Genomic DNA, 230,686 nt, shown 5'->3' with positions numbered 1-230,686 from the left:
CCGCCCAGAGCGGTGGCATACATCTGTGAGAGCGGAACGGCTCCGGCGCCGATTCCCCCACCCGTGACGGGCGCGGCGATGAAGAGCACCGCTTCTCGCACCCCGAATCCCAACAGCCCGCCGAGGAGGCTGACCAGGACGAATGACACGATGACCGCGCAGACGACGGGCACGGCGAATCTGAACCCGACCTTGAGTAGGAGCTGGCGAGGCATTGAGAGGATGCTTCCCGCAATCAGCGAGGCGATGAAGAAGTCAATGAACCCGTAACCCGAGGTCCAGTTCTCCATGACGTCGGCGACCCGCGTCGGCAGGATTCCAGCGAAGAGCAGGAAGGCAGGGAGCAGGGTGCAGGCGATTGCGGAGAGGCCGAAGTTCTTCAGATAAGGCGTGTGATTGCCCAGCCAGCTGAGGAATCCGCCGAATACCATGCACACGGTGAATCCGCCGACGAGGTTGTCGGGGACTTCACCGAGCACCCCGGCGGCCGCGACGAGCGCGGCGCAGATGAGAAAATAGGGCCAGGGTATCCCCGCAATCACTGCGCGTGAGACCGATCGGCTGCCGACCTCGGCGGTGTCTGTGTGTGGTGACCTGCTCATTGCAACTCCGTGTTCCATCGACATCATCGTCTCTGCCGCCGCGCCGCGTTCTGCGTCGCCGGTTGTTGTGTAGATTATCGATAATCGATTATCGATGTCAATCGTTCGGCGCTTGGTTAGACTGGGATAATGACTTCCGCAGACCACCCCAAGCCGCCCCAAGGCAAGACGCAGTACGTCTACGAGTGGCTGCGCGAGCGCATCATGTCCGGCGCGATGAGTCCAGGCGAGCCGATCCGACAGAACACCGTCGCCAAACAGCTCGGCGTCTCGGCCTCCCCCGTCCGAGAGGCGTTCCGCCGACTCGAAACCGTCGGACTGATCTCGCACACCGACAACCTCGGCGCCGCGGTCTCCGAACTCAATGAAGACGACCTCCAGGAGGTCTATCTCCTGCGTGGCGTCATGGAGGGCCTCGCCGCCAAGCTGGCCGCTGAGAAGCGCACGGACGACGACGTCACCCGCCTGCGCGAGATCCTCGCCCGGGCAGAGGCGAAGTTTCCCGGTGACGACGAGCCGGGCGAGCTCGCCAAACTGTCGCGCGAATTCCACGACGAGATCGCGCGCATCGGCAGCCCCGATGTCATCGCACCCCGAGTTCAGCAGCTGTGGTGGGCCTACCCGGTCCCTCAGTCGACCTCGCTGTGGGGCGATCGCGACTGGGCACGCGGCATCCTCACCGTCCACAAGGAGATGGTCGACGCCCTCGAGCGCGGTGACGGCGAGACCGCAGAGCGCCTCGGCCGCGACCACGTCCAGGCCTCCGGCAGGGACCGTCTGGACACCGCCGAACGTCAGCAGACATCCTGAGGCCTCGGCGTCCGTCTCGCGCATCGTCGTCGCTCAGAACGGCACCCTCGACGGCGGACCACTGCGTTCAGTACTGTGGTGACACCACGAATCTCGATGAGGAGACCGACCGTGCGCATCATCATCACTCAGAACATCACTCTCGACGGCCGTGTCGAGATGCTCGACGACTGGTTCGATCCGCAGGCCCAGGACGAAGAGCTCACAGCCGAGCTCATGCGGCAGTCCGCGAACGAGGACGTGCTGCTCCTCGGCCGGCAGACGTTCGAGGACTTCCGCAGCTATTGGCCTGCCCAGACCGATGACACCACCGGAGTCGCGGCACAGCTGGACCAGGTGGACAAACGCGTTGTGTCCTCGACCTTGAGAGAGCCGGGATGGCAGAACACACAGATCATCAGCTCCGATCCGATGCGGGCGGTTGCGGAAATGCGTGAGGAGACAGGGCGCGACGTCATCGTCACCGGCAGCATCACCCTGGCTCACGAACTCATCGCCGAGGGGTTGGTGGATGAGTATCGGATGTTCACCTACCCGGTGTGGCAGGGCCGCGGGCGCGGATACTTCCACGACGGAGCGCACTCGGCCAGGCCTCCTCGACTGCGGCTCATCGAGTCGAAGTCCTTCCCCAGCGGGATCGTGTATTCGGCCTACGAACCGGGTGCCTGAAAAGCGACGTTCTCGCCTCTGGCGAGCGCGAGAGTCCGACCGACGACATCGCCCGAACTACTCAGTCCGACCTGCAACACTGCCCGTCCTGCTCAGCTCAACCGGCAGTTGAGACATCAGCCAGTCCGGTTCGCCGCGAAGTCCTTGCCCCACACATTCATCGCCGTCACGATCGGTTCCAGGCTGCGCCCCAGATCGGTCAGTGAATATTCGACCCGCGGCGGTACCTCTGGGTACGCGACTCTCCGAACCAGGCCATCGTCCTCGAGTTCGCGCAGCTGCCGGGTGAGGGTCTTCGTGTTCGCCAAGGGCACCAACCGTCCGAGTTCGTTGAATCGACGCGTCCCGTCGAGGAGATGCTTGATCAGCGTGAGCTTCCACGTGCCGCCGACCGCTGAGACCGCGACCTCGACCGGGCAGACATCCATCGCACGACGCACGGGCAACCGCATACATACCTCCACAGGGACAGAAATGTCCGTACTAGACAGTCTTACGCTAGGCGGCAACGATGGAACCATGCAAGGAGACGACACACCTTCGACAATCCTCTGGCTCAGTGCGCATCCCGAACCGAGATCACTCAACGGAAACCTGCGCAGCGCGGGAATCGCCCACCTGCAAGATGTCGGGCACACCGTCCTGACATCCGATCTCTACGCCATGGGCTGGGATCCTGTCCTGCGTCGGCGCGACGGCGGTCATGCCGCCCGGACCGATGAGCCGAACACCGGTGAACCCAGCACCGAGGCGGCCGATCCCGAGTCCGTCCACTCCCCCAACCGCTTCCGCGTCAGCGCCGACACCCGCAGCGCGCACGTCGACGGCACCCAACCGCACGAGACCACCCGCGAACAGGAGAAGCTTCGGCGCGCCGACGCGGTTATCGTTCAGTTCCCCCTGTGGTGGTACGGAATGCCCGCGATCCTCAAAGGCTGGTTCGATCGCGTCTTCGTCAGCGGCTTCGCCTTCGGCACCGACCCGACCACGGGACGACGCCTCCGTTTCGAACAGGGACCGTTCGCAGGCAAGCAGGTTCTCGTCGTCACCACCCTCGGCGATCGTCCGATGGCCATCGGGCCGCGGGGCAAGTCCGGTGAGCTGCGAGAGCTCCTCTTCGGCCTTCTCCACGGCACCTTCGCCTACACAGGCATGAGCGTACTCGAGCCCTTCGCTGTCCCCTGCGCCGACCGGATCGACGACTTCGACGCAGCCCGCGACAGGCTGATCGAGCGCCTCGACGGCCTCTTCACCGAACCGGCCATCGCCTACCGGCCGCAATTCACCGGGGACTACTCGCCCGATTGGGAACTCGCGCCCACATCTGCCCCGGCGAACACGGAGTCCGCATCCACATCGCCAGTTGACCACGCACGTTCTCACTCTCCGCGAATGTCACCGACTCTCAGAGGAAAATCACGATGCACAAGTCCACCGACTCCCGTCCAGCCACCGACTCCCGCCCCGCAGACATTGCGCAAGTGGCCGATTCCGTCCAAGGATTCGCCTCACACATTCCCGAGACCGAACTCGACGATCTCCGTACCCGACTGCAATCGGCCCGCCTGCCCGAACCCGAGACAGTGGTCCGGCCGAAACCAGATCCGCGACGATGGGACCAAGGCGTACCGCTCGACGACCTCACGGAGCTTGTCGACTACTGGCGAACCGACTACTCGTGGCGGGACTTCGAAGACCGTCTGAATGGTGTCGGCCAGTTCCGCACCGACATCGACGGCCTGAGCATCCATTTCCTGCACCGTCGCTCCTCCCGAACGGATGCGACACCGCTGATCCTCACCCACGGATGGCCGGGCAGCATCGCCGAATACATCGACGTCATCGACGAACTTGCAGAACCGACAGATCCCACAGCACCGGCCTTCCACTGCGTCGTGCCGTCTCTGCCCGGTTTCGGCTTCAGTGACAGACCGAGCGTCACCGGTTGGTCTACGGACCGAATCGCCGAGGCATGGGTGACACTCATGGGCAGGCTCGGCTACGACCGGTTCGCGGCCTTCGGCGGCGACTGGGGCGGGGTGATCACCACGATCCTCGGTGGGCGCTTCCCCGATCACCTGATCGGCATCCACACCACCTATGCGCCCGGAGTCCCGGGAGGCTCACTGGAGGAACTGACGGAAGACGAGCGTGCCTGGGCCCTCGATGCCGAGGATTTCTGGACACATCGGGCCGCCTATGCGCACCAGCAGGCGACGCGACCGCAGACCATCGGCTACGCCCTCGTCGACTCGCCTGTCGGCCAACTCGCGTGGATCCTCGACAAGTTCGCCGAGTGGACGGACACTGAAGACTCCCCCTTCGAGACTATCTCCCGCGACCGCCTGCTCGACAATGTCTCCCTGTACTGGCTGATGCGCACAGGTGCCTCCTCGGCGCGGATCTACTTCGAAAGCCATGATTCCCTCGATCCAGATCTGCGCGTCGACGTCCCCACTGCGATCACGATGTACCCGCACGACATCGAAAAGTATCCCCGCGCCCTCTCAGAACATCACTACCGCAACATCGTGCGTTGGAGAGCCGCCGAACGCGGCGGACACTTCCCCTCGCTCGAAATGCCGGATGAGTTCGTCGACGACCTCAGAGCCGGACTCTCAGCAATCCTTGCCGGGAACCGCTGAAGCACCTGGAACAAGAATTTTTCGTCGAAACAACGCTGGAGCACCGAGACACCTGTGTGTGCGGTGTGCACAGGTGCCTCGACACGGAACCGGTGTCTCGAGACGATCTCTGCTTCACGCCGTGCCGAACATGACCTTTCGGCCGTCCGGATCCTCGACCGTGACGACGACGTCGTCGACGGCCACCAGCGGAGTTCCCGCGTTCTTGATCCGTTCGAGGAACTCATCCTGATCGGGGATCCGGAAGTACAGGTGGGTGAGATTGGATTCGGCCACGGGCGGGAACGCATAGTCGGCGAACGCCTCAGCCGAATGCAGGGCAACCTGCACCCCACCGGCCTCGACGACGAAATACGTGTATTCCTCGTCGCCCTCGGTCGTCAGCGGGAGGCCCGCGATCTCACGATAGAAGGCGGCGGTCGCCTCGGCGTCGGTGCAGGTGAGGAACACCCCGCGGAACGTCGATTCCATGGCCAACTCCCTTCGCGGCGGATCGCACGGACCGTGCTCCGTGCAATTCCGGTAGCCGCAGTGTACCCGCCGAGGCTGACGCGAGTCAGTGCCCGATCGACGAATCCGAGACGAACAGATGGCACATCTGAACCTCGCCGGGCCGGACTACCGCAATCACCCTTGCCACGGGCCGCACATACTCCACACATTCTTCGGTGAATCGGCTCTGTTAGCCTGACAGGCTGATCCCGAAATCAGGAGTGATTGTGCGAACCAACCGGTGGTTGCTGGGCCTGGCCATGTCCGTGTCCGTCGTGGCTCTGGCCGCGTGCGGAAGTCAGGGCGACGAAGCGAAGCCCCAGGAGTCCTCGGCTGCCGCCGAGCAGTCCCCCGGTGCCGATGCCTCCGGGCAGGACGCCTCCGGGCAGGGCAAACCGAGTACGAAGGACATCCCGAAGGTCGTCGCCGAGGTCAACGGCGAGAAGATCACGAAGGACGACTTCGTCCCCCTCTTCGAGACCCAGTACCAGCAGATGCAGATGCAGGCCCAGCAGTCGGGCCAGCCGGTCGATGAGAAGGATCTGAAGAAGCAGACGGCGGAGAACCTCGTGAGCACGAAAGTGCTCACGCAGGAAGCAGACAAGCGCGACATCTCGGTCTCCGACAAGGACATCGACAAGGCCCTCAAGGAATCCGCCAAGTCCGGGCAGATGAGCGAGAAGGACTTCCTCAAGTCCATGAAGGACCAGGGCATGGATGAGAAGAAGGTCCGCTCAGAGCTTAAGAACCAGCTGAAGATCGAAGGCCTCGTCGAAGACGAATACGGCGAGTTCAAGGTCAGCGGCGAAGAGATCGGGCAGGCCTACGAGCAGGCGAAGTCCCAGCAGGAGCAGATGGCTCAGCAGGGCGGGCAGCAGCAGGAGATGCCTTCGATCGACGAGATGCGCCCCCAGCTGAAGGAACAGGTCAAGAGCCAGAAGTCCAACGAGGCGACTCAGAAGTACGCGAAGAAGCTGCGTAAGAAGGCCGACGTCACGATCAACCTCTGAGCGGCTGATTCCGTCCCAGCAGGCGGGACCTTGCGCCCTTTCTGTACAAAACCCTGAGAATTCCTCGCATTTTCTGTGAGTGGCATCTACTCTTTAGTGGATATCGTTCGGATCGACACCGACCGCATCGTCCGTCCGAGCCCCGTTGTCGACGGTGGCCCGTTGCCGACAGTGACACGGTGCCGACGGTGACCCGAACTCGGCACCACACGAGCCCACCACAGAAAAGGACTTCCCGTGGCTTCCATTCTCACGCGTTCGGCGATCGTTGCGCCGAAGAACTTCAACCGGTGGCTGATCCCACCGGCCGCACTCGCCATCCACCTGTGCATCGGCCAGGTCTACGCCTTCAGCGTCTTCAAGATCCCGTTCATGGACCACTTCGACGCCGGTGAGGTCTCGATCGGCTGGATCTTCTCGATCGCGATCCTCATGCTCGGCATCTCTTCGGCGGTCTTCGGCCCCTGGGTGGAGAAGAACGGACCACGGGCCTCGATGGTCGCCGCCGGAACCTGCTGGGTCGTCGGCTTCTTCATCGCCTCGCTCGGCATCGTCACCGGTCAGCTGTGGCTGGTCTACCTCGGCTACGGCGTCATCGGCGGAATCGGCCTGGGCATCGGCTACATCTCACCCGTGTCGACGCTGATGAAGTGGTTCCCGGACCGTCCGGGCCTGGCCACCGGCCTGGCGATCATGGGCTTCGGCGGAGGCGCGCTCATCGCCAGCCCGATGTCGAACCAGCTCATGGCCCTCTACGGCGGAGGTCCCGAACCCGAGAACCTCGTCGCGGGTCTCACCCCGACCTTCGTCACCCTCGGCATCGTCTACGCCGTGGTCATCGCCGCCGGCGCCTTCGTCATCCGCGTCCCCCACCCCGAATGGGTCCCGAAGGGTTTCGACCCCTCGAAGGTCGCGGCCAAGCCGATGCAGACGAAGGGCAACGTCTCGGTCCGCAATGCCATCCGCACCCCGCAGTTCTGGCTGCTGTGGGTCGTCCTGTTCCTCAATGTCACTGCGGGAATCGGCATCCTCGAGAACGCCGCCCCGATGATCCAGGCCTACTTCGGCATCACCGCCGCAGCCGCCGCAGGCTTCGTCGGCCTGCTCTCGATCGGCAACATGGGCGGTCGCTTCATCTGGTCGACGACCTCGGACTACCTGGGGCGGAAGAACAACTACATGCTCTACCTCGGCGTCGGGGCGATCCTCTATCTCCTCGTCGCATTCTTCGGCGGCGGATCGATCATTCTCTTCATCCTCGCCACGCTCATCATCATCTCCTTCTACGGCGGCGGATTCGCCACCATCCCCGCGTACCTCAAGGACCTCTTCGGTGTGTACCAGGTCGGCGCTATCCACGGCGCGCTGCTCACGGCATGGTCGGCCGCCGGTGTGGCCGGTCCGCTCATCGTCAACTCCGTCGTCGAGGCCGGTGAGGCGGCCGGCAAGTCCGGACCGGAACTCTACACCCCCGGCATGTTCATCATGGTCGGCGCTCTGATCATCGGCTTCATCGCCAACGCACTGGTCCGCCCCGTGGCCGAGAAGCACTTCGAACGCGAAGAGGACGTCGCAGCCAAGCAGGCCGCCGCCCTCGAAGAAGACTGAAGGAAGGGTCTGAAAGAATGAATGACTCCACCCACATCGCCCACGTTCCCGACTCCGGTTCGCCGCAGTCCCCCGTCGGCGGCGCCTACCGGGCGGTCGGTTCGACGCTGACCGTCGTCGTGGTCGGCGGCCTCGCCTGGGGGTTGGTGCTGACCGTGGTCAAGGCCGTCGCGATCTTCACCGGCTGACCTTCGCCGCCGAATCCTCGCCGAGGCTGCCCTGCGCAGCCGTGCACGCGCCGCCTTCGTCGCGGGAGACTTCCGATCCCCGGCAGAACCGACATTGGTTCTGCCGGGGATCAGTTGCTTCCGGGTGCTGACCGGCCGCAGAAAATGGTCGAATGACCCTTGCCCTCGATTACCTTAAGTGCTTAACTTACTCTTATGGATCTCGCTCATGAACTTCACGACCTGGTCCGCACACTCGACCGGTGGGCGGAGCAGATGCTGCGTCCCGAGGGACTGACCTACAACCAATACGTCGCTCTCGTCATCCTCGGTCACCACCCCGGCATCACCGGACGCACGCTGTCGAAGTCGCTCGGCGTCACCGAGGCCGCCGGGTCCGGAATCGTCAAGGCGCTGCTGGCCGACGATCTCATCACCAACGCGGCGACACCGGGATCCGGCAATCGTCGGGAACTGCGCCTCACCTCGGCGGGGGAGGCCAAGAGCGCGCACTGCGCGCAACTGCTCGGACACTCCCTCGACGACAATGCCCGCGCGATCGGCATCGACCCGAACTCGCTCGCCGCCACGATCCGCGACCTCCACGACGAGGTCCGCACCATCCGCACTCCGGCTACCTCACAGCCCGCCGACGCACCTCAGTCTCAGGAGAACTCATGACCACCGTCCTCGCCATCACTGCTCTCGTCCTCGGCCTCGCCCGCCTCGGCGTGTTCATCGCCCTCCACCTCGTCCCCAGCGGTTACACGATCGTCGGCCATGCCGTCAGCGACTATGCGGTCGGGCCCACCCGCCGCCTGAGCAGCACGATGACGTGGCTGACCGCCGCGTTCTGGGCCGTCCTCGCCGTCGCCACAGCGCTCGGCCTCCCCGCTTGGCGTGACGTCACCGGAGTGACGATCGCCCTGGCCGCACTCGCACTCATCTTCATCGCCCTGCCGCTCGTTCCCACCGACATCGAAGGCGAGAAGCTCACGACGATCGGCCGCCTCCACTACCTCCTGGCCATCGCATGGTTCGCCATCAGCTATGCCTGCATGGGCAACTTCACCAGGCTCTTCACTCAGTCCGGCCCTGAGTGGCTGGCGAGCACGCTGAGCGTCATCGCCTGGATCGCTCTGGTCTCCTTGATCGTGAGCGTCATCGTCCTCATCATCAAGAAGCTGCGTCCGAAGGTCTTCGGCATCTCCGAACGCATCTTCATCCTCTCCGTCAACCTCTTCTACATCGGAGTGTCCATCGGCATCATCGTCAGCGCCGCCTGAGCTGCGCCATCCGCTGATTCACTTCGGGCCGAAAACCAGCCTGACCATGTACCCGACTCAGTGGTGCGGGTTGGAGTCCCCTGTGCGAATCACTGGGCCCGTGCACCAGCATCGAACTCGAGGAAGAGGTCCACAAACTCTTTCGGCTTCTCCTCGGCGATCCCCTCGCACATCGGCAGGTAGTTGACGGCAAGGGCCTGAGCCGCCCCGCCGCTGGAGAGAACCGGGATGGTGAGCCTGCCGTTCCGCTGCAGGTCCCTGCGGTGGATGTCAGCGTCGTGGTCGAGAGGTCCGGGAGACCATATGACTCCTTCTCCCTCCCAGCGCGGCTCGGCAGCTGGGAGAATCGAAGTCATGAGTAGGAAGAAACAGACTCTGAGTGAGTTCCTCACCGCCAGGCGCGCCGCCATACGGCCCGAGGATGCGGGGATCAACGACGCCGGGCCGCGTCACGTGCCGGGACTGCGCCGCGAGGAGGTTGCAGTGCTCTCCGGTGTGAGCGTCGACTGGTATGTGCGGCTCGAGCAGGGACGTCAGGTCACTCCGTCGGAGTCCGTACTCGCGGCCGTCGCTCGCACCCTGCGGCTCGATGCTGCTGAGCGGGAGTACCTGTTCAACCTCGCTCGACCAACTTCTGGCACCACGACTGCCGACGGGAACGCAGTCGTCCGCCCGGGCATCCGGAGAATGATCGACGGGTTGCAGAACCAACCGGCGTTCCTCCTCGGGCCCCGTATGGAAGTGTGCGCCGGCAACGAGCTCGCCTGGGCCCTGTTGGCCGACTTCCCTGCCCGCGAACCGGATGATCGGAACCTGCTCCGCTGGATCTTCACAGAGCCCGGGGTCCGCGACCTCTACCTCGACTGGGCGAACGTTGCCTCGGAACTCGTCGGAGTACTGCAGCTCGAGGCCAGCGCACGCCCCAGAGATCCCGCGATCGCCGCGCTCGTCGGGGAACTCGCCACCGCCAGCCCAGAGTTCGCGGCGTGGTGGGCGCGCCCCAATCCGCAGGGGCGCACCTCGGGGACCAAACGCTTCGCGCACCCCGTCGCCGGGCGTCTCACCATCGACTGGGAAGCGTTCACCGTCCCTGACGACTCGACTCAGACCCTGTTCGTCTACTCCGCTGCCGATGACTCATCGGCCGAGGCACTCCGGCTTTTGGCGACATGGCGCGCCACAGAACGCGCCGAGACCGCCGACTCAGCAGACATGACACATCAGCAACCAGCAGACAGGACCACACCGTGACCAGAACCGCACTCATCACCGGAGCCTCCTCAGGGATCGGCTTCCGCATCGCCCAGCAACTCGCCTCCCGTGGATATGACATCGTCGGCATCGGTGCGAGCAAGAAGATCCTCGCGCTGCCCGAGAAGCTGCCGCAGGTGACGGTGACGCCGGTTCGCGCCGACCTCACCGACCGTGGGCAGCTCGATGCCGCTTGGCGGTCCTTCGAGGAGCTCGGGGTGAGTCTCGACGTCGCGGTTCTCAACGCCGGCAAGAGCCTCGGCGGCGGCTTCCTCGACACTGACCTCGACGATGAGCTGCACATGCTCGATCTCAACGTGACCAGTCAGGTCATTCTCGCGAAGCGAGTTGTTCGTCGGATGGCCGAGCAGAAGCAGGGGCGAATCCTGATCACCACCTCGGTGTCGGCAACGACACCGACCCCGTACGAGTCGATATACGGACCGACCCGGGCATTCATGTACAGCTTTGCCCAGGGTCTGCGCGAAGAGATGCACGAGTACGGAGTGTCCGTCACTGCGCTGCTTCCAGGTGCTACCGCGACGGATTTCCATGACACCGCCGGTATGCAGGACACCAAGTTCGGCGACAACTCCTGGAAGAACGACCCCGAGCTCGTCGCTCGGCTCGGCGTCGACGCGCTGTTTGCTGGACGCGACCATGTCGTGGGCGGAGACCGCAGCACGCGCTGGTCGGCCTTGCGCAACAAGCTCACCCCAGAACGCGTCAAAGCCCGCAGATTTGCCAGCGATTCCAAACCTCATGCGTCGAAATGATGCTTAGCCGGTAAGGCACCAACGCGGGCCCTCCAATTCGACTACACGTCCCGACCATCGTCATCGCTACCTGATCCTCTCTCCCGGCCGTCGCCTCCAGAGCCAGCCCTGTCGGATCAACCATTCCGCCCCGGGCAGGTCTCACGTCTCTCGGCCTCGGCCTCTCAGCCTGCGACTGACAAAGTCGAAGCTTCGCTCCAGCTGCGCCACAGCTTGGCCACAGCGTGCGGGTACTCAATAGGAATCACAGAGCACTTCCGCAGAATGGAGAAAGGCACAGACCATGAACGAGTCGAAGCGCACGAGGTCAGCACACGAAGCGACCGGCGCTGGGGACAACGGTGAGAACGCATTCGGCACCGAGGCGACGGCAGCGGCCGTCACCCGGCCCCGCCCCCGCAGGCGTCGACTCGCCTTGGCAGTGACCGGAGCGGCAGCGGCACTGGCACTCGGCCTCGGAACGGCCGCCGGTCTGCCCGCCGCAGCCATGCACGCCCGCACGGTCGCGGCCGGCTCCGCCCAATCGGCCATCCCGTTCAGCGGTCAGCCCACCGACCCCAGCCAGGGCGGCGGCAGCCAGACCGGCAATGGTCAGGGAGGCACACAGTCGCCGAACCTCGGGCAGGGCAACGGCGAACAGGGAGGCGGCAGCCAGGGCGGATATTCCGGCGGCACCATCCCGGGCGGCGGCTCGCAGTCCCCCGACACCGGACAGGGCAGCGACGGTTCGACACAGCAGGACGCCACCCCGGCGAGTGAGAAGGAGTCCACCGGCGTCGTCCTCATCGACACCCAGCTCGGCTATGAGAACGCCGAGGCGGCCGGCACCGGCATGGTGCTGAGCAAGGACGGTCTGGTGCTGACGAACAACCACGTCATCGCCGATTCCACGAAGATCGCCGTCACCGTGGCCACGACCGGCAAGACCTACGAGGCCAGCGTCGTCGGTTCGGACTCGACGAAGGACGTGGCCGTGCTCAAGCTCAAGGATGCCTCGAACCTGCAGACGGCCACGATCGACGATGACGACGTGCAGGTCGGCGACGACATCACCGCCGTCGGCAATTCCGAGGGCGGCGGACAGCTGCAGGCCGCCGACGGATCGGTCACCGACCTCGGCGCTTCGGTCACCACCACCGCGCAGGGCACCGAGGATTCGGAGACGCTCAACGACATGATCCAGGTCCAGGCCGACATCGTCTCCGGCGATTCGGGTGGGGCACTGCTCGATGACGAGGGCGAGGTCGTCGGCATGAACACAGCGGCCTCGTCCGGAACCGCCCAGGTCACCGGCTACGCCATCCCGATCGAGACCGCGCTGTCCACGGCCGAATCGATCGTCGCCGGCGAGCAGACGAGCACGAACACGCTCGGCTATCCGGCCTTCCTCGGCATCGGCGTCGGCCAGTCCGACCAGCAGAGCCAGTCAGGGCAGTCCGGTCAGTCTTCGCAGGGCGGCCAATATGGCCAAGGAGGTCAGCAGGGTCAATACGGCCAGGGCAGTTCGAGCGGCCAGTCCGGTGCCTCCTCGCAGACCGAGGGCGCGGTCGTCGCCGGGGTCTATGAGGACACCCCCGCCGCCGAGGCTGGGCTGAGCGCCGGTGACACGATCACGAAGATCGGGTCGACGCAGATCACCGACGGCACTGCGCTCTCCGAGGCCATCGCCGAGCACAAACCCGGCGACAAGGTTTCCCTGACCTGGACGGACGCCGACGGTCAGTCCCACACCGCCGAGGTGACCCTGACCGAGGGCCCCGCCGCCTGAGTTCAGCCTCCCGCGGCCCCGGCGCCGGCCCCTACAGCACGTCATAGTCGGCCCCTCCCCCGCCTCCTAGTCGGCCCCTACCGTGCCTCGGCTCATGTCAGCACCGTCTCGCCCTCGCCCGCATTCACCGCAGGCGGGGGCGAGACGCGTTCCGCTGATTCCCGTCGCGCACCTGCCCGGACGTAGGATCGGTCCATGCCCGGACACGACGAACCCTCAGCACCGAAGCGGAGAGCACTCCCGGAGGATTCGCCCCACAGCATCCCGCATGGACGGAACTCCGAAGGCTCCGACGCGAAACGATCCCGCCTCGATTGGCCGACGATCCTGCGCAACATCGCCCTGGCGCTGGCGCTGCTGGCCGCAGTGTGGGCGGTCTTCAACGTGCGTCTGCCCTCGATCGATGTGCTTCAGGACGATATCGCGGCCGCCGGCTTCTGGGGCTTCGCCGTCTTCATCCTCATCTACGCCGTCGTCGCCGCCACCCCCATCCCGGTGACGATCATGGCCACCGCCGGCGGTCTCATCTACGGTCTGCCCTTCGGCACGCTGTGGTCGATGATCGGAGTCGTCCTCGGCTGCTGGGGCGGGTACTGGATCGCCCGAGCCCTCGGTCGGGACACGGTGATGAAGCTGCTCGGATCGCATGCCGAATCCGTCGAGTCCCGGCTCACCGGCGGTGGATTCTATGCGGTGTGCGCCCTGCGCCTCATGCCCGGATTCCCCTATTGGCCGGTGAATTACGGCAGTGGGGCGCTCGGCATCGACAACCGCACTTTCCTCACCGCCACCGTCATCTCATCCCTGCCGGGTCAGCTCTCACTCGTCGCTGTCGGTGCGTTCATCGGCGACCCGACGATCTTCCACGGCGTCGCCGTCGGAATCTCGTGGGCGCTGGTCATCACTCTGACGATCATCACCGTGCGCCGTTGGAAGCGCACTCGCGACGCGGAGGCAGGCGAGACGTCAGAGGCGGACTGAGCCTCACTCGAAGTTCGGTTTCCGCCGCTCCTGGAAAGCACGGAATCCTTCGGCGTAGTCAGGTGTCTGGCGGGCCGATTCCTGCAGCGCGGCCTCCTCGGCGAGCACCTCGGCGAGGCTCGGACGGTCGTCGGCGAGCTTCTGCACGAAGCCCTTCTCCATCGCGAAGGCCTCGGCGGGCCCCGACACGATCTTCGCAAGCTTCGCTTCGACGAATTCGGCCAGCTCCGCAGCTGGGATCGCGCGGGAGACGATCCCGGTGGCGGCCGCCTCGGCGCCGGTCATGAAATCGCCGGTGACGATGAGGTCCATCGTCCGGTGATAGCCCACCCGGTCGAGGAACACGTGGTGGGCGCCGGAGTCGAGCATTGCGCCGATCGCGGCGAACGGGGAGCCGAACTTGGCGTCATCGGCGGCGAAGATGATGTCGGCGGCCGCGGCGATGCCGAAGCCCAGCCCAAGAGCGGCCCCCTGGACCTGCGCGATGACGGGGATCGGCAGGGCCCGGATCGCCTGGAAGACGGGGGCGAAGGTCTCGGCGAGGAACGCGTGGGCGTCGTCGGTCTCGACGTCGACGTTTGAGATATCGCGGCCGGAGCTGAAGACTGTGCCCTCACCGCGGATGAGGAGCACGCGGACGTTCGGGATCGCCTCGGCGATCTTGGCCACAGCTGCGGCGATGTCGCGGAGGTTGTCCGCGTCGAGGGCGTTGCGGGACTCCGGGCCGTCGAGGATGATCTCGGCGATCTGGCCGCGGTTCTTCAGCTGGATGTCGGTCATGGGTGCTCCTTTGCGTGTCCTGTCAGGGGAGTGATGTCATGGGCGCCGAGGAGGTCTTCCGGCGGCCTTCACCGCTGGCGCGGGGTGTCACCAAGTGTAGAAGCCCTGCCCGGACTTCCGCCCGAGTTCCCCTGCGGCGACCTTGTCGCGCAGTATCTGCGGGGGTGCGAAACGGGGTCCGAGTTCTTCGGCCAGGTGCTCGGCGATGCCCAAACGCACATCGAGTCCGACGATGTCCGTGGTCGTCAGCGGCCCGGCCGGGTGCCGGTAGCCCAGGGTCATGGCACGGTCGATGTCCTCGGCGCTGGCGACGCCGTCCTCGACCATCCGCATGGCCTCGAGCGCCAGGGCCACGCCGAGGCGGGAGGACGCGAATCCGGGCGAGTCCTTGACCGTGATCGCCGTCTTCCCGAGTCCTGCCACCCATCCCCTGGCAACCTCGACGAGGCGGGTGTCGGTGTGGGTGCCGACGACGACCTCGACGAGTTCGGAGACGGGGACCGGGTTGAAGAAGTGGAGCCCGATGAGAGCCTGCGGCCTCGGCAGGGCGGCGGCGAGTTCGTCGATCGACAGCGCCGAGGTGTTCGTGGCGATGCTCGCTGCCGGTGCGTGCTTCGCGATAGCGGCGAGGACCTCCTGCTTGAGTTCGACGATCTCGGGCACGGCTTCGACGACGAGGAGGGCCTCATCGAGCAAGGTGGGGTCGCGATCGACGACGACGGTGCCGGGCACGTCGATGCCCTTCGACTGCGACTTACTCGTGGAGGCATCGATGCGTTGCCGGGCCGCGGCCACGGTGTCCTCGGTGCTCTCGATGACGATGACGCGCGCACCGGCAGTGGCGAAGGCGTGCGCGATGCCTGCACCCATCCGTCCGCCGCCGTAGACGCCGACGACGTCGGGGACGCGGGAGACCGCCTCGGCGGGTGTGGCTGGAGTGTCGGTCTCGCTCATTCGGTGCTGCCTCTCTCGTCGGTGCGGGGTTCGCGCTGCTGATCCATCGCTTCGGTGGCCACAGCCTCGGCCTTCGCACGTTTCTTCGCTTCCCTCTTCGCGAGGAAGGCATCCATGCGGGCGTACTTCTCTTGCGATTCGAAGAGCACGGCCTGCGCCACGTTGTCGATGAGCGGGTGGGCCTCGCGGGGTGCGTGGAACGCGGATTTGCTCAACCGCACCGCCAAGGGCGCGAAGCTCGCGATCCGATCGGCCAGTGCCTGCCCAGCCAGTTCGAGGTCTTCAGGGTCGACGACGTCGTTGAGCAGCCCGATGGCCTTGGCCTCTTCGGCCTGCAGCGTCCGACCTGCCAGGAGGATCTCCTTGGCGCGGGGTTCACCGACGAGTTCGCGCAACCGCCACGCAGCACCGGCCGCGGCGAGGATGCCGAGTCCGGTCTCCGGGTTGCCGATCTTCGTCGTCGGGGTGCCGATGCGGAAGTCCGCGGCGAAGGCGAGTTCGGCCCCGCCGCCCAGCGCATATCCCTCGACGAGGGCGATGACCGGCATCGGCAGCTCCTGGATGCGGGTGAAGATCTTCGAATTGATGCCGGCGAGCGCGTCATCGCGGCGACGATCGCGCAGCTGGGAGATGTCAGCACCAGCGGCGAAGACCCCCGAGGTGCCGGTGATGATCGCGACCTTCGGCTCGGATTCGAGTTCGGCGCACACCGCGTGCAGCGCCTCGACCATCGACTGGTCGATCGCGTTGCGCACTTCGGGCCGGTTGAGCCGGATGATCGTCCGGTCGGGCAGCCGTTCGATGAGCAGCATTGAGCTATCGCCCGCGCTCATGCGCGCTCCAACAGCAGCGCGGATCCCTGGCCGACGCCGACGCACATGGTCGCCAGTCCCTTCTTCTCGCCGGCCTGTTCGAGGCGGTTGAGCAGGGTGAGGGTGATGCGGGTGCCCGAGCAGCCGAGCGGATGCCCGAGCGCGATGGCCCCGCCGAAGCCGTTGACAGTCTCCAGGTCGAGACCGAGATCGCCGATGCAGGCCAGCGACTGGGAGGCGAAGGCCTCGTTGAGTTCGACGGCGTCGAGTTCCGCGACCGACCAGCCGGTGCGCTCGAGCACCTTGCGGGTGGCAGGCACGGGTCCGATGCCCATGATGTCCGGGGAGACCCCGGCGTTGGCGCCGGCGACGACGCGGGCGCGAGGGCTGAGCCCATGCCGGTTCGCGTAGTCCTCGGACACGAGGATCGTCACAGCCGCCCCGTCATTGAGGGAGGAGGAGTTGCCGGCGGTGATGAGGCCGCCGGGCCCGTGGATCGGGCGCAGCTTCGCGAGCTTCTCCAGGGTCGAATCGCGCGGTCCTTCATCGGCGGTCACCTCACCGATGGGGAGGATCTCCGGGTCGAAGCTTCCGGCAGCCTGGGCGGCCAGTGCCTTCTGGTGCGAGTTGAACGCGAACTCATCGAGGGCTTCGCGGGTGAGCTTCCACTTCTCGGCGACGCGTTCGGCTGTCTGCGGCATCGACAGGGTCGTGTCCTCGTCGAAGGCCGGGTTGGTGAACCGCCACCCGATCGAGGTGTCCCAGGTCCTGCCCGGCTTCGACCACGCGCGGGAGGGCTTCTCACTCACCCACGGCGCACGAGTCATCGATTCGACTCCCCCGGCCACGACCACCTCGGCGTCTCCGGCGGCGATCATCGCCCGCGCGGTCGTGATCGCGGTCATCCCGGAGGCACACAGGCGGTTGACGGTGAACCCGGGCACCGATTCGGGCAGCCCTGCCAGGAGCACGGCCATGCGGGCGATGTTGCGGTTGTCCTCACCGGCCTGGTTCGCCGAGCCGAGGATGACCTCGTCGATGTCGGACGGGTCGATCCCGGACCGGTCCACGACGGTCTTCAGGGTCTGAGCCACAAGGTCGTCGGGCCGCTGATCAGCGAGCACTCCCCCGTACCTGCCGATGGGCGTGCGCAGTCCTTCAAGAATGAATGCCTCGGGCATGGGTCTCCTCAGTGATGTTGTGCAGTTCGACCGGTGCGGTTCGACGTCGATGGTTCCCACCCTAGCGAGTACGACGGGTCGCGGCGCGGCGCGGGTGCCCCACCTCGGCGGGGTGTTTCACGAGTCGAAGTCGACCGTGACCTCGTCGCTGACGGGGAACGTCTGGCAGGTGAGGACGAAGTTCGCCTCCACCTCGGCGTCTTCGAGGGCGTAGTTGCGGACCATGTTGACCTCGCCGCCGCAGATCTTCGCGCGGCAGGTTCCGCACACGCCGCCCTTGCAGGCGAACGGCAGATCCGACCGGGATTCCTGGGCGGAATCGAGGATCGTCTTGCCCTGCGACATCGCCGAGGTGGTCCTGCGCCCGTCGAGCACGACCGTGACGTCGCTGGTGGCGCCCTCGACGACCTTGTCCGCGTGGACGACTTCCGGCGGCGGTTCGTCGACGTAGAAGAGTTCGAAGTGAATGCGCTCCTTGGGCACGCCGAATTCGGCGAGGACTGTCCGGGCATCACCCAGCATCCCGAAGGGTCCGCACAGCCACACGTGGTCCATGCTGCCGATCGGGACGATGGCGGTCAGCAGTTCGCGCAGCTTGTCCTCGTCGAGGCGGCCGGAGAAGAGTTCGACCTCGCGCGGTTCGCGGGAGAGCACGTGGACGAGGTCGAGCTGCTGGTTGCGGGCGTCCTTGAGGTCGGCGAGCTCCTCGGCGAACATCACGGTGTTCGTCTTCCGGTTGCCGTAGAGCAGGGTGACAGAGGCGTCCGGGTTGCTCAATACGGTCGACGCGATCGAGAGCATCGGGGTGATGCCCGAGCCCGCGGCGATGCACAGGTGGCGTCCGCCCTGGTCGGGGTCGGCGCGGAAGCTGCCCGAGGGCGGCTGCACCTCGATGACGTCACCGGGGCGGACCTCGTTGACCAGCCACAGGGAGAACAGGCCTTCGGGGACTTCGCGCACACCGATGCGCGGATCGGCTCCGGCCGGAGCGCAGATCGAGTAGGTGCGGCGGTGCTCGGCGCCGTCGATGACGCGACGCAGGGTCAGCGACTGTCCGGCGGCGAAGTCGAAGAGTTCGGCATACTCAGTCGGCACGTCGAACGTCACTGCCGCCGAATCCTCGGTGAGGTGGTCGACGGACTTCACGGTCAGCGGGTAGAAGCGCGATCGGGAGGACGACTCCGAATTCGAGGAGACGGGCTGGGAGGTGGCCGCCTCGGCGGTCTGGTCGATCGTCTGGGTCATCAGATCTCCTTCACGTGGTCGAAGGGTTCGAGGCAGTCGAGGCACTGGTACATCGCCTTGCAGGCGGTGGGTCCGAATTCGGAGGACAGGCGCACATCGTCCGAGCCGCAGAGCACGCAGGTCACGGCGCGGCGGGTGGGCATGAGGGTCAGTGCCACGGGGCCGTCGCGGCGGGGCGCGGTTCCGGGTGGGGAGATGCCGGCGTCCTTGAGCGCCTTCTTCCCGCGTTCGGTGATCCAGTCGCTCGTCCAGGCCGGGGTCAGGGACACGCGCACCTCGGCGTCGGGGAATCCTGCGTCCTGCAGTTCGCGCTGCAGGTCATCGCGCATCGTCGCCATCGCCGGGCACCCCGAATAGGTGGGGGTGATGGTGGTGACGACGTGACCGTCTTCGACCTGCACGTCGCGGAGCACGCCGAGGTCGAGCAGCGTGAGCATCGGCATCTCCGGGTCGGTGACGCGTTCGGCGGCAGCCCAGGCGCGGTCGATCGAGTCGGCGGCGGATCCGGTCGTCGCGGTACCGCCGGCGGTCGTCCGCTGAGCTTCGGTCGCCCCGGCGAGGTCCGCCTCGGTGAAGGTGTGGGTACTGAGCATCGCGGTCACCACTGTCCCTCCGGGTGTTCGCGGGCGACGACCTGCATCTCGGCGAGCATCTTCGACAGCGCCTCGGTGTGCATCCCGTCGCGGCCCTTCTGGCCGTGCACGCCGACCCCGGCGAGCGAGCCGGCCTCGGGGCGGTCGAGGCCGGCGGCGGCGAACACCTGGTCGAGGATGACCGAGGCCTCGTCGGCCACCTCGGCGGGGTCGATGCCGATTCCGGCTTCGGCCACGGCGGCTTCGACAGGGTGGGTGTCGAAGAGTTCGGTCCACAGCGGCCACAGGCCATCGAGAGCCGTGACCAGGCGGGACCTGGATTCCTCGGTGCCGAGGGCCAGCGTGACGACCCAGCGGCCGGCGAAGTCGCGGTGGTAGGACATCTCCTTGACGCCCTTCGCAGCGATTGCGGCGAGCACGGAGTCGCGGCTGGTCGTCAGGCGTTCGAAGATCGACAGGCGCCAGGTGGAGTAGATGAGGATCTTCGCGACCGCCTCGGCGAAGTCGCCGTTGGGGACCTCGGCCAGGCGGACGTTGCGGAACGCGAGGTCGTTGCGGAAGAACGCGAGCCGGTCCTCGTCCGGTACCGGTGAGCTCTCGGGCAGCTCGGGCACGAGGGCCGGATCGGCGGCTGCGGCGCGGGCGAGCAGGAGCCTCGACTGTCCGAGGAGGTCGAGGGCGATGTTCGCCAACGCGATGTCCTCTTCGAGGTCCGGTGCGTTCGAGCACCATTCGGAGATCCGCTGGCTGAACACGAGCGCGTCATCGCCGAGCATGAGGCAGTACGCGCCGAGGTCGCTCGCCTCGACCCCCTCGGGCACGGTCGTGTCGACACCGGCCAGCGGGTCTTCGAAGTCGGTGCCGAAGGCCCAGTGGGCGTCGTTGACGAGCAGACCCGAGTAGGCGTTGTCGTGCTCGTCGTGCTCGACGTTGGTGCCCGCCTCGTCGTGTTCGACGTTGACGGTGGGATCGTTCGCTGCAGTCATTTCTCGCCCCTCCTCACATGTGGGGGACATCGGCGGGGATGTCGTAGAAGGTCGGGTGGCGGTAGACCTTGTCGCCGCTGGGGGCGAACATCGGGTCCTTCTCGTCCGGGCTCGAGGCCGTGATGTCGGCGGCGCGGACGACCCAGATGCTCACGCCTTCGTTGCGTCGGGTGTAGACGTCGCGGGCATGATGAAGGGCCATCTGATCATCTGCGGCGTGCAGGGATCCGACGTGGACATGGTTGAGTCCGCGCTTGCCGCGCACGAAGACCTCGTACAGCGGCCATTCGCCGCGGGTCGCGTTCGCCGAGGCGGCACTCGCGTTCATCTCTGTTCCGTTCGCCGAGGTGGGGCCCGGGTTGCTCTCGGTCATTTCGCTGCCTCCTCGGCGGGGGTGGAATCGTTCGCGTTCGATGCGGTGGGGGCGGTGTCGTCGGTGGGGGCGGCCGCCTCGGCGGTCTGGTTCTCAGCGAAGGCGAGCGCGGCTTCGCGCACCCACGCGCCTTCGTCCCATGCGCGCTTGCGGTGGGCGACGCGCTGCTTGTTGCAGGGTCCGTTGCCCTTGACGACGTCCCAGAACTCGTCCCAGTTCGGAGTCGAGAAGTCGTAGTGGCCGCGTTCTTCGTTCCACTTGAGGTTCTCGTCGGGGAAGGTCACACCGAGCGCCTCGGCCTGCGGGACGGACATGTCGACGAACTTCTGGCGCAGCTCGTCATTCGTGTGGGTCTTGATGCCCCAGGCCATCGACTGCTCGGTGTTCGGGGAGTTGTCGTCGGGTGGTCCGAACATCATCAGCGACGGCCACCAGAAGCGGTTGACCGATTCCTGGACCATCTCGCGCTGAGCCTCGGTGCCGCGCATCATCGTCATGAGCAGTTCGTAGCCCTGCCGCTGGTGGAAGGACTCCTCCTTGCAGATGCGGATCATCGCGCGACCGTAGGGGCCGAACGAGGTCCGGCACAGCGGCACCTGGTTGCAGATCGCGGCACCGTCGACGAGCCAGCCGATCGTGCCCACATCCGTATAGGACAGGGTCGGGTAGTTGAAGATCGAGGAGTACTTCTGCTTGCCGGCGACGAGCTTCTCGGTGAGTTCATTGCGGGTGGCACCGAGCGTCTCGGTCGCAGAGTAGAGGTAGAGGCCGTGGCCGGCTTCGTCCTGGACCTTGGCCAGCAGGATCGCTTTGCGCCGCAGCGACGGAGCGCGGGAGATCCAGTTGCCTTCGGGCTGCATGCCGATGATCTCCGAGTGCGCGTGCTGCGCGACCTGCCTGATGAGAGTCTTGCGGTAGGCCTCGGGCATCCAGTCCCGGGGTTCGATTCGATCCTTCGCCTCGATCGTCGCGTCGAACTGCTCCTGCAGCTGCGCTTCGTCAAAGCGGCTGTCGTTCATCTGAGTTGTCATGACCACTCCACCCTTGGATGTGCCCTTGTCAGGACCTGGCACGGTCAGCGGCTGCCGACTCCGTGTGCGGGTCGAACCATCGTCGACGCTTCGTCCCGCGGCATCCATTTACTGACCATTTGTTCTGTATTGTTGCCACCAGTGTCGCACACCCCCGCCCCGGGTGCAATGCCGCGGCTGGAAAGCGACGTGTTTGGTCGATCCACCGCGGTCTGAGCGGTCCAGAACGCGGCGGATCGACCAAAGAATCGCGACTCGGCACACCCACCCCGAGACCCAATGCCGCGCGAACACCACACTCCCCCACCGCTTTCTCGCCGACACAACGGTGGAACACCGAGACCACTGTGCACGCCCGTGGTCTCGGCGCTGCACCGTGGTCTCGGCGCCCCGGACCACACCACCTCACTCCGACCCGACGATGCGTGCGCGCGATGATGCTCGCTTGACGATGCGTGCGGGATTGCCGGAGCCAGGCTCGCCGGAACTTGACAGAGACGTCGATCACAACGATATTTATTGACCAGATGGTCGTTTAATCAGGTGAACCGACGCTTTGCGGCGTCCATCACGCTCAGTGACTCGAGGAGGAGCCGCCCTATGGAACACACCGGCCAAGAGAATGCGACGCCTGCGGGCGAGGAGCCCACCGGCGCGGCCGCGATGTTCGCCAATGACCGCGCCTCCCAGCATCTGGGCATCACCGTCGATGACCACGGCCCTGGTTGGGCGCAGTGCTCGATGACCGTCACCGAGATCATGACCAACGGCCACGACATCACCCACGGCGGCTACATCTTCCTCTTCGCCGACACGACCTTCGCCATGGCCTGCAACTACCCGGGCTCGATCACAGTCGCCTCGGGCGGAGACATCGACTTCCTCAAGCCCACCCACCTCGGCGACGAACTCGTCGCCCGCGGGCACGAGGTCATCAGGCAGGGGCGCTCGGGCATCTACGACGTCACCGTCAACCGCGGCGATGAGATCATCGCGACCTACCGCGGCCGCTCCCGCACCCTGCCGGCCCCAAAGCCGGCCTCTAAGGCTCCAAAGTCGGCGTCGAAGGCGAAGCCGACACCATCCACCAACGCCGAGGTGCAGGCCGCCCCGGGCGTGCCCGATCCCACAACGCCGCCCACCCCCTGATTCCAACCGAGGGGGCACCGCACCCGGTGATCCCTCGGTTTCGACGCCCCACCTCGGCGCCCACAGTTTTGCACCACAACAGAATTGCGCAAGGAGACGACAATGACTGACACCGACCTCGATGCCGGCGAACGGATGAGCCTGGACGAGCTGCGCGCGGACCAGCTGAAGAACCTCAAGACCACGGTGACCTCCGTGTACGAGAAGGTGCCCTTCTATCGGAAGGCCTTCGACGAACTCGGCGTCACCCCGGCCGACATCACGAGTCTTGATGACATCGCGAAGCTGCCGTTCACGAACAAACAGGATCTGCGCGACAACTATCCATTCGGGCTCTTCGCGGTCCCGCAGGAACAGGTCGCGCGCATCCACGCCTCCTCCGGTACGACCGGTCTGCCGACCGTCGTCGGCTATACGACGGGGGACCTCGATCGGTGGGGCAGCCTCATCGCGCGGTCCATCCTCGGTGCCGGCGGCAAGCGCGGGCAGATGATGCACAACGCGTACGGGTACGGCCTGTTCACCGGCGGACTCGGCGTCCACGGCGCCGAACGTCACGGCTTCACCGTTGTACCGATCTCCGGCGGTCAGACCCCGCGCCAGGTGCAGCTGATCCAGGACTTCAAGCCCGATATCATCACGGCGACCCCGACGTACCTGCTCACGATCCTCGACGAGTTCCACAAGCAGGGCATCGACCCCACGACCACGAGCCTGAAAACCGCGATCTGCGGTGCCGAGCCGTGGACGGATGAGATGCGCAAGGAGATCGAGCAGTCCTTCAACATCAACGCCGTTGACATCTACGGCCTCTCCGAGGTCATGGGGCCCGGCGTGGCCTGCGAATCCGCGGTGACGAAGGACGGCCCGACGATCTGGGAGGACCACTTCTACCCCGAGATCGTCGACCCGTTCACCGGTGAGGTGCTGCCCGACGGCGAGGAGGGCGAACTCGTCTTCACCTCGCTGACCAAGGAAGCGCTGCCGATCATCCGCTACCGCACGCACGATCTGGCGACGCTGCTGCCGGGCACCGCACGCCCGAACTTCCGCCGCATCTCGCGCATCACCGGCCGCTCCGATGACCTCATGATCATCCGCGGTGTCAACGTCTACCCCGCGAACGTCGAGACCGTGCTCTTCGAGTTCGCACCCCTGAGCCCGCACTTCCAGCTCGTCCTCACCCGCCCGGGTCGGATGGATGAGATGACCGTCGAGGTCGAGGCCCGCGAAGGCGTCGGCGCCGTTGAGATCGAGGGCCTCGACAAGCTCGTGGCCGCCCGGATCAAGGAGCGCCTCGGCGTCTCCTGCACCATCGACATCAAGCTGCCCGGTGACCTGCCGCGCTCGGTCGGCAAGATGAAGCGCATCATCGACCGCCGCGAAGGCGTGCGCTGAGGTCGGTCGGAATGATCGCCGAGGTTGAGCGTCGGGACGCTGCCGTGACCCGCGTCACGGCGCTCGCCGAGGTGGCCGATTAGACTGATGCGCATGCCCGAATCGTCCACCCCCGAGCCGACCCCACCAGCATCGACTCCGCCGACAGCGGCGAATCCGTCGACGGTCGGTGGTGCATCGCCTGCGGCCGGTGCGTCGCCCTCCCCCGCCGAGGCGGCCGCCCCCAAGCGCTCCCGACGCGGGCGTCCCGGCTACGACCGGGAGACGCTCATCAACAAGGCGACCGAGGTGTTCGTCGCGCGCGGCTACGACGGCACCTCGATGGACACTGTCGCCCGCGAACTGGGCATCACGAAGTCCGCGATCTACCACCATGTGAAGTCGAAGGAGGAGCTGCTGCGGTTGGCGATCAACCGCGGCATCGACGCCCTCGACTCGGCGGTCGAGATCGAGAGTCAGCGTTCGGGGATGGGTGCGCTCGAGCGCCTGCGCCTGGCCGTGCACGCCAGCGTCGTCATCCTCATCGAGTACCACCATTCGGTGACCCTACTGCTGCGGGTGCGCGGGAACTCGGCCGTCGAGCGGGAGGCCATTGAGGCCCGGCGCCGCATCGACGCGAAGATCCGCGCCCTCGTCGAGGCGGCCATCGCCGAGGGCGGCCTGCGCGCGGACTTCACCCCGGGCCTGGTCACCCGCCTGCTCTTCGGCATGGTCAACTCGATCACCGAGTGGTACCGCCCGAGCTATCCCGTCGCCCCCGGCGTCATCGCCGAGGCGGTCACCACGATGGCCTTCCACGGGCTCGAGGCAGATGCCGGGGCATCACCGGCGCAGTGACCATCCCGAATCGCCCCACAGGCCGTAGTCTGTCAGGGTGAAATCGCGCATCCTGTGGATCGCCGTCCTCGCCTCGTTCGTGGCATTCCTCGACGGCACGATCGTCAACGTCGCCCTGCCCGCGATCGACCGCGAACTCGGCGGCGGTCTGCTCACCCAGCAGTGGGTGGTCGACGGCTACTTCATCACGCTCAGTGCCATCATGCTCGTCGCCGGTTCGATCAGCGACGCCTTTGGGCGCAGCCGGGTGATGACGATCGGACTCATCGGATTCGGCGTCGCCTCGGTGATCATCACCCTCACACCCGATCCGCTCATCCTCATCGTCGCCCGCATGCTGCAGGGAGCTGCCGGCGCCTTCCTCGTCCCCAGTTCGCTGGCGCTCATCAGTGCCCACTACTCCGGGGTCGCACGCACCAGGGCCATCGGCACCTGGACGGGCCTGACCACCGGGGCCATGGTCGTCGGTCCGCTCATCGGCGGCGTGCTCGTCGACTTCGCGAGCTGGCGTTTCGCCTTCCTCATCAACGTCATCCCGATCGCCCTGACGCTCATCCTGCTGCGTCGAGTGCCGGATCCGCCGCACAGTCCGGACGCCCGCATCGACGTCGCGGGAGCACTCCTGTCGATCCTCGGGCTCGGCGGACTGGTCTTCGCCCTCATCGAAGAACCTCGGCTGGGATGGGGCGACCCGATCATTCTCGTCACCCTCCTCGGCGGGGCCGTCCTCTTCCTCCTCTTCCTGCTGCGCCAGCGGAGAGTGAGCGATCCGATCCTCCCACTCGACCTGTTCCGGGAACGGAACTTCTGGGTCGGCAACATCACCACCACGCTCATGTACGGAGCCCTCTCACTCAACGGCTTCGTCGTCGCCATCTACCTGCAGCAGGAGGCGGGGCTCACGGCGACGGCCGCCGGACTGGCCAGCCTGCCGACGACGATCATGATGATCCTCTTCAGCACCGCCAGCGGACGACTGGCCGGGCGCAGGGGGCCGCGCGCGTTCATGGCCCTGGGCCCGATCCTCATGGGTCTCGGATCGCTCATGCTCCTGCTTGTCAGCGAGGACTTCGACTACTGGTGGCAGGTGCTGCCGGCGATGATCGTCTTCGGTCTCGGGCTGGCCGCAACCGTATCACCGCTGACGTCGACCGTCCTCGGCGCGGTCCCCGAAGAACGCAGCGGAATCGCCAGCGCCGTGAACAATGCGATCTCCCGCGTCGCCGGCCTCATCACCGTCGCCCTGGTCGGCCTCATCGTCGGCGGAACGATCGACCTCGACGGCTTCCACCGCGCAGCCGTCGTCGTCGCGATCTTCCTCATCGTCGGCGGGTTGGTCTCGCTGGCGGGCATCCGCAATCCTGTACTCAGCGCGGACGACGATCGACGAGGCTGACGCCGCACGGCTATCCTGCTGACCTCGCCGGTCACGGCAAAGATCCGGAACCGCATTCCCAACTGCAACCGAACTCACCCGAGGCCGAACCCGAGCGCCGACATCCCGGCGACCGCGATCCAGTTCAGCGTCTCGTCCATCTCGGTCAGAAACTCTTCGCGCGGGGGCTGATAACCGCTGATGACCCAGTCGACGACGAGCTGGAGCCCCGCACCGACGAGCACATCACCGAGGATGCGCACCCGTTCCCCGGTCAGCTCCGGGCCGGAGACCGACGCGGCCAGTCGGTCGACGAGCTCGTCACCGATCGAGCGCGCGTGCCGACGATAGAGCTCGTCGACACGTGGACTCACCCCGAGGACTTCGAAGAGGTGGACCTTCGCCTCGACCGGATGACTCTGCGCCCAGGCGAGGAAGGCCGAGATGAAGCCTCGCAGCACCTCGGGCGCGGTCTCGCCGTCGGCGGCGAGCACTGCGGCCCGAAGATCGGCGACCACGCGTTCGTAGACCGCGCAGAGCAGGTCCTCCAGCGTGCTGAATGATTCGTAGAAGTAGCGCTTGTTCAGTCCGGCCGCCTGGCAGATGCCTCCGACTGTGGCGGCCCGGTAGCCCTCCGTGCCGAACAGCGAGGTCCCGGCGGCGATGACCTGCTCACGGCGGGCTCTTTGGCGCTGTTCGCGACTGGCACCGGCATAGGGACGTCCGACTTCACTCACACTGTGATCTTGACAACATCCACACTCGATTGCAAACTGGCACGACCTAGTACCAGAAAGGTCGAGTATGACTTCTACTCCCGCAGGGGATGCCGCGCTCAATGCGGCACGGCGCACACAGGACCTCGCCGACGCAGCCACGGACGAGTCCGTCGACATCGCCGTCATCGGCGGCGGGTTCACCGGCGTCGGCGTGGCACTCGACGCGGCGAGCCGTGGGCTGAACACCGTGCTCATCGAACGCGATGACCTCGCCTCGGGCACGAGCAGCTGGAGTTCGAAGCTCGCCCATGGCGGGCTGCGCTACCTCGCGAAGCTCGACTTCCCCATCGCGTGGGGGTCCGCACTCGAACGCGGTCGGCTGATGACCCAGATCGCCCCGCATCTCATCCGCCCCGTCCAGATGCTCTTCCCCCTGCACGCCGGCCGCAGTCGCTGGGACGCCGTGACGACCGGGGTCGGCTTCGTCGCCGGTGATGTGCTGAGGATGCTGGCACGCACCCCGAAGTCGGTCCTCCCGCACCCCCGACGCATCTCCGCGAAGGCCGTCGCCCGCTTGGCTCCCGCCACCACTACGAACAAGCTGCGCGGCGGCCTGCTCAGTTGGGACGGGCAGCTCATCGACGATGCGCGGCTGGTGCTCACGATCGCTCGCACGGCGGCCGCCGCCGGTGCCCGCATCATCACCTACGCCACCGCCACCGAGGTCGAACCGGGCCGGGTCCACATCACCGACCGGCTCAGCGGTCAGAAGCACACGATCCGCGCGAAGCAGATCATCAACGCCGCCGGGGTATGGGCCGACGCCCTTTCCGACGACGTCGAACTCGCCCCGAGCAAGGGTTCCCATCTGCTCGTCCGCGCCGAGCGCCTCGGCAACCCGACGGCCGCCGTGACCGCACCGGTGCCCGGTCACTTCGGCCGCTTCGTCCTCGCTGTGCCCTGGCACGACGACCTCGTGATGATCGGACTCACCGACGATCCGCACTACGGACCCATCCCTGAGCGGGCCCGCCCCGACGACGATGAGACCACGTTCCTGCTCGACACCGTCAACGCAGTACTGGAGGACCCGCTGACCCCCGAGGATGTCGTCGGCAGCTACGCCGGCTTCCGGCCGCTGCTCAGAAGCAAGGGCGAGTCCAGTGCCGACCTCTCCCGCAAGCATGCGCTGCTCCGGGATCCTCGCACCGATGCCCTCACCATCGTCGGAGGCAAGCTCACCGGTTACCGGCGCATGGCCGAAGACGCGGTCGATGCCGCCGTCGAGGCGCGCGGGCTCACGGCCGGCCCGTGCCGCACCGCCTCCCTCGGCCTGACCGGCATCGGCACCCCGGCACCCGGCACTCCCGAGCGCCTCGTCGCCCGTTACGGGACCGACGCCGAGGTGGTCGCCGCCTATGCCGCCGACGATCCCGCACTCGGACGGCAGGCAGCGGAGGGGATCCCCTTCACCGGCGCCGAGGTGCGCTTCGCCGTGGAGCACGAACTCGCCGTCACCGTGGACGATGTCATCGACCGGCGGACCCGTTGGGGTCTCGTCGATGCCGACCGGGACGATTTCGCCGCGGCGGTGCGCGCTCTCGCGCCTGAACTCACCGACACTCTCAAGGAAGAAGGATGACCAGCATGGACACCACACAACCACGGATGCGCTGGTGGGGCTGGGGTGAGGACGGCCACGACGGCCCGGTCAAACCTGGCGCGAAGAAGATGCTCACGAAGGTGTGCGGCTGGCCGAAGGGCGTCCACCGCCCACCCGCCGACCTCGAGAACATCGACCTTCCGGAGTCCACCCTCCCGGCGGGCGCCCGGACCCGCTTCGAGGCCGTGCTGGGTGACGAGTACATCCGCGATGATCATGCCACTCGCGTCTCCCACGCGGCCGGGCGCAGTGTCCCCGACCTCATCCGCCTGCGCACCGGCAAGTTGCCGTTCGCGCCCGACGCGGTGCTCTACCCCGCTTCGGACACCGAGGTCGACGAGCTGCTGAGGATCTGCTCCGATGAGCGCATCGCCGTCGTCCCGTTCGGCGGTGGCACGAGCGTCGTCGGCGGCATCGAGGCCTTCCGGCCGGACTTCCACAGCTGCGTGTGCATCAGTCTCGCCCGCCTCGGCGAGGTCATCGACATCGACGAGGAGTCCCTGACTGCGACCGTCCAAGCCGGGGTCTTCGGCCCCGCGCTCGAGGAGAAGCTGCAGGCCGAAGGGTTCACCCTCGGCCACTTTCCTCAGTCCTTCGAATTCAGCACGGTCGGCGGTTGGGTCGCCACCCGCTCTGCCGGTCAGCAGTCCACCGGGTACGGCCGCATCGACGCGAACGTGCTCGGTCTGCGCGCCTCGACGCCGAGCGGACCGATCGAACTGCGCTCGACCCCGGCCTCGGCGGCCGGACCGAACCCGCGGCAGGTCCTCGTCGGCTCTGAGGGAACGCTGGGCATCATCACGCAGGCCACCCTGAGCATCACACGCCTCCCCGAGGCCACCCTGCCCGATGCCTGGTTCTTCCCGGATTTCCATTCGGGCGCGACCGCGCTGCGGGAGATGGAGCAGAACGGACTGCGCCCCGACATCGCACGGCTCTCCGACATCAACGAAACGGCGTTCGGTCTCGCACAGCTCGGCAGCGACCTCCAGCGCAAGGGGCTGCAGGCGTATCTCAAGGCGCGCGGCGTCACGACGCCGTGCCTGATGGTGCTCCGCTTCGACGGTCTCAAGGCCGAGGCACGATCACGCCGAGCCGAAGGACGCACGATCGCGAAGCGACACAAGGGCGTCACCATCGGTGGTGCGCCTGAGACTCAGTGGGAGAAGCACCGCTTCTCGACTCCCTATCTGCGCGATCAGCTGCTGACCGAGGGGGTCGTCGTCGACACGATGGAGACGGCCGCCCCGTGGAGCTCGATCGAGGACCTCCATGCAGAGATCGGATCGCGGATCGAGGCGACAATGGCCGCCCGCGGCACTCCGGCCTTCGTGCTCTGCCACGTCTCTCACCTCTACTCCTCGGGCTGCTCGCTCTACTACACGGTCTTCGCCCGGCAGGAGATCGGCACGGAGCTCGCGCAGTGGAAGGCGTTGAAGACGGCGGCGAGCGAGGCCATCGTCGCAGGTGGCGGGACGATCACCCACCATCACGGCACCGGTGCCGACCATGCCCCCTGGCTGCCCGAAGAGACCGGCGAGCTGTGGCTGAAGATGCTGCGCGCAGCCAAGGCCGAGGTGGACCCGGCAGGCGTCATGAATCCGGGCAAGCTCATGAACGGACCGAGGGCACTGTGAGTCCGGCGACCGAACGAGCGACCATCCCTGTCATCCTCAATCCGTCCGCCCGCAACGGCGCAGTCCGGAAGCGGATCGCCCCGCTGACGAGGGTGCTGGCCGCAGACGGCTTCACCGCCGAACTCGTCGAGAGCACGAGCGAGGAACACGCGACGCAGCTCGCCGCAGGATTCGCCGAGCAGGGGGCGCCGATCGTCCTCTCCCTCGGCGGGGACGGCATGGTCCGGTCCATCGCGGCCGGCCTCGTCGGCACGGACACGGCGCTGGGTATCGTCCCGGGCGGTCGCGGCAACGACTTCATCGGAAAGCTCGGCATCCCGAAGAATGTTTCGGCCGCCGCCGGTCTCATCGCCGGCGGACGCAATCGCACCATCGACGTCCTCGACCTCGACGGTCGGGTCTGCGTCGGCAACGTCAGTCTCGGCCTCGACTCACAGGTCCAGGTCTTCGCCGATTCGGTCAAGCGGATCCGCGGCCACTGGGTCTACCTGTACGGACTGGTCCGTGCGATCATCCGCGCCCGCCGCATCGAGTTGGCGCTCACCGTCGACGGCGAACGCATCGACTTCCGCGGGTTCTCCGCCGGATTCGCGAACTCCGGGCGGTACGGAGGCGGCCTGAAGCTGTCGCCTGCGGCCGAGATCGACGACGGCCTCATCGACGTGGTGCTCTTCACCGACGCCGCCATCCCACTCCTGGCCGTAGAACTCGTGGCCTACATGGTCGGAGCCGGACGTCGTCTCCACCCGCACATCCGCTTCACCCGGGCCCGCGAGATCCACATCGCCGCCGCGGAACCGATGGAGATCGTCGCCGACGGCGATGCGGTGGCACAGACACCGGCGACCGTGCGGATCCGCCCGGCAGCGCTCACCGTCCGCGTGCCTGACCAAGCAAAATAGTCGATTCAGTCGATGTACTTGAGACCTGCCTGCTCCAGGGCCGGTCGCATTCCGTAGAGATCCACACCTAGTACTCCAGCGGCAAACTGTTCGCGCTTGGCACTCTCGTTTTCTTCCCGTTTTCGCGCGGCCGCTAAGACGGATCGGAGCCTTGCTCGAGGTACAACGACGATCCCGTCATTGTCAGCCACGATCGCGTCTCCAGGGTGGACAAGCGCATTCGCACATACAATCGGCACATTGACTGAGCCCAGTGTGGCTTTCACCGTGCCCTTGGCACTGATGGCACGCGCGAACACCGGGAATTGCATCTTCTCGAGGTCATCAGTATCGCGGCACCCACCGTCGATGACCAGCCCAGTTGCCCCGCGTGACTTCATAGAAGTAGCGAGCAGATCCCCGAAGAAGCCGTCAGTTGATTCGGTGGTGCAACCCGCCACCACAACGTCGCCTTCATGAATCTGTTCGGCAGCAACGTGAAGCATCCAATTGTCGCCGGGCTGGAGCAGAACCGTCACGGCCGGGCCGCACAGAGCAGCACCGGAATAGATCGGCCGCAGATATGGACGCATCAGACCGACGCGGCCCATTGCCTCATGGATGGTGGCGACTCCGAACTGCCTGAGTTCGGCGATATCCTCTGCTGGAGGACGTTCTATCGACGTATGAACGATCCCTAGGTCATACATGGTTTTCATTCCTCTGCTCTTGTGCTTCGTGCGTTCGTTGCATGCGGCGGTGGGGCCTTGTGCAGAATCGCTGTCGCTTTTGCGTGGGCCGCCCGTGTCAGCAGCCTTGCGCCACAAGACGTCGGTCCAAACGGGGGTATACCCGTCTGGTGTTATCGCTGAAGATTGCTTTTCGCTGCTCGTCACTGATTTCAGCGGCCTCGATATACGCAATGGTGTCGTCGAAGTATCGGTCGGTATTCGGGTCGATTCCACGCACGGCGCCAATCATCTCCGACGCGAAAAGGACGTTCTTCGCAGGAATCACCGACAGCAATTCGTCGATTCCGGGCTGGTGATATACACAAGTGTCGAAAGAGACATTGCCAAGCAGATGTTCGTCCAACGTCGGTTTGCCCATAGCCTGGGCGAGACCGCGGAACCGCCCCCAATGGTAGGGCGCGGCCCCACCTCCATGTGGGATCACGAACTGCAGTTCGGGATATCGAGTGAACAAATCACCTTCGATCAGCTGCATGACTGCGGTCGTATCTGCATTGAGGTAGTGGGCACCCGTGGTGTGAAACGCCGGATTCGCCGAAGTAGAGACATGGATCATCGCAGGAAGGTCGTGTTCGATCATGGCCTCGTAGATCGGGAACCACCGCTCGTCAGTCAACGGCGGTGACGACCAATAGCCCCCGGAGGGGTCCGGGTTGAGATTGATCGCCACAATATCGTGTTCGGAGACTGTCCGGCGGATCTCATCGACGCAGGTCACCGGATCGACTCCGGGAGATTGCGGCAACATAGCTGCCGGAGCAAACCGCTCGGGATACAGCTCGGCGACCCTGGCACACAGGTCGTTGCAGATCCGGGCCCATGCCGATGAAACAGTGAAGTCACCAATATGGTGGGCCATGAAGGAAGCACGCGGAGAGAATACGGTGAGATCGATTCCTCGCTCGTCCATCAACCGCAGCTGGTTCGTCTCCAGTGATTCGCGGATCTCATCATCGCTGATCGTCGGCCCCTTGGCCGTCCAGGATGAGCCGCTCTCGAATGCGGCGATCTGTCCCTTTCGCCATTCGCCGAGCTGCCCGGGCGCAGTGGTGTAATGCCCGTGACAATCGATGATCATGGTTGTGCCTTTCTTTCCTCTTCAGTTCGGACATCTGCCAGGTTGCGAAGGTGGAATTCTCCGGACATCAGCAGTCGCGCCGTCCGTGTGATTCCCGCTGATGTCACCTCTCCATCAGGGTCGACTTCTAACGTGATGTCGATCCCGCCGCTTGGGTGCTCGATGGTTAGGGTGCGCAATCGTCCGCCCTCGGGTGTCGACTCTTCTGGAGCGGCAACGTCTGCGGCGATCGTCCCACTTAGCCGAACGGCGGTTGCTACGGTCAAAGCAGCGAGGACTCCGATGGACTCATGCACTCGGAGCGGAATGAAGCTGCGGGTGCTTATCGCCGCTTCGCCGGCTGGTGCCGCGACTAAGGTCATTTTGGGGTAGCTGTCTTCGGTAACGTCGCCGAGCCCCATAAGCTCTCCTGCCTTCAACCGGATTTCTTCTAGTACGGTTTTGAGTTCGTCATCCTGCTCCAGCTCGGCGACGGTCTCGTACCCCGTTCGTGCAAGATCCGATGCACGGAGCAGGACCAAAGGCTGTCCGTTGTCGATAAGCGTCGCCTCTACGGTCTGCCCGGACTCGAGAGCGATCTCGTCGATCATGCGTCCGGTCGGAATGAGGGTTGCCGCGACAGATCCCGCAGTGTCGACGAAGCGGATATCAATTCCAGATCCGGTCCCGGGGACTCCATCGATACCCACGTCGCCGTCATAGGCGACATAGCGCGCTCCGCCCAGTACAGATTCGGGTGTGTGAACCGTGATTCTGGAAAGCAACCCGGTATTCACCGACCTCACGACTGCGCTCGTCCAATCACTGTGGGCGGCGAGCATGCCCGTTTCGATGGCGAACGGCACAACCGCTGAGAGCATATTTCCGCAGTTCGCTGTGGTCCGCACCGACGCGGAATCAGGATGCAGCTGCGCGAAGGTGAAGTCCAAATCGATCCCTGTCTCCTCGGAAGCTGAGACGATACCGGCCTTGCTGGTCAACGGGTGTCCCCCACCCACACCGTCGACCTGAAGCGGATGCGGACTGCCCATAATGTCGGCCAGAACTCGGTCACGGTCAGAGCGATCGGTCGGAAGATCTTCGGCACGGAAGAACGGCCCGCGCGAGGACCCGCCACGCATGATCATCCCCGGAACACACGAGCGTTGGGATTCTCCGCTCATGCGGGAACCTCTGCATTATCCGTGTCGACGCCTGCCAGCCTCTGGCTCCGTGTTGAACGTCCCAATACAGCTAGGACCAGAGCTCCGAAGAACCATGTAGCGGCAATGAAAACGAAGACTGAGGAGTACCCATGCGAGGTATAGATCGCGGCAATGATCAGTGGTCCGGCTGCATTCGACAGTCGCCCGATACCGTATGTCAGACCAGTACCGAGGGATCGAGTTCGCGTATCGAAGAGTTCGGGAGAATAGGCGTAGGCCAAGCTGGTGTACGCTCGCTCGAACATGTTCACAAGGAATCCGAAGACGACGATGAAGACGGGGGAAAACGTCAAACCATAGAGCAGACCACAAGCGCCGATGACGCCTCCGGCGATGACAAGCAGCCAGCGACGTTCAAACCTGTCGGTGAGCAGAGCCGCCAGCAGCGACCCCAAGGGAGCTCCGACGGTAGTCAGAGCCACATAGAAGATCGACTTCTCGATGGCAAAGCCTTGGTCGGCCAAGAGAGTCGGTGCCCAGCTGGAGTAGCCGAAGAAGCCGACTGTCTGTGTGATCCACAGCAGACTGAGCACGATGAGGGGGATAGTGTATTTGCGCTGGAAGAGCGTTCGGAACGGAGTGTTGTGAGATTTTTTCAATTCGGCAACTACCGACGCGGCAGGAGGGATGACGGCCCCGGTAGCTTCGATCCGGTGTTCGAGCTCAGTGAGTACCGCTGCCGCTTGCGTGATCCTTCCCTTGCTCTCCAGCCAAGCCGGTGACTCTACGAGCGACCTGAACCCGATGAATACGATGCCGCCGAGTGCGCCCCACACATATACGAGCCTCCAACTGTCATCACTGAGGGGGACGATAAAGCTTGCAATGAAAGTTGTTACTGGCGTCCCGCAGATGCCGATCACCATCGCATATGCCAGATAACGACCGCGGACCTTGGCTGGGAAAAGCTCATTCACATAGATGACCGCGATGACGGTCATAGCCGACAGACCGGCTGATGTGAGGAAGCGGAGCACCCCCATAGACAGGCCATCCCAGGCGATGACGGTGAGCAGAGAGAAGAACGAGAACCATCCCGTCGTCAGCAGCAGCCCCGTCTTACGCCCCCATTTGTCACCGATCCAACCCCCGATCAGTGAGCCTATGAACATTCCTACGAACGAGATCGACGTTATGTAGGCGACGGAATTTACGCTCAGTCCCCAGACTCGCCGGATCTCAGGAGCGGTTGCCGCAAAAGTGTTGATGTCGGCGAATTCGAAGAAGTAGGCGACCGCGATGAGGACGATGATCCTGAAGTGGATCTTGGTCATTGGCAATCGGTTGATTCTATTCACCGGATTGCTTGTCGAAACGTGGGCGTTAGTCATTGGATCTCTCCGGTCCAGTAGAGAGCGTCGGGGTTATCTACTAACAGCTGTGTCAGGTCCCGATCAGACTCTGTGATCTGCGATAAGTAGTTGAGCATGACGGCATCGTCAGGCATATGTGATTTGAGGTTGGGATGGGGCCAGTCAGTTCCCCACAGCGCCCGGTTCCCGAACTCATCGAGGACACGGCGAGCGAAAGGCGCAACGTCTTCGTAGATCGCTTCAGCATCGTCGACCGCGAACGGACCGACCTTTGTCAGCCTCTCAGGGCAACTGATCTTGACCCACGCTTGCGTGCGTTCGATAAAACGGAGGAACTCCGCGAACTCCTGCGAATCTACGCCCTTGCCGACGTCGGGGCGCCCCATGTGGTCTATGACGAGTGGAACTCCGAGCACGGAGAAGGATGATTCGAGTTCGGGGAGATCTTGCGGCTCGAAGTAGAGAACGATGTGCCAGCCTAGGTCGCGGATCTTTTCAGCGACTTCTTGTAGCTCCCCGATCGGCTGGCTCTGCACCAACCGCTTGACGAAATTGAAACGGACTCCACGCACGCCACGCTCGTGCATCGCCATCAACTCTTCGTGACTCACGTCCGGTCCTAGGGCAACAACGCCTCGCGCCGAGTTTCCGAAGTGGTCGAGAGCGTCGAGCAATGCCGAATTGTCACGACCATGACAGCTGGCCTGCACAATGACCCGACGGTCAAAGCCCAGGTGCTGGTGTAATTTCTCGAGGTCGGCCTTGCTGGCGTCACCTGGCGTGTATTTTCGACTCGGGGCGAAAGGGAACTCGGCCCCGGGACCGAAGACGTGGCAATGCGCGTCCACCGATGACTCCGGCAGCATCACCTGCGGGTCGGCCAGGTCCCTCTTCCACTCCAGCCAGGAATCAGTGGTGACTTCTGTCAACGATGTACCTCCTTGTACCTGTTCATGTCGGAATCGCCGGGTTCCCACTCAGTTTGAAACCGACGTAGCCGATCGTCTCGGCGGTCGACCGAGAACGAGCCTACTCGTTAATCATATTGTTGACAATTTGGAAGACAATATTGTCGCACAGATCAGATATCCTGAGTGAGAGAATCGACCACCCGAGCCGAGACACCCGCCGCTCGAGGAGGAAGCCACGACGGACCGCGAAAGGACCCTCCCCTCTGTGACACCCTCAGCACAACGCGTCTCATCCCCGGAGAGAGCCAAGCCAATGAGCGCCGAGAAACTTGCTACTCAGCTCCGCGAAGCAATCGTAGAGGGCAGGCTCGTCCCCAACCAGCGCCTCGTGGAGACGGACATCGCAGAAGAGTACGGAGCCTCTCGAGGCAATGTGAGAATCGCTCTGTCCGAGCTGACCACCGAAGGGCTCATTGAGCGCATCCGTCACCGAGGCGCACGCGTGAGGGCCGTCTCCATCGAGGAGGCCGTAGAGATCATCGAGGTCAGATCCGCTGTTGAGAGCCTCTGCGCATCGAAGGCGGCTGCCAAGGCCAGCGATGCACAGATCGAACAGCTTCAAGCGATCGGGACCACCATGTCGGAGGCAGTTTCAACGGGCGCCTTGGATATCTATGCCGAACAGAACCGACGTCTCCATGCACTGATCATCGATATCAGCGGCCAGGCAACTGCCGCGGACACCATCCGCAGATTGCGCGGCCAAGCCGTCCGTCATCAGTTCCGTCTCTCTGCTCGAGAGGGTCGTCCTGCGGTGTCGCTTCCCCAGCACTTGAAAATCATCGACGCGATCACAGACCGTGATTCCCAAGCCGCTTCGGCAGCGATGCATGACCACCTCAGCAGCGTCGCCGAGGCGATCGCTGAATCAGAGTGAACGTTCCCGAACACGGTTCGGCACTCTTCGACAACCGAACTCATAAAAGAATCGTCCCGCTCCGAAGATCTGCGTCTTCGGGGCGGGACGACTCATATCTGCCGTTTCTGTCGACTGGGTTATTCTGACGGACAGCTGCCCCTCAGTACTCCTTGGCCACGAGGGTGAGCACCTCGTAGTTCGCGACGGGCTCCTCGTTCTGGTTGACGACCTGGGCGTCCCAGCGAACCTCGCCGTATTCGTCGGTCTCGCGCGGGGTGATGCGCTTGGCCGTCAGCGTCACCTTGAGCCGATCACCTGGGGAGACGGGTGTAATGAAGGTCAGCCCCTCGAGCCCGTAGTTCGCGAGCACGGGGCCCGGATCCGGCTGGACGAAGAGTCCGGCGGCGAAGGACACGATGAGGTAGCCGTGCGCCACGCGTCCCGGGAAGAAGGGGTTCGCCGCGGCCGCCTCCTCGTTCATGTGCGCGTAGAAGGTGTCGCCGGTGAAGTTCGCGAAGTGCTCGATGTCATCGAGCGTGACCTCACGCCATTCGGACTCGAGCGCATCCCCGATGCGCAGATCCGCAAGCGACTTCGTGAACGGATGATCGCCGAGGCGGCGCTCCGAACCGTTCACCCATTCCCCGCCGATCGCGGTGAGCATGTCCGGGGAGGCCTGGATCGCGGTGCGCTGCATGAAGTGCTCGACACCGCGCAGTCCACCCATCTCCTCGCCGCCGCCGGCCCGACCCGGACCGCCGTGGATGAGGTTCGGCAGGGGCGAACCGTGACCGGTCGACTCCTCGGCGTCATCGCGGTCGAGGACGAGAATGCGGCCGTGCCAGGGGGCGACCTGACGGACGAATTCCGTGGCGAACTCGGAGTCGTGGGTGACGACCGACCCGACCAGGGAGCCCCGGCCACGGGCAGCCAGACGGACGGCCTCCTCGGTGTCGGTATAGGTGATGATCGAGGTCACGGGCCCGAAGGCCTCGATGTCGTGGACGGCATCGACCCAGGCGTCATCGGCCTGGAGCACGGTCGCCGCGACATACGCGCCGCCGTGCTCGGCGGCCAGGCGGTCGGACTCCTCGCGACCACCGGCGAGCAGATGAGCTCCCCCGGCGAGGATCTCATCGATCGCATCGAGGACGTCGCTGCGCTGCTTGGTCGACACGACGGGGCCCAGGCGAGTGGACTTCTCGCGCGGGTCGCCCACACCCTGGGCGGACAGCTTTGCGATGACGGCTTCGCCGACCGCCTCGGCGTGGGCCTGCGGGACGATCGTGCGCCGGATCGCGGTGCATTTCTGCCCGGCCTTGACGGTCATCTCGGCGACGACGCCGTCGACGAAGAGGTCGAATTCCTGCGTGCCGGGGCCGGCATCGGGGCCGAGCAGGGAGAAGTTCAGCGAGTCGGCCTCGGCGAAGAATCGGGTGCCGCGCTCGGTCACGCAGTCGAGCCCGGAGAGCCGCCGTGCGGTTGCCGCTGAGCCGGTGAAGGCGATCGCATCCTGTTCGGCGAGATGATCGAAGAGCGGGGTGACGTCGCCGCTGATGAGCTGGATGGCCCCGTCCGGCAGCAGCCCGGATTCGACCATGTCCGCGACCACGGCGCGGGTCAGGTGAGCGGTGTCGGTGGCGGGTTTGACGACGACGGGGACTCCGGCGACGAACATCGGGGCGAATTTCTCGAGCATGCCCCAGACTGGGAAGTTGAAGGCGTTGATCTGCAGCGCCAGCCCCTGCCGGGAGGTCAGGATGTGGCGGCCGACGAAGGTGCCGTTCTTCGACAGGCGTTCGATCCCGCCGTCGAGGTGGACCGTCGAATTCGGCATCTGCCGACGGGCGACGCCGGAGTAGGTGAAGAGCGTGCCGATGCCGCCTTCGATGTCGACGAATGCGTCGCGCTTCGTGGTGCCGGTCGTGAACGAGATCTCGTGGTAGCCCTTGGTGCGCTCCATGAGGTAGCCGCCGAGCTTCTTGAGGATCACTCCGCGCTGGTGGAAGGTGAGCTTCTGCAGTTCGGTGACGCCGGTGGTCTTCGCTTGGTCGGCGACGGCGGCGAAGTCGATGCCGGCCGAGCTGACGTGGTGGAGGAGCTCACCGGTCCCGGCATCGTGGACGGGGCGGGCATTGTCGTTCGCTTCGGGCGTGTGCCAGGCTCCGGTCACATAGGAACTGAGGGTGTCGGTCATGCTTTGCTCTCCTGGTGGAACACTGTCTCCCGGTTCACGGCAACCGCTTTCGGCACCGCTGCCGCTTCCTTGAAAATATACTAACCAATCGGTCGGTAATTGTCACCGGTGGCTCCGGAGTGAAGGACGAGTGGCGCACAGCACATCGCTGATCTATGATCGACTAGAATTACTGACCAAGTAGTCACAATATGACCGCACTCCGCATCGGCGCGGGATCGGCCATCGTCGACATCACGAGTCAATGGAGACCCACTCATGTCCGCCACCTCATCAGGACCCATCACACCGAATCCGACCGAACCGCATTCGATCACCCGCGAGGAGCGCAAGGTCCTCGCCGGCACCCTCGTCGGCACCACCATCGAATGGTACGACTTCTTCATCTACGCCCAGGCCGCCGGTCTCATCCTCTCGACGCAGTACTTCGGCCCGCTCGCCGCGGACAATCCGGCACTCGGGCAGATCATGGCCTGGGCATCTCTGGGGATCTCCTTCCTGTTCCGGCCGTTGGGCGCGATCATCGCGGGCCACCTCGGCGATCGGATCGGGCGGAAGAAGATGCTCGTGCTCACGCTCATCCTCATGGGGGCCGCGACCTCGCTCATCGGCCTCCTGCCGACCTATGCCGCGATCGGCATCGGTGCCCCGATCCTGCTCACGCTGCTGCGGATCCTCCAGGGCTTCTCGGCCGGAGGCGAATGGGGCGGGGCGGCGCTGCTGTCGGTCGAACACGCGCCGATCTCCAAGCGCGGCATCTTCGGGGCCTACCCGCAGATCGGCGTGCCGGTCGGGATGATCCTCGCGACAGGCGTGATCTGGATTCTGACCACGGTGCTCAGCCCCGAACAGTTCGCGAGCTTCGGCTGGCGGATCCCGTTCCTCTTCTCCGTCGTCCTCGTCTTCATCGGCTATTACATCCGCCGCCAGGTCGAGGAGTCCCCCGTCTTCGCCGAGCTCGCCGAGCGCAGGGCCGAATCCTCGGCTCCCCTGGGCATCCTGTTCAAGAAGAACACGAAGGAAGTCATCCTCTCGGCGCTCATCTTCATCGGCAACAACGCCGTCGGGTACATGATCATCGCGTTCTTCGCCGCCTATGCTTCACGCCCGCTCGCCGAGGGCGGCTCCGTCGGACTCGACCGGGCACCCGTGCTGTTGGCGACGACGCTCGCGAGCTTCGGCTGGCTGGTGTTCACAATGTGGGGCGGGGCGCTGTCGGACCGGCTCGGACGGGTGCGCACCTTCCAGATCGGGTACATCCTGCTCATCGTGTGGCTCATTCCGACGTTCCTCATGATCGACATGGCCAACATCTGGATGTATGGCATCGGCATCTTCGTCCTCACCGTCGGCATGGGCCTGTCCTACGGCCCCATGTCGGCGATGTACGCGGAGATGTTCCCCGCCCAGGTCCGCTACTCCGGAGTATCGATCGGCTATGCGCTCGGCGCGATCCTCGGCGGCGCCTTCGCCCCGACCATCGCCGAGACGCTGCTCGCCGAGACCGGTTCGTCGATCTCGATTGCGATCTACATGATCATCGTGTGCATCATCTCGCTCATCGGCGTCAGCCTCGTCAAGGAGACGAAGGGCGTCGACCTCGGAGTGGCCAAGCACCACTGAGACATCCAGCGACGCCGAGTCCGGCACACGCCGTCACCGGCCCCTCGCACAGGTGATGGTCCTCAGCGCACCCCTCGAGTCGTCTCCTTGTACCCGATTGTTTGGTCGATCCACCGCGTTCTGGGCGCCTGGATCACGGTGGATCGACCAAACAATCAGCCGCAGGAGACGAAACCTTGCTGCTGCTCTCGCATAGGCTGAAGGCATGACTGCCATGACCGAACTGACATTCGCCGACGTCGAGGCCGCCGCCGCACAGATCGCCGGACGCGTGCGCCCGGTGGCGGTCGCCTCGGCGCAGCCGGGAAACCTGCCCGCCGCGGAGACCGACACCGGTGCCGCCTGGAGTGCCGCGCCGACGACCGATCCAGCCGCCTCCGGGCTGTACTTCGCCCTCGAATTCATGCAGTATACGGGCACGTTCAAGGCCCGCGGCGCACAGAACTTCATCCGCACCCACCTCGATCAGGGCACATTCCCCGAGGCCGGAGTGACCATTGCCTCGGGCGGGAATGCCGGCCTGGCCTGCGCGTGGGCCGCCCGCGAGGCAGGGGTGCCCGCGACCGTGTTCCTCCCGGAGACCGCGCCGGAGGTCAAGGTCGAGCGCCTGCGCTCCTACGGCGCCGAGGTGAGACTGATCGGTCGCGAATACGCCGAGGCGGCCGCCGCCTGCCAGGAATTCGTCGCCTCATCGGGGGCGCTGGCCTCGCATGCCTACGATCATCCGCTCATCGCCGCAGGCGCCGGCACGGTATTCACCGAGATCCTCCGCCAGGTGCCCGATCTCGACACCGTCGTCGTCTCGGTCGGCGGGGGCGGGCTGTTCGCCGGAGTCGCGACGGCGGCGACCCACCACGGAGTGCGGACGATCGCGGTGGAACCGGAGAACTGTCGAGCACTGAATGCGGCGATCGAAGCGGGTGAGCCGGTCGACGTGCCGGTGGATTCGGTGGCCTCGGATTCACTCGGCGCCCGCCGGGCCACATCGCTGGCACTGTCCGCGGCGCAGTCGGATCTGGTCACCTCGGTGCTCGTCAGCGACGACGCTATCGTCGGTGCCCGAGCGCATCTGTGGGACCAGCACCGGCTCGCCGTCGAACATGCCGCAGCCACGGCACTGGCCGGAATCCATGGTGAGGGTGCGTACGTCCCGGGTGAGGGAGAGAAGGTCTGCGTCGTCCTCTGCGGGGCGAACACCAGCCTCGGCGATCTGTGATTCATTAGCCACGGCGTCGGCGATTCGGACGCTCGGCGAATGGCGGTTGCCCCAGCGGGCCGGGCAGGTCGCTGCAAGAGCCTAGGGCTGTCGGTCCTTGGACTTCAGTGAGGCCTTGATGAGGCCGAAGATGGCGAGCGCCACGACGACGGTGATGATGGCCTTGACGAGGAACCACGCGATGGAGAACGCGACGTTGACCACCCACCACGCGATGATGATGGCGACGATCGCGCCGATGATGCTCCACACGGTACTCATCTTCATGCTTCAAGCCTAGGCGCATGCGCGTGCGCGTGCAATGACAGGGCGGGCGCACCGGCCCGCCCGACATCGCATCGGCCCGACGACTTCAGCCCACAGTCTCGCGGTCCACAGTCAGACGGCGACGGAGCGAGCACCACGGACAGTACGCGCCGACCACCGTTGGTCGGCGAAGCCGACCTCGATCGGGTGGTCGAAGGCGGCGGAGACCTGCTCGGAGGTGAGCACCTCGGCGATGGGGCCCGCCGCGGTCAGTCGTCCGTCCGAGATGAGCGCGGCGTGCGAGGTGGTCTCGGGGATCTCCTCAAGATGGTGGGTCACCAGCACGGTCGCCAATTCCGGCGAGCGCACGGAGAAGTCGTCGATGGTCTCGAGCAGCTGTTCGCGCGCGGCGACGTCGAGGCCGGTCGTCGGCTCGTCGAAGAGCAGAAGCTGCGGGTCGGAGATGAGCGACCGGGCCACGAGCGCACGCCCTCGCTCCCCCTGGGACAGCACCTTCCACCCGGCATCGGCACGGGCGGACAGCCCCACCTCGGCGATGCGGGCCTCGGCCTTCGCGAGGTCGTCGGCACTCGGCTCCCAGCGCATGGGGCGTTCGATGGTGCCGGTGAGTCCGGTGAGGACGACCTCGGTCACGGACAGGTTCGAGCGCAGCGGGTGGCGTGGGTTGACGTGTCCGATCAGGCGGCGCAGGGCGGCGAGTTCGACCCGGCCCATCCGCTGGCCAAGGATGTCGACCGTGCCCGAGGTCGGGAACACCTGCGCCGAGGCGAAGCTGAGCAGCGTCGATTTTCCGGCCCCGTTGGGTCCGATGAGCACCCAGTGCTCGCCGGCGGCGATGCGCAGATCGATCCCGTGCAGGATCTGCGTCTGCCCACGTCGGAACGTCACATTCGCGATATCGAGGACGGTCTCGGACACGTCGCACTCACCTTTCGGGTCGGGGTTCGCCGGCTCTCCCTGCGGGAGTCAGTTCGAGCCCGGGCCGCTGACTGCGGCTGAGTCGTCGTCTGCGGCCGGGCCCATTCGATTCTAGGACCCACCTCGCCGAGGCGGCTGCGACCCTGCGATACCGTCGTTCCACATTCTGGATCGGGGTTCGCCGGAAGATGTGATGCCGGCCCAGGCAATTGCCCGACCGGTTCAGCTGGTGGCCTCGCCGACTCCGCCGAGGCTCGCGAGGTCCTTCGTGAAGCCGTGGATGCCGATCTCTTCGGCCTCGCGCGCGGGGTCGAAGAGCGGGGTGTAGCCGTTCTTGAGGTAGAGCCGCACGGCCTCGGGCTGGCGGGGTCCCGTAGTCAGATACACCCGCGTGTAGCCGAGTCGGCGGGCCTCGTCCTCGAGTTCGGCCAGCACTCGACCGGCGAGTCCGCGACCACGGTGGTCGGCGTGGGTCCAGATCCGCTTGAACTCGGCAGTGGTGTCATCGCAGCGCATGAATGCGCCTCCCGAGATCGGCTCCTTTCCGTCGAGCAGGAGGATGAATGCCCCGGTGGGAGCCGCGAACGCCTCAGGAGGATAGCGCAGGATCTCGGTCCGCGCAGGCTGTTCGTGCACGTCCCCGTACCGTTCGTCGTACTCGCGCTCCAGGTCCTCGAGCAGCGGAGCCCCGAGCGGATCGTCATAGGAGACGCGGACGAAGTGCTGCGAAGATGCGGGCGCCGAAGTGGTCGCCGGTACGGTCATGAGCGGATCCTTTCGCGAGTTCACCGGTGCAACGCTGCGAACAGCTCGCGATCTTCCCGGATGTCGCCATGGTCACAGCCTCTCGGACCGAGACCGCCGCTACCAGTCCGTCAGAACCGGTATCGACCCAGTCTCTCGCGCCTCTGCCGTTCGCAGCGATTCATCCGCGGGCCTGGACCACGAACGAAGGTCCGAGTCCGCCTCCCGCGCCGCCTCCACCGGCCGAAGCTCACTTCCTCGGTTCACACTCCCTCCGGCGCGGAGATCTCGCGGCGCAGGATCTTGCCGGTCGGTCCCTTGGGCAGCTCGTCGACGATCCACACATTGCGCGGGTACTTGTAGGCGGCGACACGGTCCTTCGCAAAGGCACGCAGTGCCTCGGCGTCGACGGTCGACCCGGCCTTGAGCGCGACGGCGGCGCCGATCTCCTCGCCGAGGTCATCGTTCGCGATTCCGATCACGGCCGCCTCGGCGACGGCTTCGTGCTCGTACAGCGCCTCTTCGACCTCGCGCGGATAGACGTTGTAGCCGGCGCGGATGATGAGGTCCTTCTTCCGGTCGACGATCTCGAAGTAGCCGTCAGCGTCCTGTCGGCCGAGGTCGCCGGAGAAGAACCAACCGTCCTGGACAGCCTCTTCCGTCGCCTCGGGCCGGCCCCAGTAGCCCTTCATCACGGGCTCGCCCTTGATCGCGATCTCGCCGACCTCGCCGGTCGGGCAGTCGCTGCCGTCGATGTCGACGAGCTTCATCTCGACCCCACGCACGGGCACGCCGATGGTCCCGGCCTTGCGTTCCATTCCGGGCTGATTGAAGGAGGCGACGGGTGAGGTCTCGGACAGGCCGTAGCCTTCGAGGATGATGCAGTCGAAGGCGGATTCGAAGTTCTTCATCACCTCGACGGGCATCGCCGAACCGCCGGAGATGCATGAGCGCAGGCTCGAGACGTCGAACTTCTCGCGCCCTTCGGCATTGAGCATGCGGGCGTACATCGTCGGCACACCGATGAACACGCTGACCTGCGCGCCCTGGATGGTCTCAAGGGCTTCGATCGGGTCGAAGCGCGGGATGAGCGCCAGGCACGAGCCGCTGAGCACGGAGGCATTGAGTCCGCAGGTCAGGCCGAAGCAGTGGAACAGCGGTAGGCACCCCATGACCATATCGGTCTCGGTGAGATGGGTGAGGGTCTCGGCGGTCACGGCTGCGTTCGTGATCATATTGAAGTGGGTGAGTTCGGCGCCTTTGGGCTGGCCGGTGGTGCCCGAAGTGTAGAGGAGCACGACGGTGTCATCCTCTGCTCGGGACACGACCTCGGTGGTGGGTTCGAAGGCGGCCAGGTCGTCGGTGAACGTCGCAGGGTCGACGGTGATGCATTCGATGCCGACCTCGATTGCGCCCTTCCCGGCCTCGGACGCCATGTCCTTCCAGGCGAAGACGACGGACGCCCCGGAGTCCTCGAGGTAGTACTGGACCTCCCGGCCCTTGAGCAGCGGGTTCATCGGGACGACGACGGCTCCGATGGACAGCGCACCGTAGAAGAGGACGGGGAATTCGAGCACATTGGGCAGCACCAGACCGACACGGTCGCCGGGTCCGACGCCCCTCTGCTTCAGCAGGGTCGCGACCCTCTGGGCACGGTCCTGCAGCTGGCGGTACGTCACGACGGTGTCGCCGAGGCGGACGGCAGGTCGGTCACCGTGCTTGCTCGCGGTGGCGGTGAGATTGTCGGCGAGGTTGGTCATCGCTTCCTCCAGGCTTGCTTCGTTCTTCTTTGACCGGCTGGGGTGCTGGTGCTTCAGTTCTTGCTTGGGGACTCTCGTCCGGGCGACCTCTCCGCTCCTATGCGGCGATCCCACCACCGGCTGTGGCCGCACCACAGCGGAAACGAGGGAGGTCCCGGTTTGCGAGTCTCGCCGAGCGACTCCCGCCGTTCGGCTATACAGCACCCATAATCCCGCTGACGAGAGTCGCAGACAACGGGATGTGCAACAGAATCGCAAACCCTCCCTTGTGGCCGAACAACAAGAACAGATCGTATGCTGAGCGTATGGTCGCCACTCCGCTCGTCTTACGCATCATCGACCGTGTCCGCGCATCGCTGCCGGCCACGATTCAGCGCTCGGTCAGCCGCACCTGGCGGGAGGTGCCTGCCTATCCGAACAGCCCGGACAAGAACCTCGCCGCCGACCTCACCGCGCACACGGAGACAGTGTTCGAAGCGGCCCTGACCCCGTTGGAAGAGGGCCGGCGCGCCACCGCGGAGGACTTCCCGATCACCGCGTCCCAGGCCAGGCGGCGGCTGCGGCAGGGGGTGACCCTGCCGGACTTCCTCACGGGCTTCCGGATCGGGCAGGAGACACTGTGGGAGGCGATCGTCGACGCCTCGGACTCCGAGCAGGAGACCCGCGACGAGGCGCTGCACATCGCCATCCACGTCATGAGCGTCATCGAGGTGGGCAGCTCCGTCGGGGCTGTCGCCTATCTCGAGACCCAGCAGCTCGACATGGCCGAGGGCGATCGGGTCCGGCGTGACCTCGTCGACGATCTGCTCTCCGGCAGGAAGCTGGCGCCGGGCCCCAGCGCCGACCTCGCCGAGATCTCCGACCTGCGGGTGAATTCGCGTGTGCTCGTGGCCACCGCCACCTCCCAGACTCCTATGCCGGACGAGCAGCGCCGGCGGGAGGTCGTCTCCGCCTTCCGTTCGGTCTTCGACGTCGGTCGGCGCGGCATCGCCGTGGTCCTCCAGGACCAGATCGTCGGGATCACCCCGGTGACCTCCGACGGTTCGACCACCCTGGCCGACCTCGAACGGGCCCACCGGGAGCTGACCCGCCACGGCATCGACCTGTGCGTGGGTACGAGCACGGTCCACGAGGGCCTGCACCGGGTGCCCGATGCCTACCGGGAGGCCGTGCTCGCGCGGGAGAGCCTCGACGACAGGCCCGGGGTGCGGTCGCTCAATGCGCTGACTCCGCTGGACTACCTCGTCACCCTCGACGACGAGGTGGCCCACCGGCTCATTCGTCCCGAGCTGCGCCGGTTCGTCGAGGACGACCTCGCCTCAGGCGGCGTCCTCATCGAGACGCTGCTCGAGTACGCGGCATGCGACCTCAACGCGAAGCTCGCCGCCGAGCACCTCCACGTCCACGTCAACACCGCGTACTACCGCCTCGACTCGGCGGCCGAACGCACCGGCCGCAACGTCCGCAGCTTCACCGATCTGCAGGAGACGATCGTCGCCATCCGCATGCTCACCGCCCGTGACAGGGCCCCGTCCCACTGACGACAGATCCCCGCGCCGAGGCGAGGCTTCACCTGATCTCGGGCGCTTCCACCCGCACAAGGCAACCCCGCGCCGAGGCGGCTCCTCCCTGAATCGGGAGGGCCACCTCGGCGCGGGGGTCGGTTCGATCCGGCCGGTCGGGCCGGTCACTCAGCTCAGGCGGGTCGCTCAGCTCAGACGCCGGCTGGGACCTGTGCGGGAGCCGGCAGCACGAGCGCGTAGCCGTGCTTGGCCCAATCGTTGTCCAGGCTCTCCTGCACGGACTTGACCTGGGTGTATTCGGCCAGGGCATCGGGGCCGAGCTCGCGGCCGATGCCGGACTGCTTGTAGCCGCCGAACGGGTTGAACGGGAAGCCTGCGTGCCAGTCGTTGACCCACACCGTGCCGGCTTCGAGTTCGTTGGCGACGACGCGGGCGCGTTCGGACGAGCCCCACACGCCGGCAGAGAGACCGTATTCGCTGTCGTTGGCGATCTCGATCGCCTCGGCCTCATCCTCGTAGCCGATGACGACGAGGACGGGCCCGAACACCTCCTCGCGGGCGATGCGCATGTCGTTGGTGACGTCGGTGAACACGATCGGCGGCACCCAGGCACCTGTCTCGAACATCTGCCCCTCGGGCAGGGTTCCGCGGTAGGCCAGGGTCGCCCCCTCCTCGGCGGCGACCTGGAGGTAGCGTTCGACGCGGGCCTTCTGATCGGCCGAGGCCACGGGGCCCATATCGGAGGCGGGATCGGTCGGGTCGCCGATGCGCACGTCGGAGAGGCGGGCGATGAGGCGGTCGACGATCTCATCCTTGCGCGAATTCGGCACGAGCAGGCGGGTGCCGGACTCGCACACCTGGCCGGAGTACATGAGGAAGGCGAAGATCGAACCGTCGATGGCGGCATCGAGGTCGGCATCGTCGAGGATGATGTTCGGGCCCTTGCCCCCGAGCTCGAGCGTGACCTTCTTGAGGTTGTCGGCGGCGGCGCGCTGCACGGACTTGCCGACCTCGGTGGATCCGGTGAAGCCGATCTTCCGGACGTCCGGATGTTCGGCCAGGCGGGCGCCCACCGTCTCGCCGGGACCGGTGATGACGTTGAGGACACCGGGCGGCAGCCCTGCCTCTTCGGCCGAACGGGCGAGTTCGAGCAGGGTCAGCGGGGTATTCTCGTCGGCCTTGAGCACGAACGTGTTGCCTGCGGCCAGTGCCGGTCCGAGCTTCCACCCGGCGAGCACGAGGGGGAAGTTGAAGGGCACGATGCCAGCGCAGACGCCGATGGGTTCGCGGCGGATGGTCGCGCGGGCATCCGGCGACTCAGGGGCCAGCGGGTTGTCCTGTTCGGGGGCGAAACCGCGGGCCATGGCCGCGAAGACGCGGAGGTTCGCGACGCCGAGTCCGATGTGGAAGGCGCCGGCGGTGCGCACGGTGACGCCGTTCTCTGCGGTCGCCAGGGCGGACAGCCGATCGGCCTTCGCCTCCATGCTGGCCGCGATCCGGTCGAGGATGTCGGCGCGCTCGTCCGGGCTCATGTTGCGCCAGGCGCCCTCGGCGTGGGCGGCGGTGGCTGCGGCGACTGCGGCATCGGCGTGTTCGACGCCGCCGAAGGCGACCCGGGCAGCGGTCTCGCCGGTGGCCGGCGAGGTGATCGCGTAGGTCTCTGGGGCATCGACCCAATTGCCGTCGATGAACATCTGGTAGGTGGGGACGTCGGTCATGCCGGGATCTCCTCTTTCGGTGCGGTGGCGGATGTGGTGGCATGCGTGGTCGCGGCCGTGCCCGCGGTGGTTCCGGTCTGGGTGCGGGCTGCGGTGCGGGCGCCGGCGATGAGGTCGGCGGCCTTCTCGCCGATCATGATCGTCGGGGCGTTCGTGTTGCCGCGTACGACGGTCGGCATCACCGAGGCGTCGGCGACGCGCAGACCTTCGACGCCGATGACCTTGAGCTCGGGGTCGACGACGTGGCCGATCGAGCAGGTCGAGGTCGGGTGGTAGAGCGTCTGACCGACCTGGCGGGCGAATTCGAGCAGCTCCTCATCGCTCGCACCTGCGGGGACGATGTGGTCACCGGAGATGACTTTCTGCATCGCCGGCTGGGAGGCGATATTCAGAGCGATGCGCAGACCGGCGAGGATGCTCTGCTTGTCCTCATCGGAGCCGAGGTAGTTGTGGAGGATCCGCGGGGCCACCTTCGGGTCGGGCGAGCGCAGCGTGAGCGTTCCGGCGCTCGTGGGTTTGAGCACGCAGGGTCCGGCGGCCAGGCCCTGGACCATCTGGGCACCCAGCCCCTCCTCGGCGAAGAGGCAGGGGGTCGAGTGGAACTGCACATCGGGCCCGGTGAGCCCTTCGCGGGTTTCGAAGAAGCCGCCGGCCTCACCGATGTTCGAGGTCAATGGGCCGCGGCCTTCCTTCTGCAGAAGTTCGGCATTGGCCGGGGTGGCTGCGGTCATGAGCGATTCGAGTTCGGTCGTGTAGTTGAGCATGACCATGTAGTGGTCCTGCATCCGTTCGCCGACGGGCAGATCGGCGACCTTCTCGATGCCGAACGCGTCGAGCTGGGCGGCCGGTCCGACGCCGGAGAGCAGAAGCAGGTGGGCCGAACCGTAGGCACCGGCCGAGAGGACGACCTCGCGCTCGGCGCGGATCTCCTCGACTTCGCCGTAGCGTTCGATCTCGATGCCGACGGCGCGCTGCCCGTCGAAGACGACCTTCCTCGCGTGGGCGTCGGTGATGATCGTGAGGTTCTTCCGATCCGCCACCGGGTGCAGGTAGGCGACCGCGGTGGAGCAGCGCATGCCGCCGCGCTGGGTCGTCTGGAAGCGTCCGACGCCGAGCTGCTCACCGGCATTGAAGTCCTCGTTGTGCGGGAAGCCGGCTTCGACGGCACCGTCGACCCACGCGTCGCACAGCGGGTTCATCGACCGGCTCTCGGAGACGGTCAGCGGACCGTCGGCTCCGTGGAAGTCATCAGCACCGCGTTCGTTGGACTCGGCCTTGCGGAAGTAGGGAAGCACCTCGTCGTAGGACCAACCGTTGGCACCGTCGGCGGCCCACTGGTCGTAGTCGGCGCGGTTGCCGCGCATGTAGATCATCGCGTTCATCGAGCTGGAGCCGCCGAGCATCTTGCCGCGGGGAAGGTAGGCGCGGCGGCGGTGGAGCTCCGGCTCGGGTTCGGTGTCGAGGTCCCAGTCCCACTGGCTCTTGAACAGGGAGCTGAAGGCGGCGGGAATGTGGATTTCGTCGGCGGTGTCGGCGGCTCCGGCCTCGATGAGCGCGACGTTGACGTCGGGGTCTTCGCTCAGTCGTGCGGCCAGCACACATCCGGCTGATCCCGCTCCTACAACGATGTAGTCGTACATGATGTCCTCACTGTTGCGTCATTGCTTCTGTGCTCTTCGAGTGTGGCGCAGAACACAGCACGGATGCTTCGTGTGTCGACCCAGACTTCACCGGGACCGTTTGTGAGTCGACCACAAGTCGGTCTGTGGAAGAGAGGCACCGGCACCGAGTCCTTCGGTTCGCCAGGAAGGGTCGAAGCGGGCGGGGAGGAGGGCCGGCCGCCCTGCCCGTGCAGTCTCGGTTGGCAGCCGAGTTCCCGGATGTCACCGTCGAGCAGCGTCGATTCGAGGAGCTCGATATCGACGTCCACGGCACCGGCGACGACCGGCTGAGCACCGGCCTGACCTGTGATGACAGGGTCGACGGTGATCTGGAGGCGGTCGGCGAGTCCGGCGGCCATGAGGGCGCGGCTCATCGACAGCGAGCCGTGGGAGCGGATCGGAACCTCCGATTCTTCCTTCATCGTCGCCACCCCGTCGGCGGCATCGCCGCGGGTGATCGCAGCGTCGGGTCGGTCAAACGGTTCGCTCACTGCCGTCAAGACAACTGTGGTCGGACTCTGGCACATGGCCGAGACCCATGGGTCGAGCGCATCGGGGCCCAACGCGCGCCTCACTGCCCCCATGCCCCACGGTCCATAATGGGGATATGCACAACGGCGCCGACCCGAACGAGGAACTCCGCGAAGAACACCGCATCAAGATGCGCGGTCGGATCCTGCGCCGTTCCGCCTCGTTCAACGTCGCCCACGCCGTCGACAGCCTCGAACCGGGCACCGGCGCCCAGAGCATCCAACGCGCACTGACCCTGCTCAACCTCGTCGGCCTCATCGCCGGCGAACGCCGAGAGGGCGCAAGTCTGTCCGAACTCGCCTCGATCAGCGGGCGACCGAAGGCCAGCGTCCACCGCATGCTCCAGGCACTCATCGCGATGGGTTACGTCGAACGCCTCGAGGAGGGCGGGTACCGGCTCGGCGTGCAGTCGCAGATCCTCGGCCAGCTCGCGCAGAAGTCGGTGGATCCGCTGGTCACGGAGTCGGAATCGAGCCTGCTGCGCTTGGCGGAGCTGAGCCAGGACACCGTGTTCCTCACTCTGCGCACGGGCAGCTATTCGATCTGCGCCCGCCGTGAGGAGGGCTTCGGAGAGATCTTCAACAACGCCCTGTCCGTGGGCGACCGGCACCCGTTGGGCATCGGCGCGGGATCGCTGGCGATCCTCTCCGAGCTCTCCCCCGCCGAGGTGGACGCCCAGTTCGAGGCCAACGCCGAGATCCTGACCGAACGCTATCCGAAGGTGTCCGTCGAGGCGCTGCGCGACATCATCGACCAGGCCCGCATCGACGGCTTCGTCCACAATCCCGGGCTCTTCGCGCAGGGGTCGTGGGCCGTGGCGGTGCCGCTGCGCATCCGCGGCTCCCGCCCCCGCGCCGCCCTGTCGATCGCGTCGATCGCCGACCGCGTCACAGGGTCCCGGGTCGAACGCCTCGTCGCTCTGCTCCGCCGTGAGGCGAAGGCCATCGCCGAGGCGCTGTCCTCCCAGTCAGACCCGGCCCCGGACACCGGCGACCGCTGAGCAGACCCCTGGCTCACTCCCTCGCCGAGGCGGTCCCCCGCACCGCTGCCACCGCCGCGAGGCTCTCGCCCAGCCAGGTGACCGCCGCGGGCACAGGGCCCGTCCGGGTGACGAACGAGACCCGCCGTTGACCGAGGTCCTGCACGGCGGGGCGGAGGGCGACGGCGAAGTCCGTGTCGACGGCCGCCTCGGTGCTCAATGCACAGCCGAGGCCTTCGGCCACGAGACCGTGGATCATCGACAGATCGTCGCTGCGCATGAGCTCCCGGGGTTCGTGGCCGAGCGAACGACAGACCCTCTTGAGCACCCGCACCGAGGCTTCGGCCTCATTGCGGCTGACGACCCAGTCGACGTCGGCCATGTCCGCGACATCGAGGACCTCTTGCCTCGCCAGCTCACCGTCGGCGGCGACCATGATCCGGTAGGGCTCGTCGAGCAGCGTGCTCAACCGCAGGCCAGGACCGGTGAACTCGGGCAGATCCGGGATGTCGTAGATGATCCCGGCATGGACCTCGCCGGCCTGGAGCATGCGGACGACCTCGCTCGGTTCGGCCTCGACGACTTCGACCCGCACCGAGGTCCGCGCTCTCAGCTCCGCGATCGCCGCGGGCAGCAGCCGCGAACCGATCGACGGGAATGACCCGATGCGGACGGTGACCGCGCCCGCGTCGCGCTGAGCGGTGACGATGCGCTCGGCCCGGTCGAGCCCGGCGAGCACATTCTCGACCTCGGAGGCGAAGGACTCCCCCAAGGCCGTCAGCAGCGTTCCGTGCCGCGACCGGTCGACGAGGCGGACCCGCAGATGCGATTCGAGGGTGCGCAGATGGTGGGTGACGGTCGGCACCCCGTAACCGAGTCGTTCGGCGGTTCGATTGAGACTGCCCTGGTCCCGGATCGCAAGCAGGACGCGGAGCTGCTGAAGATTCATCATGGCATACCCACTATGTCACTGTGTGCGATATCTTGCTATATCCTCGTCCCCCGCTGATCCCTACGCTGGGACTCATGCGTGCACACGATGACATGGTCACCGGACCGAACGACCCAGCGGCCACCCCGGGGACGGCAGCCTCGGCGACCGCCCCCACCCCGGCGGGTGAATCCGCCCGGACGATCCCCACCACCGCGGCCACGCTCGCGGACGATCCACGCCATCACGCGGCCCCGTACGCCGATGCCCTGCGCAGCCTGGCCGAGCAGGACTGGCTGCGCCTCCACGTGCCTGCCCATCAGGGCAGCCGCGAGCACGCGCCGGGGCTGGCGAACGTCGTCGGCGAGGAGGCGCTGGGCATCGACTTCCCCATGCTCTTCAGCGGCGTCGATCAGGAGAACTGGCGGATGATCGACCACACGCGCATCCGCCCCATCGACCGCGCGCAGGCCTTGGCCGCCGAGGCCTGGGGTGCGTCGCGGACGTGGTTCACGACGAACGGGGCCTCGGGCGGCAACCACATCGCCACGACCGTCGTGCGCGGACTCGGGCGCGAGTTCGTCTGCCAGCGCAGCGTCCACTCCTCCGTCATCGACGGCATCACCCATGCCGACCTCCGCCCGCACTTCCTCCACCCCCGCGTCGATGCCGGCCTCGGGTCCTCCCACGGAGTGACTCCCGCCCAGGTCGAGCACGTGCTGAGCGAGCATCCTTCCAGTTCAGCGGTCTACCTCGTGTCCCCCAGCTACTTCGGGGCGGTGGCCGACATCGCCGCCATCGCCGAGGTGGCCCACCGTCACGATGTCCCGCTCATCGTCGATGAGGCGTGGGGTTCGCACCTCGGCCTGCATCCGGACCTGCCCGTCAACGCGGTGCGCTGCGGCGCCGATCTCGTCATCTCGAGCACGCACAAGGGCGCCGGCTCACTCACCCAGTCGGCGATGGTCCAGCTCGGTCATGGTCGGCTGGCCGAGCGACTCGAACCGCTCGTCGATCGCGTGGTCAGGTCGTATCAGTCGACCTCGTGCAGTTCGCTCCTGCTCGCCTCCCTCGACGAGGCCAGGCGGCACCTCGTCACCCATCCCGAGGCGATCGGTGAGGCGTTGAGAACCGCAGAGGACATCCGGGGCCGAGTCCGTGCGGATGCGCGCTTCCGCGATGCCACTCCGGACATCCTCGCCGGCCGCGATGCGATCGACCATGATCCGCTGAAGGTCGTCATCGACACGCGGGGTGCCGGGATCACCGGAACGGACGCGCAGTACCTGCTCATCCGCGATCATCGGATCTACTGCGAGCTCGCGACGCCCTCGGCGCTGCTGCTCCTCGTCGGGGCGACCTCCCCGGTCGACGTCGAACGGTTCTGGTCCGCGCTGCAGGCGCTGCCGCGCTCGGAGTCCGAACCCGAGCGTCCGATCGTCCTCCCCGGCAGCTGCGCGAAACATCGGGAGATCGGGGAGGCGTTCTTCGCCGCCTCCGAGGTCGTTCCCGCCGCCGAGGCGGTCGGCCGGGTGTCCGCGGATGCTCTCGCCGCGTATCCACCCGGCATTCCGAATGTCCTTCCCGGTGAGGAGCTCAGCGAGGAGGCTGTGACGTTCCTGCAGATGACCGCCGATGCGCCGTCGGGCTACGTCCGCGGAGCCCAGGATTCACGAATGGAGACCTTCCGCGTCGTCGCGAAGTGAACTCCCGTGCCACGGATTGACCGCTGACGGCGTGGGCGAGCACATTCCCGGTAACGTGTGAGCCATGCCCGACCCCGCAGATTCCACGCCAGCCGAGACCCCTACCGTGACCATGACCCCCGATGAGCTCAACGAACTCAGCACGTCTGCGGTGCTCGCGGCGGGCGGATCAGCGGAGATGGCCCGGTCCTTGGCCGCCTCGGCGGTGGCCGCTGACCGGCGCGGCAAGACCCAGGTGGGCACGGCGCACCTCGTCGACTATCTCGATGCCCTCGAGGCTGGGCGGATCAACGGTGCCGCACGACCGGTGCTGACATCCCGCCTTCCGGCCGCCCACCATGTCGATGCCGACACCGGCACTGCTCAGCTTGCCTTCGACACGGCATTCGAGTCGTTGATCGACGCTGCCGACCGCCTCGGTGTGGCGATGCTGAGCATCACGAACGCCTATACCGCCGGCGAGCTCGGCCACTATGTCGATCGGATCGCCCGGCGGGGATTCGTCGCCCTCGTGGCGTCGAACTCGCCCGCGCTCATGTCGATCTTCGGCGCCGAGGCTCCCGTGACGGGAACGAACCCTTTTGCCTTCGCCGTGCCTCACGCCGACGGCCCGCGCTTCTTCGACCAGGCGAGCAGCGAGACCGCGTGGGTGAACATCCGCGATGCCGCGACCCGCGGGGAGGGCATTCCGGCTGGTCAGGCGATCGGCCCGGACGGCAGACCGACAACCGATGCACACGCGGCACTCGCTGGTTCACTGCTGCCGTTCGGCGGAGTCAAAGGCAGCAATATCGCGCTCATGGTCGAATTCCTCGCGAACCTCGGCGGAGGCCGCTTCTCACTCGATGCACCCAGCCATGCCGAGGGCGACGAGAACCCCGGCATCGGACTCACCGCCGTCGCGATCTCACCAGAGGCCTTCGACCCCGGCTACGTCGACCGCGTCGCCGCACACCTCGACCGACTGCACCGTGACTTCGGCATCGACTTCGGCCGCAAGCGCAGCTGTGAGGTCATCGACGTCCCCGCCGAGGTTCATACAGCTCTGCTCGCTCGCGCCTGAGCCGCAATCAGCCGCGCAGCCCGGCCAGCGCGTCCTTGATCCGCTCCCGGGCATCGGGGTCGGTATCGGCCATCGGTCGCCGAGGTGACCCGACCGGAACGCCGCGAAGCTCGAGGCCGGCCTTGACCGACTGGATGAACGGCTCGGAGATCATCGCGTCGATGACCGGATAGAGCCTCTTCCACTCCTCCAACGCCCCGGTCAGGTCGCCGGCGGCGATCTTCGCAGCGACGGACACGATCTCGGCCGGCACGACGTTCGCGGCGCCGGCGACCATTCCGGCGACGCCCTCGACGAGGCCGGAGTAGATGTAGGAGTCCCAGCCGATGAACGTGCCGATGACGTCGCTGTGGTGATGGATGAGCTTGAGCCCCTGTTCCCAGTCCGCGCTGGAATCCTTGATGTAGCGGACGTTGGGGATCTCCTCGGCGAGGGTGCGCACCGTGTCCGGGTCGAGGTTGACCCCGGTCGCTCCGGGGATGTTGTAGAGCATGACGTCGATGTCGACGGCAGCAGCGACCGTGCGGATGTAGTCGAGGGTCTCGGCCAGGGTGAGCGGCTCGTAGTAGGGAGTGACGATCATGAGCACATCGGCGCCTGCGGCCTGCGCGGCCCGGGACTGGCGGATGGCCTCGCGAGTGGTCGTCGCCCCGGTCTGTGCGACGACGGGGACGCGGCCGGCGGCGCGGTCGATGACGAATCCGACCATCTGCTCGCGCTCTTCGGCGGTCATCGTGGCGAATTCGGCGGTCGATCCGCCGACGACGAGGCCGTCGACTCCGCCGTCGATCGAACGGTCGACGACGCGGCCGAGGGCATCGAAGTCGATGTTCTCCTCGGCGTCGAAGGGGGTGGTCAGGGCGGTGAGGACGCCGCGCAGCTGAGTGGTCATGATGCCTCCGAAGTGGTGGATGCTGAAGTGTTGGTGGTGGACGTGTGCGGGGTGATCCCCGTCGTCGTCTCCCGCGCCGAGGCGGTGGCCGCGTCGTGCCGCGGCGGTTCGTCCTCGTTCGGGTGCTGGACCGGATGGTGTCTGCGGGTCTGACGGGCGGTGACGAGGATGTTCGCGGCCTCCTGCGCTGCGGTGAAGCCGGAGCTGATCGCGGTCTCGGTGTACAGCGTGCCCATGTAGTCGCCGGCGAGGAAGACCCTTCCCGACAGCGAATTGAGCGTGGGCTGAAGCTTTCCGCGCCCGGGGAAGCAGTACGGTGCTCCCGTGCGCCAGCGCTGGACATGAGCCTCTTCGACGATGCCGGCGAAGCCCGGCAGCACCTCGTCGAGATCGGAGATGTAGGTGTCGAGGATGTCCGCATCGTCGAGGTCGAGCAGCTTGCGGGCCAGACTTGCCGGGGAGAAGGTCATGATGCTGCCCCCGGGCTGGCGCTGACTCTCGGTGCCGCGGACGATGTTGCCCTGGTTCATCACGACGTTGAACGAACGCTTCGGGGTCGCAATCCCATATGCCCGGTCCCACGGCTGGGGTTCGGTCTCATTGGTGAGGAACGCCGCGGAGACGTAGGGGCCGTAGACGATCTTCGACAGCGCCTCGCGCTTGTCCTCCTGCAGGTCGACCGCAACCCGGTGAGCAACGGTCGCGGGAGTGGCGAGAACGACGGACAGCGCCTCGATCTCATGGTCGATGTCGTCCTGCCGGTAGCGGACGACGACATGGTCCTTCTTATGGACGATCTCGTAGACCTTCGCATCCAGCTGGATGTTCTCCTGCAGCGGCGCAGCGATCGACTCGACGAGGTTGGACGGACCTCCCCCGATGCTGCGATTGAGGCCCTGACCGATGTTCCACACGAGGCTGAAGTAGCCGATTCCGGCACCGGCGGCGAGCTCGTCGGGGTCGGCGGCCGAACGAGTGATGGTCGGGCGGAACATCGCCTCGGCGTCTTCGGAGAGTTCCCCGATATAGTCGGCGAACGAGCGGTCGTTCTCGAAGTCGTAGATGCGCTGCTGGCGCATCTCCGAGCTTTCGTTCGGGCGCAGACGCACGGCGTTGGCGTAGCGGAGGACATCGGCCGAGACCTTGACGCCGGCCTTGATCATCGATGCCCGGTCCTTGAGCGACATCGGGATCCGGAAGGGATACGACTGAACGGGCCCGTCGATGAGCAGCTTGCCGTTCATCGACACCGCCGACAGGGATCCCGGGATCTCGCTCGTGCGCGTCTCGGTCTCGGTGATGAGTTCGTTCGTCGATGACTTCCCGCCGGCGAACATGTGTCCGCCCCAGTTGAGGAAGTAGCGTCCGCGGTTCTCCGACCGGATTCGCCCACCGACTCTGTGGTTCGACTCCAACACCGTGATATCCCAGTTCCGCAGCCGCCAAGCCGCGGACAGTCCTGCGAGTCCGCCTCCGACGATGACTGCATCCTTCATGGGGAACACCCCCTCTCTTCTCTGAGTGCCAGCGCATCCTCACGCTGACATCTGCACTCAGCGTAAAATGTGATCACATTTAAAAGCAAGTGTCAGAGCACGGGATTTTCGAGCGAGTTCTCACGAACGCCGTGGGGCAGAGAAAAGAGGGTTGCAGTCACCTGCCGATCACCGGCATGTCGCCGGCGATCAGCTCATCGCTCGGAGCCCGTCGAGGGGTCTGAACGCCACAGGCCCAACTACTCCCCCAGCCCCGCACGGATGCGGCTGACCGCATCGTCGAAGGAGTCCTCGGTCACCGAGGCGGCGAGCGCGGGATCACCGGCGTCGACGGCATCCATGAGCCGACGCTGATGTTTGAGCAGAGGCGCCATGTCCCCCGCAGCGATCTCCCGCCTGGCACCGACGAGTTTGTACGCGCGGCACCGCAGCCAGAGTGTACGGATCGTCTCGACGAGCACGGGATTGCCGGCGGCTTCATAGACCGTGGCCAGCAGCTCCTCGTCGTGGTCGAGGTATCCTGCGGGGTCCTCCGCTTCGAGTGCCGTCTGCATGGCCGCGAACTCGTCGTCGAGACGCGCCCGCCCCTCGCCGGTGAGCTTCGGCGCACCGTGGACCACCGCTTCGACCTCGAGGATCCGACGAACGGAATAGATCTGCAGCAGCTCCTCGGCCGTGAACGTCTTCACCACGGCGCCCCGATGCGGACTGGTCTCGACGAGTCCGACCTCCTCGAGGCGAGCGAGTGACTCGCGCACAGGCATGACGGAAGTGCCGAGTTCGGCGGCGAGCTGACGAATCCGCAGGCGTTGGCCGCTCAGGTACTCCCCGCTGAGAATGCTCGCCTGCATCGCCTCGAATACCTGATCCCCGATGCGCATACCGGGTTCTGCTGTGGTCTCGCTCATGCCCGTCAGTCTAACCGCGCCGCGCCGACACCATCTTTCGTCGAATCGAAGAACCCTGAGAACAGACGATCAATCCGCGAAAGACGTGAAGGTCTGCACCTCACGCTGCGCCAGCCGCGGGATGAGATCCGCGATCACGACGTCCTTGAACAGCTGCGTCGACGCGTGGTCGGCATACCCTGACGGATCCGGATAGCGCTCATAGAGCACGAACGTCAGCGGGTCGTCCGTACGTCGCTGCGCCTGAAACTCCAGCGTCTTCGGCTCTGCTCGGATCTCCGGCGCGATCCGGGTGAGGGTGTGGGCCACGTATTCGGCCTCTTCGGCCTTCGCCACCCAGGTGGCGATGATGACATGTGCCATTGTTGTTCTCCGATCGTTGACGGTCAGTGGATTCGATGTGCATCCGCAGTGCTTTCGGCAGGTGCTTGAGTCAGAACGCGCTGAATCCGATGGCGCGCAGCTGCTCTCGGCCGTCTTCGCTGATGTCCTTGGGACTCCAGCACGGAACCCATTCCCACTCGACATGGGGGCGGATGCCGGTACCTTCGAGAACACCGCTGATATTGCGCTCCATGACCTCCGACAGGGGGCACGCCGCCGAGGTCAGCGTCATGGTGATCGTTGCGACTCCGTTGTCGACGCCGATGTGCCGGATGAACCCGAGGTCGACGATGTTGACACCGAGGTCGGGGTCGATGACGTCGTAGAGCTCTTCTCGCACCGACAGTGCGGCCAGATCCTCTGGTTCACGTTCCGGCAGAGCGGACGGTGCCGTCCGCTCCCTCAGCGGAGTGCGATCGGGCAAGGATGCCAGACCCGCCGGGCGGAGGACGATGGTGACGTCGGTCGTGGCACTGTGGATCCAATCGGCTACTCCATGTGCCTCGCGACGGATGCGCACAATGTCCTCTCCCGCCTCCGCCTGACCGGCTGCGACCACAAGGTTGTCGACGTCGAGGCCGCCTTCGCTCGCCCGGGTGATCGCCTCGTCGAGGACTCTGGCGATCGGTTCACAGGTACGGCCCGGCCCGAATCTCAGCCTTGCTCTGGCCTGCACGGCGGGTCGACCGGAGATCCGCTCGAGTGCTGCGCGAGCATCGCTCTCTGTGACTCGAACCTGATCGACGTGCACCGATATATCGGTGACCTCCGTGAATCCTGCAAGTGCTGTCATCTAACTCACCTCCATGTGAGCCCTCCTGCTGCGCTGCGGCAGGAGGCGTTTGATGGGAAATTTCTCGTCGGCAAGCTCTTCCGCGGTAGCGACGTGGGGCTGCGAGAGCAGCTTGCGAACCTGAAGCAGATCGCCCGGTCGGTTCATCGCGACCATCGCTCGGACGCGCCCGTCCACCACGGTGAACACGCAGAAGGAGCGAGCATCGACAGAGCCGCGGACCACCCTCTGCCCGTCCGAACCGACGTAATGGCCGATCGACTGCAGCTTGCAGTCATACTGATCGGACCAGAAATAGTGCTCCTCGGTGAAGGGCAGCGAATCGCCGAGGATGTTGCGGGCGACGTTCTGGCCGTGCCGCATCGCGGTGTCATGGTGTTCCACGCGGACCCTGGCACCATAGACCGGGTGGAAACGCTGCGCGACATCGCCGACGGCATACACCTCGGGCACACTCGTCCGACCGAACTCATCGGTGAGAATGCCCTCGTCGACGTCAAGCCCGGCTTCTGCCGCCAATTCGCTGTTCGGCACCGATCCGATGCCGACCACCAGCTCGTCGCACTCGATGACTTCGCCTGAACCCGTCCGGAGCTCGAGCCCATCGGATGTTTCGCACACCGAGGTGATCGTCTCCTCACATCGCATGTGCACACCGTTGTCGGTGTGCACCTCGAGCATCGCTCGACCGATCTCCGGGCCCAGCGCCCGCTCGAGCGGAAGCGGCGAACTGCTGAAGAGCGTGACATCGGCCCCGCGTGCGACCGCCACGGCGGCAGCTTCGCAGCCGACGAAACCTCCACCGAGGACAGCCACCCGACTGCCGGACTTCAGGCTCCGGTCCAGTCGCCTCGCGTCGTCGATGGTGCGCAGGACATGCACATGGTCACCTTCGAATCCCGGAACCGTGCGGGCTCGAGCGCCCGTGCCGATCACCAGCACGTCGTAGCGCAGCATCCGACCGTCGGACAGCCGCACCGAATGCTCTGCTGGATCGAGCGATTCCGCGCGCACCCCGAGGAGAAGCTCGATCCCCTCATCGTCATACCACTGACGAGGGTTGACGGCGAAGTCCTCGAGAGAGGAAGTGCCGGCCAGGAACTCCTTGGACAGCGGCGGCCGCTCATACGGCGGCTCCGTCTCTTCACAGACGAGGACCACCTCGCCCTCGAAGCCACCGGAGCGCAGCCCGACGGCGGCTGCCGCCGTGGCCACACCCCCGCCGATGAGCACCACGGCAGTCATTGCAGACTCACCCAGATCGCCCCGCTGTCGTCATCGACCTTGCAGGCATAGGGTGTCAGCGAATGCGTCGTCGGATTGATCCCCTTGGCCGTGCACACGTCGAACTCCCACAGGTGCTGGGCACATGTGAGCTTGTTGCCGTCGAGGTCACCGTCGTCGAGAGCCCATTCCTGATGCGGGCACTGATTGCGGTAGGCGACGATGTCGTCGTCATTGTTGACCAGCAGCACGGAGGTCCCCTCGACGTCGACGGCGAGCATCTCGCCCTCCCAGATGTCGTCGACGTTCGCGACTTCATGCCACTGTCGCGCCTTGATGTCGGTGTCGGTGTCGGACATGGTGATCAGCTCGCTTCCTCGGCGACGTCGAAGATGGTCTGGTGGAACTGCTCTCGGCTGGCTCTGGCTTCGCCGACGACATGATCAGCCGTGCGTCCGAGCAGCGGTGCCAATGCCGCGGCCGCCTCATCGGCGGCGACCGACCAGCGGTCGATCCATTTGTGCAGCGGTTTCTCATTGGTCGGCCGCTGGTCGAGCGCATAGCGCGCCAGTGCTGAACTCCACCGTCCTCGGCGTGCAGTGTCGGCGGCGAGGAGATTCGACAGCAGCCAGGACTGCTCGTCCCCGTTCTCTCGACTGACCTCCCCGAACTGACGAATGAGGACATCGTCGAGGGTGGGGCCGAGGACGAGATTGACCGAAGTGAAGGCCTCTCCCCAGTCGTAGGCGATGAGGGCACGTTCGATCGCTTTGCGCGCCGGCTGCCACGCCGGATCCTGTTCCCACAGTTCCCGCTCCCGTTCTCCGATTCCGGAGCCCGGATGTGCGATCTGCAGCGCCCGCGTGCGGTAGGCGATGACGGAGACGCGACGGAGGAAGTCCGCGTTCGCATACCCGGCCGCACTCGTCACGACCGAACTCGGGCCGATGAAGCCGATGTAGGCCTCTGCCTGCTGGAATCCGTGTGCGAGGAAGCGGGACGGGGTGAACGCGGTCCCCAGCATTCGCACCTGTTCATCGGACAGCGCATCGTCGGCGCCGGCATCGCCGTAGTTCTCGAGGACTCCGTCGATCTTGCTCTGTTCGCCGGCCTGCAGGTTGACATACGAGCGGTATGAGATCTGGTCCGGGTCTCGGAAAGCCTCCCAATCGTCAGCCTGCAGAGGGGAGTTCTCCCGATAGGTGAGGAACCACAGGTTGCCGGCCGAGGAGGGGTTCTGCTCGAACACGCTCGACTCGTTGTTCCGTGTGTTCCAATTCTGCCCGTGAGTGACGATCTCGTACTCGCTGGGCATTCTCCGGACGTCGCCGAAGGCACTGAATGTGCGCTGCTTGCGCTTCCGCGCCGGTTTGCGTGCTGCTTCTTCACTCACGCCAGCACTCCCTTCTTGGCTGCCTCGGCATCCCGTGACAGGTCGGCTCTCTGCCATCTGATGGAATCGCTCTCGGTGAGCACGCGACCGGCGAAGGAGGACATGACCATCTCGAGCGAGCGGATCCGATAGTCGGGCCCCAGATAGTCCTGCAGCGTCGCCTCGGTCAGGACGAGGAAGTCCTCGGCTTGGACCCGCAGGTAGGAGCCCTTGTCGATGACTTCGATCTCCGCATCGGGGTTGTCGTCCTCGAGGGCATCGAGGATCTTGTCCACTTCGTCGCCCATCCTGAAGACGGGGCCCACTGGGTTCTTCATCTCTCGACTCCTTCGGTGTCGTATTCGACCGCGACGAAATCCTGCGCCACGATTCCTGCTTCGGCGACCGTCATGCTGCCCGGCAGCCGCTTCCCGTTGTGGATGACGACCTTCGGGAACGGTTGGGCACGGACTCGGCGGCCCTCCGAATGGTGCGCGACCGCCTCGGCGACCTCATCCATCGTCGACGCCGTGGTCACGGGGACCAGGACCGCGACGAAGTCGTTGGCGAAGACTGCGCATACGGGCACGGGCTCGGGCGCCCGGTCCTCGACGCCGAGGTGGACTCTCTGTTCAGTCATCGCCTCAGACCCCCTTCGTGATGATTCCGGCCGAGGTGCGGCCGGTGTAGTCCTTCGTCCACGCCGCGTAGTCGGGGTCGTCACCCATGATGTCCGGGGTGATGCCCATGTAGCCCAGCAGCCCCTCGACGTTCGCCGGTTGGATCTGGCCGTCGAGGAACCTGTCGACGAGCGTCTGGTGATTGACGTTGTCACGGTCCTTCCACCACACCTGGCGGCAGCCCTTGCTGCAGAAGTGGAGCTTCTTGCCGTTGTAGTCGAGACCGTGATCGCGGATGCGCCACTGTCCGCTGCGGGACTGTGTCGGGTTGCAGACGGGCAGGTGGCAGGTCGGGCACAGCCAGGGAAGCGTCTCCGGCTGTGTCGCCTCGACGTTGTTGGCGTTGATGTTGTCGATGATCGTGTCCCACTTGTCGCCGTAGACGTTCTCCCAGTTCGGGTACTTCTCCCGCAGCCAGTCACGCTCGTCTTTGGACACTCCGGCCGTGGGATTCCACCACAGCGTCGGCCGCCACCACCACATCCCCATGTGCAGGCTGTGGTGCCATGTGTCGAGACCCTGCATGAATTCGTCCCAGTACCAGGGCTTCTTCAGTCCGTAGTCCTCGATCGTCCGCACGAACTGGTCGACGATCCATTCCTCCATGAACTCCCGATACGACTGCTTCCGGTGTTCGAGCGGTGTGTAGTAGTCCATCGGGATGCCGGTCAGTGCCGCGAAGGCACGGGCGTTGGCCCAGAACCCCTTGTCGACGACCCACTGTGCGCGCTGCGGGTCATGCTCGACGAGGATCTCCAGGGTGGCGACACCCTGCTGTGAGTGCCGTGCCTCGTCGGTCTGGATCGAGGAGATCATGTTGGCGAAGTTGATGTCGCCGGCTTCCATCGCGTCGGCCGAGAGCGCGACGAACTGGAGATTGGTGAATCCGGTCTCGAAGGTCAGCGGGAGCATGAGAGCACAGTCGACGGTGTTCGATGTCGTCATGAAGCCGTCGAAGAGCGTGCGCAGGGCGATCGCCACCCAGTCATTGGTGTTGTACGTCTTCTGCGTCCAGTCGAACTGCGTGTCCTTGGCAATGAGCTCATGACCGAAGAAGGTCGTCAGAGCGTTGTGGCGCAGTTCGTCGAGCTGGCCGTAGACCGCCATGTTGCGCCACGCCGCATTGAGCCCGAAGCGAGCCATCTTCATTTCGGCGAGCATGGCCGTGTACTCGACCTGTGCGACACCGCCGAAGTGCATCTTCGTCGAAGACTTCCACCCTTCCGAGAGCCGGTCGTAGGTGGAGGTGCGCTGCAGCGTCGCTTTGACCGCATGCGTCGAGGTCTCCTTGTCACGCTGCGTGTAGACGTACTCCGGGTAGCTGACCTTGTAGCCCTCCTCCCAGTCCAACCAGGCTTCGCGCGGGACCTTGCCGGTGCCGGTCAGCCAATCGGGATAGACTGCTTCGTCATCGACGTAGCTGAGTGTCCAGTCGGTGTGGCGGACGAAGTCCTGCCATTCCTCACGTTTGAGCAGAGTCATCTCTGTTGTCCTTTCTCAGTCGACTTCGTAGTGGCCGAGCTGGCGGTTGACGCCGCTGTTGTCCCAGTAGGCGCGGATGCTGTCGATGAGGCCGTCCTCGTCGACGTGCATGATGAACAGGTGGGGCTCAGCGAAGTACTGTCCCAGCGAGGCGATGAAACCCCAGGGCTTCTGCTGTGTGCCGGTGATGTCGCAGGCGACGACGACGTCGCCGTTGTCATTGGCGTCAATGGTGTAGACGTCGTTTCCCAGGTTCGGGAACGAATTGATGAGTCCGCTCCAGATGACACGGCCGACGGTGCGGACCTTGCCGTCGCCCCGGACGACGCGCTGTTTGGCCCAGACCTCGAACGGACCGTACGAGAAGTCGGCGTTGTCGGTGCACAGGTCCGTCATGGCGACGACATCGCGTTCGCGATACACGTCGAAGAACTCTGTGGCGACGGCGTGCGCCTTCGCTTTCCGGTCGGTGATGTCCACGGTGATGCTCATGTCTCTTCTCCTTTGTCAGACGATGGCCACACGGTCTTGGCGTTTGACGGCCAAGCGGCGGTAGAGCTGGTTCTGGCACCAGTAGGCATCGATGCCCACGATCTGGTCGTGATCGACCGTGAACCGCCACGCGGTGTCGAGGTCGAGGTGCTTCTCCTGATTGATGGCGCCGAGGAAGTCCGCAGCCTGCGTGCCTTCGAGCTTGAACTCGGCGACGGCGACTCGACCGACATCGGTGATGGTCGAGATGGTGATGAGCAGGTCGGGGAAGGCGGTGACGATCTCGTCGAGCAGCCATTTCACTCGAGTCTTGTCCCCCTGCGAGATGCGCAGGGGGTGAACGGTCAGCTGCACATCGTCGGAGACGACGGACAAGGCTGCTGCGGTGTCCTTCTGGCTGAGGCCGGCAAGGAACGCTCGAACGGTGTGTTCCGAGGTGACGGTCATGGTGGATTCCTTCGATCGGAGTTCTCAGGCGAGCTGCAGTGCTTTGACGACGGCGTCTGCAGTCGCCTCGGTGGAGTTCGGGTTCTGCCCGGTGATGAGGTTGCGGTCGACGACGACGTGAGAGGCCCAGGCATACGGGGCATCGTCGTAGATGGCCCCGGCGTTCTGCAGGGCGTCGGCGAGAAGCCAAGGCATCCCGAGCCTGCCGATGCTGTTCTGGTTCTCTTCGTCGTCGGTGTACGCGGTGAGCCGGTAGCCCTCGAACAGCCAGTGTCCGTCAGCACGTTCGGGGGCGGCCAGGAGGAACGCCGGTCCGTGGCACAGTGAGGCGATGAGCGCGCCCTTGTCCTGGAGGACGCTGAGCAGTCGGGACACATCCGGGTTCTCGGGAAGGTCGACCATGGGGCCGTGCCCGCCAGGGGCGAAGACCGCATCGAACTCTGCCATCTGCTCGTCGGTGAGCGAGGACAGCGCAGTCGGGTCGTTGAATCCTGGGATGGCCGCCAATCTGGACTGTCGGTCGGAGGAGATCCCGGCGCTGTCCTGGACGAGTTCGTCCACGGCGTCGCGCAGCTCCTGTTCCGAGAGGCCGCCGTCGAGTCCGTTCTCAAGCATCACGTCGACGAGTTTGAGTCTGCCGCTCCAGGCGATCCTCGCTGCCTGAGCGATGAGGGCGTGCGCCTCCTGCGCAGTCCGGCCGGCCGCGACGAGCCTCTGGGCGATACGCCGCCCGGCCATGAGTTCCAACTGCGTGGTCTGATCGAGGGTGATCCGAATATCGTCGGGATCGTGCGCAAAGGTCCGATAGACCGAAGCGAAGTAGTCGGCATCGTCATCGGGGTAGTGGAAGAAGTGCTCGAGGCCATACGGATCCGGCACAGGTGCACGCCCGTCGGGGGTCAGAACTGTCACCTCGGCGCCGGCAGCGACGAACCTCTCGTAGGACTTCAGTGCCTCTTCGGCCCAATAGCCGGTCGGATGAGCTGGACTCTCGTCCAGGTCGATCTCTCGTGCGCTGGTGACGAGAAAAGCGATTCGGGTCATGGCAACCTCTTTCATTCTCTGTGGTTGCCATCGACTCTATTCGTGCCTCAGATCACAATACTTGTCGATTCCTGCGGCGAAATTGCGTAAATCGATACTGGCGTGAACACGCCTCTGACCAGGACACTAGCCTCTTGAACAGCGGTTTTCGGACACGTCGATTCCCGGGATCGATACGATCCCGGGAACTGCAGGATTTCAGGCCCGCGCCGCTCTCACGGGCGCAAGTCCCTGTATGGCGGTGCGACTGGCATCGCCGAACGCGCGCGGCGATGCCCCATAACGGGTTCGGAACTCGTTGATGAAGTGGGAGGTGCTGCCGTATCCGACGGCCTGCGAAATCTCCGTGACCGAAGAGCTGTTCTCGACGAGGAGCTCACGGGCGCGATTGAGACGCATCTCCTTGATGAACCTGTACGGCGACTTGCCGGTCACATCGCGGAACAGATGGGAGAAGGCCGAAGGACTCATGAAAGCCTGCTCCGCGAGGTCGGCAACGCTCAGCTGCTCTGACAGATGCTGCTTGGCGTAGGCGATGACGGCACTGATCGGATTGGCTTCGCTGGCCGCACGACCGACGAGGCGACTGTACTGTTCGGCCTGGAGCGCCCGATAGACGATCTCGCGCAGATACACCGGCGTGAGCACCCTGCGATCCGTCGCTGATGACAGCGATCTGAGGAAACGCAGCACGGCGTCCATCATCTCTCCGTCGAGTGCCGAGAGGAACGCCTGCTCCTGGCGCGGCGTATGATCTCTGCCGAAGGCGACGACCTCACGTTCGGCGATGATGTCAGCGGAGACCTGTTTGACCAGACCCGGATCGATCTGCAGGCCGAAGGAGAGGAAGGGCTTCTCCGGGCTGGCCTCGAGAATCACGGTCTCGAACGGAACGTCCCCCGGGATCGCCAGATAGGTGAAGGGGTCGTAGAAGAAGTCCTCATTCTCCATCGTGATGCGCTTGCGACCCTGCGCAATGATGCACAGGTGGAGAGTGCTCACCTCATCCCAGTCGAGGGAGACCGGCTCATCGTAGCGGTAGATGAGCAGACCGGGGTAGGGGCCCTCGTTGACGCCCGGTTCGGGAGCTCCCGCCTTGAGCTGCGCGATCAGGTCCCCCGATGTCACGTGGAACTCCAATGGGTTCATCGGATTGTTCATGAGAGCCTCCTTGCTTTCACCAAACGCCGGTGGCGATGTAATTTGACTATAGGCCCTTTCCGCACGCCGTGGGACTGATGTCTGCCTCTCGGGGCAGCTGTGGAGGAATGCTCAACTTCGCCGTTGGATTCTGCACACGCTCTCCCGAACCAGCGGACTACGGTGAGTCGTATCCCATCCGTACTGCGGATCGCAGACCGATTCCGGCCGCCTCGGCGAGAGACCGAGACCGTTTCGAGAAGCCGACGAATCGACCTGGTATCCGCGTGAAAGGACCGCTCATGTCGAACATCCTCATCGTTCTCACCACCCACGATTCCCTCGGCGACACCGGTCGCCGGACCGGTTACTGGCTCGAAGAGCTGGCTGCACCGTACTACCTGCTCACCGAACGAGGTCACCACCTGACGATCGCAACGCTGACCGGCGCCCGACCGCCCTACGATCCGGCCAGTGCCGAACCTCCATACGACACCGAGGAGACCCATCGACTCGTCGCGGACAAGGCCGCGCAGGACCTCATCGGTCAGGCTCGCCCCCTCGCGGATATGGACCCGGATGACTTCGACGCGGTGTTCTACCCGGGCGGACACGGCATCGTGTGGGACCTCGCCCACAGCCCCGAGTCCGCTGCACTCATCGAGGCTTTTGCCCGCGCGGGGAAGCCGACAGCGTTCGTCTGCCATGCCCCGTCAGTCCTTCGCGACGTGCGAACCGCCGAGGGTCGCCCCTTCGTCGAGGGCCGCAGGGTCACTGGATTCAGCAACGCCGAGGAGGAGGCCGTCGGCCTGACCGATGTGATGCCGTTCCTCCTCGAGGACGCGCTGAAAGAGCGCGGAGCGGACTATTCAGCCGCACCCGAGTGGACGTCGCACGTCGTCACCGACGGCACGCTCATCACCGGGCAGAATCCGTCCTCGTCCGTCGAGATCGCGCGCGCTCTGGACGACGCGCTCGCGTTGGATGCGGTGAAGAGCTGACTGCCTGTCTGAAACTGTCTGCCGTGAAGCGAGCAGCAATCTGCCCGCTTCACGGCACGACCAGAACGGGGACCGGGGAATGCCTGATGATGCGGGCGGCATTCGATCCGAGGAATACTCGGGACCGGCGCCCCTCCGAGGACGACCCGATGACGAGGATCTCCCCCGGTTCCCAGGCGATCGATGACAGTGCCGCCTTCCAGTCCCGGCCGATGCCGACCACCTCGGCGATCGCCCCGACCGGGCGGGCATCGGACCCGTCGAGTCCTGCGACCGCCTTCTCCTGTGCGGCACGGAGATGGTCGACATAGTCACTGCGCGTCGAGTCGTCGTCGAGGGACGCGGGCTCGATGGTCCGACCGCTGACCCCGAAGGTCGCCACACGCAGGCCCGACTGGGCGGCACGAGCGAATTCGGCTGTCGCGCTGAGCACGTTCTGTGTCGCGACATCACCGCGGAACGAGCAGGTCACCCGAGTGATGCGAGAAGCGCCTTGTCCGCCCTCCGCTCCGCCCTGCCGCCCAGAGCTCGCACCGTAGCCTTTCGGGGCCAATGCCACCGGCACCGGCGAGGAATGCAGCAGCCGGTCGGAGGTGGCGCTCACCCGGATCCGACCGCGTGTCCCCTCGGTGCCGGATCCGACGACGATCATCGAGGCTTCGGCGGCGACCGCCTCGGCGATGAGTCCCTTCGCGCGGGACCGGGAGGCGACGGCCACGGTCTCGGTGACGACATCGGGGCAGATCTCGGCAGCTGCGCGCTCCGCCTCGGCGATGGCTTTGCGCCCCCTCTCCCGTGACCATGCGGCGAACTGAAGGTCACTGCCGCTGGGAATCATGGACGTCGACTGATCAGGGACGATGCTGACGATCCGCAGCGACTCGCCGCTCGATCGAGCGAGCAGCCCGGCGAGGTGCAGGGCCGAACGGTCCTTCTTTCCGTAGGGGAATGCGGCGATGATCGTCATTTCGAACCTTCCTGGTCGTCTCCGGTTTCGGGGCGGGTCTTGTCGGGGCCGGCCTTTTCCGGCCGGACGGACTCTGCTGACCGAGCAGACTCGGGGCCGGCCTCTCCCGGCCGGACGGACTCTGCCGGGGAGGAGAGCGCGTGTGCCTCCTCGGCGCGCAGCTCTTCCCAGAAGTTCGCATGTCGGATCCCGAGCTTGACGGGGTCGAAGGTGGGATTGAGCCCCTGCTTGCGCTGGTCGTCGAAGTCCTTGAGCGCCCTCAGAGCGATCCGGGAGAGCAGGATGAGGCCGATGAAGTTGATGACGCCGAGACTCGCATAGCCCATGTCTCCCACGGCCCAGACAGCGCCGGCGTCGACGATGCAGCTGATGAAGCACACGGCCAGCAGCACGCATTCGAGGATGCGGACGTAGATCTTCCTGCCCTCACCGATGATGAACGACAGGTTCGTGTCGGCGATGAAGTAGAAGGCGACGATGGTGGTGATCGCGAACATCGCCACTGAGACCGCAATGAAGGGCGAACCGAACCCGGTGGCGACGGTGTCGACGGCGGCCTGGGTGAAGTTCGTTCCGGGCTCGACTCCGGGCAGGTTGACCAGCAGCTCTCGACCATCCTCGGTGATCACGTTGTATTGGCCGGTCACGACCATCATCAGCCCGGTGAGCATGCACACGGTCAGCGTGTCGATGTAGATCGAGAAGGTCTGGACCAGCCCCTGTTTGGCGGGGTGGGAGACCTCGGCGGCTCCGGCGGCATAGGTGCCCTCACCCACTCCTGCGACATTGGAGAACAGGGCGCGGCGCACACCCCAGGAGATCGCTGCGCCGACGATGCCGCCGAAGACCTGGTCGGCGCCGAACGCCGAGGAGATGATGAGACCGATCGCCCCGGGCAGCTCGGTGATGTTGACGAGCAGGACGACGATGGCCCCGCCGATGTAGCCGACGGCCATGATCGGGACGACGATGTTGACGACCTTGATGATGCGTTCGCGCCCACCCCAGATGATGACGCCGAGCAGCCCGGTGACCACGATTCCGGTGACCCATCCGGGGATTCCGAAGGCATAGTCGAAGCTCACGGCGATGCTGTTCGACTGGATGCCCGGGGCCAGGATCGTGTAGAGGATGAGTGCGATGACGGCCGCGATCATGCCGATCCACCGTCGCTGGAAGACCTTGTAGAGGTAGTACGGGACACCGCCCTTGAGCTCGCTGTTGACCCGTTCCTTGTAGATCTGCGCGAGCGTCGACTCGACGAAGGCGGTGGCACCGCCGCAGAAGGCCATGACGCCCATCCAGAACAGAGCCCCGGGCCCGCCCCAGCCGACGGCGGTGGCGACTCCGGCGATGTTGCCGACGCCGACGCGGTTGCCGATCGTCAGCGCCAGCGCTTGGAAGGGGGTCAGCCCGCCGGGCGCGGTCTCTCCGTCGCCCTTGAGTTCGCGCAGCATCTGCGGGAACAGGCGGATCTGGAGGACTTTCGTGCGGATCGTGAAATACACGCCCATGACGATGGCAAGGATGATGACCGGCAGCCACATCGCATTGGCGATGTCCTGCAATCTGGTGGTGAGGTCCATGAGCACAGCTCCGTGTTCGTCGACTCCCGCACGTGCTGCCGCGCGGCTCTGCTCGCTGTCTCGGGGCGAGCGCCCGGGCCCGGGAGGCAGTCACGCACAGCGCTTCCCGAGGCGGACCGAATGCGCATGGCAGTGCACATTCGTCGGTCAAACACATTGCACTGTACATGCTCAAACGGATAATGTGATCACATCTGGCGAAATTATCTCGCCGGATACGGGGTCGGACCGATCGAGGCATCTGCCGGCCGCACCCCACACGTCACACGCTGCACTCGTCACACGCGAGAAACACGCCCAGTCAGACCGAGTCACACCCAGTCAGCCGAACCGAAGAAGCGGAGGCCCGCATGACCGCCACCACCGAAACCACCATCGTCCGCGGCAACTCGACGAGCCCGCTCGTCTACGCGACCGATTTCCCGCCCCTCACCCACTTCATCGACGGAGCGTTCGTCGCGGGTGCGGGCGGCGCCACCTCGGACACGACCAGCACGGCTGCCGCGCCGACGACCACGATCGTCAATCCCGCCGACGGGACCACCATCGCCGAGGTGGCCGAAGGCACCGCTGCCGATGTCGATTCCGCCGTGGTCGCAGCCCGTCGGGCGCTGACCGCGTGGCGAGAGACGACGCCGAAGGCCCGTGCCGACATCCTCTTCGCCATCGCCGAACGGGTCGAAGAGAACGCGGATCTGCTCATCCGCCTCGAATCGCTCAACACCGGCAAGCCACGGGTGGTTTCCGAGGACGACATCTCCATGTCCGCCGACGTCTTCCGCTTCGCCGCCGGCGCCGGTCGGGCATTCACCGAGATGGGTTCGGGTGACTACGTCGAGGGACACACCTCGGTGATTCTGCGTGAGCCGGTCGGTGTCGTCGGCGTGGTCGTGCCGTGGAACTATCCGCTGCTCATGGCCGCGTGGAAGATCGGGCCGATCCTGGCCGCCGGGAACACCCTCGTGCTCAAGCCTTCGGAGCAGACTCCGCTGTCGACGCTGAAGTTCGTCGAACTCATCGCCGACCTCCTCCCCGCCGGCGTCCTCAACGTCGTCACGGGACTCGGCCCGAGCGTCGGCGCCCGGCTGTCTTCCCACCCCGACATCGACCTCGTCGCTCTGACCGGCAGCGTTCCCAGCGGTCAGGCTGTCGCGACGGCCGCGGGCGAGAGCCTCAAACGGGTCCACCTCGAACTCGGCGGCAAAGCCCCGGTCATCGTCTTCGATGACGCAGACCTGCAAGCGGCGGCCGAGGGCGTGCGCGAGGCAGGTTTCTGGAACTCCGGGCAGGAGTGCGGGGCCGGCACCCGCGTGCTCGTCCACTCCTCGGTGGCCGAGGAATTCACCCGGCTGCTGGCCGAGCAGGTGAGCAGCTATGTCCTCGGCGATCCCCGAGGTGGGGACGATGTCGAGCTGGGACCGATGATCTCCGAGGCGCATTTCAAGCGGGTGACGAGCTTCCTCGATCGCGCGATCTCAGATGGTGCCCGCCCCGTCGTCGGCGGCGCCGCACTCGAGGGTCCGGGATTCTTCGTGGCCCCGACCGTGCTCGCCGACGTGGCCCCGGGCTCAGAGGCTTCGCAGCACGAGATCTTCGGCCCCGTCGTCACGATCGAGACCTTCGAGACCGAAGACGAGGCACTTACCAGGGCCAACGAGGTGCCCTACGGCCTGGCCGCCTCGGTGTGGACGAAGGATGCAGCGCGCAGCCTCGATGCGCCGCGCCACCTCGACTTCGGCACGGTGTGGGTGAATTCGCACCTCGCATTGGCCGCCGAGGTGCCGTGGGGAGGCTTCAAGGGCTCAGGCTACGGCCGCGACCTCTCGATCTACGCGCTCAATGACTTCACCCGGACCAAACACGTCCAGATCAACCACTCGCGGTAATCCCCGGAACCACCAGCACAAACACGCCGACCGCTCACGTTGCCGTCGACCGCGCACCGCATAAAGCGGTACAGCGGCGGCAACGTGAGCGGTCGGCGCGTGCCGTACTCTCGACCCCCTCAGCGCAGGACGACGGTCCTCTTGCCCGAGAGGAACACACGGCCGTCGCAGTGCCACTTCACGGCATTCGACAGGGCCTTGCACTCGGCGTCACGGCCGGCGGCCACAAGGTCCTGCGGGCCGAAGGAGTGGTCGACCTCGACGAGCTGCTGAGCGATGATCGGGCCTTCGTCGAGTTCGCTGTTGACGAAGTGCGCGGTCGCACCCACGGTCTTCACTCCCCGCTCCCATGCCTGGTGGTAGGGCTTGGCGCCCTTGAACGAGGGCAGGAACGAGTGGTGGATGTTGATCGCCCGTCCGGTCAGCTCGCGTGCCAGGTCGTCGGAGAGGACCTGCATGTAGCGGGCGAGGACGACGAGGTCGATCTCGAAGCGGTCGACGAGCTCGAGCAGCTTCGCCTCGGCCTCGGGTTTGGTCTCCTTCGTCACCGGGATCCGGAAGAAGGGGATGTGGTGCCACTCGACGAGTTCCCGGTGGTCTGGGTGATTGGACACCACGGCCGCGATCTCGATCGGCAGTTCGCCGATCTGGGCGCGGAAGAGCAGGTCGTTGAGGCAGTGCTCGAACTTCGAGACCATGATGAGCACCCGCCGCTTCTCCCCCTGCGGCCACAGCTGCCAGGTCGCACCGAACTCCTCGCCGATCGATTCGAAGTCGGTCCGCAGCGCCTCGATGCCGTTGCCCGGCTCCTCGGAGACGCTGAAGTCGATGCGCAGGAACAGCCGCTGCGCGTACTGGTCATCGAACTGCTTGAGCTCCTTGATGTCACCGCCATGGGTGAGCAGGGCTCCGGTCACCGAGTGGAGGATGCCCGGGCGCTCGTCGCATTCGAGGGTGAAGATGTAATCCTGCATGTGCTTGTCTTCCTGTTCGGTCGTGCCAGATCTGGGGTGGTCCAGCAGCTGTGGTGGTGCAGCAGCTGGTGTGGTGCGAAATCAGGGGCGGTGTCCGACACGGACCGGCTGCGGCGGTGCACCGAGGCCGGCCCGTGATCTCGTGCCGATCAGCATTCGACGACGTTGACGGCCAGGCCGCCCCGCGAGGTCTCCTTGTACTTCGATTTCATATCGGCTCCAGTCTGCCGCATCGTCTCGATCGCCTGATCGAGGCTGACCCGGTGCGTGCCGTCACCGTGCATCGCCAGGCGAGCGGCGTTGATCGCCTTCACCGAGGCGATGGCATTGCGTTCGATGCACGGCACCTGGACGAGTCCGCCGACCGGGTCACAGGTCAGCCCGAGGTTGTGCTCGAGACCGATCTCGGCGGCATTCTCGACCTGCTCGGGTGTCCCGCCGAGGACGGCGCACAGTCCTGCGGCGGCCATCGCACAGGCCGATCCGACCTCGCCTTGGCAGCCCACCTCGGCGCCGGAGATCGAGGCGTTGCGCTTGAACAGGATCCCGATCGCTCCGGCCGTCAGCAGGAACGTCACGACAGCATCGTCAGACATCTCTGCGTCGGTGACGAAGCGGTCCATGTAATGGAGCACCGCGGGAATGATGCCCGCGGCCCCGTTCGTCGGGGCCGTGACGATCCGCCCGCCCGAGGCGTTCTCCTCGTTGACGGCCAGCGCGTAGAGATTGACCCATTCGAGGGCATCGAGCGAACCGGATGCCTTGTACTCGGCGTCCTCGAGCTTCGCCCGCAGTTCCGGCGCGCGCCGGCGGACTTTGAGTCCGCCGGGCAGCGTCGTCTCCTCACGCGTACACCCGTTGTGCACGCATTCGCGCATCACCGCCCAGATCGCCAACAGCTTCTCCCGCAGCTGCTCATCCGTGCGAGCCACGCGTTCGTTGACGGCCATGAGCTCGGCGATGCTCAGCCCGCGCTCACGGCAGGCGGCGAGGAGCTCATCGGCCGTGGCGAACTCGATCGCCTGCCCGGTCTCCCCCTGCCCCGCCGTCGCCGAGGCGGCTTCCTGCCCAGCCGCCTGCTGCCCTGCCGATTCGGACGCCTCGATCGCCTCGGCGGCGTCCTTCTCGGCCGCGAGCTCCTCGGCGGTGACGACGAATCCCCCGCCGACCGAGTAGTACTCACGCTCGATGACCTCATCATCGACCTCGGCGCGGATGAGCATCCCGTTGGGGTGGCCGGGCAGGTTCTTCCGCAGGTGGAGGACGAGGTCCGTCTCCGGTTCGAATTCGATGATGAGTCGCCCGCCGAGGTGGAGCTTCCGCTGCGTCTTCACCTCCTCGACCAGCGGGCCCACCTGGTCGGGATCGAGCGTTTCGGGATCGAATCCGCTCAAGCCCACAAGCACAGCCGAATCCGATCCGTGCCCGATCCCGGTCGCGGCCAGCGAACCGTAGAGTCCGACCCGGACCCGACGGACCCGGTGGAGGACACCCTGCCCGTCGAGCTCATCGACGAACCGGAGTGCGGCCCGCATCGGCCCCACTGTGTGGGAGGAAGAGGGGCCGATGCCGATCGAGAAGAGATCGAGGACCCCGAGCGCCATCAGCCGCTCCCCTCCGCAGCGCCCGCGCCCACTGCATCGGCACGGCCGTTATCGCCCGCGTCGGGCCCGGCGCTGTCGCCGTCGAGGAACTCCGCCATCCCATCGAGCAGCCAGCGAACGGTGAAGTCCGCGAAGCTCGCCCGCGGGTAGACACGGTATTCGAGCACCGAGGAGTGGTGGAGGATGACCGGGACGGGGCCCAACGAGGTGACGATCGCGGTGCCGACGCCGAAGGCGCGCGGGTGCAGGTCGGCGCGGCAGCTCTTCTCGAGGACCTCGCGGGCCTTCGAACCCGACAGCTGGAGGATCGTGCGGTTGGCCGAGAGGTCGACGGCCTGTCCGGGCAGTCCCTCGAGTCCGGCCTCGGCGACGAGCGTCTCGCCCGGCTGCTGGCGACGGGAGACGTCGACGGCGAGGAATTCGTCGGGGCTCAGCCACAGGATGTGCAGTCCTGCGCTGTCGCCACTGACCTCACCGACCTTAAGCGGCAGGGGCAGGCCGAAGGCGTCTTCGAGCGCCCGTCCCGAGGCCGAATCCGGCTGTGCCCGCAGACCGAGCTGGACGGTGAACGGCAGCTCGCGCAGGGCGACCCGGCGACCGCCCGCGGCACTCGCCTCGGCCATCGTCTCGGCCAGGTGCGCGGCCGGGGAGACCCGCAGGTCATCAAGTGCCTCGGGTGTGGCGAGAGTATCTGTGGAGTAGGTGGTGTCAGCCATCGCGGCGGTTCCCTTCCGGATCGTAGAAGACGGGCGAGGTGATCTCGACGTCGACCAGGGTGTCCCCGAGCGGGGACTGGACGATCTCGCCGGTCCGGTTGCGGCCGTTCTCGACGAGCGCGAGCCCGATGGGCCGGTCGAGCGAGGGCGAGATGTAGGACGAGGTGACATGGCCGATCATCGGCACCGGTCCCGCTTCCGGGGTGACCGGGGTGCCCGAGGCGATGAGCTGGGCGCCTTCGGCCAGACGTGTCGTCCCGTCGACCGGGAGCACGCCCACGAGGTGCTTGCGGTCCTCCCGGGCCGTGTCCTCGCGGGTGTAGGAGCGTTTGCCGATGAAGTCCTTGACCTTCGACACGATCCACTCCATGCCCGCGTCCTGCGGGGTCACGGTGCCGTCGGTGTCCTGGCCGACGATGATGAAGCCCTTCTCGGCGCGCAGCACGTGCATGACCTCGGTGCCGTACGGGGTGATGTCGTACTCGGCACCCGCCTCGGCGACGGCCTCCCAGACGGTCAGCCCGTAGAAGGTGTCGACGTTGATCTCGAAGGCGAGCTCACCGGAGAACGAGATCCGGCAGATCCGCGCGGGGATCCCGCCTACCAGCGTGGTCTCCCGGAAGCCCATGAATTCGAAGGCCTCGTTGGACACGTCGAGGTTCGGGGCGACCTTCGCGATGACGTCGCGCGACCGGGGTCCGGCGACGGCCACGGTCGACCACTGTTCCGTCACCGAGGTGAACACGACGTCGAGGTCGGGCCATTCGGTCTGGTGCCATTCCTCGAGCCATTCCAGCACGGTCGCCGCCCCGCCGGTAGTCGTCGTCATGTAGTAGCGGTCCTCGGCCACGCGCAGGGTCACGCCGTCGTCGAAGATCATTCCGTCGGGCTTGCACATCAGCCCGTAGCGGCCCTTGCCGACCTTGAGCTTCTTGAAGCCGTTGGTGTAGATCTGCCCGAGGAACTCTCCCGCGTCCTTCCCGCGGATCTCGATCTTGCCGAGCGTCGAGGCGTCCTGGAAGCCGACGGATTCGCGCACGGCCTTGCCCTCGCGCAGCACCGCGGCCTCCATGTCCTCGCCCGGCTGCGGGTAGTACCAGGGCCGCTTCCACTGGCCGACGTCTTCGAATTCGGCCCCGTGGGCGACGTGCCAGGGGTGGATCGAGGTGACTCGGGCCGGGTCGAAGAGTTCGCCCTTGCGCCGTCCGGCCAGTGCCGCGAACGGCACCGGGGCGAAGGGGGCGCGGAAGGTCGTGTGCCCGACCTGGCCGAGATCATTGTTCGCCCCCAGCACCGAGGCGATCGCGCCGATGGCGTTGACCGCTGAGGTCTTGCCCTGATCGTTGGCCGTCGAGATCGAGGTGTAGCGCTTGATGTGTTCGACCGAGCGCATGCCCGCGTTCATCGCCCGCTGCACGTCGGCGACGGTCTGGTCGCGTTGGAAGTCGATGAAGTGCGTGGTCAGATTCGCGTGGTCGTCGTCTGCCGAAGTGACCAGCCACAGCGGGCGGGCCGGGGCGTACGCCATCGCCGAGGCTGCCGGAACGCTGAGCGCGGCCGGGAAGCCGGTCTGATTCGCCGCCTGGTTGCCTGCCTCGGCGCCTTGTCGCAGTGCCGATTCCAGCGAGTAGTCCCCGGTCACGGCTCCGACGGTGAACTGGTCGCGGACCGGGGTGGTGGGTACGAAGGCCGCGATGTCTGAGTTCCAGTGGATCTGACCCTTGCGCTGCCCGTGGAGGTGGATGACCGGCGAGTGTCCGCCGGACACGGCGAGCAGGTCGACGGCGATCTCTTCGCCCTCGGCGGCGGCGACGCCGTCATCGTCGAGGGACGCGACGGTGATCGCGCTGATGCGACCCGCTGGTCCCTCACCGGCGGTGCCGGTGACGGCGGCGCCGAGGATGAGACGCGTGCCCGTGGATTCGGTGACGGATTCGGCCACCGCCGAGGCGGTCGGGCGGGAATCGATGACCGCGGGGACGGTGATGCCCGCCGCGTGGAGGTCGGTCACGAGGTCGTAGGCGGAGTCGTTCGTCGTCGCCACGGCAACGTTCTGCCCTGCGGCCACACCGTAGCGGCCGAGGTAGGTGCGCACGGCCGAAGCGAGCATGATGCCGGGACGATCGTTGTCGGCGAAGACGATCGGTCGGTCATGGGTGCCGGTGGCGAGCACGACCTGGCCGGCGCGGATGTGCCAGACCTTCTGGCGCACCCCGCGACCGCCGGCCGTGGCAACAGCCTCGGTGCGGTCTTCGAGGGCGACGAAGTAGTTCGAGTCGTAGCTGCCGAAGACCGTGGTGCTCGGCACGTAGGTGAGCTCTTCGTGTTCGGCGAACCCGGCGACGGTGGACTCGACCCAGGCGGTGGCGTCCTGGCCGTCGATGGTCTCGGCCGTGGCCGGTCCCGCCGACAGCAGGGAGCCGCCGGGCACGGACTGGTCGTCAAGCAGCAGGGTGCGGGCCCCGGACTTGCCGGCCTCCCGGGCGGCGGCGAGTCCGGCGGGACCGGCCCCGACGATGAGGACATCGGCATGCACGTGCTTGTGCTCGTACGTCAGATCGTCCTGACCGGGATCGAGGATGCCGAGGCCGGCAAGGTAGTCGGCTTCGAGTCCTTCGGCGATGGCGACGCGGGTGGCGGGCAACATCGATTCGGCGACGTCACCGGGGAACCGAGAATGCACGCGCACGAGCGCATTGGACTCCTCGACGCCGGCGCCGAGGATGCCGCGGGCCCGGCCGAGGTAGGTCGAGTTGCCGCAGTCGATGCGGCCGGCGGCGATGAGGGCGCTGGCGATCGTGTCACCGGCGAAGCCCGAGTAGGTCCGTCCGTCGACGGTGAAGTCGATCGGCCGGGTGGTGTCGATGCCGGTGGCACCGGGCAGACGGGTGGTGTTCGTCATCGAACCTCTCCTTGCGTGTCGGGACGGGGCGAGCCGATCGGGTAGATCGCGGTGAAGTCGTAGGTGGCTGTGTCGCGGACGGCGTTGAACCACTTCCGGCAGCCTGCGCTGTGACTCCACATCTCGGCGTAGGCGCCGCGGTCGTTGGCCCGGTAGAAGAGGTACTCGGCCCATTCCTTGTCGGACAGAGCGTGTGGGTCTTCAGGGTAGGCAACGTGTGCCTGTCCGCCGTAATGGAATTCGGTTTCGTCCCGCGGCCCGCAGTTCGGGCAGTTGATGAGCAGCATGTCGGTCCTTTCAGTCCGGAGCGTCGACTCACTCAGTGCGCCACGGCTGCGGCGCCGTGTTCGTCGATGAGGTGGCCGGTTTCGAAGCGGTCGAGGGCGAACGGGGCGTTGAGCGGGTGGGGTTCGTCGTTCGCGATGGTGTGGGCGTAGGTGAAGCCCGCCGCGGGAGTTCCCTTGAAGCCGCCGGTGCCCCAGCCGCAGTTGGCGTAGAGTCCTTGGACTTCCGTCTTCGACACGATCGGTGAGGCGTCGAGGGTGACGTCGACGTTGCCGCCCCAGGTGCGCAGCACATGAGCGCGGGCGAAGATCGGGAAGAGCTCGACCGCGGCGGCCAGCTGCTCCTCGATGACGTGGAAGCCGCCTCGTTGACCGTAGCCGTTGTACGAATCGACGCCGGCGCCCATGACGAGCTCGCCCTTGTGCGCCTGGGAGACGTAGACGTGGACGTGGTTGGACATGACCACGGTCGGGTGCACGGGCTCGAAGAGTTCGGAGACCAGTGCCTGCAGCGGGTGGGTCTGGATCGGCAGACGGATCCCGGCCATGTCGGCGAGCACCGACGAATCGCCGGCCACGGCCAGTGCGACCTTCTCGGTGGCGATCGGTCCGCGGTTCGTCTGCACGCCGACGACCTTGTCGCCGATGCGATCGATGCCGGTGACCTCGCAGTTCTGGATGATGTCGACACCCATCTCATCAGCCTTGCGGGCAAAGGCCCAGGCCACGTGGTCGTGCTTGGCGATGCCGGCGCGCGGCTGGTAGGTCCCGCCCATCACCGGGTAGCGGAGGTCGTCGCCGATGTTGATGATCGGGCAGACTTCCTTGACTTGGCTAGGGTCGAGCCATTCCGCGTCGACGCCGTTGAGCCGGTTGGCGTTGACGCGACGCTGGGATTCGCGCACGTCCTGGAGGGTGTGGGCGAGGTTGAGCACGCCGCGCTGGGAGAAGAGGAAGTCGTAGTCGAGTTCCTCGGGCAGCTGCTCCCAGAGCTTGAGCGACTTCTCGTAGATCGCCGCGGACTCGTCCCAGAGGTAGTTCGAGCGGATGATCGTCGTGTTCCGGGCCATGTTGCCCCCGGCCAGCCACCCGCGCTCGAGGATGGCGATGTTCGTCATCCCGTGGTTCTTCGCGAGGTAGTACGCGGTGGCCAGACCGTGTCCGCCGCCGCCGATGATGACGGCTTCGTAGGACTTCTTCGGCTCGGGGTTGCGCCACAGGAAGTCGGGGTGTTCGGGAAGCTGGTCTGCCATCAGCGTGCTCCGATCTCTGAGATGGTGGGGTAGAGCGGGTGGTTCTGCGCGAGTGCGGTGACCCGGTCGCTGAGTGAGGCGATGGTCTCCGGGCTCGCGCCGTCGTCCTCGGTGCCGGCCTTGAGCACCTCGGCGATGATGTCGGCGACCTCGGCGAAGGCCTCGGTGCCGAAGCCGCGGCTGGCCAGGGCCGGGGTGCCGATCCGCAGACCGGAGGTGACCATCGGCGGTCGGGGGTCGTTGGGGACGGCGTTGCGGTTGACCGTGATCCCGATCTGCGCGAGCAGATCCTCCGCCTGCGTTCCGTCGAGCACGGAGTTGCGCAGATCGACGAGGACGAGGTGGACATCGGTGCCGCCGGTGAGCACGGTGATCCCGCGGTCGGCGACATCGGCTTCGGTCAGGCGGCGCGCGAGCTCCGCAGACCCTGCCAGGGTCCGCTTCTGCTTGTCGACGAACGTGTCCGTGGCCGCGAGTCCGAAGGCCACGGCCTTGCCGGCGATCACGTGTTCGAGCGGGCCACCCTGCTGACCGGGGAAGACCGCCGAGTTGATCTTCTTCGCGATGTCCGCGTAGTTGGTGAGGATGATGCCGCCGCGCGGACCGCCGAGAGTCTTGTGCGTCGTCGAGGACACAACGTGGGCGTGCGGGACGGGTGAGGGGTGGAGTCCGGCGGCGACGAGGCCGGCGAAGTGGGCCATGTCGACCATGAGGTAGGCGCCGACCTCATCGGCGATGCGCCGGAACTCGGCGAAGTCGAGCTGCCGGGAGTAGGCCGACCAGCCGGCGACGATGAGCTTGGGCTGGTGTTCCTTGGCCAGGCGCTCGACCTCGTCCATGTCGACGCGGCCGGTGTCGTCGCCCAGGCCGTAGGGGACGATGTTGTAGAGCCGACCGGAGAAGTTGATCTTCATCCCGTGGGTGAGGTGGCCGCCGTGGGCGAGATTGAGCCCGAGAACGGTGTCGCCGGGGCGGATGAGCGCGTGCATCACCGAGGCGTTGGCCTGAGCACCGGAGTGGGGCTGCACGTTGGCGTACTCGGCACCGAAGAGGGCCTTGACCCGGGAGATGGCGATGCGTTCGATCTCGTCGACCTGCTCGCAGCCGCCGTAGTAACGGCGACCCGGATAGCCCTCGGCGTACTTGTTCGTCAGCACCGATCCCTGCGCGGCCATGACCGCTGAGGCGGTGTGGTTCTCCGAGGCGATCATCTCCAACCCCTCGCGCTGGCGATGCAGCTCGGCGTCGATGAAGCCGGCGATCTCGGGATCGAGTTCGCCGAGGTGGGTGTTCAGCTCGACGGGTTCGCGACTGGGGAACACTTCACCGTGGGGCGCTGTCGTGTCGGCGGCGTCCTCGGTGCGGGTGATGACTTGCTCTGGCATGGATCTCCTTCGATCGGCCGACGAACCCGGCACTCGGATTGATCGTCAACTAATATATCAGATGCGTTCCTGTAGTCTAGAACGCGGAACTTGAGAAGTGCAATGCCCAGGCAGAGAAATTTTCTGCAGCCGTTTTGAGTACACAGACGCCAGTCGCACTGGAAGCGAACAGCGCACAGAAACCAGTCGCGTAGGAAGCAGAGAGAGGAGATGAGTTCAGTGGCAGACACCCCCGGGGGCCGGTCCTCCCTGGCCGAGCACGCCTACGAGGTGCTTCGTCACCGACTCATCATGCTCGACATCGCTCCCGGCGATGCGATCAACGAGGCCTCACTGAGTGCCGAACTCGAGGTCGGCCGCACGCCGATCCGCGAGGCCCTCAAACGACTCGAGGGCGAACATCTCGTCAACTCGTACCCGCGGCGCGGCACCTTCGCGAGCAATGTCGAAATCACCGACCTCGCTGCGATCACGGAGATGCGCGTAGCCCTCGAGCCGATCGCCGCCCGCCGGGCCGCGCGGAACATCACCCCGGAGCTGCGCGCGGAGTTCGCCGAGACGATCACGGCGATCAAGAACCTCGACCCGGAACAGGACGCGCGCACACTCATCGAGCGCGACCTCGGCGTCCATCGCCTCATCTATCGCGCGGTCGACAACCTCCACCTGCAGGAGACCCTCGTCCACCTCGACGACCTCGCCACTCGCATCTGGTGCCTCGTGCTGCCGCGGATTCCCGATCTCATCGGCCACATCCGCGAGCACATCGGTCTGCTCGAGGGCATCCTCTCCGGCGACGAAGACCAGGTCGCCTCCTATGCGGGCGAGCACGTCCGCGAGTTCGAAACCACTGTCCGCTCCGCCCTCACGTAGGCGCGCACTCACCGCTCTCGCGACCCTTCTCCCGCCTGCCCAGCCTGACCCTTGTCTCCTGGAGGCGGATCCATCTCGAAATTCCATCGGGAATCAAGGCGGATCCACCCCCAGGAGACACGCTTGGCGGCCAGAGCGCTCCGGTCCGCCCCGCCCCTCGCCCATGAGCCCGTTGGCTCGCGCGCGAAACAGCTCCCCGAACCCGTCCTGTGATCACAGATGTTGACGAGATCACATTCTGTCGCTAGCGTTCTTGTCTGACATATCAGTTGTCGATCTGACTTATCCCTCAACGAAGAAGGAACACATGGCCGACACCACCTCGACCAAGACATCCCACCTGGCCACCACCGAGAAGGTCAGCGTCCTCCGCGTCATCACCTACGCGGGAGCGATCATCGCCTTCCTCATCGGCTCCGGCTTCGCCACCGGCCAGGAGATCCTCCAGTACTATGCCTCGTACGGATTCTGGGGCGTCTTCGGCACCGGCTCGATCGTGCTCGTCCTCATCTCCTACGTCGCCGTCGAGTTCTTCCTCACCGGCCGCCGCGAGCAGTTCGAGAAACCCTCGGGCGTCTTCTATCACTACTGCGGGAAGTACCTCGGAACGTTCTTCGACTACTTCTCGATCCTCTTCGTGTTCTTGAGCTTCACGGTGATGATCTCGGGTGCCGGCGCCGTGTTCGAGGAGTACTACGGGCTCTCGAAATTCATCGGCGGGATCGCCCTGGCCGCGGTCGTCGGACTCACGGTCTGGTTCGGGTTGACCAGCCTCGTCGACATCATCGGCAAGATCGGCCCGGTCATCGTCATCGTCGCAATCGCCCTGGGCGTCTACGGCATCATGCGCGACCCCGAGGGAATCTCGACGGGCAATGCGATCCTGCCGAGTCTTGACGTCAACCAGGCATCGTCGAACTGGTTCCTCGCTGGACTGTCCTACGTCGGCTTCTGCATGCTCTGGCTCGCGGCCTTCCTCACAGCCCTCGGCAAAACCGTGAAGAACCGTCGCGAAGCCACCGCGGGTGGACTCGTCGGCGGCATTGCATTCTCCCTCGCTTGCATGGTCGTCGGACTCGGACTGCTCGCGAACATGGCCGAGGTCTTCGACGCCGAGATCCCCATGCTCGTCCTCGCCAGCAGCCTCGGCCCCTGGGTGGGCGCACTGATCTCCGTGATGATCCTCGCCGGCATCTACACCACGGCCATCCCCCTGTTGTGGACGGTCTCAGCACGCTTCTTCGACGACAAGACCAAGAAGTTCAAGTACCTGACGATCAGCCTCGCCGCCGTCGGCACGATCATCGGACTCGTCCTGCCGTTCTCGCAGATGGTCAACATCGTCTACGTCATCAACGGCTACGTCGGCATCGTGCTCCTGGCCCTGATGATCATGCGCACGATCCGCCACCTCGCCACCCGCAACAAGGTCTGACCCCTCCCCTCACCGAGGCGGCTCTTCGTCCCGCTTCCACCATCGATGGGCCGCCGGCAGCGAACGACACCCGCACACGCCAAAGGCCCCGAGCGACATTCACGTCGCTCGGGGCCTTCATCACGTCACCGCGTGTACCGCGGCAATATCGATTACTCGACGATTGCTACCTGCTCGACACCCGTCCGAAGAGGTTCGCGATCGGCGCCAGCAGCAGCGGCCTGGCCGCGAACCAACCGGCCACGACCACGACCATCGCTACGAGGAACCAGATGAGTCCGGCCCAGCCGAGCGCATTCGTGCCGGCGAACATGTACCCGAGGTTCTGCCGCATCCCGGTCGAGAACACAAGGAACACGTGCACGAGGATGAACATCACGAAGAACAGCATCGTCGGGAAGTGGATCGCCCGAGCCAGCGGCGCCGGGTAGATCTTGTTCAGCGTCGTGGCGTTCTTCGGCCACCATTCGCTCATGCGCACACCCGTGATCGCGGCCAGAGGTGCGGCGATGAACACGACGATGAAGTACATCAGCTGCTGGAGCGCGTTGTAGTTGACCCAGGCGTTCTCCATCGGCCACTCCAGCGTCGCGTACTGCAGCATCGCCGACAGCGCGTTCGGGAACACCTCCCAGCTCGTGGGCACGATGCGCGCCCAATGCCCGGAGGCGAAGAGGAGCACGACGAAGACCACACCGTTGGCCAGCCACAGCAGGTCGAGACCCGTGTGCAGCCAGAGGTTGATGCTGACCTTCTTCCCGCCCTTCTTCGGGGTGTAGAACGCCGGCGGCTTCTGCTGGTGTCGCACCTGCAGACCCGACCGGATGATGAGCACCATGAAGAAGATGTTGAGGAAGTGCGTCCACCTCGCCCAGGCCGGGAAGCCCGCATCGACGAAGTCGGGCTGGTGGTACTCGCCCGGGTAGCGGTCGAGGAACTCCGGCACACCCGGCAGGGTTGTGACGCCGCGGGCAGCGAGGATGAGGATCCCGGCCGCGACGACGAGCCCGCCGATCGACAGACCGATGAGCTTGGCCCACTGACCCAGCGTCTTCGAACCGATCATGACCGGTTCCTTCTTGGCAGCAGGCTTCGCCGAGGTGGCGCTGCCCGATCCCGATGACGTGGACTTCGCGGCCGGTTTCGCGGCGGCCTTCGCAGCCGGCTTGTCCGCGGTCCGAGCCGCGGCCTTGTCGTCGGCCTTCGCTGCGGGCTTGGCCATGGGCTTCCGCTGAGCGGGCTTGTCCGTGGCCTTGGCAGCAGGCTTGCCCATGGGCTTGCGCTGGGCGGGCTTGTTCTCCGCTGCGTCCTCGGATGTCTTCTCCGACGCCGAGGCGGCTCCCGCTGCGGCAACACCTGCTCCGGCGGCGGCTCCCGCACCCGCGGCTGCCGCACCGGCTCCGACGCCGCCGATTCCGGTGCGTCGGCCCTGTGGCTTCTTGTCTGCGTCGGCTGCAGGCGTGGATTTCTGCTTCGCGGCCTCGCCCGACTTTGTGGCTGCGGCGGACGTGCCCGCGGCGGGTGTGCCGGCATCGGAACCTGCAGCTTCAGCAGACTTCGCGTCGGCCGAAGCGGCGGCCGCGCCCGCGGCAGGTTTGACCGCTCGTGCCGGCGCGAAGCCTTCCGGCGGCCAGGGGTCTCCCCCGGCGGTGCGTGGAAGTCCACGGCGCAGAGGCACATCGGACTTCTCGCCCGAAGCGCTCGACGCGGCGGCTGCGGCAACGCCGGCGGCGCCGGCTCCTGCTGCTGCGGCCGCTGGCGCAGCCGAGGACCCGGAACCCGATTCGGCCTGCTCGGATGCAGTGTCGACCTGTTCCGTGGACGTTTCCGCGGCGTCGGCTGCGGTGCTGTCTTCGCTGCCCTCGGCAGGCACATCCCCGGTTGCTGACGCCGTCGAGGCTGACGCCCCTGCGGCCTTGACACCTGCGGGCGCGAAGCCTTCCGGCGGCCAGGGCTCTCCACCCTCGACGCGCGGCAGGCCACGGCGCAGCGGCACCTCGGCAGCTCCAGCCGCTGCAGGTACATCGGCAACAGCAACTGCGGATTCGTGAGCACCGGACTCGGTGTCGGCCGTATCCTCGTCGTCCGAGCCGGACGCGACTGCGGCGGCACCGACGCCGGCTCCTACCCCGGCACCCGCGGCAGCGGCGGCCGGAGCAGCGGAACTCGACTCCTCAGCCGAATCGTCGGCAGTGGACTCTTCTGGCGTCGGCTCTTCGACGGAGCCGGTCATGTCCTCGGCAGGAGCGTTCGCATCCTCAGCAGATGCAGGTCCGGGTTCGCTGCTGGCTGCGGCAGCCGCACCGGTGGCCTTCACTCCGGCAGGAGCGAAGCCTTCCGGCGGCCACGGCTCTCCGCCTTCGACGCGCGGCAGACCGCGGCGCAACGGCACCTCAGCCTCCGCGGCACCTGACGAGGGAGCGTCATCCGAAATGTCGGCAGTGTCCTCGACCGAATCCTCGGCGTCAGCGGAGACGACGGTCTCCGTCGGTTCCTCAGCGTCGGTCACATCAGGCTCGGCCACCTCGGCGGGGGAACCTTCATCCAGTTCCTCCGTGTCCGACGCTTCCGCGACGAACGTCGCGCCCTCTTCCAAGGGCTCGCCGATGGTGCCCTCCGGCGGCCAGGGGTCACCACCTTCTACTCGGGGCAGGCCCGAACGCAGTGAACTGGAATAGGTGGCCATATCAGGACTTGTTCTCTTTCAGGGTCTCGATCGCCTGCGGGACGACCTTGAACAGGTCGCCGACGACGCCGAAGTCCGCGATGTCGAAGATCGGGGCTTCGCCGTCCTTGTTCACAGCAACGATGGTCTTCGAGGTCTGCATACCGGCCTTGTGCTGGATCGCGCCCGAGATGCCCAGCGCCACATAGAGCTGCGGGGACACGGACACACCGGTCTGGCCGACCTGGTGCGACTGCGCGATGTAGCCGGCGTCGACGGCCGCACGGGAGGCGCCGACAGCGGCACCGAGGACGTCGGCGAACTCGCCGACGAGTTCGAAGGACTCCTCCGAACCGACACCGCGACCACCGGAGACGACCTTCTGCGCACCGCGCAGCTCGGGCCGTGAGGAGGTCTCGACGATGGCTTCGAACGAATCGATCGCGGCGGCACGCTTACTGGAATCGGCGACCTCGAGGGTCTGCACATTGGCCGACTGGGCCTCGGCGCGGGTCTCGATCGCACCGAGACGCACCGTGATGACGGGGGCACCGAAGGTCGGGGCCGAGGACGCGGTGTAGCCGCCGCCGTAGACGGAGTGGTTGGCCACGATGCCCTCGGAGTCGCGCTTGACGCCGACGGCGTCGACGCACACGGCCGAACCGGTGCGCACGGCGAAGCGGCCGGCGATGTCGCGACCGTCGAGGGTGTTGGGCACGAGCACAGCATCGGGAGCGGTGAGTTCGGCGGCCGAGGCCACAGCATCGACGGCGGAGGTGCCGAGGTTGCCTTCGGCGAGCTCGGCGGTCAGGGAGGCGACGGCACCGAGTTCGGCGGCCTTCTCAGCTGCCGCATCGGCACCGCCGGAAGCGGCGAGGACGAGCGCGACGGGCGAACCGATCTCGGTCGCGCCGCCGAGCAGCTCAGCGGCAGGCTTCTCCAGCTGACCTTCGGCATCGGCGGTGAGGACGACGAGAATGGCATCCTGCGGGAATTCTGACATGACGATTCTCCTTAGGCCAGACGGTTCTTGGTGAGGTAATCGGCGAGGTCAGCGCCGCCATTGCCTTCGTCGGCGACCTTCTCGCCGGCTTCACGCGGCGGCTTCTCGGCGACGGTGACCATGATCGAGCGGGCGGTCGACTGATCCTCGGCGTCGATCTCGAGATCGGACAGGCCGATGACCTCGAAGGGCTTCTTCTTCGCGGCCATGATGCCCTTGAAGTTCGGGAAGCGCGCCTCGGGCAGAGCCTCGGTGATCGAGATGACGGCGGGCAGTTCGGCCGAGACCTGCTGCTGGCCGCCTTCGATGGCACGGGTGCCGGAGACCTTGCCGTCGGAGATCTCGACGGCGGTCAGGCCGGTCACGTGCGGGTAGTCGAGGTGCTCGGCGAGCATCGCCGGCATCATCCCGCCGTTGCCGTCGGTGGAGACGTTTCCGGTGATGACGAGGTCGAATTCGCCGCGGCGGATGGCGGCGGCGAGCACCTCGGCGGTCAGGCCCAAGTCGGCTCCGGCCAGGCCCTCATCGGCCACGTGCACGGCATTGTCGGCACCCATGGCCAGGCCCTTGCGGATCGTGGCGGTCGCGGTGTCGGGCGCCATCGAGACGACGGTCACCTCGGTGTCGCCATCGCTGTCTTTGCTCGACAGCGCGACCTCGAGGGCGCGTTCACCGATCTCGTCGAGGACGGCTTCGGAGGCGCCGCGATCGGCGAGCCCGGTTTCCAAGTTCAGCTTCCGGTCTCCGTAGGTATCCGGGACCTCTTTGACCAACACCGCGATCTTCAAGGATGACTCCTAATTCGTTGAAGCAGTTCCAGCTGCAATGAGACTTCCGTCTCATAATCTACAGGTGGCTGTTTCGTCTCCGTAAGCCGGGTCCGTCCGAATCCGGCCTTGTGTCCAGTCACCATGGTACGTGGGACGCACCACAGATATCTTCGTTACTGTACGAACGATCGACAGAATTTGTCCAATGTCACGAAAGGGCCCATCACCGAGGCGGGGGTCGCCTCCTCGTGAAGGCCGCGACCGAGCGCTCGCCGAGGTGGGAGTGCAGGGCAGGGATCATCGCACCCTCGCCGAGGCGGGCTCGAGGAATCGGGGCAGGGCCCTAGAATGGGGAACAGACCGACCGATTCTCCCGATGCGTCGCACCGCTTCCCCGCGCGCGGCCCGTCGTACGGGGACGTCCGGCCGGGCAGGCCGCAGAGATCAATGGTGAAGGAGCACCCCGTGGCATTCGACCTCGACGACATCGACCGCAGCATCATCGCTGCCCTCGTCGAGGATTCGCGGCTGAGCGTGCGTCAGCTGGCCGAACGCGTCCACATCTCCCGCTCGGCCGCGCACAAGCGCTTCACCACGCTCGTCGAGTCCGGGGCGATCCGGAAATTCACCGCCGAGGTGGATCGCAGTGCGCTCGGTATGACCGTGACCGCGGTCGTCGTCGTCAAGATCGGCGAGCGCCCCTGGCCTCAGGTCCGCGATGACCTGGCCGCGCTTCCCTTCGTTGAGAAGGTGCAGGCCGTCAGCGGTGACATCGATGCGCTCGTGACGGTCAACGCCCCGGACAACACCGCCCTGTCGCAGGTGATCCTGCGCCGCATCCACGAGGTCCCGGGCGTCGTGTCCTCCCGATCGCTGCTCATCCTCGATGAGGCGGAGGGGCACCGGCCGGGAGCCGGCTGAGCCAGCGGTCCGGTGATTCCGGGACCGGCTCAGCCGCCTCGGCGATTCAGTCCTTCTGGTACTCCTGGATGGCCTTCTCCGTGAGTTCGAGTCCGTACTTCGCATCGGCGTAGCCGGCGATGGTGGCCTTGCCGACCGGGTAGACGTGACCGGCCTTGACGGCGGGCAGCTCCTTGAACACGGCCGAGTCCATCAGTGCCTTGGTGAGTTCGTCGTAGTCTCCGCGCAGATCGGAGTTGACGAAGATGATGTCGGCATCGTTCAGGCTCTTGTCGAGGACCTCCATGGAGATCTGGGCCTCCGGCTCGACCTTTCCGGACTTGTTGCCGCCCTGCGCGACCTCACCGTACTTCTCGACCATCTTGTCCTCGTCGGCCGACCAGTCGAAGCCGAGCGGGCTGAGGATGGTGCCGAGCATGTTCTCACTGCCCCACAGGTAGGCGGAGTTGTCCTCGAAGGACGAGACGACGCCGATCGTCGTGCCCTTCGTGGCATCGGCGTACTCATCGGCCAGCCGCTGCTGCTCGGCTTCGAACTCACTGTCGAGTTGTTCGAGTTCGTCGGTCTGATTGACCGCGTCGGCCACTTCATTGACGCGCTGCTTCCACTGCGCACGGTCGCCGCCGCGCAGTGTGAACTGATAGACGGGGGCGATCTCCTGCAGCTGCTCGATCATCTCGGGTTCATAGGTGTTCGGCGACAGGATGAGGTCGGGGTCCGCTTCGGCGATCTTCTCGAGATCGGGCTCGTCCTGTGCCAGCTTGGGGATCTCGTCGAGCTGGTCCAGCCATTCCTCCGGCACGGCCGATTCCATGAACGCGCCCTGCCCGACGGGCGGGAGGTCGAGGTCCATGAGCGTCTCCGTCGCCGCATAGTGCAGTGTGACGATGCTCTGCGGGTCGGCAGGCACCTCGACCTCTGTGCCCGTCGAGTCGGTGACCGTGCGCGTTTCGTTCGAAGCCTCCCCCGAGGCTTCCGCGTCGCCGCCGCCTCCGCAGCCGGCGAGCAGCGCCAAGCCTGCGGCACCTGCGATCACGGCACCTGTGATGCGATTGATTCTCATATCCTTCTTTGACTTTCTGTCAGGCGAACCATCGGCTCGATCAGTGCCGATGGTTCGGTTCCACGGTGGAAATCTGCGGGCCGGTGCCGACTGGTGCTCGGCAGCAGCCGAGCTCGCGTTCGGATCGGACTCGCCGGCTCAGCGCCTGTCGGCGATGACGGCGCGGCGGAAGCGTCCGAAGCCCCAACCGATGTCGACGACGTCGACGGACGCGACTCCGAGGTCGACGAGGAGGTCGCGCACCTCGTGACTCGTCCATGAGGCGTGGCCGGTGGCGGCGAAGGTGGAGACGAGCTCTTCGGCTTGGTGGTCGTCGGCTTCGGCCCCGTCGGTGAAGGGTTCGACGATGACGAGGCTGTCGCTGTTCTCGATCACGCGCGCGAGGAGGCCGCGGGCCTCGACGCGCGAGCGGCCGGTCAGTCCAGCGAGGAGGAGGGTGGCGTCGACTCTCGGCCACGCCTGCTCGCCGGTCAGCGCTGCGGCCGCCGGCGTGTGGATGGCGCGTCCGGATTCGGGGGCCTTCCGGGTCAGGGCGGCGGCCACTTCGGCGTCGGCGTCACCGGCCAGGGCGACGCTCGACGCGGTGGTGATGGGTTCGAGGTCGAGGATGATGTCGAGGACGTACTGGAGATGGTCGAGTGTGCGGCTGCGGTGGGCGGCGTCGAGGTTCGAATCGGCGGCGCGCTGGTTATGCCAGGTCAGCGCCTGGGTTGCCGAGGCTCGCGAGGTCCTCGCTGCGAAGCCGCCTCGGAGGACGTCGATGAGGTCGACGATTGAGAAGAGGTCGAGCAGCGCCGGATCCTCGAGGTCGAGGCCGTCGGCCGAGCCTTCGCTCGTGAGCACCGCACCGGTCGGGGTGTTGCTGTAGTGATCGCCATCGCGTTCGAGCAGTCCGAGTGAGCACATCGCGGTGAGGACGACGCGGATGCCGTCGGTGTCGACACCGGCCTCGGCCGCGATCGCCTCGGCGGTGGTGATGCCTCCGGCGATGAGGTCGTTGATGCCGAAGGTCACGGCTGCGCGGGTGATGATCGGGGGCAGGATCTCGGTCATCTCATGGACCTGGCCGAGGACGTCGAGCGAGGATTCGGGGCTCGCCGAGGCGGCTGAATCGTCCGTGGAGGAGGCCCCGCCCGTGGAGGAGGTCCCGCCCGTGGAGCCGGGAGAATCGGCGGTGGCGGTGGCAGTGCCGACGGTGGCGACGTTGGGGGCGTCTACGGTGCGAGACGCACCCGCGGTGTGGGCGTCTGCCTCGGCGGGGGTGTGGCTGTCAGTGACGGTGCGGTGATCAGCGGCAGAACGCTGGTCGACGACAGGGCGCGCGGCCGGCGTCTTCCGCCAGTACCCGACGACCTCGACGTCTTCCTTCGGCAGGCCGAGGTCGCGACGGAGGTAGCGGCGGATGGGGGCGATGGTCAGGGCCTCGCCGGCGCACCACGCGAAGGTGCGCCCTTCGGGCAGGGTCACATTCCGCACGGTGTCGTACATGAGGGTGGATTCGCCGGGCGGGGTCGTGCCGCGGATGAGCCAGTCGATTTCGACGTCCGCCTCGGTGGGGATGTCCTGAATGTCCTCGGCGGTGGGGACTTCGATGATGATGTGGGCGCGGGTGCCGGCAGGAGCCTCCTCGAGCCAGCGGCCGACGGCGGGAAGGGCGGTCTCGTCGGCGATGAGCAGGTGGAAGTCGACGTCCGGGTTGATTCCGGCACAGGTCTTCGGTCCGGCGAAACTGAGGCGGTCGCCGACGGAGACGGAGAAGGCCCAGTCCGAGGCGAGGCCGGAATCGTGGCGGACGACGTCGAAGGAGAAGGACCCGGCTTCGGGGTCGACACTGCGGACTGTGTAGTCGCGGGTGAGGGCGAGTGCTTCGCGGTTCCAGTTGAAGCGGAACTCTCCCTGCTCGCCGATGTCGACAGTGCTGCCATCGGGCGGTGGGATGACGAGTTTCACGTGATCGTCGAAACCCTCGGAGCGGAATGCCGGCCGCGGCACACCGTCGACCTCACTCGCCTCCAATTGAGCGCCCGCCACAGTCAGGCGTCGCATATTGGGAGTGATGTCGACGATGCCGGTGACCTCCACCTCACGCAGAATGATCGGCAGCACCTGCATGGGCCTGGAAGTTCGCGGCACGTATTCAGCTCCGAGGGTTCCTTGACGTATGAAACAGTGAGAATCAGGGGTTCGCGACTTCAAGCAGGTGTGTCAACTGCCTTAAGGCCACACGAATGTTCCCTAAATCTCATAGGTCAGCCTAACCTGTGATCGTGAGGGGCACAACTATCAGGACGAAATTTCTCCGACAGCTCCAGTTCCCGCGCAAAGACTGTCGTCGGTCGCAGATTTCGAGCTCCGAGCGCAGAGCCAAACGTCCACACGACCAGCCACAGCCGACCCTTTCGTCCCGAGTTCCCGCGACGAATGGCCGCCCGTCCTCACCTGCCGCGAAGCCGTGGAATCGTGACCGCGCTCACGCCACCATGGGGCCATGACCATTGACGTTCCCACCACAGGCCGCTCTCTGCCCCAGCTGCAGCCGATCAGCTTCATCGGCGCCGATGGGCAGCCCACCGACACCCCGACCGAGGGACTGCGGATCCCCAGCGACACCACGCTCATCGGTCTCTATCGGCAGATGGTCCTCGTCCGCCGATTCGAAGCGCAGGTCACCCATCTGACCCGGCAGGGCCGACTCGCGACGTATCCGTCCGCGGCAGGGCAGGAAGCCGCGGAGGTGGGAGCCACCACGGCACTGGCACCGAACGATTGGCTCTTCCCCACCTACCGTGACTCGGCGGCGCTGCTGACCCGCGGTGTGCCCGTGGCCGAGATCCTCGCCGCCTTCCGCGGCGACTGGCACTGCGGGTTCGATCCGCACGAATACCACACCTCACCTGCGGCGACACCCCTGGCGACGCAGACCCTGCACGCCACGGGCTTCGCGATGGCCGCGAAGCTCAAGGGCACGGACGCGGCGACTCTGACTTTCCTCGGCGATGGTGCCAGCAGTGAGGGTGACACCCATGAGGCGTTCAACTTCGCCTCGGTGTGGCAGACGCCGACGGTCTTCGTCCTCCAGAACAATCAGTACGCGATCTCGACCCCGCTGCGCGAACAGACGAACGCGACGATGCTGGCAGACCGCGCCGCCGGCTACGGAATGCCCGGCCTGCGTGTCGACGGCAACGATGTAGCGGCCGTCTTCGCCGCCGTCTCCGCCGCCCTCGAGCGAGGCCGGAGCGGCGACGGCCCGACCCTCATCGAATGCCTGACCTACCGGATGGAATCGCACACGAACTCCGACGACCCGACGAAGTACCGCGAGTCCGAGGAGGTCGAACACTGGAAGCAGTTCGACCCCATCGACCGTCTCGAGAAGTATCTGCGACAGACCGGTGGCCTCGACGATGCCGGTGTCGCCGAGGTCGCCGAGGCGGCCGAGACCCTCGCCGCATCCGTGCGCGATGCCATGAACACCGAGGCCGAGATCGACCCGCGCGAACTCTTCGCCCACGTCTACTCCCGCCCGCGGACCGCGCTTGCTGAACAGCAGCAGGTCCTCGAGGCCGAACTCGCCGGAGCAGAACTCGCAGCGGCAGGGCAGGCATGAGCGTCGAGACCGGAGTTCCCGCACCCACCGACCCAACCGCAGTGGACGGTGAAACGGGCGCAGCCACCTCGGCGAACAATGACGCGGCCGTTCCCGAGGCCAAGCCCGCCTCGGTGACGATGACGAAGGCGCTCAACCAGGCACTGCGCGACTGTCTGACCGAGGACGACAGCGTCCTCGTCTTCGGCGAGGATGTCGGCCGCCTCGGCGGGGTCTTCCGCGTCACCGAAGGACTGCGCGCCGAATTCGGGGCGAACCGGGTCTGGGATTCGCCGTTGGCAGAGTCGGGGATCATCGGCACCGCGATCGGGATGGCGATGAACGGGATGCGCCCGGTCGTCGAGATGCAGTTCGACGCCTACGCCTACCCCGCGTTCGAGCAGATCGTCTCGCACGTGGCGAAGATGCGGAACCGCACGAAGGGCCGCATCAGCCTGCCGATCACGATCCGGATCCCCTATGCCGGTGACATCGGCGGGGTCGAGCACCACTCGGATTCATCCGAGGCCTATTGGACGTCGACGCCGGGGCTGACGGTCGTCACCCCGTCGAATCCGGCCGATGCGTATTCGCTGCTGCGCGAGTCGGTCGCCTCCGATGATCCGGTCGTGTTCATGGAGCCGAAGTCACGGTACTGGATGAAGGAGACAGTCAGCCTTCCCGTGACCACAGCGCCGATGGATCGCGCGCAGGTCATCCGCGAAGGTACCGACGCCACCCTGCTCGCCTACGGTCCGACCGTGCGCACGGCCCTGGAATCCGCCGAGGCCGGAGCCGAGCACGGACTGTCCATCGAGGTCATCGACCTGCGCACGCTCTCACCGTTCGACGATGAGACGGTGTCTCAGTCGGTGCGCAAGACCTCGCGGGCGGCGATCATCCACGAGGCCGCCCAGTTCGGCGGCTACGGCGCCGAGGTGGCCGCGCGAGTCACCGAACGCAACTTCACCTCCCTGTCGGCCCCGATCCTGCGGGTCACCGGGTTCGATGTGCCCTATCCGTCGCCGAAGCTCGAGGAGTTCTACTTGCCCACCGTCGAACGCGTGCTCGATGCGCTCGAGTCCTGGGATTGGGAGCTGTGATGAGTGCGGATATGAGTACCGGATTGAATCCCGGGGCCCGCGGGACGGGCACGCGCGAGTTCATCCTTCCCGATCTCGGCGAGGGGCTCACCGAGGCGGAGCTGATCTCCTGGAAGGTCGCCGTGGGCGATGAGGTCCACGTCGATCAGATGGTCGTCGAGGTCGAATCCGCGAAGTCCGTCGTCGAGCTTCCGTGCCCATATGCGGGGCACATCGTCGGCTTGCATGCCGCCGCCGGGGATACTGTCTCAGCAGGTCAGGCCCTGCTCTCCGTCGCCGAGGCGGGGGCCGGGATGGGTGCTGACGACGAAGGTGACGGTGGGGCGCCTGCGAGCGCGAGCCGGTCCGCCGGACCGACTCCGTCCGCCGAAACCTCCGAATCCAGCGGCGCAAACCTCATCGGCTACGGCACCTCGGAGCCGAAGACCCGGTCAACGAAGAAGCGCTCGTTCGACTCGACGAAACGATCCGCAGATGCGCCGTCGACCGGAGCCGGCGCGGACGCTGCACCTTCGACCACGACCGTAACGCCAGACACTCCGCCATCGGCGACCACTCCCCCGGCCACCGACGAACCTGCACCGGCAGCCACCGAGGCCGGATCCGGCACGACTGAGTCCGGCGCACCTACGGCAGGACCGACCGTCTCTCCTGTGTCCTCACCGCTCGTACGCAAGCTCGCGAAGGATCACGGAATCAGCGCCAAGCATCTCGCCGGGACCGGTTCCGGTGGGGTCGTGACCAGGGTCGATGTGCTCGCAGCCATCGAGACCGGCGCGACACCCGACCTCGGTGCTGCGAGCGCAAGCGTCCCCGCGGGAGCACCGTCCGCCTACGTCCCCGCGGGGACGTCACCGGCCGCCGAACCTCGCATGGGCACGGACCGTGGAGCCACCTCGGCGGGCGTGCCTACCTCTGCCGGGCAGGGCGAGCGCGACACCCGCACCCCGATCACCGGCCTGCGCAAGGTCGTGTCCGAACGGCTGACCCGGTCCCGGCAGGAGATTCCCGAGGCGACGATCTGGCTCGACGTCGACGCCACCGAGCTGCTGGCGACGAAGAAGGCGCTCGAGACGCGCACCGGCGAGAAGTACTCGCTGCTCTCCCTCGTCGCTCGTTTCGTCGTCGCCGGGCTGAAGAAGTACCCGATCATCAACTCCTCGATCGACACGGCCGCAGGCGAGATCGTCACCCACGGCGACATCAACCTCGGCCTGGCTGCGCAGACTCCGCGCGGACTCATGGTTCCTGTCGTGCACGGTGCCGGCGAGATGAGCCTGCGGCAGCTGCGCGATTCGGTGTCCGAGACCGTCGGGAAGGCCGCCTCGGGCAGGTTCGATCCGTCTGAACTGTCGGGTGGGACGTTCACGTTGAATAACTACGGCGTGTTCGGCGTCGACGGTTCGGCGCCGATCATCAACCTCCCCGAGGTGGCCATGCTCGGTCTCGGCCGGATCAAGGACCGCCCGTGGGTCGTCGACGGCGAGCTCACGGTGCGCAAGGTGATGTACCTGTCCTTCGTCTTCGACCACCGGGCGTGCGACGGTCAGGAGCCGAGCGAGTTCCTCACCTTCGTCGCCGACTGCATCGAGAACCCGATCTCACTGCTCCCCGAGCTCTGAGAACCGCCGGAGCGACGTCGTTCAAGCGGTAGCGCGTCTGTCGATAGGCCCACCATTCGACAGACGCGCGCCGCCTTGAACGACGTTGCATGAACCGTACGCCATCGTGACGATTCCACGATCCGGACCGCACTCCGTCCCGGGTGATCGACGCCACTAGCCTTGCCGAGTCTGTGGACCAGCGGACGCGAGCTCAAGGAAAGGGGTGTCCATGTCACGGACGCACGATTCGTCACCTCGGTCGGGGCCGCCTCGGCGATGGTCGTTGCTGCTCCTCATCATTCCGGTGATCCTCTACGCGCTCACCCCGGTGGTCGCGAACTCGGTCGAACCGCGCCTCTTCGGTCTGCCGTTCATCGTCACCTACACGATCATCGTCACGATCCTCACCTGGGCTTTCGTGTGGATGGCCGCCCGCGGGGACCGCTTCTACCGCGATGACCTCCCCGAACACATTCCCTCCGACGTCGCATTCGGTGAGGACCACGCGATCGACCCGGTGGCCGGTGACCGCCCCGCGACTGACACGCCCCGCACCGACGACGAGGAGGCGGACAAGTGAGCACGCCAGCGATCATCGCCTGCATCATCTTCGGCCTGGCCATGCTCGCGACCATCGGCATCGGCGTCTATTCGGGCCGCGGGCGCGAGAAATCCCTCGACGAATGGTCGGTGTCCGGGCGCGGCCTCGGTTTCATCTTCATCCTGCTGCTCATGGCAGGTGAGACCTATACGTCGTTCTCGTTCCTCGGCACCGCCGGCTGGTCGTACTCCTACGGCGTGCCGATTCTCTACCTCATCGGTTACCTGAGCATCGGGCTCGTCGTCGCCTACCTCGTCGGCCCGCTGTTCTGGACGTATGCGGCCAGGCACAAGCTCGTCAGCCTCTCCGATATCGTCGAACACCGTTTCCGTTCGCGGGGGCTGGCGATCCTCGTCGCCGTGCTCGCAACGATCTTCATCGTTCCCTACATCCAGCTGCAGATCCAGGGCATGGGTGCCGTGGTCAACGCGATGAGCTACGGCGCGATCGACCTCAAGATCGCCGCGATCATCTCCTTCATCGTCGCCGAGGCGTTCATCCTCTTCTCGGGTCTGCGCGGTTCCGCGTGGGTATCGGTGTTCAAGGACGGACTCGTCATTCTCGCCGTCGCGTTCCTCGCGGTCTACGTGCCGTTGCACTACTTCGACGGGCTCGCGCCGCTGCTCGATCGCCTCGTTGTCGAGAAGTCGCAGTGGCTGACCTTCCCGGGGGCCGGCGACGGGGTCTACGGCAGTGCGTGGTTCATCTCGACGATCATCCTCAACGGGATCACGATCACGGTGTTCCCGACGTCGATCGCCGGGTACCTGTCGGGCACCTCGGCGAATGCGCTGCGCCGGAACTCGATCATCCTGCCGTGGTACCAGCTGCTGCTGCTCGTGCCGATGATGGTCGGCGTGGCTGCGCTCTTCGTGGTCCCTGCCCTCAAGGATGCGGATCTGGCTCTGTTCTCCGTGGTTATCGACTCTCTGCCGGCACCGATCGTTGCGCTCATCGGTGTTGCCGGTGCGCTGTCGGCGATCGTGCCGATGAGCGTGTACATGCTCTCGATAGGATCGATGTGGGGCCGGACTGTTCTGGGCGGCGGTCTGGCCGGTCCGAAGGATGCGGCCTCGCTGACGAGTGAGCAGCTGGCCGCTCGAGGGCTGCGCCAGAAGACTCTGTCCCAGTGGGTGTGCCTGGCTGTCGGCGTGATCGCGCTGGTGATGAGCCTGCTCATGCCCGATGCGCTCGTCGAGCTGTCGGTGCTCAGTTACGAGGGCCTGGCCCAGGTCGTGCCCGCGGCGCTGCTCGCACTCTACTGGCCGCGGATGTCGAAGCAGGCGGCTGCGGCGGGCCTCATCGTCGGCTCGGTCGTCATGGTCGCCCTCCACTACACGGGCAACGATCCGCTGCTCGGCATCAACGGCGGCCTCTGGGCGGTCGCGGCAAACCTCGTGGTCGTCATCGTCGTGACACTGGCGAAGCCGGATCCTCGCTGGGTGCCGGCCGCGGAACATCAGACCCGCAAGCACGAAGCTCTCAGGTAACGCGAAACTCGAAAAAGTCGTCGCCGGCGGCGGCTCTTTCGAGCTTCGCGCTACCTGAGCGAGAACAGCGACAGCCGATCAAGCTGACCGCGGTTCCTGATGCACTTCCAACCGCAGATTGAGTGCTTGCGTAACCCGGAGCACTGTCGACCACCTTGGGTTTCCATCAGCGGACAGGGCTCGGTAGAGGCCGTCACGGCTCATCCCCACTCTTCGAGCGAGTTCACTCATGTTGCCGGAACGCGCAAGAATCCCCAGTGCGGCAGGCAGTGCTCCGGGATCATCCGCTGAGTCCTCGAGCGCAGTCGTCAGCAGAGTCGCCGCATCATCAGAGTCGGCAATGTAGTCGGCCGCGTCGAAAACCGGGAATTCCCCACCCACTCTGGCCGCCCTCACTGTTGGCCCGGGAGAGGCGACCGCATGTGGGCGACATATTCCGGCCCGTGCCTCGTTCAAGCGCCAGCGCACGTGTCGACCGGCGCACGACTCGACAGGTGCGCTCCGCCTTGAACGACGCCGGCCGGTGACAGCCGAACCGGGTTCGGCGCGAACGAAGCGCACGAGCGCGCCACATTTCACCCGTCGAGCAGGGCAGCGGCATACATCGGGCGAGCGGCATCGGCGCTCGGCGGGTGGAACAGGCCCGCCGCGGCATCCCGATAGATCCGTGAGAGCTCGTGATTGTTGCCGAACCCGCTGCCGCTCGTGCACATGAGTGCAGTCTCCGCGCAGCGCCGGGCCGCCTCGGCGGATCTGATGCGCGCCCCCACAAGCCGCAGCGGCCAACCGGCGCCATGGTCGACGAGGTCATCGAAGTCCCGCGCGTACGCGTCGATCATCGCGGTCACCGGCAGGAAGTCGAGGTGCGCGTCGGCCAGGCGCGTGCGGGCTTCGGGCACCTCGGCGAAAGTGGTTCCGGCCTTTGCGGACTTCCGCTTGTGCAGTCCCGCCGCGCCGAGCTCGAGGGCCCGCGCAGCGACCCCAGCGTAGACCGCGGCGATGAGGAGCTGGAAGTTCGAGGTGATCGCGAAGGTGAGCAGGTCAGGATGCTTGCCGGCGGGGATGACCCGCGAGACCCGCTCGGGCTTCATCGGCACGTTCTCGAGGATCGTCGCCCGCGACTGCGAGGCCCGCATGCCCAGCACGTCCCAGTCGTCGGAGACGGTGATGCCGGGAGCGGAGCGCTCGATGAACCCGTAGACGAGTTCGCCCTCGGCCGGTTCGTCGGCGTCCGGGCCGGCGATCCCGTCTTCGTCGGTCACCACGGATCCGTGGACGATGAGCCGCGTCCACACCGGCGACAGGGACGTGAAGATCTTCACCCCGGTGAGTTCGAAGCCGCCGTCGGCAGTGGGCACCGCCTCGGTGATCGAGCCCTGCAGCACCCAGTCGTTCGAAGGTTCGGAGATCCCGAACGCGAAGATCTCACCGGTCATGACCTCGTCGAACACCCAGTTGAGCGTAGCGTCGCCGCGATCGTTCATCGCCTTGACCACTCCCGTGCACATGAGGTGCATGTTGATCGCGAGCGCCGTCGCAGGGGCCGCCGAGGCCAGCCGCTGCTGCAGCCGGGCGACCTCGAACAGGCTCAACCCGGGTCCGCCGAATGACTCGGGGACGAAGAGTGTGAGGTAGCCGCGCTCCTTGAGCTCGGCGAGGTCCTCGTCGAAGAACCGGTTCTCCCGGTCGTAGGTCTCGGCACGTTCGCGGAAGCGTTCGAGCAGGTCATCGGGCAGGTAGGTCTCGGCCAGCTCGCCGAGGTGGATCTCACGGTCGGTCATGGTTCTCCTTCAATGCGGGGATGAGGGGCAGGGCTGACTTCGCACGGGGGCAGGCGGGGCCGTTCATCAGCGCCTCGGACGCCGCAGGATGATCGCTCCGTTGTGCCCGCCGAACCCGAACGATGTCGAGAGCACGGTGTCCACGGCCGCTTCGGCGCCGGTCGATTTCGCACGCAGATCCCGGGCTTGACCTGCGACGATATCCCAATCGTCGAACTCCGGATCACCGAGGTTGAGCGTCGGAGGAAGCACCTGATCCCGCATCGTCATAATCGCGATGATCGCCTCGACCACCCCGGAGGCGCCGAGCAGGTGCCCCGTCGACGATTTCGTCGCCGAGATCGGGATTGTCCGCCCGGCCTCGCCCAAGGCTGAGTCGAACGCGGCGAGTTCCGCGCGATCACCGGCCGGTGTGCCCGTGGCGTGGGCGTTGATGTGATCGAGGTCGCCGGGTCCCAGCCCGGCGTCGTTCAAGGCCTGCACCACCGCCGAGGCGGCTCCCCGTCCACCCGGATGCGGATTCGTCGGGTGGTGGGCGTCGCTGGCGGCGCCGAAACCGGCGAGCTCGGCCAGCGCCGTCGCTCCACGTGAGGCCGCCGAAGACGCGGATTCGAGGAGGATCGCGGCGGCACCCTGGCTCATGACGAAGCCATTGCGTCCTGCATCGAAGGGCCGGCTGGCCGCAGCCGGATCGCCTTCGAAGCCTGCGGCAAGTGCTCGCATGTTCGCGTTCGAGGCGAGGTTGACCGGGCCGAGGCAGTCCTCCATGCCGACGACGAGCACGGCGTCGGCGTAACCGTGACGGATGCGGCGCATCGCCTCTCCCAGGCCGATCGCTCCCGACGCGCAGGTCGCCGAGACTCCCTGTCCGGGTCCGCGGAGGTCGAAGCGCTGACTGATGAGCGCGGCCGCCGAGTCCGGCGCCCCATGGATGGCGAGGGTGAGCGGGACTCCGCGGGGACCGTCGGCGTCGAGCGCACGGGTCGCGGCCTGCATCGCATCGACAGGGCCGGAACCGGTGGCGGCGATGACGGCGGTGCGATCGCGGTCCCACGGCAGGTCGTCGGCGGGGGCCGGGATTCCTGCTTGCGCGAGCGCCTGGTCGGCGGCGGCGATGGCCCAGTGCTGGACGGGGCTCAGCCGGCGGGCGAGCGCCCTGGGCAGGACCGCCTCGGCGTCGAAGTCTCTGATCTGCCCGCCGATCCGCACGGCAAGGTCATCGAACTGCTCACCTGCGAGAACGTCGATGGCGCTGCGCCCGGATCGCACAGACTCCCACAACGCATCGGCGTCGAGCCCGCTCGGGGTGATGGCGCCGAGGCCGGTGACGACGACCTCGCGATACCCGTCGGCCCGGCTCCGCTGTTCGTCGGGAGTGTTCACAGTCGCGTTCCCTGTCCGCTCATGATCAGCTCAACGGTTTCGGCGCGCCGAATCTTCCCACCGACGGTTCGCGGCAGCCGGTCGAGTGTGTAGAACCGACGCGGCACGAACTGCGGGGCCAGCTGCGCGCGGGCATGGGCGAGCAGTGCGGCCTTGTCGGGCAGCGCGGCCTTGTCGGGCGTGCCCTGCATGGTCGCCGCGGCGTCGGGTCCGGAGCCGACCTCGATGACGAGGGCCACGATGCTGCCGAGGCTGTCATCGGGCAGCGCGATCGCGCAGACTTCGCCGAGGCGGGGCCGTCCGTCGCCAGCAGACCCGCCGTCGCCGGTAGACCCACAGTCGCCTGCAGACCCACCGTCGCCGGTCACCCCACTATCGCCGGCGGTCCCGACCAGCGAGAACGCCTCGAACGCGCGCTCCACCTCGGGCAGTGACACCTTGTGCCCTCCGGTGATGGCGATGTCCCCAGCGCGGCCGGCCAGTTGGAGCAGTCCGTTCTCGATCCGGCCCTGGTCGCCGACGCTGGCCCATCCGTCGGGACCGCGCAGCACGTCCTCGGTCGTGCCGGTGACGTAGCCGTACGAGCACGCGGCCGCCTCGATCCACAGAGTGCCGATCTCTCCGTCGGGCAACCGCATGCCGTCGTCGTCGCGCACCTGAGCCCCGATCGTGTCGTAGACGGTGATCCAGGTGCCGTCGCCGTCGCGGCTGTCTCCGATGAATCCGATCTCGGCCGCACCGTAGTAGCTGATCAGCCGGGTCTCGGGCAGCACCTCGCCGAGGCTGCTCCGGATGCTCGCCGGCAGGTTCGCTCCCCCGGTCACGACGAGGTCGAGACCTCGGAACCGCTCGGGGGAACGGCGAGCCGCCTCGGCGATGGCACGCACCACAGCGGGGACGGCGACGATGCGGGTGATGGCTTCGTCGGCGATGCGTGCGCCCATCGTGAACGGGTCGAACTCGTCGGCGACGTGGACGCTGCCGCCGGTGGCGAGGCACTCGATGACGGCGTAGAGGGTGAGGCTGTAGGACACGGGCCCGGGCGCGAGCGTCGCGACGCCCGGGAAGGGTTCGAGGTGCGCCGAGGAGACGGCGACGTTGTCGCGGTACTGCCGGCGGGTCTTGATGAAGGCCTTGGGATTGCTCGTCGTGCCCGAGGAGAAGAGCATGAGGAACGGTTCGGCATCGTCGCGGACGGTCGGTGGGGTCGTCGTCGTTTCGCCGATGGCCGCCGTGGTGAGCGCGCCGGCAGCCACGTCAGCTTCGAGTTCGCGCAGCTGAGCGAGCGTGACGACGGTGCCCGTCCATGCGGAGGAGGCGAGCGCCTCGGCGAGGTCGGTCGAATCGCTGATGACGACGCCGATTCCGGTCGTCGTGATGACCCCGACCTGGTGGTTCAGCGGCCAGCGCGGATCGATCGTGGCCGACACCGCACGGAAGCCGGCGAGCCCGGCGATGATGCGGGAGGTCTCGAACGCCGAGGTGAGGCTGACGGCCGTGATCGGGATGCCCTCGGTCTCGGGGGCGGGATGCGGTGGTGCGGACTGCGCGCCGTGGAGGGAGTCGACGGCGGCGAACAGGGAGCGGGAGTCCGCGACGAGCTCGCCGTAGGTGAGCCGCTGATCAGCACCGACGATCGCGAGCTGGTCGGGATGGGCCTTGGCGACCTCGAGAATGCTCGACGTGATCGGCAAATCTGACCTCCCTGAGCGGTGACTTCGCTTCCACACTACATCGCCCTTCGGGCGTCACCTGCGGGCGGATCGAAGCAGACGATCGGAGCGAACAGTCAGGTGTCACAATCATGATTGCAGGTATGGACGACACCAGAGAACCGCATTCTCCCGCACCGACCACGCAACATCCCAGGTGGCGCCGCGGCGACCAGATCCTGTGGACGTACACGAACCCGGCCCATCCCGGGCTGTACGATCAGCGTCCGGTCACGGTCATCGCTGACGATGAGCACCACCTTGCGGTGTGGCTCGAGTCAGGGACCCGCATGCTCCATCATGTCCTCGCCGACGGCTCCGGCATCCGCACCGCCGACGGGCCCGCCAGGTTCGGTGCACCCCGTGCACAGGGGCTCAAACGCTGGCAGGGTCCGGGCATCGTCGCGGTCTTCCAGCCGGGATTCGACTATTCGGTGTGGTTCTTCGAAACGCCCTCGGGCCGCCGCAACTCCTTCTACGTCAACCTCGAGGATCCCTTTGTCCGCTTCGATCGCGGCATCCTCACCGCCGACCACGTCCTCGACATCGTCGTCGATGCTGCCGGCAACCACCAGCTCAAGGACGAGGACGAACTCGAATTCGCTCGTGAGGCCGGGATGTTCTCCGACGAGAAGGTCGCTCGCATCCGCGCCGCAGCCGATTCCGCCGTCGAGGACATCGAGGCGTGGCGCTTCCCCTTCGATTCGGACTACCCGGACTTCCACCCGGACCCAGCCTGGCCGATGCCGGACCTGCCCGACGAGGCGACCTGGGACTTCGAGAGCTGAGCGCCGAGGCGACACATGGGCCCCGAGACAACGGTGGAGCGCCGAGACAACGGTGCGTGCCCACCGTTGTCTCGACGCTCCACAGTGGTTTCGGCGAAAGCCGAGCTGGAAGGCTGACCCTCCAGCAACCTCAGTCGGCCACGTAGTACATGCGCTTGTTGACGAACTCGTCCATGCCGTAGGGGCCGAGCTCACGGCCGAAGCCCGAGCGCTTGGTGCCGCCGAACGGGATCTCCGCGCCCTCACCGGCAGGGGTGTTGACGTTCGACATGCCGACGTCCAGACGCTGGGCGAGCTTCGCGGCACGCTCGGGATCCTTGGCGAACACGGCACCGCCGAGGCCGAAGCGCGTGTCATTGGCCAGCTTGAGAGCCTCGTCGTCGCTGCCCACCTTGTAGACGGTGGCCACGGGACCGAAGAGCTCTTCACGGTAGGCGTCCATCTCCGAGGTGATCCCGGTGAGCACGGCCGGCGAGACATAGGCCGAACCGTCGGTCGCGAGTTCGCCGCCGACCAGGGTCGCACCCTGCTCGACGGCACGGTCGAGCTGCTTGCGCAGGTTCTCTGCGGCCGAACGCGAGGACAGGGGCGAGTATTTGCCGTCCCCAGCCTCGGCGGGGGTGCCCTTCTCCCACGACTTCGCCCGTTCGGTCAGACCGGACACGAAGTCGTCGTAGATGTCGTCCATGACGATCATCCGCTTGTTCGCGTTGCAGACCTGGCCCGTGTTGTACAGGCGGGTGCCCCAGGCGGTGTCGACGGCCTCGTTCATGTCATCGGTGTCGAGGATGATGTAGGGATCGGAGCCGCCGAGCTCGAGCACGGCCTTCTTCAGGTGCTTGCCGGCGGTCGCGGCCACGGCCGATCCGGCGCGTTCGGAACCGGTCAGGGACACGCCCTCGACGCGGTCGTCGGCGATGATCGTCTCGATCTGCTCGTGGGTGGCATAGACGTTGGAGTACACGCCCTCGGGGATGCCGGCTTCCTTCATGATCTCGGCGATCTTCGCCGAGGAGCGGGGGCAGATCTCGGCGTGCTTGAGGATGATCGTGTTGCCGAGCACGAGGTTCGGAGCCGCGAAGCGGGCGACCTGGTAGTAGGGGAAGTTCCACGGCATGATGCCCAGCAGCGCACCGACGGGACGGCGCTGGATGAAGGCCTTGCCTCCGGACATCGACTCGATGGGCTCGTCGGCGGCGAACTTCGGTCCGTTGTCGGCGTAGTAGTTGAAGATGGCCTCGCAGAACTCGGCCTCTTCCTCACCTTCGGCGGTGGGCTTGCCCATCTCCTCGGCGATGATCTCGGCGAGTTCGGCCTTGCGCTCACCGAACAGGGCGGCGACCTTGTTGACGACGGCGGCACGCTCTTCGATGGTCTTCTCGCGCCATTCTTCGAAGCCTTTGTGCGCGGCTTCGAGGACCTGCTGAATCTCCTCGTCGGTCGCGTTGTCGAACTTCTCGACGACTTCACCGGTGGCCGGGTTCTCGACACGGTAGCCGCCTGCGGCACTGCCTACGTTGCTCATTCCAGACTCCTTCGACTTCGGGCGCCTGTTGGCGCCGATTAAGCAATCGCATACCTGTTCGCCGCCGAAATCGACGGATTGCGTATGCCTGCCTCACACGCTATCAATCCGTGACCTGCGCAACAAGTGCCGGAACCTGGGGGAATCATCAGTCCGAGTTCGGTCGGGACACCATCGCCGAGGTGGTGCGGATTCCGAATCCGATCCGACGGAATCCGCACGGATCGAACCGTGCGCCGTTGGTCTGAAAGCGCAGTCGACACCGCCTGCACGAAGTGTCGGTCAGAAGATCGAGGAGTACGCGTTGAGTGCGAGCTGCCCGCCGAGGTGGGCGTAGAGGACGGTCGAATCCTTGCCGATGGTGCCCTCAGCAACGAGGTCGATGAGCCCGGCCATCGACTTGCCCTCGTAGACGGGGTCGAGGATGACGCCTTCGAGCTGGGCGGTGGTGCGGATTGCGCCCACGGTCGAATCGTCGGGGATGCCATAGGCGGGGCCTTCCCAGCCGGTGCGGATATCGACGTCGTCATCGGTGATCTCGCGGCCGAGCCCAATGAGTTCGGCGGTGGTGTTCGCTATCCGCTTGACCTGGTCGCGGGTCTTTTCGATCGTGGCGGAGGCGTCGATGCCGATGACCTTGCGAGGGTGGCCGCCGGCGGCTTCGAGGGCGGCGAATCCGGCGATCATGCCGGCATGCGTCGAACCGGTCACGGTGCACACGACGATGGTGTCGAAGAAGACGCCGAGCTCCTTCTCCTGTTCGGCGACCTCATAGGCCCAGTTCGCGAAGCCGAGTCCGCCGAACTTGTGCTCGGAGGCTCCCGCGGCGATCGGGTAGGGCGTGCCGCCGGATTCCTCGACCTCGGCCAGGGCGTTCTCCCAGCTCGAGCGGATGCCGATGTCGAATCCGGCCGAGTCGAGGCGGACATCGGCGCCCATGATGCGGGAGAGCTCGATGTTGCCGACCAAGGCATTGCCCGGATCCTCCCAGTCGACCCAGCGCTCCTGGACGAGACGGGCCTTCAGCCCGAGGTGGGCCGCGACGGCCGCGACCTGGCGGGTGTGATTGGACTGGTAGCCGCCGATGGACACGAGGGTGTCCGCGCCCGAGGCGAGGATGTCGGGGACGATGTACTCGAGCTTGCGAGTCTTGTTGCCGCCGAAGGCGAGGCCGGAGTTGACGTCCTCCCGCTTGGCCCAGATCCGAGCCCCGCCGAAGTGGTCGCTCAGTCTGTCGAGCGTGTGCACGGGACTCGGCCCGAAGGTCAGCGGGTAGCGCTCGAAATCGGTGATGGCCATCGTGTCCTCTGTTCTCTCGGGGTGTGCGGGTTTCGCGGTGGTGCGGTGCTCACGGTGTTTCGGTGCGCGCAGTTCTGCTGTGGCGCGGGCGCGGTCGCAGCTGACGATCACGCGGCGGCGCGGATCACACATGGCAATATGCAATATATTGCATTCTGGTCGCGCATACAATGAAAGAAGCCACCCGAAACCGGGAACCCCGACGAGACGTCGTCCGAGAACAAGAACTCTGAGACCAAGAAGTCTGAGAACAGGAGAACGTCGCCTGCGAACGAAAGGACCGAGCGTGCCGATCCCCACGGACTCACCGGTAGCTCACCGCACCCTGCTGCGCGACGACGTCTACGTCGCGATCCGCGATGCCATCGTCCGCGGCCAGCTGGCCCCGGGCGAGCAGCTGCGCGATCAGGAGCTCGGCGCATGGCTGCAGGTCTCCCGAACCCCTGTGCGCGAGGCATTGCAGCGTCTGGCGCAGGCCGGCCTCGTCATCGCCCAGCCGGGACGGATGACCCGCGTCGCACCGGAGAACCCCGAGGCCATCGTCCACGCCCGTCAGATCGCGGCCCAGCTGCACGCCCTCGCAATGGACCTCGCCTTCCCTCATCTCGCAGAGGGCGACCTCGTGGAGATGGAGCAGGCGAACGACCGACTGCGCAGCGCGCTGACGTCGAACGACATCGACTCAGCGATCGCCGCCGACGACGACTTCCACAAAGTGGCGCTTCTCCGCAGCGGAAATCCGCTCATCCCCGACCACCTCGAGGTCGTCACCGCCAATCTGCGCCGGGCCGAGTTCCTCCACTTCGAATCGATGAAGGGTTCGGCTTCCCCCGAACAGCACCTCGAGATCATCGCCGCCGTCCGTGCCGGAGACCACGCACGCGCCGTCGAACTGACGAAGACGAACTGGTCGACGATCGCGGAGTACTCGCCGCGCAGCATTTGAGTTCCGCACAGACTTGAGAACCCAGCGGACCTGCCCCTGCGTTTGCCAGCCCCACCACACGGCACTCTTATAGTCATCTGATGACTTGTGTTAGAGTCCTCTTCACGATCACCGACGATCAAAGGACTGAGGATGTCATCGACGACGAAACGCATCACGACCGCCCTGCTTGCGGCCACCGCAAGCCTCGCATTTCTGACGGGAACCGCCGGGCCGGCGACGGGAGCCTCGCCCGCCGGGCAGACCTCCCCCGCAGAAGCCACTCCCACGAACAGCGCCACACAGCCATCAAGCGGGACGATGCCGACGGGCACAACGATGCCCGCCGCACCATCGGCCGGCTGCGGCACCGAACAGACTCCGGGCAATGACGAACGGACGATCACCTCGGCGAGCGGAGAACGCAGCTATCGGATCAACATCCCCCGGGACTATGACGCCTCGACCCCGCTTCCGCTCGTCCTCGGGTTCCACGGCAACGGCTCCGACGGCGCCGAGTTCCAGAACTACACGGGCCTGCCGACCCTGCCGGCGATCACCGTCTTCCCCGACGGCGATCTCAAAGACGGCAAACGGTCCTGGCAGGGTGCCCCGTATGCCAGCGGCGCCGATGACGTCGCGTTCGTTGCCGATCTGCTCGATTCGATCGAGTCCGAACACTGCATCGACCTCAATCGCGTCTTCGCCACCGGCAAGTCGAACGGCGGCGGAATGGTCTCCGTGCTCGCCTGCCAGCTGCGCGATCGCTTCTCGGCCTTCGCTCCCGTCGCCGGCGCCTACTACCCGCAGTCGACCGAGGACTGCGACGACAAGACGCCGACGCCCGTCCTCGCCATCCACGGCACCGGGGACAAGACGATGCACTACGACGGAGGCGAGCGCCAAGGCGAGACCTACCCCGGCGTGCGCGAATGGATCCAGCCCTGGGTCGAGGCCGCGGGCTGTCGGGTGATGACCGAGCGCAACGTCGGACGGAAGGGCGAGGACGTCACCCGCACCCTCTGGAAGAAATGCGACGGGCAGGCCGGGAGCTCAGGGGCCTCGGGAAAGCCAGGGAATTCGGGTAAGCCGGGAAAGTCCGCCGAGGTCGAGCTCTATTCCGTCGCCGACGGCGGACACGTCTGGCCCGGTGAGGTCGTCTACAGCGGCGGCGGATACGTCACCGAGCACTTCTCGGCCACGGACACGATCTGGGACTTCTTCACCAGCCATCCGGGCGCGACCGAGGGGCCGGCACAGAGTTGACCACCCAGCGTCCGAACAGAAGTGACCGTTGACACACCCGATCCCAAAGTGATTAGATGACTTAAACACTTAAAGGAGAGTGCCATGCCAGCATCATCCATGGGACTCGTCGAACGCCTCACCCGCGAGATCGTCGAGACCATCCGCACCGAGAACCTCCGGCCCGGGCAGAGCCTGCCCTCGGCAAAGGTCCTCGCCGAGCGATTCGAGGTCACCGTGCCCACTGTCCGCGAGGCGCTGCGCCGCCTCGAGGCAACCGGTTCGGTCGAGCTCAAGCACGGTTCGGGCACCTACGTCCGTGAGGCGATCAACCGTCGCATCCTCGACAATCCGCATTATGTGCCCGTCGACCTCGCCGCGGCCATCGAACTCCTCGACGCCCGCATCGCCATCGAACCCGGCATCGCCGAACTCGCCGCCTCGGTCCAGGACGCTGACGCCGTGGATTCGATGGCCTCGGCCCTCGACAATGCCCTCCAGGTCGAGACCGCGGTGCCTGCCGGACACTTCCATGTCGAGCTCGCTCGGGCCTCGGGCAATCGTGCCCTGCATGAGATGCTCGTGTCCCTGCTCGCGATCCACTCGCGCACCCAGCAGGCGGCCCGCACGACCTACGACCGCCTCCGCGACCATGACGAGCACGCCGACATCCTCGATGCGATCCGCCGCGGCGACGGCTTCGAGGCCGCTCACCGCACGCGCAAGCACCTCGAGGCGATCAAGTCCACTGTCCTCGCCGACTGGACCGACGAAACGAGACAGGCGGACGACACGGTCCAGGAAGTCGACGCCGCCCACCCCGACGACACCGACCCCACGGAAGGATCACGACGATGACCCGTCCGACGATCACCGAGATCCGCCCGCACATCCGTGACTACGCCGAACTCACCTCCCTCGAGGTCGAGGTGGCCAAGGAGCGCGGCAGCCTGCTCATCCTGCCCGTCGGTGCCTGTGAACAGCACGGCGACGGTATGCCGTTGGGCACCGACAGCATCCGCGCCGACCACGTCGCCCGCGCCGTCGTCGACCGCCTCCACGAAGCAGCCCGGCTCCACGAAGCAGCCCGGCCCGACGCAGGCGACGCATCCGGCAGCGCCTTCGTTCTGCCGAGCATCGACTACGGCGTCTCCCCGCATCACCGGTTCCTTCCCGGCACCATCAATATCGGACCCCGACTCTTCGTCGACCTCGTCACCTCGGTGGCGAGTCAGCTCGCCGACGCCGGCTTCGACAAGATCCTCGTCCTCACCGGCCACGGCGGAAACATGGCCGCCCTCGGGGTCGCCCAGCAGACCCTGCTCGGCACCCACCCGGACCTCGTCTTCGCCTACTCCCCCGTCTCCGCCCTGGCGACCTCGTCGACCGCGGCCCTGCCGCGCACCGAGGTCAGCGGCCACTGCGGAGAATCCGAGACCTCGCAGATGCTCGCCATCGACGAACGTCTCGTCGACACCGCCCACCTGAACCCGGGGGCCACGACACTGGCCGATCTCGACCCGCGGTCACGACTGAGCAGGACGAAGTCGCCGTCGACGGCCGTGACCTTCGATCGCTACGCCGAGAACGGGGTCCTGGGCGACCCACGGACGGCCACGGCCACGGCCGGGGAAGGCATCCTCGGCGAGGTCATCGACACACTCGTCGCCTACTGCCGGGAGATGCAGAGACTCTAACCAGCCCACCGACCCGTCCGACCAGCCACCAGACCACCGATCCTTCCAGACCAATGGAGTTCACGGGCCCAGCCGAGTCCTGCCCGAAAACTCCCCCGGACCGGACCGCCAGGGCCGATCCGCCGGACCCTCAGGAGCCCGCCATGGAAACGACCACACCCACCACGAAGAACTCCGAGCAGGAGAAGCTCCCGCTCGTCATCCGCGCCCTCAACGTCATCGAGGTCGTCGGCAACAAGCTGCCGAACCCGTTCTGGCTGTTCTGGATCCTCGCCGCGATCCTCGCCGTGTGCAGCCTCATCCTCTCGGCGGTCGGCGCCGGGGTGAAGGATCCGGGCACCGGCGACTGGACCCCGGTGCACAACCTTCTCAGCGGCGACGGCGTCGCAATGGCCGTGAGCACCGCGCTCGACGCCTACCAGTCCTTCCCTCCGCTGATCACGATCATGGTCGTCATCATGGGCGTGGCCCTGGCCGAACGCACCGGCCTGCTGTCGACGGCGATGAAGGTCTCGATCGCCCGGGTCCCCGCCGGACTCATCGTGTTCACCGTCGCGTTCATGGGCACGGTCTCCCACGTCGCCTCGGCGGCGGCCTACGTCATCCTCGTCCCGCTCGGCGGGATGGTGTTCAAGGCCGTGGGCCGCTCCCCCGTCCTCGGCGTCATCGTCGCCTACACCTCGATCGCCTCCGGCTACGATGCGAGTCCGATCCCGACTCCCAACGACGCGATCTTCGCGGGCATCACATCCGCCGCTGCGAACATCATCGACCCCGACTACATCGTCACTCCGATCGGCAACTGGTACTTCAACATCGCCAGTTCCATCCTGCTCGCCGTCGTCATCACCATCGTCACCGAGCTCGTGCTGACCAAGCGCGACAACCTCGAAGCCGATGAGGACGCCGAATACGAAGGCCTCGTCATCTCCGACAAGGAGCGCAGGGCTCTGCGCCTGGCCATGTTCGCCGTCATCGCCGCGGTCATCGCCATCGTCGTCCTCGTCGTCCCCGACGGCGCCCCGCTGCGCGGCGACGGTCCGTTCGGCGAGTCCCCGTTCCTCACCGGCATCGCCTTCCTCATCGCCCTGCTCTTCGGCATCGGCGGCATCGTCTACGGCTTCCGCGAGGGCTCGATCGAGACCTGGTCCGACGTCCCGAAGCTCATGGGTCAGGGGCTGGCGTCGATCGCCGGCGTCCTCGTCCTCTTCTTCGCCATCGCCCAGTTCCTCGAGTACTTCGAGTGGACGAACATCGGCATGCTCGTCTCCGTCTCGGTCTCCGAGCTCTTCACCGGGCTCGGCCTGCCGACCTGGGTCGTCTTCATCCTCGTCCTGCTCGTCCTCTCGGTCGTCAACGTGCTCATCACCTCCGGTTCGGCGATGTGGGCGATCATGGCCCCGGTCATCGTGCCGCTGCTCATGCTCCTCGAGGTCCCGCCCGAGACCTCGCAGGCGATCTTCCGCATCGCCGACTCCGGCTCGACGGCGATCACCCCGATGAGCCCGTACTTCATCCTCGCGCTCGGCTTCATGCAGAAGTACCAGAAGAACGCCGGCATCGGCACGCTCGCCTCACACACCCTCCCGCTGGCCGTGTGCATGACGATCAGCTGGAGCCTGCTGTTCTTCCTCTGGTGGGGCCTGGGCATCCCGCTCGGCCCGGATGCGCCTGTGCGCTGATCCCCGGCAGATCGATGGCGGTCCCGACAGATCGATGACTGCCATCTGAGGTGGCCTCAGGCGCTCAGCTCCAGCGCCGCCGCGGCGAGGACCTCGACGCCGGCCCGGCAGTCTTCGGGAGTCGAGTATTCGCGCGGGTTGTGGCTGATTCCCTGATACTGCCCGCGGACGAAGACCATGGCAGCCGGGGCGATCGCGGCGATCTCCTGCGCGTCGTGGCCCGCACCGGACATCAGCCGCAGCGAGTCATAGCCGTGCTCCTTGGCCGCGGCCTCGAGCGCATCCTGCACGCCTTCGTCGAAGGGCACGGCCTTCGTCCTCGCCATCTGTGCGGTCTCGACCCGCAGGCCCGGTTGAGCCTCGGGGAGGGTGTCGAGGAAGGCCGCAAAATCCACCTCGGCGCGGGCCATATCCGCATCGTCGGGGTTGCGCAGGTCGACGGTGAGTTCGGCCCGGTCGGGCACGACGCTCGGCAGACCGGGAGAGGTCGCGATGTGCCCGACGGTGGCCCGCAGGCGCCCATAGGCTCCGGAGTCGACCATTCGCCTGACCTCGACGACGATCTGCGCGGCGGCCAGTCCGGCGTCGATGCGCAGCTCCGTCGGGGTGGTTCCCGCGTGGGCGGCGCGCCCGTGGAGGGCGACCTTCTGCCAGGAGATCGACTGGACTCCGGTGACGATGCCGATCTGGCGGTCCTCTTGAGCGAGGACGGGGCCCTGCTCGATGTGGCATTCCAGGTAGGCGTGCGGCGGGTCGAGCAGCACGGGGCGGTCCCCGCGGAATCCGATGCGCATCAGTTCGTCGCCGAACCTCAGTCCGGCGGCGTCGGTGAGTCCGTAGGCGTAGTCAAGACCGAGGCGCCCCGCGGCAACGGCGGAGCCGAGCATGTCCGTGCCGAATCGCACGCCTTCCTCCTCGGTCCACGCGGCCACGACGATCGAGCGACGGGTCCGCAGGCCCGCCTCGGCGAAGGCACGGAGGACAGCCAGTCCGCCGAGGACTCCGAGGCAGCCGTCGAAGGCGCCAGCGGTGGCGACGGTGTCGATGTGCGAGCCGATGAGAACCGGGGCGAGCTCGGGGTCCTCACCCTCCCGGCGCCCGAAGATCGAACCCATCTCATCGATCGTGACGTCGAGGTCGAGCTCCTCCATCCACGAGATCAGCAGCCGACGACCGGCACGGTCGTCGTCGGTCAGCGACTGGCGGTCGACGCCGACGAGGCCGGTCGCCTCATCGTCGTAGGCGCCGATCGCGGCGAGTTCCGTGAGGTCGGCCCACAGGCGGTCTCCGTCGATGCGGAAGTCTGCGGAGGTGGTGTTGGCGGTCATTCACGAGTCCTTTCCTGGAAGTGTGCCGGCGGTCGATTCGAGCCTACGGTCGCGCATTCATGAGATCGATAGAATATTTCTCACTACCATTCATGAATCTTTCCCATGTATTGACGCCGACTTCCTGATCCGGCGCCAACCCATGATTCGACGCCAACTGGAGGCATGATGCTCAGTCTCAGACGACTCCGCCTGCTGCGAGAGGTGGGAACCCGCGGCAGCCTCGCGGCGGCCGCCGCAGCCCTGGGCCAGGACCCATCATCGGTCTCCCACCAGCTCAAGATCCTCGAGACCGAGGTCGGGGCGGGGCTGCTCGAACGCGTGGGACGCGGCGTGCGCCTGACGGAAGAGGCGCAGATCCTCGTCACCCACACCGAGGTGGTCCTCCGTGAGCTCGAGGCGGCGGAGGCCGAGATCGCCGGGGTCCGGCACCGGGTGGGCGGCACCGTGCGCATCGCGGCCTTCCAGACGGCACTGCACACGATCGTGCCGGGAGCGCTCACCCGGCTGGCTCGAAACCATCCGGATCTGGAGGTCATCACCACGCACATCCGCGCCGAGGCCGGGGTGCCGTCTCTGCTGGCCCGCGACTTCGACCTCGTCCTCCAGGAGGACTATCCCTCCAGGCCGGCTCGCCGCGACGAAGGAGTGGAGTCCGAGGCGCTCGGCGACGATGAACTCTGCCTCATCACTCCCGCCACAGTCCGCGATTCCGCAACACGTGACTCCGCAACCTCGACGCCGCCCCTGGCCGAGTGCGCGCGCCACTCCTGGGCCATGGAGCCGGCCGACACCCGCGCGGGGCACTGGTCACGAGCCGAATGCCGGCGGGCAGGGTTCGAACCTCAGGTGACCGTGGAGTCTTCGGACAACGTCCTGCTCGTCCGGCTCGTCTCCCTCGGCCTCACCTCGGCGCTGGTTCCTCGGATGGCACTGCGAGCCGGCGCGGTCAGCGGCGGCATCGACCTCGAGTCGGTCTCGGTGAGTCCACTGCCGACACCTGCGAGCAGACGGATCTCGACGGCGATTCGACGCGGCAGCGCACGAACCCCGCGGATCATCGCCCTGCGCGCCGCTCTGCACGACGAGTTCGAGCGACTCTGACGTCGGCGGGCCCGCCGACGGCCGCCTCGGCGAACACCACGTCAGCCCCGACTGCGACCTGGGACGATACTCGCGCTTGCGTCACCCACAGGCCGGCTCCCTCCAGCGAACCCGACGCCGGAGGGCCCCGCACAGCGGGCCGGCGCGAAATTCGCGGTTGACGCGAAAACTACGGGCACGATACTGTCGGGTAATACCCCGTAGTAACATATGTCACAGTTGCCATGCCGACGCAGCCGTCGGACTCCAGAGGAGGATCAATGAAGTTCCCGAAGTTTGAAGCCATCCGCAAGCTCGGCAAATCACATACAGGGCGGGTCGCCATGCTCGCGATTCCCACGGGAGTCGTTTCCGCCCTGCTCATGGGCGGGGTGGCCCAGGGCGCGGTTCCGGTGTCGTTCGCCATCTCCGGCACCCAGTTCAAGATCGCATCCTCGCAGCTCGAGGGAACCGGCTTCTCCCAGTACAGCGGCGTCGCCAAGGACGCTGACGGCAAGCAGCACCCGGTCGTCACTGCGAACATCAAGGATGCGACCCTGGAGAATCTCTGCCAGTCGGCAGTCCAGGACACTCCTCTGGGCAAGGTCGGCATCCTGATCAAGGCGGGCGGCAAAGGCACCCCCGCCTCGGCGAAGGACCTGCAGATCGGCATGACCGGCCTCAAGGGTGACGCTGAGTTCAAGAACATCCGCATCGGCGTCGACGCCTCCAAGGTCAACACGAAGGCCAAGGGCAGCAAGGGCGACTTCTCGCAGGACTCCGACACCGTCTCGATCAAGGACCTCAAGCAGGACTCGTGGTCGACCACGGCTTCGGTCTTCACGCTCAAGGACATGTCGCTGAAGCTCACCGACGGATCCGAGACGTGCGACTGATGAAGGACTCAGCAGCCAACGGGCAGCCGACCGAAGAACGGGAGGCGACCGAACAGGAGGCCACCGTGCAGAAGTCGAGCCTGCTGGCGCTGTCTCGGCGGAGTCGACGCGCCAGTGAGCAGCACGACCACCCCGAATCCGACGTCGAGACGGCGGAGTTCGCCGCCGCGACGTCGGAGGCAGGGGTCGCTGACAGGAGCGAGGAAGCCGAGATGAGCGAAGGTGCCGAAGACCGCCGAGGATTCAAGCACTGGCGTCGGCAGCGTCCCTTCATCGGGGGTGTGCTTGCGGTCATCGGAGGAATCGAGCTGTTCTTCTCCGGTCAGTTGGACCTCGGCAACATGCAGATCCAGTTCGGCATCGAGGGACTGCAGGCGACGGTGCTTCCGATCGTCATCGTCGTCCTCGCTCTGCTCTCGATCTTCAGGCCCACGCACCATGTGTTCTACGGCATCATCGCGCTTGTGCTCGCTGTCTATTCGCTCATCGGAGTGAACCTCGGCGGATTCATCATCGGCATGCTGCTGTCCACCATCGGCTCGATCCTCATCGTCGCGTGGATGGGACCGCGCGAACCGAAGAAGAAGTCCGACGGCACCGAGGAGGGTTCCGGATGAGGGCACGCAGCCGCCGCACGGCCTCCCTCCTGGCGGCAGCTGCCCTCGTCGTCCCGGCGACGCTCGGAGTGGGAACGGTGTCAGCCGCGCAGGCTTCGCCGCTGTGCTTTCTGACGGACACGTGCAAGGATTCCGATTCGGGTGATTCCGATTCGGCCAAGAAGAACCCCGCACCGGCGGGGACCGTCTCGCCGGGCATGCCGACGAAGCCGACGGATGATCCCACCTCGAAGCCCTCTGAGCCCGGTGAGCCGGAGCCTGGTCCCACGGACGAGCCGACCGATGAACCATCGGACTCGGCCTCGCCCGAACCCACCGATCCCGGTGGTCTGGGGCTCAGCGATCCCGACGATGACGGCGACGACGGCGACGAGGATTCGGATAAGAAGCTCGACGGCAAATTCCCTGCGGACGCTCAGCGCGATGACAACGCTCCGGTCTTCACGAAGACGCCCGCGGCCATGGGGTCCGAGTCCCTGTCGTTCAAGGGTCTCAAGGGAATCTCCTTCGTCTCCGTGCCCACGTCAGACGGCGGGTCGATCGTCACCCTGAAGATCCAGGCCGACGAGATCTCCGTCGACGGGTTCTCACTCACGGTGAAACCGCCGGACGAGGACTTCGGGCTGGTGACCACGGCCGATAATATGACGCTCAAGGGCGATGTCACTGTGTACATCGGTTCGATCACCGCGACGACGAAGGACGGGAAGTCGCTGACCCTGGGTCCCGACACTCCGCCGGCCATGGATGACGTCAAGCCGGGCCTCCTGCGAGTCACGATGGGGCTCGTCGGAGCGACAGGAGATGGGATCTACTACACCAACACCGATCAGGAGCTCAAGGAAGCCTGATCGGTCGAGTCCGGCCGACCTCCGGGTCTCGGCCGACGACGAGGGAAGGCCGCGGTTCACTCCGCGGCCTTCCCTCGTTGTATGTGCGCCTTGTCGGGTCAGCCGTTCGTCGAATCGGTGGATCCTCGGACCCTCACCTCGAGCGGAGGAACTCCACAAACGCGGTGGCGAGTCGGCGGCCGCGTGCCACTAGCTCACCGTCGGCGGCTTCGACCTCGACAATGATCGAATCCTCGGTCTTGCCCGCCGGGAGGGCGAGGTCGTTCCCGTCGAGCCAGCGGGCGATCTGTCGCGCATCGGTCTCCGGGTGGAACTGCGTGCCCCACGCGAAGTCGCCGAGGCGATAGGCCTGAACCGGCGCGTCCGAACCCGTGATCAGAAGTGCGGCCCCGTCGGGCAGCGCCATCTCTTCCTGGTGGAAGAGGACCGCGGGCATCCGTTCGCCGGCCAGCGACCCGAACACCGGGTCGGATTCCCCCGCCGAGGTGGCTCCCAGTTCGTAGATCCCGATCTGCGGGTGCGCCCGCCGAGAGATGGGGGCATCGGCGGCGAGCGCGAGCATCTCCCCGCCGAGGCAGATGTTCAGGCTCGGGAACTCTCCGCGGATCGACTCCCGCAACAGGTCCCTGACCTGCGGGAACCACGGATTGTCGGCGTCGTCGCTCGGGCCGGCGGATCCGCCGAGGACGATGAGTGCGTCGAATGCGCCGGTCCCACCGCGCTCGGCGCCCTGTGGATCGCGGACAAGCAGCTCGCCGGGGATCTCCTCGCCGAGGTACGGCCGGGTGACCACCACGTCGGCGCCGGCTTCTTCCAGCCACTGCCCGAACCTCTGCGGTCCGGTGCCGTTCTCATGCTCGATGGCAAGGATTCTCACGCTGCTCATGGCACCATTCTCACCCATCGGCTCGACTGCAAACGGGCCCCACCTCGGCGACGCCCCTCCGATTGCTCTCCTCCCCGCGCTGAACCTACTCCGCGGTGACATAGGCGGATGAGATTCCGCCGTCGACGGTGAAGGACGAAGCGTTGACGAAGGAGGAGTCGTCGCTGGCGAGGAAGGCCACGGCGGCGGCGATCTCCTCGGGCTCGGCGAACCGTCCTCCAGGGCAGTGGACGAGTCGGCGCTGTGCCTGCACCGGGTCCGAGGCGAAGAGTTCGCGCAACAGCGGTGTGTTCACCGGCCCCGGGCACAGGGCGTTGACCCGGATGCCGTCCTTGGCGAACTGGACGCCGAGCTCGCGGCTCATCGACAGCACTCCGCCCTTCGACGCCGAGTACGAGATCTGCGAGGTCGCGGCCCCCATGAGAGCGACGAAGGAGGCCGTGTTGATGACCGATCCGGACTTCTGCTTGACCATCTGCTCGAGCGCATACTTGCTGCACAGGTACACGGAGGTGAGGTTGACGGTCTGCACCTTCGACCACGCGGCGATATCGGTGGTGAGGATCGAATTGTCGTCGGTCGGGTTGATGCCGGCGTTGTTGAAGGCGACGTCGACACGACCATAGTGCTCGACGGTGCGCGCGAAGAGGTTCTTCACGTCTTCCTCATCGGCGACGTTGACGCGCACGAAAAGACCGCCGAGCTCGTCGGCTACCTCGGGACCGCGGACCTCGTCGAGGTCGCCGATGACGACCTTCGCACCTTCCTCGGTCAGCCGGCGGGCGCTGGCCAGCCCGATGCCGGAGGCTCCGCCGGTGATGACGCAGATCTTGTCAGTCAGTCGTGTTGCTGCAGTGGTCATGATTCTCCTGATGTTCGTGGTGGGTGTGATGGCAGGTGCAACGCGCAGCGCACCGGTCAGCGTGCTGGTCTGGTTGCGAAGAAGACGTTCTTGACCTCGGTGAATGCGGACACGGCGTCGGGACCGAGTTCACGGCCGAGGCCGGACTGTTTGAACCCGCCGAAAGGGGTCGAGTAGCGGACGGAGGAGTGCGAGTTCACCGACAGGTTGCCGGCCTCGACGCCGCGGGAGACCCGCATCGCCCGGTCGAGATCGTTCGTCCAGATCGATCCGGACAGCCCGTATTCGGTGTCATTGGCGATGCGCAGGGCATCGGCCTCGGTGTCGAAGGGAACGACTGAGAGCACGGGCCCGAAGATCTCCTCGCGGAAGTCCGCGGCTCGGACATCCGGTGGGGTGATCACCGTCGGCGGGAACCAGAATCCCGGACCTTCCGGCGCTGATCCGGTGAAGGCCACCTCGGCAGCGGCGACGTAGCCGGCGACCTTCTCCCGGTGGGCGGCGGTGACGAGGGGACCCATGTCCGTGTCCTCCCGGCTCGGATCCGCGCAGGCGAACGAGCCGACCGACGACTCGAGCGCGGCCATGAAATCCTCGTAGATCCCACGCTGGACGAGCAGCCGAGAGCGTGAGCAGCAGTCCTGACCCGAGTTGTCGAAGACACCTCCCGGGGCGGCGGCCGCGGCGGCTGCGACATCAGCATCGTCGAAGACGATGTTCGCATTCTTTCCGCCGAGTTCGAGGGTGAGGTTCTTCACCTGCGCCGCGCAGCCGCTCATGATCGACTTGCCCACCTCGGTGGATCCGGTGAAGACGACCTTGCGCACGTCGGGGTGGGTGACGAAGCGCTCACCGACGACGGGGCCCTTGCCGGGGATGATCTGCAGCACGCCCTCGGGCAGGCCTGCCTCGAGGGCGAGCTCGCCGAGGCGGATCGCGGTCAGCGGGGTGATCTCGGCGGGCTTGAGGACCACGGTGTTCCCGGCGGCCAGTGCCGGGGCGAATCCCCAGCCGGCGATCGGCATCGGGAAATTCCAGGGGACGATGACGCCGACGACGCCGAGCGGTTCCGCGAAGGTGATGTTGACGCCGCCGTCGACGGGGATCTGACGGCCGAAGAGCCTCTCGGGCACCGCCGCGTAGTATTCGAGGACATCGCGGACGTTGCCGGCCTCCCACCTGGCGTTGCCGATGGTGTGGCCGGCGTTGGCGACTTCGAGCTGCGCGAGCTCCTCGTTCGCCGCAGCGACCCTGTCGGCGAAGCGCCGCAGGATCCGGGCCCGATCGGCAGGGGCCACAGCCCGCCAGGACTCGTAGGCCCGCGCCGCCTTCGCGATCGCCCGGTCCGTCTCCTCGACATCGGCGAGTTCGACGTCCGTGATCGGCTCTTCCGTCGCCGGGTTGATGACCGTGTAGATGCTCACTTCGATGTTCTCCTCGTTGCTCTGTCTGCCATGTGCCGTCGGGCCGCCTCGACGAGGGCGCGCACGACTCGATCGTCGGTGGGGTCGTGTTCGGGATGCCATTGGACGGCGAAGAGCCAGCCCGAGTCCCGTTCCCTGTCCGGGGCTCGCTCGATGATCTCGATGAGACCTTCGGGACTGCGTCCCGTCACCCGCAGACCGGCGCCGAGGCGGTCGACCCCCTGATGGTGATAGCAGGGTGCCGTCGTCGCCTCGCCGAGGATCTCGTGGGCGAGCGACCCGGGGTCGGTCGTCACAGAGACCTGCCCGTAGACGCCGGGAGCGGGCTGGTAGTCCGAATGCCCGAGCGAGAACGGCAGGTGCTGATCGAGCGTGCCGCCCGCCGCGACATTGATGACCTGGAGCCCCCGGCAGATGCCGAGCACGGGCAGGCCACGCTGCTGGGAAGCGGCCAGGAGCATGGTCTCGCTGGCGTCCCGGAACGGGTGGGACACAGTAGTCTCGTGCGGCCGCTGTCCGTACTCGGCGGCATCGACGTCGGCTCCGCCGGCGAGCAGGAGTCCGTCGACGCGGTCGAGCACGGCCGGGGTCTGACCATGGGGAGGCAACAGCACGGGGATCGCCCCGCAGGCGGCGACCATGCGGACATAGTCGGCCGGGATGAGGGCCGCCTCGGTGTCCCACACACCCCATTGCGCCCGCTGCATATAGCAGCTGACGGCGATGACGGGCGTTGTCGGTCCGGCAGCGGGTTCAGAGTCGTTCGAAGCCACGGAGCCTCTCCCAGTCGGTCACGGTCGAGTTGTAGGCGTCGAGTTCGATGTCGGCGGCGTGCACGTAGTGGCGGACGACGAAGTCTCCGAAGGCATCCTCGGCGACCTGTGAGCCCTCCAATCGGTCGCGCGCTCCCTTGAGAGTGGTCGGCAGGCGGTCGGCACCGGCAGTGTAGGCGTTGCCTTCGGTGATCGCGGGCAGCTCGAGGCCGTTCTCGATCCCGTGGAGCCCCGCCGCGATGAGAGCCGCAGTGGCGAGGTACGGGTTGAGATCGGCCCCGCCGACTCGGCACTCCACGCGCAGGGAGGGCCCCGAGCCGACGACGCGGAAGGCGCAGGTGCGGTTGTCGAAGCCCCAGGCCACGGCGGTCGGGGCGAAGGAGCCTTCGACGAAGCGCTTGTACGAGTTGATGTTCGGGGCGAAGAAGTACGTGAAGTCCTCGATGCAGGCGAGCTGCCCGGCGATGAACTGCTCCATGAGAGTGGAGAACCCGTGCTCGCGGTCTCCGGCCATGACCATATCGCCCTCATCCGAGCGGAAGCTCAGATGGATGTGGCACGAAGAGCCTTCCTTCTGGTCGTACTTGGCCATGAAGGTGATCGACTTGCCGTGCTGAGCGGCGATCTCCTTCGCGCCGTTCTTGTACACCGCGTGATCGTCGCAGGCCTTGAGCGCGGGCTGATAGCGGAACGTGATCTCATGCTGGCCGAAGTTGCATTCGCCCTTCGCCCCTTCGACGAAGAGTCCCGCCCCTGCCATCGAATTGCGGATGTCGCGCAGCAGAGGTTCGACTCGGGCGGTGCCGAGCAGGGAATAGTCGACGTTGTATTGGTTCGAGGGCGTGACCTCGGTGTATTTCGAGGCGAAGGCCTCTTCGTAGCTCGAGTCGAAGGTGATGAATTCGAGTTCGGTGCCGACATGGGCACTCAGTCCGTGCTCGGCGAGGCGGGCGAGCTGGCGCTTGAGGATCTGACGTGGGGAGGGCGCCACCTCGGCGCCGGTGGTCGTCAGGAGGTCACAGTTGACCATCGCACTGCCCGGCTGCCAGGGAAGGAGGCGCAGGGTCGCAAGGTCGGGCTTCATCACCATGTCGCCGTAGCCGGTCTCCCAGGACGAGACCTCGTAGCCGTCGACGGTGTTCATGTCGACGTCGACCGCGAGCAGGTAGTTGCAGCATTCGGAGCCGTGGTCCATGACGTCCTCGAGGAAGAACTGGACGCCGAGCCTCTTGCCCTGCAGGCGGCCCATGTGATCGGTGATGGCGACGACCACGGTGTCGATCGTGCCCTCGGCAGCGAGGCGGCGGAGCTCGTCGACAGAGAGCGGATCGGCTTGGATCGACCCTCGGGACGTCCTCTGCTGTGAGGTGGGCGAGGTGGGTACCGGAATCTCGGTCATGCGTCGTTCCTTTGCTGTGCGGGGTGGTGGACTGAGCGTGTGGGCGGGTGGCGGATCCGGCGGGTTATTTGAGGTCCTTCTCCGCGGCTTCGATCTGTGCGAACTCCTCTTCGGGGGCGCTCGCGACGAGGTGGTGGCGGGAGTAGAACCAGAAGTAGGCGAGCGCGATGAGGAAGACTCCGGCGGCGATGCCCGCGGCGAGGATGTCGACGAAGAAGGTGGCGATCACTGCCACCGAGGCGAGCACGAGGGCGATGGAGGTGGTCACGACGCCGCCGGGAGTCCGGTAGCCGCGGGGCAGATCGGGCTCTTTGAAGCGCAGGCGGATGTGGGAGAGGTTGAGCAGGACGTAGGAGACCGTAGCGCCGAAGACGGCGACGTTGAGGAGGACTCCGCCGTTGCCGTCAACGGCGATCGCGAGGATGAAGCCGATCGTGCCGGGGACGATGAGCGCGAGCACCGGGGTCTTGCGCTTGCCTGTCAGGGACAGCCACTTGGGCAGGTAGCCGGCGCGGGAGAGCGCGAACAGCTGCCGGGAGTACGCGAAGATGATCGAGAAGAAGCTCGCGATGAGCCCGGCCAGGCCCGCCCAGTTGACGAAGGTCGCCAGGGCCGAGTTCTCACCGTAGATCGTACGCAGAGCCTCGGGCAGAGGATTGTCGGAGACTCCCATCGCCGAGGCGCCGGCGAGTCCCGGGACGAGCGTGAGCATGAGTGCGCCGAAGACGACGAGGATCGCCATGGCCGTGATGATTCCGCGCGGCATGTCCTTCTTCGGGTTCGCCGATTCCTCCGCGGCGAGCGGCACGCCTTCGACGGCGAGGAAGAACCAGATCCCGAAGACGAGGGAGGCGAGGAGACCGGAAATGCCCATCGGCATGAACGCGGATGAGCCGAACGAGCCGGTGGGTTCGATGTCGAAGAGGTTGCTCGCATCGAAGTGGCCGACAGCGGCGACGACGAAGACGACGAGGGCGATGACCGCGACGGCGGTGATGACGAACATCAGTCGCAGCGCCTCGCCGACGCCCCACAGGTGGATTCCGATGAAGACCGCATAGGCGACGAGGTAGATCGTCCATGTCGGCACCGATTCGGGGAGGATGCCGAGCGCCTGGACGTAGCCGGCGATGAAGGTCGAGATCGCGGCCGGCGCCATCGTGTACTCGATGAGGATGGCCATGCCGGTGGCGAACCCGCCGAGCGGGCCGAGTGCGCGCCGGGCGAATCCGTAGCCGGCCCCGGCGGTCGGAAGTGTGGAGGAGAGTTCGGCGAGGCCGAAGACCATGCACACGTACATCAGCCCCATGAGGAGGAAGGCGATGAGCAGACCGCCCCAGCCGCCTTCGGCCAGTCCAAGGTTCCAGCCGGAGAAGTCTCCGGAGATGACGTAGGCAACGCCGAGTCCCGCGAGGAGGATCCAGCCGGCGGCACCCTTCTTCAGCTGCCGCTTCTCGAGGTAGTGCTCATCGACATTGCCGTATTCGATGTTCTTGCTCATGGCTGCCCCTCGGGGTTCTCGATGATCGGTGAGACGGTGAACGAGACGTTCAATGGATCAAGTTCATACCATTGACTGAGATCGAATGTAATCTGGACCACAATCGACTGTCAAGGATTTTCTGCTTGGATGGCAGGAGACGAGCGGCAGAAAGCCAGTGAAGGAGGCAGCAGTGGAGCACGGTGAGAGCGGCGGTGAAGAGGTGACCGCGGCGCGTGCCGAGGGGACGAACCCTGTGGCTGCGCCGTCTTCAGCCGCAACCGCCACGCCCACTTCAGGGCCCGCGGCCGCACCTTCCTCCGGGTCGGCCCCCGCCCACTCGCGGGGCAATGTCTTCGAGCACACGATCGCGGCACTCCTCCGCGCCATCCGCCTGGGCCAGTACCTCGTCGGCGACAAGCTTCCTGCGGAGCGTGATCTCGCCGCCCGGATCAAGGTCTCGCGGGCCACGCTCCGGCAGGCGCTGAGCGAGCTCCAGACCGCGGGCATCGTCACGGTCCGACGGGGTCGCTACGGCGGAACGTTCGTCACGAGGCTGCCCTCTGCCGGCGACGACGCGACCGAAGGGAGCATCGATCCCGCCGAACTCGACGATGCCGTGCGGTTCAGGCATGTGCTCGAAACCGCCGCCGCCCGAATCGTCGCCTCGAGGACTCTCCAGTCCGCCGAGGTCGAAGCGCTCACCACGGCGGAGAGCGAATGTCGGGAAGTGTTCGGGGCACCAGGTGAGAGCGCCGAGAAGTTCCGCGCTCTCGATGCCCGCTTCCATCTCAGCATCGCCGAGCTCACGCGGATCCCCTCGCTTGTGGCCGCCTCCGCGAGCACCCGTGACCGGATCAACGCCCTGCTCGATCGGATTCCGTTCATCGAGACCAATGTCGAGCACTCGTGCGCCCAGCACGGTGAGATCCTCGATGCCGTCCTCGCCGGAGATCCCGAGCTGGCCGCGGAACTCGCCGCTCAGCATGCGGAGGGAACGGAACAGCTCCTGCGCGGATTCCTCGAACACCAGTGACCGCCGCGCTTGCCCCCGGCACTCGACTTTGCACTGACACTCGCTCTTGCATCTGACACTGTGGCAGGTGGGTAGATGGTGTTGACGGCGAAGGAGTGGGGACTATGAAGATCGGTGACTTCTCTCGGCTCGGGCAGGTATCCGTGCGGATGCTGCGCCATTACGAGTCGCTCGGCCTCCTCATCCCACAGGCGGTCGATGAGTTCACCGGCCATCGACGCTACGGTGCGGGGCAGCTGACGCGGCTCAACCGCATCATGGCGCTAAGCGCCCTCGGGATCCCACTGCGGTCGATCGCCGGAGTGCTCGACTCCGAACTGAGTTCGAATGCACTCATCGAGATGCTCCACCGACGTCGTCATCAGCTGCTGGCCGAACAGACGGCGGCAGTCTCCGCGCTGGCCGAAGTCGATTTTCGGCTGGCCCTCATCGAAAGGACGACCATGGACCACCCAGACTGCATCATCAAGGACCTGCCCCCGGAGAGGACTCTCGGACGCACGGTCCTCCTCGGCGAACCTCCGTTCGACACGGCCGAGATCGGCCCGCTGTTCGACTCTGCGGCAGACGCGATCACCGAGGCGGGAGGGGTGCCGACCATGGCGGTCGGCATCTACGCTGAAACGGAGTCGGGAACCGAAGTCACCTGCGGATTCCGCACCAGCCCTCCAACAGCGGACAGCGCTTCCGCGAGCGGCGACAGCGGCAGTGGACCCGAGCTCGACATCGGCGAGCTGCCGTCGTGCACCGCGGCGACGCTCATCCACGAAGGTTCGATGAACCGGATCGGCGCCAGCTGGCAGCATCTGGCCGAATGGGCCCTCGCTCAGGGCTGGGAACTCGTCGGACCATGCCGCGAGGTCTACCTCGAAACCGGTCCTGACTGGATCGTCGAGCTGCAACAGCCGGTGACCCGATAGCGGCGGAACCTCTCTGCTCGCTCGTTCAAGGCGAAGCGCACCCGTCGACCGGTGCACCGATCGATGAGTGCGCTTCGCCTTGAACGACCCTGTTATCACCCTGGACCCGGGCCGCCTCGGCGAAGGTGTTCCCTTCGGCGAAAGTCCCGACTCACCGAGTTGCCGGAAGATTACCGGGCAGCCGCAGCCTCGATGCTGGGCGCTGCCGGTTCGGCCGCGCCGACGACCTTCCTGCGCAGGGCGAGGAAGAACAGGACGAGGCTGACGGACAGGGCGATGTGTCCGAGTCCTGCGATGCCGGCGATCATGGCATTGGACTCTTCGCCGAGGACGGTGAGCGAACCGTGCCAGACCATCATTCCCGCCGTCAGGACGACGCCGGCGTTGTAGAGCCAGAAGAACCACGAGAAGAGCTTCGTCCCGGACAGTCCGAACACCTTGTCGAGCGCAAGGACGATGAGGAGGACGATGAATCCGAGCGTGAGCACGTGGGTATGCACCACGCCGAGCTGAGTGAAGTCGCCTTCCGGGAAGTCGTTGGCCTTGGTGAACTCGCGGTAGAACAGACCCGCGAGGACACCGATGATCATGTATGCGAATGCCGCGTTGAATATCTTCTTCATGCTTCCACTTCATCAGGATCCGCCCCCGCTTTCCTGACCCGCAGGATTGAACTCCGTCCCCAACTTTCGATTGATGTTCGGCTTCACACCCGCAGAAGCGCCGAATCAGGCGGAATCCGGACCGTTGCAGGGTTAGCCTGAAGTCATGTCCATGGAGAATCTGTTCTCGAAGATCGACCGCATCGCCGGCGGCAGTAAGGCCGGCATCATGGTCCCGGCCGAAGGCCTGTCGCATCCGAAGACGAAGCGGGCATTCGCCTGGATCACGTGGCTGCTCGTGTTCGAACTCGTCCTCGGCTTCGGGGCCGTGGTCTACGCGATCATCATCGCCAAAGCCGGAGAACCCGTCCCGTTCGCCGTGTGGATGCGCACGATCGTCGTTCTCGGCATGACCGCCACCCTGTTCTACTTCTTCTGGCGCGCGACGAAGGGTCTCTACTGGGGCTACCAGCGTCTGCGCCTGTTCACGCAGATCTTCCCCGTCATCACCCTCGTCATGGCCGCGATCCCCGGCCTCTACCCGGTGTGGATGATCACCGAGCAGATCGTGTTCAGCCTGGTGATGATCGGCGTCGGCGACTTCCTCACCGGCGATCACCTGCGCGAAGTGTTCAAGAAACCCGAAGACTGAGCGACCGCGCTCCACCTCTGCGACGAGGCCCCTCAGCCCGCAATGAGGCGGCGTGCCTCCTCCTGGTGGGCGGCGATGAGGGCCTCCTTGTCGAGTTCGACCCCGTCCGCACCGATCGCGTGGCCGTCGAGGACCCGCCACCTGCCGCCGACCATCACCCGGTCGGCCTTCTCCGCACCGCAGAGCACAAGCGCGGGGATCGGATCGTGCGCACCGGAGAACGCGAGACCGTCGAGGCGGAACATCGCGAGGTCGGCCTGCCGCCCGATGCCGATCGTTCCGATGTCGTCGCGGCCGAGCGCGGCCGCCGATCCCTTCGTCGCCCAGTCAAGGACCCGATCGCAGGTGACCGCCTCGGCACCGTAGCGCAGACGCTGGATATAGAGGGCCTGGCGGACCTCGCGGATGAGGTTCGAGGCATCGTTCGAGGCCGAACCGTCGACGCCGAGGCCGACAGCCACTCCCGCGTCTTCGAGCTCGACCGCGCGCGCGATGCCTGAGGCCAGGCGCATGTTCGAGGTCGGACAGTGCGCGACGGAGGCTCCGGCGGCGCCGAGGCGGCGGATCTCCTCGTCGTCGAAGTGGACTCCGTGGGCCAGCCACGCACGATCACCCAACCAGCCGACGGATTCGAGGTAGTCGACGGTGCGCAAGCCGAAGCGCTCCCGGCAGAAGTCCTCTTCGTCGATGGTCTCGGCCAGGTGCGTGTGGAGGCGGACATCGAGTTCGGCCGCCAGCGTCGCACTCTCGCGCATGAGTTCGGTGGTCACGGAGAACGGCGAGCAGGGGGCGAAGGCGATCTGGATCTGCGCGCCGGCACCGCGTTCGTGATGGGCCTCGACGAGGCGGCGGGAATCGGCGAGGATCACCTCGGCGTCCTGCACGGTCTGCTGCGGAGGCAGGCCGCCGTCCTTCTCACCCAGCGACATCGATCCGCGGGTGAGCATCGCCCGCATGCCGAGTGCGCGGACGACCTCGACCTGGATGTCGATGGCCTCGTCCATGCCCGTCGGGAACAGGTAATGATGGTCGGCAGCGGTCGTGCACCCGGATTCGAGGAGTTCGGCCATGGCCACGGTCGTCGCTAGCTCGAGGGCGCGCGGGGTCAGCCTCGCCCACACCGGATAGAGGTTCTGCAGCCACCCGAACAGCGGCAGATCCGCGACCGGGGCCCAGGCCCGGGTAAGGGTCTGATAGAAGTGATGATGCGTGTTGATCAGGCCCGGAGTGATGACGTGCTCGGAGGCGTCGACGATCTCGGAGACCGATTCCGCTCCGCCTTGGGGTTCGCCGCCGGCCGGGATGAGTTCGACGATGGTTCCGGTGGTGCGATCGACAACGATCCCACGCGCGGCGAGATTCGGATCGGCACCCGCGCCGAGGTGGACGACCAGAGGATCACGCAGCCACAGCCGCGCGGCCGCCTCGTCGGATGGAATACCATCCTGGGTCATGTCATTGCTGGTCATTGTGTCGCCTTTCGCTGCTCGAACCGTACGCTTCCGGTGAGTGGCGACAGGACTGGGGCCGACCGCCACCAGCTCAGGTTTTTCGGCGTCTGCTGCTCCGCCGTTCGATGACTCGAAGACCCGCCTCGGGATCGATAAGCTACCCCCGGGTACGAGTCGCATCGACAGACGTGTACTCTAGCATGTGCCCCAGGTCACGAAAATGCCTTGCGGTGAGAATGGTATTCCTTTAGAGTTTTGCGATAAGGAAAATACTTTTCACATATTGGAAGATCGATCCCTCGGTCGCCGCGGTGCCCACTCACCGACACTGATGCTCGACAAGTCAGGCAGAGTGCACGAGAGCACAACCATCACCCGAGGATGAGCTCAACGGAGAGATAGATGTCGGTATCCCAGCAGTCACCACAGAACAAGCGGGCGTCGTCGGCCGCGAAGAAGTCGCGCAGGCCCGAGGACGAGCGGCTGCCCGTCGGCAGCTCGTTCGCCTACGGGCTGCAGCACGTCCTCACGATGTACGGCGGCATCATCGCCGTGCCGCTCATCATCGGCAAGGCCGCGGATCTCGATGGCAACGGCATCAGCGTGCTCATCGCGTCGTGCCTGTTCATGGGTGGTCTGGCGACCATTCTGCAGTCGGTGGGAGTGCCGTTCTTCGGTTCTCAGCTGCCGCTCGTCCAGGGCGTCTCCTTCGCCGGCGTCGCCACGATGACGTCGATCCTGGCCGGCGGTGACGGATTGCCAGCGGTCTTCGGTTCGGTGTTGGTCGCCTCGGTGATCGGTCTGATAGTGGCACCGGCCTTTGCGCTCATTGTGAAGTTCTTCCCGCCGGTGGTGACGGGTACGGTCATCACGACGATCGGCCTGTCACTCATGCCCGTCGCTGCGGGATGGGCGATGGGCGGGGATGCGGAGGCCGCCAACTACGGCAGCATGCGCAACATCCTCATCGCCGTCGGCACGCTGGCCGTCGTGCTCGTTCTCAGCCGGATTCCGGTCGCGATGGTCTCACGACTGTCGATTCTGCTGGCCATCGTCATCGGCACGATCGGCTGCCTCGTGTTCGGCTGGGCCGACTTCTCGCATGTGCTCGATCGTGGTGTCTTCGCTTTCCCACAGCCGTTCGCCTTCGGCATGCCGACGTTCTCGGCAGCTGCGATCATCTCGATGTTCATCGTCATCATCGTCACCTTCGCCGAGACGACCGCGGACATCATCGCCGTCGGCGAGATCGTGAAGACCAAGGTCGATTCGAAGCGCATCGCGTCCGGGCTTCGCGCCGACATGCTCTCTTCAGCGGTCTCGCCGGTCTTCAATTCGTTCACGCAGTCGGCGTTCGCTCAGAATGTCGGTCTGGTCGCGATCACCGGTGTGAAGTCACGCTTCGTCGTCACAGCCGGTGGTGCGATCCTCGTGATCCTCGGTCTGCTGCCCGTGATGGGCGGAGTCGTCGCAGCGGTGCCGTCGCCTGTGCTCGGCGGAGCGGGCATCGTTCTCTTCGGAACCGTTGCCGCCTCGGGCATCCGCACGCTCTCGAAGGTCGAATACGAGGGCAATCTCAACATGATCATCGTCGCGGTCTCGCTGGCGTTCGGCATCATTCCTGTCGTCGAGCCCGACTTCTACAACTCATTCCCGTCGTGGGTCGGCATCATCCTCCACTCCGGCATCTCCTCGGCCACGCTCATGGCCGTGCTGCTCAATCTGGTCTTCAACCACATCGGTGTGAAGGCCAAGGACCGTTCGGATCGTTCGGTCTTCGTCGCCGGGACCGGTCGAGTCATCCGCAAGGAGGAGCTGCAGAGGCTGATCGACAACGAAGCCATCCTCACCGAGGGCGACACCGTCAAGGACGGCCGGATCATCGACGGCAACGGCGAAGAGGTGCCGGTCGTCACCGACGAACAGCATGAGAAGGTCATCGAGGCGGCGAAGAAGGGCGAGGTCCGGAACCAGGACGACGTCCGCCGCCTGATCGAGGAGGACGAAGGCTAGCCGCCGAAAGGTGCTGGCTGGGCAGACCGGTGCCACCTGTCAGAATGGCGGCGGTTCGTCCCGATCCCATCGGGGATCCCGATTCTCGTCGGCCGCTCTCTGCGACCGCTGTGCCTGCCCTGTAAGGTGCTCCTCGACGGTGTCCATGTCAGCCACGGCATCGATGTCGGGGCACATTTCGGCTCCGGGCCCATCGTCTGCTGCAAGCAGATCGGGCAATTCGGCATAGTTCTCCACCTGCCGTGCATGCTCGGCGTTGATCGGGTTGTCCGGCGGGTACATCTTTGTCACGACACCGTGGCGGAAGGCGTACTCCACCGCTCCGTCATCGGTCGACCGGACCGAGAACCTGCGGTCGGTCTTCCTCTGGTGGTCGGCTTTGCACAGCGGGTGCGTGTTCTCAAACGTCGTCTGCCCGCCCCGTGCCGGATCGTCGTGATCGAAGGGGATGATGTGGTCGATTTCCGAGGTCTCGGCGCGACGGGTGCATCCGGGAGCCGAGCACGACTGCCATTTCGCCGTCAGAGGCGCGCGCACGTCGGCTGGAATGTAGTAGCTCTTCGAGCGGGCGTCGATCGGTGTCCCCGTCGCCGGGTCCGTGAGGATCCGGTGCCAGGTCGGACTCTGAGCGGCCAGAACTCGCGCCGCTTCAGGCGGCACCGGGGAGCCGTCCGAGAACGTTCCCGGCAACTCCGAGCGACCGATCGCAGTGAGGTAGGGCACCGACACCATCATCTTCGCTTGTTCCCTCACCCACTGCCCATGAGTGGGCATGACGAGCTTGATGATCGTCTTGACCTCGGCGCCGGCGGCTGCTGCGGCCTCAGCTTCGCGCTGTGTCGTCCGTGCCGTGGCGTCGACCGCGTCCGCCGTGATGGGGCCGGTGGAGTCGGTCGCGTCGAAGGCGAACTCCTTGGTGGTGGTCTCGCCGGTGGTCGTATCGTGCGCGTTCACCGCGATGACCATCTGCGGGGTCGCACGCGTGGCGATGTCGAACATCAGGGCGGCGATGCTGTCCTGCTCGTCCATTTCGGTGCCGCTGAGGTCCACGTCGGTGAATGCTGATATCTGGCCGTTGCGGATCGCGCGAGCGAAGGCTTCGATGCGCAGGTAGAACGCCTTGAGTTCCACGGCCGGGCCCATGAGGGTCACCGAGGCGGTGCCGTCGGAGTACGTGGTGATGTCGACATGGCGACGCTTGGAGGCGAGTTCGGTGCGATCGTCGACCGGGACGATCGCCGCGATCTTCAGGTTGAGAGACTTCCTGAAGGTCTCGAGGGTGATGTCCGCGCGACGCTCGGCCAGGTAGGCATCGAGGCGAGGAACGTATTCGAAGCTGACGTCCTTGACGGCTCGAGTCGCGGAGAGCACGTGCTCGATGGTGAACTCGCCCTGGAGGCAGCGGTCAAGGAACTTCGGCAGCCCGAACACGAGCGTGATCGCGTTCGTGATCTCGTTGTAAGCGCCGTCGCTCGTTGCTCCGAGGACAGCGGCCAGCTCGGTGACTTCCTCGCGGGCGGTCAGCTCGTGAGCCCAGCTGTTGAACGACTTGTGGAGCTGGAACTTCGGGAAGTTCGGAAGCGGTTCCGCCAGTGCGCCCGTCGTGGGCTCGGTCCCGGCCGGATCGGTCGTGCTGCCCGAGTCCGCACCTTCGGAGCCTGCCTCGTCGGAATCGACGACGGCCGAACCAGCGGCGGACGCGCCTGAGGCATCGATGTCGGCAGTGGTCTCAGCTTCGGCGTCGCCGGCAGCGTCGGTTGCGACCCAGGGATCGTCTTCGTCGCGCTTGTTCGTCCGGCCTCCGTCGCGGACCGCGAGGAACCGTTCGGCCGTCTGGGTGAAGGTCGCGTGGTAGTAGATCTCGTCGGCGGGGGCGTAGCGCAGGCGATCGAGGACTTCGGCCAGGAACAGGCCGGCGACGGCCTGGTACTCGGCGATCTTGGCGCCTGAGCTCAGGCGGGCGATGCTCGCGACCACAGCCATGGGCGAATCAGGGTCGACGTCGAGGCGGCGCGGCGAATCGGAGCCGACCACTGGACGGGCGGAGGGCGAAACTGCGGCCTCGTCGGCCTCTCCGGCGTTGTTGGAGGCAGGGTCGAGACCGTCGTCGTTCGGGTTATGGGGGTCCGGGGAATCCTTCATCGGTCTCACCGCCTTTCACGTCGATGTGAATGCCTTAGATCAATTCTACCTCTGAATCGAAGAAATGAATGTCACAATTCGATTACGAACAGAACTGTCTTTTCATTGAATGGTGTTTGCTGGTATTTGATGATTCGAGAGCCAGGACAGATTCGAATGATCGAGCAGTGCGAGTCATCAAACGATTCGCTTCATCAGACGCCTCGTTTCATCGGACGATTCGAAGTCGAATCAGCATCCCCCGGCAACCCCAGCATCCGGCGGCAATGCCAGCGCCACGTGTCGCGTACACACCAGCACCGATGAGAACTACTCGACCAACAGCCCTGGCAGCTGCTCCATCGACGTGAAGACCTCGGCGGCACCGGCCGACAGCAGAGTCTCGGGGCTCTGATGAACGGGTGAGTCCGGGCAGAATCCGAGCACATGGGATCGTGCGGCGGCACCGGCGATCACGCCGGTGGGGGAATCTTCGATCACGGCCGCCTCGGCGGGGTCGATGCCCAGCGCATCGGCCGCTGCCAGATAGACGTCGGGGGCGGGTTTCGAGCGTGGAAGCTCCATGCCGGAGAAGATCCGACCGTCGAAGGCGTCGAAGAGGCCGATCTTCCGCAGCTGGAGTTCGATCTTCGGTCGGTCCGCACTCGAAGCGCAGGCGATCGCTCCCGGGTAGACCTCGGCGATCCGATGGACGGCGTCCACGACACCCGGGATGGCCTGGAGCGAGGCTGCAAGCTCGGCGTTGCGCCTGCGGCGGAACTCATTCATCCACTCGTCGTCGATGCGATAGCCCGAGTGCTCCTCGATGACGTCGGCCTCATCGCGGAGCATCTTGCCGACGAAGCGCGCGATGCACTCCTCCGGCGTCAGCTGCCACCCGAGCTCGACGAGCATTCCGTGCAGGACACCGTTGGTGATGCTCTCGGAGTCGACGAGCACGCCGTCGCAGTCGAACAGAACGGCGGAGAATTTCGGGTGTGCGACCATGTTCTGATTGTGCCATCCGCCCCTGACGCCGCATCACAGCATCACGGCCACCCGAGCGAGCCGGCCGCACCCAGCTGAACGAGCCGGCCCCACGCCCGAGCGGGCCGACCCCGCCCGCCCGAGCGAGTCCTCGCCGCCTACACCCCGCCGACCGTGACCGCTGTGTACAGCACCCGGGCAGAGGCGAGCGCGCAGATGATGATGACCAGCGCGAACAGGGTCAGCCAGCCGCCGGCGGGGAGGCTCGACCCCTGCGCGAGGATGAAAGCGTCCGACTGCTGCACATGACGCCGGCGGGTGTGGACGCGGATGACCTTGACGAGGTCCTTGAGCGAGCCGATCGCCAGCCCCGTGCCGAGTGCCGCGACGAAGACCGAGATCCATTCGAGCGGCAGGAACACGACGACGAGCTGCGCGGCCACCGCCGTGACCACCGCGATCACCGCGCCCGCGAGGTTGCGGATGAAGATGAGCGCCACCAGCAGGATGAGCGCCCCCACCGACAGCGCCAAGGGCGCCCAGCCATAGACCGCCGAGGTGATGAGCACGAGCCCGAGCACGCCCGGTGCCGGATACCCCCAGAACCCCGCCCACGTGGCCGAGAAGCCGACCCGCCCGAACGAGTTCATCTGCCCGGAATGGTCGAAGTTGAGCGAGATCCCCTTGACCACGCGCCCCGTCATCAGCGCCGCGAAGGCGTGGCCGAGTTCGTGGACGAAGGTGACGAAGAGGCCGAAGAACCGCCAGATGCCCGGGGTCAGCGTGACGAGCAGGGGGACGCCGATGACGAGCACGAGCCGCAGAACGTCGAGCTCGAGCCCGTCCTGCCGCCCGAAACCGGAGGTGATCGCGTCCCACCACGTCGCCGCTGCCTGGTTGAAGTCCATAGCCGCTCAGTGTACGAAGAGACCCTGAACGACGCCCTCAGCCGATCGCCAGAATCACCTCAGTAGCGACCGCCCTGCCGTACTGCCTGCCGCAGTACTACCGGACCAGCCGTTCGGTCTGGGCGTCGAAGACGTGGACGAGCCGGGGATCGACTCGGAAGGTCATCCGATCCCCGCGCCGAGGTGTCCCGCCCTTGGTCAGGCGCGCGACGACCGGCTTCTCCCTGATCCGCAGGGGGTCCTGGTCGGGCGTGGTTCCGTACACGAAGGTGTCCGAGCCGAGTTCTTCGACCAGCGAGATCTCGAGCTCGAGCAGGTTCTCCCCCGCCGAGGCGGCTGTGACTTCGTCGTCCACGACGAGATCCTCGGGACGGATCCCGAGGACGATGTCCTCACCGGAATCCGGCAGGCCGTCGGGCAGGGCCACCGAGATCCCGGCGCCGACGGCGGTGCCGTCGGGCCGTCTCGTCGCGGGGATGAGGTTCATCGTCGGGGAGCCGATGAACGCGGCGACGAACAGGCTCGCCGGGGAATTGTAGAGTTCGCGCGGGGTGCCGACCTGCTCGACGCGGCCCTCATTCATCACCACCACGCGATCGCCCATCGTCATCGCCTCGGTCTGGTCGTGAGTGACGTAGACGGTCGTCACGCCGAGCTTGCGCTGCAGCGCCGAGATCTGCGCGCGCGTCTGCACGCGCAGCTTCGCATCGAGGTTCGACAGCGGTTCGTCCATGAGGAAGACCTGCGGGCGTCGGACGATCGCACGCCCCATCGCCACTCGCTGTCGCTGCCCGCCGGACAGGGCCTTGGGTTTGCGATCGAGGAGCTCGTCGAGCTCGAGCATGGCGGCCGCCTCGGCGACGAGCTCACGGCGGCGGTCCTTGGCCACGCCCGTGTTCTTCAGCGAGAACTCCATGTTCTCGGACACGGTCATGTGCGGGTAGAGGGCATAGGACTGAAAGACCATCGCGACATCGCGGACCTTCGCCGAGACGTCGGTGACGTCCTGCCCGTCGAAGAGGATGCTGCCCTCGGTCGGGAACTCGAGCCCGGCGAGCATCCGCAGGGTCGTCGACTTCCCGCAGCCCGACGGCCCGACGAGGACGAGGAACTCGCCGTCGGCGATCTCGAGGTCGACCTCGGACACGGCGGGCCGATCCGTTCCCGGATAGTTCAGCGCCACGTCGCGCAGAGACACATCAACCATGTTCGCCCTTCATCCTCTTCGTCGTCCTCGACACCGCGTCGTCCTCGACACCTGCAGACTACCGCAATTGAGCATAATAGTGACCGTGTAGCCGATAAACACGGCAATCCGATGATCGTTATTCAATCAATTACTGCACAAACACGATCTGACGCTTGACCTTGTGACTGCACTCACACCATACTTTCATTCATCACACAGTTCTGGTCAACGCTGACCGGCGGAACCCGGAACGCCGAGAAGACGGGAACAGAGAACAGACCATGAGAAGAACACGCACCCTCGCCGCCCTCGCCGCCACGGCAGCACTGACGCTGACCGTCTCCGGCTGCGGTTTCGGCGGGTCCGGATCCGACTCCGATTCCGGCAAGACCACCCTCGACTTCCTCGTGCCCACGTATTCGGACGCCACGAAGGGCCTGTGGCAGGACGTCATCGACGGCTTCGAGAAGGAGAACGAGGACATCTCGGTCAACCTCGAGGTCCAGTCCTGGGACAACCTCGAGAAGGTCGTGTCCACGAAGATCCAGGCCGGCGAGGCCCCGGACATCTACAACGGCGGCCCCTTCGCCGGATTCGCCTCCGACGAGCTGCTCTACAAGGCCGAAGACGTCACGAGCCCCGAGACGTACAAGAACTTCGACGAGGGCTTCCTCGACAACGAGACCCTCAAGGGCACCGCCTACGCCCTGCCGCTCATCGCCTCGACGAGGGCGCTGTTCGTCAACAACGAACTCCTCGACAAGGCGGGGGTGAAGGAAGCCCCGAAGGACTGGGACGAACTCCTCGACGCCTCGAAGAAGGTCTCCGAACTCGGCGGCGGCGTCGCCGGCTACGGCATGCCGCTGGGCTCGGAAGAAGCTCAGGCCGAGGCCGCGATCTGGCTCTGGGGCGCCGGAGGCAGCTTCGGCGACGAGAAGGAGATCACGATCGATACGCCCGAGAACCTCGAGGGCGCGAAGCAGATCAAGAAGATGATCGACGCAGGCGCCACCCAGGACGATCCGGGCTCCTCCCAGCGCACCCCGCTGCTCGACATCTTCGTCCAGGGCAAGATCGGCATGCAGGTCGGCCTGCCCCCGACGGTCGGTCAGATCGAGGACTCGAACCCCGACCTCGACTACTCGGTCGTGCCGATCCCGACGAAGGACGGCAAGCCGATGACCCTCGGCGTCGGCGACCAGCTCATGGCGTTCCAGAACGACGGGGACAAGGCCGAGGCGATCACGAAGTTCTTCGACTACTACTACGCCGATGACAACTACCTGCCCTGGGTCGAGGCCGAAGGCTTCCTGCCGGTGACGAAGTCCGGTGCGAAGGAACTCGCCGACGACGAGGACCTCAAGCCCTTCCTCGACACCATGCCCGACGCGCAGTTCTACCCCTCGACGAATTCGAAGTGGTCGGCCACCGACGGCGCCTTCAAGTCGACGTTCGGTCAGCTCGAATCGAAGTCCGCCGAGGATGTGCTGAAGTCGATCCAGGACCAGGTCGACCAAGGGTGAGCCCACGTGGAAGCCGCCGCGACCGCACCACGACCACGTGGCGCGACACGCTCAAGGCCCTGCCGTGGCTGGCCCCGGCGCTGATCCTCATCGTCGGGGTCGTGTTCTTCCCCGCCGGGCTGATGATCTTCAACTCGACCCGGGACATCTCGACGTCCGGTATCGACAAGGGCTCGGTCGGCTTCGACAACTACGCCGCGCTCTTCGCCTTCGACCAGTTCTGGCCGATCATCGTGCGCACGATCATCTGGGTCGTCGCCGTCGTCGGCCTCGCCGTCGTCATCTCCTTGGGACTCGCACAGATCCTGAACAAGGCCTTCCCCGGCCGGCAGCTCGTCCGGCTGGCCGTGATCATCCCGTGGGCCGCCTCGGTGGTGATGACGACGATGGTCTTCTACTACGGGCTCGAGCCGTACTTCGGGGTGGTGAATAAGTTCCTCGTCGACATAGGACTCATCGACAATCCGGCCGGCTACGGCTGGACGAAGAATCCGACGACGGGCTTCCTGTGGTCGATCGTCATCGCCGTCTTTGTGTCCCTGCCCTTCACCACCTACACCCTGCTCGCGGGTCTGGCCACGATCCCCCGGGAGACCATCGAGGCCGCCCGGATGGACAGCGCCGGACCCTGGCGCACCTACTTCGCCGTCATCCTCCCGCAGCTGCGCGGGGCGCTGAGCGTGGCGGTGCTCATCAACATCATCAACGTGTTCAACTCGCTGCCGATCCTCAAGGTCATGACGGGGTCGATCCCCGGCTACGGAGCGGACACGATCATGACGATGATCTTCAAGTACATCGAGATCCAGCACAAGGTCGATGTCGCGAGCGCCCTGTCGGTGATCGGCTTCCTCATCGTCATCCTCGTCGTCATCGTCTATGTCAGAGTCGTCAAACCCATGCAGGAGGTCTGATGGCCACGGACACGACCCCGGCCGCCACCCCGCCGCAAACCGCACGTCCTCACGCGAACGGTGCGCCGCCTCGGCGACGGAAGCGCTATACCGCCGACAAGGTGCCCATGGGCACCGTGATCGGGCGGATGATCGTGGGACTCATCGTCTTCGCGGTCTTCGTCCTGCCCTACCTCATCATGTTCTTCGGCTCGGTGAAGACGAAGTCGCAGATCAGGTCCGTCGAGCCGACGTACCTGCCGCAGGAATGGCACTGGGAGAACTTCGTCGACATGTGGTCGACGCCGGAGACCCCGCTGGTGCAGAACATGATCTCGACGGTGATCATCGCCGTGTGCGCGACCCTGCTCGTGCTCGTCGTGGCCCTGCCCGCCGCCTACTACACGGCACGGTTCAAGTTCCCGGGCCGGATGGTGTTCATGTTCCTGGTCATCGTCACCCAGATGCTGCAGCCGGCCGTGCTCACCTCCGGCCTGTTCCGGCAGTTCTCCCTGCTGGGGATGAACGACACGTGGGCGGCGATGATCGTCGTCAACGCCGCGTTCAACCTCTCCTTCGCCACCTGGATCATGCACTCGTTCTTCGCCGGCATCCCCAAGGAGATCGACGAGGCGGCCCGGCTCGACGGGGCATCCCAGCTGGCCGTCCTGTTCCGGATCAACCTCCCCCTCGTGTGGCCGGGGATCGTCACGGCGATCGTGTTCACATTCGTCGCCTGCTGGAACGAGTTCGCCGCCTCGCTCGTCATCCTCTCCACGGCCGGCAATCAGCCGATCTCCGTGGCGCTGACGAAGTTCGTCGGCCAGTACGAGACGAGCTGGCAGTACGTCTTCGGCGTCTCGATCGTCGGCATCCTGCCCGTCGTCATCCTCTTCATGCTCATCGAGAAGCGCCTCGTCGGCGGGCTGACCGCAGGCAGTGTGAAGTGAAGGCAGCGTGAAGTAGGAACGATGTGAAGCGGCGTCAGGGTGGGGTGGGACTTCCCCGCTCACACCTGATCGACGTCGACCCAGGACCGGGTCGCGGCCGATTCCAGCACCGCCTCGGTGACGAGGACCGCGCGGACTCCGTCGCGCAGGGTCGGCAGGCCTTCGGGTCGGTCGCCTGCGAAATGAGCGTAGGAGTCGGCGACGAAGGAGTTGAAGGCGTCCTGGTAGCCCTGCGGGTGGCCGGCCGGCACCGCGCACAGTCGGGCGGCGTCGGCGGCGAGCGCATCGGGGTCCCGGACGAGGAGCCGGCTCTCGGCCCGACGGCCGAGCCACAGCCGCTCGGGCTGCTCCTGGTCGAAGCGCATACTCGCCTCGGTGCCGGCGATCTCCACTGTCAGGGAGTTCTTCCGGCCGGGAGCGGCCTGGGAGATGAGCAGCGAACCGATGGCGCCGCCGGAGAACTCGGCGGTGATGGCCACGGTGTCCTCCGTCGTCACGGCGGCCCCGCCTCGGCGAGGGTGGACGGTCCGCGTCGTCGCCACGAGGGCGGCGATGCGGTCGCCGATGATGAATTCGATGAGGTCGACGAGGTGGGAGCCGATGTCGGCGAAGGCGCGCGAGGGGCCGCCGCGGGCGGATTCGACGCGCCAGTTCTCGTCCTCGGACCCCAGCAGCCAGTCCTGGAGGTATCCGGCGTCGACGGTGAGCAGCCGGCCGACCTCGCCTGCGCGGAAGCGGGCGCGGGCCTCCCGGACCATCGGATGATAGCGGTAGACGAAGGGGACGGTGCCCATCACGCCGGCCTCCTCGGCGCGGGCGAGGACGGCGCGAGCGGCCTGAGAATCGGTGGCCAGGGGCTTTTCGCAGATGAGCGCCGAACCGGAGTCGAGAACCCGCAGCGACTGCTCGGCGTGGACGTCGTTGGGGGAGCACACATGGACGACGTCGAGGCCGCGGTCGATGAGGCCATGCGCGGTCGCGGAGTGTGCGAATCCGAGTTCGGCCGCCGCCCGGGCGCTGGACGCCGGCGAGGAGGTGGCCACGGAATCGAGGACGGCACCGGCCGAGCGCGCGGCTCGACTGTGGACGCGACCCATGAATCCGCCGCCGAGGACACCGATGCGCAGTGCGCGACCGTCTGCTGAGACTTCTTCGACCATGCCTCATTATGCAGTCGCCGGTCGCGGCACGTCGACCCGGCCATGGGGCAATCCACGGCCGTTCCCGCCTGGCCCTTTACACTGGAAGACAGTGGTCGCGCAATCCCCCATTCGCAGCGCGTGCCACAACTCGCGAAGGAGTGTCATTGCCTCAACTACGACGATTCGCCCAGGTGGACGTCTTCTCCGCCGTTCCCTTCCGCGGCAACCCCGTCGCCGTCGTCCTCGAAGCCGACGGCCTCGATGACGAACAGATGGCCCGGATCGCGAACTGGACCAACCTGTCCGAGACCACCTTCGTCCTCTCCCCCACCGATCCCGCCGCCGACTATCGCCTGCGGATCTTCACCCCGCGCCGCGAGCTGCCCTTCGCCGGCCACCCGACCCTCGGTTCGGCCGCGGCCTGGCTCGATGCCGGCGGCACCCCGGCCCGGGACGGTCGGATCGTCCAGGAATGCGGTGCCGGGCTCGTCGATATCCGCCGAGGCGGCCCGGCCTCCCCGTCGGCCGAAACGCCCGAGACCCTGGCCTTCGCCGCTCCGAAGCGGCTGCGCACCGGGGAGCTCGACGAAGCGTATGTGGACGACATCGCCCGTGCTCTCGGCATCGACCGCAGCGAGATCCTCGACCATCAGTGGGTCGACAACGGTCCCGGTTGGGCGGCTGTCCGCCTGGCCAGTGCAGAGCAGGTGCTCGCACTCACGCCCGACTTCTCCGCGATCCCCGATGCCAAGCTCGGCGTCTTCGGCGCTCACCCGGAAGGCTCCGAGCACGAATACGAGATCCGAGCCTTCGTCCCCGGCGTCGGCGTGGGCGAGGACCCGGTCACCGGCAGCCTCAACGCCTCGGTCGCGCAGTGGCTCATCGGCGCGGGGCTCGCCCCCGATTCCTACACGACGACTCAGGGCACGGCGCTCGGTCGGGCCGGGGTCGTCTCGATCACGACGGAGGAATCAGCCTCGGCGACCACCTCGGCGGACCCAGCCGTCTGGGTCGGCGGCGCCACGAGCGTCTGCATCCGTGGGACGGTGACCGCATGAGCCGACATCTCACGAGTGTGAACAAGCCGAAGAAACGGCTGCGGATCTTCCACGGTCGCATGTACTTCGCCCTCCAGGCTCTCGCCGGTGCGGCATGGTGGCTGGGCACCGCGACGATCCCCGCGGTGCAGTCGGCGACGCTCGGCGGCATCGACCCGCTGCTGGTCGCCGTCGTCGACATCCCTCTCTTCGTCATCGCCTCGGCGCTGGCGGCCATGAACTTCCGCTGGGCCGTGTGGATCGCTGCGGGCTGGAGCGTGCTCGTCGGCCTCGGCATGGTCATCTATGCCACCGCCACCACCGAGGCGGGACTCGGTGCCGTGCTCATGATCCTCGCAGCGGTCGGCAGTGTGATCGCGGGTGCGCTCGTTCTGCTCGGTCGCGTACCCTCGGACTGGCTGCTCATCGGGCCGTTCGCCTTCCACAGTTCGCACACGCGGGTGCGTTCGCGCCTGCTCGTGCACACGACGATTCAGATCGTCGTGTTCTGGGGCGTGTTCCTCGTCATCATTCCGCTGCTCATCAACTCCTTCGAGGACCGGTGGCAGCTGTCCTACAAGTTCCCGATCCTGCTGGCCGTCGCAGGCTTCGCCCTGCTCGCGTTCTCCAGCGTCATCGGCGTGTGGTCGGCCCGGGCGATCGCGAACTTCGGTTCGGGCACCCCGCTGCCGTCCCAGATGGCGCACCACCTCGTCGCCCGTGGACCCTACGCCTTCGTCCGCAATCCCATGGCCATCGCCGGCATCGCCCAGGGAGTGGCGATGGGCCTGCTCATCGGTTCGTGGCTGGTCGTCGTCTACGCGCTCATCGGCTCGCTGCTGTGGAACTGGCTGATCCGCCCCCACGAGGAGGCCGATCTGTACGAGCGCTTCGGCGATGAGTACCGCGAATACGCCAGGCGGGTGGACTGCTGGTGGCCGCGGTTCTCCGGGACCTCCGGGTCCGCCCTTGCCGACGAGGCTCCTGCCGAGCAGGATTCTGCGCGGAAGGGCCTTGCCGACGAGGAGTGATCGGCCTACGCTCGAGCGATACCGACCACTCACCGAGGAGCACCCATGGTCACGTTCACCACTGAATTGCTCAGTCTGGGCAACAACGTCGGCATCGAGGTCCCCGAGGAGGTCGTGCTCGGCTTCGGCGTCGGCAAGCGGGTGCCGGTCATCGTCACGATCGAAGGGTATTCCTATCCGTCGACGACGGCGGTGATGGGCGGGAAGTACCTGCTCCCGCTGGCCAAGGAGCACCGCGAGAAGATCGGAGTGGCCGGCGGGGAGACCCACGACGTCACGCTCACCCACGACACTTCGAACCGGGAGACGCCCGTCCCCGATTCCCTCGCCGAGGCTCTCGCCGCCGCCGGGGTCCGCGACGACTTCGATGCGCTCGCTCCCTCGAAGCGCAAGGAGCATGTGCGGCAGGTGACCTCGGCGAAGGCCGAGGAGACCCGCGATCGCCGGATCAGGAAGATCGTCGATTCGCTGGGGTGAGCGGCGTCGGTCGGCCGAGTGATCGTGAGATCGTCGGTCGGCCTCTCACATTGCGCGTGCGCCCTGTCCTCATCCTTCGTCGTGGATGGTCCCCGCGCAGCCGTGGATGATCACCGCGCAGCCTCGGGTTCGCCGAGGGCAATGTCATCCCGGTCGTCGACACTTATGCCGCGACGAGTTCGCGGCGACCACCGCGCTTCGCCCTGCGTGGTTGCCACATCACCATGGCCGACAGCCCGAACAGTGCACCGAGGCCGGCGCCGAGGGTGTTCGTCACCAGGTCGCTGAGCGTGGCGAAGCGGGTCTGCGTGAGCACGGTACCTTGGAAGATCTCGATGGCCGCGCTGAGGCTCGCGCCGACGGCGAACCCGAGCCACCAGCGCCTGCGGCCGAAGTGGAGGGCGGCGAGGAATCCGAAGGGAATGAACATCGCCACATTGCCGAGCTTCTCGACCCGCTCATACGTCAGCCAGGATGTCTCCCGGTGCGCGGCGAAGAGGTCGAGTGCGTGCCCGATGAGAGTGTCAGGGCCGGTCCCCAGCTGCTGTGGGGTCATCGTGATCGCGGCGATGAAGAGGGTGTAGAGAACAAGAAGGGCCAGCGGCGCACCGATTGTGCGCTGATCTCGATCTGTCATCACGACCAACCTACGTGGCAATCCTTGGCGCATCCTCAGCTGCGGATGCGAATCCGATCAGGGATCGTCGCCGCAATCAGCGGACGTCGCCGTCACCGAACGACATGGTCGATGGGCACGTCGTCCCGCCTCGGCGGCCAGATGATCATGGCGATGAGCGCAAGCACGGCACCGATGCCCGCGCCGAGGCTGTTCGTCACGAGATCGCTGATCGTGGCGAAGCGTGTGGGTGAGAGCAGGGTCGCCTGCGTGCCCTCGATGAGGCAGGTGAAGGCGATGCCGGTGACCCAGCCGAGCCACCAGCGGCGGCGTCCGGCCTGGAGGGAGACGAGGAAGCCGAACGGGACGAACATCCCCACGTTCGCGAGCTTCTCGAGGATGTCATAGTCGATCCACGCCGTGAGGCGGTGAGAGGCGAGGAAGTCGAGCAGCCCCGCGATGAACGAACCGGGGCCCGTGTCCATCTGCTGGGGCGAGAGAGTGACGAGACCGATGAAGATCGTGTAGAGGATGAGCAGTGCCAAGGGCACCGTCCGCACACTCCTCCGCGCACCTGTCATCGGTCTCGTCACCTCATCTCAGTTCACGGCCTATCTCAGACGGCTTCGACCTCATCGAAGCTCGCGGTGTCGATGACGACGCGGAACTGCACGTCACCGGCCACGACTCGATCATAGGCGGCGTCCGCCTCGGTGACGGGGATCGTTTCGATCTGTGCGGCGATGCCGTGCTCGGCGCAGAAGTCGAGCATCTCCTGGGTCTCGGCGATGCCGCCGATGTTCGATCCGGCGATCGCCTTGGCTCCGCCGATGACCGAGCCGAAGGAGAACCGCTGCTTCTCCGGCGGCAGGCCGACGACGGCCATGACACCGCGCGGCTTCAGCAGGCGCAGGTACTTGTCGACGGGGATGTCTGCGCTGATCGTGTTGAGGATGAGGTCGAACTCGCCGCGGTGGGAGGAGAAGAAGTCGTCCTCCGTGGTTGCGAGCATCCGCGTCGCGCCGAGACCCAGTGCCGCCTTCTCCTTCTTCAGGGTGCGCGAGAGCACGGTCACTTGCGAGCCCATGGCCGCAGCGATCTGCACGCCCATGTGGCCGAGTCCGCCGAGGCCGAGCACGGCGACCTTCTTCGGCGCACCGTTCTTCTGTTCACCCGCACCCCAGCGGTTGAGCGGGGCGTAGGTGGTGATGCCCGCGCACAGCAGCGGGGCGGCGACGTCGAAGTCCAGCGCATCCGGGATCCGGCAGACGAAGCGTTCGTTGACGACGACCTTCTGGGAGTACCCGCCCTGCGTGATCGTGCCGTCGACGTCTTCGACGTTGTAGGTTCCGACGCTGCCGTTGAGGCAGTTCTGCTCCTGCCCGGCCAGGCATTCCTCGCATTCGCCGCACGAATTGACCATGCAGCCGACCCCGACGCGGTCGCCGATCTTCCAGTCGGTGACGTTCTCACCGACGGCTTCGACGACGCCGGCGATCTCGTGGCCGACGGTGAGCGGGAAGTGAGCCTCGCCCCATTCGTTGCGGATGGTGTGGATGTCGCTGTGGCAGATGCCCGCCGCCTTGATGTCGATGACGACATCGTCGGGTCGCGGATCCCGACGGTCGATCGTGGCCACACGGAACGGCTGGTCCGGTCCCGTCTTCTGCAGTGCCTTGACGCTGATGGGCATGAGCTCTCCTTGAGTTGCTTGGCTCTGATGGTGGGCATCTCCGGTGCGGAATCCCGACCGGGCGCCCCGGCATCGAGGTGTCGACGCCGGTCCAGGACGTCCAGCGACGAGGCCACACGATTTATTCCATGCACGAGCGTTGATGTTTCACTTCACATTGTTCTCTGAGCCCTGTCACACGGGAATACCCTTGCCATCCCCACTCATGAATCTTAGTATCTAAGCATGAACGCAGATACTAAGAAATGCACGTTCGATCCCGAGAGCCAGTACGCGGACCTCGCCGCGGAAGTGTTCACTCTGCTGTCCGACGCGACTCGCGTCCGCATCATCCTCGCCCTGCGCGACGGTGAGAAGTCGGTCAACGACCTCGCCGAGGCGGTCGGGAAGCCCCCGACCGTCGTCTCCCAGCATCTCGCCAAGCTGCGGTGGGGCAGGATCGTCGCCGCTCGACCAGAGGGCAACCGTTCGTTCTACAGCCTCATCGACGAACATGCCCGCGAACTCGTCGCCCACGCCGTCTTCCAGGCCCAACATGTCGTGTCCGGAGCGCCGGCCCATCACCGCGGGACCGACGGCACGATCACCGCGGATCCCTCCCGCACCGGATCCACCGCCGGGGCGGGCGTTGACAACGCGGGCGCAGACGAGACGAACCGACGATGAGTGCCGATGCCCTGACGTCCGACGAGACCCGGGCGACCATCTCGGCGTCGGGACTGTTCTCGCGCATCGACCGCGGCGACCTCGCCCGGACCCTCTTCGTCGCCGCGTGCGCGGTGGCCGTGGCCCTCGGACTGACGTGGCCGTGGCCTGCCGTGCCGGTCATCGCGGTCATCGGCATCGTCGTCGGGTGCTGGCCGATCGCCGCCGAGGCCCTCGACGACGTCATCCACCGACGAATGAGCATGGAGGCCTCGATGCTCATCGCGATCGTCGCGGCCGCCGCGATCGGCGAGTGGACGACGTCGCTGGTCATCACCGCGTTCGTCCTCGCCGCGGAGATCCTCGAGGACCTCTCGATGGACCGCGGACGCGACGCCCTCACCGACCTCATGTCGTTCCTGCCCGAGACCGCGCAGGTTCGCCGCGCCGACGGCATCGTCACCATTCCCCTCGCCGAGGTGGCCCCCGGTGACCGTGTCATCGTCGGACCGGGCGGGCGGGTTCCCGTCGACGGGCTGGTCGCGCTCGGCACGTCGACGCTCGACCAGTCGCGCATCACCGGAGAACCGCTGCCCGTGGATGTCACGACCGACGACGAGGTCTTTGCGGGCTCGATCAACCAGGTCGGGGCACTGGAGATCCGTACCGAACGGGTCGGCGCCGAATCCTCCTTCGGCCGCATCATCGCCGCCGTCGAGCAGGCCCAGTCGTCCGAACCGCCTGCCCAGCGGCTTGCCGACCGGCTCGCCGCGTGGCTCGTCTGCCTGGCCCTCATCGGCGCGGTCATCACGTATCTTCTCACTCGCGATCTCACGGCGACGATCTCCGTCGTCGTGGTGGCCGGGGCGTGCGGCATCGCGGCCGGAACTCCGCTGGCCGTCCTCGCCGCGATCGCGCGCATCGCCCGGTCGGGTGCCTTCGTCAAGGACGGGGCGCACCTCGAGGCACTGTCGGGAATCGACACCGTCGTCTTCGACAAGACCGGCACCCTGACGACCGGTGCCCCCGAGGTCGTCGAGGTGCGCGTTGCCGAGAGCCCGCACTCTGCCGATCGGCTCCTCATCCTCGCCGCCACAGCCGAGTCGTACTCCGAACACCCGCTTGGCCGAGCCATCCTCGCCGCGGCGAAGGAGCGCGGCCTGCCGGTGGGACAGTGCGAGGACTTCGCCTACCTCCCGGGCCGCGGGGTCACCGCGACAGTCGCCGGCCAGGCAGTCGCGGTCGGCAACAGCACCCTCGTCCCCAACGGCCCGGCTCTGACGCCCGACACCTCAGCGAACGGCGCAATCGAGGTCCACGTCGGCATCGACGGCACGTACGCGGGCACGATCCTCATCGCCGATGCAGTACGGGAGACGGCGAAGGACGCCGTCGCGCAGCTGCACCGCATGGGTCTGCGCACGATGATGATCACCGGCGATCAGCCGAGCACCGCGCATGCTGTCGCCGCCCGGCTGGGGATCGACGATGTCCGGGCCGGACTTCTGCCCGAGGAGAAGCTTGCTGCGATCGATGCCGAACGCGCGGCCGGACACGGCATCGCGATGGTCGGCGACGGTATCAACGATGCCCCGGCCCTGGCGCGTGCACATGTGGGAATCGCGATGGGATCGGGGACCGACATCGCCCGCGAATCGGCCGACGTGGTGCTCATCAGCTCCGATCTCGGCGATCTCATCCACACCGTCGGCGTCGCCCGCCGGGCGCGCCGGATCGTCATGGTCAACTTCATCGGCACGATCGCCATCGATCTCATCGGCATGGTCCTCGCCGCGTTCGGCCTGCTCAGCCCCGTCGCCGCAGCGTTTATCCACGTCGGCAGCGAGACCGCGTTCATCCTCAATTCTGCCCGGCTCATCCCGGGGCGTCGGGTCCCTGCACGACGGCGCGCCGGACCTACTCCTTGATCGCCCGTTCTCCGATGCTCAGGTCGAGGGGGAAGTCGACGGGGGCATCACCGAAGAGCAGTCGCCCCGCCGAGGCAGCCGCCGCCCTGATCTCCTCTGCCGCCTGATCGGCCTGCTCGGCCGGGGCATGGACGATGACCTCGTCATGGAGGAAGAAGACGAGGTGAGCACGCCGGGAGAACACCGGCCCCGAGGCGGCCGCCGGGCGGGCGCTGGAATCTCCATCACCATCGATCGCAGGCAGTCGGGCCAGGCGCAGCCGCAAGTCGGCCAGCCACGCCAGTGCCCATTCGGCAGCGGTGCCTTGGACGACGAAGTTGCGGGTGAATCGTCCCTGGTCACCGGCGGCCCGACGGGCGCGCTGCTCATCGGCACTGCTGGCGTCGAAGCGGTTCTCCGCCTGCTGCAGGCGCTGCCAGCCCTCACTCGGGGCCGGGGAGGTCCGACCCAACCAGGTGGACACGACCCCGCCCCGGCGCCCCACCTCGGCGGCGGTGTCGACGAGGTGCATGGCGGCGGGGAAGTTCTGCCGCAGGCGGGGCACGAGTGCCCCGGCCTCACCGGTCGTCGAACCGTACATCGCCCCGAGCACGGCGATCTTCGCCTCCTGCCGGGTGGCGACGACCCCGGCCTCGACGAGTCCGGAGTAGAGATCCCGACCCAGTCCAGCTTCGGCCATCGCCCGGTCCCCGGACATCGCGGCGAGCGCTCGGGGTTCGAGTTGGGCGACGTCGGCGGAGACGAGCCGCCACCCCTCGTCGGCCCGCAGTGCGGGGCGCAGCTGCCGCGGGATCTGCAGGGCTCCTCCCCCGCTGGCCGCCCACCTGCCGGTGACGACTCCGCCGGGCACGTAGACGGGTCGGTACCTGCCGTCATCGACCCACTCATCGAGCCAGTGCCAGCCGTTGGCGCTCAGCAGCCGGGCCATCTTCTTGTACTCGAGCAGCGGTGCGATCGCCGGATGCTCGCTCGTTCGCAGCTCCCATTTCGAGGTCGAGGCGACGTTGATGCCGGCATTGCGCAGGGAGGACAGCAGCCGGTTCGGGGAGTCGAGGTTCGCTCGCGGATCCTCGAGGGCCTCCCGCACCCGGTCGGCCAGGGCGAGCATCTTCGCGGGCTTCCCGTCGCGGATCGGGCGGGGCCCGAGGATGTCGGTGAGGATCCGGTCGTGTTCGACCTCGTCCCAGGGGACACCGGCCGCGCGCATCTCCGCGGCGACCAGGCCGCCGGCCGATTCGGCGGCGAGCAGCAGCCGCAGCCGCCCCGGGTCGCTCGCGGACTCGAGTACGGCATTCTGCCGGTCGTATTCGGCCAGAGCGGACTCGAGATCGTGGGGCACCTGTCGGATGTGCCCGCGTCCGGCCTCGACCTCGAAGAGCGCGGCCGCCTGCGTCTCGCCTTCTGAACCGGTGGGTGCGGCATCCCAGTCCGTTGCGGCGCGAAGCGGGTCCGGGTCGGTGACGAGCTCGGAGCGGGTGAGGATCGCATGGGTCAGGCGCAGATCGTGGCAGCGTTCGATTCCCACTCCCGCGGCCAGCAGCTGTGGGAACCACTTCGGGGTGTCACTGAGGATCCACCTCGGCGGGGGCGCTGCACTCCCCTGGCCCGCGCCCTCCCGGTCGCGGACGAATTCGGGCAGGGCCTCCTCGGCGAGGTCGATTCGGTCGATCTGCGCACCCGAGCGATCGAGCGCGACCACGCCCACCTGCCCGCCGTCGCCGCGCGGACCGGGAACGGTCCCGAGCACATAGGCGGCGGGCGGCGCATCGGTCATGACCCCACAGTACTGCGCGGGACTGACGCGGATCCTCTGCGCCCCAGCCGACGCCTCCTCCGCACCCTGGACCGGGGCCGCATCGGCGAATGTGATCCTGGTAACGTCGAGCGCATGGATGTTGTCTCCTCACTCACCTCCGCTCTGCCGGATGCGGCGGTCATCACCGACCCCGATTCGATGGACGCCTACCGCTGGGACCGCGCGAATGATCCTGATGCCGGAGTGCCGGCCGCGGTCGTCCGAGTCACGTCCACCGAGGAGGTGCAGACGGTGGTCCGCATCGCTGCCGAGGCGAAGGTCCCGATCGTGCCTCGCGGGGCCGGCTCGGGTCTGTCGGGCGGCAGCTCGGCGATCGACGGCGGCATCGTGCTCTCGCTCGACCGGATGCGCGAGATCACCATCGACCCCGTCACCCGTATGGCCACCGTGCAGCCGGGCGCATTCAACGCCGAGGTCAAGGCCGCGGCCGCCGAACACGGCCTGTGGTACCCGCCGGACCCATCGTCCTTCGAGTTCTGCTCGATCGGCGGCAACATCGCCACGAACGCCGGCGGTCTGTGCTGCGTGAAATACGGTGTGACCACGGACTATGTGCTCGGCATGACCGTCGTCCTCGCCGATGGCCGGGCGGTCAAGCTCGGCGGACCGAGGCTCAAGGACGTCGCCGGTCTGCCCCTGACGAAGCTCTTCGTCGGCTCCGAGGGAACGCTGGGCGTCATCACCGAGGTGACCCTGCGCCTCATCCCCGCCCAGCTGCCCCCGACGACCGTGGTCGCGATGTTCGGCAGGCTCGCCGATGCCACGCAGGCCGTCCTCGATATCGCGAAGGCCATGCGGCCCTCGATGCTCGAGTTCATGGACAAGCCCTCGATCAACGCCGTCGAGGACGAACTGAAGATGGGCCTCGACCGTGAGGCCGAGGGCATGCTCGTCATCCAGTCCGACGAACCCGGGGAGAATTCGGGCGTGCAGGCGGCCCTGATCGAGGAGATCTGCACCGCCAACGCCGCCTCCGAGTGCTATCTCACCACCGACCCCGAGGAGGGCGAGGCCTTCGTCACCGCCCGGCGGATCGCGATCCCCGCCGTGGAGAAGAAGGGCGCGCTGCTGCTCGAGGACGTCGGGGTGCCGCTGCCGAAGCTCGGGGATCTGGTGCTCGGCATCGAGAAGATCTCTGCCGACCGCGGTGTCACGATCGCGGTCATCGCCCACGCCGGTGACGGCAACACCCACCCCCTGCTCGTCGTCGATCCGAAGGATGAGGAGCAGCAGAAGCGGGCGCAGATCGCCTACGGCGAGGTCATGGACTTGGCCACCGGGCTCGGCGGGACGATCACCGGCGAGCACGGCGTCGGCCGGCTCAAGGCACCGTGGCTGGCGCCCTACCTCGGCGACGACGTCATGGAACTCAACCATCGGATCAAGCAGGCGCTCGACCCGGACAACATCTTCAACCCCGGAGCCGTCTACACCGGCCTGGTGTGAGGACTGCGTTTCCGATCACGGCAGCCCGACGCCCATCGGGACTGAATCACGATCACCGGGAACAACTTCGGGAATAATCTGTGCCACGGTGTCGAATCGACGAGGATTCGATCGTCTTCCCTGTGAGCGACCGAAATCCGGCCGCCGCAGACCGATTGGAGCACAGCCATGCGCTACTCACTGATCTTCCACGCCCCCGACCCCGGCGCCGACGGCCCTGCCCCGACCGAGGAGGACATCCAGGAGATGATGCGTCTCATGGACGACTTCGGCCAGGCGCTGACCTCGGCGGGAGTCTTCATCGCCTGGGAGATGCTCACCCCGGCCCAGACCGCGACGACCGTGACCCGCAAGACCGGAGAGGTCGTCATCGAGGACGGTCCCTTCGCCGCTGCGAAGGAGACCCTCGCCGGGGTCGTCGTCATCGATGTCGCCGACAAGGAGGCCGCCCTGGCCTGGGCCGAGAAGTTCCCCGGCACGAGCTACGGGACCATCGAGGTCCGCCCCGCGGCCACCTCGTTCGTCGACGGTCAGTGGACTCGTCCGTGACCGACCCTGCAGGGTTGACCGATCCTGCCGATCGGGCGATGATCCTGTCCCGGGATGGCTGGGGCCGGATCATCGCCCTCATCGCGGCGGCGGACGGAGACATCTCCGGCGCCGAGGATGCGCTGGCCACCGCGCTCGAACGTGCCGTCACCGCGTGGCGGGCCGAGGGTCCGCCCGGGAATCCCGAGGGCTGGCTCTATCGGGTGGCGCTCAATGCCCGCCGAGACGTGTGGAAGTCGGCGGCGACACGGACGTCGACCGCGCTCGACGACGAGCTCCTCGACCACCTCGATCACGCCGGCACCCGGGGCGAAGACGACGAGGGCCGCCTCGGTGTCGATCCCGCCGACCACGATCCCGATGCCCTGCCCGACCGTCGTCTCGAACTCCTTGCCGTATGTGCACATCCGGACATCGATCCGCCGGCGCGGCCGCTGCTCATGCTCTCGGCGGTGATGGGGATGACCGCGAAGGCGATCGCCTCGGCGATGGCACTGCCGGTCGCCACCGTTTCGGCACGTCTGACCAGGGCGAAGAAACGGGTCGCAGCGCTCGGCGTGGGCTTCGGCCACCCTGATCGGCTCGATCTCGAGTCCCGCCTGCCGGAGGTGCAGGAGGCCATCTACGGAGCCTTCGCAATCGAGTGGGCGCACGCGGCGCCCAGCCCACGCGCCGGGATGGTCGGCGAGGCCGCCTACCTCGCCGGACTGCTCGCACGCCTGTGCCCCGGCGACGGCGAATCGCACGGGCTGGCCGCCCTCATCCACCTCTCGGCCGCACGCTTCCCCGCTCGCCGAGGTGGGGCCGGAGAATTCGTGCCCCTGACCGAGCAGGACCCGGCGCTGTGGGACCGGACACTGACCGAATCCGGCGAACATCACCTCAAAGAGGTCTACCGCTGCGGACATGTCGGCCGCTTCGGGCTCGAAGCGGCGATCCAGCTCCTCCACATGGCCGGGGTCCGGACCGGGACGACGGACTGGCCGATGCTGCTGCGCCTGCACGACGACCTCGAATCGCTCGCACCGAGCCTCGGAGGATCGGTCTCCCGGGCGGCCGTCCTCGCCGAGGTGGACGGACCCGACGCCGGCCTCGCCGCCCTCGATGCGCTCAGCCTCGGCACCGACAACAGGGACGGCCCCGACGACACGGGCGACTCTGGCATACGGGGCGCAAAGCGCGTGACCGCATTCCAGCCGGCCTGGGTGCTCCGGGCGCATCTGCTCGACCGCCTCGGCCGGACGTGCGACGCCGCCGCGGCATACAGGCGTGCCCTTGAGCTCACGACCGATCCTGCCGAGCGGGAGTATCTCGAGGCACGACTGCGCTGAGGCGAGCGCCCGCCCGAAAGCAGCTCCGACCGTCTGTGGGCGCCCCCATTGCCGAATCATTGCGCTTAGCCTACCCTTAGTTACTGGCATCAACTTTGATGCTCACCACTGTCAGGAGGACCCATGCGCATCGGCGGCAGACCGCGGCAGATCGAGCTTGATGACATCATCACCGCCGGTCGTGACATCGGCCTGCGCGAGCTCAGCCTCGGTGCTGTCGCGTCCCGCCTCGGCGTGAGCTCCACGGCGCTGTACCGCCATGTCGAGAACCGGTGGGGGCTCGAGCGCGCCGTCGGTGAGAGTCTGCTCGCCGACCTCGTCCTCCCCGAGGACCCCGATCACGACGTCCCCACCCAGCTGCTGGCCTTCGGCATCGCCCTCTACGACTTCGTCGTCGCCCACCCCGGACTCGTCACCTACGTCCAGACCCTCTTCCCCCGCGGCGAAGGCGGGCGCGCACTCCTGTCGGCAGAGACCGCCGCTCTGGAGAGGCGCGGCTACTCCACCGACGCCGCGATCGTCCTCTCCAGCGCCGTCGCCACCCAGGCGATCGGCCACGCCGCCGCCGAGGACGCCCAACGCGCCAGGTCAGCCGGCTGGGACGCCGAGCGCGAAGAGGCGATCGACGGCATGCGCGCCGACCATCGCCTGTGGGAGGCCCATCGCCGTCTCCCGCAGCTCGAGACATCCCACTACTCCCGACTCATGCTCGCCGTCACCGTCCGCAGCATCGTCGACCTCCTCCCACCCGGTCGGGACGTCGCCGAAGTGATCGCCGAGCTCGACTCGGCCGTCCTGGCGGCGAGCACTCCCACCCTCGCAACAGCATCCCCCACCACGACAACAGAGGACCACTGATGGCCAAACGCGGTTTCAACGGCGCGATCATGTCCGCCTTCGGTCTGCGCGACCACGAGGCGGAGGTCATCGAGGTCGAACGCCTCGCGCCGAAGTTCATTCGCGTGCGCATGACCTCGCCGACGGTCTTCACCGACGCCGAGCTCGGACCCACCGCGTGGCTGCGCTTCTGGTTCCCCGACCCCGCCGACCCCGACTTCGAACATCAGCGCGGGTACACGATCACCGAGGCAGACCCTGACGCCGGCACCTTCGCCGTCGACTTCGTCCTCCACGAACCTGCCGGTCCCGCCTCGGCGTGGGCGGAATCCGTGACCGTGGGCACCCGGGTCGAGGTCGCCTCGATGGGTTCGACCGTGTTCACCGTCCCCGATGAGCTGCCCGCCGGCTACCTCCTCATCGGAGACTCCGCGTCGATCCCGGCGATCAACTCCATCCTCGAGGCGATCCCCGCCGAGGTGCCCGTCGAGGTCTACCTCGAGGAGCACGAGGCCACCGACCGGCTCATCCCTCTGGCCGACCATCCCCGCGCCGCCGTGCACTGGGTCCCCCGCCGAGGCGATTCCTCCCTGGCCGCGGCCATCGAGTCCCGCGATTGGTCGGATTGGCGGGTCTGGACCGCCCCCGAGTCCGGGTCCCTCAAGGCCCTCCGCGCCAGGCTCAAGGACGACTTCGGCTTCCCGAAGTCCGAGATCACCGCCCGCGCGTATTGGTACGAGGGCCGCGCCTTCGGCAAGATGCGCGGAGAGAAGAAGGACGACACCCCCGCCGAGGCGGCCGAGCACACCCCAGCCGCACCCAAGGGGTCGTGGCGGGCGAACGCGGGAGGGCGGCTCATCGCCCCGCTCAAGGCCACCCTGTGGATCGCGGGGATCCTCCAGGCGATCGTCACCCTCGTCGAGCTCACCCCCTACGTCCTCCTCGTCGAACTCTCCCGGCAGCTGCTCACCGGCGCGGGCTCCGCGACCCTGTGGGCGACGGGGATCTGGGCGGTCGCGCTCATGGGCTCCGGCGTCGTGCTCTCGGCGGCGCTGCTGTTCTGGCTCCACCTCGTCGACGCCCGGTTCGAACGCGATCTGCGCCGGCGTCTGCTCACGACGATGGCCAGGCTGCCGCTCGGCTGGTTCGTCGACCGCGGATCGGGCCGAATCAAACAGCTCGTCCAGGACGACACGCTGGCCCTGCACTACCTCGTCACGCATGCCGTGTCCGACGCTGTGCAGGCCGTGATCGCTCCGGTCGCGGTCCTCGTCTACCTCTTCGTCGTCGACTGGCGGATCGCACTCGCACTCCTCGTGCCCGTGCTCGTCTACATCGTGACGATGTACATCATGCTCATCCAGTCGGGCACGAAGCCGAAGCAGGCGCTGACCTGGGCCGAGCAGATGAACGTCGAGGCCGGCAGCTACCTCGCCGGTCAGCCCGTCATCCGCGTCTTCGGCGGGGCGGCGGCCTCACGGTTCCGTTCCCAGCTCGACGAGTACGTCCGCTTCCTCACCGACTGGCAGCGGCCCTTCACCACGTTCAAGACGGTCATGGACCTCGTCAACCGTCCGGCGACCTACCTGCTCATCATCACAGCCCTCGGCACCTGGCTGACCGTGGCCGGTTCCATCGACCCGATCGACCTGCTGCCGTTCCTCTTCCTCGGCACGACCTTCGGCGCGAGACTGCTCGGCATCGGCTACGGCCTGTCCGGGCTGAGCACCGGGCTTCTCGCCGCCCGCCGGATCCAGAACACCCTCGACGAGGAGGAGCTGGAGGTGGTGCAGCCGCACGAGAAGGACACACCCGCCTCGGCGCGGGAAGCCTCCCCTGCCCCCGGCCTCGTCGAGTTCGACGATGTCGGCTTCGCCTACCGTGCGGGCGTGCCCGTCATCGACGGCGTCTCGCTGCGCCTCGAACCCGGAACGGTCACCGCCCTCGTCGGCCCCTCGGGCTCGGGCAAGTCCACACTTGCCGCACTGCTCGCCCGGTTCCACGACGTCACCGAGGGCGCCGTGCGCATCGGCGGTCGTGACCTCCGGACTCTGCCCGGCGACGAGCTCTACACACGTGTCGGCTTCGTCTTCCAGGACATCCAGCTCGTCCACGGCACCGTCGCCGAGAACATCGCCCTCGCCGTGCCCGAGGCCAGCGAGAATGCGATCATCGCCGCGGCCCGGCAGGCACAGATCCACGACCGGATCCTGCGTCTGCCGGCCGACTATGACACCGTCATCGACGCCGAGGCGGCCCTGTCCGGCGGCGAGCGGCAACGGCTCGCGATCGCCCGGGCCATCCTCGCCGACACTCCCGTCCTCGTCCTCGACGAAGCCACAGCGTTCGCTGATCCCGAGTCCGAGCACCTCGTCCAGCAGGCGCTCGGCAGGCTCGCAGCCGGGCGTACCGTCCTCGTCATCGCGCACCGGCTGCACACGATCACCGACGTCGATCGCATCGTCGTCCTCGACCACGGGAGAGTCGCCGAGTCCGGCACGCACACCGAACTCATCGCCGCAGACGGGCGCTACCGCAGGCTCTGGGACGCCCGCGAACCCGCCTCGGCGACCGCCCCGCGCACCCAAGGAGCCGCCCGATGATCCGCACGTTCTTCGCGATCCTGCCGGCCGAACGGCACCGCGGGATGTACCTCCACCTCACCCTCACTCTTATCAGCGTCATCCTTCGTGCGCTCGGCACGGTCGCCCTCGTCCCGCTCATCGGCGCCCTCTTCAGTCCGGACCCGGCGGGCGCCTGGCCGTGGCTGGGACTCCTCGCTGCCGCCACGGCTGCCGGGTGGGCGATCGACGCTGTGATCTCGCGCATCGGCATGGATCTCGGCTTCGCCCTCCTCGACTCCACCCAGCACGCGGTCACCGACCAGCTCTCCCGGATCCGCCTGAGCTGGTTCACACCCGCGAACACGGCGACGGCCAGGCAGGCGATCGCGGCGACCGGGCCCGACCTCGTCGGCATCGTCGTCTACCTGCTCACCCCGCTGCTCTCGGGAGTCCTTCTGCCCATCGCGATCGCGATCGCGCTCATCCCGATCTCCGGTCCGCTCGCGCTCGCCGCGCTCATCGGGGTCCCGATCCTGCTCGCCGCGTTCGTCGGCGGGGCACGGATCGGCCGCCGCGCCGACCGTGTGGCCGCGGAGACGAATTCCGCCCTGACCGAACGCGTCCTCGAATTCGCCCGCACCCAGCAGGCCCTGCGCGCCTCCCGTCGCACGGAGACCGAGCGCAGCCTCGTCGGCACCGCCCTGAGCCGCCAGCACGGGGCCGCCATCCGCGTTCTCCTCCTCCAGATCCCCGGCCAGGTCCTCTTCGGCCTCGCCTCCCAGCTCGCGCTCCTCGTCCTCGCCGGCACCACCGCCTCCCTCACGGTCACCGAGACGATCTCCGTGCCCGAGGCGATCACGCTCATCGTCGTCATCATCCGCTACCTCGAGCCGTTCACCGCGCTCGCCGGCCTGTCCGCCGCGATCGAGTCGACGACCGGGGTCCTGCGCAACATCCGCACCGTCCTCGACGCCCCCACCGTCGGGGCGGGCTCGATCGTTGGAGCCGTCACCCCCACGGACACCTCCCCTGCCCGGGGTCAGTCCCAAACGCAGGCGTCGGCCGCCTCGGCGCCGGGGATCACCCTCGCCGAGGTGGCCTTCCGGTACGCTCCCGACTCCCCCGAGGTCGTGGCCGGCCTCGACCTCGAGTTCGCACCCGGGACGACGACGGCGATCGTCGGCCCCTCGGGATCGGGGAAGTCGACGATCCTCTCGCTCATCGCCGGACTGCAGGAACCCAGTGCCGGGCGCGTGCTCGTCGACGGCGTCGACCTCGCCGATCTCGATGTGACCGCCCGGCATGCGCTGGCCGGGGTCGTCTTCCAACACCCGTACCTCGTCGACGGGTCGCTGCGGGCAAATGTGCTCACCGGACATCCGAAAGCGACCGAGCAGCGGATCGACGAGGTGGCCCGGCTCGCCCGCCTCGACGAACTCCTCGCCCGGGTCCCCGGCGGCTGGGACGCCGAGGTCGGTGAGGGCGGCACCGCCCTGTCCGGGGGCGAGCGCCAGCGCGTCTCGATCGCCCGCGCGCTGCTCAAACCGGCGCCGATCCTCCTCGTCGACGAGGCCACGAGTGCGCTGGACACTGAGAACGAAGCGGCGATCGTCGCGGCACTCACCGCCGATCCGACCCCGCGGACCCGGATCGTCGTCGCCCACCGGCTCGGCAGCATCCGCACCGCCGACCGGGTGATCTTCCTCGACGACGGTCGGGTCGTCGAGGACGGCACCGTCGATGCGCTGCTCGCCGCCGGGGGCCGCTTCGCACGCTTCTGGCACGATCAGGATGCCGCGGCCGGATGGACCTTGGGACGTACAAGCCAGACGCTGGGACGTACTCGTCAGTAGGTGTCGCACGGCACAGTTGCCTCAGACCGCATAGTGGCGTTGGCAACACTGACCCACCTGGGATGCCCCTCGTCTTCGGCCGTGGCGGGGGTTCGGCATATGATGGGACGGTCATGACCGAAACGCAGAACCGCACCCGATTCCCGGCTGCGTCGAATCTAGGCGGCTCCACCCACACCGCGCCCCGACCCCGGAACTCATCTGCATGCCGAATCCTCCACTGACCGAACCCGGCCCTGCCGACGGCCCCACGACGCAGACTCAGCCGATCGTCACGATCCCCGATGCGCAGGGTCACTCGCACGCGAAAGCGATCCTCTTCGGTGAGCATGCCGTCGTCTATGGTGCCCCGGCGCTTGCGGTTCCGCTCCACGGCCTCGGCGTCCAGGCGGACCTGTTCGAGATCTCCGGGCCCGAATCGCGCATCGAATCCCAACTGTTCTCCGGCACCGTCTCGACCGCCCCGGCCGGCATGGGCCCGGTCGTCGCCGCCCTCGAGGCGGCGTTCGCGGCCACCGCCGACGCAGACGGCGAAACGAAGAACGGTGCTGACTCGACGAACAACGATTCTGAGTCCGGTCACGCGCACCCTGTCGTCGAGCTGCGCATCCGCAGCGGCATCCCCCACAGCCGCGGCCTGGGCTCCTCGGCCGCCGTGGCCACCGCCATCGCCCGCGCCGTCGCGAATCTGCGCGGAGTCGACATCGATGCGGCGGCACTCCACGGGATCGTCCAGACCGCTGAGACCGTCGCCCACGGCCGGCCCAGCGGCATCGACGCCTGGGCTGTGGCCGCCGATTGGCCGATCCGGTTCCAGAACCACTCCGCCCGTCCCATCGAGGTCGGCTCTCCGCTCGTCTTCGTCCTCGCCGACTCCGGTCGGCCCGGTTCCACCGCGCAGGCCGTGGGAGGGGTCCGGGCCCGGCACGACGCCGATCCGGTGCGCGTCGGTGCGATGATCGACCGTCTCGCCGCACTCAGCGAGGCCGCCGTCGACGACATCCGCGCGGGTGATCGGGTGACGATCGGCCATCACATGCTCGAGGCGCACGAACTGCTCGGCAGCCTCGGCGTCTCGACTCCGACTCTCGACTCCCTCGTCGACGCCGCCACCGCGGCCGGAGCCAAGGGCGCCAAACTCACCGGCGGCGGCCTCGGCGGCTGCGTGCTGGCCCTGGCCGACGGCGACGAAGCTGCCGAGGAGCTCGCGGATGCGATGCGCGCCGCGGGAGCACCACGCACCTGGACGACGGAGGTCAGACCGACATGAGAGCGACGACGGCGCGGGCCTATCCGAACATCGCCCTGGTCAAGTACTGGGGCAAGGCCGACGAGGACCTCATCCTGCCCGCAGCGGGCAGCCTCTCGCTGACCCTCGACCACTTCGAGACCACGACCACGGTCGTGCCCGCCCCCGACGCCGAGGCTGACGTCCTCGAGCTCGACGGCGCAGTGGCCGATGGCGGACAGACCTCACGGATCTCCGTCTTCCTCGATCACGTCCGCGCCCTCGCCGGACGCGAGGACCGCGTCCTCGTCCGCTCGCGGAACTCCGTGCCCACGGGTGCGGGTCTGGCGTCCTCGGCCTCGGGCTTCGCGGCCCTGGCGATCGCGGCCGCCGCGGCCTTCGACCTCGACCTCGACGCCAGGGACCTCAGTCGTCTGGCCCGCCGGGGTTCGGGATCGGCGTGCCGATCCGTGGCCGAAGGCATGGCTGTGTGGCATGCCGGCGACGACGCCTCCTCCTTCGCCGAATCGATCACGGCACCGGACATGCGGATGATCATCGTCACCGTGAACCGCGCCCGGAAGGCCGTGTCCTCCCGCGAGGCGATGCGTCTGACCGCCGCGACCTCACCGTTCTACTCCGGGTGGGTGTCCTCGACGGAGGACTATCTCACGCAGATGGTCGCCGCCTGCGCCGCCGGGGACTTCACCCGCATCGGTGAGATCACCGAATCCCACGCCCTGCGCATGCACGGGCTCATTCAGTCCACGGTTCCCCCGATCCGGTTCCTCAACCCGACCAGCCATGCGATCTTCGATGCTGTGGCCGAGGCCCGTGAGTCGGGTATCGAGGCCTATTCGACCGCCGATGCCGGTCCGAATGTCGCCGTCATCGTCCGCCCGCCTGAGGCCGAGGCGCTGGCCGGGCAGCTCGCCGCGTTCGGTGATGTGCGGGTCGTCGGCCCCGGCCCCGGCGCCCACCTGCTCACCGATGCCGACGCGGTTCCTGCTGCGGGCGAGACCTCTGCCGCAGGCGAAGGCAGCCGGGCATGATCGAGACTCGGGCGCCCGGAAAGCTCTACATCGCCGGTGAGTACGCTGTCGTCTCACCCGGCCAGCCGGCGGTCCTCGTGGCCGTCGACCGGTGCATCACGGTGCGGCTGACCGAGAGCGAAGGCGCCGGGCGGATCCATTCGAGCGAATACGGGCAGGCCCCGCTGGTGTGGCGGCGGAAGGAGAACGGCGAGGCCATCGTCCTCGAACACCGTCCCGCCGACTATGTGCTCTCCGCGATCGCCGCCGTCGAGGAGCTGCGGGCCGCCCGCGGTGCGGCCCCACGCTATTTCGATCTCAACATCTCCAGCGAACTCGACGACGCCGACGGCCGCAAATTCGGCCTCGGCTCCTCGGGAGCCGTGACGGTGGCGACGATCGCCGCTCTCGACCGGTTCTACTCCCTCGAGCTCACGCCCACCGAACGCTTCAGGCTGGCCCTGCTCGCGACCATCGCGATCTCCCCGAACGCCTCGGGGGGAGACCTCGCCGCGAGCACCTTCGGCGGGTGGATCCGCTACTCCTCCCCCGACCGGGCAGCACTGCGCGCGCATCGAGAGGAACACGGGGTCGTCTCCGCGCTCGAGTGTTCGGACTGGGCCGGTTTTTCGGCACGTCGGATCACTCCGCCGAGCTCGCTTGACCTCCTCGTCGGGTGGACGGGATCGCCGGCCTCGACCGAACACCTCGTCAAACGCGTCCACACGCCCGGCACCGGGGCAGCCCCCGGGGCCGACGCTCCAGCCGCCGCGGATGCGAACCCGCGCCCCTTCGCCTCTTTCACCGCCGAGTCCCACGCTCTCGTCGACGACCTCGTCGCCGCTTGCGACGACGATGATGCCGAACAGGCACTGCAGACCATCGGCAGGGCCAGAACCCTGCTGCAGCGCCTCGGCTTCACCTCGGGCAGCCTCATCGAGACCGAGACCCTGCGTCGACTCTGTGAGATCGCCGAAGACCACGGTGCCGCCGCAAAACCTTCCGGAGCCGGGGGCGGAGACTGCGGCATCGCCCTGGCCCCCAACCACACCGATGCGCAGGCGATCCTCACCGGCTGGGAGGCCGAGGGCATCCGCCCCCTGCCCCTGTCAGCACACCGAGAGGAAGGCGAGATCGATGACTTCTGAGACCCCTGCCACCGAGTCGCCTGCGACCAAGGCCTCCCGCGCGACCCGCAAGGACGACCACGTCCGTCTCGCCTCGGCGCAGCAGACAGAGGGCCCACGGCGGACCGACTTCGACGACCTCGAGTTCGTCCACCATGCGCTCTCTGGCACCAGTCCGGAGCGCGTGGACCTGAGCGTGAACTTGAGCGACTGGACCTGGCCGACCCCCTTCTATGTCAACGGCATGACCGGCGGCACCGAGACCACGGCGAAGATCAACCGGGAGCTGGCCATCGCCGCCGCCGAGACCGGCCTGCCCATGGCCTGCGGGTCGATGAGTGTGGCGCTTGACGATGCCGAGGCCGCGAAGGGCTTCACCGTCATCCGCGAGGAGAACCCGGACGGCTTCGTCATGGGCAACCTCGGTGCCGGGCGCAGCGCCGATGACGCCCGTCGCGCCGTCGAGCTGCTGGGCGCCGATGCGCTCCAGCTGCACATCAACCCGGTGCAGGAGACCGCGATGCCCGAGGGCACCCGCGACTTCTCCACCTGGCTGTCAGGGCTCGAGGAGATCGTCGCCGCCTGCCCCGTCCCCGTCGTCGTCAAGGAGGTCGGCTTCGGGCTGAGCCGACGCACCCTGATCCAGCTCGCCGAGATCGGCGTGCGCTTCGCCGATGTCTCCGGCGCCGGCGGCACGGACTTCCTGCGCATCGAGAACGACCGCTCACCGGCCGAGGACTTCTCCATGCTCACCGGCTTCGGCCAGTCCGCCCTGGCCTGCCTGCTCGACGCCCCGCCCGAATGGACGGGCGAGCGGGCAGACGCCGACGCGGGAGACGACGCCACCGCGAGCGACACCGTCTCATCCCGCGTCCTCCTGGCCTCCGGAGGGGTGCGCAACCCCTATGATGTCGTCAAGGCACTGGCCTGCGGGGCTCGCGCCGTCGGCGTCGCCGGCACTTTCCTGCAGACGGTGCTCGACCACGGACCGGACGGACTCGTCGAACTCATCCGCACCTGGCAGACTCAGACTTCGGCACTGTTCGCCCTGCTCGGGGCGCAGCGGTCCGCGGATCTCACGGCCACGGACGTGCTCACGCGGGGCCGCCTCGGCGAATTCTGCCGACTGCGCGGAATCGACGTCACCGCGCTGTCGCACCGCTCCGATGCCCACCCGAGCGCCGATGACCATTCGAGGAGGAATCAGCTGTGAATCAGCAGATCACGACCACCGGGATCCCGACCAGCTGGGTCGGTCCCCTGCGGGTCAGCGGTGATGCGCTGGCCCCGGCCGGCACCCACACCGAGGTGGCCGTGCCCCTGGCGACGTACGAAACCCCGCTGTGGCCCTCCGTCGGCCGCGGGGCCTCGATCTCGCGCGAGATCGACGGCGGCATCCGCACCGTCATAGTCGACGAGCGGATGACCCGGTCGGTCCTCTTCGTCGCGGAATCCGCGATCGGCGCCGAGGCGGCCGCGCAGGCCATCCGGCACCGCATGCCCGAACTCGAGGACGTCGTCGCCGCCGGTTCCAACCACTGCCGACTCATCGAGATCCACCCGGAGATCGTCGGCAACCTCCTCTTCGTCCGCTTCGCGTTCCGCACCAACGACGCCTCGGGCCACAACATGGTCACGCAGGCCTCGGACACGCTCATGGAGCGGATCCTGTCGTGGCGGCTCGGGCTCGACTACGGCTCGGTGTCGGGCAACTACTGTTCGGACAAGAAGGCCACCGCCGTCAACGGGATCCTCGGGCGCGGGCGCAACGTCGTCGCCGAGATCCTGCTGCCCCACGAGGTCGTCGAGCGCCGCCTGCGAACGAGCGCGGAGAAGATGACGGAGCTCGTCATCCGCAAGAACCTCGTCGGCTCGACGATCGCCGGTGCGCTGCGCTCGGCGAACGCGCACTACGCGAACATGCTGCTCGCGTTCTACCTGGCCACGGGCCAGGATGCGGCGAACATCGTCGAGGGCTCGCAGGGCATCACGTATGCGGAGGCCCGTCCCGAGGGCCTGTACTTCACGACCACGCTGCCGCACCTCATCGTCGGCACCGTCGGCAACGGCAAGGACCTGCCGCACGTGGACGAGGCGCTGGAGCGACTCGGCTGCCGCGAGGACCGCGAGCCCGGTGCGAACTCGCGCCGCCTGGCCGCGCTCATGGCCGCGACCGTGCTCTGCGGGGAGCTGTCCCTGCTGGCCGCGCAGACGAACCCGGGTGAGCTCATGTCCACCCACTTGGATATGGAACGCAAGGCTGACATGGAACGAGGAGAGGAAGGCGAAGCCGCATGAGACCGATCGGCATCGACGACATCGAACTGGCCACCGCGCATCACGTGGTCGACCTCTCCACCCTCGCCGAGGCGACCGGAACCGATCCGAACAAGTTCCGCCTCGGACTCGGCCAGGATCAGTTCAGCTTCCCCGCCCCCGACGAGGACGCCGTCACGATGGGTGCGGCCGCGGCCGCCCCGATCATCGAACGGTGCGGCACCGAGGGCATTCGCACTCTGCTCTTCGCCACGGAGTCGGGAATCGACCAGTCGAAGGCAGCGGGGATCTCCGTGCACAAGCTGCTCGGCCTGCCCTCGCAGGTCCGGGTCACCGAGTTCAAGGAAGCCTGCTTCGCGGGAACCGCCGCACTGCAGGCGGCGATCGGCATCGTCAGCCGCAACCCGGGCGAGCGCGTGCTCGTCATCGCCTCCGACGTCGCCCGCTACGAACTCGACTCCCCCGGTGAGCCCACGCAGGGTGCCGGTGCCGTGGCGATGCTCGTGTCCGCCGATCCGCGGCTGATCGAGATCGAGCAGGTCTCCGGTCTCTTCGCCGCCGACGTCGACGACTTCTGGCGGCCCAACGATTCGACGACGGCGATCGTCGACGGCGGACTCTCGGTCACCGCGTACCTCGACGCTCTGTCGGGAGCGTGGGACGACCTGCAGGCGCAGGGAGGACCGGCGCTTGCCGAGATCGACCGGATCCTCTACCACCAGCCGTTCACGAAGATGGCGAAGAAGGCCCAGCTCCACCTCGCGCAGCATGCCGGCGAGGAACTCAGCGGCGACCTCCCGGAGATCGGTGCCGACGGCGTCGCACGGGTGGGCTCGCAGGACGTTGCATCGGCCGGTGGGCAGGACGCCGCATCGGCCGATCGACATGGCGCCGCCGGGGAGGCGCCCGGCACGCCCCGCGATACGGGCCTGGCGACGAGCACGCTGTACAACCGCCGTCTCGGCAACACCTACACCGCCTCGGTGTTCGCAGCGCTTGCCGCCCTGCTCGATCACGATGACGACCTCGAAGGGCGTCGCATCGGGTTCTTCAGCTACGGCTCGGGCAGCGCGAGCGAGTTCTTCACCGGACGCGTCCTGCCCGGCTATGCCTCGCGGTCGCGCCGCGATGACGTCGCGGAGGCCCTCGATGCCCGCGTCCCGCTGAGCGTCGAGGCCTACCGTGCGCTGCACTCCACGGTGCTCGGAAGCGCCGACGATGTCGAGACCCCGCGAGTCACCTCGGCGCCGTTCCGCTTCGCCGGGGTCAAGGGCCGCGCTCGCGTCTACGAACGCAGCTGAGGCCGAACGCAGGTCGGCACAGCGCCAGCCACCGCGCCAGATCCAGCCCCCTCGTCGCCACTTCACACACGAAGTCCCGTCGTTCAAGGCGGCGCGCACTTTTCGAGTCGTACACGGCTCGAAAAGTGCGCTCCCGCTTGAACGACGTGCTTCGACCGCGCTGACGCTTGAACGACGAGTTTCGACCGCGCTCCCGCTTGAACGAACTTCCTCACGAACGTGCCCACCCGCGCTTCGGCTTGAACGAGCACTTCTCGCACACGGTGGCCCTCCCCCGCGAGCGCCACGCATTCCGGCACACTTTCGGCTGAGCAGCCCAGGTTCGGAACTGGGCTGCTCAGCCGAAAGTGTGCCGAAAGCATGAAGCAGTCTGCGCGAAGAAGTGGCTCATCACAGGGCCTATGAATGGTGTCAGTCTGTGGCGTCGCGAAGGCGTGTTTCGTAGTCGCGGCCACCGTAGAAGATGCCGTGAATCTCGACCGTCTCATCGGTCACCGCGAAGGCGATGACCACGCGGCGGCGAAACCCGATCGTCCGCAATCCCGGTCGCAGATCGTCCCGAGCCGAGCCCACCATCGGAAAGTCCGCGAGGCTGTCGCAGTAGTCGAAGATCGCCGCCACGTACCCCTCCGCCCGATCCGGGAATCCGGACTGCTCAGCGATCCACTCATACAGATCGGTCAGCTGCGCGCTGGCGCGGGGCGAGTAGACGACGGCGCGGATCACGAGCCGCTTTCGGCCAGCCGATCCCGATGCACGCGGGCAAGGTGCTCGCGCATGTCCTCCGAACTGATCGCCTGTGACGGGTCGGCCCTCAGCTCGTCATACGAGGAGACGACTTCAGAGCGCAGCCAGGTCTCGACCGCATCCTCGCGGGCAAACAGGGCACGCAGACCGTCACGTACGACCTCGCTCTCGCTCGCGTATGCGCCAGACGCGACGCGTTCCTTCAACGCCTCCGCCATGTTGTTCGGGAGAGTGATGCTCAGTTGCTTCGTCGTCCGCACGATAAGACCCCCACTTCTAGTAGGACTCAATCCTACTCCGCAGCGTCGATGGAAGGAACAGAGATTTCGCTTTCACCGCTGCGCTGCACCGTAGGAGCCGCCGTCGCGACGATGGCGGTGCCCCGACCGCCACCGCACCCGTACAGCGGTCGTCGCTCAATCCATCGCAGCGCTGTCTGCACCGACGGCCGCTGCGAATGCCGGCGGTGGCAGCAGAACCACGAGCACGGCCAGCGGGGCACTGAGTGAAGCAGCACGAGAGTGCGGCCGCCGATTCCGAAGAGGGTTGACTCCGACGCGCCGCGCGCACCAATGGTCGGTCAATGGTCAGCGCTTTCGCCACGCATTCCGGCACACTTTCGGCTGAACAGCCCAGGTTCAGAACTGGGCTGTTCAGCCGAAAGTGTGCCGAAAGCACAGAGAACTATCCGCGAACACGAAAAAGCCCCTCACCGAACCCTGTGCGGGTCCCGGTGAGGGGCTTCTCGTTCGCTGTGCGCGAGGGGGGACTTGAACCCCCACGACCTTGCGGCCACTGGCACCTGAAGCCAGCGCGTCTACCAATTCCGCCACTCGCGCGAACAAGAGAAAACTCTAGCATCGAGGGCGCCGAAACAGGAAACCGAGGCGACCGATCGGACGAAAACGTGTCCACCTTCACATTTCGGCACCGTCTCTCACGGCAGGAAGGCACCGGTCGCAGCCGACGGACGAACATACCACACGTCCGCAATCGCCCAGCGCGCCCCTGCCCCAGACGCCGTCCCAACCTCCTCATTCCTGCCTGGACGTGCGCCGGGAATCCCAGCACATTGTGGCCCCGAGAACATGCGTGACGTGAGTTGAGAGGCTCACCGCGTTAGGATTGGGTGTTGATGTGCCCAGACTGTGCTCGGCCGGGACTTCCTGGTCAGAGGCGACAGACTTGCGTGGCGAAGAGTTCGCCTACGACCGGCAACACCTGATGAGGAGGTGCCATGGGGATACTCGATCGCTTCGAGAAGGGGCTGGAGAACGTCGTCAACGGCGCCTTCGCCAAGGCCTTCCGATCACAGGTCGAGCCCGTCGAACTCGCCGGAGCTCTGCGCCGCGAGGCCGACAACAAGGCAGCCGTGGTCTCCCGCGGCCGGACCCTGACGGCCAACCACTACACCATCGAACTCTCGCCGACCGATTTCGACCGCCTCTCCGGTCTCGAGTCCGAGCTGCGCTCCGACCTCCGACAGGTCATCGGCGATCACGCCGTCGAGCAGGCCTACAGCTTCGTCGGCCCCGTCTCCGTCGACTTCTCCCTGGCCGATGACCTCGACACCGGCATGTACCGCGTCGTGTCCTCGACCGAACGCCCCGACGGCTCCCCGGCGGCCCAGCCGGCCAACCGCGGCGGCTACGACCCGGTCTCGCGCGCCAACCCGATCGTCGGCGAGTCCCCGAATTCCGGTTCCCGTCCCGTGACTCCGCGCCGCACCCCGGAACCCGCCCGGTCGGCACAGGTCGCCCCGGCGCGGTCGAATCCCGCGGCCCGTCCGGCGCCGGCACCGGCACCCGCCCGAGCCATCGAGGCGAGCGTGACCATCGACGGTCGCTCCCAGATGCTGCGCCAGGGCACGAACACCTTCGGCCGCTCCTCGTCGAGTTCGGACTTCGTCATCGATGATCCCGGCGTCTCCCGTCGCCACTTCGAGATCATCGTCGAAGGCGACCACGCCACCGCCAACGACCTCGGCTCGACGAACGGCACACTCCTGCACGGACGCAAGCTGACCTCGGCGAACCTCTCCGACGGCGATGTCCTCCTCGCCGGTGAGGCCGAGGTCCACTATCACGAGAGCGAGCGGGACGCCCAGTGAGCGAATTCACCGTCACCGTCTTCCGGTTGGCCTTCTTCGTCATCCTCTGGCTCTTCGTCTTAGGCGTCGCCGGAGTCCTCCGCCGCGACATCTTCGGACCCCGGCGCGCAGGTGCGAAGCGAGGCGGACGGAAATCTCGCCGAGGCGGCTCCGCGTCCGCCCCGGCTCCCCCGCCGACTCCGGCTCCCGCACCCCGGCAGGCTCCCGCGCCGGCCGCACACGCGCACCCTGGCACCATCCGCGTCACCGACGGCCCCCTGGCCGGTCAGTCCCTCATGCTCTCCGGGGCACCCGTGACCTTCGGTCGCGCCCCCGACAACACGATCGTCATCAACGACGACTTCGCCTCCAGCCACCATGCCCGCATCTCCGCGAAGAACGGCGCCTGGCTGCTCGAGGACCTCGGATCGACCAACGGCACCATCGTCGACGGCTCACGCATGACCGGACCCATCCAGCTGCGCATCGGCACGCGGATCACCATCGGACATACGACCCTGGAGACCCAATCGTGACGACCGGCGGTACCATCACCCTCCGTTCCGCAGCCCGGTCGCATACCGGGCTCGTGCGTAAGAACAACCAGGACTCCGGCTACGCGGGACCGAACTTCCTGCTCATCGCCGACGGCATGGGCGGGCACGCCGGAGGAGATGTCGCCTCGGCGATCACGGTGGCCAGGCTCGCCGAACTCGATCGCGAACCCGGCGGCGAGGACGCCCTGGAGATCCTGCGCACCTCGATCCTCGACGCGAACGACCGCATCGTCCGCGGCGTCGGGGAACAGCCCGAACTCGCGGGCATGGGCACCACCGTCACCGCGGTGCTGCGCGCACCCGACAACCGCTTCGCACTCGCCCATATCGGCGACTCCCGCGGCTATGTGCTCCGCGATGACAAGCTCCAGCCGATCACACACGACCACACTTTCGTGCAGATGCTCGTCGACGAGGGCCGGATCACCGCCGAGGAGGCCGAGACCCACCCGCAGCGCTCCGTGGTGATGAAGGTCCTCGGTGACGTCGGTGCCTCCCCCGATCTCGATCTGTCCCTGCGCGAGGCCCAGGTCGGCGACCGCTGGCTGCTCTGCTCCGACGGGCTGACCGGATTCGCCGACCTCGACGACATCACCCGAGTCCTCACCGAGGTGGCCGACCCCGACGAGGCCTGCCGCCAGCTCATCGACCTGGCCCTGGCCGGCGGCGGGGCCGACAATGTCACTGTCGTCGTCGGCGACGTGCTCGAAGGGGAGGTGGAGACCCCTGCCGGTGTCTCCGTCGGATCCGTCCACCTCAATCCCCGCTATGCCGCGATCGGAGCCGACACCGAGGCGGAGGCACCGACCGAGGCCCGCCCGAACTACGGGGACGGCGACATTCCCACCGACACCGTGCCCCTGCAGGCAGTGTCCGGTGACGACGACGATGAGGCCCGCGACGGAACGACTCAGCCGCTGCACACCGGTTCCGCCGACGCGGCCGCCGGCACTTCGGAAGACGAGGAGGACGACCTCGAAGACGAGGTCGAGAAAAGGTCCTACCTCGGCTGGATCATCACGGGAATCGTCATCATCGCCCTCGCCGTCGGCGGATTCTTCGCCTACAACTATGTGAGCAACCAGTACTACGTCGCCGATGACGACGGCAAGGTCTCCCTCTACCGCGGCCTCGACACGACCCTGGGCCCCATCGAGCTCAGTCGCCTCGAGGACACCACCGACATCGAGGTCGGCAGCCTCAACACGTATTCGCAGGATCGTCTGCGCGGCTCCATCCCCGCGAACTCCCGGGACGAGGCCGAACGCATCATCGACAACCTGCGCAAGGAAGCCGAGCGCACCAGCGGAGTCTCGGGCAACGTCGAGGACTCCACGAGCCCGACCGATCCGGCTCCCTCACCGCCGAACTCGAAGTCAGCAGACCCCAGTGATGCCATCACCCGGGAGTCGCAGTGATGTCCCAGGCCCCCTCGCAGACCGCGCGTCCCAGGCCCTATCGTCTGGCCGAACTCGGTCTGCTCATCCTCGCCATCGCCATCGCCACCGTCGCCTATGCGCTCGTGGGGCTCGGCGTCGAAGGCACGATCCCGGCCAACGTCTACGGCTACGCAGGATGGCTGGCCGCACTCGGACTCACCATCCACATCGTCGTCTGGATCAAAGCGAAGTACGCCGACCCCGTCCTCGTGCCCATCGCGGTGCTGCTCAACGGACTCGGTCTGGCGATGATCTACCGCGTCGACCTCGGCCGCAAGGAATACCTCGGTTCGGGCATGACTCAGCTGATCTGGATGACACTCGGCGTGGGCCTGGCGATCGCCGTGATCTTCATCGTCCGTGACCATCGCTGGCTGCGCCGCTACACCTTCGTGTCCGGCTTCGCAGCCCTCCTCTTCCTCCTCCTGCCGCTCATCCCCGGTCTCGGAAAGACCATCAACGGTGCGCGCATCTGGATCGGCGTCGGATCGATGTCCTTCCAGCCGGGCGAGATCGCGAAGATCCTGCTCGCGATCTTCTTCGCCGGCTACCTCGTCAGCTACAAGGATCAGCTCGTGGCCGCCGGACCGAAGATCCTCGGCATCAGATTCCCCCGCCTGCGCGACTTCGGACCCATCGTCATCGCCTGGGTCGCCAGCGTCGGCATCCTCGTCTTCGAGAAGGACCTCGGCACCTCACTGCTGTTCTTCGGCCTCTTCGTCGCGATGCTCTATGTGGCCACCTCCAAGGTCTCGTGGATCATCCTCGGCCTCGGCTTCTTCGCCGCCGGTGCGGTGGCCGCGACCTTCCTCTTCACCCACGTGCAGCAGCGTGTGGACGGTTGGCTCAATGCCCTGACCGCGGAGGAATACAACAAGGAGTTCGGCGGCTCGTATCAGCTCGTCCAGGGCCTGTTCGGCATGTCCAACGGCGGGCTCGTGGGCACCGGCTTCGGCGAGGGTCGGCCGAACATGGTCCCCTACGCCGAATCCGACTTCATCTACGCGAGCTTCGGCGAGGAGATCGGCCTGGCCGGCCTCTTCGTCATCCTGCTCTGCTACCTCTTCATCTTCCAGCGCGGCATCCGCACCGCCCAGCAGCTGCGCGACGGCTTCGGCACCCTGCTGGCCACGGGACTGTCGTTCACGATCGCCCTGCAGGTCTTCGTCGTCGTCGGCGGCGTCACCCGCCTCATCCCGCTGACCGGTCTGACCACGCCGTTCCTTGCCCAGGGCGGCTCCTCGCTGATCGCGAACTGGATGATCATCGGCCTTCTGCTGCGGATCTCCGACAACGCCCGGCGCCCCGTCGAGGACTTCCACACCGGCGTCCTCAGGATCACCGAAGACCCGGAGCCGGCGAAGAAGACCGCACCGGCCGCGGTCGGAACCGGGGCTGCGGTCGGATCGGCCGCCTCGGCGAACCATACCGACGAGGATGCGCCCACGACGAACCTCAGTCGCGCCGATCGCGAAGCGCCGACGACCGACCTCACCTCCGCGGACGACTACGACCCTGCCGACCACCACTCAGCCGACCCGAACCACACTGGCCGACGCAACAACGGAGGTGAACGATGAAGAAGCCATTGACGCATATCGCCGTCGTCGGATTCGTCATGTTCGCGCTCCTGTTCGGATCGACGAGCTGGGTCCAGTACGTCACCGCGGATTCGCTGAACAACAATCCGCTGAACAACCGTCGGATCCTCGATCAGCTCGCCCGCGACCGCGGCCCGATCCTCGTCGACGGCACCCCGATCGCCTATTCGGAGCCCGTCGACGACAAGTACGAGTTCCAGCGCAAGTACGGATCGGAAGGCCTCGATCCCTCGGCGTACGCGGCCATCACCGGGTACTACTCGGTCGTGTCCGGAGCCTCGGGCATGGAACGGGCCACCGGCGACTATCTGTCCGGTGACTCCGACGCCCTGTTCTACGACAAGGTCGGCAGCTTCTTCACCGGCGAACAGCCCCGCGGCGCGGCCGTGGAGCTGACGATCGACCCGAAGGTCCAGAAGGCCGCGGTGGACGGACTCGGCAACCAGAACGGCGCGGCCGTGGCGATCGACCCGAAGACCGGGAAGATCCTCGCCCTGGCCTCGACGCCCGGCTGGGATCCCAACGCGCTGGCCAACCACGACACGACCGAAGCCGCCCAGGCATTCAAGAACCTCGAAGCCGCCGACGGCAAGCCCGCGTACAACCGCGCGATCGGCGGCAACCTCTACCCACCCGGCTCGACCTTCAAGGTCATCGACGCCGCGGCGGCGCTGGAATCCGGGGACTACACGCCGGAGACGGAACTCAACGGACCCGCGAGCCTTGACCTTCCGCAGACGACCTCGACGATCGGCAACTCCCATCCGGGGGCCTGCCGAAACGGCGGCAAGCCGACTCTGGCCCAGTCACTCGCCGAATCCTGCAACACTTCGTTCGCCTCCCTGGGCATGGACCTCGGTGAGGACGCGATCAAGAAGCAGGCGGAGAAGTTCGGCTTCGGCCAGGATCTCGAGATCCCACTCAACGTGACTCCGTCCTCGTTCCCCTCCGATCTCAATCCGCCCCAGCTGGCGCAGTCGGCGATTGGCCAGTACGAGGTCCGATCGACCCCGATGCAGATGGCGATGGTGACGGCGAGCATCGCGAACGGCGGAAAGATGATGAAGCCCCAGCTCGTCGACCGGGTGCTCAACGCGAACACTCTCGAGCCGATCGAAGAGACGCGTCCGAAACAGCAGTCCCGGCCGATCTCCGGTGACACCGCTGACCAGCTGACCGAGATGATGGAGGGCGTCGTCACCGACGGCACCGCCTCGGTGGCGAAGATGGGCGACACGAAGGTCGCCGCGAAGACCGGCACCGCCCAGCATGCCTCGGGTGCGGCACCCCACGCCTGGTTCATCTCCTTCGCCCCGGCCGACGATCCCAAGATCGCGGTCGCGGTGGTCGTCGAGAACGGCGGAAACGCGGGCAACGAAGCTTATGGAGCGACGGTCGCCGGACCGATCGCCAAGAACATGATGGAAGCGGTGGTCGAGAAATGAGACCCGTTGAAGGCACCCTGTTGGGCAACCGATACAAGCTCACCTCCCGAATCGCCGTCGGCGGCATGGGCGAGGTCTGGAAGGGTGTGGATTCCGTGCTCGGCCGTGAGGTCGCGGCCAAGATCCTCAAGGACGAATACCTCTCCGAATCGACGTTCCTCGCCCGCTTCCGCGCCGAAGCGCAGAACATGGGTCGCGTCTCCGATCCCGGCATCGCCGGCGTCTACGACTACGGCGACGAGCAGGGCTCGCCCTACCTGGTCATGGAGTACGTTCCGGGTGAGGCGCTGTCGGCCATCATCGAGCGCAGCGCACCCCTGTCCGAGACCGATACCCTGAGCATCGTCTCCCAGGCCGCGCAGGCGCTCGGCGCCGCGCACAAGGTCGGAGTCATCCACCGCGACATCAAGCCCGGCAACATCCTCATGACCCCGGACTTCCGGGTCAAGATCACCGACTTCGGCATCGCCCGCGTCACCGATCAGGCTCCGCTGACGAAGACGGGACAGGTCATGGGCACCGCCCAGTACCTCGCCCCCGAACAGGCCACCGGCAAGGGGTCGGGCCCCGGTTCCGACCTCTATGCGCTCGGCATCATCGCCTACGAGGCACTCGCCGGACAGCGTCCCTTCACCGGGGACTCGCAGGTCGCCATCGCGATCGCGCAGGTCAACCAGCAGCATCCGCCGCTGCCGGACACGGTCTCCGAACCGCTGCGCCGCTTCGTCGACTGCCTGCTGGAGAAGAAGCCCGACCGCCGGCCCGCCGACGCCATGAAGGTCGCCAAGGCCGCTGAGGCGCTCTCGGCCGGCGACGTCGCCGGTGCCGAGGAGCTCGTCCCGCAGATGCGGCACGGCAATGCCGCCTCCGAGGCGCTCACCCAGGTCTTCAACAACCCCGAGCCGGTGCCCACGACCAAGGCGATGCCCGTGACCGCGGCCAACGACGCCACCCAGGTCTACCCGAACAACCAGGCCGCCGGTTTCGCAGGAGCGGCAGGAGCCGCCGGTGCGGGGGAACTCGACCCGAACGACCCGCAGAGCGCGGACGCGCTGAGCACGGACCCGGACAAGGACAAGCAGTCGAACAAAGGCCGCGTCCTCATCTGGATCCTCGCGATCATCGCACTCATCGCCGTCGGCTCACTGCTGTGGTTCTTCCTCGGCGGCGGCAATGCCGAACCCGAACCGGATCCGTCCACCTCGGCGCCGACCTCGGAAGCCGCGAAGACCATCGAGATCGATCCGAGCGACTACATCGGACTGAGCGAGTCCTCGGCCACACAGAACCTCGAGAACAAGGGCCTGAAGGTCGAGACCACGGAGATCGATTCCGATCGGACCGAGGGCACCGTCGCCGACGTCGGCGAGGGCGACAACGGCTACACCTTCGAAGAGGGCGACACCGTGACCCTCTACATCTCCGCCGGACCTGCCGACGCGCCGGAACCGACCACAGACACGGGATCCGATCCGGGTCTGGGCAATGACTCGGAGTCGAGCTCCGATTCGGACTCATCGGGTTCGTCGAACTCCTCGAACGGCAGCGACTCGAACTCCGATGAGAACGGATCGAGCTCCGATCAGGACTCATCGAGCTCCTCGGACTCAGACCAGAGCAGCAACGACAACGGCAATGACTCCGCATCGGACAACGACAATGCGTCGAACGACTCCGCGAACTCGAATTCGACCTCGAACAGCAGCGGGTCGAACTCCGACAGCGATTCGGACAACGGCTCGTCCAGCAACTCGAGCTCGAACAACGGGGGCTCGAAAAACGCGAATTCGAACGACAGCGGGAACGGGGACAATGGCAACTGAACTCGGACGCCACCGGCGATTCCGCTGGGAACAGCGGCGATGAGCAGATCCTGGCGATGAGCAGACACTGAACGCGCAAGAGAAGCGAAGAGTTTGAAATACTGAGAGCTCAACCCGGTTCGGGTGAGAATGAACCCACCGAACGGGTGAGATTAGCGGAGGACATCAATGACTGAACCCAAGGTGCTGTCGGGGCGTTACGAGATTCGTGCGCTCCTCGGCCGTGGGGGCATGGCGGAAGTGCACGAGGGCGTCGACAACCGACTCGGTCGTCGCGTCGCAATCAAACTTCTGCGGTCCGATCTCGCCCGCGATCCCTCGTTCCACACCCGGCTGAAACGCGAAGCGCAGTCCGCCGCCGGTCTCAACCATCCCGGCATCGTCTCCGTCTACGACTCCGGTGAGGAGGAATTCGTCGAATCCGGCGGCTCATCCGTGTCCGTGCCCTTCATCGTCATGGAATACGTCGAGGGCCAGACCCTGCGCGAGGTGCTCAACGAGCACGGCACTCTCACCGTCGACGAGGCGCTCAACGTCATCGCCGGCGTACTCGCCCCGCTCGAGTACTCCCACCGCAACGGCATCGTCCACCGCGACATCAAACCCGCGAACGTCATGCTCACGCCCGAGGGCGACATCAAGGTCATGGACTTCGGCATCGCCCGAGCGCTCAAGGACAATTCGGGTCTGACGCAGACCCAGTCCGTAGTCGGCACCGCGCAGTACCTCTCCCCCGAGCAGGCCCGCGGCGAGGTCGTCGACGCCCGCTCCGACCTCTATTCGACCGCGTGCCTGCTCTATGAGCTGCTGGCCGGTCGTCCCCCATTCGTCGGCGATTCGCAGCTGGCCGTGGCCTACCAGCACGTCGGGGAGACCCCGCAGCCGCCGAGCTTCTACAACCCGAACGTCCCACCGGCCGTCGACCGGCTCGTCCTCCACGCGCTGCTCAAGGACCGCGACGCCCGCTACCAGGACGCCTACACGTTCCGTGAGGACGTCCTCGCCGCCCGCGACGGCCGCCCCATGAGCTTCGACGACGACGCGGACGCCACCCAGGCCTACCCGATGATGGCCCCGCCGATGACCGGGCAGATGGCGCATGCCGAAGCCGAGCCGGCTCCCGAGACCGGTCCCGTGTCCGCGATCATGACGAACCAGGAGGAGCGTCCGCCGCAGAGGCGATCGAAGGCCTGGATCTGGATCGGCAGCATCTTCGTCCTCCTCGCCCTGGCCGCAGTGGCCCTGTGGGTCTACGAGATCAACAAGCCCGAGCCGATCCCCCAGGTCCAGGTCACGGATGTGGCCAACATGGACGCCGACGAGGCGGAGGCCGCGCTCATCAAACAGGGACTGAGAGTCGACACAGATGAGAAGTACAGCTCCGAGGTCGATGAGGGCAAGGCCATCGAAACCGATCCTCCGGGCGGTCAGACCGTCGACAAGGACAGCATCGTCAAGCTCATCGTCTCCTCGGGTCCAGAATCCGTGAAGGTCCCCGATGTCTCCGGCAAGACCGAGGAAGACGCGCGGAAGATCATCAACGATGCGAAGCTCCAGGCCGGCACCCACATCTCTCAGAACTCACCGGATGTGGAGCAGGGCGTGGTCATCGAGACCAAACCCGGAGACGGCCAGGAGGTCGATGTCGACTCGAACGTCGATCTCGTCGTCTCCTCCGGCATGGTCGAGGTCCCCGACGTCACCGGCAAGTCAGCTAAGGAGGCCTGCAAGACCCTCGAGGGCGATGACTACCAGCTGGGATGCAAGACCGAAGAGGTCGAGACCGACGAGCACGATGAGAAGAAGGTCTTCGAGCAGTCCGCCACCAGCGGCAGCGAGGTCAAGCAGGGATCGGAGATCACCGTGAAGGTGGCCAAGAAGCCGCCGGAGCCCTCACCGTCGATGCCCTCGATCCCCGGCGGGATCCCGACCTCGCCGTCCGATGACGGTGACAGCGACGGTGGAGGCGACAACGGAGACAATGGCGACGACGGCGAGAAGGACACCGATTCGATGGGTGACCCGGGCGGCTTCTTCGACGGCTGGTCCGACGCGTCCGGCAACTGAGCAGCCACGTCGCCTACGCGACGACCAGCCTCACTCGAGGCTGAGGAAGAGGTCCGTGCGCATGCTCGCGGGGTCCGCCTCCGGGCTGGGTTCGGTGACGTAGATTTCGATGAACGGCAGGCCCGGATGATGCCCGGCAGATACGGTGTCCTGGAGCAGCTGAGCCCAGGCCTCACCGAGTCCGTCATAGCCGCCGAGGTGGCTGCGCACGGCCATGGAACCGGCCGGCAGTTCGGAGGGGATGACGATATGTCCCCCGCGAATCGGCTGCGCGTTGGTCAGCCCCGCCGAGGTGGGGATCCCCACCTGCAGATCCACCGTTTCGCTCGGCTGCTTCGTGTACAGGGCGAAGGCCGGCCCCGCGGGTTCGAGTCCCGCCTCGGCCAGGGCCGGGAAGAGCCCGGAGAACGTCTCGTCGAACAGGGCGGGCAGATCGTCCATGGCCACATCCCTGCCCTCGACGACGGCGGCCGGTGCCGCCGGCACTTCGATGACGGTGAGTTCGGTGAAGGGCTCGGACCTCTGGTAGCTCGGTTCTGACATCGTTGGTTCCTCCCGATCGCTGTGCACACGATCCTAACGAGGAGCCACCTCGGCGAACACCCCGAAGAACGAGGTCGGCGGGAATTCTCAGGCGATCGCGGTCGCCAACGGGGACATGCCGGCCGCCGCTTCGGCGGCACCGGTCAGTCCGCACACCTCGAGCCAGTTGCCGAGCATGAGGTAACCGCATTCGGTGAGCACGGATTCGGGGTGGAACTGGACGCCGAACAGCGGCTTCTCCCGGTGTTCGATGGCCATGACGATGCCGTCCTCGGTGCGGGCGGTGACGGTGAACCGCTCGAGGTCGAGGGTCTCGTCGACGATCGCCAGGGAATGGTACCGGGTCACGGTCAGCGGGCTCGGGCAGCCGAAGAAGATGCCTTCGCCGTCGTGAGTGATCACGGAGGTCTTGCCGTGCATGAGGACCGGCGAATGGGTCACCTCGGCGCCGAACACCTCGCCGAGGGCCTGATGGCCCAGGCACACGCCGAACACGGGCATGCCCGCACCCTCGGCCCATGACAGCAGCGACGGGCACACGCCGGACTCGGCGGGCACACCGGGACCGGGCGAGAGGAGCACGCCGTCGTAGGCGCTTGCGGTGGCGGCCACCTCGGCGGCGGGGATGTCGTCGTTGCGGACGACGTCGACGTCCGCACCGAGCTCACGCAGATAGGACACGAGCGTATAGACGAAGCTGTCGTAGTTGTCGATGACGAGGATCTTGGTCATTGGCCACCATCTGTCACGGTTGCGTTGTTGAAGGGCATGTAGGGGGCGATGACGGGGAAGACGTACTGCATGAGCAGGAGGACGACCGCCGCGATGAGGATGAGGGCGAAGATGAGCTTGACGAACCAATTGCCGGGGAGCAGTCGCCAGATGAATCCGTACATGTCAGGCACCACCGTTCTTGCTGACCTTGTCGTAGGCCTTGGAGTCCTTGATGCTCTTCGGCGGACCGTCCTTGGCCGGGGTCCAGTCCGTGAGCTCCGAGTAGGCGACATAGCGTTCCCGCGCCGAGAACATCGGGTTGCACGCCGTCATCGTCAGGATCCGGTCCTTGCCCTTGTAGTCGGGCTCGTCGGGCACGGGTGAGAGCACTTCGACGGCGTCGGGGAGGATGATGTCGAAGTTGCGGAAGGTGTAGGTGTAGAAGCCGTCCTTCGTCTGGACGATGATCTCGTCGCCCGGGCGCAGGTTCGCGATCTTGTTGAACGGCTTGCCGTAGGTGACGCGGTGGCCGGCCACGGAGAAGTTGCCGACCTCTCCGGGCATCGCCGAATTCGGGTAGCGGCCGACGCCCATCCGGTTGAGCACGGGTTCGAGGTCGACGCCTTCGGCCACCGTGCGGTAGTAGTCGTCGCCGAATCGCGGGATGTAGAAGATCCCGAAGGCGCTGTTCTTGTCCACCGGGTCGGCGACGACGGGCTCGTCCGGGTCATCGGGCAGTTCGTTGGGATCCTGGTTCGCCCAGTCCTCGGTGAGCTGGTCGGCGAGGTTCTCGTTGTCACGGTTGGCCTCGATGTCGGTCCACCACAGCTGCCAGACGACGAAGAGGATGAGCACGAGACCGGCGGTGATGCACAGTTCGCCGAAGGTGCGCACTGTGCCGCGGACGGGACCGAGCGGTTCCCGCTCGACCGGCTGACGCTTCCGTCGCGTGGCGGCCTGTTCCCGTCGGGTGGGCGGTGGTCCCTGTCGGCCGGGGCCCCCGACTGCCGCGGGCATCGCCTGCGTCGCCTGCCCGGATTCCGCGCCTGAGTAGTCGGGATCCGCGTACATGTCCGGAGCGTCGGAGTAGTGGGCGGTGGGCTGTCCCTGTGCCGCGGCGGCCTCTGCCTCACGGCGGCGCAGTTCACGGCGGCTGGGCAGGGGCTGGTCGCCGGAGCCGGCGGTATCGACCGGGCCGGGGTAGGGGGAGTTCCCGGGGGCCTGTGGTGCGGGGTGCTGTCTCTGCGCAGGACGGATAGTGGGTCGCGAGGGCGGATTTGCGCCCGGCTCGTTACCCGAGGAGGAACTATTCACCACTTCTGCTCCGTGACTGTCACTGCGTTGTCGGGGCTTGTCCGAGGGACAAGCGGGGACACCCCTTGCACCTTATCCTATGAGAATCCCCGTTCGGAGCGCTCTCGGGGCGCTTTCAGGGTAGTCGGAGTTTTTCGCAGTGACCCACGTCCCGAGTAGACTGGTCAGCGATTGTCCCCAACCATTCACTCGGCGACCCCAGCGGAGGTCGGCCGTCAAAGGAGTACTCGTGGCCAAGTCCAAAGGACGGACCCAGCGCCCTCAGCGCACTTCGCGCACGTCGTCGGCGGCCAAGAGCAAACAGGCCGAGACCATCGACGAAGCAGTCGAGACAGAAGCGGTAGAGACAGAAGCCGTCGAGACCGAGGCTGTCGAGACGGATTCCGTGGATGTTGCGACCGAAGAGACGGTCGACGAGTCGTCGAACGACTCCACCGCGGTCGAGGCCAACGCCGACGATGCTGCTGACAGCGTGGACGATGCCGACACCGAGGGTGCCGAGAATTCCAAGGGCACCGCCGCCGCTGGCAAGACGTCCACGTCGAAGTCGGCCAAGAAGGCCGACACGAAGTCGTCCGAGGCCAGCGACGCGAAGAGCAGCGACGCGAAGTCGTCGAAGGGTTCCACGGCCAAGGGTTCATCAGCGAAGCGCACCTCGCGTTCGGGCAACCCGGCCAAGCGGCCGCAGGGTCGCAAGACCGCGAGCTACACCTCGACGTCGGGTCAGCAGACGATCAAGCCGAACCCGAGCTGGTTCCTGCCCGTCCTCATCGGCCTGCTCCTCATCGGACTCATCTGGCTCGTCACCTTCTACGTCTCCCAGGGCGCCTTCCCGGTCGAAGCGTGGGGCAACTGGAACATCCTCATCGGCTTCGCGTTCTTCGTCGCGGGACTGATCATGTCCACCCGCTGGCGGTAGTCGGACTCCCAGCCGCAGTCACCTCTCCATCCACAATCCACAAGCGACGAGTTATACCCAAGCCGGGAGCGTCGCTTGTGGAAAACTTATTTTGAGCTTCTGACCTGCTTAAACACACGTGTGTAAGTTATCCACCTTGTGGATATCTCCTGTGGACAACATTTCTTCCACCGTGAAGTGCACACAAATCACCCTTTATCTGGTAGAAGTCGCACCCTCGAACAGAGGGGCCTACAGCCCCACGCCGAACAGCCTCCAGGCACCGGCCAGCGCCATGAGGATGACGAGCCCGATCGCGGTCAGGAAGAACACCGTGTTCCGGGCTCGCTTCGGGACCAGCAGCGCGGCGCAGCCGAGCACGAAGCCGGTGAGCAGTCCGCCGAGGTGGGCCTGCCAGGAGACTCCCTCGACGAGGAGTCCGTAGCCGAAGTTCAGCGCCACGAAGACCACGACGCCGGTGAGATTCCTATCCAGGCGCCGAGTCGGTGCGAGCAGGACGCCGACGATGGCGAACACCGCGCCCGAGGCCCCGATGTGGTTGGTCACCCAGTCGCTGCTGAAGGGTTCGGCGAGGACGAGCACCATCGCCGATCCGCCCATCGTGCCGATCAGGTAGACGACGAGGAACCGCCAATGGCCCAGGGCACGTTCGACGAAGGTCCCGAAGAAGAACAGGCCGATCATGTTCGCAAACAGGTGGAACGGTGAGGGCTCCTCATGGACGAGGGCGACTGTGAGGACCCGCCACGGCTGGTCGAGGGTGAGTGCCGGAACGAAGCTGAGTCGGTGGAGCAGGCTGAGGCCGGGCACCAGTTCGGCGAGGAACGCAACGACCGTGACGATGAGGATAGTGCGGGTGACCAGGGGTGGGGACAGGGAGAGGGCCCGGCCGGTTTCCCGTGCCGAGCCCTCTTCCGGTGTGTCCATCACACCATGGTACCCACGTCGATTCTCAGACCGCGCGGATACTCACGGCCGGTGAGTTCACTTCGCGGTGATGTCGACCTTCTCGAGGACGACCGGCTCGACCGGCTTGTCCATCGCAGCGGTGCGCACGCCTTCGATCTCGTCGACGACGTGCTGCGAGGCCTCGTCGGCGACCTCGCCGAAGATGGTGTGCTTGCCGTTGAGCCAAGGAGTCTCAGCGGTCGTGATGAAGAACTGCGAACCATTGGTTCCGCGACCCATCTGCTTGCCGGCGTTGGCCATGGCCAGCAGGTACTTGCGGTCGAACTGCAGCTCCGGGTGGATCTCGTCGTCGAAGGTGTAGCCGGGGCCGCCGGTTCCGGTGCCCAGCGGGCAGCCGCCCTGGATCATGAAGTTCGAGATGATGCGGTGGAAGCTGAGACCGTCATAGAAGGGGCGCTTGGTCGGCTCACCGGTCGAGGGATCGGTGAACTCACGCTCACCCTGGGCCAGTTCGACGAAGTTGGCCACGGTCTTCGGCGCGTGGTTGCCGAAGAGGTTGATGGTGATGTCACCGTGGTTGGTGTGCAGGACAGCTGTGTGCGTTGAGACTGTAGTCATGGCTTCATTCTTCCACGACGTGGTCTCGATTGCAGTCTCACACCGGAGCATGCTCAAGTCTGTCAGCTGATCTGCAGACAATTCGATGATGCCGCTGACCATGGGCTTGCACGTAGGCCGTAGACTGGGCAGTGATCACTTGACCACCGACATCTAAGGATTGGGAAGTTTTATGTCGAAGAAGCCAACTCGAGATCAGCTCACTTCGAAGCTCGATTCCGCGAAGCAGTCGTCGCTCCGAGTCCTCGCCGATGCCAGCGAGACCGCGGCCCCGAAGCTGCGCGAGGCAGCCGACAAGGCCCGCCCGCAGGTCGAAGCCCTGGCCGAACGAGCCGAAGAGTTCGCTGAGAAGGCACGTCCCCAGGTCGAGGCACTGGCCGACAAGGCCAATGATCAGGTCCACGCCTGGGCCGACAAGCTCGAGTCCTACCGCCCAGAGGCCACCGAACGCGCCGGCAAGTTCGCCTCGAACGCCGCCAACTCGCTGGCCTCCGTCGAGACTCCGAAGCTCGTCGATGACCTGGCCGTGCGCCTGACCGGTGACAAGAAGGCGATGAAGAAGGCTCGCAAGGCCCTCGGCAAGGCCGGCAAGCGGATCCAGAAGGACACCGCACGCAAGTCCGGCGGTGGGAAGGCCGCCCTCGTGTGGACCCTCGTGATCGGCTCGGCCGCCGGAATCGGGTACTACGTGTGGAAGAAGGCGCAGCCCGTCGAGGATCCCTGGTCGACCCCGCTGCCGAACAACCGTCCCGCCGATGCTCGTCCGGTCGGTTCGACCCCGGCCTCGCGCCAGGCCACCAGCGCTCAGGTCTCGCAGACCGCGGTGCCCTCGACCAAGGCCGAGTCCGCGACTGAGGAGAAGGACGAGGTTCCGGCTCCGAAGCCGGCTGTCAAGCCCGCCGAGGCTCAGTCCGGAACAGCGAACGAGGACAAGAACTCCAAGCACTGAGTTCGCCGATTCCACCGCCGAGGCGGCCCATCGTCACGATGGGCCGCCTCGGCGTTTGTGTGGCTGACCATCGGTACAGAGCAGTCTGCCCAGCCGTATCCGGGATCGTGCCCGGGAATGCACGCGCGACCGTGTCGGCGGGTGTTCAGTCGTCGTCGAGGACTTCGCGACCGGCGCCCCCGCGCGGGATGCGTCCGGCACGACGGGCCGCGAGCAGACCCGTGATCGTGAATGCCAGGGTGGCGGCGAGGATGAGCATCAGCGGCGCCGTCCAGCCCCCGGTGACCGTGTTGAGCCACCCGGCGAACGGCGGCGCCAGGGTCGCGGCCAGGTAGCCGCCGCCCTGCACCCGCGCCGAGGCGGACGCGGTCTGGGCGTCGCTGCCGGCGGTGCGGGCGATGATCGAGAAGATCGCGGTGAAGCCGCCGCCCTGGGCGATGCCGCCGGTGATCGCCCACAGGCCGTAGGCGCCGGGCGCCAGCAGCAGACCGACCGGCAGGGACAGCCAGAGGACGGCGACGATCGCCACCGGCATCCAGGGCCTGGACTTCGCGGCCAGCAGCGGCACCCCGAAGGCGCCGAGGATCGCCGCGATCTGGAACAGCGAGGCCGTGCTGCCGGCCGCGGCCGGGGCGAGTCCGATCGTGTCGGCGAGGTAGCTCGGCAGCCAGGTCGTCGTCGTGTAGTAGGCGATCGACTGGCCGGAGAACGTGACGATGAGCAGGGCGATGATGCCGCGGAAGGCGGCGGGCGCCTGACTCCACGGCACCTTCGCTGCGGGGGCGGCAGCCTCGGCAGCCCGCCGGGCCGCGCCCTCACGGCGTACGCGGGTGCGGATGAGCAGCATCCAGAAGCCGAGCCCGATGAGCGCGAGCACGCCCCAGACCGCCAGCGCCCACCGCCAGCCGAAGGCGGCGGCCATCGGCCCGGTGCCGATGAGCGTGGCCATCGAGCCGATGTTCATCATCGCCGAGTACAGCCCGGTGACCATCGCCACCTGTTCCCACGGCACCTCGCGGCGGATGATGACGGGCACGACGATATTGCCCAGCGTGATCGCCAGGCCGATGATGCCCGTGCCGACGAGCACCAGCCAGCCGGGGCCGACGGAGCGCAGCACCGTGCCCACGAGCACTCCCGTCAGGCAGGAGAGGACCGTGGCCTCGGCGCCGAGGCGGGTGATGAGTCGTCCGGCCAGCGGGGTGGCGAGCGCGAAGAGGAGGACCGGCAGGCCGGTGAGCATGCCCAGTCCGGCCGTGCTGAAGCCCGTCCCCTCCTGGATCCTGGGCAGGATCGCCGTCGGGGCGATGATCGGGGTGCGCAGGTTGAGCGCGAGGATGACGATGCCCAGGATGATCCAGGGCAGCATCCGCTTCGGCGAGGTGCGGGGCGGCGTGCTCACATGCGCTCGGGCACGCGGATGCCGAGCACCCCGAGACCGGCGACGAGGACCTCGAGGACGATCGCCGACAGCCGCAGGCGGGAGGCCCGCAGCTCAGGGGTGTCCGCGATGAGCACGGGACACTGCTCGTAGAACGAGGTGAAGGCCTGGGCGAGATCGAAGAGGTACGTGCACAGTCGGTGGGGCTGGGAGCCCGCGGCCGCCTCGGCGATGACGTCGGCGAAGCCGAGGATCGACAGGGCCAGCTCACGTTCGGCCGGCTGCTCGAGGCTGATCGCCGCGTTCGCGACCCCGGCGGCGTCGACGCCTTCGGCCTCGGCCCTGCGCCCGATCGAGCGGATGCGGGCGCCGGCGTACTGCAGGTACGGGGCGGTGTTGCCGATGGGGGCGAGCATCCGGTCGAGGTCGAAGGTGTACGAGGTGTCGTGGGCGACGGAGAGGTCGGCGTACTTCACCGCACCGATGCCGACGATGCGGGCGACCTCCTCGGCCTCCTCGTCGGTGAAGTCGACGGTCGACTCGGCCACGGTCGCCTTCGCCCGGGACACGGCCTCCTCGAGGAGTTCGGCCAGGCGCAGCGGGGCACCGGAGCGGGTGCGCAGGATCTTGCCGTCGGAGCCGAGCACATTGCCGATCTTCACGTGTTCGGCGCTGACCGTCTCGGGCAGCCAGCCGGCCTCGCGGGCGACGGTGAAGACCATCTCGAAGTGCATGGCCTGCGGGGTCCCGACGACGTAGAGAGCCCGATCGACGCCGAGGTTGATCGCACGGCTGCGGATCGCCGCGAGGTCGGTCGTGGCGTAGCCGTAGCCGCCGTCGGACTTGCGGATGATGAGCGGCAGGGGCTCGCCCTCGCGGCCGGTGAAGCCGGCGGGGAACACGCACAGGGCACCGTCGGAGAGCGTCGCCAGCCCCTTGGCCTCGAGTTCGTCGCAGACCTCGGCGAGGACGTCGTTGTACGTGGACTCACCGGCCAGGTCGTCATCACGCAGGGTGACGTCGAGGAGGGAGTAGATGCGGTTGAAGTAGTCCCGTGAGTAGCCGACGAGCCTCGTCCACAGTCCGAGTGTCTCCTCGTCGCCGCCCTGGAGCTTGACGACGCGGGAGCGGGAGCGGGTGGCGAAGGCTTCGTCGGCGTCGAACTTCGACCGGGCGGCCTGGTAGAACGCGTTCGGATTCTCCGACACCTCGGCGGCGGCCTCCGAGTCGACTCCGACGTCGAGGAGGTGTTCGATGAGCATGCCGAAGGGCGTGCCCCAGTCGCCGATGTGGTTCTGGCGGATGACGGTGTTGCCGAGGAATTCGTGCGTCCGGGCCAGGGCGTCGCCGACGACGGTGGTGCGCAGGTGCCCGACGTGCATCTCCTTGGCGACGTTCGGCGCCGAGTAGTCGATGGCGATCCGCTGCGGATCGGCGTTCTCCGGTGCCGCTGCCGCTCCGCCGGCCTCGAGGGTGCGGGCGAGGAACTCGGGGGTGAAGGTGAGGTTGATGAACCCGGGCCCGGAGATCTCCGGCGGTTCGCAGATGTCGGAGACCTCGAGGTTGTCGACGGTCGTGGTCGCGATGTCCCGCGGCTTCGACTTCAGCTCCTTCGCCAGCGGCAGGGCGACATTGGCCTGGAAGTCCGCGAACTGGCTGCTGCGGATGACCGGATCGCGATCTGCGAAGTCCTCGCCGAAGGCGGCGGTGAGGGCAGCGGCGAAACGATCGGTGAGCGTGGCAGTCAGAGATGGCATACGGCCATTCTATTGCCGCGTGCAAGTTGCCTGGGCATCGGTCTCGGGGCGGGGTACGCCGGCACGTCAGCTTGTAATGTGGGTCACGTGACTTATCTTCGCTATCCCCACATCCATGCCGATCTCATCACCTTCACCGCCGACGACGACGTCTGGCTCGTCGGGGCCGCGGGCGGCCGCGCCTGGCGGCTGACCTCGGACCATGCCCGGGTCCGATCACCGCGGATCTCCCCGGACGGCGCGCACGTCGCATTCGTGTCGTTCGCCACCGGCCAGCCGGAGCTCATGGTCGCCGAGGTGGCCACCGGGGCCCTGCGTCGGCTGACCTGGCTGGGTTCGTCGGCGATGACGATGCTCGGCTGGGCCGATGAGACGCATGTCCTCGTCGGTGCGAACGCCGGGGAGTTCGAGGTGCGCAACCATGTCGTGCGGTCGGTCGGCCTCGACGGATCGGTGACGCGCCTCCGGCTCGGCCGCGCCTCGGGAATGGCTCGGCATCACGCGGGAGTCACGGCATTGTCGACGCCGTTCTCCCGTCCCCCGGCACATTGGAAGCGCTACCGCGGAGGCACGGCGCCGAGGCTGTGGATCGATCGTGCCGGTGACGCCGACGGCACCGGGGCGAAGTGGCAGCGACTGCTGCGCGACGACGCCGCCTCGCTGACCGATCCGCTGTGGGTCGGCGATTCCCTCGTCTTCACCTCCGACCGCGCCGCGACCTTTCCTCATCATGCCTCGGAGCAGGCGAACCTCTGGATCATCGACGGCCTGGCCACAACCGCCTCGGCGACGGCAGACGGAGCCGGCGGTCACGGCACCGGCGGGGCCGGCGAACCCCGTCAGCTCACCCAGCAGACCGAGGCCGAGGGGTACGTGCGGGATGCCACCACCGACGGCACCCGCATCGTGTGGCACAGCCGTGGTGAGATCAAGATCCTCGACAGCCTCGACGCGCAGGTGCGCACGCTGTCGGTGACCCTGCCGGGCACCCAGGTGCAGCCGCTGCGCCTCGACCCGAGCACCGGGATCAACCGGATCAGCCCCGATCAGGGCGGCAATGCCTCGGTGATCGAGTGGCGCGGGAAGACCTTCTGGCTGGCTCACCGCGAGGGACCGGCCCGGGCGCTGTGCGCGGATTCGTCGATCCGCACTCGTGAGCCCGTCGTCCTCGGCTCCACCGGACTGGCCGCGTACGTCACCGACGTCGAAGGGGAGGACGCGATCGAGGTCGCCTCCGTGACCGGGGAGAAGCCGCCTCGGCGGATCGGGGCCGGTGCCTTGGGTCGGGTCCTCGACCTGCGCGCGGACCCGGCGGGGAAGACGCTTGCCACGATCTCCCACGACGGATCGATCCGGCTCATCGAGGTCGGCAACGGCCGCACCCGGCTGGTCGGGCATTCGGGCTTCGGTGAGGCCAGGACCCCGAGGTTCTCCCCCGACGGGAAGTACCTCGTGTGGTCGCAGCCGACGCAGGGCGAGGAGCAGCTGGCGCAGCTGATGATCGTCGAGGTGAAGTCGGACCGGGACGCGCAGCCGCTGACCAGCGGCAAGTTCAACGACGCCTCGCCGGCGTTCACCCGCGACGGGAAGTACGTCGCGTTCCTGTCCGACCGCACCTTCGACCCGGCCTACAACCAGCATTCGTTCGACCTGTCCTTCAACGGCGTGACCCGTCCGTGGCTGCTGCCGCTGGCCGCCGACGAACCGGCCCCGTTCGGCCCGAGCGCGAGCGGATGGGCGATCGGCGAGGTGGTCGAGGAATCGAAGTCCGAACGCGGCCGCGGTGAGAAGCCGGTCACCACCGCCGAGGTCGAGCTCGAGGGGGCAGAGGAACGGATCCTGCCGTTCCCCGTGGCCTCCGGGGTGTTCGAGCATCTCGAGTCGGCCGATGGCGGGCTGCTGTGGATGCGCACCGGGGATGCCGAGGACGGCGAGCTCGGCACGAAGCGGGCCGGGGATGCCGGTGAGAAGCCGAAGCAGGCCGTCCAGTTCTTCGACTTCGCCAAACGGAAGCTGGTCACCGTCGTCGACAGGGCCGACGAGTACGAGGTGACCGGGGACGGCAAGCTCATCGTCGTCCGCACCGACGGCGACATCTCCGTGGTCCCGGCGAATCGGAAGGTCGAAGCCGATGACGACGCGTTCGTCTCCGTCGACACCTCCCGGCTGCGCTTCGAACTCGATCGTCGCGCCGAATGGCTGCAGATGTTCGAGGAGAACGCTCGGATCATGCGCGACCACTACTGGCGCGAGGACATGAACGGAGTCGACTGGGAGTCGGTGACCCTGCGCTGGCGTGCCGTGGCCGCGAAGGCGCTGACACATGACGATCTCGTCGACATCCTGTGGGAGACCGTGGGCGAACTCAACACCTCGCACGCCTATGTCACCCCGCCTTCGGGATCAGGCGATGGGCCGGACGACTCGTCGACGAAGCTCGGCTTCCTCGGCGCGGATCTGGAGCGGACCGCCGACGGGTGGACGATCACCCGCATCCTGCCCGGTGAGAGCAGTGAGCCTGCTGCCAGATCGCCGCTGCGGCAGGCCGGGGTGGCGGCCCAGGTCGGTGACGTCATCGTCGCTGTCAATGGTCAGCCCGTCGACGAGGTGGCCGGTCCGGCCGCTCATCTGCAGGGTTCCGCGGATTCGATCGTCGAGCTCACGCTGCGGCGCGGACGTCGGAAGGATCGGGTCGTCGCCGTCATCCCCTTGGCCGATGAGGAGAAGCTGCGGTATCAGGACTGGGTGCGTTCCCGCCGGGAGTACGTGGCCGAGAAGTCGCAGGGGCTTATCGGCTATGTGCACGTTCCGGATATGACCTCCTACGGTTGGGCGCAGCTGCACCGCGATCTGCGGCAGGCCATGGGGTGCGACGGCGTCATCGCCGATGTCCGGTTCAACCGGGGCGGGCACACGAGCGCGCTCGTGGCCGAACGCTTCGCCGACCGGGTCATCGCGTGGAACGCCGCCCGGAACTACGATGCGATGGTTCCCGATCCCGAGGATGCCAGGCGGGGACCGGTGGCCTTCGTGGCGAACGAGTTCTCCGGCTCCGACGGCGACATCATCAACGCCCGCGTCCAGGCCAAGGGCATCGGCCCGGTCATCGGTGTGCGCACCTGGGGCGGGGTCGTCGGCATCGACGGCCGCTATGACCTCGTCGACGGCACCGGGGTGACCCAGCCGCGCTATGCGTTCTGGCTCGAGGGCAAGGAGTGGGGCGTGGAGAACCACGGCGTCGACCCCGATATCGAGGTCGAACACGATCCGGGTCAGCTCTTCGCCGCCGACGACCCGCAGCTCGATCGCGCCATCGCCGAGGTGCTCGCCGGCCTGGACGATCATCCTGCAGCCGCGCCGCCGGAGTTCCCGCCTCCGCGCGTGCAGTCGCCGAAGAAGGACGGCCCTGCCGAGGGGGCCGACGCCTGATAGGGAGGACGACGCCGGACTCTTAAGTGGGTGAAACCGCCGGCGCAGGCGTCGGTGCCGCGTCGGGTAGAGGCTCACCGCTCCACCGGCACCAGGGCCCACATCGCGAACGCGAGCAGCACGAAGCCTGAGATGACGCCGCTGATGACGGGGATGAAGGCGGGCGCCGCCGCGAAGAAGGCGATGAACCCGCCGAGTCCGCAGAGAGTGACGACGGTCGCGAGCACATGGAAGCGGTCGAGCCCGAAGACCTTCCCGAGGGCGAAGAAATGGGTGCCGACGGCCACGGCCACCCAGGCGACTCCGAGCTCGGGGTGGCCGAGGCTCGCCAGGAGACGGGTTCCCGCGAACAGGGCGATCGCCTCGATGAGGACGATGATCCAGTAGGCGCGACCGAACGGAGGTTCCCGCCGCGCTCTGTCCTCCCGGGAGTCTGCGCCACGGCGCTGCACGAGGCCCCGCACGGCGAAGACGAGGATGCCCGCGAACACAACAGCTCCGAGCGCGATGACCAGAGTGCGACCCAACGCAGAGAACTGCGAACTGTTGATGATGAGGAACAGCAGTCCGAACGCTCCTCCGATGAGGGCGCCGATCTCCGCCCCTGCCGCGGGCGTACGGCCGGGCGTCGAAGGGGTGGTCGGTTCCGGTGCTTCCGAAGTCATCGTCGTCCATTCGTCGGTGAACTCCGTCCTTCTTCGGAGGAGCTCCACGGGTTCATTCTTGCACCATCCCGGCCGCATGAGGTGGTTCTGACCTCTTGACCTCTTCTGTGAACTGATGTTCACTGGGTGTGAACACAGATTCATTTTTCATCGAGGAGGCACCGATGCCGACAGATACGACTACGACTCAGCAGGCCGCGACCGACGAGTTCGAGGACATCCTCTACGAGGTCGAAGAGAACTTCGCCGTCATCACCATCAATCGCCCCGAATCCTTCAACTCCTTCCGCTCGCAGACCGTCGACGAACTCATCGAGGCCTTCACCCTGGCCTGGGGCGACAACCGCGTGCGATCGATCATCCTCACCGGCTCCGGGCAGAAGTCCTTCTGCGCCGGCGGCGACGTCAAACAGAAGGCCGAGACCGGCGACTACGGCCCCAGCCGCTACGGCATGTTCCGCATCTCCGAGCTGCACAAGGTCATCCGCTCGGTGCCCAAACCCGTCATCTCCGCGGTCAACGGCGTCGCCGTCGGCGGGGGCAATGTGCTCTCGACCATCTGCGACATCACGATCGCCGCCTCTCATGCACGCTTCGGCCAGGCCGGCCCCAAGGTCGGCTCCTTCGACGCCGGGTACGGCTCGGCCTTCCTCGCCCGCGTCATCGGCGAGAAGCGCGCCCGCGAGATGTGGTACTTCTGCGAACTCATCGACGCACGCAAGGCCGAATCATGGGGCCTGGCCAACGAGGTCGTCGAGGCGGATGAGCTCATCCCCCGCGCCAAGGAGCGCGCCCGGGCACTCGGGCTCAAGGCACCGACGGCGCTGCGCTTCCTCAAGCAGTCCTTCAACGCCGACTCCGAGATGCAGACCGGGTTCACGAACCTCGCCATGAGCGCCCTCGACCTCTACGCCCATTCGCCCGAGTCGCACGAAGGTGCGGCCGCCTTCGCCGAGAAGCGCGACCCCGACTTCAGCCGCTTCGACGGCGCCTACTGAACCCCGAAGACCCGACAAACGCAGAAGGATCACCGTGGACGTTTCACTCTCCCCCGCTGCCAAGGCCCTCCTCGAGGCGGCGGCCGGATTCGAGGACAGGCTCATCAGCGAAGCACGCGACCGTGAGGCCGCCGGTCGCATCGGCGTCGACGTGACCCGGGAGATGGGTCGGGCCGGGCTCATCGCCCCCGAACTGCCGGGCCACCTCGGCGGGCAGGGCCTGGGCAAGGTCACGGCCGGCCGCGTCACCGAGGCCATCGCCCGTGGAGACCTCCCCGTCGCCTACATCCAGGTCGTCGGGTCCCTCATCGGGCAGGTCATCGCCCGCAATGCCGACGCCGAGGTGGCCGCCCACTACTGCCGCCAGATCACTTCCGGTGACGCGACGGTGGCCATCGGGCTCTCGGAGCCCGATGCCGGTTCGGACGCGGGCAACCCCTCGACCACCGCCCGCAGGGACGGCGAGGACTGGATCGTCAACGGCACGAAGTCGATGTCGCTGGCGATGACCTCGACCGCCACGGTGATCTTCGCCCGCACGGATCCCGATGCCAAGCGCGGCAAGGGCATCTCTGCCTTCCTCGTCGATCTCGACGCACCCGGGGTGACCCGGACCCCGATCGTCGACATGGGGCAGGCTGCGGTCGCGCGCGGCAGCGTGGACTTCAACGACGTCCGCGTTCCGGCCGACCACCTCCTCGGCGAGGTCGGGGGTGCGTTCTCCCAGGTCATGCAGGGATTCGACTTCTCCCGCGCGCTCATCGGACTGCAGTGTGTGGGCACCGCGTCACGAGCGATCGACGATGCCTGGGCCTATGTGAAGAACCGCCAGGCCTTCGACCAACCCCTGTCGAAGTTCCAGGGCGTATCGTTCCCGCTGGCCGAGGCCGAGACGAAGATCGCTGCCGCCCGGCTGCTGTGCCTGGACACGCTCCGCCTCGGCGACGAAGGACTGCCGCACACTTCGCAGGCGGCCATGTGCAAATGGTGGGCTCCGCTCGAGGCCTACCATGCGATCCACCAGTGCCTGCTGCTCCACGGCCAGAACGGCTACAAACAGGACCGCGACGTCGAAAAGCGGCTGCGCGATGTGCTCGGCATGCAGATCGGCGACGGCACTGCACAGATCATGAAACTCATCATCGCCCGGGAATCCGCCGGTCGCGAATTCGCTCCCTGAACCACCCCGCAGACACTCGACAGACACCCCATTCACCAGGAAGGACACCACCATGTCAGCGAACACAACCCACACCGCGCCCCTGACCGACCGCATCGTCATCGTCACCGGAGCCGCCTCGGGCATCGGCAAGGGCATCGCCGGCCGTCTCGCCGCCGACGGTGCGACCGTCGTCGTCGCCGACCTCGACGCACAGAAGGCCGGGGACACCGCCTCGGCGCTGGGAAATGATTCGATCGGCCTGGCCGTCGATGTCACCGATCGGGCGGCCGTGGACGCCATGACCGCCGAGGTGATCGAGCGTTTCGGTCGCATCGATGTCCTCGTCAACAACGCCGGGTGGGACAAGGTCGAACCGTTCATGGATTCGACGCCGGCGACCTGGCAGAAGGTCATCGCGATCAACCTCCTCGGCACGCTCAACTGCACGCAGTCCGCGGCCGCGCACATGATCGCCGCCGAATCCGGTGCCGTCATCAGCATCGGATCCGACGCCGGTCGCGTCGGATCGAGCGGCGAAGCGGTGTACTCGGCGGCCAAGGGCGGGATCATCTCGTTCACGAAGACCTTCGCCCGCGAGGTCGCCCGGCACGGGATCACGGCCAACTGCGTGTGCCCGGGACCTGCCGACACCCCGCTGTTCGCCGAGATCTCGGCGGACAACCCGAAGCTGCGCACCGCGCTGGAGAAGGCCATTCCGATGCGCCGACTCGCCCACCCCGATGACCTCGCGAACGCCGTGGCGTTCTTCGCCCGGCCCGATTCCGCCTACGTCACCGGCCAGACCCTGTCCGTCTCCGGCGGACTGACCATGGCCTGAGCACCACGGCCCACGCACCACCAGAGCAAAGGAGCCCTGACATGCCCACACGATTCGAGACCACCCTCACCGACGCCCTCATCGACAAGCACACCTGGGCGGGCGACTGGAAGAACCAAACGCTGCTCGACCACCTCGAGCATTGGACCCGAGAGAGTCCGGATGCCGTGGTTTCCCGGGACCCCTACGGAGCGCACACATATGCGGAGCTCTCCGCCGACGTCGAGACCTGTGCCAGGGCACTCGTCGACATCGGTCTCACACCGGGCGACGTCGTGGGAATCCACCTGCCGAACTGGTACGAATGGCTGGTCATCCACCTCGGCGCCATCAAGGCCGGGGCCGCGACGAACGGTCTCATTCCGATCTACCGCGACCGTGAGATCGGGTACATGGCGAAGAAGGCAGGTGTCTCCGTCCTCTTCGTGCCGAACCGGTTCCGCAAGTTCGACTACCCGGACATGGTCGACAGGCTGCGGGCGAACCTGCCGGAACTCACGCACACGATCGTGCTCGACGCCCCCGGTGAGGCTCCGTTCGCCGCGCGGGACGGGTTCGAACGTTGGGAGGACTTCCTCGGCCGCGGTACGACCACCTCGGCGCTGGAATCGATCGATTGGGCCGAACGCCGTCCCGATCCGAACGATGTCGGGCTCATCCTGTTCACTTCGGGCACCACGGGCGACCCGAAGGGGGCCATGCACACGCACAACTCGGTGCTTGCGGCGGCCCTGCCCTGGCCGGACCACCTGGGTCTGGGTCAGGGGTCGGTCATTCACATGGCTTCGACGTTCGGCCACCTCACCGGGTACATGTACGGGGTGTGCCTGCCGCTGCTCATCGGCGGGACCGGAGTGTTCCAGGATGTGTGGAACGGTGAGGACTTCGTCCGCCTCGTCGCCGAGCACGGAATCGAGCACACCTCCGGGGCGACCCCGTTCCTCCACGACCTGCTCGATGCCGCGAAGACGACCGAGCACGATCTGTCCTCGCTCAAGCACTTCTGCTGCATGGGTGCCCCGATCCCGCGTGTGATGGTCAATGAGGCGCGCGAACTCCTGCCGAGGCTCAGCGTGTTCGGCGGCTGGGGGCAGACCGAATGCGGTCTGGTCACGATGACCGCCCCGGGCGATTCGGAGGAGAAGGTCACGGGCACCGACGGTCGGGCTCTCGGGTCCATGGAGGTGCGCGTAGTCGATCCGTTGGGTGCACCGATGCCCGCCGGAGAAGAAGGAAAGGTCCAGGTCAAAGGCCCGTTCCTATTCGTCGGCTACCTCAAGGAACCCGGGCTGACGGCTGAGGCGTTCGACGGCGCCTGGCTCGACACGGGCGACCTGGCGGAGATGGACGAGGACGGCTTCATCCGGATCGCCGGCCGGTCGAAGGACATCATCATCCGCGGCGGTGAGAACATCCCTGTCGCCTACGTGGAGAACGTCCTCTACGAGCATCCGGCGGTGTCTCAGGTCGCGGTCGTCGCGGTGCCGCATCCGCGGCTGCAGGAGATCGCGTGTGCGGTCGTCACCCTGGTCGAGAGCCAGAGCCTGGAGATGGATGATCTGCGTGAGTTCTTCGAATCCAAGGGGGTGGCAAAGCAGTACTGGCCCGAGGCTCTGCAGGTCCTCGACGAGTTCCCGCGGACTCCGAGCGGTAAGATTCAGAAGTTCAAGCTCAGAGAGGAAGTCGCCGTCGACCATGTCAGCTGAATCCGCAGATCTCAACGCCATCGTCCGTGGGGCCCGGGCGGAGTTCCGGGAACGGCAGATCGTCGATGCCGCGGTGCGCCTGATGCAGGAGAAGGGCACTCATTCGGTGTCGATGCAGGCGATCGCGAAATCCGGTGGGGTCAGCGTCGGACTGCTGTACAAGTACTTCTCCGATAAGGAGCAGATCGTACTCGCCGCGATCACCCGGGTGCTCGAAGAGTTCCGGCTGCGCGTTCCGTCTGCCATCGCCGAGGCGGCTGACCCGGTGGACAAGGTCATCGCCGCATTCTCCGAGTTCTGCCGGATCGTCGGCGAACAGCGGCACGCTGTCGTACTCACTTATCAGGCCTCGCGGTCGCTGTCGAAGGATGGGCTGAGTTCGATTCAGGAACAGGAGCTCGAGACCCTGCAGCCGCTCATCGATGTTGTGTCCGGGGCGGTGGAGACCGGTCATCTGCGCGATGTCGATGCGCAGGCTCTCGGGCACGACCTCATGTCGATCGCACACATGTGGGCACTCAAGCACTGGTACTTCCAGAAGATCGGTCTCGACCTCGACACCTATATCGACCGGCAGGTGCGCACCCTCATACTCAGCAACCTCAGCGCCGGGACCGACTCGAGCTAGCTGCTCACGGTACGGACGGATCGATGCATTCAGAAGGGTGGGGGCTCGCACGCATTCCAGTTGATGTTCGCGGGCCGCTGCCCCGACCACGGGTCGACCTGCTCTCCCGTGGTGGATACTCTGCCGCTCTGGTCCTTTCTCTGTTGGCTCCTGCGGCGCGGCCGGTGGGGCAGATGGTTCGCGCTGGGGCTTTCGCGGTCGTTCGCGAGACCGGCCGGTGCCGGTTGTCTCCGTGGCCGACCCAGCGCCTCCCCCGGAGACGTGCTCGGAGCGACTGGGGGCGGGCTCGGGGAGGGTTTCAGGGGCGGGTCCGGCCTGTTCTGCTGTGAGTCCGGTGGGCTGCCGAACTCGGTGAACAACTCGGCGTGCCGAGCATTGATCGGGTTGTCCGGCGGCATTGCCTCGGCGGCCACTCCGTGTGCGAAGACATACTCCACCGAACCGTCCGAGGTTTTGCGGATACTGAATTTCCGATCGGTCTTCGCCTGGTGGTGCGGGCGGCAGAGGTAGTGCCCGTTCTCGAAGGTGGTCTGTCCGCCCGCTGCGGGATCGTCGTGGTCAAAGGGGATGATGTGGTCCAGTTCGGACGTCTCCGCCCGACGAGTACATCCCGGCATCGAGCATGCCTGCCACTTCGCAGCGAGCGGCAACCGGACATCCGCAGGGATGCGGTAACTCTGCGACCTCGCGTCCAGCGGAGTGCCGGTCACCGGATCGGTCATGATCCGAGTCCAGGTCGAGCACTCTCCGGCGATGGCGCGTGCGACAGTGGCGGGAATCGGAGAACCGTCGGAGTAGATTCCAGGCAGCTGCGACTCACCGGCCAATGTCAGGAAAGGCACCGTGACCAGAAGCTTCGCCTGTTCGCGAAGCCACTGGCCATGGGTCGGCATCGCCATCTTGATAACGGTCGAGACCGTGGTGGAACCAGCGGTCGTCGCGGCACGTTCCGCTTCCTCCTGTGCCCCGTCGGTTGCATTGTTGACCGTGTTCACGATCGCCGCCGCGGTGGGAACTCCCTGATCGGGCAGGTCCAAGGGGATCTGGTTGACGGTGGTTGTTCCGTTCTGCGTGTCATTCGTTGTGACTTCAATGGTCAGCTGCGGGGCCACGCGAGTCGCAATGTCGTACATGAGCGAGTCGATGCTGCCGAGTTCGCTGACGTCGACATCATTGATGTCGGTGGCGACGAGGGATGCGAAGTTTCCGTGTCTGATCGCACGGGCGAAGGCTTCGAGGCGCTGGTGGAACGCCTTGAGTTCCGCTGCCGGACCGCTCAGCACCACCGAGGCGGTTCCGTCCTTGTAGGTGGTGATCGACACCCGACGGCGCCGTGACGCCAGGTCGGAACGGTCGTCTTCGTCCTGCATGGAGGCGGCCTTCATCGACAGTGATTTCCTGAAGGTGTCGATGGTGACATCGGCCCGTCGTTGACCTAAGTACTCGTCGAGCTCAGGCAACGACTCGAAGGACAGGTCCTTGGCCGTCCTGGCCGCGGCGTTCACGTGTTCGATGGTGAACTCGCCGGCACAGCAGCGCGCGAGGAACTTGGGCAGCCCATGGACGATGGTGACAGCCGTGACGATCTTGCCGAATGTCTGCCCGGAGGTCGAGCCCAACACTGAGGCCAGTTCGGCCACATCCTCAATCTCTGCGAGCTTGTGGACCCACCTGTCGAAGGTCTCTCCGAGGTGGAAGCCGGGAAAGTCGGGTCGCGACTCAAGTGCTGCCTGCAGCGCGGATTCACAGCTGCCCGGGGCGACGACTTCGTCCGTTCCGGACTTCGCACTCATCTCGGTTTCGGCTGCGTCAAGAAAACGCTCGAGCGTCTCGCCGAAGGTCGCGTACTCAGAGATCCTTTCGTCGACGTTCGGCCTGAGATTGAGACGTTCGACCGCCTCGGCGAGGAAGGCCTGGGCAATGGATCGCAGTTCGGCCAGCTGCACACTCGTGCTCAGTCCCAGCACCCTGACCACAGAGAGCAAGGGCGAATCCTCGGCGACGTCGAGTCGCCTCGGTGAGTCGGGGCCGATGCTCGAGGGGAGCTGCACGTATCCGATCTGCCCCGAGTCCGGCAGGACCTCAGAGGAAGAGGAATCCGAGGCAGGATCGAACTCGTCATCACTCGGATCCTGTTGATCCTTCATCGGTCTCCCCTGCCTTTCACGCCTCTGTGAATGCTTTCCCCGATTCTACTCCGCAGTCGAATTCATTGTCCAGAGTTTTCCGTAATTCAATCGAACATCTTTTTTCTATAGACATATTCGCAAAAAAGATTTCAAGTGCCAGTTCGGACAGGTTCAGCCCTCCGCCGAGCGACACCACTCATCCCGGCCCAAGGGGCAGTGATCAGTCGCGCGGAAGGCGGTAGAGCAGATAAAGACAACCGTCATCCGCCGCATACAGCGAAGCGAGCTCCACGTCGATGGGCGGTTCGAAGTCGTCGCCACGTCCCCGCCGCGCGTGGACACGAGGAGGGCACCTTCGAGGGCCGGGGCCCAGATGATCTCGACGGCATCTGGGAGATCGACCGTGGCATTCGAGGAGTTCGGCACGATGCCGCCGATGCCCGCCGAATCGAGTCCATGGAGGACCGCCCGGTCCTCGGCCATGGCGATGGTTGTGGCCGCGTCCTTGACCGGCTGCCAGTCCGAGTCGCCGGAGCCGCGAGCGACGTCGTCGATGGCCTGGCGGGTCACCGTGAACGGCGCACGAAGCTGCCTGGCCTCCTCCTCGATCTCCGCCCAGGCAGGGCGGGTGATGGGAGCGACGCCTGGCTCTGGACAGTCACTGCATCATCTCCTCGATTCGCAGATTCGCCATCGGCCCACCACAGACCGCATCAGCGCGGCTGAGATCTCCACTATACGCGCGGGGTTTGACGCGAAGGCAAGGACCGAATCCGCCACGTCCTACACTGGAAGGCAAGCGAGCGGAGGGAGTGAACGACCATGACCACCTCGGACGATCCACGGATCCGGGTGCGCCGCATCTACGACGATCCTGAACCATCCGACGGCACTCGCGTCCTCGTCGACCGGGTCTGGCCGCGGGGAGTGAGCAAGGACCACGCCAACCTCGGCGAATGGCTCAAGGACGTGGCCCCCTCGACCGAGCTGCGCCAGTGGTACGGGCACGATCCCGACAAGTACGACGAATTCGCCAGGCGCTACCGCGAGGAACTCAAGGACGACACCCGCGCCGAGGCGCTCGACCGTCTCAAGGACATCGCCGAGAAGGGCACGCTCACCCTGCTCACGGCATCGAAGCGCGACGACATCAGCCAGGCGGCGGTCCTCAAGAAGACCCTCGACAGCGGGAGGCACGGATGAGTGAGATCGAACCGGGGACGAGGACATCATCGACCTTAAGCACCGGATCGCCGAGGCGGCCGCTTCCTGGGCACCCGCCCTCGCTCGGCCGGACGCCGCCGACCGTTTCCGCGAGGACCGATGGTCGACCGTCGAATACGCCGCCCACCTCCGCGACGTCCTCACCGAATTCCGGTCACGCACCCTCCTCATGCTCGCCGAGGAGGCTCCCACCCTGCCGAACTTCGACGGCGATGCCGTCGCTCTTGAGTCCGACTACCGAAAGCAAACGGCCGCCGAGGTGCTCCCTGGGCTGGAACGTGCCGCAGCCGCCTACGCCGGTGCGCTCTCCGACCTCGACGACGAGCAATGGCAGCGCACGGGCCTGCGCGCCGACGGTCGGGAGTTCACGATCGCCTCGCTCACCCGCTACGGCTGGCACGAAGTCCACCACCACCTCGGCGATGTCGAAGGCTGAGAGACCGGGCTGTGCGCCCTAACGCGGGCTCCGGTCTGATCCGTCGGCGTGCTCACTGAGGCGTCGGGTCCACTCGACGAGCAGCTGGGTCTCCGCGGGTCCGAGGATCTCGGGGTGGGCGACAGCATATTCGATGACCGAATGACCGAACCTCGCCACAGGCGACTCAGGCACCGATGTGCCTGTGATCGAGGCGAGCACCCCTTCACGGATCTCGGCCGAGAGTTCCTGATCGTCATGGCCGAGAACGATCAGACGGAGCGTGAGTCCGACATTCGTCGCGAGGATGTGGGCTGCGGCCTGACGTGAGTCGACGACCAATCGTCCCTGCGCGGCCGCCTCTGCAGTGAGAGCTCTGAGGATCGCGCTCGGGCGGGACTGATCGACGGGAGAGTGCCCGGGTCGGACCTTGCCGTACATGAGGGTGTAGAAACCGGGGTTCCGCAGTCCGAATTCCACATGGGCATCCCAGCCGCTTCGGAGGTCCTGGATCGGGTCACCGCTCGATTCCATCGCTGATTTCTCACCGAGATACATGTCGAATCCGCGAGTGATCACTGCGTCGATGAGACCCTGCTTGCTGCCGAAGAAATGGTAGAGCGTCGGCATCTTCACCCCGACGACATCACACACCGCACGCAACGAGAAGTCCTCCCCAGGAGACTCTGCGATGAGGTCGGCTGCCGCGTTGAGCAGCCGAGTCCGTGTATCAGGGGTCGGGGATCCTGTCATATCGCTATAGTATCGTGTACTGTTGCTATACAGACATATACCAACGATACGTCAGGAGCGATCATGACCGAACGCACACTCCGAAACAAGAACGTCCTCATCGCCGGCGGCGGAAAGAACCTCGGCGGGCTCATCGCTCGCCAATCCGCCGAAGCCGGAGCGAATGTCGCCATCCACTACAACTCCGAATCCTCCCGCCCGGACGCCGAGGCCACACTCGCCGCAGTCGAGGACCAGGGCGTCAACGGTGTCCTGCTCAGTGGAGATCTCACCCGGGCGGCCGCGGTCGAACAGCTCTTCACCGACGCCGAGGCGGCTCTTGGGCCGATCGACATCGCCGTGAACACGGCAGGCAAGGTGCTGCGCAAGCCGATCGTCGACACGAGCGAGGCCGAGTACGATTCGATGTTCGACATCAACTCGAAGGCCGCCTACTTCTTCATCAAGGAAGCCGGCAAGCACCTGAGCGACGGCGGCAAGATCATCACCATCGTCACAGCGCTGCTCGCCGCCTTCACCGACGGCTATTCGACCTACGCCGGCGGCAAGAGCCCCGTCGAGCACTTCACCCGCGCAGCGGCAAAGGAATTCGGCGAGCGCGGAATCTCGGTCACCGCCATCGCACCAGGGCCGATGGATACACCGTTCTTCTACGGTCAGGAGACCCCGGAGCGCGTCGAGTTCCACAAGTCGCAGGCGCTGGGCAACCAGCTCACTCAGATCGAGGACATCGCACCGATCGTCCGCTTCCTCGCCACCGAAGGGTGGTGGATCACCGGACAGACGATCTTCGCCAACGGCGGATACACCACCCGCTGAGACCTTGCGGCCGAAAGACGCCGCGAACCGCACGGACGCCGAGCACAGAATCCGCACCCGACACAGAGAAACAGGAGTCACCGTGACAGAACCGCAGATACCGACGACGATCGCGACCTTCATCGAAGTCGTCAACTCCCATGACGAGCAGGGCTTCCTCGACGCCTTCGCACCCGAGGGCGTCGTCGACGACTGGGGCCGCGAATTCGTCGGCCGCGACGCCATCAAGGGCTGGAGCGACGTGGAGTTCATCGGCGCGACCGGCATCATCTCCCCCGAAGAGGTGACGATTGAGGGTGATCGCGTCACCGTGATCGGCGATTGGGCTTCGACTCATGCCAATGGCCGCTCCTCGTTCGCCTTCGACCTCGACGGCGACCAGATCACCAGGATGACCATTCGCGAGGGCTGAGCCGGCCCGGCTGCGCACCTTCACGCTCGGCCGCTGGTGGGCCGAGGCGCTCGGCTGGGTCGTCATCGATGAGAACGAGACGGAGATCGAGATCCGCCAGTCGCCCGATCGCCTGCCGGGGATCATCGTCGGCATCGATCGGGAGGAGAAGGTCGTGAAGAACCGTCTCCACCTCGATCTCCGTCCCGATGATCAGGCCGCCGAGGTGGCCCGCCTCCTTGATCTCGGAGCTCGCCGAGTCGATGTGGGACAGACCCGTGACGAACCGTGGGTCGTCCTCGCCGATCCCGAGGGCAACGAATTCTGCATCCTCGGCTGAGGAGATCCCTCGCTACCGTCGACCGACCCCGGATGCCGCTGATCGCGAATACTCCGTGAGCAGTCCGTCGAGGCGGTCAGCCATGAAGCGGTAGTACTCGTTCATCTGTTCAAGACGCTCCCTCTGCACCGGGGGAAGCCCCCGGCCCTCGCGGCCGGCCGACTCCGCGAAGTCGAGCAGCTGCGCCGTCGTCTGCCGCTGATGTTCGAGGCAGCCCACCCAGGCATCGGCTCGCCAGCGGTAGACAAACTGACGCTGACCGGACTCCTTGAACCTCTCGATGACCCCGTTGTCGATGAGCAGTCGGGTGGTCTCCGAAACCGAGCCCTTGCTCGCGGCGAGCCGCTCCTGCAGCTCGGCCATGCTCAGCGGTGTCTCGCTGAGCATGAGGACCCCGGCTGCGCGACCGGCCATCGGGGGCCAGCCCATCGCCTCGCCGACGCGTCGACCGAAGCTCTCGACCAGCGATTCCTCCACGTCTCGGCTGCCTTCCGGCGCGGATGCCGTCACATCGATCCCCTTCATAACAATTCAGTCTTTGCTGAACATTCACTATTGACTGAACTTTGTGATGTCAGTCATTCTAGGTGCTGAGCGGAACGATCCGCCACTGGCTCCCAAACTACTCGTTCTCAAGGAAGATGTGACGTGAAAGAAGACAACTGGGACATCATCGTCGTCGGAGCCGGCTCAGCCGGCGCAGCATTCGCCGTGCGATCGGCACAGCAGGGCAAGCGAGTCCTCTTGCTCGAAGCCGGCCGCGACTATCGATCCGCGCAGATGCACGAAGCCTGGAGATCGCCGAATCCCGCGGTCGCGATCATGGACCCCGATGCCATCGACGGGATGATGTGGACCGATCTCGAGGCCACGCGCACCGAGGCACAGCCGCCGGCACCGTATTGGCGCGGACGAGGTGTGGGAGGAAGCTCCTCGATCAACGGACAGATCGCCATCCGCCCTCCGCTCGATGACTTCGACGAATGGGCGCAGACCGGCTGTGCGGGCTGGTCGGGCGCCGAGGTGCTTCCCGCCTTCGTCGCCCTCGAGGACGACGAGGAGTTCGGCGCGGCCGACTATCACGGGGACTCCGGACCCACCCCCATCTACCGCGCGCCTCGTGAGAAGTGGGGAGCAGTCGATGTCGCCCTGGCCGATTCGGCACTGGCCGCCGGATTCCCCTGGGCCGCCGACGTCAACGCACCGCAGGCCACCGGAGTCTCCCCCTATCCGATCAACTCCCGCGATTCGCGCAGGGTCAGCGTCAACGACGCCTACCTCGAAGGGGCACGCGATCTGCCGACGCTGACCATCCTCGGCGAGGCCACCGTCGACCGTGTCATCATCGAGGACGGGGCGGCCGTCGGTGTCCGAGTCCTCGTCGACGGTGTGGCCGAGGACCGGCACGCCGCGACGGTCGTGCTCAGTGCCGGTGTCATCCATTCCCCGGCGATCCTCATGCGCTCGGGCATCGGGCCCAGCGAACATCTCAGGTCCCTCGGCATCGACTGCCGAGCCGATCTGCCCGTCGGGCAGGGTCTGCAGGATCACGCGATGGCGTCGATCACGCTTCCGCTCACCGCCTCGGCGGGGGTCTCGACGCCGAACGATCGGCACACCAATGTCTGCGTGCGCTGGTCGAGCGGCGACGGGAGATTCAACGACCTCATGTTCGTGTCGATGAACCAGAGCGTGATCTCCATGGCGACGGCGAACACGGGAGCCGAATACGGCGCCCTCGGGGTCTGGCTCAACCAGGCGGTCTCCCGCGGCAGCGTCATCCTGACCTCGGCCGACCCTCTCGACCAGCCCCTCGTCGCCGAGAGGATGCTCTCCGACCCCGGTGACCGTGCGCGGCTGCGCGTGGGAGTCAGGCGCCTGACAGAGCTGCTCGACGAGGACGCAGTCCGAAGCATCCTCGGCGGCTCCGTCGAGGAGTGCAATCCCGAGCTCTTCGCCGCACTCGACGACGACGAAGCTCTCGATGCCCACCTGCTCGCCACTGTCGCCGACGCGCAGCACGGCACGAGCACATGCCGGATGGGCCGAGCTGAGGACCCGACCACCGTCGTCGACGCGGATTGTCGGGTGCACGGAATCGATGGCCTCCACGTCGTCGATGCCTCCGTCTTCCCGGCGGTGCCGAGAGCGAACACCAATCTGGCAGCCATCATGGTCGGCGAACTCATGGCCGACCGCATCAAGGAGTGAGTAGAACAGTGTTGACCCTGCAGAACCATATCGACGGCGCCTGGACCGATTCGCACGATGAGCATCGTCTCAGCGTGGTCAATCCCGCCACCGAGGTCACCGAGGCCGAATTCGGTCGCGGAAGCCCTGCCGACGTCGACGCGGCCATCGCCGCAGCCAAGCGGGCCCAACAGGCCTGGGCCGCGACCGCGCTCGAGGACAGAGTCGCCCTCATCCGCGACTGGGCCGATCGCATCGAAGAGCACACCGACGAACTCGCCGAACTCGAATGCCGGGAGATGGGCAAGCCGATCGGCATCGGCTGCGGCTTCATCGCAGCCGGCGTCGCGGGTCTCCGCGCCGCAGCTGCGGAGGCGCTCGACTACCCGTTCACGACCAGAACCGAGGATCCGGACGGCGGGCACACCCTCATCGTCCGACACCCGGTGGGGGTGGCGGCCGTCGTCACTCCGTGGAATTTCCCTGTCGCCATGGTCCTCGGCGCGCTGGGTCCGCTGCTGGCAGCGGGCAACACCCTGGTGGTCAAGCCCTCTGAGCGCTCGCCGCTGTCGACGGTGAGACTCGTCGAACTGCTCGACCTGCCCGCCGGAGTGCTCAACCTCGTGCTCGGCGACGCTCACGCGGGTGAGCCGCTGGTCGCCCACGACGACGTCGACCTCGTCCACTTCACGGGGTCGGTCGCTGCAGGGCGTGCGGTCGGGGCCGCCTCTGGGCATGCTCTGCACCGTGCGGTGCTCGAGCTGGGCGGCAAGGATCCCGTCATCGTCGACGAGGACGTCGATGTCGCCGCCACAGCACAGGCAGTCGCATTCGGATCCTTCGTCAACACCGGCCAGATCTGCACGTCCATGGAGCGCATCTACGTCCACGAGGCGATCGCCGAGGAATTCGTGGAGAAGCTGGTCAGTGCGGCTGAGACGTTCTCCTACGGTGATGGCCTGGATCCGAATGTGATGATGGGACCGCTCGTCGATGATCGGCAGCGGCGCATCGTCGCTGATCAGGTGCGAGACGCCGCGGAGAAAGGTGCGACCGTGCGGACGGGAGGCGAAGTCCCCGAAGGGGCCGGGTTCTTCTACCCTGCGACTGTCATCACCGAAGTCGACGCGTCGATGTCGGTGATGACGGAGGAGACGTTCGGTCCGATCGCTGCCGTCTCCATCGTCTCCTCATTCGCCGAAGGCCTCGAACGAGCCTCGGATTCGGCATTCGGACTGGCGGCCACGGTGTATACGCACAATGCCGAACACATCGCACTGTCAACCAGCATCCCCGCCGGGGTCGTGTGGGTCAATCAGTGGCAGGGCGGTGGCGGTGTGCGGACCTACGAGCCGGCGCGTGCCAGCGGGTTGGGGGCGACCGGCACAACGGCCGCCTATGACTCTGCCACTCGGCCATTCACGGTTCACATCGCACCCGACGAATCCTGAGGCACCTCTAGCGGCTCCGACAGGCCCGGCCGACATGGTAGGAGACGATGTAGACGACACCGACGATCGGAATGATCACCCACCAGACAGGATCCATGTCCTTCGACAGACTCTGTTCTCGGTCCGGGTCGGCGGCGTACTGGATGAATGGGATCGCGTAGACAGCGAACAGTGCTGTGGCCGCCCACCAGAGCCTGCGCACACTCGGACCTGCGAGGGTCGCAAGAAGGACGAGCACAATGGGGGCGATCGCAATCTTGGCGAATCCTGTGGGAACGAGGATGGTGGCGGCATAGGCGGAGATGATCGCGGTTCTCGCAAGGATACGTGCGGCGCGTTTCGGTGACACCGGTGATGATTCTGCATCGGAGGTCGGGGTTGTGCTGGTCATGGCATTCCTTCCGGTTGCTGCATCGACTGGTCCTATAGTCGGATAACACCCGTAACCTTACAACTGTATCCACTGTTTTTCAAGCGCTAACAGTTGTATACTCACAACCATGAGTTCAAAGGTCGAGACCCAACGCCGTCGCAATCCTCGCGGAGAAGGTGGCCGGCTCCGGGAGGACATCGTCGCCGGTGCCGCCGCACTTCTGGACCAGACCGGTGAGTCCGGTGCTGTCACCCTCCGCGCCATCGCGCGGTCGGTGGGTATCGCCGCACCGTCGATCTATCGACACTTCGACAGTCACGCAGCGATCATGTTCGCCGTGGTGGAGAAGGCGTTCTCCGAGTTGGAATCAGAACTGCGCTCAGCGGTTGTGCACGCAGGCGAGAAACCACGGGATCAGCTGCTGGCCACCTGCCGCGCGTATCTCCGCTTCGCCGCCGAGCATCCCGGGCCCTACCGTGCGATGTTCGGCGGCGTCTGGATCCCCGAGCTGGATGAGACCATCACCGAACAAGCGCTGCGCGAACTCGGCGCAACGGCGATGGGACTGCTGCAGACCATTCTGCAGCGGTGTGTCGAAACAGGAGTTTCGACCAGTCAGAACTCCGAGGCCGATGCGGTCGCGCTCTGGCTCGGCCTCCACGGCATCGCCCATCAGCGCTCTTCCACACGCATCTTTCCCGGACCCGAGGGTATCGAGAACAGAATGATCACCGCATTGGCACATCTTGACTGAGTGCGAAGAGTGGTCGCAGGGACGGAAGTCGATCATCGTCTGCTGCGGTCCCCAGCAGGGAACCACATCACCGTCCCGGCCATGGACACGAGTGTCGCGGAATTGCGCGAGACTGTAGTTTGTTACAGGGCACAGTTCGTCAACCCGTGAAAGGACGTTCCATGAGCAAATTCGCTGTCACCAATGCCAACACCGGCGAAGTCGAGGAGGAGTTCGCCTCCGTCCCGAAAGAAGAGATCCCCGGGTACATCGATCGTGCCCACGAGGCACATCTGGCCTGGAAGGACACACCGCTGCACGAGCGTGCGGCAATCCTCCGCACTTTCGCCGATCTCGTCGACGCCAACGCCGATGAGATGACCGACATCATCGGCCGCGAGATGGGCAAGATCAAGAAGCAGGGCTACGGCGAGGTCGATAAGGTCGCCCGCACCGCCCGCTGGATGGCCGACAATGCGGCCACCCACCTCGCACCGACCCATCTGGCCGCCGCGGGAGCCGCGAGCAGCTATGTCGAGCACCAGCCGCTGGGTGTGCTGCTCGGCATCATGCCCTGGAACTTCCCGTACAACCAGATCGCCCGCTTCGTGCTGCCGAACCTCATGGTCGGCAACGCGATCATCATGAAGCAGGCATCGATCTGCCCGAAGTCCTCGCAGTACTTCGAGGATCTCCTCGTCGAGGCGGGACTGCCCAAGGGCGTGTATCAGAACATCTATCTCGACTCCTCCCACGCCGAGGAGGTGCTCAAGGACTTCCGCGTCAAGGGCTTCTCGCTGACCGGCTCCGAGGGTGCCGGTGCATCCGTGGCCGCGATCGCCGCGAAGTACTTCAAGCGTGCCGTGCTCGAGCTCGGCGGCAACGACCCGGCCGTCGTCCTCGACTCGAAGGACGTCGCCTCCGTGGCGCAGAAGCTCGTCGGACTGCGCCTGGCGAACGCCGGCCAGGTCTGCACCTCGCCCAAGCGCATGATCGTCGTCGATGAGCTCTACGACGAGTTCGTCGCCGAGGCCGTCAAGGCCGCCGAGGCGACGAAGGTCTCGGACTTCGACGACCCCGAGGTCGGCATGGGCCCCGTGTCCTCCGAAGGCGCCCGCGATGAGATCCTCGAGGCGATCGAGAAGGGTGTGGCCGCGGGAGCGACCCTGCGCACCGGTGGCAAGAAGCTCGACCGTCCCGGCTGGTTCATGTCCCCGGCCGTGCTCACCGACATCGATCCGAAGTCGGACCTCGGCTGCAACGAGCTCTTCGGCCCGGCCGTGATGATCTACCGCGCCAAGGACGAAGAGGATGCTCTGCGTCTGGCCAATGACACCGAGTACGGTCTCATGTCCTCGGTGTGGACCGACGACCTCGAGAAGGGTCAGGAGTTCGCCAAGAAGATCAACGCGGGCATGACGCTCATCAATGCTCACATGGAGTCCGGTCCCGAGTACCCGTTCGGCGGCATCAACCGCTCGGGCTACGGCCGCGAGAACGCTCAGTGGGCCTTCCAGGCCTTCACCAACGAGCACCTCATCCGCGTGCACGCCTGATCACCCGGTGTGATCAGCTGAGTCTGAGAGCACCACGGCAAAGGCCCGGTCGACAGCGAACTCATCGCTTCCGGCCGGGCCTTCTGCGTCCCGTTTGATCGCCTCAGGCCACGGGTTCGACCCGAATCGCCTCGGCGGCATCGAGGGCGAGCTCGACGTCATCGTCGCCGACGCTCACCGCGATCGCCGAGGCGGCCGAACTGATCGATCTCACCTGCAGCGTCGTACCGATGACGATTCCCCGTTCGGTGAGATAGCGCAGCAGCTCGGGCGAGCGGTCGGAGACGCGGACGACCTCGACCTCGATGCCGGGGGCGGTTTCGCGCAGGCGCCTGCTCGGGAATTCGGCGGTGTGGCCGTCGGCGTCGGGGATCGGGTCCCCGTGCGGGTCCCGCTGCGGATTCCCCAGCGCTGCGTTCATCCGCTCGAGCACGAGATCGGAGACCGAATGTTCGAGCCGGTCCGCCTCGTCGTGGACCTGATCCCAGGTCAGTCCTAAGGCTTCGACGAGGTAGGACTCGACGATGCGGTGGCGTCTGACGATCTCGACGGCGATCCGTCGTCCTGCCTCGGTGAGCGTGATGAGCCCGTAGGGTTCGTAGTCGATGTAGCCGTCACGGGCGAGCTTCTTGAGGTTCGCCGACACCGTCGAGGCGGTCACTCCCAGCTGTTCGGCGAGATCCGTGGTGGCCGGTCGGCCGCCCGGCCATTCGTAGGCCTTCCAGATGAGGGTGACATAGTCCTCGACCATGCGAGTGACAGAGGGGCGCGGCATGATCGTCATTCTACGCGCGGTACCCCGCCGGATTCGGATCGGAGGACAGACCGACGATCGCTTCGTGCTTCGGTGGGGCCGCCTCGGCGGGTTCCGTCTCATCCGGATCTGACTCATCCGGATCGGTCTGCGGCCGGCGGAAGGGAGCTGCGAGCGTGGGGAGGATGTCCGTGCGGTGGAGGATGAGGAAGACGATCGCCAGGACCGCCTGGATCGCGGAGAGGATGTAGCGTCCGGACGTGTCCGTGACGAAGAACTGCAGCCCGAAGAGTGCGGCGAGTCCCAGCGCGGGTGCCCAGTGGAAGCGCAGGGCGAGGATGATGGCGACGCCGAGGATGGTCTGCGTGGCCGTGAGCGTGAACTCCTCGATCTGCCGCCCGTCCAAGGGCAGTCCGGTGCCGCCCCCGCCGGCGAGGTGCGCGATCGGCAGGGAGCCCACCAGCAGGCTCCACTGGTTGACCTTCGAGGCGATGAGCGTGCCGATCGCGGCGCCGCCCATGCCGCGCAGCGCGAACATCGCGGCAATGATGAATTCGGGAGCTTCCGAGGCGAGCGGGGCCAGCCACTGGACGAGGAAGTAGGAGTCGATTCCCAACGCCGAACCCGAGGCCACGAGCGCCTCGGCGAACGGTTCGGCAGACAGCAGGATGATCGCGGCGGAGACGACGAACATGCTCACCACAGTGATCCGTCGGGCCTTCTGCGGCATCGCGACGATGAGTGCGGCGGCACCGACGAACTCCTCCTCGTCCTCTCCGGCGGCCTGCCCGGCCCGCCACAGGTAGGCGACGAAGATGAGGACGAGGCCGATGCCGAACCAGATGGGGATGCTGCCGAGCAGGGGGATGGCGAAGGCGAGCACGCCGAGGATGACGAGGAATCCGATGTCCATTCGGCTGCCGGAATCGAGGCGCAGGGACGTCTGGATCGGGGATTTCGTCCGCTTGGCGAGGCGGTGGGCGACGAGGAGGGCGATGATGACGACGAGCGGCCAGCCGAAGCCGAGCAGCAGTCGGTTCGATCCGGTCATGTTCGCCGCCGCAAAGTGCAGGTAATCCGGATCCGATCCGGACCGGAACGCGTAATAGAGGTCGACGGCGTATTCGGGGAGGACCGCGATGAGGGCGAGCAGGGCGATCGCCAGAGCACCCGAGATGTCCTTCTGCGCCGCCTCGGCGGCCCAGGCCAGGAGGAACGCGGCCGCGACGACGGCGGCTCCGAAGGTCAGCAGCTCGAGGACCGGGTTGAGTTCGTTGCCGGTGATGCGCAGCACCACGGCGGGTGCGGCGATGAGCAGGCAGATCGCGATACGGCGAAGGAGTGCGGTGGGCATGTCTCAAGCGTTCCGCGCTCGAATCGGGTGTGTCTACGCACAACTGAGACTTAGACGTCTCCAACAATTCGGGCAGGCCTCCCACGCCGCGGGATTCAGGGGTTCACACGGGTGGGCAGCACCGGGTCATGTGCCGCAGATCACCAGGCCGACTTCGCCGAGGCGGCGCCGGGCGGGTGGCATCAGGCTCGCAGCGCTGCGGCCAGGTACGGCGCCGACGGGGTGTCTCCGGTCGCGGCGATCTGTGCCGGGGTGCCGACGGCGATCACCTGTCCGCCGTCGGCCCCGGCCCCGGGGCCGAGTTCGATGACGTGGTCGGCGGCGGTGACGATCCGCATGTCGAGTTCGACCATGACGACGGTGTTTCCGGCGTCGACGAGGGTCTGCAGGTGTGTGATGAGCCGGTCGGCATCCGCACAATGCAGCCCCGAGGTGGGTTCGTCGAGGACGTAGAAGGTGTCTCCGCGCTGGGAGCGCTGCAGTTCGCTGGCGAGCTTGACCCGCTGTGCCTCACCGCCGGAGAGCTCGGTCGCCGGTTGGCCGAGGCGCAGGTAGCCGAGGCCGACGTCGATGAGGGCGGTGAGCGAGCGCATGATGTCGAACTCCTCGGCGAAGAATCCGTGCGCTTCCTCCACGCTCATCGCCAGCACCTCGGCGATGGTGTGCCCGTGCCAGAGGATCTCGAGGGTGCTCGACTGGTACCGGGTGCCGTGGCAGTCCGGGCATTCGGTGTAGACCGACGGCAGGAAGAGCAGTTCGACCATGACGGAGCCTTCGCCCTCGCAGGTCGGGCAGCGGCCGCCGGCGACGTTGAAGGAGAACCGACCGGGCTTGTAGCCGCGTTCCTTGGCTTCCGGTGTTTCGGCGAAGCGGCGGCGGACGTGGTCGAACAGTCCGGTGTAGGTCGCGACGTTCGACCGGGGAGTGCGTCCGATGGGTCGTTGGTCGATGCTCACGATGCGACGGATGCCGGTGAGGTCGCCTGCCACCGCGCCCTCGAGCTCTTCGGGTTCGTCGGCGAGCAGCAGCTCATCACCCTCGGGCTCGGGTTCGTCGTCCCGGGCCGATTGGCCCAGGTGGTCGCCGACGAGCACCGGCAGCACCTGGCTGACGAGGCTCGACTTCCCGGATCCGGACACTCCGGTGACCGCGGTCAGGGCGCCCAACGGCAGTTCGACGCTGACATCGCGGAGGTTGTTGCGGCGGATGTCCTCCACCCGGAACCGGGCGCGCGGCTGACGAGGCTCGTGCGGTTCGAGGCCGCGTCCGCCGAAGACGTAGCCTCGGGTGATCGACTCGTCGACCTCGGCCAGACCGTCGGTGGGGCCGCTGTAGAGGACCCGTCCGCCGCGTTCTCCGGCGCCCGGCCCGATGTCGACGAGCCAGTCGGCGTGCCGCATGAGATCGACGGAGTGCTCGACGACGAAGAGGCTGTTGCCGCGTTCCTTCAGCCCGTCGAGGATTCCCATCAGGGCGGTGACGTCCTGCGGATGGAGTCCGGCCGACGGTTCGTCGAGGACGTAGACGACTCCGAAGAGCTCCGAGGTCAGTTGGGTGGCCAGACGCAGCCGCTGCAGCTCACCGCCTGAGAGGGTCGGGGTGGACCGGTCGAGCGACAGATAGCCGAGCCCCAGATCGACGATGGGGCGGAGACGATCGATGAGACCCCCGCCGAGGCGGACGAACGCGGCGCGCTTCTCCGCGGAGACGTGTTCGGCTCCGTTCCCGTCGGAGTCGGGTTCTGAGGAGGTGGTGCCTTCTGCGGCGGTGACGGTCTCCCGCAACAGGGCCGTGAGCTCGTGCAGGGGCAGGGCGGAGAATTCGGCGATGTCGAGACCGGCGATCGTCACCGACAGGGCCTCGGGTTTGAGTTTCTTGCCGTCACAGACCGGGCAGGGTGCGGCCGTGAGGAACTCGGAGACCCGCTTCTTCATCCCGGCACTCTTCGTGTTCGCGAACGTGTCGAGGACGTATTTGCGGGCCCCGACGAAGGTGCCCGAATACGTCGGTTCGACACCGGCATCGGCGGCTTCGCGCGCCTCGGCCAGCGTCAGCCGTGAGTGGACGGGAAGGTGCGGAGTCTCCTCGGTGTAGAGGAGCCAGTCGCGATCGACCTTCGGCAGGTCCTTCCAGGGGACGTCGACGTCGAAGCCGAGGGCTACGGCGGTATCGCGCAGCTGGTGCCCGTGCCACGCGGTCGGCCAGGAGGCGATCGCCCGCTCCCGGATCGTCAGCGTCGGGTCGGGGACCATCCGGTCCTCGGGCACCTCGTAGACCCGGCCGATGCCGTGACATTCGGGGCAGGCGCCTTCGACGGTGTTCGTCGAGAAGTCCTCGGCCAACAGCATCGGCTGGTCCTCGGGGTAGTGCCCGGCCCGCGAGTAGAGCATTCGGACGAGGCTGGACACTGTTGTGATGCTGCCGACCGAGGACCGGGCGCTGCGGCCACCTCGCTGCTGCTGCAGCGCCACGGCCGGCGGCATCCCAGTGATCGAATCGACGTCCGGGACGCCGGCCTGGTCGATGAGCCTCCGGGCGTACGGGGCCACGGATTCGAGGTAGCGGCGTTGGGATTCGGCGTAGAGGGTGCCGAAGGCCAGTGAGGACTTGCCCGATCCGGAGACTCCGGTGAAGACCACCATGGCATCGCGGGGGACGGTCAGATCGACGTTGCGCAGGTTGTGTTCCCTGGCCCCGCGGACCCGCACATCCGGTTGGATCTCAGTCGATGAGCTCGGGTCCGAGGGCGCAGAGGAGGTCATGAGGTCACCGTACCAAGGTGGGACCTCACATCACCGAGTCGGCCGACAGCAGAACCCCTCGCTCCGAAAGATTCGGAACAAGGGGTTCGGTGCGCTTCTTTCGGCCGTTGTCATGGGCCGACCATCATTCGGCGGCGCTGGCCGTCATTCGATGGGGTTGGCCTCGGACGGTTCGACCACCTCGGCGGGGTAGTCCTCCTGGTCTTCGGGCTTGCGGATGAAGAACGCGAGGACGACGGGGACGAGCGCGATGACCGTCGCCAGCAGGAACGCGGCGTGTCCGCCCGGGGCACCGGCCTCGGGGATCGACCGACCCGCGGCCTGACCGGAGTGCAGGGCAGCCGAGTAGATGGAGATGAGCAACGCCGTGCCTGCCGCACCGGCCACCTGCTGGAGGGTGTTGAGCGCGGCCGAACCGTGCGAGTACAGGTGCCGTTCGAGCGAACCGAGCGAGGCGGAGAACAGCGGCGTGAACGACCCGGCGAGGCCGAGGGACATGACGATCTGGATGATGACGAGCAGCCAGATCGGGGTGCCGATCCCGGCGTTCGAGTAGGCGAACATCGCCGCGGCGATCATGATCGTGCCCGGCACCAGCAGGGTCCTCGGCCCGCGGGCGTCGTAGATGCGGCCCATCACCGGTCCGAGAATGCCCATGAGCACCGAACCCGGCAGGAGCACGAGACCCGACTGAGTGGCATTCAGCCCGACCACGCTCTGCAGGTACAGCGGCAGCAGGGAGAAGGTGCCGAACATCGAGAGCGCGACCACGGCCATGATGATCACGGACAGCACGTAGTTGCGCGAGTTGAATACGCGCAGGTCGAGCAGGGCACGATCGCCGCGCTGGAGTGTCAGCTGGCGCCACACGAAGAGTCCGAGGAAGACGACACCGCCGGCGATCGTCGCCCAGGCCAGGCCCGATGAGGAGCCGCCGCCGGCCTCGCCGCCGTGCCCGCCGCCGAACTGGCTGAGTCCGTAGACGATGCCGCCGAAGGCGAACACGGAGAGCACGATGGAGACGACGTCGATGGGAGCGTGCGTCGATTCGCCGAGGTTGGTCATCCATTTCGCGCCGAGGCCGAGGGCGATCAGAGCGATGGGCAGGATGATCCCGAAGAGCCAGCGCCAGCCCAGCGAGTCGAGCACGATGCCCGACATCGTCGGCCCGATCGCCGGAGCCAGGGAGATGACGAGGCCGACGCGGCCCATCATCCGACCGCGCGAGTGTGCGGGCACGACGTTCATCATCGTCGTCATCAGCAGCGGCATCATGATTCCGGTGCCGGCCGCCTGGACGACGCGGCCGACGAGGAGGAGGAAGAAGCCCGGGGAGACGAGGCAGATGAGTGTGCCCGAGGAGAAGAGGATCATCGCGGCGAGGAAGATCTGCCGCGTCGTGAACCGTTGGATGAGGAAGCCGGTCGTCGGGATGACGACGGCCATGGTGAGCATGAACGCGCTGGTCAGCCACTGTCCGAGCTCCGGCGGGATGCCGAGGGTCTGATTGAGTTCGGGGATGGCGATGGCCATCGTCGTCTCATTGAGGATCGCGACGAAGGCGGCGACGAGGAGCAGCCAGATGACCTTCATTCCTGCGGGGTCGATGGACTCGTGCTGCGCTGGCTGTGAGTGCGAGTGTGTGCTGTCGCTGGACAAGGAGGTGCTCCGATCGAAAAAGGTCTGTCATCGCCCCGGCGCGGGCGGAATCCTGCACGCAGCAGCCGACACTGCGTTCAGACAAAGAGATCAACGGGAATCTACGCTAGCCTATTCCGCACTCGCAGGAACAGGGGGAGAACCCCACCTCGGCGTTCGACTTCGTCACATTTCGCGGGTGGGTCAGCTGTGGTCCGAGCCGGGGCACGCCTCATAGCGGTAGCCGGGCCCACCGGCGGCGACTAGGTCTCGATCGCGCAGGATCGTCAGTGGGGCGCGATCCTCACTGTCACAGGCCTCGGCGAAGGTCAGCCCCGCCTCGGCGAGGGAGTCGGGGTACTCGATCTCGAGAACCTGGTCGCCGTAGACATCGGTGTACGCGGCGCATTCGTCGAAGGCCGCGCATTCCTCGGTGACGGCGAAGTCGAAGCCGAGGTCATGATGCGCGGTGCGGGTGATCTCGGCGGCGTTCTTCTGTGCGGTAGCCAGTCCGGCCTGATGGGCGCGCTCGACGTAGGACCTGGCCAGGGCGTTGACGCCGTCTTCTGAGATGGCGTCGAATCGCTGCGCGATGTCGAGATTGTCGATCTCGACGGCGGCGAATCCGTCCTCGGCACAGCCGTCGATGACCTCGCCGAGGCGGTCGAGAATGACCGTGCGCGCGTGACCAGTCGAGGGGTCGAGGATGTGTTCATCTGGCCAGTCGGGGTCGACGACGAGGTCCCCGTCGCCGTCGTGGAGGAGGACGTCCTCGTCGTCTGCCCAGTCATCAGCTTCATCGGGTTGGGTCTGGAAGCCGTTGACGTAGCAGACCGAGTAGGCGCCGGGCAGCGGGTCGGCCCCAGCGTCGCGGACGACGACGTCGATGGATGTTGTCGCAGCAGCCGCCTCGGCGGTCGCATCTGTCGGAGTCGACGTTGCCCGTGCGGAAGCGGCAGGAATCTCGTCGTAGGCTCCGCTGAGCTGGTAGTCGAAGACGCCAGAGGTGGGCAGAAGTGTGATCGGTTCAGCCGAACCGCCAGAGGGTCGCGACGTCTCCCGAGAGTGCGTGGTCGAAGCATCAGTCTCGGCGGGACCGTTGCACCCTGTGACGACGAGGGTGCTGATCAGGGACAACATCACGGCCGCCGTCCGCGTGACTGCGATCATCGTCCCGGTCGCCATCCACCCTCGTCGCTGATCGCCGCGGCGATGTTGCGGCTGATCTCGCGCAGCGTCAACGCCTGTTCGGCACTCAGGGAATCGAGGACGAGGCGGCGGACGAGGGCAGCGTGCGCGGGAGCGGCGGAGGCGACCACCTCGGCGCCGGAGTCGGTGAGCCCGGCGATCGTGACCCGGCGGTCGCCCGGATCGGTCGAACGGCGCACCCAGTCGCGCTTCTCCAGGCGGACGACCGCGCGTGAGAGTCGGGAGAGCGTGCTGTTGGCGTAGCCGGCGAGAGTGCTCATCGGCAGGCTCCGTCCTTCGGCCGTGGAGAGGGCGTAGAGGATGCCGAACTCGAAATGTGTGAGGTCCCAGCCGTCCTGAAGCTGCAGGTCGAGCACAGGCGGAAGCCACTCGAGGACGGTCGCCAGGGCCGACCACGTCTCGAGCTCTGCGCCGTCGAGAGGCGCGGATTCCGACGGAGAGGTCATGCATGCATCCTAACGCATCACTTGACTGAGCAAGTTTTACCTGTGATGATCACTTGCTCAGGAAACTATTTCGGTGAGACAACGAGGAGCACAGCCGTGAGCGAAGAGATGACAGGAGAATTCGGGCGATCCACGGTGCTCGTCTCGGGGTCGACGCAGGGAATCGGGTTCGCCTCGGCGCGGGCGTGCGCATCAGACGGGGCAGCCGTCGTTCTCAACGGGAGGACGGAGTCTGCCGTCGCCGCAGCGGTCGACCGGCTGCGCGGGGAGGTGCCGGGAGCCGATGTCAGCGGGATCGCGGCCGACCTGGCCGACATGATCCACTACGGGGCGACGAAGGCGGCGTCGCTGGCGGTGGCCAATGGACTTGCGAAGCTCACTCGGGGGACCGCAGTGACGGTGAACACCGTGCTCGGCGGGCCGACGTACTCCGATGGGGTGGCGACCACGGTCGAGCAGATCGCTGCAGCGCAGTCGCTCGAGGTCGCGGACCTGAAGTCACAGCTCGTGCGGGAGACCTCACTCCTCGGCAGGTTCATCGAGCCTGCCGAGATCGCCGACCTCGTCGCGTTCCTCGCGGGCCCGAAGTCCTCAGCGATCAACGGTGCCGCCCTGCGCGCCGAGGGCGGAGTGCTGCCGACTCTGCTGTGAACGGTCCCCGCCCCGTGCTCGCCCGGCAACGACGAAGGCTCCGAACCATTGTGGTTCGGAGCCTTCGTGTTACGAGTGCTGTCTCAAAACTACTCGAGTGGAGGTAAGGGGACTCGAACCCCTAACCCTCTGCTTGCAAAGCAGATGCGCTACCAATTGCGCCATACCCCCGTGTCGGGTTCTCACCCTCACACCGAATCGGTGTGTTCGGACCATTCGGCCTGAGCAGATTGATTCTGCTTCCGCCACCGGAAGAACACTCCCAGCCCCACAAGCGTGAGACCGCTGAGAATCCATCTTTTCATGATCCTCCTCGAAAGGGAATCCCCGAAGAAGGGGACGTGGGCCTACCTGGACTTGAACCAGGGACCTCTTCGTTATCAGCGAAGCGCTCTAACCGCCTGAGCTATAGGCCCTTATCGGGGTGAACCCGAAGTAAAACGATACCCAACCGGAGCAGACAAACACAAATCGCCTCCCGGTGACTCCCCTCACACCCATTTGCTACCTGACGGCGGCCCAGCAACCTCGCGCAAGGTTGCTGGGCCGCCGTCGGGTAGTAAGAGGGGTCAGTCGTCGGTGAGGGTGAGGCTGAAGCCGCCGGCGATGAGGGACCCGATGTTGTAGATGAAGGCGGCCAGGGTCGACAGCGCCGTCATCAGCACGATGTTGATGACCGCGATGATGAAGCCTGCCGCCACGACTCGACCGAAGCCGAAGATGCCGATGATCCGCTCGGCCGACTCCGCGCCGGCGAGCTCGCTCATCGTCGATTCGAGGCCGCTCATCACACCCGTCGCCTGGAGCACGATCCACAGCACGATGAACGCGACGATCGTGGCGATGCCGATGGCCACGGACATGAGGAACGACATCTTCATGACCGACCACGGATCGACCGCGGACACCGTGAGGCGGACGGTGCGGGGGCCTTTCTTCTTCTTGCCGCTGCCGGAGTCGACCATGTTCTTCACGCCCATCTTCACGCCGCCGGAGCTGGCGCGGATGGTGTTGGCCGCATTTCCCATCACCGAGGTGGCCCCGCGGTTGCCCGAGGACTGACCTCCCGCGGATCCCTGGGATCCGGTCGGCTGCGATCCCGCACCCGAACCCTGCGATCCGGCTGCGCCGGATCCCTGTGAGGCGGTGCGTGCGGTCGGTGCCGATCCCGTCGAGGGTGCGCGATTGGGCTTCGGCGAGGCCTTCGGCGCCGGAGGGGCGACGACCGTGGCCTTCTCCGTCTGAGGCGTTCCCTGATTCGCGTTCTGCGAGGAGCCCGAGCCCTGCCCGGACGAACCCTGCCCGGAACCAGGTCCCGAACCGGTCGAGCCTGCGGACTTCGCGTCGTTCTTCGACGATCCCGCCGTCAGACGCGTCGATCCGCTCGACGTGCGTATGATCTTCCCAGAGCCTGGCTTGCTGCTATCGCTCACTCTTCCACATCCTCGCTGCCGGTCTGAGGTGCTTCGACCTCACCCTCGGGAACTGCGCCTTCCGGAACTCCGCCTTCGGGAACTTCGGCATCGTCTTCGTCTTCGACCTCGGCTTCGGGCCCACGTGTCACTGCGATAATACGATCATTCTTGCCCGGTTTCGCGAACACCACACCCATGGTGTTGCGTCCCTTCGCCGGAACTTCGTCGATTCCCGACCGAACGATCTTACCCTTCTCCATGACGACGAGGACTTCCTCACCATCTTCGACGATGAGTCCGCCTACCAAGTCTCCGCGCTGTTCGGTGATTTTGGCAACCCGGATTCCCAGACCGCCGCGGCCCTGCAGCCGGTATTCGTCGACGGGAGTGCGCTTGGCGTATCCGCCTTCGGTGACGACGAAGACATAGGTGTCGGGCTGGACGACGTCCATCGTCAGCAGCTCGTCGTCGTCCTTGAACTTCATGCCGGTGACACCGCCGGTGACGCGACCCAGCGGGCGGATCGACTCATCGTCGGCGGCGAAGCGGATCGACATGCCCTTGCGCGAGATCATCAGCAGATGATCCTCGGAGCCGACGATGCGGGCCGAGACCAGCTCATCCGGCTCGCCCTTGTATTCGCGGAGGTTGATGGCGATGACGCCGCCGGTGCGGTTCGAGTCGTATTCGCTCAGGCGGGTCTTCTTCACCACACCTGACTTCGTGGCGAGGATGAGGAATTCGGCCTCTTCGTAGTCGCGGATGGACAGGACCTTCGCGATCGTCTCGCCGGGCTGCAGCGCCAGCAGGTTCGCCACGTGCTGACCCTTGGCGTCACGCGAGCCCTCGGGCAGCTCATAGGCCTTCGCCCGGTAGACGCGACCGGTGTTCGTGAAGAACAGCAGCCAGTTGTGCGTCGAAGTGACGAAGAACTGTTCGACGATGTCGTCGCCGCGCAGAGCCGCCCCCTTGATTCCCTTGCCGCCGCGGTGCTGGGCGCGGTAGAGGTTCGTCTGCGTCCGCTTGGCATAGCCGCCGCGGGTGATCGTGACGACGACCTCCTCCTCGGGGATGAGGTCCTCCATCGACACGTCCCCGTCGAAGCCGGCGAGGATCTTCGTCCGGCGCTCGTCACCGTAGCGTTCGACGATCTCGTCGAGCTCCTCGGACACGATCTCGCGCTGCCGAGCCGGGGTCTCGAGGATGTGCTTGTACTCGGCGATCTGCGCTTCGATCTTCTCGGCCTCCTCCTGGATCTTCAGACGCTCCAGAGCGGCCAGGCGGCGCAGCTGGAGGTCGAGGATCGCATTGGCCTGGAGTTCGTCGACCTCGAGGAGCTCCATCAGCCCGGTCCGGGCCTCGTCCGAGGACGGGGAGCGGCGGATCAGGGCGATGACCTCGTCGAGGGCGTCGAGGGCCTTGAGGTAGCCGCGCAGGATGTGGGCGCGCTCCTCGGCCTTGCGCAGGCGGAACTGGGTGCGCCGGACGATGACCTCGATCTGGTGCTTGACCCACAGGCGCAGGAACGAGTCGATGCTCAGGGTGCGCGGCACGCTGTCGACGAGAGCGAGCATGTTCGCGGAGAAGTTCTCCTGCAGCGAGGTGTGCTTGTAGAGGTTGTTGAGCACGACCTTGGCCACGGCGTCGCGCTTGAGCACGATGACCAGGCGCTGACCGGTGCGGCCCGAGGACTCGTCGCGGAGGTCCGCGATGCCCGCGACCTTGCCGTCCTTAACGTAGGAGGCGATCTTCGCAGCGAGGGTGTCGGGGTTGACCATGTAGGGCAGCTGGGTGACGACGAGGCAGGTGCGTCCCTGGATCTCCTCGACCTCGACGACGGCGCGCTGGGTGATCGATCCGCGACCGGTGCGGTACGTGTCCTCGATGCCCTTGCGGCCGAGGACCGTCGCGCCCATCGGGAAGTCCGGTCCCTTGATGATGCCCAGCAGCGCCTCAAGGGCCTCTTCCTTGCTCGCCTCGGGATGGGAGAGCAGCCATTGTGCTCCGGCGGCGACCTCGCCGAGGTTGTGCGGCGGGATGTTCGTGGCCATGCCGACCGCGATGCCCGCCGATCCGTTGACCAGCAGGTTCGGGAACCGTGAGGGCAGAACCATCGGTTCCTGATTGCGTCCGTCGTAGTTGTCCTGGAAGTCGACGGTGCCTTCTTCGATGTCGCGGACCATCTCCATGGCCAACGGCGCCATCTTGCACTCGGTGTAACGCGGTGCCGCCGCACCGTCGTCACCGGGAGAGCCGAAGTTGCCCTGACCTGCGACCAGCGGGTAGCGCATCGTCCACGGCTGCACGAGGCGGACCATGGCGTCATAGATCGCAGTGTCGCCGTGCGGGTGGTACTGGCCCATGACGTCGCCGACGACGCGCGAGCACTTCGAGAAGTTGCGGTCGGGGCGGTAGCCGCCGTCGAACATCGCGTAGAGCACGCGGCGGTGGACGGGCTTGAGCCCGTCACGGACATCCGGCAGGGCGCGACCGACGATCACGCTCATCGCGTAATCGAGGTACGACCTCTGCATCTCGAGGTTGAGATCAACCTGTTCGATGCGGTTGATCTCTGTTCCAATATCGTTCTCGTCGGCCAATGTGAGCTCTTCCCTTGTGTCTTGACCGTCCGGCTGGGTCTCAGCCGTGGGCGGCAGCGTGTGAGTTCAAAGAGTGGGGTCGGTGCGGCACCGATCATCCACCGGCACCGAGGCTGCTCCTCGGTGCCGGTGAACGATCAGATGTCGAGGAAGCGGACGTCCTTCGCGTTCTCCTGGATGAAGCGCCGGCGCGAATCCACGTCGTCGCCCATGAGGACGGTGAAGATCTCATCGGCGACGATCGCATCGTCGAGCGAGACCTGCTTGAGCAGACGATGGTCGGGGTCCATCGTCGTCTCCCACAGCTCCTCGTAGTTCATCTCACCCAGACCCTTGTAGCGCTGGATCGCAAGGTCCTTGGGCAGGCGCTTGCCCGCAGCCCGACCGGTCTCGAGCAGACCGTCGCGCTCCTTGTCCGTGTAGGCGAACTGGTGCGGTGCGTTCGACCACTTGATGCGGTAGAGCGGCGGGGTCGCCAAGTAGACGTAGCCGTGCTCGATGAGCGGTTTCATGTACCGGAAGATCAGGGTCAGCAGCAGGGTGGTGATGTGCTGACCGTCGACGTCGGCGTCGGCCATGAGGACGATCTTGTGGTACCGCAGCTTCTCGAGGTCGAACTCCTCGCCGATGCCGGTGCCGAAGGCCGTGATCATGGCCTGGACCTCGTTGTTGCCCAATGCCCTGTCCAGGCGGGCCTTCTCGACGTTGAGGATCTTTCCGCGCAGCGGCAGGATCGCCTGGGTGTTCGGGTTGCGGCCCTGGGTCGCCGAGCCGCCGGCCGAGTCGCCCTCGACGATGAACACCTCGGAGATGGTGGGATCCTTCGACTGGCAGTCCTTGAGCTTGCCCGGCATGCCGGAGGATTCGAGCAGACCCTTGCGGCGCGTGGCTTCACGAGCCTTGCGCGCGGCCATGCGGGCCTGGGAAGCCTGCAGCGCCTTGCGCACGACGTCCTTGGCCTGGGCCGGATTGGACTCGAACCAGTGGCCGAGCTCGTCGCGGACCACACGCTGGACGAAGCCCTTGACCTCGGAGTTGCCGAGCTTCGTCTTCGTCTGACCCTCGAACTGCGGATCGCCGAGCTTGACCGAGATGACGGCGGTCAGACCCTCGCGGATGTCGTCGCCGGTGAGGTTGGGATCCTTGTCCCGGAGCAGCTTCTGTTCCTTCGCATACGCGTTGACCAGAGAGGTCAGTGCGGTGCGGAAGCCCTCTTCGTGCGTACCGCCCTCGTGGGTGTTGATGACGTTGGCGTAGGTGTGCACGGATTCGCTGTAGGCGGTCGTCCACTGCATCGCGATCTCGAGTGAGAGAGTCTGTTCGCCCTCTTCGGCCTCGAAGACGATGACGTCGGGGTGGACGAGATCGGCCTTCTTCGTCGAGTTGAGGTATTCGACGTAGTCGAGCAGACCGTGCTCGTAGTTGTAGGTGACGGTCCGCGGCTTCCACTCGGTCGCCTCGTTCTCATCGATCTGCACCTCATCGTCGTCGACCTGGTTGTGTCGTTCGTCGGTGAGGCTGATCTTCAGGCCCTTGTTGAGGAAGGCCATCTGCTGGAAGCGTGCGCGCAGGTACTCGTACGAGAAGTCCGTGGTCTCGAAGATCGAGCCGTCGGGCCAGAAGGTCACGGTCGTGCCGGTCTCATCCGTGGCCTCACCGCGGCGCAGCTCGCCGGTGGGCACACCCTGGACGAAGTCCATCGACCATACGTAGCCGTCGCGCTTGACCTCGACCTCGAGTCGCTCGGACAGAGCGTTGACGACGGTCGAGCCGACGCCGTGCAGACCACCGGCCACGGCGTATCCGCCGCCGCCGAACTTGCCGCCGGCGTGGAGGATCGTGAGGATCACCTCGACGGTGGGCTTACCCTCCGTCGGGTGCATGGCCACCGGCATTCCGCGGCCGTCGTCGGCCACACGCACGCCGCCGTCGGCGAGGATGGTGACTTCGATGTGCGAGCAGTAGCCGGCCATCGCCTCATCGACGGAGTTGTCGACGATCTCCTGAACGAGGTGGTGGAGACCGCGTTCCGAGGTCGAACCGATGTACATGCCGGGTCGTTTGCGGACTGCCTCGAGACCCTCGAGTACCGTGATGTCGCCGGCATCATAATGAGGCTGATCCTCGGTCGTCATGTGACTCCTTGTTCGGATGGTCGCTATCAGCTCCCCATTCTACCGCGACCGAGCCTGAAATGCCCGTAAGCGGCCCGAGAAGGCGGATTTCCCGAATTTTCAGACCGCAGATATACCCCCGGGCACAGACGGGAGCGGCTATGGCTGTTTAAGGCCCTCTGAGTTCTTCCCGTATTTTCGCCGAGGCGGCCCCGCCGTCACCCGAACGTGTCCCTGGGACCGCGGCCGGCGACCGACCGTCGTCCTCGTTTGAAGCTGCGTCCCTGTGGGCCCTTGATCTCGATCTCCGTGATCGTGGCGGAGCCGAGGCCCTCCTCGAGCCTGCGCAGGATCGTCGGTCTGAGGACCCGCAGCTGGGTCGCCCACGTCGTCGAGTCGGCGGCGATGACGAGCAGCGGAGGTGAGAAGTCGACAGGGGTCGCGTGCTGGGCGACCTGGGCGCCCACGAGTTCGGGCCAGCGTCCGAGCACCTTGCCGATGTCGATCGACGACGACCATCCGCGATCGGAGATGAGCGAGCCGAGGACGGAGGAGACCGACTTCGGATCGCGACCGTCTCGGCCGGGCCCCGAATAGACGACCTCACCGCGCAGGCGTGAGCGGCGGCGACTGTGGACGAACTTCGCCTCAGTGGCCTCCATCCGTCGCACCCGATCGAGGGCTTCGAGGGCCGCCACCGGAGTGGAGAAGTCACGGTCGATGCCGCTCACGGGGCGGTCCCTGTCTCGTCTGCGCCGACACCGGCTGCGTCAGCACCATCACCGACCAGCAGCGTGGACTGATCGACGCGCTTTCCCTCGAGACCGGCAGGCAGGTCCGAATCGACGGCGGCGCTGATGAAGACCTGTTCGGCCTCCGTCACCCGTGAGGCCAGGCGGCTGCGCCTGCCGGTGTCGAGTTCGGCGAAGACGTCGTCGAGGACGAGGATCGGCTGTTCGGCATCCGAACCGGCATCGGCCGACAGCAGATCCCAGCCGGCCAGCTGCATCGCCAGTGCGAGCGACCAGGTCTCACCGTGGGAGGCATAGCCCTTGGCCGGGTGTGACCCGATCATCAGCGACAGATCGTCCCGGCCCGGCCCGTGCAGGGTCAGCCCGCGTTCGATCTCCGTCGTCCTTCTCCGGTCGAGTGCGGCCAGCAGCAGCTCCCGACACTCGGCGGCGGAGTCCGCCTGCGAATAGTCGATGCGGGAGTCGTAGGCGATGTGAGCGCCCTGCCGCTCGAGTCGGGCATCGGCGGCGATATAGGCGAAGTTCTCCTGCAGCGGGGTGACGATGTCGGCGAGAATGCGACGGCGGCCGAAGACGAGTTCGGCGGCGGAGTCCGCATAGGCCATGTTCCAGATGTCGAGCGTGGCCTCGAGTCCGGGATCGCGGTCCTCCCGCAGCCGTTTGAGCAGGGCATTGCGCTGTTTGAGTGCCCGCTCGAAGTCCGTGATGACCGAAGAGAAGCGCGGATTGCGGGCGATGACGAGGGTGTCGATCCATGACCGGCGTTCTGCCGGTTCACCGCGGACGAGGCTGAGGTCCTCGGGGGCGAAGACGACGCAGGAGACGAGACCGAGCAGATCCTTGAGCTTGACCGCATTGCGGTTCACCCGGGCCCGGTTGGCGCCTTTGGACTGAATGGTCACCTCGACGGTGGCATGCCTCTGATCCCGATTGACCAGGGCTGAGACGGTCGCGGCGTTCGTTCCCTCGCGCACCAGCGGAGCGTCGAAGGCCACGCGGTGGGACCGCTGTCGGGCCAGATACCCGATCGCCTCGACGATATTGGTCTTCCCGGTCCCGTTGTCGGCCACGAAAGTGGTGACCCCGGGTGAGAACTCGAGGTCGAGTTCGGGGTACGACCGAAAGTCACGCAGGGAGAGCCGGGATATCCACATTCAGATGCGCGTGGGCATGAGCAGGTAGCGATACGATTCGTCGGCCGATCCCTCGAGGTCCTTCTGCCCGGCGATGATGACCGGCTTCATCGGCTGGGTGAACGAGAAGTTCACGTACGGGCTCTCGACGGCGGCAAGGCCTTCGGCGATGTAGTGCGGGTTGAAGCCGACGGTGATCTCCTCGCCCTGGAGGGTCGCTTCGACGGCTTCGGAAGCCTGAGCGTCGTCGCCGGTCCCGGCGTGGAGGGTGAGCATGCCGTCGGTGACCTCGAAGCGCAGCGGGGTGTTGCGTTCGGCGACGAGTGAGACGCGGCGGACGGCTTCGCGCAGCACAGCGGTCTCGACGATCGCGTGGATGGGCACCGAATCGGGGAACAGCGACCGGACCTTCGGGTATTCGCCCTCGACGAGCAGCGAGGTGGTGACTCGGCCGGCGGAGGTGAACGAGATGAGGTCCTTGCCGGCGTCGGTGCTCAGACCGATCGTGACGTCTCCGCCGAGTGACTTCGACACATCGGACAGTGTGCGGCCGCGCAGCAGAGCCACGGCCGAGACGTCCGGGCGACCGGGGTTCCAGGTGAACTCGCGGACGGCGAGCCGGTAGCGGTCGGTGGCCAGCAGTGTGACCTTCTCGCCCTCGATCTCGACGCGGACACTGGTGAGGATCGGCAGGGTGTCGTCCTTCGACGTTGCGATCGTGACCTGGGAGACCGCGTTCTGGAACTCTCCGGCGGAGACGGTGCCGGAGTCCTCGGGAACCTGAGGCAGCGCAGGGTATTCGGCGACCGGCATGGTCATGAGCGAGAACCGTGAGGATCCGCAGGTGACGTCGACCTTCGCGTCGATCTGTTCGAGAGTGACCTCTTGGTTCGGCAGCGCCTTGGAGATGTCGGCGAGCAGTCGTCCGGAGACGAGCACGGTGCCGGCGGAGGCGACATCCGCAGCGATCTCGACGCGGGAGGAGACCTCGTAGTCGAAGACTGCCAGGCGGACTGTGCCGCCGGCTTCGGCGGTGATGAGGATTCCGGTGAGCACCGGAGCGGAAGGACGGTTGGGCAGGGTCTTGGTCGCCCAGGTCACCGCGTCGGCGAGAACGTCGCGATTGACTTTGAACTTCAAGGGGGATGCTTCCGCGTTCACTTTACTCCTTCGGGGTGGCTACCCGACCTGCTCAAGGCATCTGGCACAAGACTCCGGGTTGCGAGGCACCGGCTCGATACTGCTCGGAAAACTTTACACAGCCTATCCGATGATTGCCCACCCCAGCAGGGTCGGCCGGAACAGCTGCGGCGATCGGCTCTCCGGCATCGATGTCGGAGGGTGAATCTCGGATTCGAGAATCACCTGAGACGCTGTGTTCGAATATCTTCCGACCCGTTCCGGCATCTCGGTGCCGAGCCTCTGGCTCTCCCCGAGCCGAGCGAAGCAGTCGGTGGCGGTCGCCCTCTTAAGAGTTGAATTCACTTGGTAGAAGTATCAGCACCTGTGGAGACTGTGGACAGATTGCCTCTATCCCTGAGTAATCAAGGGATCCACCCATCTATGGGCCTGTGGGTGCCTTGTGCACCGGGACGGGAGGGTCGGTGGGCGCTTGGGTAACCACAAGCATGTAGTTCACATCTTTCCACCCGCACAGCGGTTCTGTCCACTGTTCCGTCCCCAGGTGTGAGCGATTGTCCCCAGAGTTATCCACAGATGTGCATGGTGCGTTCTATAGGCGATGCTGTTGTTTAATGCGGTTTGTGAGTTCGGTGACCTGCGTGTAGACGGCCCGTCGCTCGGCCATCTGAGTTCGAATCTTCTTGTTCGCGTGCATCACGGTCGTATGGTCGCGTCCGCCGAAGGCCTGACCGATCTTCGGCAGGGACAGATCGGTGAGCTCGCGGCAGAGATACATCGCGATCTGGCGGGCCGTGGTCAGCGTCCGTGATCGGGAGGTCCCGCACAGGTCGTCGAGGGTGAGGCTGAAGTATGCGGCGGTCTGTCCCATGATGTCCGCTGCCGTCACGGCAGGGGTGTCGTCCTGGGTGATGAAGTCCTTGAGCACCGTCTCGGCCAGGGAGACGTCGATCTGCTGGTCGTTGAGGTTCGCGAACGCGGTCACGCGGATGAGGGCGCCTTCGAGTTCGCGGATGTTCGAGGACACCCGCGAGGCGATGTATTCGAGCACATCGTCGGGGACATCGAGCTGTTCGGCTGCGGCCTTGCGGCGCAGAATCGCGAAGCGGGTCTCCATGTCCGGCGGCTGCACGTCGGTGAGCAGCCCCCATTCGAAGCGGGACCGCAGCCGCTCCTCGAATCCCTTGAGCATCTTCGGCGGCTGGTCCGAGGTGATGACGACCTGCTTGGCCTCGTTGTGCAGCGCGTTGAATGTGTGGAAGAACTCCTCGACGGTGGCGTCCTTGCCCTGGAGGAACTGGATGTCGTCGATCATGAGGATGTCGACTTCGCGGTAGCGGCGCTGGAAGGCCGGCCGCAGCGCATTCGAGGTCTTCGACGAACCGATCGTATTGATGAAGTCGTTGACGAACTCTTCGCTCGAGACGTATTTCACGCGGATCTCGGGGAACAGCTGAGTGGCGTAGTAGCCGATCGCGTGGAGGAGATGGGTCTTGCCCAGTCCCGAATCGCCGTAGATGAACAGCGGGTTGTAGGCCTTGGCCGGTGCCTCGGCGACCGCGAAGGCTGCGGCGTGGGCGAAGCGGTTCGAGGCACCGATGACGAAGGTGTCGAAGGTGTACTTCGGGTTGAGCTGGGCGACGCCGGGAGCGTCGACGGGCGGGACCATGGGGGCGGCGGTCGCCTCGGCGATCTTGAGCTCGCGCTCGGTCATCCGGGATTCGGCGGGCACGGATGGGGCCTGTGCCGGTGAGGACTGTGCCGGTGAGGACTGCGCGGGATCCGGCGTTTCCGCCTCCCGTCCGGGGGCCGTGTGGTCGAATCCGGGCGGAGTGCGGTCGACGGTGGCAGGCCTGGTGGATCCGGCCGCCTCGGCGGGGGTGTGGTCGTGGTCGGCATCGTGCCGGCGGAGCGTGTGCGGCTCCGGTTGCGCTGGAGGGGCCCCGGTCGCCGAGGTGGATGTGACCGGATCGATGGGCACCTGCGGCCCCGGTGTCGACTCTCCGATGAGGTCTTCGAAGCGGATGGGGACATCGAGTTCAGGGTCGACGACGAAGCCGAAGGTCACGTCGAAACCGAGGACTTTTGAGAACTCCCTGGTCAGGGGGCCAAGCAGCCGAGTCTCGATCGTCCGCCTGGTGTGCTCGTCGCGAACGGCGAGGAGGACGAGCGCGTTGTCGACGAGCGCCTTGGGCACTGCCAGAGAGAGGAATCCCTTCTGATGGGCCGTGAGTTCCGGGTCCCGATCCAGGGTTGAGACCACCGTGCGCCAGCGGCTGATGAGCTCATTCTTGGAATTCGACACCGTCACTCTTCCTCAGCTTTCAATAGATTCGTTCTCGGCGTGATCCACACCTGTGCATGACTTCCACATAGTTTTCCACAGTTTGTGGATTCGTGGCGACCTCACCCTGCAAATCTCCACACGGGTGGATAAGGCTGTGGAAAACTACACGGGTGTGACTTGTGGATGAGGCTCGGCGACGGGCGTGTGAACCCCGGTGAATTCCGCG

205 protein-coding genes, 3 tRNA genes and 1 pseudogene (1 of these 209 cut by a window edge) are annotated in these 230,686 nt (G+C 66.4%); 96 read left to right on the top strand and 113 right to left on the bottom strand.

All coding sequences use genetic code 11. The features are described 5' to 3' along the window. Positions 1–602, bottom strand: the start of a protein-coding gene (locus J9314_RS01045; protein ID WP_210604072.1) for a 2-hydroxycarboxylate transporter family protein. Its footprint begins 736 nt before the window's first position; the window shows 602 of its 1,338 coding nt (coding positions 1–602); it begins with the start codon at positions 600–602; its stop codon lies off the left edge, out of view. A gap of 129 nt (positions 603–731) precedes the next feature. Between J9314_RS01045 and J9314_RS01040 the strand changes: the two genes are divergently transcribed. Together J9314_RS01040 and J9314_RS01035 are read left to right on the top strand one after the other, a co-directional pair. Next, entirely contained in the window at positions 732–1,412 is a 681-nt protein-coding gene (locus J9314_RS01040) for a GntR family transcriptional regulator (protein ID WP_210604071.1), read from the top strand. Positions 1,413–1,523: 111 nt separating this feature from the next. Next, entirely contained in the window at positions 1,524–2,081 is a 558-nt protein-coding gene (locus J9314_RS01035) for a dihydrofolate reductase family protein (protein WP_210604070.1), read from the top strand. A 116-nt stretch (positions 2,082–2,197) separates the two neighbouring features. Here J9314_RS01035 and J9314_RS01030 read toward each other — a convergent pair whose 3' ends face one another. Continuing rightward, positions 2,198–2,533 carry a winged helix-turn-helix transcriptional regulator gene (locus J9314_RS01030; protein ID WP_210604069.1) on the bottom strand — a complete coding sequence of 112 codons (336 nt, stop codon included), beginning with the start codon at positions 2,531–2,533 and terminating at the stop codon, positions 2,198–2,200. 22 nt (positions 2,534–2,555) lie between these two features. On the opposite strand from J9314_RS01030, the pseudogene J9314_RS01025 reads away from it, so the two are divergent. Together J9314_RS01025 and J9314_RS01020 are read left to right on the top strand one after the other, a co-directional pair. After that, positions 2,556–3,257: pseudogene (locus J9314_RS01025) on the top strand (NAD(P)H-dependent oxidoreductase); the annotation flags it as partial. A 245-nt stretch (positions 3,258–3,502) separates the two neighbouring features. Beyond that, positions 3,503–4,726 carry an epoxide hydrolase family protein gene (locus J9314_RS01020; protein WP_210604068.1) on the top strand — a complete coding sequence of 408 codons (1,224 nt, stop codon included), beginning with the start codon at positions 3,503–3,505 and terminating at the stop codon, positions 4,724–4,726. Between the two features lie 114 nt (positions 4,727–4,840). Here the strand turns inward: J9314_RS01020 and J9314_RS01015 are convergent, their stop codons facing one another. Beyond that, a complete protein-coding gene (locus tag J9314_RS01015) occupies positions 4,841–5,197 on the bottom strand; it encodes a VOC family protein (protein ID WP_181274094.1) in 357 nt (118 codons plus the stop codon). A gap of 248 nt (positions 5,198–5,445) precedes the next feature. Between J9314_RS01015 and J9314_RS01010 the strand changes: the two genes are divergently transcribed. From J9314_RS01010 to J9314_RS00990, 5 genes are all read left to right on the top strand, one after another. Then, positions 5,446–6,228: a SurA N-terminal domain-containing protein gene (locus J9314_RS01010; protein WP_246490544.1), complete on the top strand. Its 783-nt coding sequence runs from the start codon at positions 5,446–5,448 to the stop codon at positions 6,226–6,228. Between the two features lie 237 nt (positions 6,229–6,465). After that, entirely contained in the window at positions 6,466–7,836 is a 1,371-nt protein-coding gene (locus tag J9314_RS01005; RefSeq protein ID WP_210604067.1) for an L-lactate MFS transporter, read from the top strand. Positions 7,837–7,853: 17 nt separating this feature from the next. Beyond that, on the top strand, positions 7,854–8,024 hold the full coding sequence (locus tag J9314_RS01000) for a hypothetical protein (protein WP_210604066.1): 171 nt from the start codon (positions 7,854–7,856) through the stop codon (positions 8,022–8,024). 195 nt (positions 8,025–8,219) lie between these two features. After that, the gene (locus J9314_RS00995; RefSeq protein ID WP_210604065.1) at positions 8,220–8,684 is read left to right on the top strand and encodes a MarR family winged helix-turn-helix transcriptional regulator; all 465 of its coding nucleotides are present in this window, start codon (positions 8,220–8,222) and stop codon (positions 8,682–8,684) included. Then, entirely contained in the window at positions 8,681–9,289 is a 609-nt protein-coding gene (locus J9314_RS00990; RefSeq protein ID WP_210604064.1) for a DUF998 domain-containing protein, read from the top strand. The genes J9314_RS00995 and J9314_RS00990 overlap by 4 nt, the downstream gene beginning before the upstream one ends. A gap of 89 nt (positions 9,290–9,378) precedes the next feature. Here the strand turns inward: J9314_RS00990 and J9314_RS00985 are convergent, their stop codons facing one another. Continuing rightward, positions 9,379–9,645: a hypothetical protein gene (locus J9314_RS00985; protein ID WP_210604063.1), complete on the bottom strand. Its 267-nt coding sequence runs from the start codon at positions 9,643–9,645 to the stop codon at positions 9,379–9,381. Between J9314_RS00985 and J9314_RS00980 the strand changes: the two genes are divergently transcribed. From J9314_RS00980 to J9314_RS00965, 4 genes are all read left to right on the top strand, one after another. Further along, positions 9,644–10,540, top strand: a complete 897-nt coding sequence (locus J9314_RS00980) for a helix-turn-helix transcriptional regulator (RefSeq protein WP_210604062.1) — start codon at positions 9,644–9,646, stop codon at positions 10,538–10,540. The genes J9314_RS00985 and J9314_RS00980 overlap by 2 nt on opposite strands. Then, entirely contained in the window at positions 10,537–11,316 is a 780-nt protein-coding gene (locus J9314_RS00975; RefSeq protein WP_210604061.1) for an SDR family NAD(P)-dependent oxidoreductase, read from the top strand. Before J9314_RS00980 ends, J9314_RS00975 begins: the two co-directional genes overlap by 4 nt. A 283-nt stretch (positions 11,317–11,599) precedes the next feature. Beyond that, positions 11,600–13,084, top strand: coding sequence for a S1C family serine protease (locus tag J9314_RS00970; protein ID WP_210604060.1), 1,485 nt, complete (start codon positions 11,600–11,602; stop codon positions 13,082–13,084). A gap of 195 nt (positions 13,085–13,279) precedes the next feature. Continuing rightward, complete coding sequence (locus J9314_RS00965) at positions 13,280–14,065, top strand: TVP38/TMEM64 family protein (RefSeq protein ID WP_210604059.1); 786 nt, start codon at positions 13,280–13,282, stop codon at positions 14,063–14,065. Between the two features lie 3 nt (positions 14,066–14,068). Here J9314_RS00965 and J9314_RS00960 read toward each other — a convergent pair whose 3' ends face one another. The 9 genes from J9314_RS00960 to paaA all read right to left on the bottom strand — a co-directional run bounded on the left by J9314_RS00960 (position 14,069) and on the right by paaA (position 22,020). Next, a complete protein-coding gene (locus tag J9314_RS00960; RefSeq protein WP_210604058.1) occupies positions 14,069–14,845 on the bottom strand; it encodes an enoyl-CoA hydratase/isomerase family protein in 777 nt (258 codons plus the stop codon). An 87-nt stretch (positions 14,846–14,932) separates the two neighbouring features. After that, positions 14,933–15,799 carry a 3-hydroxyacyl-CoA dehydrogenase family protein gene (locus J9314_RS00955; protein WP_210604057.1) on the bottom strand — a complete coding sequence of 289 codons (867 nt, stop codon included), beginning with the start codon at positions 15,797–15,799 and terminating at the stop codon, positions 14,933–14,935. After that, complete coding sequence (locus J9314_RS00950) at positions 15,796–16,632, bottom strand: enoyl-CoA hydratase/isomerase family protein (protein ID WP_210604056.1); 837 nt, start codon at positions 16,630–16,632, stop codon at positions 15,796–15,798. The genes J9314_RS00955 and J9314_RS00950 overlap by 4 nt, the downstream gene beginning before the upstream one ends. After that, on the bottom strand, positions 16,629–17,792 hold the full coding sequence (locus tag J9314_RS00945) for a thiolase family protein (protein WP_210604055.1): 1,164 nt from the start codon (positions 17,790–17,792) through the stop codon (positions 16,629–16,631). Before J9314_RS00945 ends, J9314_RS00950 begins: the two co-directional genes overlap by 4 nt. A gap of 117 nt (positions 17,793–17,909) precedes the next feature. Beyond that, positions 17,910–19,037 carry a 1,2-phenylacetyl-CoA epoxidase subunit PaaE gene (gene paaE / locus J9314_RS00940; RefSeq protein WP_210604054.1) on the bottom strand — a complete coding sequence of 376 codons (1,128 nt, stop codon included), beginning with the start codon at positions 19,035–19,037 and terminating at the stop codon, positions 17,910–17,912. Further along, entirely contained in the window at positions 19,037–19,630 is a 594-nt protein-coding gene (paaD, locus tag J9314_RS00935; RefSeq protein ID WP_210604053.1) for a 1,2-phenylacetyl-CoA epoxidase subunit PaaD, read from the bottom strand. Before paaD ends, paaE begins: the two co-directional genes overlap by 1 nt. Positions 19,631–19,635: 5 nt before the next feature. Then, a complete protein-coding gene (gene paaC, locus J9314_RS00930; protein WP_210604052.1) occupies positions 19,636–20,616 on the bottom strand; it encodes a 1,2-phenylacetyl-CoA epoxidase subunit PaaC in 981 nt (326 codons plus the stop codon). Positions 20,617–20,629: 13 nt separating this feature from the next. Next, a complete protein-coding gene (paaB, locus tag J9314_RS00925; RefSeq protein ID WP_210605470.1) occupies positions 20,630–20,944 on the bottom strand; it encodes a 1,2-phenylacetyl-CoA epoxidase subunit PaaB in 315 nt (104 codons plus the stop codon). A 41-nt stretch (positions 20,945–20,985) separates the two neighbouring features. Further along, entirely contained in the window at positions 20,986–22,020 is a 1,035-nt protein-coding gene (paaA, locus tag J9314_RS00920) for a 1,2-phenylacetyl-CoA epoxidase subunit PaaA (RefSeq protein WP_210604051.1), read from the bottom strand. 600 nt (positions 22,021–22,620) lie between these two features. Here paaA and paaI point away from each other — a divergent pair. The 4 genes from paaI to J9314_RS00900 all read left to right on the top strand — a co-directional run bounded on the left by paaI (position 22,621) and on the right by J9314_RS00900 (position 26,800). Then, positions 22,621–23,169: a hydroxyphenylacetyl-CoA thioesterase PaaI gene (gene paaI, locus J9314_RS00915; protein ID WP_210604050.1), complete on the top strand. Its 549-nt coding sequence runs from the start codon at positions 22,621–22,623 to the stop codon at positions 23,167–23,169. A gap of 102 nt (positions 23,170–23,271) precedes the next feature. Beyond that, positions 23,272–24,567 (top strand): phenylacetate--CoA ligase PaaK, encoded by a 1,296-nt coding sequence (gene paaK, locus J9314_RS00910; protein ID WP_210604049.1) that lies wholly within the window; start codon positions 23,272–23,274, stop codon positions 24,565–24,567. A gap of 93 nt (positions 24,568–24,660) precedes the next feature. Beyond that, positions 24,661–25,404: a TetR/AcrR family transcriptional regulator gene (locus J9314_RS00905; RefSeq protein ID WP_210604048.1), complete on the top strand. Its 744-nt coding sequence runs from the start codon at positions 24,661–24,663 to the stop codon at positions 25,402–25,404. 37 nt (positions 25,405–25,441) lie between these two features. After that, a complete protein-coding gene (locus tag J9314_RS00900; protein WP_210604047.1) occupies positions 25,442–26,800 on the top strand; it encodes an MFS transporter in 1,359 nt (452 codons plus the stop codon). A gap of 74 nt (positions 26,801–26,874) precedes the next feature. On the opposite strand, the gene J9314_RS00895 is transcribed toward J9314_RS00900, so the two are convergent. Further along, positions 26,875–27,516 (bottom strand): TetR/AcrR family transcriptional regulator, encoded by a 642-nt coding sequence (locus tag J9314_RS00895; RefSeq protein ID WP_210604046.1) that lies wholly within the window; start codon positions 27,514–27,516, stop codon positions 26,875–26,877. A 67-nt stretch (positions 27,517–27,583) separates the two neighbouring features. Between J9314_RS00895 and J9314_RS00890 the strand changes: the two genes are divergently transcribed. From J9314_RS00890 to J9314_RS00880, 3 genes are read left to right on the top strand one after another with little or no spacing between them, the layout of a single operon-like run. Next, complete coding sequence (locus tag J9314_RS00890; protein ID WP_210604045.1) at positions 27,584–29,140, top strand: glycerol-3-phosphate dehydrogenase/oxidase; 1,557 nt, start codon at positions 27,584–27,586, stop codon at positions 29,138–29,140. A gap of 5 nt (positions 29,141–29,145) precedes the next feature. After that, entirely contained in the window at positions 29,146–30,798 is a 1,653-nt protein-coding gene (locus J9314_RS00885) for an FAD-binding oxidoreductase (protein WP_210604044.1), read from the top strand. Further along, entirely contained in the window at positions 30,795–31,700 is a 906-nt protein-coding gene (locus J9314_RS00880) for a diacylglycerol/lipid kinase family protein (protein ID WP_210604043.1), read from the top strand. The genes J9314_RS00885 and J9314_RS00880 overlap by 4 nt, the downstream gene beginning before the upstream one ends. A gap of 5 nt (positions 31,701–31,705) precedes the next feature. On the opposite strand, the gene ligK is transcribed toward J9314_RS00880, so the two are convergent. The 5 genes from ligK to J9314_RS00855 all read right to left on the bottom strand — a co-directional run bounded on the left by ligK (position 31,706) and on the right by J9314_RS00855 (position 36,956). Further along, entirely contained in the window at positions 31,706–32,389 is a 684-nt protein-coding gene (ligK, locus tag J9314_RS00875) for a 4-carboxy-4-hydroxy-2-oxoadipate aldolase/oxaloacetate decarboxylase (RefSeq protein ID WP_425514191.1), read from the bottom strand. Positions 32,390–32,486: 97 nt separating this feature from the next. Continuing rightward, positions 32,487–33,509 (bottom strand): amidohydrolase family protein, encoded by a 1,023-nt coding sequence (locus J9314_RS00870; protein WP_210604041.1) that lies wholly within the window; start codon positions 33,507–33,509, stop codon positions 32,487–32,489. Beyond that, complete coding sequence (locus J9314_RS00865) at positions 33,506–34,672, bottom strand: PrpF domain-containing protein (RefSeq protein WP_246490543.1); 1,167 nt, start codon at positions 34,670–34,672, stop codon at positions 33,506–33,508. Before J9314_RS00865 ends, J9314_RS00870 begins: the two co-directional genes overlap by 4 nt. Next, positions 34,669–35,988 (bottom strand): MFS transporter, encoded by a 1,320-nt coding sequence (locus J9314_RS00860; protein ID WP_246490542.1) that lies wholly within the window; start codon positions 35,986–35,988, stop codon positions 34,669–34,671. The genes J9314_RS00865 and J9314_RS00860 overlap by 4 nt, the downstream gene beginning before the upstream one ends. Before the next feature lie 53 nt (positions 35,989–36,041). After that, entirely contained in the window at positions 36,042–36,956 is a 915-nt protein-coding gene (locus J9314_RS00855; protein ID WP_246490541.1) for an amidohydrolase family protein, read from the bottom strand. A 295-nt stretch (positions 36,957–37,251) separates the two neighbouring features. Here J9314_RS00855 and J9314_RS00850 point away from each other — a divergent pair, with 295 nt between their 5' ends. Further along, positions 37,252–37,875 (top strand): GntR family transcriptional regulator, encoded by a 624-nt coding sequence (locus J9314_RS00850; RefSeq protein WP_210604039.1) that lies wholly within the window; start codon positions 37,252–37,254, stop codon positions 37,873–37,875. A gap of 142 nt (positions 37,876–38,017) precedes the next feature. Here J9314_RS00850 and paaZ read toward each other — a convergent pair whose 3' ends face one another. Then, complete coding sequence (gene paaZ / locus J9314_RS00845; RefSeq protein WP_210604038.1) at positions 38,018–40,054, bottom strand: phenylacetic acid degradation bifunctional protein PaaZ; 2,037 nt, start codon at positions 40,052–40,054, stop codon at positions 38,018–38,020. 258 nt (positions 40,055–40,312) lie between these two features. On the opposite strand from paaZ, the gene J9314_RS00840 reads away from it, so the two are divergent. Together J9314_RS00840 and J9314_RS00835 are read left to right on the top strand one after the other, a co-directional pair. After that, the gene (locus tag J9314_RS00840) at positions 40,313–41,677 is read left to right on the top strand and encodes an MFS transporter (protein WP_210604037.1); all 1,365 of its coding nucleotides are present in this window, start codon (positions 40,313–40,315) and stop codon (positions 41,675–41,677) included. Between the two features lie 205 nt (positions 41,678–41,882). Further along, on the top strand, positions 41,883–42,893 hold the full coding sequence (locus J9314_RS00835) for a threonine/serine dehydratase (RefSeq protein ID WP_343207035.1): 1,011 nt from the start codon (positions 41,883–41,885) through the stop codon (positions 42,891–42,893). A gap of 81 nt (positions 42,894–42,974) precedes the next feature. On the opposite strand, the gene J9314_RS00830 is transcribed toward J9314_RS00835, so the two are convergent. The 4 genes from J9314_RS00830 to J9314_RS00815 all read right to left on the bottom strand — a co-directional run bounded on the left by J9314_RS00830 (position 42,975) and on the right by J9314_RS00815 (position 46,582). After that, complete coding sequence (locus J9314_RS00830; RefSeq protein WP_210604036.1) at positions 42,975–43,160, bottom strand: hypothetical protein; 186 nt, start codon at positions 43,158–43,160, stop codon at positions 42,975–42,977. A gap of 111 nt (positions 43,161–43,271) precedes the next feature. Continuing rightward, positions 43,272–44,078 (bottom strand): ABC transporter ATP-binding protein, encoded by an 807-nt coding sequence (locus J9314_RS00825; protein WP_210604035.1) that lies wholly within the window; start codon positions 44,076–44,078, stop codon positions 43,272–43,274. Between the two features lie 222 nt (positions 44,079–44,300). Further along, complete coding sequence (locus tag J9314_RS00820; protein WP_210604034.1) at positions 44,301–44,843, bottom strand: GNAT family N-acetyltransferase; 543 nt, start codon at positions 44,841–44,843, stop codon at positions 44,301–44,303. Between the two features lie 242 nt (positions 44,844–45,085). Then, on the bottom strand, positions 45,086–46,582 hold the full coding sequence (locus J9314_RS00815; protein ID WP_210604033.1) for a long-chain-fatty-acid--CoA ligase: 1,497 nt from the start codon (positions 46,580–46,582) through the stop codon (positions 45,086–45,088). 305 nt (positions 46,583–46,887) lie between these two features. Here J9314_RS00815 and J9314_RS00810 point away from each other — a divergent pair, with 305 nt between their 5' ends. Next, positions 46,888–48,123, top strand: coding sequence for a PucR family transcriptional regulator (locus J9314_RS00810; protein WP_210604032.1), 1,236 nt, complete (start codon positions 46,888–46,890; stop codon positions 48,121–48,123). Positions 48,124–48,296: 173 nt separating this feature from the next. On the opposite strand, the gene J9314_RS00805 is transcribed toward J9314_RS00810, so the two are convergent. The 3 genes from J9314_RS00805 to J9314_RS00795 are packed head-to-tail and all read right to left on the bottom strand — an operon-like array spanning position 48,297 to position 52,011. After that, entirely contained in the window at positions 48,297–49,823 is a 1,527-nt protein-coding gene (locus J9314_RS00805; RefSeq protein WP_210604031.1) for an aldehyde dehydrogenase family protein, read from the bottom strand. After that, on the bottom strand, positions 49,820–51,463 hold the full coding sequence (locus J9314_RS00800) for a GMC family oxidoreductase (RefSeq protein ID WP_210604030.1): 1,644 nt from the start codon (positions 51,461–51,463) through the stop codon (positions 49,820–49,822). Before J9314_RS00800 ends, J9314_RS00805 begins: the two co-directional genes overlap by 4 nt. Continuing rightward, a complete protein-coding gene (locus tag J9314_RS00795) occupies positions 51,442–52,011 on the bottom strand; it encodes a dihydrofolate reductase family protein (RefSeq protein ID WP_281412388.1) in 570 nt (189 codons plus the stop codon). The genes J9314_RS00800 and J9314_RS00795 overlap by 22 nt, the downstream gene beginning before the upstream one ends. 80 nt (positions 52,012–52,091) lie before the next feature. On the opposite strand from J9314_RS00795, the gene J9314_RS00790 reads away from it, so the two are divergent. Further along, the gene (locus J9314_RS00790) at positions 52,092–53,015 is read left to right on the top strand and encodes an IclR family transcriptional regulator (protein WP_210604028.1); all 924 of its coding nucleotides are present in this window, start codon (positions 52,092–52,094) and stop codon (positions 53,013–53,015) included. A 13-nt stretch (positions 53,016–53,028) separates the two neighbouring features. Here the strand turns inward: J9314_RS00790 and J9314_RS00785 are convergent, their stop codons facing one another. After that, positions 53,029–53,946 (bottom strand): LysR family transcriptional regulator, encoded by a 918-nt coding sequence (locus J9314_RS00785; protein ID WP_210604027.1) that lies wholly within the window; start codon positions 53,944–53,946, stop codon positions 53,029–53,031. 74 nt (positions 53,947–54,020) lie between these two features. Here J9314_RS00785 and J9314_RS00780 point away from each other — a divergent pair, with 74 nt between their 5' ends. Then, positions 54,021–55,631, top strand: coding sequence for an aminotransferase class I/II-fold pyridoxal phosphate-dependent enzyme (locus J9314_RS00780; protein ID WP_246490539.1), 1,611 nt, complete (start codon positions 54,021–54,023; stop codon positions 55,629–55,631). A 64-nt stretch (positions 55,632–55,695) separates the two neighbouring features. Continuing rightward, on the top strand, positions 55,696–56,694 hold the full coding sequence (locus J9314_RS00775; RefSeq protein WP_210604026.1) for an Ldh family oxidoreductase: 999 nt from the start codon (positions 55,696–55,698) through the stop codon (positions 56,692–56,694). A 7-nt stretch (positions 56,695–56,701) separates the two neighbouring features. Here J9314_RS00775 and dapA read toward each other — a convergent pair whose 3' ends face one another. The 15 genes from dapA to J9314_RS00700 form a co-directional block, all read right to left on the bottom strand. Next, positions 56,702–57,586, bottom strand: a complete 885-nt coding sequence (gene dapA, locus J9314_RS00770) for a 4-hydroxy-tetrahydrodipicolinate synthase (RefSeq protein ID WP_210604025.1) — start codon at positions 57,584–57,586, stop codon at positions 56,702–56,704. Beyond that, positions 57,583–59,082, bottom strand: coding sequence for a flavin monoamine oxidase family protein (locus J9314_RS00765; RefSeq protein WP_210604024.1), 1,500 nt, complete (start codon positions 59,080–59,082; stop codon positions 57,583–57,585). The genes dapA and J9314_RS00765 overlap by 4 nt, the downstream gene beginning before the upstream one ends. Positions 59,083–59,321: 239 nt before the next feature. Next, on the bottom strand, positions 59,322–59,990 hold the full coding sequence (locus tag J9314_RS00760) for a GntR family transcriptional regulator (protein WP_210604023.1): 669 nt from the start codon (positions 59,988–59,990) through the stop codon (positions 59,322–59,324). 69 nt (positions 59,991–60,059) lie between these two features. After that, positions 60,060–60,353, bottom strand: a complete 294-nt coding sequence (locus J9314_RS00755; RefSeq protein ID WP_210604022.1) for a putative quinol monooxygenase — start codon at positions 60,351–60,353, stop codon at positions 60,060–60,062. Between the two features lie 70 nt (positions 60,354–60,423). Then, on the bottom strand, positions 60,424–61,167 hold the full coding sequence (locus J9314_RS00750) for an uL22 family ribosomal protein (protein ID WP_210604021.1): 744 nt from the start codon (positions 61,165–61,167) through the stop codon (positions 60,424–60,426). Continuing rightward, positions 61,168–62,412, bottom strand: a complete 1,245-nt coding sequence (locus tag J9314_RS00745; RefSeq protein WP_210604020.1) for an NAD(P)/FAD-dependent oxidoreductase — start codon at positions 62,410–62,412, stop codon at positions 61,168–61,170. Next, the gene (locus J9314_RS00740; protein WP_210604019.1) at positions 62,409–62,750 is read right to left on the bottom strand and encodes a Rieske (2Fe-2S) protein; all 342 of its coding nucleotides are present in this window, start codon (positions 62,748–62,750) and stop codon (positions 62,409–62,411) included. Before J9314_RS00740 ends, J9314_RS00745 begins: the two co-directional genes overlap by 4 nt. Positions 62,751–62,755: 5 nt before the next feature. After that, positions 62,756–63,784 carry a ferritin family protein gene (locus tag J9314_RS00735; RefSeq protein WP_210604018.1) on the bottom strand — a complete coding sequence of 343 codons (1,029 nt, stop codon included), beginning with the start codon at positions 63,782–63,784 and terminating at the stop codon, positions 62,756–62,758. Further along, the gene (locus tag J9314_RS00730; protein ID WP_210604017.1) at positions 63,781–64,101 is read right to left on the bottom strand and encodes an MmoB/DmpM family protein; all 321 of its coding nucleotides are present in this window, start codon (positions 64,099–64,101) and stop codon (positions 63,781–63,783) included. Before J9314_RS00730 ends, J9314_RS00735 begins: the two co-directional genes overlap by 4 nt. After that, positions 64,098–64,403 (bottom strand): toluene-4-monooxygenase system B family protein, encoded by a 306-nt coding sequence (locus J9314_RS00725; protein ID WP_210604016.1) that lies wholly within the window; start codon positions 64,401–64,403, stop codon positions 64,098–64,100. Before J9314_RS00725 ends, J9314_RS00730 begins: the two co-directional genes overlap by 4 nt. A 4-nt stretch (positions 64,404–64,407) precedes the next feature. Further along, positions 64,408–65,925, bottom strand: a complete 1,518-nt coding sequence (locus J9314_RS00720; RefSeq protein ID WP_210604015.1) for a ferritin family protein — start codon at positions 65,923–65,925, stop codon at positions 64,408–64,410. A 15-nt stretch (positions 65,926–65,940) separates the two neighbouring features. Further along, positions 65,941–66,417: a nuclear transport factor 2 family protein gene (locus J9314_RS00715; protein WP_210604014.1), complete on the bottom strand. Its 477-nt coding sequence runs from the start codon at positions 66,415–66,417 to the stop codon at positions 65,941–65,943. Positions 66,418–66,432: 15 nt separating this feature from the next. Then, positions 66,433–66,864, bottom strand: coding sequence for a nuclear transport factor 2 family protein (locus tag J9314_RS00710; protein ID WP_210604013.1), 432 nt, complete (start codon positions 66,862–66,864; stop codon positions 66,433–66,435). 24 nt (positions 66,865–66,888) lie between these two features. Then, positions 66,889–67,908 (bottom strand): DJ-1/PfpI family protein, encoded by a 1,020-nt coding sequence (locus J9314_RS00705; RefSeq protein WP_210604012.1) that lies wholly within the window; start codon positions 67,906–67,908, stop codon positions 66,889–66,891. A 198-nt stretch (positions 67,909–68,106) separates the two neighbouring features. Next, on the bottom strand, positions 68,107–69,069 hold the full coding sequence (locus J9314_RS00700; protein ID WP_210604011.1) for an AraC family transcriptional regulator: 963 nt from the start codon (positions 69,067–69,069) through the stop codon (positions 68,107–68,109). Between the two features lie 281 nt (positions 69,070–69,350). Between J9314_RS00700 and J9314_RS00695 the strand changes: the two genes are divergently transcribed. Further along, positions 69,351–70,049, top strand: a complete 699-nt coding sequence (locus tag J9314_RS00695; RefSeq protein ID WP_210604010.1) for a type 1 glutamine amidotransferase domain-containing protein — start codon at positions 69,351–69,353, stop codon at positions 70,047–70,049. Positions 70,050–70,098: 49 nt separating this feature from the next. Here the strand turns inward: J9314_RS00695 and J9314_RS00690 are convergent, their stop codons facing one another. Together J9314_RS00690 and J9314_RS00685 are read right to left on the bottom strand one after the other, a co-directional pair. Continuing rightward, entirely contained in the window at positions 70,099–71,016 is a 918-nt protein-coding gene (locus J9314_RS00690; protein WP_210604009.1) for a universal stress protein, read from the bottom strand. Continuing rightward, positions 71,013–72,602: an alanine/glycine:cation symporter family protein gene (locus J9314_RS00685; protein WP_210604008.1), complete on the bottom strand. Its 1,590-nt coding sequence runs from the start codon at positions 72,600–72,602 to the stop codon at positions 71,013–71,015. The genes J9314_RS00690 and J9314_RS00685 overlap by 4 nt, the downstream gene beginning before the upstream one ends. 350 nt (positions 72,603–72,952) lie before the next feature. On the opposite strand from J9314_RS00685, the gene J9314_RS00680 reads away from it, so the two are divergent. Further along, entirely contained in the window at positions 72,953–74,488 is a 1,536-nt protein-coding gene (locus tag J9314_RS00680; RefSeq protein WP_210604007.1) for an aldehyde dehydrogenase family protein, read from the top strand. A gap of 119 nt (positions 74,489–74,607) precedes the next feature. Here J9314_RS00680 and purU read toward each other — a convergent pair whose 3' ends face one another. The 7 genes from purU to glyA all read right to left on the bottom strand — a co-directional run bounded on the left by purU (position 74,608) and on the right by glyA (position 83,606). Next, positions 74,608–75,462 (bottom strand): formyltetrahydrofolate deformylase, encoded by an 855-nt coding sequence (purU, locus tag J9314_RS00675; protein WP_210604006.1) that lies wholly within the window; start codon positions 75,460–75,462, stop codon positions 74,608–74,610. Positions 75,463–75,611: 149 nt separating this feature from the next. Further along, entirely contained in the window at positions 75,612–77,066 is a 1,455-nt protein-coding gene (locus tag J9314_RS00670) for an L-serine ammonia-lyase (RefSeq protein ID WP_210604005.1), read from the bottom strand. Beyond that, positions 77,066–77,782: a sarcosine oxidase subunit gamma gene (locus tag J9314_RS00665; RefSeq protein WP_210604004.1), complete on the bottom strand. Its 717-nt coding sequence runs from the start codon at positions 77,780–77,782 to the stop codon at positions 77,066–77,068. The genes J9314_RS00670 and J9314_RS00665 overlap by 1 nt, the downstream gene beginning before the upstream one ends. Further along, on the bottom strand, positions 77,775–80,684 hold the full coding sequence (locus tag J9314_RS00660; RefSeq protein ID WP_210604003.1) for a 2Fe-2S iron-sulfur cluster-binding protein: 2,910 nt from the start codon (positions 80,682–80,684) through the stop codon (positions 77,775–77,777). Before J9314_RS00660 ends, J9314_RS00665 begins: the two co-directional genes overlap by 8 nt. Then, positions 80,681–80,971, bottom strand: a complete 291-nt coding sequence (locus J9314_RS00655; RefSeq protein ID WP_210604002.1) for a sarcosine oxidase subunit delta — start codon at positions 80,969–80,971, stop codon at positions 80,681–80,683. The genes J9314_RS00660 and J9314_RS00655 overlap by 4 nt, the downstream gene beginning before the upstream one ends. 32 nt (positions 80,972–81,003) lie before the next feature. Continuing rightward, positions 81,004–82,221, bottom strand: a complete 1,218-nt coding sequence (locus tag J9314_RS00650; RefSeq protein WP_210604001.1) for a sarcosine oxidase subunit beta family protein — start codon at positions 82,219–82,221, stop codon at positions 81,004–81,006. Next, positions 82,221–83,606 carry a serine hydroxymethyltransferase gene (gene glyA, locus J9314_RS00645; protein WP_210604000.1) on the bottom strand — a complete coding sequence of 462 codons (1,386 nt, stop codon included), beginning with the start codon at positions 83,604–83,606 and terminating at the stop codon, positions 82,221–82,223. Before glyA ends, J9314_RS00650 begins: the two co-directional genes overlap by 1 nt. A gap of 210 nt (positions 83,607–83,816) precedes the next feature. Between glyA and J9314_RS00640 the strand changes: the two genes are divergently transcribed. Continuing rightward, positions 83,817–84,479, top strand: a complete 663-nt coding sequence (locus J9314_RS00640) for a GntR family transcriptional regulator (RefSeq protein WP_210603999.1) — start codon at positions 83,817–83,819, stop codon at positions 84,477–84,479. A gap of 307 nt (positions 84,480–84,786) precedes the next feature. Further along, positions 84,787–85,914: a YkvI family membrane protein gene (locus tag J9314_RS00635; RefSeq protein WP_210603998.1), complete on the top strand. Its 1,128-nt coding sequence runs from the start codon at positions 84,787–84,789 to the stop codon at positions 85,912–85,914. Positions 85,915–86,080: 166 nt separating this feature from the next. Here J9314_RS00635 and J9314_RS00630 read toward each other — a convergent pair whose 3' ends face one another. The 3 genes from J9314_RS00630 to J9314_RS00620 are packed head-to-tail and all read right to left on the bottom strand — an operon-like array spanning position 86,081 to position 90,370. Beyond that, positions 86,081–88,600: a cytochrome b/b6 domain-containing protein gene (locus J9314_RS00630; protein ID WP_210603997.1), complete on the bottom strand. Its 2,520-nt coding sequence runs from the start codon at positions 88,598–88,600 to the stop codon at positions 86,081–86,083. A 1-nt stretch (position 88,601) separates the two neighbouring features. Next, positions 88,602–89,582 (bottom strand): electron transfer flavoprotein subunit alpha/FixB family protein, encoded by a 981-nt coding sequence (locus J9314_RS00625; protein WP_210603996.1) that lies wholly within the window; start codon positions 89,580–89,582, stop codon positions 88,602–88,604. An 11-nt stretch (positions 89,583–89,593) separates the two neighbouring features. Then, positions 89,594–90,370 carry an electron transfer flavoprotein subunit beta/FixA family protein gene (locus J9314_RS00620; protein WP_210603995.1) on the bottom strand — a complete coding sequence of 259 codons (777 nt, stop codon included), beginning with the start codon at positions 90,368–90,370 and terminating at the stop codon, positions 89,594–89,596. 447 nt (positions 90,371–90,817) lie between these two features. On the opposite strand from J9314_RS00620, the gene J9314_RS00615 reads away from it, so the two are divergent. Next, entirely contained in the window at positions 90,818–91,273 is a 456-nt protein-coding gene (locus J9314_RS00615) for an Lrp/AsnC family transcriptional regulator (RefSeq protein ID WP_210603994.1), read from the top strand. A 46-nt stretch (positions 91,274–91,319) separates the two neighbouring features. Here J9314_RS00615 and J9314_RS00610 read toward each other — a convergent pair whose 3' ends face one another. Further along, the gene (locus J9314_RS00610) at positions 91,320–92,336 is read right to left on the bottom strand and encodes an ABC transporter substrate-binding protein (protein ID WP_210603993.1); all 1,017 of its coding nucleotides are present in this window, start codon (positions 92,334–92,336) and stop codon (positions 91,320–91,322) included. Positions 92,337–92,474: 138 nt separating this feature from the next. Then, positions 92,475–94,448 carry an SIP domain-containing protein gene (locus J9314_RS19295; RefSeq protein ID WP_210603992.1) on the bottom strand — a complete coding sequence of 658 codons (1,974 nt, stop codon included), beginning with the start codon at positions 94,446–94,448 and terminating at the stop codon, positions 92,475–92,477. 376 nt (positions 94,449–94,824) lie between these two features. Here J9314_RS19295 and pdhA point away from each other — a divergent pair, with 376 nt between their 5' ends. From pdhA to J9314_RS00580, 5 genes are all read left to right on the top strand, one after another. Beyond that, positions 94,825–95,946, top strand: coding sequence for a pyruvate dehydrogenase (acetyl-transferring) E1 component subunit alpha (gene pdhA / locus J9314_RS00600; RefSeq protein WP_210603991.1), 1,122 nt, complete (start codon positions 94,825–94,827; stop codon positions 95,944–95,946). Beyond that, entirely contained in the window at positions 95,943–97,028 is a 1,086-nt protein-coding gene (locus J9314_RS00595; RefSeq protein ID WP_425514170.1) for an alpha-ketoacid dehydrogenase subunit beta, read from the top strand. Before pdhA ends, J9314_RS00595 begins: the two co-directional genes overlap by 4 nt. Positions 97,029–97,039: 11 nt before the next feature. Beyond that, complete coding sequence (locus J9314_RS00590; protein ID WP_210603990.1) at positions 97,040–98,650, top strand: dihydrolipoamide acetyltransferase family protein; 1,611 nt, start codon at positions 97,040–97,042, stop codon at positions 98,648–98,650. 211 nt (positions 98,651–98,861) lie between these two features. Continuing rightward, positions 98,862–99,212, top strand: coding sequence for a DUF3311 domain-containing protein (locus J9314_RS00585; protein WP_210603989.1), 351 nt, complete (start codon positions 98,862–98,864; stop codon positions 99,210–99,212). Further along, positions 99,209–100,723: a sodium:solute symporter family protein gene (locus J9314_RS00580; protein WP_210603988.1), complete on the top strand. Its 1,515-nt coding sequence runs from the start codon at positions 99,209–99,211 to the stop codon at positions 100,721–100,723. Before J9314_RS00585 ends, J9314_RS00580 begins: the two co-directional genes overlap by 4 nt. Before the next feature lie 78 nt (positions 100,724–100,801). Here J9314_RS00580 and J9314_RS00575 read toward each other — a convergent pair whose 3' ends face one another. The 4 genes from J9314_RS00575 to J9314_RS00560 form a co-directional block, all read right to left on the bottom strand. Further along, complete coding sequence (locus J9314_RS00575) at positions 100,802–101,104, bottom strand: addiction module antidote protein (protein WP_210603987.1); 303 nt, start codon at positions 101,102–101,104, stop codon at positions 100,802–100,804. Positions 101,105–101,298: 194 nt separating this feature from the next. Beyond that, on the bottom strand, positions 101,299–102,504 hold the full coding sequence (locus J9314_RS00570) for an acyl-CoA dehydrogenase family protein (RefSeq protein WP_210603986.1): 1,206 nt from the start codon (positions 102,502–102,504) through the stop codon (positions 101,299–101,301). Between the two features lie 66 nt (positions 102,505–102,570). Beyond that, positions 102,571–103,887: a beta-ketoacyl-[acyl-carrier-protein] synthase family protein gene (locus tag J9314_RS00565; protein ID WP_210603985.1), complete on the bottom strand. Its 1,317-nt coding sequence runs from the start codon at positions 103,885–103,887 to the stop codon at positions 102,571–102,573. After that, positions 103,884–105,581 carry a class I adenylate-forming enzyme family protein gene (locus J9314_RS00560; protein WP_210603984.1) on the bottom strand — a complete coding sequence of 566 codons (1,698 nt, stop codon included), beginning with the start codon at positions 105,579–105,581 and terminating at the stop codon, positions 103,884–103,886. Before J9314_RS00560 ends, J9314_RS00565 begins: the two co-directional genes overlap by 4 nt. A gap of 122 nt (positions 105,582–105,703) precedes the next feature. Here J9314_RS00560 and J9314_RS00555 point away from each other — a divergent pair, with 122 nt between their 5' ends. After that, the gene (locus J9314_RS00555; protein WP_210603983.1) at positions 105,704–106,387 is read left to right on the top strand and encodes a ribonuclease FAU-1 family protein; all 684 of its coding nucleotides are present in this window, start codon (positions 105,704–105,706) and stop codon (positions 106,385–106,387) included. Between the two features lie 130 nt (positions 106,388–106,517). Here the strand turns inward: J9314_RS00555 and J9314_RS00550 are convergent, their stop codons facing one another. Both J9314_RS00550 and J9314_RS00545 read right to left on the bottom strand, forming a co-directional pair. Beyond that, positions 106,518–107,912, bottom strand: a complete 1,395-nt coding sequence (locus J9314_RS00550; protein ID WP_210603982.1) for an NAD-dependent succinate-semialdehyde dehydrogenase — start codon at positions 107,910–107,912, stop codon at positions 106,518–106,520. A 282-nt stretch (positions 107,913–108,194) separates the two neighbouring features. Continuing rightward, positions 108,195–109,211, bottom strand: a complete 1,017-nt coding sequence (locus J9314_RS00545; protein WP_210605464.1) for a 1-aminocyclopropane-1-carboxylate deaminase — start codon at positions 109,209–109,211, stop codon at positions 108,195–108,197. Positions 109,212–109,497: 286 nt separating this feature from the next. On the opposite strand from J9314_RS00545, the gene J9314_RS00540 reads away from it, so the two are divergent. The 5 genes from J9314_RS00540 to J9314_RS00520 all read left to right on the top strand — a co-directional run bounded on the left by J9314_RS00540 (position 109,498) and on the right by J9314_RS00520 (position 114,760). Continuing rightward, positions 109,498–110,157: a GntR family transcriptional regulator gene (locus tag J9314_RS00540; RefSeq protein WP_210603981.1), complete on the top strand. Its 660-nt coding sequence runs from the start codon at positions 109,498–109,500 to the stop codon at positions 110,155–110,157. A 132-nt stretch (positions 110,158–110,289) separates the two neighbouring features. Further along, a complete protein-coding gene (locus tag J9314_RS00535; RefSeq protein WP_210603980.1) occupies positions 110,290–111,402 on the top strand; it encodes a CE1 family esterase in 1,113 nt (370 codons plus the stop codon). A gap of 84 nt (positions 111,403–111,486) precedes the next feature. Continuing rightward, complete coding sequence (locus tag J9314_RS00530; RefSeq protein ID WP_210603979.1) at positions 111,487–112,239, top strand: FadR/GntR family transcriptional regulator; 753 nt, start codon at positions 111,487–111,489, stop codon at positions 112,237–112,239. Beyond that, complete coding sequence (locus tag J9314_RS00525) at positions 112,236–113,078, top strand: creatininase family protein (protein WP_210603978.1); 843 nt, start codon at positions 112,236–112,238, stop codon at positions 113,076–113,078. Before J9314_RS00530 ends, J9314_RS00525 begins: the two co-directional genes overlap by 4 nt. A gap of 143 nt (positions 113,079–113,221) precedes the next feature. Next, the gene (locus tag J9314_RS00520) at positions 113,222–114,760 is read left to right on the top strand and encodes an AbgT family transporter (protein ID WP_210603977.1); all 1,539 of its coding nucleotides are present in this window, start codon (positions 113,222–113,224) and stop codon (positions 114,758–114,760) included. Positions 114,761–114,816: 56 nt separating this feature from the next. On the opposite strand, the gene J9314_RS00515 is transcribed toward J9314_RS00520, so the two are convergent. Beyond that, a complete protein-coding gene (locus J9314_RS00515; protein ID WP_210603976.1) occupies positions 114,817–116,088 on the bottom strand; it encodes a M20 family metallo-hydrolase in 1,272 nt (423 codons plus the stop codon). Between the two features lie 165 nt (positions 116,089–116,253). Here J9314_RS00515 and J9314_RS00510 point away from each other — a divergent pair, with 165 nt between their 5' ends. From J9314_RS00510 to J9314_RS00495, 4 genes are all read left to right on the top strand, one after another. Next, the gene (locus tag J9314_RS00510; RefSeq protein ID WP_210603975.1) at positions 116,254–117,192 is read left to right on the top strand and encodes a LysR substrate-binding domain-containing protein; all 939 of its coding nucleotides are present in this window, start codon (positions 116,254–116,256) and stop codon (positions 117,190–117,192) included. A 260-nt stretch (positions 117,193–117,452) separates the two neighbouring features. Beyond that, positions 117,453–118,067, top strand: coding sequence for a DUF6230 family protein (locus J9314_RS00505; protein WP_210603974.1), 615 nt, complete (start codon positions 117,453–117,455; stop codon positions 118,065–118,067). After that, a complete protein-coding gene (locus tag J9314_RS00500) occupies positions 118,067–118,684 on the top strand; it encodes a DUF6114 domain-containing protein (RefSeq protein WP_181274170.1) in 618 nt (205 codons plus the stop codon). Before J9314_RS00505 ends, J9314_RS00500 begins: the two co-directional genes overlap by 1 nt. Further along, complete coding sequence (locus tag J9314_RS00495; RefSeq protein ID WP_210603973.1) at positions 118,681–119,535, top strand: hypothetical protein; 855 nt, start codon at positions 118,681–118,683, stop codon at positions 119,533–119,535. Before J9314_RS00500 ends, J9314_RS00495 begins: the two co-directional genes overlap by 4 nt. A gap of 133 nt (positions 119,536–119,668) precedes the next feature. Here J9314_RS00495 and J9314_RS00490 read toward each other — a convergent pair whose 3' ends face one another. The 6 genes from J9314_RS00490 to eat all read right to left on the bottom strand — a co-directional run bounded on the left by J9314_RS00490 (position 119,669) and on the right by eat (position 126,380). Next, positions 119,669–120,421 (bottom strand): type 1 glutamine amidotransferase, encoded by a 753-nt coding sequence (locus tag J9314_RS00490; RefSeq protein ID WP_210603972.1) that lies wholly within the window; start codon positions 120,419–120,421, stop codon positions 119,669–119,671. An 85-nt stretch (positions 120,422–120,506) separates the two neighbouring features. After that, complete coding sequence (locus J9314_RS00485; RefSeq protein WP_181274173.1) at positions 120,507–121,283, bottom strand: 3-oxoacyl-ACP reductase; 777 nt, start codon at positions 121,281–121,283, stop codon at positions 120,507–120,509. Positions 121,284–121,339: 56 nt separating this feature from the next. Next, positions 121,340–122,707: an aldehyde dehydrogenase family protein gene (locus tag J9314_RS00480; protein WP_210603971.1), complete on the bottom strand. Its 1,368-nt coding sequence runs from the start codon at positions 122,705–122,707 to the stop codon at positions 121,340–121,342. Next, the gene (locus tag J9314_RS00475) at positions 122,704–123,480 is read right to left on the bottom strand and encodes a gamma-glutamyl-gamma-aminobutyrate hydrolase family protein (protein WP_210603970.1); all 777 of its coding nucleotides are present in this window, start codon (positions 123,478–123,480) and stop codon (positions 122,704–122,706) included. The genes J9314_RS00480 and J9314_RS00475 overlap by 4 nt, the downstream gene beginning before the upstream one ends. Next, the gene (locus J9314_RS00470; protein ID WP_210603969.1) at positions 123,461–124,879 is read right to left on the bottom strand and encodes a glutamine synthetase family protein; all 1,419 of its coding nucleotides are present in this window, start codon (positions 124,877–124,879) and stop codon (positions 123,461–123,463) included. The genes J9314_RS00475 and J9314_RS00470 overlap by 20 nt, the downstream gene beginning before the upstream one ends. Before the next feature lie 64 nt (positions 124,880–124,943). Then, positions 124,944–126,380, bottom strand: coding sequence for an ethanolamine permease (eat, locus tag J9314_RS00465; RefSeq protein ID WP_181274177.1), 1,437 nt, complete (start codon positions 126,378–126,380; stop codon positions 124,944–124,946). Positions 126,381–126,552: 172 nt separating this feature from the next. On the opposite strand from eat, the gene J9314_RS00460 reads away from it, so the two are divergent. Beyond that, the gene (locus J9314_RS00460; RefSeq protein WP_246490538.1) at positions 126,553–127,395 is read left to right on the top strand and encodes a FadR/GntR family transcriptional regulator; all 843 of its coding nucleotides are present in this window, start codon (positions 126,553–126,555) and stop codon (positions 127,393–127,395) included. Between the two features lie 104 nt (positions 127,396–127,499). Then, positions 127,500–128,315 carry a MerR family transcriptional regulator gene (locus J9314_RS00455; RefSeq protein ID WP_210603968.1) on the top strand — a complete coding sequence of 272 codons (816 nt, stop codon included), beginning with the start codon at positions 127,500–127,502 and terminating at the stop codon, positions 128,313–128,315. Positions 128,316–128,485: 170 nt separating this feature from the next. Here the strand turns inward: J9314_RS00455 and J9314_RS00450 are convergent, their stop codons facing one another. Further along, positions 128,486–128,938, bottom strand: coding sequence for a DUF2871 domain-containing protein (locus J9314_RS00450; RefSeq protein ID WP_210603962.1), 453 nt, complete (start codon positions 128,936–128,938; stop codon positions 128,486–128,488). A 145-nt stretch (positions 128,939–129,083) separates the two neighbouring features. Between J9314_RS00450 and J9314_RS00445 the strand changes: the two genes are divergently transcribed. Next, complete coding sequence (locus J9314_RS00445) at positions 129,084–129,569, top strand: hypothetical protein (protein ID WP_210603960.1); 486 nt, start codon at positions 129,084–129,086, stop codon at positions 129,567–129,569. A 32-nt stretch (positions 129,570–129,601) separates the two neighbouring features. Here J9314_RS00445 and J9314_RS00440 read toward each other — a convergent pair whose 3' ends face one another. Continuing rightward, positions 129,602–131,038, bottom strand: coding sequence for an 8-oxoguanine deaminase (locus tag J9314_RS00440; RefSeq protein ID WP_246490537.1), 1,437 nt, complete (start codon positions 131,036–131,038; stop codon positions 129,602–129,604). 384 nt (positions 131,039–131,422) lie between these two features. Between J9314_RS00440 and J9314_RS00435 the strand changes: the two genes are divergently transcribed. Continuing rightward, on the top strand, positions 131,423–133,033 hold the full coding sequence (locus J9314_RS00435) for a nucleobase:cation symporter-2 family protein (RefSeq protein WP_210603958.1): 1,611 nt from the start codon (positions 131,423–131,425) through the stop codon (positions 133,031–133,033). Positions 133,034–133,072: 39 nt separating this feature from the next. Here J9314_RS00435 and J9314_RS00430 read toward each other — a convergent pair whose 3' ends face one another. From J9314_RS00430 to J9314_RS00415, 4 genes are all read right to left on the bottom strand, one after another. Continuing rightward, the gene (locus J9314_RS00430) at positions 133,073–135,175 is read right to left on the bottom strand and encodes an HNH endonuclease signature motif containing protein (protein ID WP_210603951.1); all 2,103 of its coding nucleotides are present in this window, start codon (positions 135,173–135,175) and stop codon (positions 133,073–133,075) included. A gap of 309 nt (positions 135,176–135,484) precedes the next feature. Beyond that, positions 135,485–136,162: an HAD family hydrolase gene (locus tag J9314_RS00425; protein ID WP_210603949.1), complete on the bottom strand. Its 678-nt coding sequence runs from the start codon at positions 136,160–136,162 to the stop codon at positions 135,485–135,487. 137 nt (positions 136,163–136,299) lie between these two features. After that, positions 136,300–137,049 (bottom strand): M50 family metallopeptidase, encoded by a 750-nt coding sequence (locus tag J9314_RS00420; protein WP_210603947.1) that lies wholly within the window; start codon positions 137,047–137,049, stop codon positions 136,300–136,302. A gap of 97 nt (positions 137,050–137,146) precedes the next feature. Beyond that, entirely contained in the window at positions 137,147–138,256 is a 1,110-nt protein-coding gene (locus J9314_RS00415) for an ABC transporter ATP-binding protein (RefSeq protein WP_210603945.1), read from the bottom strand. 263 nt (positions 138,257–138,519) lie between these two features. Between J9314_RS00415 and J9314_RS00410 the strand changes: the two genes are divergently transcribed. From J9314_RS00410 to J9314_RS00400, 3 genes are read left to right on the top strand one after another with little or no spacing between them, the layout of a single operon-like run. Further along, on the top strand, positions 138,520–139,761 hold the full coding sequence (locus tag J9314_RS00410) for an extracellular solute-binding protein (RefSeq protein WP_210603943.1): 1,242 nt from the start codon (positions 138,520–138,522) through the stop codon (positions 139,759–139,761). After that, positions 139,758–140,675, top strand: a complete 918-nt coding sequence (locus tag J9314_RS00405; protein ID WP_246490536.1) for a carbohydrate ABC transporter permease — start codon at positions 139,758–139,760, stop codon at positions 140,673–140,675. Before J9314_RS00410 ends, J9314_RS00405 begins: the two co-directional genes overlap by 4 nt. Then, positions 140,675–141,604 carry a carbohydrate ABC transporter permease gene (locus J9314_RS00400; RefSeq protein ID WP_210603941.1) on the top strand — a complete coding sequence of 310 codons (930 nt, stop codon included), beginning with the start codon at positions 140,675–140,677 and terminating at the stop codon, positions 141,602–141,604. Before J9314_RS00405 ends, J9314_RS00400 begins: the two co-directional genes overlap by 1 nt. A gap of 59 nt (positions 141,605–141,663) precedes the next feature. Here the strand turns inward: J9314_RS00400 and J9314_RS00395 are convergent, their stop codons facing one another. Next, on the bottom strand, positions 141,664–142,764 hold the full coding sequence (locus J9314_RS00395; protein ID WP_210603940.1) for a Gfo/Idh/MocA family protein: 1,101 nt from the start codon (positions 142,762–142,764) through the stop codon (positions 141,664–141,666). Between the two features lie 146 nt (positions 142,765–142,910). On the opposite strand from J9314_RS00395, the gene J9314_RS00390 reads away from it, so the two are divergent. From J9314_RS00390 to J9314_RS00380, 3 genes are read left to right on the top strand one after another with little or no spacing between them, the layout of a single operon-like run. After that, positions 142,911–143,804, top strand: a complete 894-nt coding sequence (locus J9314_RS00390; RefSeq protein WP_246490535.1) for a PhzF family phenazine biosynthesis protein — start codon at positions 142,911–142,913, stop codon at positions 143,802–143,804. Then, complete coding sequence (locus tag J9314_RS00385) at positions 143,801–144,814, top strand: methyltransferase family protein (RefSeq protein ID WP_210603936.1); 1,014 nt, start codon at positions 143,801–143,803, stop codon at positions 144,812–144,814. Before J9314_RS00390 ends, J9314_RS00385 begins: the two co-directional genes overlap by 4 nt. A gap of 45 nt (positions 144,815–144,859) precedes the next feature. Continuing rightward, positions 144,860–145,291: a YdeI/OmpD-associated family protein gene (locus J9314_RS00380; protein WP_210603934.1), complete on the top strand. Its 432-nt coding sequence runs from the start codon at positions 144,860–144,862 to the stop codon at positions 145,289–145,291. 163 nt (positions 145,292–145,454) lie between these two features. On the opposite strand, the gene J9314_RS00375 is transcribed toward J9314_RS00380, so the two are convergent. From J9314_RS00375 to J9314_RS00365, 3 genes are all read right to left on the bottom strand, one after another. Beyond that, positions 145,455–145,928: a VanZ family protein gene (locus J9314_RS00375; protein ID WP_246490534.1), complete on the bottom strand. Its 474-nt coding sequence runs from the start codon at positions 145,926–145,928 to the stop codon at positions 145,455–145,457. Positions 145,929–146,020: 92 nt separating this feature from the next. Next, a complete protein-coding gene (locus J9314_RS00370) occupies positions 146,021–146,458 on the bottom strand; it encodes a VanZ family protein (protein WP_246490533.1) in 438 nt (145 codons plus the stop codon). Between the two features lie 65 nt (positions 146,459–146,523). Next, positions 146,524–147,600 (bottom strand): NAD(P)-dependent alcohol dehydrogenase, encoded by a 1,077-nt coding sequence (locus tag J9314_RS00365; protein WP_210603932.1) that lies wholly within the window; start codon positions 147,598–147,600, stop codon positions 146,524–146,526. Between the two features lie 225 nt (positions 147,601–147,825). Between J9314_RS00365 and J9314_RS00360 the strand changes: the two genes are divergently transcribed. After that, positions 147,826–148,266 carry an ArsR/SmtB family transcription factor gene (locus tag J9314_RS00360; RefSeq protein WP_210603930.1) on the top strand — a complete coding sequence of 147 codons (441 nt, stop codon included), beginning with the start codon at positions 147,826–147,828 and terminating at the stop codon, positions 148,264–148,266. Further along, positions 148,263–150,173 (top strand): heavy metal translocating P-type ATPase, encoded by a 1,911-nt coding sequence (locus tag J9314_RS00355; protein ID WP_210603929.1) that lies wholly within the window; start codon positions 148,263–148,265, stop codon positions 150,171–150,173. The genes J9314_RS00360 and J9314_RS00355 overlap by 4 nt, the downstream gene beginning before the upstream one ends. Here J9314_RS00355 and J9314_RS00350 read toward each other — a convergent pair. After that, positions 150,163–151,947 (bottom strand): bifunctional 3'-5' exonuclease/DNA polymerase, encoded by a 1,785-nt coding sequence (locus tag J9314_RS00350; RefSeq protein WP_210603927.1) that lies wholly within the window; start codon positions 151,945–151,947, stop codon positions 150,163–150,165. The genes J9314_RS00355 and J9314_RS00350 overlap by 11 nt on opposite strands. Positions 151,948–152,061: 114 nt before the next feature. On the opposite strand from J9314_RS00350, the gene J9314_RS00345 reads away from it, so the two are divergent. The 12 genes from J9314_RS00345 (at position 152,062) to J9314_RS00290 (ending at position 167,533) form a co-directional block, all read left to right on the top strand. After that, positions 152,062–153,435, top strand: coding sequence for an FAD-binding oxidoreductase (locus J9314_RS00345; protein ID WP_210603926.1), 1,374 nt, complete (start codon positions 152,062–152,064; stop codon positions 153,433–153,435). Between the two features lie 168 nt (positions 153,436–153,603). Further along, positions 153,604–153,984 (top strand): YciI family protein, encoded by a 381-nt coding sequence (locus tag J9314_RS00340; RefSeq protein WP_210603924.1) that lies wholly within the window; start codon positions 153,604–153,606, stop codon positions 153,982–153,984. After that, complete coding sequence (locus J9314_RS00335) at positions 153,981–155,315, top strand: RNA polymerase sigma factor (RefSeq protein WP_246490532.1); 1,335 nt, start codon at positions 153,981–153,983, stop codon at positions 155,313–155,315. Before J9314_RS00340 ends, J9314_RS00335 begins: the two co-directional genes overlap by 4 nt. Before the next feature lie 123 nt (positions 155,316–155,438). After that, a complete protein-coding gene (locus tag J9314_RS00330) occupies positions 155,439–156,173 on the top strand; it encodes a TetR/AcrR family transcriptional regulator (RefSeq protein ID WP_210603922.1) in 735 nt (244 codons plus the stop codon). After that, positions 156,173–158,755, top strand: a complete 2,583-nt coding sequence (locus J9314_RS00325) for an ABC transporter ATP-binding protein/permease (protein ID WP_246490531.1) — start codon at positions 156,173–156,175, stop codon at positions 158,753–158,755. Before J9314_RS00330 ends, J9314_RS00325 begins: the two co-directional genes overlap by 1 nt. Then, positions 158,752–160,569, top strand: a complete 1,818-nt coding sequence (locus J9314_RS00320) for an ABC transporter ATP-binding protein (RefSeq protein ID WP_210603920.1) — start codon at positions 158,752–158,754, stop codon at positions 160,567–160,569. Before J9314_RS00325 ends, J9314_RS00320 begins: the two co-directional genes overlap by 4 nt. Positions 160,570–160,774: 205 nt before the next feature. After that, a complete protein-coding gene (gene mvk / locus J9314_RS00315; RefSeq protein WP_210603918.1) occupies positions 160,775–161,839 on the top strand; it encodes a mevalonate kinase in 1,065 nt (354 codons plus the stop codon). Continuing rightward, the gene (gene mvaD / locus J9314_RS00310; protein ID WP_210603916.1) at positions 161,836–162,849 is read left to right on the top strand and encodes a diphosphomevalonate decarboxylase; all 1,014 of its coding nucleotides are present in this window, start codon (positions 161,836–161,838) and stop codon (positions 162,847–162,849) included. The genes mvk and mvaD overlap by 4 nt, the downstream gene beginning before the upstream one ends. Further along, entirely contained in the window at positions 162,846–163,976 is a 1,131-nt protein-coding gene (locus J9314_RS00305; protein WP_210603915.1) for a phosphomevalonate kinase, read from the top strand. Before mvaD ends, J9314_RS00305 begins: the two co-directional genes overlap by 4 nt. Next, a complete protein-coding gene (locus tag J9314_RS00300) occupies positions 163,966–165,168 on the top strand; it encodes an isopentenyl-diphosphate delta-isomerase (RefSeq protein WP_210603913.1) in 1,203 nt (400 codons plus the stop codon). The genes J9314_RS00305 and J9314_RS00300 overlap by 11 nt, the downstream gene beginning before the upstream one ends. Continuing rightward, on the top strand, positions 165,165–166,253 hold the full coding sequence (locus J9314_RS00295) for a hydroxymethylglutaryl-CoA reductase (protein ID WP_210603908.1): 1,089 nt from the start codon (positions 165,165–165,167) through the stop codon (positions 166,251–166,253). The genes J9314_RS00300 and J9314_RS00295 overlap by 4 nt, the downstream gene beginning before the upstream one ends. Continuing rightward, complete coding sequence (locus J9314_RS00290) at positions 166,250–167,533, top strand: hydroxymethylglutaryl-CoA synthase family protein (protein WP_210603906.1); 1,284 nt, start codon at positions 166,250–166,252, stop codon at positions 167,531–167,533. Before J9314_RS00295 ends, J9314_RS00290 begins: the two co-directional genes overlap by 4 nt. A gap of 411 nt (positions 167,534–167,944) precedes the next feature. On the opposite strand, the gene J9314_RS00285 is transcribed toward J9314_RS00290, so the two are convergent. The 3 genes from J9314_RS00285 to J9314_RS00275 all read right to left on the bottom strand — a co-directional run bounded on the left by J9314_RS00285 (position 167,945) and on the right by J9314_RS00275 (position 169,119). After that, complete coding sequence (locus tag J9314_RS00285; RefSeq protein WP_210603904.1) at positions 167,945–168,259, bottom strand: type II toxin-antitoxin system RelE/ParE family toxin; 315 nt, start codon at positions 168,257–168,259, stop codon at positions 167,945–167,947. Next, positions 168,256–168,540, bottom strand: coding sequence for a ribbon-helix-helix domain-containing protein (locus J9314_RS00280; protein WP_210603902.1), 285 nt, complete (start codon positions 168,538–168,540; stop codon positions 168,256–168,258). Before J9314_RS00280 ends, J9314_RS00285 begins: the two co-directional genes overlap by 4 nt. A 495-nt stretch (positions 168,541–169,035) precedes the next feature. After that, positions 169,036–169,119, bottom strand: a tRNA-Leu gene (locus tag J9314_RS00275). Positions 169,120–169,517: 398 nt separating this feature from the next. Here J9314_RS00275 and J9314_RS00270 point away from each other — a divergent pair. From J9314_RS00270 to pknB, 7 genes are all read left to right on the top strand, one after another. Then, on the top strand, positions 169,518–170,390 hold the full coding sequence (locus J9314_RS00270) for a DUF3662 and FHA domain-containing protein (protein WP_181274207.1): 873 nt from the start codon (positions 169,518–169,520) through the stop codon (positions 170,388–170,390). Next, positions 170,387–170,905: an FHA domain-containing protein FhaB/FipA gene (locus J9314_RS19290; RefSeq protein WP_210603900.1), complete on the top strand. Its 519-nt coding sequence runs from the start codon at positions 170,387–170,389 to the stop codon at positions 170,903–170,905. Before J9314_RS00270 ends, J9314_RS19290 begins: the two co-directional genes overlap by 4 nt. Further along, positions 170,902–172,344 (top strand): PP2C family protein-serine/threonine phosphatase, encoded by a 1,443-nt coding sequence (locus tag J9314_RS00260; RefSeq protein WP_210603898.1) that lies wholly within the window; start codon positions 170,902–170,904, stop codon positions 172,342–172,344. Before J9314_RS19290 ends, J9314_RS00260 begins: the two co-directional genes overlap by 4 nt. Further along, the gene (locus J9314_RS00255; RefSeq protein WP_210603896.1) at positions 172,344–173,945 is read left to right on the top strand and encodes an FtsW/RodA/SpoVE family cell cycle protein; all 1,602 of its coding nucleotides are present in this window, start codon (positions 172,344–172,346) and stop codon (positions 173,943–173,945) included. The genes J9314_RS00260 and J9314_RS00255 overlap by 1 nt, the downstream gene beginning before the upstream one ends. Further along, positions 173,942–175,411 (top strand): peptidoglycan D,D-transpeptidase FtsI family protein, encoded by a 1,470-nt coding sequence (locus J9314_RS00250; RefSeq protein ID WP_210603894.1) that lies wholly within the window; start codon positions 173,942–173,944, stop codon positions 175,409–175,411. The genes J9314_RS00255 and J9314_RS00250 overlap by 4 nt, the downstream gene beginning before the upstream one ends. Continuing rightward, positions 175,408–177,234 carry a protein kinase domain-containing protein gene (locus J9314_RS00245; RefSeq protein ID WP_210603892.1) on the top strand — a complete coding sequence of 609 codons (1,827 nt, stop codon included), beginning with the start codon at positions 175,408–175,410 and terminating at the stop codon, positions 177,232–177,234. Before J9314_RS00250 ends, J9314_RS00245 begins: the two co-directional genes overlap by 4 nt. A gap of 168 nt (positions 177,235–177,402) precedes the next feature. Beyond that, positions 177,403–179,301, top strand: a complete 1,899-nt coding sequence (gene pknB, locus J9314_RS00240; RefSeq protein ID WP_210603891.1) for a Stk1 family PASTA domain-containing Ser/Thr kinase — start codon at positions 177,403–177,405, stop codon at positions 179,299–179,301. 30 nt (positions 179,302–179,331) lie between these two features. On the opposite strand, the gene J9314_RS00235 is transcribed toward pknB, so the two are convergent. The 4 genes from J9314_RS00235 to J9314_RS00220 all read right to left on the bottom strand — a co-directional run bounded on the left by J9314_RS00235 (position 179,332) and on the right by J9314_RS00220 (position 181,875). Continuing rightward, positions 179,332–179,844 (bottom strand): GyrI-like domain-containing protein, encoded by a 513-nt coding sequence (locus J9314_RS00235; protein WP_210603889.1) that lies wholly within the window; start codon positions 179,842–179,844, stop codon positions 179,332–179,334. An 87-nt stretch (positions 179,845–179,931) separates the two neighbouring features. After that, positions 179,932–180,576, bottom strand: a complete 645-nt coding sequence (locus J9314_RS00230) for an anthranilate synthase component II (protein WP_210603882.1) — start codon at positions 180,574–180,576, stop codon at positions 179,932–179,934. Continuing rightward, positions 180,573–180,740, bottom strand: a complete 168-nt coding sequence (locus J9314_RS00225; RefSeq protein ID WP_181274216.1) for a hypothetical protein — start codon at positions 180,738–180,740, stop codon at positions 180,573–180,575. The genes J9314_RS00230 and J9314_RS00225 overlap by 4 nt, the downstream gene beginning before the upstream one ends. A gap of 1 nt (position 180,741) precedes the next feature. Beyond that, positions 180,742–181,875 carry a class E sortase gene (locus J9314_RS00220; RefSeq protein WP_246490529.1) on the bottom strand — a complete coding sequence of 378 codons (1,134 nt, stop codon included), beginning with the start codon at positions 181,873–181,875 and terminating at the stop codon, positions 180,742–180,744. Between the two features lie 226 nt (positions 181,876–182,101). Between J9314_RS00220 and J9314_RS00215 the strand changes: the two genes are divergently transcribed. Beyond that, the gene (locus tag J9314_RS00215; protein WP_210603881.1) at positions 182,102–182,791 is read left to right on the top strand and encodes a cell division protein CrgA; all 690 of its coding nucleotides are present in this window, start codon (positions 182,102–182,104) and stop codon (positions 182,789–182,791) included. A gap of 231 nt (positions 182,792–183,022) precedes the next feature. On the opposite strand, the gene J9314_RS00210 is transcribed toward J9314_RS00215, so the two are convergent. Next, complete coding sequence (locus J9314_RS00210) at positions 183,023–183,718, bottom strand: rhomboid family intramembrane serine protease (protein WP_210603879.1); 696 nt, start codon at positions 183,716–183,718, stop codon at positions 183,023–183,025. A 57-nt stretch (positions 183,719–183,775) separates the two neighbouring features. After that, entirely contained in the window at positions 183,776–184,318 is a 543-nt protein-coding gene (locus tag J9314_RS00205) for a peptidylprolyl isomerase (protein ID WP_210603878.1), read from the bottom strand. A gap of 172 nt (positions 184,319–184,490) precedes the next feature. Between J9314_RS00205 and J9314_RS00200 the strand changes: the two genes are divergently transcribed. After that, positions 184,491–185,267 carry a hypothetical protein gene (locus J9314_RS00200; RefSeq protein ID WP_246490528.1) on the top strand — a complete coding sequence of 259 codons (777 nt, stop codon included), beginning with the start codon at positions 184,491–184,493 and terminating at the stop codon, positions 185,265–185,267. Between the two features lie 145 nt (positions 185,268–185,412). Here the strand turns inward: J9314_RS00200 and J9314_RS00195 are convergent, their stop codons facing one another. Both J9314_RS00195 and argS read right to left on the bottom strand, forming a co-directional pair. Further along, complete coding sequence (locus tag J9314_RS00195) at positions 185,413–186,636, bottom strand: MFS transporter (RefSeq protein ID WP_210605456.1); 1,224 nt, start codon at positions 186,634–186,636, stop codon at positions 185,413–185,415. Positions 186,637–186,665: 29 nt separating this feature from the next. After that, the gene (gene argS, locus J9314_RS00190) at positions 186,666–188,405 is read right to left on the bottom strand and encodes an arginine--tRNA ligase (protein ID WP_210603877.1); all 1,740 of its coding nucleotides are present in this window, start codon (positions 188,403–188,405) and stop codon (positions 186,666–186,668) included. 87 nt (positions 188,406–188,492) lie between these two features. On the opposite strand from argS, the gene J9314_RS00185 reads away from it, so the two are divergent. Beyond that, entirely contained in the window at positions 188,493–191,834 is a 3,342-nt protein-coding gene (locus J9314_RS00185) for a S41 family peptidase (RefSeq protein ID WP_246490527.1), read from the top strand. Positions 191,835–191,908: 74 nt separating this feature from the next. Here the strand turns inward: J9314_RS00185 and J9314_RS00180 are convergent, their stop codons facing one another. Further along, entirely contained in the window at positions 191,909–192,547 is a 639-nt protein-coding gene (locus J9314_RS00180) for a hypothetical protein (protein WP_246490526.1), read from the bottom strand. Positions 192,548–192,663: 116 nt separating this feature from the next. Between J9314_RS00180 and J9314_RS00175 the strand changes: the two genes are divergently transcribed. From J9314_RS00175 to J9314_RS00155, 5 genes are read left to right on the top strand one after another with little or no spacing between them, the layout of a single operon-like run. Continuing rightward, a complete protein-coding gene (locus tag J9314_RS00175) occupies positions 192,664–193,497 on the top strand; it encodes an enoyl-CoA hydratase-related protein (RefSeq protein ID WP_210603874.1) in 834 nt (277 codons plus the stop codon). A gap of 34 nt (positions 193,498–193,531) precedes the next feature. After that, complete coding sequence (locus tag J9314_RS00170; protein WP_246490525.1) at positions 193,532–194,677, top strand: acyl-CoA dehydrogenase family protein; 1,146 nt, start codon at positions 193,532–193,534, stop codon at positions 194,675–194,677. Positions 194,678–194,729: 52 nt separating this feature from the next. Continuing rightward, the gene (locus tag J9314_RS00165) at positions 194,730–195,497 is read left to right on the top strand and encodes an SDR family NAD(P)-dependent oxidoreductase (RefSeq protein ID WP_210603872.1); all 768 of its coding nucleotides are present in this window, start codon (positions 194,730–194,732) and stop codon (positions 195,495–195,497) included. 41 nt (positions 195,498–195,538) lie between these two features. Further along, positions 195,539–197,203 (top strand): AMP-binding protein, encoded by a 1,665-nt coding sequence (locus J9314_RS00160; RefSeq protein ID WP_210603870.1) that lies wholly within the window; start codon positions 195,539–195,541, stop codon positions 197,201–197,203. Further along, entirely contained in the window at positions 197,193–197,831 is a 639-nt protein-coding gene (locus J9314_RS00155) for a TetR/AcrR family transcriptional regulator (RefSeq protein ID WP_181274226.1), read from the top strand. The genes J9314_RS00160 and J9314_RS00155 overlap by 11 nt, the downstream gene beginning before the upstream one ends. 29 nt (positions 197,832–197,860) lie before the next feature. Here J9314_RS00155 and J9314_RS00150 read toward each other — a convergent pair whose 3' ends face one another. Both J9314_RS00150 and J9314_RS00145 read right to left on the bottom strand, forming a co-directional pair. Continuing rightward, positions 197,861–199,978, bottom strand: a complete 2,118-nt coding sequence (locus tag J9314_RS00150; protein WP_210603868.1) for an HNH endonuclease signature motif containing protein — start codon at positions 199,976–199,978, stop codon at positions 197,861–197,863. A 153-nt stretch (positions 199,979–200,131) separates the two neighbouring features. Continuing rightward, positions 200,132–200,569: an encapsulin gene (locus tag J9314_RS00145; protein ID WP_281412387.1), complete on the bottom strand. Its 438-nt coding sequence runs from the start codon at positions 200,567–200,569 to the stop codon at positions 200,132–200,134. Between the two features lie 213 nt (positions 200,570–200,782). On the opposite strand from J9314_RS00145, the gene J9314_RS00140 reads away from it, so the two are divergent. Both J9314_RS00140 and J9314_RS00135 read left to right on the top strand, forming a co-directional pair. Then, positions 200,783–201,163: a DUF488 domain-containing protein gene (locus J9314_RS00140; protein ID WP_210603866.1), complete on the top strand. Its 381-nt coding sequence runs from the start codon at positions 200,783–200,785 to the stop codon at positions 201,161–201,163. 25 nt (positions 201,164–201,188) lie between these two features. After that, a complete protein-coding gene (locus J9314_RS00135; RefSeq protein WP_210605453.1) occupies positions 201,189–201,620 on the top strand; it encodes a DinB family protein in 432 nt (143 codons plus the stop codon). A gap of 18 nt (positions 201,621–201,638) precedes the next feature. Here J9314_RS00135 and J9314_RS00130 read toward each other — a convergent pair whose 3' ends face one another. Beyond that, on the bottom strand, positions 201,639–202,352 hold the full coding sequence (locus J9314_RS00130; RefSeq protein WP_210603864.1) for a TetR/AcrR family transcriptional regulator: 714 nt from the start codon (positions 202,350–202,352) through the stop codon (positions 201,639–201,641). Positions 202,353–202,415: 63 nt separating this feature from the next. On the opposite strand from J9314_RS00130, the gene J9314_RS00125 reads away from it, so the two are divergent. The 3 genes from J9314_RS00125 (at position 202,416) to J9314_RS00115 (ending at position 203,902) form a co-directional block, all read left to right on the top strand. Further along, positions 202,416–203,171, top strand: coding sequence for an SDR family oxidoreductase (locus J9314_RS00125; RefSeq protein WP_210603862.1), 756 nt, complete (start codon positions 202,416–202,418; stop codon positions 203,169–203,171). An 82-nt stretch (positions 203,172–203,253) separates the two neighbouring features. Next, positions 203,254–203,583, top strand: coding sequence for a nuclear transport factor 2 family protein (locus J9314_RS00120; protein WP_210603857.1), 330 nt, complete (start codon positions 203,254–203,256; stop codon positions 203,581–203,583). 10 nt (positions 203,584–203,593) lie between these two features. Then, complete coding sequence (locus J9314_RS00115; RefSeq protein ID WP_210605452.1) at positions 203,594–203,902, top strand: VOC family protein; 309 nt, start codon at positions 203,594–203,596, stop codon at positions 203,900–203,902. Positions 203,903–203,914: 12 nt separating this feature from the next. Here J9314_RS00115 and J9314_RS00110 read toward each other — a convergent pair whose 3' ends face one another. After that, complete coding sequence (locus J9314_RS00110) at positions 203,915–204,427, bottom strand: GbsR/MarR family transcriptional regulator (RefSeq protein ID WP_210603855.1); 513 nt, start codon at positions 204,425–204,427, stop codon at positions 203,915–203,917. A 123-nt stretch (positions 204,428–204,550) separates the two neighbouring features. Here J9314_RS00110 and J9314_RS00105 point away from each other — a divergent pair, with 123 nt between their 5' ends. Both J9314_RS00105 and J9314_RS00100 read left to right on the top strand, forming a co-directional pair. Further along, positions 204,551–206,113, top strand: a complete 1,563-nt coding sequence (locus tag J9314_RS00105) for a GMC family oxidoreductase (protein ID WP_210603854.1) — start codon at positions 204,551–204,553, stop codon at positions 206,111–206,113. 8 nt (positions 206,114–206,121) lie between these two features. Beyond that, positions 206,122–207,543, top strand: coding sequence for an aldehyde dehydrogenase family protein (locus tag J9314_RS00100; protein ID WP_210603847.1), 1,422 nt, complete (start codon positions 206,122–206,124; stop codon positions 207,541–207,543). A gap of 7 nt (positions 207,544–207,550) precedes the next feature. Here J9314_RS00100 and J9314_RS00095 read toward each other — a convergent pair whose 3' ends face one another. Next, on the bottom strand, positions 207,551–207,934 hold the full coding sequence (locus tag J9314_RS00095) for a hypothetical protein (RefSeq protein WP_210603845.1): 384 nt from the start codon (positions 207,932–207,934) through the stop codon (positions 207,551–207,553). A 109-nt stretch (positions 207,935–208,043) separates the two neighbouring features. Between J9314_RS00095 and J9314_RS00090 the strand changes: the two genes are divergently transcribed. Together J9314_RS00090 and J9314_RS00085 are read left to right on the top strand one after the other, a co-directional pair. Then, positions 208,044–208,670: a TetR/AcrR family transcriptional regulator gene (locus J9314_RS00090; RefSeq protein ID WP_210603844.1), complete on the top strand. Its 627-nt coding sequence runs from the start codon at positions 208,044–208,046 to the stop codon at positions 208,668–208,670. Positions 208,671–208,831: 161 nt separating this feature from the next. After that, positions 208,832–210,205, top strand: a complete 1,374-nt coding sequence (locus J9314_RS00085; protein WP_210603842.1) for an aldehyde dehydrogenase family protein — start codon at positions 208,832–208,834, stop codon at positions 210,203–210,205. Positions 210,206–210,308: 103 nt separating this feature from the next. Here J9314_RS00085 and J9314_RS00080 read toward each other — a convergent pair whose 3' ends face one another. The 6 genes from J9314_RS00080 to J9314_RS00055 all read right to left on the bottom strand — a co-directional run bounded on the left by J9314_RS00080 (position 210,309) and on the right by J9314_RS00055 (position 218,368). Further along, on the bottom strand, positions 210,309–210,980 hold the full coding sequence (locus tag J9314_RS00080) for a metal-dependent transcriptional regulator (protein ID WP_210603840.1): 672 nt from the start codon (positions 210,978–210,980) through the stop codon (positions 210,309–210,311). 10 nt (positions 210,981–210,990) lie between these two features. After that, the gene (locus tag J9314_RS00075) at positions 210,991–212,313 is read right to left on the bottom strand and encodes a sodium:proton exchanger (RefSeq protein WP_210603838.1); all 1,323 of its coding nucleotides are present in this window, start codon (positions 212,311–212,313) and stop codon (positions 210,991–210,993) included. A 182-nt stretch (positions 212,314–212,495) separates the two neighbouring features. Beyond that, positions 212,496–215,075: an excinuclease ABC subunit UvrA gene (locus J9314_RS00070; protein ID WP_210603837.1), complete on the bottom strand. Its 2,580-nt coding sequence runs from the start codon at positions 215,073–215,075 to the stop codon at positions 212,496–212,498. A gap of 144 nt (positions 215,076–215,219) precedes the next feature. Further along, a complete protein-coding gene (locus J9314_RS00065; protein ID WP_210605451.1) occupies positions 215,220–216,668 on the bottom strand; it encodes an MDR family MFS transporter in 1,449 nt (482 codons plus the stop codon). Positions 216,669–216,917: 249 nt separating this feature from the next. Beyond that, complete coding sequence (locus J9314_RS00060; RefSeq protein ID WP_210603836.1) at positions 216,918–217,883, bottom strand: endo alpha-1,4 polygalactosaminidase; 966 nt, start codon at positions 217,881–217,883, stop codon at positions 216,918–216,920. Then, positions 217,880–218,368: a MarR family winged helix-turn-helix transcriptional regulator gene (locus tag J9314_RS00055; RefSeq protein ID WP_210603834.1), complete on the bottom strand. Its 489-nt coding sequence runs from the start codon at positions 218,366–218,368 to the stop codon at positions 217,880–217,882. Before J9314_RS00055 ends, J9314_RS00060 begins: the two co-directional genes overlap by 4 nt. A gap of 96 nt (positions 218,369–218,464) precedes the next feature. On the opposite strand from J9314_RS00055, the gene J9314_RS00050 reads away from it, so the two are divergent. Further along, positions 218,465–219,019 carry an SDR family oxidoreductase gene (locus J9314_RS00050; RefSeq protein WP_343207032.1) on the top strand — a complete coding sequence of 185 codons (555 nt, stop codon included), beginning with the start codon at positions 218,465–218,467 and terminating at the stop codon, positions 219,017–219,019. Between the two features lie 98 nt (positions 219,020–219,117). Here J9314_RS00050 and J9314_RS00045 read toward each other — a convergent pair. The 9 genes from J9314_RS00045 to dnaA form a co-directional block, all read right to left on the bottom strand. Beyond that, a tRNA-Ala gene (locus tag J9314_RS00045) sits at positions 219,118–219,190 on the bottom strand. Between the two features lie 171 nt (positions 219,191–219,361). Further along, a tRNA-Ile gene (locus tag J9314_RS00040) sits at positions 219,362–219,435 on the bottom strand. Between the two features lie 153 nt (positions 219,436–219,588). Continuing rightward, complete coding sequence (locus tag J9314_RS19070; RefSeq protein WP_246490523.1) at positions 219,589–220,452, bottom strand: DUF3566 domain-containing protein; 864 nt, start codon at positions 220,450–220,452, stop codon at positions 219,589–219,591. Next, the gene (gene gyrA, locus J9314_RS00030; RefSeq protein WP_210603831.1) at positions 220,449–223,034 is read right to left on the bottom strand and encodes a DNA gyrase subunit A; all 2,586 of its coding nucleotides are present in this window, start codon (positions 223,032–223,034) and stop codon (positions 220,449–220,451) included. The genes J9314_RS19070 and gyrA overlap by 4 nt, the downstream gene beginning before the upstream one ends. 137 nt (positions 223,035–223,171) lie before the next feature. Continuing rightward, a complete protein-coding gene (gene gyrB, locus J9314_RS00025; protein ID WP_210603830.1) occupies positions 223,172–225,169 on the bottom strand; it encodes a DNA topoisomerase (ATP-hydrolyzing) subunit B in 1,998 nt (665 codons plus the stop codon). Positions 225,170–225,366: 197 nt separating this feature from the next. Continuing rightward, positions 225,367–225,879 (bottom strand): DciA family protein, encoded by a 513-nt coding sequence (locus J9314_RS00020; RefSeq protein ID WP_210603829.1) that lies wholly within the window; start codon positions 225,877–225,879, stop codon positions 225,367–225,369. Then, positions 225,876–227,054: a DNA replication/repair protein RecF gene (gene recF / locus J9314_RS00015; RefSeq protein WP_210603828.1), complete on the bottom strand. Its 1,179-nt coding sequence runs from the start codon at positions 227,052–227,054 to the stop codon at positions 225,876–225,878. The genes J9314_RS00020 and recF overlap by 4 nt, the downstream gene beginning before the upstream one ends. Then, entirely contained in the window at positions 227,055–228,194 is a 1,140-nt protein-coding gene (dnaN, locus tag J9314_RS00010; RefSeq protein ID WP_181274253.1) for a DNA polymerase III subunit beta, read from the bottom strand. Positions 228,195–228,765: 571 nt separating this feature from the next. Continuing rightward, positions 228,766–230,478: a chromosomal replication initiator protein DnaA gene (gene dnaA / locus J9314_RS00005; protein WP_210603827.1), complete on the bottom strand. Its 1,713-nt coding sequence runs from the start codon at positions 230,476–230,478 to the stop codon at positions 228,766–228,768. Positions 230,479–230,686 lie beyond the last annotated feature (208 nt).

The organism is Brevibacterium oceani (assembly GCF_017948325.1).
Classification (GTDB): domain Bacteria; phylum Actinomycetota; class Actinomycetes; order Actinomycetales; family Brevibacteriaceae; genus Brevibacterium; species Brevibacterium oceani.
This window is presented reverse-complemented; position numbering and strand designations above follow the sequence as displayed.

What these genes read in the sequence shown, in the direction of transcription:
- J9314_RS00530 (WP_210603979.1), top strand. Translation starts at nt 111,487, where the DNA reads ATGCCAGCATCATCCATGGGACTCGTCGAACGCCTCACCCGCGAGATC.
- J9314_RS00860 (WP_246490542.1), bottom strand. Translation starts at nt 35,988, where the DNA reads ATGACCAAGATCCACTTCAGGATCATCGTCCTCATCGCGGTCGCCTAC.
- J9314_RS00430 (WP_210603951.1), bottom strand. Translation starts at nt 135,175, where the DNA reads ATGAAGGATTCCCCGGACCCCCATAACCCGAACGACGACGGTCTCGAC.
- J9314_RS00385 (WP_210603936.1), top strand. Translation starts at nt 143,801, where the DNA reads ATGAGCCGACATCTCACGAGTGTGAACAAGCCGAAGAAACGGCTGCGG.
- paaC (WP_210604052.1), bottom strand. Translation starts at nt 20,616, where the DNA reads ATGACTGCAGCGAACGATCCCACCGTCAACGTCGAACACGACGAGGCG.
- paaZ (WP_210604038.1), bottom strand. Translation starts at nt 40,054, where the DNA reads ATGACCGACACCCTCAGTTCCTATGTGACCGGAGCCTGGCACACGCCC.
- J9314_RS00155 (WP_181274226.1), top strand. Translation starts at nt 197,193, where the DNA reads ATGTCAGCTGAATCCGCAGATCTCAACGCCATCGTCCGTGGGGCCCGG.
- J9314_RS00365 (WP_210603932.1), bottom strand. Translation starts at nt 147,600, where the DNA reads ATGCCCATCAGCGTCAAGGCACTGCAGAAGACGGGACCGGACCAGCCG.
- J9314_RS00290 (WP_210603906.1), top strand. Translation starts at nt 166,250, where the DNA reads ATGAGACCGATCGGCATCGACGACATCGAACTGGCCACCGCGCATCAC.
- J9314_RS00790 (WP_210604028.1), top strand. Translation starts at nt 52,092, where the DNA reads ATGCACAACGGCGCCGACCCGAACGAGGAACTCCGCGAAGAACACCGC.
- paaE (WP_210604054.1), bottom strand. Translation starts at nt 19,037, where the DNA reads ATGACCCAGACGATCGACCAGACCGCCGAGGCGGCCACCTCCCAGCCC.
- J9314_RS00195 (WP_210605456.1), bottom strand. Translation starts at nt 186,636, where the DNA reads ATGCTGCCCTGGATCATCCTGGGCATCGTCATCCTCGCGCTCAACCTG.
- J9314_RS00395 (WP_210603940.1), bottom strand. Translation starts at nt 142,764, where the DNA reads ATGGTCGAAGAAGTCTCAGCAGACGGTCGCGCACTGCGCATCGGTGTC.
- J9314_RS00980 (WP_210604062.1), top strand. Translation starts at nt 9,644, where the DNA reads ATGAGTAGGAAGAAACAGACTCTGAGTGAGTTCCTCACCGCCAGGCGC.
- argS (WP_210603877.1), bottom strand. Translation starts at nt 188,405, where the DNA reads ATGCCATCTCTGACTGCCACGCTCACCGATCGTTTCGCCGCTGCCCTC.
- J9314_RS00830 (WP_210604036.1), bottom strand. Translation starts at nt 43,160, where the DNA reads ATGAAGATGAGTACCGTGTGGAGCATCATCGGCGCGATCGTCGCCATC.
- J9314_RS00375 (WP_246490534.1), bottom strand. Translation starts at nt 145,928, where the DNA reads ATGACAGATCGAGATCAGCGCACAATCGGTGCGCCGCTGGCCCTTCTT.
- paaD (WP_210604053.1), bottom strand. Translation starts at nt 19,630, where the DNA reads ATGCTCAGTACCCACACCTTCACCGAGGCGGACCTCGCCGGGGCGACC.
- J9314_RS00760 (WP_210604023.1), bottom strand. Translation starts at nt 59,990, where the DNA reads ATGAGCGAGACCACAGCAGAACCCGGTATGCGCATCGGGGATCAGGTA.
- J9314_RS00965 (WP_210604059.1), top strand. Translation starts at nt 13,280, where the DNA reads ATGCCCGGACACGACGAACCCTCAGCACCGAAGCGGAGAGCACTCCCG.
- J9314_RS00325 (WP_246490531.1), top strand. Translation starts at nt 156,173, where the DNA reads ATGGCCAAACGCGGTTTCAACGGCGCGATCATGTCCGCCTTCGGTCTG.
- J9314_RS00340 (WP_210603924.1), top strand. Translation starts at nt 153,604, where the DNA reads ATGCGCTACTCACTGATCTTCCACGCCCCCGACCCCGGCGCCGACGGC.
- J9314_RS01000 (WP_210604066.1), top strand. Translation starts at nt 7,854, where the DNA reads ATGAATGACTCCACCCACATCGCCCACGTTCCCGACTCCGGTTCGCCG.
- J9314_RS00715 (WP_210604014.1), bottom strand. Translation starts at nt 66,417, where the DNA reads ATGAGCATCACCGTGGACATCACCGACCGGAAAGCGAAGGCGCACGCC.
- purU (WP_210604006.1), bottom strand. Translation starts at nt 75,462, where the DNA reads ATGCAGGATTACATCTTCACCCTCGAATGCGACGAGCGCCCGGGCATC.
- J9314_RS00700 (WP_210604011.1), bottom strand. Translation starts at nt 69,069, where the DNA reads ATGAACAATCCGATGAACCCATTGGAGTTCCACGTGACATCGGGGGAC.
- J9314_RS00175 (WP_210603874.1), top strand. Translation starts at nt 192,664, where the DNA reads ATGCCGACAGATACGACTACGACTCAGCAGGCCGCGACCGACGAGTTC.
- J9314_RS00985 (WP_210604063.1), bottom strand. Translation starts at nt 9,645, where the DNA reads ATGACTTCGATTCTCCCAGCTGCCGAGCCGCGCTGGGAGGGAGAAGGA.
- J9314_RS00945 (WP_210604055.1), bottom strand. Translation starts at nt 17,792, where the DNA reads ATGCCCGAGGCATTCATTCTTGAAGGACTGCGCACGCCCATCGGCAGG.
- J9314_RS00840 (WP_210604037.1), top strand. Translation starts at nt 40,313, where the DNA reads ATGTCCGCCACCTCATCAGGACCCATCACACCGAATCCGACCGAACCG.
- glyA (WP_210604000.1), bottom strand. Translation starts at nt 83,606, where the DNA reads ATGCCAGAGCAAGTCATCACCCGCACCGAGGACGCCGCCGACACGACA.
- J9314_RS00820 (WP_210604034.1), bottom strand. Translation starts at nt 44,843, where the DNA reads ATGACCGTACCGGCGACCACTTCGGCGCCCGCATCTTCGCAGCACTTC.
- J9314_RS00625 (WP_210603996.1), bottom strand. Translation starts at nt 89,582, where the DNA reads ATGTCAGAATTCCCGCAGGATGCCATTCTCGTCGTCCTCACCGCCGAT.
- J9314_RS00835 (WP_343207035.1), top strand. Translation starts at nt 41,883, where the DNA reads ATGACTGCCATGACCGAACTGACATTCGCCGACGTCGAGGCCGCCGCC.
- paaA (WP_210604051.1), bottom strand. Translation starts at nt 22,020, where the DNA reads ATGACAACTCAGATGAACGACAGCCGCTTTGACGAAGCGCAGCTGCAG.
- J9314_RS00245 (WP_210603892.1), top strand. Translation starts at nt 175,408, where the DNA reads ATGAGACCCGTTGAAGGCACCCTGTTGGGCAACCGATACAAGCTCACC.
- J9314_RS00130 (WP_210603864.1), bottom strand. Translation starts at nt 202,352, where the DNA reads ATGACAGGATCCCCGACCCCTGATACACGGACTCGGCTGCTCAACGCG.
- J9314_RS01020 (WP_210604068.1), top strand. Translation starts at nt 3,503, where the DNA reads ATGCACAAGTCCACCGACTCCCGTCCAGCCACCGACTCCCGCCCCGCA.
- J9314_RS00730 (WP_210604017.1), bottom strand. Translation starts at nt 64,101, where the DNA reads ATGAAGAACCCAGTGGGCCCCGTCTTCAGGATGGGCGACGAAGTGGAC.
- J9314_RS00725 (WP_210604016.1), bottom strand. Translation starts at nt 64,403, where the DNA reads ATGACTGAACAGAGAGTCCACCTCGGCGTCGAGGACCGGGCGCCCGAG.
- J9314_RS00955 (WP_210604057.1), bottom strand. Translation starts at nt 15,799, where the DNA reads ATGAGCGAGACCGACACTCCAGCCACACCCGCCGAGGCGGTCTCCCGC.
- recF (WP_210603828.1), bottom strand. Translation starts at nt 227,054, where the DNA reads ATGTGGATATCCCGGCTCTCCCTGCGTGACTTTCGGTCGTACCCCGAA.
- J9314_RS00745 (WP_210604020.1), bottom strand. Translation starts at nt 62,412, where the DNA reads ATGACTGCCGTGGTGCTCATCGGCGGGGGTGTGGCCACGGCGGCAGCC.
- J9314_RS00070 (WP_210603837.1), bottom strand. Translation starts at nt 215,075, where the DNA reads ATGACCTCCTCTGCGCCCTCGGACCCGAGCTCATCGACTGAGATCCAA.
- eat (WP_181274177.1), bottom strand. Translation starts at nt 126,380, where the DNA reads ATGAGCAAGAACATCGAATACGGCAATGTCGATGAGCACTACCTCGAG.
- J9314_RS00795 (WP_281412388.1), bottom strand. Translation starts at nt 52,011, where the DNA reads ATGTGCCAGAGTCCGACCACAGTTGTCTTGACGGCAGTGAGCGAACCG.
- J9314_RS00690 (WP_210604009.1), bottom strand. Translation starts at nt 71,016, where the DNA reads ATGACGATCATCGCCGCATTCCCCTACGGAAAGAAGGACCGTTCGGCC.
- pknB (WP_210603891.1), top strand. Translation starts at nt 177,403, where the DNA reads ATGACTGAACCCAAGGTGCTGTCGGGGCGTTACGAGATTCGTGCGCTC.
- J9314_RS01015 (WP_181274094.1), bottom strand. Translation starts at nt 5,197, where the DNA reads ATGGAATCGACGTTCCGCGGGGTGTTCCTCACCTGCACCGACGCCGAG.
- J9314_RS00225 (WP_181274216.1), bottom strand. Translation starts at nt 180,740, where the DNA reads ATGTACGGATTCATCTGGCGACTGCTCCCCGGCAATTGGTTCGTCAAG.
- J9314_RS00095 (WP_210603845.1), bottom strand. Translation starts at nt 207,934, where the DNA reads ATGACCAGCACAACCCCGACCTCCGATGCAGAATCATCACCGGTGTCA.
- J9314_RS00970 (WP_210604060.1), top strand. Translation starts at nt 11,600, where the DNA reads ATGAACGAGTCGAAGCGCACGAGGTCAGCACACGAAGCGACCGGCGCT.
- J9314_RS00655 (WP_210604002.1), bottom strand. Translation starts at nt 80,971, where the DNA reads ATGCTGCTCATCAACTGCCCGAACTGCGGGCCGCGGGACGAAACCGAA.
- pdhA (WP_210603991.1), top strand. Translation starts at nt 94,825, where the DNA reads ATGACCATTGACGTTCCCACCACAGGCCGCTCTCTGCCCCAGCTGCAG.
- J9314_RS01030 (WP_210604069.1), bottom strand. Translation starts at nt 2,533, where the DNA reads ATGCGGTTGCCCGTGCGTCGTGCGATGGATGTCTGCCCGGTCGAGGTC.
- J9314_RS00445 (WP_210603960.1), top strand. Translation starts at nt 129,084, where the DNA reads ATGTCCATGGAGAATCTGTTCTCGAAGATCGACCGCATCGCCGGCGGC.
- J9314_RS00775 (WP_210604026.1), top strand. Translation starts at nt 55,696, where the DNA reads ATGCCCGACCCCGCAGATTCCACGCCAGCCGAGACCCCTACCGTGACC.
- J9314_RS00495 (WP_210603973.1), top strand. Translation starts at nt 118,681, where the DNA reads ATGAGGGCACGCAGCCGCCGCACGGCCTCCCTCCTGGCGGCAGCTGCC.
- J9314_RS00205 (WP_210603878.1), bottom strand. Translation starts at nt 184,318, where the DNA reads ATGACTACAGTCTCAACGCACACAGCTGTCCTGCACACCAACCACGGT.
- J9314_RS00650 (WP_210604001.1), bottom strand. Translation starts at nt 82,221, where the DNA reads ATGGCAGACCAGCTTCCCGAACACCCCGACTTCCTGTGGCGCAACCCC.
- J9314_RS00585 (WP_210603989.1), top strand. Translation starts at nt 98,862, where the DNA reads ATGTCACGGACGCACGATTCGTCACCTCGGTCGGGGCCGCCTCGGCGA.
- J9314_RS00160 (WP_210603870.1), top strand. Translation starts at nt 195,539, where the DNA reads ATGCCCACACGATTCGAGACCACCCTCACCGACGCCCTCATCGACAAG.
- J9314_RS00800 (WP_210604030.1), bottom strand. Translation starts at nt 51,463, where the DNA reads ATGTACGACTACATCGTTGTAGGAGCGGGATCAGCCGGATGTGTGCTG.
- J9314_RS00410 (WP_210603943.1), top strand. Translation starts at nt 138,520, where the DNA reads ATGAGAAGAACACGCACCCTCGCCGCCCTCGCCGCCACGGCAGCACTG.
- J9314_RS00165 (WP_210603872.1), top strand. Translation starts at nt 194,730, where the DNA reads ATGTCAGCGAACACAACCCACACCGCGCCCCTGACCGACCGCATCGTC.
- J9314_RS00065 (WP_210605451.1), bottom strand. Translation starts at nt 216,668, where the DNA reads ATGAAGGTCATCTGGCTGCTCCTCGTCGCCGCCTTCGTCGCGATCCTC.
- J9314_RS00680 (WP_210604007.1), top strand. Translation starts at nt 72,953, where the DNA reads ATGACCGCCACCACCGAAACCACCATCGTCCGCGGCAACTCGACGAGC.
- J9314_RS00535 (WP_210603980.1), top strand. Translation starts at nt 110,290, where the DNA reads ATGTCATCGACGACGAAACGCATCACGACCGCCCTGCTTGCGGCCACC.
- J9314_RS00780 (WP_246490539.1), top strand. Translation starts at nt 54,021, where the DNA reads ATGCGTGCACACGATGACATGGTCACCGGACCGAACGACCCAGCGGCC.
- J9314_RS00400 (WP_210603941.1), top strand. Translation starts at nt 140,675, where the DNA reads ATGGCCACGGACACGACCCCGGCCGCCACCCCGCCGCAAACCGCACGT.
- J9314_RS00415 (WP_210603945.1), bottom strand. Translation starts at nt 138,256, where the DNA reads ATGGTTGATGTGTCTCTGCGCGACGTGGCGCTGAACTATCCGGGAACG.
- J9314_RS00330 (WP_210603922.1), top strand. Translation starts at nt 155,439, where the DNA reads ATGCGCATCGGCGGCAGACCGCGGCAGATCGAGCTTGATGACATCATC.
- J9314_RS00455 (WP_210603968.1), top strand. Translation starts at nt 127,500, where the DNA reads ATGAAGATCGGTGACTTCTCTCGGCTCGGGCAGGTATCCGTGCGGATG.
- J9314_RS00960 (WP_210604058.1), bottom strand. Translation starts at nt 14,845, where the DNA reads ATGACCGACATCCAGCTGAAGAACCGCGGCCAGATCGCCGAGATCATC.
- J9314_RS00060 (WP_210603836.1), bottom strand. Translation starts at nt 217,883, where the DNA reads ATGATCGCAGTCACGCGGACGGCGGCCGTGATGTTGTCCCTGATCAGC.
- J9314_RS00425 (WP_210603949.1), bottom strand. Translation starts at nt 136,162, where the DNA reads ATGGTCGCACACCCGAAATTCTCCGCCGTTCTGTTCGACTGCGACGGC.
- J9314_RS00785 (WP_210604027.1), bottom strand. Translation starts at nt 53,946, where the DNA reads ATGATGAATCTTCAGCAGCTCCGCGTCCTGCTTGCGATCCGGGACCAG.
- J9314_RS00080 (WP_210603840.1), bottom strand. Translation starts at nt 210,980, where the DNA reads ATGCCGCGCCCCTCTGTCACTCGCATGGTCGAGGACTATGTCACCCTC.
- J9314_RS00505 (WP_210603974.1), top strand. Translation starts at nt 117,453, where the DNA reads ATGAAGTTCCCGAAGTTTGAAGCCATCCGCAAGCTCGGCAAATCACAT.
- J9314_RS00525 (WP_210603978.1), top strand. Translation starts at nt 112,236, where the DNA reads ATGACCCGTCCGACGATCACCGAGATCCGCCCGCACATCCGTGACTAC.
- gyrB (WP_210603830.1), bottom strand. Translation starts at nt 225,169, where the DNA reads ATGACGACCGAGGATCAGCCTCATTATGATGCCGGCGACATCACGGTA.
- J9314_RS00490 (WP_210603972.1), bottom strand. Translation starts at nt 120,421, where the DNA reads ATGAGCAGCGTGAGAATCCTTGCCATCGAGCATGAGAACGGCACCGGA.
- J9314_RS00630 (WP_210603997.1), bottom strand. Translation starts at nt 88,600, where the DNA reads ATGGCCACCTATTCCAGTTCACTGCGTTCGGGCCTGCCCCGAGTAGAA.
- J9314_RS00995 (WP_210604065.1), top strand. Translation starts at nt 8,220, where the DNA reads ATGGATCTCGCTCATGAACTTCACGACCTGGTCCGCACACTCGACCGG.
- J9314_RS00660 (WP_210604003.1), bottom strand. Translation starts at nt 80,684, where the DNA reads ATGACGAACACCACCCGTCTGCCCGGTGCCACCGGCATCGACACCACC.
- J9314_RS00870 (WP_210604041.1), bottom strand. Translation starts at nt 33,509, where the DNA reads ATGATCATCGATTGTCACGGGCATTACACCACTGCGCCCGGGCAGCTC.
- J9314_RS00360 (WP_210603930.1), top strand. Translation starts at nt 147,826, where the DNA reads ATGAACGCAGATACTAAGAAATGCACGTTCGATCCCGAGAGCCAGTAC.
- J9314_RS00850 (WP_210604039.1), top strand. Translation starts at nt 37,252, where the DNA reads ATGAGCGCCGAGAAACTTGCTACTCAGCTCCGCGAAGCAATCGTAGAG.
- J9314_RS00890 (WP_210604045.1), top strand. Translation starts at nt 27,584, where the DNA reads ATGACTTCTACTCCCGCAGGGGATGCCGCGCTCAATGCGGCACGGCGC.
- J9314_RS00550 (WP_210603982.1), bottom strand. Translation starts at nt 107,912, where the DNA reads ATGAGCAACGTAGGCAGTGCCGCAGGCGGCTACCGTGTCGAGAACCCG.
- J9314_RS00545 (WP_210605464.1), bottom strand. Translation starts at nt 109,211, where the DNA reads ATGGCCATCACCGATTTCGAGCGCTACCCGCTGACCTTCGGGCCGAGT.
- J9314_RS00450 (WP_210603962.1), bottom strand. Translation starts at nt 128,938, where the DNA reads ATGAAGAAGATATTCAACGCGGCATTCGCATACATGATCATCGGTGTC.
- J9314_RS00250 (WP_210603894.1), top strand. Translation starts at nt 173,942, where the DNA reads ATGAAGAAGCCATTGACGCATATCGCCGTCGTCGGATTCGTCATGTTC.
- J9314_RS00510 (WP_210603975.1), top strand. Translation starts at nt 116,254, where the DNA reads ATGATGCTCAGTCTCAGACGACTCCGCCTGCTGCGAGAGGTGGGAACC.
- J9314_RS00765 (WP_210604024.1), bottom strand. Translation starts at nt 59,082, where the DNA reads ATGAAGGATGCAGTCATCGTCGGAGGCGGACTCGCAGGACTGTCCGCG.
- J9314_RS00865 (WP_246490543.1), bottom strand. Translation starts at nt 34,672, where the DNA reads ATGAGCGGAGAATCCCAACGCTCGTGTGTTCCGGGGATGATCATGCGT.
- J9314_RS00125 (WP_210603862.1), top strand. Translation starts at nt 202,416, where the DNA reads ATGACCGAACGCACACTCCGAAACAAGAACGTCCTCATCGCCGGCGGC.
- J9314_RS00720 (WP_210604015.1), bottom strand. Translation starts at nt 65,925, where the DNA reads ATGACTCTGCTCAAACGTGAGGAATGGCAGGACTTCGTCCGCCACACC.
- J9314_RS00075 (WP_210603838.1), bottom strand. Translation starts at nt 212,313, where the DNA reads ATGCCCACCGCACTCCTTCGCCGTATCGCGATCTGCCTGCTCATCGCC.
- J9314_RS00750 (WP_210604021.1), bottom strand. Translation starts at nt 61,167, where the DNA reads ATGACAGCACTTGCAGGATTCACGGAGGTCACCGATATATCGGTGCAC.
- J9314_RS00705 (WP_210604012.1), bottom strand. Translation starts at nt 67,908, where the DNA reads ATGACCCGAATCGCTTTTCTCGTCACCAGCGCACGAGAGATCGACCTG.
- paaK (WP_210604049.1), top strand. Translation starts at nt 23,272, where the DNA reads ATGACTGACACCGACCTCGATGCCGGCGAACGGATGAGCCTGGACGAG.
- J9314_RS00515 (WP_210603976.1), bottom strand. Translation starts at nt 116,088, where the DNA reads ATGACCGCCAACACCACCTCCGCAGACTTCCGCATCGACGGAGACCGC.
- J9314_RS00320 (WP_210603920.1), top strand. Translation starts at nt 158,752, where the DNA reads ATGATCCGCACGTTCTTCGCGATCCTGCCGGCCGAACGGCACCGCGGG.
- J9314_RS00150 (WP_210603868.1), bottom strand. Translation starts at nt 199,978, where the DNA reads ATGAAGGATCAACAGGATCCGAGTGATGACGAGTTCGATCCTGCCTCG.
- J9314_RS00485 (WP_181274173.1), bottom strand. Translation starts at nt 121,283, where the DNA reads ATGACCACTGCAGCAACACGACTGACTGACAAGATCTGCGTCATCACC.
- J9314_RS00085 (WP_210603842.1), top strand. Translation starts at nt 208,832, where the DNA reads ATGAGCAAATTCGCTGTCACCAATGCCAACACCGGCGAAGTCGAGGAG.
- J9314_RS00670 (WP_210604005.1), bottom strand. Translation starts at nt 77,066, where the DNA reads ATGGCGCTCGGGGTCCTCGATCTCTTCTCGATCGGCATCGGCCCCTCT.
- J9314_RS00380 (WP_210603934.1), top strand. Translation starts at nt 144,860, where the DNA reads ATGGTCACGTTCACCACTGAATTGCTCAGTCTGGGCAACAACGTCGGC.
- ligK (WP_425514191.1), bottom strand. Translation starts at nt 32,389, where the DNA reads ATGTATGACCTAGGGATCGTTCATACGTCGATAGAACGTCCTCCAGCA.
- J9314_RS00805 (WP_210604031.1), bottom strand. Translation starts at nt 49,823, where the DNA reads ATGACCGACGTCCCCACCTACCAGATGTTCATCGACGGCAATTGGGTC.
- J9314_RS00500 (WP_181274170.1), top strand. Translation starts at nt 118,067, where the DNA reads ATGAAGGACTCAGCAGCCAACGGGCAGCCGACCGAAGAACGGGAGGCG.
- paaI (WP_210604050.1), top strand. Translation starts at nt 22,621, where the DNA reads ATGGAACACACCGGCCAAGAGAATGCGACGCCTGCGGGCGAGGAGCCC.
- J9314_RS00470 (WP_210603969.1), bottom strand. Translation starts at nt 124,879, where the DNA reads ATGACCGAGATTCCGGTACCCACCTCGCCCACCTCACAGCAGAGGACG.
- J9314_RS00555 (WP_210603983.1), top strand. Translation starts at nt 105,704, where the DNA reads ATGGACGACACCAGAGAACCGCATTCTCCCGCACCGACCACGCAACAT.
- J9314_RS00345 (WP_210603926.1), top strand. Translation starts at nt 152,062, where the DNA reads ATGGATGTTGTCTCCTCACTCACCTCCGCTCTGCCGGATGCGGCGGTC.
- J9314_RS00570 (WP_210603986.1), bottom strand. Translation starts at nt 102,504, where the DNA reads ATGACCGACCGTGAGATCCACCTCGGCGAGCTGGCCGAGACCTACCTG.
- J9314_RS00350 (WP_210603927.1), bottom strand. Translation starts at nt 151,947, where the DNA reads ATGACCGATGCGCCGCCCGCCGCCTATGTGCTCGGGACCGTTCCCGGT.
- J9314_RS00885 (WP_210604044.1), top strand. Translation starts at nt 29,146, where the DNA reads ATGGACACCACACAACCACGGATGCGCTGGTGGGGCTGGGGTGAGGAC.
- J9314_RS00255 (WP_210603896.1), top strand. Translation starts at nt 172,344, where the DNA reads ATGTCCCAGGCCCCCTCGCAGACCGCGCGTCCCAGGCCCTATCGTCTG.
- J9314_RS00140 (WP_210603866.1), top strand. Translation starts at nt 200,783, where the DNA reads ATGACCACCTCGGACGATCCACGGATCCGGGTGCGCCGCATCTACGAC.
- J9314_RS00685 (WP_210604008.1), bottom strand. Translation starts at nt 72,602, where the DNA reads ATGGACCTCACCACCAGATTGCAGGACATCGCCAATGCGATGTGGCTG.
- J9314_RS00665 (WP_210604004.1), bottom strand. Translation starts at nt 77,782, where the DNA reads ATGGCTGACACCACCTACTCCACAGATACTCTCGCCACACCCGAGGCA.
- J9314_RS00110 (WP_210603855.1), bottom strand. Translation starts at nt 204,427, where the DNA reads ATGAAGGGGATCGATGTGACGGCATCCGCGCCGGAAGGCAGCCGAGAC.
- J9314_RS00200 (WP_246490528.1), top strand. Translation starts at nt 184,491, where the DNA reads ATGTCGAAGAAGCCAACTCGAGATCAGCTCACTTCGAAGCTCGATTCC.
- J9314_RS00640 (WP_210603999.1), top strand. Translation starts at nt 83,817, where the DNA reads ATGAGTTCAGTGGCAGACACCCCCGGGGGCCGGTCCTCCCTGGCCGAG.
- J9314_RS00710 (WP_210604013.1), bottom strand. Translation starts at nt 66,864, where the DNA reads ATGACCGTCACCTCGGAACACACCGTTCGAGCGTTCCTTGCCGGCCTC.
- J9314_RS00235 (WP_210603889.1), bottom strand. Translation starts at nt 179,844, where the DNA reads ATGTCAGAACCGAGCTACCAGAGGTCCGAGCCCTTCACCGAACTCACC.
- J9314_RS00520 (WP_210603977.1), top strand. Translation starts at nt 113,222, where the DNA reads ATGGAAACGACCACACCCACCACGAAGAACTCCGAGCAGGAGAAGCTC.
- J9314_RS00090 (WP_210603844.1), top strand. Translation starts at nt 208,044, where the DNA reads ATGAGTTCAAAGGTCGAGACCCAACGCCGTCGCAATCCTCGCGGAGAA.
- J9314_RS19295 (WP_210603992.1), bottom strand. Translation starts at nt 94,448, where the DNA reads ATGCAGGTGCTGCCGATCATTCTGCGTGAGGTGGAGGTCACCGGCATC.
- J9314_RS00440 (WP_246490537.1), bottom strand. Translation starts at nt 131,038, where the DNA reads ATGACCAGCAATGACATGACCCAGGATGGTATTCCATCCGACGAGGCG.
- mvaD (WP_210603916.1), top strand. Translation starts at nt 161,836, where the DNA reads ATGAGAGCGACGACGGCGCGGGCCTATCCGAACATCGCCCTGGTCAAG.
- paaB (WP_210605470.1), bottom strand. Translation starts at nt 20,944, where the DNA reads ATGAACGCGAGTGCCGCCTCGGCGAACGCGACCCGCGGCGAATGGCCG.
- J9314_RS00230 (WP_210603882.1), bottom strand. Translation starts at nt 180,576, where the DNA reads ATGACCAAGATCCTCGTCATCGACAACTACGACAGCTTCGTCTATACG.
- J9314_RS00305 (WP_210603915.1), top strand. Translation starts at nt 162,846, where the DNA reads ATGATCGAGACTCGGGCGCCCGGAAAGCTCTACATCGCCGGTGAGTAC.
- dapA (WP_210604025.1), bottom strand. Translation starts at nt 57,586, where the DNA reads ATGACCACTCAGCTGCGCGGCGTCCTCACCGCCCTGACCACCCCCTTC.
- J9314_RS00755 (WP_210604022.1), bottom strand. Translation starts at nt 60,353, where the DNA reads ATGGCACATGTCATCATCGCCACCTGGGTGGCGAAGGCCGAAGAGGCC.
- J9314_RS00420 (WP_210603947.1), bottom strand. Translation starts at nt 137,049, where the DNA reads ATGGACTTCAACCAGGCAGCGGCGACGTGGTGGGACGCGATCACCTCC.
- J9314_RS00810 (WP_210604032.1), top strand. Translation starts at nt 46,888, where the DNA reads ATGGTCGCCACTCCGCTCGTCTTACGCATCATCGACCGTGTCCGCGCA.
- J9314_RS00595 (WP_425514170.1), top strand. Translation starts at nt 95,943, where the DNA reads ATGAGCGTCGAGACCGGAGTTCCCGCACCCACCGACCCAACCGCAGTG.
- J9314_RS01040 (WP_210604071.1), top strand. Translation starts at nt 732, where the DNA reads ATGACTTCCGCAGACCACCCCAAGCCGCCCCAAGGCAAGACGCAGTAC.
- J9314_RS00695 (WP_210604010.1), top strand. Translation starts at nt 69,351, where the DNA reads ATGTCGAACATCCTCATCGTTCTCACCACCCACGATTCCCTCGGCGAC.
- J9314_RS00210 (WP_210603879.1), bottom strand. Translation starts at nt 183,718, where the DNA reads ATGGACACACCGGAAGAGGGCTCGGCACGGGAAACCGGCCGGGCCCTC.
- J9314_RS00740 (WP_210604019.1), bottom strand. Translation starts at nt 62,750, where the DNA reads ATGTCCGACACCGACACCGACATCAAGGCGCGACAGTGGCATGAAGTC.
- mvk (WP_210603918.1), top strand. Translation starts at nt 160,775, where the DNA reads ATGCCGAATCCTCCACTGACCGAACCCGGCCCTGCCGACGGCCCCACG.
- J9314_RS00990 (WP_210604064.1), top strand. Translation starts at nt 8,681, where the DNA reads ATGACCACCGTCCTCGCCATCACTGCTCTCGTCCTCGGCCTCGCCCGC.
- J9314_RS00905 (WP_210604048.1), top strand. Translation starts at nt 24,661, where the DNA reads ATGCCCGAATCGTCCACCCCCGAGCCGACCCCACCAGCATCGACTCCG.
- J9314_RS00590 (WP_210603990.1), top strand. Translation starts at nt 97,040, where the DNA reads ATGAGTACCGGATTGAATCCCGGGGCCCGCGGGACGGGCACGCGCGAG.
- J9314_RS00300 (WP_210603913.1), top strand. Translation starts at nt 163,966, where the DNA reads ATGACTTCTGAGACCCCTGCCACCGAGTCGCCTGCGACCAAGGCCTCC.
- J9314_RS00610 (WP_210603993.1), bottom strand. Translation starts at nt 92,336, where the DNA reads ATGAGAATCAATCGCATCACAGGTGCCGTGATCGCAGGTGCCGCAGGC.
- J9314_RS00815 (WP_210604033.1), bottom strand. Translation starts at nt 46,582, where the DNA reads ATGACCAACCTCGCCGACAATCTCACCGCCACCGCGAGCAAGCACGGT.
- J9314_RS00950 (WP_210604056.1), bottom strand. Translation starts at nt 16,632, where the DNA reads ATGAGCGCGGGCGATAGCTCAATGCTGCTCATCGAACGGCTGCCCGAC.
- J9314_RS00355 (WP_210603929.1), top strand. Translation starts at nt 148,263, where the DNA reads ATGAGTGCCGATGCCCTGACGTCCGACGAGACCCGGGCGACCATCTCG.
- J9314_RS00055 (WP_210603834.1), bottom strand. Translation starts at nt 218,368, where the DNA reads ATGACCTCTCCGTCGGAATCCGCGCCTCTCGACGGCGCAGAGCTCGAG.
- J9314_RS00270 (WP_181274207.1), top strand. Translation starts at nt 169,518, where the DNA reads ATGGGGATACTCGATCGCTTCGAGAAGGGGCTGGAGAACGTCGTCAAC.
- J9314_RS00435 (WP_210603958.1), top strand. Translation starts at nt 131,423, where the DNA reads ATGTCGGTATCCCAGCAGTCACCACAGAACAAGCGGGCGTCGTCGGCC.
- J9314_RS00635 (WP_210603998.1), top strand. Translation starts at nt 84,787, where the DNA reads ATGGCCGACACCACCTCGACCAAGACATCCCACCTGGCCACCACCGAG.